The organism is Mucilaginibacter sp. CAU 1740 (genome assembly GCF_039839285.1).
Taxonomy (GTDB): Bacteria; Bacteroidota; Bacteroidia; order Sphingobacteriales; family Sphingobacteriaceae; genus Mucilaginibacter.
In genome coordinates this window covers 57,672-288,357 of sequence record NZ_JBDOQS010000002.1, presented here as the reverse complement: position 1 = coordinate 288,357, position 230,686 = coordinate 57,672, and the positions used below count along the sequence as shown (strand labels likewise).

The following is a 230,686-nucleotide window of genomic DNA, read 5'->3' as shown; positions in this document are numbered from 1 at the left end:
AGTTTAAAATTTTGCCGATGCTTTCGTTATCATGAATGCCCAAACGGATCAACGCGAAAATGCGGAGTTCACTATTAAGCAACTGGCCTTCGTTTAAGTGCACTTTATGCGCATCATCAAACAAAGCATTAAAATCCTGCACAAAACCGGGGAAGATATTTAAAAACACCTTATCAAAACTGTGCGACAGGCTTTCCCGTTCCGAATCGGGATTGATGCGGTTCAGGGCCATCAGCACTTCTTCGTAACGTTTTTCTTTTACTTTTTTTTCGATAGATTTTTTCAGCCTGTCTATCTTTTCGATATAGGTTGAATTGATATTGAAAAAGTAGCCGATATACTCGTCCTTGATCATGTTTGCCTCATCCAGTTTTGCATTAAACTGCGAGAGTTTACGATTGGCGCTATCCAAATGATTGTTTGCCTTAACTAACGAGTTATTTGCCTCATTCAGGTCATTGTTTTTATTGATGATGATCTGATCGGCAATGCGGAGTTTTTTAAGTTGCTTGGATACGATGAATGCAAATACAATTACAATAATAACCAGGCCGGTAATGATAGAAGCATAGATCATCAACGAACGCTTTTGCTTTTCTATCCCGCTGATCTGCTCACTTTCAATAATGGGCATAATAATGCTGATCTGCGCCTCGCGGTGCCTCGCGCCATAAAGAATGGCATCATCAATAGCCAGGTTAATGTACCAATAAGCGGTTTCAATATCGTTATTCTTGATCCTATCGGCCAGGTTAGTTAACGCTACCGACTCTTTGGTAGAATGTGTATTATCGATAATGGCCGATTTGATGAGCAGCGGCAAACTCAGGTCTTCATGCCCTAAAGCATGGTAAACAAAACTTAGGCAGCTGTAATTAATAGCGCTGTCCTGATAGGTTTGTTCAAAACGTAAAAGTTTTTGATAAGGCTCAACAGCAGCCTTATAATCATGGGTGCGCAAAGCTTTTATCCCGTAAGCCGAAAGGTATTCGTACGAATCGGGTTTATATTGATGCATGATCGAATCGCAGTACATTAAACCCGCCTTGCTGTACTGATCATAATAATCCCCTATCCTATCAAAATCGGCCAGGTCAAAATTGCTGCGTACTTGCAAAAACAGGTATTCGTAACGTTGTTTATCGTTCAGGTATTTGATATTTACTTTGCTCAGCGTATCCAACCCTTCCTTAAACATCCCGGCAGATACCAGCACAAAACCCATATTTACACGGGCGTAGTTTATTTTATTTTGATCTTTAAGTTGATAGGCTGTAGCGTTTAGCTTTTTGCTGTAAACATAAGCCGAATCATGAATGAACGACTTATAAGCATTGAACAAGCGTTGGTAATTGTTGTACCTATCCGGGATTGAAGCGTAGTTTTGGTTAAGATCAGCTTTTAGTTTTTTGATCTCGTCCTGCTTTTGGTTATCATACTTTGTCCGGTTTTCTAATACCCTGTTCAATACTTTTTGCAAGCTATCCGCATTATCAGATGCCGTTACCCGCATAACCGGTAAAAGCAGGCAAAACGCAATAAAGCAGATGATATGGTTCCGGAGATTCAAAGTTTAATTATTGGAATGGGTACGAATACCAAAGTTAAGCAATTCCGGCATACTTGGAAAAACATCGGATAATAGTGTTTGGAAACTACATCAGTAAACTAATTACCCTCATTTATCAGGAGCGTATTTTAAGATTGATTGGTTATTGGGGCAGACCTTGCCGCCCAGTTCTTCCCTTCCGCAAACCGCGCCACTAACATACCCGCTACTGTATCGCCGGTCGCATTCAATAAGGTAGCCATGGGATCAACGAGGGTGCCTATAATAATAGCAGGAGGAAGCGCCTCGGGCGGGAAGCCATAAGCCGATATAAACAGCAATTCACCTATGTAACCACCGTTAGGGATACCGCCCTCCACAAGGCTCACCAAAACAGTCATGGCAAGCGCAATGATAATGGTTTGTGGGTTATCAAAGCTTTTCCCAAACAAGGCGAAAACAACGGCCATTTTTACGATGGATGATATACTCGAGCCTTCTTTATGCAGTGTTCCGCCTAAAGGAATGGTAATGTTAGCAATAGCGTCAGAGATGCCCATCTTTTTCGCCGCGTCCATATTGGCCGGGATAGTGGCTATACTGCTGCATGTACCCACCGCTGTAGCCGATGGAATAATATTATTGCGCCAGTAACGCTTAAACGCGCCAACACCACCCGCTATAAAAGCATATAAACTGAATATCACCAGGTAATAGAAAGCCCCTACACTGTAATAAACCGCCATTGATCGTGCATATCCCCCAAACAATTGCGGCCCGAATACGCCAACCTGGTAAGCGAAATAAGCACCCAAACCAATTGGCCCCATTTTCATGATGAGTACGAAAATGTTTTTAAACACCTCGTTACCGCTATGTATAAAAGCAGCGAATGGTTTGCCTTTTTCGCCCGCGTTTAAAATGGCGAAGCCGGTAATTACCGCGAAGATGATCATCGCAAGCATGCTTTTGCGGGATAATAACTGGAAAAATTCGCTGGTGGTAAAAAGACTGGTAAGCTGATCGCCGAAAGGTTTTTTGGTGATAGCCTCGGTAATAGGGCTGGCCACCAAATGTTGATGGATAGGGAATATTGAAATAGCTATGATGGTAACTATAGCTGCAACCAACACTGTACCAACAAATACAGCCGAAGTAATGCCCAACAGCCTCCCAAGCTTTTGCGAACTATCCAGCCCGGCAATGGCCGATGATATGGCAAAAAACACCAATGGCACAACGGCGGTGAACAGCAGGTTAAGGAAAATATCTCCAACGGGTTTGATCACTTCAACCTTGTTGCCTAAAACCGCACCGGCAATGCTGCCTATAATAATGCCTGTTATAAGCAGGATAATGCCTTTGTAATTTTTAAACCAGCTATTCATTGTGCTAAGATAATTGTTAGGTTTTGTTTTGGTACAGATAATTACACCGACAGTTGTGATTGTGACGGGTGAATAGCAATAGCCGCCCCTGCATAGTTGGACGAGGCACCTACGGAGCCGAACCTGAACGAGGGTATATGCTATAAACACGATACTCCTAACGGAGTAGCAAATGTGGGCTCAAGGCCTGGTTTTAGCAACTTTGCAAAATGGCTTAGCACCCCATCGGGGTATCGTGTTTATAGAAATGAATAAAAGTAGGATTTGGCTCCGTAGGTGCCTCGTATTATAAACGCGTCAACGTTTGATTTCGCCTCCTTTTACTCATATCTCCCCTAAATTAATATATTAGCATCCCATTATAATACTAAATGCAGGTAGAACAAGCCGGGGCCTTCATCCTCGCCAAAATAAAAAACGAATTAGCCGAACGCTTTCATTACCACAATGCCGATCATGCACTGGATGTTTACACCGCCGCCAAACGACTTGCCCAGAGCGAGGAGATAGGCGAACATGATACCCAACTATTGTTAACCGCCGCCTATTACCACGATTCGGGGTTTTTATTTGGACAGGTTGATCATGAAACCGGATCATGCAAAAACGCCCGTCAATACTTACCTGATTTTGGTTACACCGAAGACGAAATTGAACAGGTTTGCGATATCATTATGGCAACCAAAATTCCGCAAAATCCTCATAACCACCTGGGGCAAATAATTTGTGATGCCGATTTGGATTATTTGGGCCGAAATGATTTTTTTATCCTCAGTAAAAGGTTATTTTCGGAACTTGTAATTACAGATCACCTTGAATCAGAACTGGCGTGGGATAAACAGCAGGTGAAGTTTCTGCAAAATCACCGCTACTTCACTCAAACAGCACTCAGGCTCAGGGATAAATGTAAAAACGAACATTTAACAGCTATCACACAACGACTATAAAATACTGCTACTAATGACACAGCCGGGTTTAAAAATTGAAGAAGTAATCAAAGATGTAGTAACAGTAATCATCGGCATTTTATTCTGCGGTTTCGCCCTCAAAGGTTTTTTGGTACCCAATAGCTTTTTTGATGGTGGGGTTACGGGCATTTCACTTCTTCTTCACGAGCTTTATCACTTCAACATAGCCTACGTTATTATCATAGCCAACATCCCTTTTATCATTATGGGAATGTTCCAGGTTAATAAAGCTTTTGCACTGAAAACGTTTGCTTGCGTAATTGGACTTGGCCTATGCCTGCAGTTTATACACTACCCTGTTATTACTTCTGATAAATTGCTTGTATCCATATTCGGTGGTGTATTTATGGGCTTGGGCGTAGGTTTATCCATCCGTGGAGGCTGCGCTTTGGACGGTATCGAGATTTTGGCTTTGTACACGCTAAAACGCAGTAGCTTTACCATCAGCGAGATCATTTTAGGGATCAATATCATCATCTTCCTGATAGCTGCGGTTGAACTGGGCTTGCCTACGGCATTATATTCTATTTTAACTTACTACACAGCATCCCGCACCATCACCTTTGTTATTGATGGATTGGAAGAATACACCGCTGTAAATATTATATCAGGCCAAAGCGAGATCATTAAAGAACGATTGGTAATGGAACTTGGTCGCGGAATCACCATTTATAAAGGCGAGCGTGGTTTTATGAAAGAAAGCTTTGATGTTCACCAGCCGGTTGATATCATTTTTACAGTAGTAACCCGGTTGGAAGTGCGCAGGTTAAAAAATCTGGTGCATAGCATTGATCCTAAAGCATTCGTGTTTACCAATAGCATTAAAGAAGCCGCGGGTGGCGTGTTAAAGAAAAAGGTGAGGGATCATTAATTTAAATTCTACTGACCACCATGTAATTGCGAGGCACGAAGCAATCGCACGGAAGCATGGCCGCCCTGTATAGCATTTGATTGCTTCGAGCCTCGCAATTACATGGTGAATAATAAAGCAGCAATGTCATCCCAAAGGGATGGCATTGCTGCTTTAAGCCTAATCTCTTGCGCTCGTCTCTGATGAGCGCTTAACATGGTTTCGCGTTTGAAACGCGCTACGAATTTCTCTTTAAGAGTATTGGGACTGAAGTTGGAAACTTTAGTCATTTTACACCACGGGTTACGCTGCGCTAAACCCGCGGCAGATGGTATGGCTTTCGACTTTTGACTCTACCTCTTGCGCTCATCTGTGATGAGCGCTTAACATGGTTTCGCGTTTGTAACGCGCTGTGCATTTCTCTTTAAGAGTATTGTCACTGAAGTTGAAAACTTCAGTCATTTTACCCCACGGGTTACGCTGCGCTAAACCCGCGGCAGATAATTTTTAAGACTTTAATCCACCACTTCGTAAATCTCCACCGGTTTAGCCTTATTCTTCAAACTCACCTCGCCAATTTTATTAAGTGCGAATGAGCCTTTAGCTTTTTCATAAACATCGGCACTTACAATGATCTGGTTGGCTTGTGCTACGGTTTGCAGGCGCTGAGCCAGGTTCACGGCATCGCCTATCACCGTATAATCCAAACGTTTTAAAGTTGCCGAACCAATATTGCCCGATATCATCTCCCCCGAATTAATGCCGATTGAAACAGATGGCTTAAAAGTTTTTTCACCGGCCTGGATCTCATCGGCACAGTGCATTTTATCGCGAACAGCGAGCGCGGCATCAATAGCCCTGTCAAGGTGGTATTCGCCGCGGAAAACAGCCATCACGGCATCACCCATAAATTTATCGATGTGGCCGGTTTGTGCTATGATCTCCTGCACCATAATATCAAAGTACTTGTTGATCATGCTTACCACTTTGTCGGCAGCTAAATGCTCGGTAATAGCGGTAAAGCCGCAGATATCGATAAACAGCACCGTAGCATCAATGGTTTCATTGCTCAGCAGGCTCGTTTCAAACTCCTTATGCGTCATGAAGTTGAGCACATTCTCGTCCACATACATGCGCAGTATATTGTTTTCCTTAATGGCTTGCATGGTTTTTTTGAGTTCGATAACGTGCAGCAGCGTTTTTTCGATGGTGATATCCAGGTCTTCAAAGTTTACCGGCTTTACCACAAAATCGAAGGCGCCGCGGTTCATGGCGGTGCGGATGTTATCCATATCGCTATAGGCCGATACCATTATCGCTTTTAAAATAGGATTGGCATCGGGCAGCTTGGTAAGCAGGGTGAGACCATCCATTTCGGGCATATTGATATCACTCAGTACCACATCAATATCGGGATGAGCAGTTAGCTGGGTAAGTGCTTCAAACCCGTTTTGGGCAAAAACAAATTCATAAGCGCCTTCGCGGATCTTTTTCCGGAATTTTTGCCTGATCAGTAATTCCAAATCCTGCTCATCGTCTACAACCAGTATCTTGGCCATTATTGCTCTAAGTGTTTAAGTTTGTCTTTCAAGTTGTTAAAATCAAGCGGCTTGGTTAAAAAATCGTTGGCACCAAGCTGCATCGATTGCTGGTAGTTTTCATCGTCGCCGTAGGCGGTTATCATCATCACTACCGGTGGCGGTTTTTCGTAGTGCTGCCTGATGTTGCGCAGCAGCTCCAATCCGCTCATGCCGGGCATATTGATATCCGATAAAATGAGGATCACCTCCGAGTGGTGCCCTTCTAAAAAATCAAGTGCTTCCTCGCCCGATTGCGCGAAGTTAAATTCCACTTCGCCGGTTTTTATTTCTTTCCTGAAACGTTGTAAAAACAAGGGCTGAACATCGGCCTCATCATCAACAACAAGTATTTTCATAGTGCTTCAAAGTTAAGTTTTTGCGGGGCTTTATCGGCCCGTAAATGTAAAAAATGCCTGTGCTGCTTAAACGGTGCCCACAGGTAACGTGATGATGAAACGTGCGAACTGACCCTCGGCGGTTTCAACCTTTAACTCACCGCCGTGGCCTTTGGTAATGATATCATAACTCATAGATAGTCCCAACCCCGTACCCTGACCGGTAGGCTTGGTAGTGAAAAAAGGCTGGTAAATTTTATCCAATACTTTTTGCGGGATGCCGGTACCGTTATCTTCCACGGTTATCTGTACCATGTTAGCGCCCGATGCTGATCTGATCTTTTGGGTATTAACCGTCACCGTAGGATCGTAACCCTCACCCAACAACCTTTTCTTCTCAGTAACCGAGTAAAACGAGTTGTTGAACAGGTTTAATAATACCCGGCCCAGGTCCTGCGGAATAGCTTCAATTTTGCCCAATTCCGGATCAAAGCTGGTTTTCATGCCCGCGTTAAATGATTTATCCTTAGCCCGCAGGCCGTGATAGCTTAAGCGCAGGTATTCATCGGCAAGGGCATTGATATCGGTAGACTCTTTTTTACCTGTTGTGGCGCGCGAGTGTTGCAGCATACCTTTTACAATCGCATCGGCGCGTTTGCCGTGCTGGTTTATTTTGCTGAGGTTTTGGGTGATATCGTTAATGATGTCATCGGCTTCTTCCTTAACATTATCGGGTAGTTTATCCAATACCTCTTCTTTTAACTCTTCCAGTAGTTCGATGCTCACCTCGCTGAAGTTGTTCACAAAGTTTAATGGGTTCTGGATCTCGTGCGCAATACCGGCGGTAAGTTCGCCTAAGGAAGCCATTTTTTCCGATTGGATCAATTGCGCCTGTGTGCTTTTTAATTCGGACAAAGCCAATTGTAGTTCTTCAGTTTGTTTGAGCAATTCGGCCGTGCGTTCTTTTACTTCGCTTTCCAGGTTTACCTTCATGGCCGCCATCATGCGGTTTTGCTCCTGTTCGGCAAAACGCTGCTTGCGTTCGTTCTCGAGGGCTTTGGTTTGTTTGCGACTGATAAGCCAAAGGGAAAAAGCCCATATCAGTGAGAAACCTACAAAGCTTTGAAGCGTGCCCTCGTGGTTATCATAAAAGTTAGGGAACCATTTTTCCAGGAAATCGCTTATTAAACCAATAATAGCGTAGGGTACAAGGGCGAAACCAAGCTGTTTGCTCGATTTCAGATCGTCGATATAGTACGGCGCTAACGTGAGACCGAGAAAATAAAGGTGCGAAAAAATGGTAGCCACCTTATGCCCATGGTCAAAACTTACATCAAAAAAGAAGATGCCGATAGAGATAAAATAACCGATATTGAGATATTTGCTCCACTTGTCAAGCAATCCATCGTTTTTCAGGTTTCTCCTGAATTGCGTAATCACAAATACTGCGAGGAAAGGTTCGAAACTCATGTAGGTTGTTTTACGAATTTTATAAATGCGAAGCCGAAATTTAACAATTTTAGGTCGATAATTAAATATTGCTTACAATTTAATTAACCCGCAAAACAAATTACCATTAATTATAAGCCGATTAAAAAAATATAACGATTATTGGCGCGGATAAAAGCACACCTGTTTACTGACACAATTTTGTCAGTGTTCAATTTTTTAAAACCGGTGTTCAATGTTTGCTTTGATAAAAATAACGACTATTGATTATCAGTATGTTATGTTTTGTTTTTAGAAACTGAATGTATAAGTATCTGATTATCAATATGTGTGTTTTTGACAGGTGTTCAACCTTTATAAAATTGAACACCCGTTTTATTTGATTATTAAACCTATCTATATAGAAAAATGAGTACATACAGTATGATCAATACCATGCGCTGGTATGGTCCTAATGATCCGGTAAGTTTGGCAGATATCCGCCAAGCTGGATGCACAGGCGTAGTAAGCGCCTTGCACCAGATCCCTAACGGCCAGGTATGGAGCGTTGAAGCGATCACCGAACGCATAGCAATTATTGAGGCTGCTGGCCTAACCTGGGACGTGGTGGAAAGCGTTCCGGTACACGAGGCCATCAAAACCCAAACCGAGGGATATCAGCAATACATTGAAAACTACAAGCAAAGCCTGCAAAACCTGGCAACCTGTGGCATCCACATAGTTACCTATAACTTTATGCCGGTACTGGATTGGACGCGCACCGATCTGAGCTTCACCGTTGAAGATGGTTCAAAAGCCCTCCGTTTTGAAAAAGCTGCCTTTATAGCCTTTGATGTATTCATGCTGCAAAGGCCAGGTGCCGAGTTGGAGTACACCCTGGAAGAACTCGACCGCGCCAAAGCCCGTTTTGATGGCATGACCGATGATGATAAACAATTGCTGCAACGCAATATTATAGCAGGCTTGCCAGGCAGCGAAGAAAGTTTCACGCTGGATAAATTCAGGGAGGCTCTGGCTGCTTACGATGGTATCGATGCCAAACGCTTAAGGGAAAACCTTATTTATTTCCTGAACGAGATTATCCCCGTAGCTGATGCCAATAACATCAAAATGGTGATTCACCCAGACGATCCGCCATATGCCATTCTCGGCTTGCCAAGGGTAGTAAGTACTGCCGAACATATCAACGCGCTGATAGAAGCTGTGCCATCATTAAATAACGGTTTATGCTTTTGCACAGGATCATACGGGGTGCGCCCGGATAATGATCTGCCTGCTATGGTTAAGCAATTTGGGGATAGGATCAACTTCATCCACCTGCGCAGCACCCGCCGCAACGAGTTTGGTGATTTTTATGAGGACAATCATTTAGAGGGCGATGTGGATATGTATGCGGTAGTGAAAGAACTGGTACAGGTAATGCAGCAACGCCAAATCAGCATCCCAATGAGGCCAGATCATGGGCATCAGATGCTGGATGATCTGAAAAAGAAAACCAATCCGGGTTACTCGGCTATCGGCCGCCTGCGTGGCCTTGCGGAGTTGAGGGGACTTGAATTAGGTATCATCCGATCGATAGAGTAAAAATCAAAAAGCTTATAAACAGGAAAGGCCTCTGCGTACAGCGAGGCCTTCCTGGTTTATGATCGGTTGGTTTTAGCCCATGTTGTAAAAAAACTGCTCGGAAACTATCTGACCGTCTTTTACTTCGTAAACGGCTATCTCGTTCATTGGCATGCGGCCGCCTTCTTTGTAGGTTACATCCATCTCCATAGTTACGGCGAAAAAGTTGCCGGTAATAATCGGGTCGGATACTACGCCGCTATGTACCTCCTGTACTGTAGAATACCAATATTCGGTTTTGCCTTTAACAGCTTCTTTGCCTTCGACAACTTCCATCGGCGAGCCTTTTACTTCACGGCTTACAATGTTATCGGCATAAAGCTCATCAATAGCCTGGGTATGTTTGCCTTCGCGGCAATACTGCACTAATTTTTCTGCTACTTCGGTGGTGGTCATAAGCATGTGGTTTTAATTGTGTGTAATAAAGTTATGGATAAACACTTCAATGCCAATGGCTATGTGGTTTAAATTTCTGTTAAGTTTGATGGGGAGCGTTATTATTGTCAGAACTCGAATTTATTGAATTAATGAATTAGCAGAATGCTTAAGAATTAGAATTTTTCAGGTAAAGATGCATCATATGCGTCTCCCGTAGGACAAACACCCCTGCACAGCCACATACCGTAAATTGCATTCGTAAGACGCATGTGATGGGTCTCTACAAAAACATTAAAAAAAACTTTAGTTTTCCTGTAACCATTTCCCGCCGCCGAAGTACTTAAGGTATATTACATAATTACAAACTGATTGAACACGCTTACAGATAACGCCATTATGCTAAAGGTGAAAGCCGGCGACCTTGACAGGATGGGCCTGTTATTTGAGCGCTATAACCGTCAGCTTTATGGTTTCCTGTTTCACATGACCTACCAGCGCGAACTGGCCGAGGATATGGTACAGCAGGTATTTTACAAAATGCTCAAATACCGGCACACGTTCACCGGTACCGGCGAATACATTCATTGGATGTACTCGATAGCCCGCAACGTGCTGAAAGATCATTGGCGCAAAAACAAACAGCAGGTACAGCACGAAGGCGTGGAAGCAGCCGAAACCATTGCCGGGGGATCGGTACCCGACGAGCAGTTTGAAAAAAAGCAAGCTAAAGCCGGATTGCATAAGGCCATGGAAAAACTAAGCGAAAGCCAGCGCGAAATTTTAGCCCTGAGCCGTTTTCAGGAATTGAAGTGCCAGGAAATAGCCGACATACTGGGCATGACGGAAGGCACCGTGAAAGTCCGTATTCACCGGGCCATGCAGGAGCTTAAAAGTATTTATGTAAAAATGGAACGATAAAACAGTATAAAGATGAAATGTGAGCTATACGAGGAACTGTTTACCGGTTGGATAAACAAAGAGCTAAGCCTTGAGGAAAAAGGGGCTTTAGAACAACATATTGCAGGTTGCACCAACTGTCGCGAAGAGTTATTGAGTTTGCAGCAGATGTGGAACACTATGGGTGAGGTTGAAACACCCGAGCCATCGGCCAATATGGGGGTGAAGTTTTATGCCATGCTGGATACTTACAAGGAATCGGTTAAGGAGCAAAGAAGTTTATGGGCCGATGTTAAATATCACATTAGCAGGCTTTGGGAATGGCAGCCACGCTGGCCTATGGCTTATAATTTTGTAATGATATTGATTGTTGCCGGTGCAGGTTACCTGCTTTTTGGAAAGGGCAAGGCCGACGACCAGGACAAACAACTAAAAGCCCTCAGCACACAGGTACATGAATTGAAACAAACCATGATGCTGGCCCTATTGGAAAACCCTTCAGCATCTGAAAGAATAAGAGGTGTAAGCTACACCGGCGAGATAAAGCATGCGGATAAACAGGTGATAGATGCCCTTTTAGCCACATTGAATAACGACCCTAACGTGAACGTACGTCTGAGCACCCTGGATGCCCTTACTCATTTAGCCGGCAGGCCAGAAGTTAGAGAAGGGCTGATCAAATCAATTGTTGAACAGGATTCGCCGCTGATGCAACTGGCTATTGCCGATGTGATGCTGAAACTGCAGGAAAAACGTTCGGTAGGTTCATTCAAAGAACTGCTGAAACAAAAAGATCTGGATAACGGCGTACGCGACAAGATCAAACAAACTATAACTCAACTTATCTAAAAAAATAAACCAAAATCATGAAAAGATCACTATTGCCTGTTTTAACAGGTTTGGGGCTGTGTCTTGCCCAAATTTCGGCCCATGCGCAGGATTACAAAGAGCATATCAGCAAGCAGTTTAACATTCAGGGAGCTGCTTCGGGCACTACGCTGGCCATTTACAATATTTTTGGTTCGATAACGGTGCAGGGTTATTCGGGCAGCCAGGTAACTATCGAGGTTGATGAAACCATCCGCGGCAAAAAACAATCGGATGTAGAACAAGGCAAAAAAGAAGTAAAGCTTGGCTTTGATCAAAAAGCGGATAGCATTATCGCTTACACAGCCGAACCTTACAACACCCGTCCGCACCGCAACTGGACAGAAAATGAAAAGCACAGAAATGTACACTACAACGTGGTATTACAATATACAATAAAAGTGCCGTATGGTATTAACTTATGCGTATCCACGGTAAATGAGGGTGATATTGAAGTAAAGGATGTTTATGGCACCTTGAAAGTTAACAATGTAAACGGCGGCATCAATATCGCCAATGCAAAAGGTACAACCAATGCGCATACCGTTAACGGACCGCTCACGGTAACTTATCTCACCACACCTCCCGATGCGTCAAACTATTACACGCTTAACGGCAAACTGGAAGTAACTTACCCCGCAAACCTTGCCGCCGATCTGGAATTTAAAAGCATGAACGGCCAGTTTTATACCGATTTTCCGGATACCGAGATTTTACCTACCCGCGTAAGCAAAACCGAATCAAAAAGCGGGGCTGGTACAACTTATAAGCTAAGCAAAAACAACGGTGTAAGGATAGGGTCGGGCGGTAAGCTCTTCAAATTTGAAACCCTTAACGGCAATATTTATATCAAAAAACAACAATAAAATATAACAAGATGAAAGCTATAAAATTTACAGGCACATTAATGCTAACCCTGCTGCTAAGCGCGAGGCTTTGGGCACAGGACGGAGATAAGGGACAATTAGTTGTACCATTAAGCGACCCGGGAAAACCATATAAACTGGATGTGAGTTTGGTTAACGGATCCATCACAGTTACAGGTTACGAGGGCAAGGATATTATTATTGATGCCCAGGGCGAGGAAAGAAAACATCGCGAAAAAGAAACTGCTCCTAACGGTATGAAAAGGCTATCGGCAGTGAATAACCTTGATGTACAGGCGCAGGAAAACAATAACTCGGTAAATATTCATGGCAGCCCCATGAAAACCACCAACCTCACCATTAAAGTACCAATGAACAGCACAGGTATCAAGCTTTCTACAGTGAACAATGGGAATATCAATGCCAGCAACCTAAGTGGCGATCTGGAGATCAGGAATGTGAACGGCTATATTAAACTGAGTAATATTGCCGGATCTGTAGTTGCCAACACAGTTAACGGTAACGTTGAGGTTAGCTTTAAAAGTATTGATGCCAAAGCAGCCATGGCCTTTTCAACACTGAATGGCAAGATTGATGTTACCTTCCCGGCAAGCCTGAAAGCCAACGTAAAGCTAAAATCAGATCAAGGTGATATCTTCACCGATTTTGATGTAGTAACCGAGCAACGTAAACCTGTAGTTACCAAAAACACCGGCGAAAAAGGAATGTACAGCCTGAAGATGGAAGATTGGGTTTACGGCAAAATTGCAGGCGGCGGCCCAGAGTTGTTGATGAAAACAACGTTTGGGAGTATTTACATACGCAAAGCGAAATAAATAGATTATTATAAAATACAGGAGTCGTTATTGCCCAATACAAAGCAATAACGATTTTTGTATTTAAATAATCTCAGATATGCTTCATATACTCTACATAATTGCCATCATTGCCGAAGCCATGACGGCTGCCTTATCTGCCGGGAGGCGTGATATGGATTGGGTTGGCGTTTGCATCATCGCCTGGGTTACAGCGCTCGGCGGCGGAACCGTGCGCAATATCCTGTTTAACCATTACCCCATGAGCTGGGTTGAGCATCCCGAATACCTGGTGATCACTGCCGGGGCAGCGATTTCAGCCGCTGTAATTGCCCGGTTGATGACCAAAATGAAAACGCTTTTCCTTTGTTTGGATGCTTTAGGATTAGTGGTATTTACGATTATAGGCTGCCAGATAGCCGAACAGATCAGCCTCCCCTGGCTTATCGTTTTACTAAGCGGTATGATAACCGGTTGCGCGGGTGGCGTGCTGCGCGATGTTTTATGTAATGAAGTGCCGCTTTTGTTTCGGAAAGAGGTTTACGCCAGCGCTTCTATAGTTACCGGAGCGGTTTATTTGGGGTTGGAATGTTTGAGCGTACCAGTCGGGATCTGTATAGTAGTAGCCTGTGTTATTGGGTTGGCTTTACGCCTGCTCTCTATTAAATATAACTGGCAGATGCCAAAGTTTGTTTACCGGGAAGAATGGCATTAAGTTATATCCTCATCTCCATGTCATTGCGGGCGCAGCGAGGCAATCGCATGCTGTACAGGGCGGATATGCAAAGCGGCAATGCTTCCGTGCGGTTGCTTCGTCGTTCCTTCTCAATGACATGTTTTGTTATCCAGGGACGTAAGTTATAAACTTACGATATTTTAAACCACGGCTTACGTTGCGCTAAACCCGCGTCAGCTAGGGAATAAAACAACAAAGGCGAGGTAAACCTCGCCTTTGTTGTTATGAAATATCCGCCGTTGTTCCCCCTTCAGGGGGTTAGGGGCTTTATCGGCCAGGTACTATTTCTCTGTACTCAACGAATACGGAACATCGCTCACTTTGGTACCTCTTGTTTTATTAGGCTGAGGTGCCATGTTAAAGTTAAGCACCGCGCCTTTTTTAAGTTCGGAATGGCTTAACCAGGTTAAACCGTATGGCTTACCGTTAACGCTAAGCGTGTTAACATATTTGTTGGCCACGCTGTTGTTGGCCGCGTTGATCTCGATCTTTTTACCATTCTCAAGGTTAAGGGTAACTTTCTTAAATAAAGGCGTACCCAAAACATACTGATCGCTTGCTGGTGTTACCGGGTAGAAGCCCATTGCAGAGAATACATACCAGGCCGAAGTTTGGCCGTTATCCTCATCACCGCAGTAACCATCAGGGGTTGGTTTGTACAATTTCTCCATGGCTTCGCGCACATGCGATTGTGTTTTCCAAGGTTCGCCCGCGTAGTTGTACAGGTATATCATGTGCTGGATAGGCTGGTTACCGTGCGCGTACTGGCCCATGTTCATGATCTGCATTTCGCGGATCTCGTGGATGGTTTCGCCGTAGTAGCTATCGTCAAAAATCGGCGGCATGCTGAACACCGAATCCAATTTCATAATAAATTTCTGACGACCACCCATCAAGTCAACCAAACCTTGCATATCCTGGAACACGCTCCAGCTATAGTGCCAGCTGTTACCTTCGGTAAAGGCATCACCCCATTTAAACGGACTGAACGGTTTCTCGAACGATCCATCTTTGTTTTTACCGCGCATCAGCTTGGTTTCCGGGTCGAACAGGTTTTTATAGTTCATGGCACGCTGTTTATAGATGCCAATCTCTGATTCTGGCTTATTTAAAGCTTTACCTAATTTGTAAATGGCAAAATCGTCATAAGCATACTCCAAAGTACGGGCAGCGTTTTCGTTGATCTTTACATCATAAGGCACATACCCTAATTTGTTGTAATACTCAACACCTTCCCTACCGGTAGCCTGCGGACCGGCATTATTAGCACCATGCACCAACGCATCCCACAAAGTATTGATATCATAACCACGCAGGCCTTTCAAATAAGCCTCAGAAACAACCGAAGCAGAGTTGTTACCGATCATCACCGCCGAATAACCAGGGCTTGACCATTCTGGCAACCAACCACCTTCTTTATAATCGTTGATCAGGCCTTCCTGCATCTCTTTATTGATAGATGGGTAAACCAAATTCAGGAATGGATACAAGGCCCTAAAAGTATCCCAAAAACCGGTACCGGCAAATTTATAACCAGGGAATACTTTACCAGTTGAAGCGCTGTAGTGAACAATTTTATTGTCTTTATCAATCTCGTACAATTTGTTCGGGAAGAACACCATGCGGTAAAAGCATGAGTAAAAAGTACGCATCTGATCAACCGAACCGCCTTCAACCTGTAAATGGTTCAGGGTTTTGTTCCAGGTATCTTTAGCTTTTTTGCAGGTTACATCAAAGCTGTCTTTACCTTGCTCACGCTCCAGGTTAAGTTCAGCTTGTTCAATGCTGATGAATGATGAAGCCACACGCAGGTGAACTTTTTCGCCATGGGCGGTTTTGAAACCGATCAACGCGCTTGCATGCTCAGCTTTCAATTCCAAACCTTCGGCCTGAACGGTATCACTGAAAGTATGCGCATAGGTGATCGGCTTATCTACATAAATAACAAAATAGTTTTTAAAGTTTTTAAGCGGACCACGGGCATATTTAGTTGAGTAACCAACTATCTTTTTTTGATCAGGGCTGATCTTTACATATGAACCTTTGTTCAACGCATCGATAACGATGAATGAACTATCCGTTTTAGGATAAGTAAACCTAAACTGCGCCGAACGCTCGGTTGGCGTGATCTCGGTAGTTACATCATGATCGGCCAGGTAAACGCTGTAATAATATGGTTTAGCGGTTTCGGCTTTGTGCGAGAACCAGCTGGCCCTTTTGTTTTGATTTACAACCGCATGTTTGGTTACCGGCATAATGGCAAACTGGCCATAATCGTTCATCCATGGTGATGGCTGGTGGGTTTGTTTGAAACCGCGGATCTTGTGGGCATCATAAGTATATGCCCATCCATCACCCATAACACCGGTTTGGGGTGTCCAGAAGTTCATGCCCCATGGCAGGGCAACGGCCGGGTAAGTATTACCGGTTGACAGATCGTAATGCGAATCGGTACCCATCAGCGGGTTAATGTACTCAACGGGATCGGTAACCTTATTTACCTGCTGCGCGAAGGCGCCTGCAGCTGATAGCAGGGAGGTGATAAGTACCAGGGCTTTTTTCATGCGCTAATATTTAATTGTGTTTCTTGGTTAAACGTTTTACTTGCCGTAAATATAAAAGACTGGCAGGGTATTGCCAGTCTTTTATACATTTTATTTACAATTTTTTAATTACCACCCTGTATTTTGTTTCAGGCCTGGGTTTGTGTTGATTTCGCGCTGCGGAAGCGGCCACAGGTAATACTGTGCTTTAAACGTCACCCCCTGCTCAGTAGCCGAAGCGGTAGGATCGGCAAAGGTATTTGATTGAGGCAGGTAAGCCATGTGGGTACGCTGCATATCAAAGTATGCTTTGTTTTCGTAAGCAAGCTCATGGTAACGCTCTCTCCAGATGGCTTGGCGGAAGGTTTCTTTGGTTAAGCCACTTAAAGGTGCCAGTTTAGCACGGGCACGGATCGCGTTAACAGCTGCGTAAGCATCAGCTGTAGGTCCGTTTGCTTCGTTTGATGCCTCGGCATAGATCAGCTGTGCTTCGGGTAAACGCAACAGCGTCCAGTTTTCATCGCATTTGCCACTAATCGCGGTATTAGGTACTGAGCTTTCAACGTGGAAGTATTTGTATAAAGCGTAGCTTCCAAAATTGATGATTTTTGTTGTATCATCAGTTGCATGATATTTTGAGAAATAAAACTGCTGCTCCTGTGTGCGCAAATCTCCTGCTTCATAGCTGGCTACAAATTGGTTAGTTGGGATCATAGCACCCAGGTGATCGCCCCATACACCAACCAAAAGGTTAAACGGAACGGTTAGCTGCGCGATAGAATTTGTTGATGTACCAGCCAGATAATTGATTTGAAAAATCAGTTCCTGCTGATTTTTGTGGGCATTATCATGTAGGTAAGCATATTTATCAAACAACGAATACCAACCTAAAACCGGTTTAATTTCGGCTGCAGCCAGGGCATAGTTTGCGGTTTGCTGTAGCGGGTAACCGGCTGTTGTTAAGTAAACACTCGCCAACAGGGTTTTCACAGCGCCTAATGATACCCTACCTGTAGCATCTGTATTTGACATACCCGAAGCCTCGGCGGCTTGTAAATCAGAAATGATTTGTTTGTAAACATCAGCCGCAGCCGTACGGGTTGGATAAAGATCGGGGCTGGTAACGTTTTGGCTTTCCAAAATCAATGGCACATCACCATATAAACGCACCAGGTGGTAGTAATAAAACGCACGGAAGAAATAGGCTTCACCCATCAACTTCTTTTTTAAGCCTTCATCCATAGGTGTAATACCCGGAATATACTGAATTGCAAGGTTGGCATTAGCCACGCCCCTGTAGCAGTTTTTCCATACAGTTTCAAAACCTGGGTTTATAGCATCAGTACGCTGGTGAATCACGTTACCATTGTTAACACTTTGACCAAGCGACGTTGTATGACCTGCAAATAACTCCATGGTAATGAATGGGCTTTCACCGTACGCGTCGCCATTCTGGAAAAAATACATGATCTGGTATAAACCGTTCACGAAAGTCTGGGCCTGATTTGAACTTTTGAAATAGCTATCTTTAACAAAGTTGCTCCTATTATCTTCGTCCAGGTATTTTTTACAGCTGCTGCTCAAAGCAACCGTAGCGATAAGCAAAAAAGCACTTACCTTATATTTTTTAAAGTTAAATTTCATAACAGTATGTTTTAACATTTTTATTAAAGACTAACATTAACACCAAACACGAATGTGCGCGGTTTTGGGTAATCATAAAACTGGATACCCTGAGTAAAGTTACTTGAGCCGTTGTAGGTTGAAACCTCCGGATCATAACCGGTGTATTTGGTGATCAAGAACAGATTTTGTGCCTGAGCATAAATACGTAAGCGGCTAAGTTTTATTTTTTTAAGTAACTCATCACCAAAGGTGTAACCTAATGTAACCGCCCTGCCACGGATAAAGTTTCCGCTTTCAACCTTGGTTGAATAGATCTCGGTTTGGTAACGCACATAAGCCGGTCTGTCTTCGGCAATGCTGGTGTTTTGGTTAGTTGGTGTCCATGCATTCAATACAGTGGCATAGCTGTTTGCCTGACCGGTACGATCCTGACCCGAGTGACGGGTTAAGTTCATAACCTGGTTACCGTAATTAAATTGCAGATCAACACCCAGATCGATCTTTTTGTAACGGAAAGTATTGCTAAATGTACCGTAACCATCAGGGATTGATTTACCCAGGATCACTTTATCTTTAGAATCAACTTTGCCATCGTTATTGGTATCCTGAATTTTCAAATCGCCTGGAAGCAAACCGTATTTCGCGGCCTCAGCAGCTTCGCCTGATCCCCATGTTCCTAACACCTGGTAACCATAGTAGCTACCGGCTGGTAAACCTACACGCATCAGGTTAAATTGCGAAAGGAAAGTCGGGTCCAGGAAAATATCATCGTTAGAAGCTCCCAATTTCAGGATCTTGTTTTTCAGGAAGGTGATATTGAAACTGGTGTTCCAGCTAAAGTTTTGGCTTTGTATTGGGGTTGCGTTAATAGTAAACTCCAAACCCTTATTTTGCAACTGGCCGATATTTTTTACCACGCTGTTAAAACCACTTGTTTCCGGCAGTGGCGCGCTAAGTAATAATGACTGTGTTTTTTTCACATAGGCATCAGCCTCGATGTTTAAACGGTTGTTAAACAATCCAAGCGAAACACCAAAATCAAGCTCGTTATTTTTTTCCCATGCCAACAGTTGGTTCCCTATAGTGGTTTGTTGCGTACCAACGGCAGGCGCGCCTCCAAATACATAGTTTACGGTATTGATTTGGGCTCCCGAATTGTATTGGCCAATTTCGGAGTTACCGGTAACACCATAACTTAATCTGAATTTCAGGTCGGAAATGGTTTTGTTATCTTTCAGAAAATCTTCCTGAGATGCACGCCAGGCTATTGCCGCCGACGGGAATATACCTGTCTTTTTATCGGCACCAAAACGAGATGAACCATCCTGCCTGGTTGTGAGTGTTAACAGGTATCGCTCTTTGTAGTTGTAGTTTAACCTTGCAAAGTACGATTGAAACTGGTAAGCCTGGTACCCTGACGACGGACGGCCCGGTACAATACCTGCATTAAGATTGTAGTACTGGTAAAAATCGTCAGACAGGGTGCTGGTTGAAGCACCTAAACTTACTTGCGTAAATTTTGAACGCTCGGTACCGAGTACAACGTTTAAGGTGTGATTTTGACCAAACTTTTTATTATAGGTAAAATAGTTTTGCCATTGCCAGAAGGTGTTATTGTTTTCGTTGATAGAAGCGTTACTGTTACTCTGATCAATAGTAGCGCCGCCAACCAAACTTGAGGCAGACGATGGCGTATAATTAGCAGATGTGGTAACACCTAAAACACTCTTAAACTCTAACCCCGGAATGATATTGATATTAGCATAACCGTTACCGCTAAAAATACGGTTGCGGGTAAGCGACTGGATCTCGTTAAGCTGTGCTACCGGGTTATCACCACCTTCAAGGTTTGGATAATCGGTACGTTTACCGTAAGTACCATCAGGATATTTAATAGGGATAAAAGGCACCATCTCGATCAACATACGCGGGATGTTGTTACCACCTGTACCCTGATCCTGGTTACGGCCGTCCTGGTAATTGTAGTTTAAGGTAGCGCCTACTTTTATCCATGGTTTTATCTGGTTATCAAAAGTTAAGCGTACATTATAACGGCGCAGGTAGCTATTGATGATAATACCTTCATCATCGGCATAGTTCAGGAACAAACCATAGTTAATATTCTCGGCGCCGCCTGTAAATGATACGTTATGGTTTTGGCTAACCGCTGTGCGGGTAGTAGCTTTTTGCCAGTCAACATCATATAACGGATTTAAATTTTGATCGAATAATTTGCCGATCAAAGCGGTACGTTGCAGTACAGGGTTACGGCTTGCATAGTTACCTGCAGCCCATCCGGTAGGATCGTACTTTTTAATATTGGCATATGAAATATCCTCAACCTGCATAAACTCCTTTGAATTTAATACCGGGATCTCTTTGGCCATTTTGCTGATGCTAAAATAGCTATCATAGCTAATGGTACCACCTTTTTTACCACGTTTGGTAGTGATAAGGATTACACCGTTAGCACCACGCGTACCGTAGATAGCTGTTGAAGACGCATCTTTCAAAACGTTGATCGTTTCAATATCGTTAGGGTTGATAGCGTTACCGCCTTCAGTCCACTGCACACCATCAACAACATATAACGGATCCGTACTGGTTGTTATTGAACTGTAACCACGGATACGCACCTTAGTTGCGCCGCCCGGAGCGCCCGAGTTAACCGATACGTTTACACCTGCAAGTTTACCGGCAAGCTCCTGCTCAAGATTGGTTTGCGGGCGCTCCTGTAATTCTTTAGCACCAACGCTACCTACCGAACCGGTTAAATCAACTTTACGGGCGGTACCGTAACCAATTACCACAACTTCGCTTATGGCTTTAGGTTCTTCGGCCATGGTAACATCAATCTGAGTTTTGCCTGCAATAGCCACCTCTTTAGCCGAGTAGCCTATAAAGGTGAACACCAGGGTACCGTTGCCATCCGGCGCGTTAATGGTGTACTTACCATTAACATCAGTTTGCACGCCCACATTTGTACCTTTTACTTTAACAGTAACGCCAGGGATAGGCCCTTTGGCATCGCTTACTGTACCGGTAACTTTAATAGGCGCTACAGCAACCTGATTGGCAACCGGCTCGTCTTTCTTTTTTACAACAATGGTTTGATCAAAAATTTTGTAGGTAAGCGGTTGATCTTTAAGGCACTGATCAAGCGCTGTTTGGATAGATACGTTTGCAACTTCGATGTTGATTGCACCGGCTTTTGAAACATCCTGCTTATCATACATAAAATGATAGCCGGTTTGTTTTTCTATTGAGCGTAGTACTTTTTCAACGGTAGTGTTTTTTTGGTGCAAAGTAACTATCTGGCTATAACTTTTGGCGCTTACGCTGGTAAAGGCCGCAAGTATAATAAAGGCAGTTAGCTTCATGGCCAATATAAATTTGCGTAATTGAGGCCATGCCAAAGGCGTGGCCTTAGAATTAAAATTCATAAGTTTGTAGAGTTTGGGTTAAACATTAACTTTTCAATTCATCGATTGTACTTTTTTGGGACCCAGATCATTACGCCGGGGAAGTACTGCGAATACTCCCCGGTTTTTTTAAGCGGTAATGGTTGAGGTTTAAATGCGTGTTTAAACAACAAGTAAACCGATTTACCAATCAGGGCCCAAAGGCTGGGGCTAACTTAATTTTGGTATTTCTTCCATCATACGGGTGTTTAAATTGTTAACAATTGGTTGTTTAATATAGTAGGTTTTAATAAAGACTATTGAAGCACGGTGATGTGCATATTTTCAATTTTAAACTTCACACCGGCGTAGCTTAGCATGTTCAATAATTCGGATGCTTTTACATTGCGTGATATCCGACCGGAAAACTCCCGTCTGGGTATTTTACCCTGGTAGCTTATATCAACATCGTACCAGCGGGCCGCCTGGCGCATAATGGCATCGATCCCTATCCCGTTAAATTGAAAAATCCCGTCTTTCCAGGCCGTAACTTCATCTACATCAATGTCGCTCAACACTTTTATCTTTCCATCTTTATTTAATACAGCTTGCTGGCCGGGTTTTAAAAAGCCGCTTTCGGTACCGTTATTTATTTTTACAGATCCTTCAAGCAGGGTGGTCTTCATTTCGGGCTCATCATTATAAGCCATTACATTGAAATGAGTACCCAATACCTCTATGGTGATTTGATTACTCTTAACCACAAAAGGCATGTTACGGTTTTTGGCAACCTCAAAATAAGCCTCACCTGTAATGGTAACATCGCGGGTTTTACCGGTAAAGAAGGTTGGGAAAGTGACTGATGATGCAGAGTTAAGGCAAACCTTGCTTCCGTCCGGCAAAATCAACTGATATTGCCCGCCGCGGGGGGTAGTGATGGTATTTATTACCGGCTTTGCATCGGCGGTCCCATCAGCTTTATAAACAAGCTGACCGTTACGGGTTTTGTTTATTTTGATGGTACCTTGTTGGGCAAGTAAACCGTTTTGGGCACTATCAAGCGTAATGGTTGTGCCGTTGGCCAGGGTTAATATAGCTTTATTACCGCCTGGCAGGGCATCATGTTTAGGATGGTTGCGTGCTATGTTTTTCTTTGATGGTGGTAAGGTTATCTTCTGGCTAAGAAAAATATAAACACCAAAGCCAACTAAAAACACAAGCGAAGCCGCTATACCCAGTTTTCGTAACGGGAGAGTTTTATGGCGATTGTTGATAGATATCGGGGTAGTTTGCGAGGTACGATCAGTTAGAATATTATTCAATATGGCGTCGCTTTTTTCACGGCTAAAAAGCGGATCGTGTTCGCCTAAGGTATCCCAGGCATTTTGAATGAGCGCGGCAAGTTCCGGATCACTGGCTGATGAATGGATGATCTCAAAAAGCTCATCACGCTCATCTACCGTTGCAATGCCGTTGCAATATTTATCGAATAAATAATTAAGCCTAACGTAAAGTTCGCTCATATAAAATGCTTTTCGGTATTTGTAGTATAATTGGCTACTTGAGTTTGGGGCGAACTCATATACATGACACCAACTTTATTAAAAAAGGGGGTATCGTTTTTTAAAAAAAATGAAAAAAGTGGATCATAGCCATCACAAGCACTATAGCCTCCTTATGTTCCTGCACATAATCTTTAATAGAAGCGGTGGCTATTTGTAGGTATTTCTTCACCGTTTCGCGCGAAATTTCCATCTGATCGGCTATTTCGTGATACTTCAAACGGCTGTGTTTACTCATGAGGTAAACTTTTTGCTGCTGTGGCGGCAGCTGGTTGATGGCCTCGTCAATTAAATTATAATATTGATCGGCGTCGTAGGTATCGGCAATAAACGGCACCACGTTTGATTGTTCGAGTTTTTTTAATAAAAGCTGTTCTTTAACAACTTTACGCAGACAATTAAGGGCGTGGTTTTTTGAAACAACAAATAAGTAGGCTTTGAAATTATCAACGCCGGCAAGCGTTTCGCGGCTCATCCAAATTTTCAGGAATACATCCTGCACCACCTCTTCGGCCAGTTCGGTTGATTGGGTAATGCGAAAAATATGCACACCCAAACGTTGATGATAGGCCGCAAACAACCGGCGGAAGGCAAATTCATTACCCTCGGCCACCTGCATAAGCAGTTCCTTCTCATTTGGTTGAGTTACTTCAAACATAGGTTGATGTTGGTGTTGCAAATATTATAAAATTCGCAGTATTTGCAACATAATAATTATATAGCTAAAAGCCATGTTATAACTATAAAGCAACAGAAATGTTTGAATCTTTTTTTCTACACAATAAGGGCCCCTATTGTTTAACTAATATGTATGTATTAAATACGCTACATTAATACAACGGGCTTGGCAACCCATCTAAACTAACACGATTTTTAAGCTGTTTGTAATCAACCAACCCCTGCTCGCCCTTAGCTTTAGCCCATTTTACAGCATAATCACGTTCGCCTACGTACTCATAAAGCGGTACGCTGAAGCCGCAGGAAGTTTGCACCATATCAATATCGGCAACGATGATCTGCCTTGTGGCTATATGATCGTTAAAATTTGAAACAAGGGCATTCCATTCCGCATTGTTTTCATCAGGAAGCACACTCTTCCCCTTTCCGTAAAAGCGCAAAATATTAGGCGGACCATCAAACGCGCAAAACATAAAAGTAACGCGACCATTATCAAGCAGGTGCGCAGCGGTTTCATTTCCCGAGCCAATAATATCCAAATAAGCTACTTTACTATTTGAAAGGATCCGGAAACTGGCGTTATCTTTTGGCGATAAATTAACATGCCCATTGGCAAGCATTGGCGCGGTGGCCACAAAAAAGATTTTTTGATGTGCAACAAATTCCTTGTGCTGATCAAGTATCTCATTAAAAAATTTACCCATAACTAACAGGTTTAAATTAGAAGATACTCAAATTTAACAATTATTAGATTAAACTAATATTAATAATTAGATTGACTAACATTTTAACATATTAGAAAAGTAACGTGTTCTTTTACGTCAGGTTGATATGTTTTCGGAAGACTTTTTGATTCCCTCTTTGGGGAGGGGTGCGGTGGAAATGTGTTGTGGCAGGGAGGGGTTAATGCGCCATAATTAGCGAACAGGCATATCGCAGAAACCCCTCCCTACACCCTCCCAGGGGAGGGAATCGCACTATCCCCCGCTTCTTTATTTATTCGGAACACTTTTTTTGCTTTTGTGTACTTAAAATATCTACACCATTCAAAAACAAAACTTAGCGCCTTTGCATGCTCAAAAATCTACGCCATCCACAAAAAACCTTAGCGTCTCTGCGCCTTTGCGCGCTCAAAAATCTACGCCATCTACAAACAAAACTTTGCATCTCTGCGTGCTCAAAATCCTTAGAATCTCTGCAAGAAAAAAGTAACTACTCCTCTTCCTCACCATCCACCAATAAACGCTCAAAACGCTTATCCGGAATAAGCCACATGGCGGCTACAATTACATAGATCACCATGCTAAAAGTGGCATTAACAAAAGTGAGGGCAATGGCTACAGGATATAACGCTATCGAAATTTTTCCTTTAAAGTCGTTCCCAAAAGCTTTGGCGACTAACGAATCTTCGCCGTGGTGTTTGATTAGGGCAAGTGCTAAAATGCGGTATGCAATACCGTTCATGGCCAGTATAATACCGTAACAAAATACCGGCCACCGCGAAAAATGACTTTCGCCCAACCAATCGGTTATAAACGGGATCAACGACATCCAGAACAGCAGGTGCAAGTTCGCCCACAATATGCTGCCATTTACAGATCGCACCGCCTGCAGGGTGTGGTGATGGTTATTCCAGTACACACCCACATAAGCAAAACTGAGCACGTAACTTAAAAAAACAGGAGTAAGCGGACGTAACGATTCAAGGTCTTTGCCATGGGGTACTTTCAACTCAAGTACCATGATAGTGATGATGATAGCTATAACGCCATCGCTAAATGCTTCTAACCTGCCTTTACCTATTGCCATGCGCTAAATATAGCACTATTTGGCAAAAGCCTTATAGCGCTGCATAGCTTCAATAAAATAGTAATCGGCATAAGTTAAAGGCACATCAATTTCGGTACCTGCCGGGAAATGGCCTACACTATGTTTTAAAATAAAACCGCCATTGGTATTCAAATCGGCCTTGTATTGAGGTGCTGATAGGTTTTTGATGATGGTTTGCGCAACATTAAAATACTCCTGCCCATCCTTTTTATCAACGTAACGGCAAAGCTCTAACAGGGCCGATGCCATGATAGATGCCGCCGAAGCATCGCGCAAAGCGTTAGGGATATTGGTGGCGTTATAATCCCAGTACGGAATTTTATCGGCAGGTAAATTGGGGTTGGTCAATAAAAAATGAGCGATACCTTTGGCCTGGTCAAGATATTTTTTGTCTTTAGTTTCGCGGTACATTACGGTGAAGCCGTACAAGCCCCATGATTGTCCGCGCGCCCAAGCCGATTCATTGGCAAAACCCTGCGCTGTCTTCTTTTCTTTAACCGCGCCTGTTTGGGCATCGTAGTTAATTACGTGGTACGAGCTAAAATCGGGGCGGTAATGATTTTTGATGGTGGTATTGGCGTGGGTAACCGCAATTTTATAAAAGCTCGAATCGCCGGTTAATTTGGTGGCATTGAAAAGCAGTTCGAGGTTCATCATGTTATCAATGATCACCAAAAAATCTTCGGGCTTTGAGTTCCATGAACGGATACAGCCAACGGTTGGGTTAAACCTTGTTGAAAGCGATTTAGCACTGTTGATCAATATTTCGTTGTATTCCTTTTTAGGTTCGATGCGGTTGGCCGTGCCGAAGCTGCAATACATCATAAAACCCAGATCGTGCGTACCTTTATTAAACTGCTCTTTTTCCAGGCCTTTAAGGTTATGGTTGGCTTCGGTAAGCAAAGCCTCATCCTTTGTTTCCTGGTACAGGTTTAGCAACGAGCCTGAATAAAAACCGCTGCACCACCAGCTGGAATTGCTGGTTTCAAATTTATCCTTATCCGGGTGATATGTTTTAGGGAACTGCCCGTCGGTAAACTGCTTGGCCATGTATTTATATTGAACATCGCCATCGGCAAAATTCTTTTTAATAGTGGCTAACACATCCTTTTGCGGCTTAAAACTATTTTGAGCAAATACCCCCGAAGTAATAACGGATAAACAGATGGCCAATACTGGCAGTTGCAGGCTTTTATATTTCATGGCTGTTGTATAACTGGTTCGGCATGCCTTATAAACACGCTTCAGGTTATAAAAGTGCAGATTTTGCCTTGATAAAAGCAAGGGGTTTGGCTTGGGTAAGCTACATTTTTCTACTACAACGATATAGTGTTTTGTAGTAAATCGAACTAAAATCAAAAAGGCCTATCAATTACAGGTTAGTTATCATTTCCTGTAATTGATAGGCCTTAATCGTTTCTTATTTAGAGAAGAACCAAACTTAATCAGCTTTGCTCACCCTACCCGATCCCGCATAACGGGTTTCGCCAATAGTTGCCGAACCAGAATAAACTACACTGCCAGAACCTGCAATACGTGCCGATACTGTTTTACTGGCCGCGATGCTAACATCTCCAGAACCTGCAATTGAAGCCTCAACTGTTTCTGTGTTTAATGATTTCCCGTTGATTTGACCCGAGCCGCTGATATGGCAATCGGCCAAACCGGTGCTACCTTTTACGTCAATTGAACCAGAGCCACTGATGCGCAGATCAAGCGTGCTTGATTTAACCGCTGTTTTGATGTTGCCCGATCCGCTTAGCGCTATCTTGGCATTTCCACCGGTTAACACACCATCAACGGTAGTATTACCTGAACCGCTGTTGGCTAATGAGCTTAAAGTTTTGGCCGAGATGTAGATATTGGCACGTTGGATGTTGCGGTGATTTTTCCAGTGGTCTTTAAACTCAACTTTCAGGATTCCGTTTTCTACCTCGGTTTTAATATCATCAACAATATTGGCATCAACATCAAGCTTTACGCCTTCTGTTCCGTCAATTTTAACAAATACATTAAATGGGCCGCCGCAGGCTATGCCGTTATAACCCGAAACATTGCGGGTAACTGTTTGTGCCGATACGTTAAAGGCTGCCGAAACGGTAAGTACCGAAGCCATTAGCGAGAAGATTAGTTTTTTCATGATCGCCTTTTTTATTTATATGACGCCACTTGTTATTAAAACGTTGCAATCTTTTTTGCACTTCGCTTACAACCTATCGCAAAATGGTAACCGAGCCAGACATTGGCGGATTGCCCAATTTCATATCAATAATGTAATAATACACGCCTGGCGGCAATTGCTTACCGTTAAAATTACCATCCCAGGGTGTACCATAACCTATCGAGTGGAACAGCTTTTCGCCATATCGGTTAAACACATCAACGGTGGTGCTTTCGTAAGCAACGAGGCCACGGATCTCCCAAAAATCGTTAACCCCATCGCCATTAGGCGTAAAAGTGTTAGGCACGGTAATATCCGGTGATACCTTGATGATAACCTGGCCCTGCCCTACGCAGCCTAACTTATTAGTAACGTACACGGTGTAAAGCCCATCCATATTACCTGTAAGCGTAGGTTCTTTTAACTTAGGATCGTTAAGGCCTGTAGCGGGTACCCATAAATACTGAACATCTTGGTCACTAACGGTAGGCGTTAAAGTTATGGTATGATTTTTTTGCACATACCGCACGCCACCAGCGTTAACCGTTGGCGGTGGCAAAAACGTAATGGTCATATTATCGGTAGCCAGATAACACTGCCCGGGATTATTAGCGGTAAGTGTAAGCTTCACCGAACCTTTTTTCACATCTTCTTCGGATGGCTGATAAACAGCCCCATTTTCGCTTTCGGGCGAGATCAGTTTACCTGTGCCCGAGGTAGTCCATTTGCCACCGCCCGGTGCTAAAACTGTACCTACAAGCCTTACGCTATTTTGCTGTTCGCAAACTTCAACACTTGTGCCCGCTTCTACGCCCGGCACTTTGCCAAAAGTGATGGTCATGTCTGAGCTGGCAATTTGACAATTATCCTTACTGGTTGATTTCAGGGTAAGCACAACTGATCCGGCTGCCCTATCCTCGTCTGTTGGAACATAACGGGCGTTCAGATCATTATCTGCCGGTAGAAATTGCCCTTTCCCGCTCGAAAACCATCTGCCGGTTTTAGTGCCGCCACCAATTTCACCTTTAAGTTGAATAAAAGGGTCAGTTACGCAGGCTGTAACAGCATTTCCGGCCTTTGATGTTGGCGGTTGGTTTACACGCACGCTTATGGTATCAACCAAACTGGTACAATTATTTATGGTAACATATAAGCTGTAAAGCCCGGCCATATCGGCGGTAGCGTTTTTAATAACGGGGTTTTGCGCTGATGATTTATAGTTGTTAGGCCCTACCCAGGCATAGGTAGCCTTGGCAATAACATCAACATTCAATTTAATATCGCTGTTTAAACAAACCGGCGAGTTAGACCTGATCTGCCGTTGAGGTATCTCCGGGTCAACCTTAACTACGTAGGCAAACGGCATACCATCGCAACCAAAAGCCGAAGGGGTTATCACATACATTACATTAACAGCCGAAGCCCCTTTGTTTACCAGCACCTCGCTTATTTTATTACCTGTTTGCGCGCCCGAAGTTGGATTACTGATGCCCGCCACGGCTGCCCTGCTCCAGGTATAAGTTGCCGATGGTACGTTTGAAGTAATGGTATAATCTACCGGCGAGCCGCTGCAAATTTCATCGGCCGCTTTACTATTTACGTTAACCGAGGGATTAACGGTTGCTACCCACTTAAACGGCGGACCTGCGCAATTGCTTGTTTGATAGTTAAACACATAAGTAACATCAACCGGTGCGTTGGTGGTATTATACAACACCTCGTGAATAACAGAAGCCATCTGCCCTTTTACAGTTTGATTGCTGATACCCGGTACGGCTTCACGTGTCCAGCTAAAAGCTACGCCGGGGGTATTGAAAGCGATAGCATAATTCCCAGAGGTCATGTTGCAAAGCGTTGTTGATGGTGGGCTGGTTACCTGCGGTGTTGGATAAACCGTAACCACATAATTAAAAGGATTGCCCGAGCAGCCGTTTAGTACCGGAACAATAACATAGGTAACATCAACAGGATCGCCGGTGGTGCTGATAAGCGCCTCGGTAATTTCTGCCGATGACTGGTTGGATACCGTAGGATTACTGATCCCTTTCACAGCGGCGCGCGACCATAAAAATGTAGCCCCGGGCTGGTTAGCAGTTATAGCATAATTCTGCGCCACACCCCCGCAAACAATATTGGCAGAAGCGCTTGTTACTTTAGGCAGAGGAGTTACTGTTACATCAACCTTGGTACGCGGGCTAACGCAGCCATCAACAACCGCCTGAACATAGTAACTGGTACCGCTTATTAAAGCCGGGGTTACGTAATTATCGCCAACCCAAAGCAATGTTCCGCCAACCGGGGCATCGTACCACTGGTAGCTCCCTGCTGATCCGCTTGCCGTTAGCGTAGTGTGGCTGCTTTCGCAAGCTATCTGGCTTTTTGCTATAGGGGCTAATAACTGGTCGTTAACCTTAACGGTTACGGCAGTCATGGGGCTGGTTTTGTTGCCGATGGTTGTATTTACATAATATGTGGTAGTTTGGGTAAGCGGCGGCGTAATAAAGTTAGGCCCTGTTGATAGCTCGGTGCCATTCTCCGGCGCGTCATACCATTTATAGGTACCACCCGGGCCAGTGGCCGATACAGTAGCGATACTTCCCAAGCAAGTAGTTGTACCCGCGGCGGTAGGCGGCGGCAAAGTGCTGTTTATAGTGATAACCATCTTATCAACGCCCGGCCCGCAGCTGCCCGAAGGATCGTCCGAGGTTAACGTAAGTGTTACCTGTTTTTCGCCAACGGCGGGTGTATATATAGCATCCAATTTAGATGGATCAGAAAACTGTCCCAAACCGCCCGACCATCGTCCGCCCGAAACACCTTCTACACTTCCGGCAAGCTGAACCGTACTACCGGCCTGCACGGTTTGATCGGGTCCGGCATCGGCACCTGCTCCCGCCTCAATAGTAACTTTGGCCGTTTCGGCGCTGGCAACAGTACCATCAGTATTATATAGGGTATTGGTAACCTCGTAGGTTCCCGGTTTGGTTTTTCGCGAATTTATTTCGCCTGTAGAGGTACTGGTAAATACCAAACCTGTAGGCATTGCCTTAAAAGTACCCGCACCCGCGTTTGGAAAAAACATTGGTTTTGGATTGGCACCAAACTGGCAAAACGGCCCGCCATAGGTAAACTTGGCGTTCAATATCGAAACAATATTTACACCCGCGCTATAGGTTGAGGCACAAGCCCCGTTAGTAGTTATGGTGATAATGTACTGGCCGGGCTTGCTTGCCTTTACATCAATTCCGCCGGTGTGGTCATCAACAAACACCAATCCCTTTGGCGACGAAGTAAATGTACCGCCTGCCGTATTCAAAATAATAGGCTTAGGATTGGGGCTTGCAGGAGTAAACGTGCCCGATGGATATAAAAACCCGGTACCAGCATCCGTATTGATATCAACAGTAACCGGTGTACGAGGGCTTACACAATCGCCTGTTCTGCTTTGAACATAGTAGGTAGTTTTTTCGGAAACTATGGGCGTATTATAAGTAGTGCCGGTAAACAAGGGCGCTCCACCCGAAGGTAAACCAAACCATTCAATAGTACCTGTACCTGTAGCCGTTAATTTGGCTGACGACCCAGAACAAACCGACGTACCATCAGCTTTGGGCGCTGATGGCGGCGGGATAACATCCACCTTAACCGCGGTTCGGCTGCTTACGCAATCATTAACACGGCTTTCTACATAATAAGTAGCCGAAGCCATTAAATTAGGCGTAACATAGGTTTGACCTGATGACAGTAAAGTACCACCAGCTGGGCTATCATACCAGGCAATGCTTCCGCTTGTTCCGGTAGCGCTAAGTATTGCCGCGCCATTATAACAAACAGTGGTGTTGGCTACTTTGGGCGCTACCACCAGGGGAAGTACGGTCACCGTTACAGCGGTACGCTCGCTGGTACAGCCGTTAGTGCTTAATTGTATATAATAAGTTTTGGTTACTGTTGATGCAGGCGTGGTGTAACTTGTTCCGGTTTTCAATAACTTACCCCCAACAGCGGCATCATACCATTGATATGTGCCCTCGCCCGGATCTATCACCGATAAAGTAGCCAATGATCCCGAGCAGATGGTTGCTCCCGCGGCAACTGGCGCGGCAACTGGTGGACTAACTATCACCGTCATGGCGGTACGCTCGCTTATACAACCCGCGTCCGAATGATTTTCGACATAATAAGTAGTGGTGCTGGTTAATAAGGGAGTAGTGAACGTAAGCCCGCTTTTTAATAAGCGACCGCCATTTGGCGCGTCGTACCATACATAAGTACCGGTAGCTTGTGTTGCAGCAGTTAAGGTTGTGGCCGTATTATAACAAACGGTAGCACTTTGGGCAACGGGCGCCTGCGGAATAGGGCTTACTATAACTTTTACAGGTACGCGCGGACTTTCGCAATCATTAAGCCGTACGCGTACATAATATGTTTTACTTGCGGATAATGCAGGTGTGGTATAATCAGGACTGGAGATAAGCGATACACCGCCGGTAGGAACATCATACCAATCAAAAACTCCCTCAGGCGCGTCGGCATGCAAAGTGGCTACCTGGCCCGAGCAGATCTTGATATCTTTAACTACCGGCGTCGGTGGCGGCGGGTTAACTTTCGCTATAACCGGTACCGGGGCGCTGGTACAACCGTTGGTTACCCCTACCACATAATAAATGGTGGTTTTTTGTAGCGGAGGAGTGATAAATGACGGCCCGGTTTGCAAAACCGTTCCCCCCGAAGCCGAGGCGTACCAGCTGTAGCTATCTGCCCCGCTTGCCAATAAAGTGGCTACCCCGCTGTTACAAACAGCGGCGCCGGCTACACTCGGATTTCCGGTTACAAAAACGGTAACCGCCGTACGCGGACTTGTGCAGCCGCCAACCGTGGTTTGCACATAAAAAGTTTTAGTACCGGTTATGGATGGAGTAACATAAGTATCTCCGTCTTTAATAAAATTGCCGCCAACGGGCGCGTCATACCATTGATAATCCCCCCCCGGGGCGGTGGCTGTTAACGTAGCAGGGCTATTTAGACAAACCACCACGTTTCTTGCTGTGGGAGCAGCCGGCGTAATTGATTCGCGCAATGTAATATTCTTTGTAAAGCCTATACAACCGGGGGTTTTATCGGTAACTGTTACGGTGTAAACACCTGCTTTATTGGCGCTGATGGTTTCGCCGGTTTCGCCGGTGCTCCACAAGTAAGTGTATGGGCCTGTACCGGCAGATGCCGCGGCCGTTAATACCACCGAACTCCCTGAGCAAATGGTGGTTTCTGATGCTGAAAGAGTTACAGTAAGCGTACAGTTTTGTGCTTTTACGTTAACCCCAATCACCAACAATAACAATAAAACAAATAAACGATTACGCATGAACCTTTAAAAGCCGTTAAATACTTCTGTTATCAATAAGGCAGTCACGGACAAGCATTTGCGAAGTATTTATGTTCAGGGCAATAAATAGATTCGACTTTACCGGGACAATTAATCAGGTAGCATTTTATACGGCGTAACTGTTCAAATTGTTCAGTTTAAACGTTCAAACATTAACTTTTTGGAAATTTTCTTTCCGGATTAAGAAAATTAATCTTTCGTAAACCTTTAATTACCTGCGGGTTTGGGTTTAAGCAAACGTCACCTCATAAGAAAAATCCATACCGGTTAACACAATAGTTACAGTTACTTAAATATTTCTTATCATGGCCGGTTACCAACTTATATACCTTTGGCCTTAAACGCTCATTGTAAATGAAACGCAGGGATTTTATTAAAAACACCACCATCACGGCGCTTGGCGCATCTGTTATAGCCCCCTTAACCGCCTTAGCCAGCGAAAATGTGACACATTTTGAAAGTGATGACCTTTCGCCATCGGCCAGCCTGAAGGATGAGTTTAACGTACACTTTATGGCCATTGGCGATTGGGGTCGCAACGGCGAGTACGACCAAACCGAGGTAGCCAAACAAATGGGTTTATGGGGTACTGCTAATCCTAATGATTTTGTGATATCGGTGGGAGATAATTTTTATCCCCTTGGCGTGATCAGCGAAAACGATCCGCAGTTTCATTATTCGTTCGAGAATATTTATACCGCGCACTCCCTGCAATGCAACTGGTACCCTATTTTAGGTAATCACGATTGGGGAACAGATCCGATGGCACAGGTACGTTACAGCAAAGTGAGCCGCCGTTGGAACATGCCTTCGCTTTACTATAAAAAAGAGTTTTCGCTGGGCAAAACCGATAAAGTTTTAATGCTGATGATTGATACCGACCCAATGTTGCATGATGATAAAAAACAACAGGTTGAAGAACAAATGGTATGGATTAATGAGCAACTAAAAAATGCCTCTGCCGATGTTAAATGGAAAATGATCATTGGCCACCACCCCTACTACACCGTTGGTCCGCGTATAAAAAACTACGACACCTTAACCGTGCGGGAAAAGCTGGCTGGTGTTTTTGAAAAATACAAAGTAGATGTTTACCTATCGGGCCATGACCATTCCTTGCAGCACCTTAAGCCTGAAGGCTATACACACCAGTTTATTTCTGGTGCAGGATCGGAGCTTACCCCGGTTACTTCAGGCATACCTTATAGTAAATTTGAAGCGTCCGAGCACGGGTTTATGTACTTTGCCATCAACAGTAATAAACTGCATGTGAAGGCTATTAATATGACGGGGAAGGTTTTGTATGAAACTACGTTGACGAAGTAGCCCCCCAGCCCCCTAAAGGGGGAGAGTTAAAAATTTGATTGCAAGTAATAAAAGCCGAAGCCTCTGAAGGATTATATGACATCAGGCGGGTCGGCCTGTCACCCTGAGCTTGTCGAAGGGTCGCGCGCAGAGGCCCGCCCACCATGCTTCGACAAGCTCAGCATGACACCCATTTTTAAACATGTCATGGGTAGGTACGAAGCAATCGCGAACTATACAGGGCGAACCTGAATGTGTGCGATTGCGTCGTACCTCGCAATGACATGGTTGACATTACTTAATCCAAAAACTTAGCCCTAAGCGCCTTGATATCCTTATCGGTTAAACCTATCTGCGTTTTAAGATAGTTATCTATAGAACCATATTGCTTTTTAATAGCCGTAAAAGTAGCATCAAGATACTCCTGTTTAACACTCAGCACATCTTTGGCTACGTTCTCATCTATCTTCATAAACTTCACCATACCATTAACCGATTTTTCATTTTCGGCAGCACGGTAATAGTTTGAAGCTTCGTAATCCTTCATAATGGTTTCGTACGGAACACCTAAGCTATATAGCAATAACGCGGCACCAATACCGGTACGATCTTTACCCGCGGTGCAATGAAATACCAGGCTTTTATCTTCGGGCATGGCCAACAGTTTACCGAAAAATGGCTTGTATCTATCGGCAAGGAAGGTTGTATTTGAATAATAAGCCGTCATAACCGAATCGCCGTGGGTTGTCTTCCTTAAGCTACTCATGATATTGCTATTAGCATCATCGCTGCCGGCCGGGCATAAAATATAATCGGTATTGGGGTTCATACGGTCAGGAGCCTGTTTTGATTCCTGGGTACCGCGCAGATCAACATCATATGCTATTTTGCGCTCGGCTAAGGTGGCCAGGTCCTGATCGGTAAGCTTGCTCATATCGGCACTGCGGTAAACTTTACCCCATTTTACATGGTGACCGTCTTTGGTTTTATACCCACCAATATCACGGAAGTTTACAGCGCCTTGTAATTCAACTTTACGTTTGGCGCTATCAGCAACCTGCGCCTGTGCATGTCCTGCAGCACAGGTGGCAAGAAACAATAATATTTTTTTCATACTCGTTTTAAATGGAAAAAACAGAGGCCCGAAACCGGGCCGCTGTTTAATTAATTATGTACGTATATTATTTAGTAAGCCATGTATCTTTAAATACATCTTCGGCACCGCCAAACTGGCTGGCGATAGCTTTTTGATAGTTGGCAGCATTTGAGTTGATCTCATCCAAAGGATACAACCAACGGCGTGGCAATTTACCGCCAACTGTGCCTAAACCGGTACCACCTTCGCTAAATGCAGGCAGGTTGGTACGACGATGGTTCATATATGCTTCCCAGCCCGAGTTCATGAAGAAGGCAACATATTTTTGTTGCAGGATCTGGCCAAGTGCAGCAGTAGTTGATGTTAAATTATAGCTTACATTAGCCAAAAACGTTGCATTATCAGTAGTTGCAGTACCAAGGGTTTTACCACCCACATCAGATATATTAACTGTTGAATTTGCATTAACATTTAAGCCAAAGTTGCTGAAAGAAGCTGCGATACCCTTATCATACCATGCTTTTGCATCGGTTGCGGCAAGCGTTGAAGCCCAGCCACGGTTAATACCTTCGGCAATGTTAAAGCACATTTCAGGATAACCTATAAAGATGAAAAGCTCGGCAGTTGCACCGGTGTTTACACCTAAATAACGCTGAGCGTTAAAGAACGAGTATTTACCTGTAGCAGCCTCATTTTGCAGGGTTGCTAAAGAAGTACCCGGATCAGCACCTAAATAGTTTGAAAAATCGGCAACGTTAGTTGTAGTTACCGGGGTAGCCATTAAATAAGTACGTGGATCTTTTGTAGAGGTTGTGATATCCAATACAGTTTTACCAACGTTCATAAAGTTATTGTACGAGTTGCTACCGGTAGCGAAAATTGGGTATAAGTTGGTAGCGTTAAACCTGTAAACAAGGTTATCGCTGTTGCTTGTAAATACAGGATAAGTGGTAGCATTGCCAACAATAGCGGCAAATTGTTGTTTAACATTCAGGTCGGCATTATCATCAGCCCTTTTGCTTAGGCTAATCAGTATCCTTAACCTGTAGCTGTTAATTACTTTTTGCCATTGCAGGTTAGTTAAGCCGAAAATATCGCCGGTATCAAAAATTGTTGAGCCTGAGCCAACAGCAGTCATAATTGTATTGGCGTCATCCAACAACTGTAATGAGTTTTTGTAAACATCGTGTTGGGTATCAAAAACCGGTGTAAGGAAGTTGATGTCGCCAGCCTGGCTCATAGGGATGTCACCTACCCTTTGTGACAACCAGATAGCCGAATACGCCCGGAAGAATTTTGCCAAAGCAAGGTATTTGTTACTGGCTGGAGAGCCGGCTATCTGCGCTTTAGCCTGTACCTCTAACTGTATAGCATATTTCAATATTTCGTAGCTATGACCGCTGTACGACCAGGTATCTTCGTTAGTACCCCAATATTTGGCGTAGTTTGAAACCTGAAACTGGTTTGATTTATTTACATCGCCAAATGGCATCTCTTCGCTCCTTACCAAAATGGCGGTAAGGTGGTTCACTATTAACGATACCGGGATAACCGAGTTAGCGTTAACAGCGTTGGGGTTTGAGTTAAGGTTTCCCTTCTGGCAACTTGTTATCGACATTGCCAAAACAACCGCCGCTGTGATAAATTTTAATGCTTTCATCTTTATAAATATGTTTTATAAAATTTTTAGAATGTTACGTTAAGGTTAAAACCGTACCTGCGGGCAGTAGTACTTTGCAAAGCACCGTTTGCAGCGGCACCACCGGTTGTGTTATCGGTTGAGTTATAACCAGAAGCGTATTGATCAATATCAAAGTCTTTGCGGGCAGCAAAGTATAACAGGTTCCTGCCAACCAATGATATTGAAGCGGCTTTGATCAAGCTACCTTTTAATATTTTAGAAGGAAGGTTGTAACCAATTGTTACCTCGCGCAGTTTAGCAAACGACCTGCTGATCATGTACTGCTCATCGATAGATTTAACGTTACCGTTCAGGTAGCTCTGAACTGTAATTGGCGTTGTATTTGGAGCGAAAGTAAGCTCATTTAAGTTTGAGATAACACCATTTTGGAATTTAGGTGTACCGCTGATAATTTTAACACCGGCACCTTGCTCGTTACCTAATAAGGCCGGGGTTGGTGCTTGTGTACCAACTTTGGTTGAGTTCCACTCGGCTAAACGTGCAGCGCCGATAACACCTTGTACGGTTGAAAGATCGGTACCACCTTGCCTTGTAGCATAGAAGTTATAATCATAAATAACACCACCTATACGGCCGTCAAACTGGAAGCTGAAAGTGAAGTTTTTGTATGAAAACCTGTTGTTGATACCAAAAGTAAAGTCGGGGTTTAAATGGCCTAATGAACCATACATTTGGCTGTTTGAGCCTGATGCTTTCATCAATACACCACTTGCATCATATACAATGTTGCCATTGCCATCGCGCAGGTATTTGGTACCGAATACTTCGTCAACCCTGTCGCCAACAGCGTAGTTGTGGTTACCTACGCCCAACGCGATGGTATTATTTGTTCCGTAACCAATTTTAGATAAGGTTTCTTTAAATGTAGAGTAGTTAACGTTCACATCCCATGATAAGCCGTCTTTGTTACGGATAGGCGAACCGGTTAATGATAACTCCCAACCAGCTCTTTTGGTAGTAACCGCGTTTTGGTTATAAGCAGAGAAGGTAGTTGAAGGAGCAATAGGGAACTGATAGATCTGCGGACCGTTTTGAGTATCAAAATAAGTTACATCTAAACCTAAACGGTTGTTAAGGAATTTAACATCCATACCACCTTCGTAAGATACGCGGTTGAATGGTTTCAGGTTAGCGTTAGCCTTTGTGTTTGAATAAGTAACCGAAGGCTGGTTATTGTATAATGTTGAATATGAAGCAGCATCCTGGTTGGTGTAGCTTGGACCATCGTACGAGCTATATAACTCAGTACCATAGTTTAACAAGGTGCTGGTTGTGATACCGGTAACTTGTTTGTAAGCAGTACCAACGGTTGATTGTGTTAAACCGCTTTTAATATCGGCAACAGAAGCCCTTACTTTCAAGAAGCTGATCACCTCTGGCAGTTTCACATAATCAGATACTGCTGATGAGATCGAAGCTGATGGATAGAAGAAAGTATCGTGACCTTTAGCAAAGGTTGATAATTTATCAACACGACCGGTTGTATTGATGCTTAAGTATTTATCAAAACCAAAGTCGAACGAGTAGTAACCGCTATATACCTGCATTTTTGAATCCCAGGTGTATGAAAGCGGAGCCTGTACCGAGTTTGATAATACGTATACGTTAGGCAAGGCCAAAGCACGTGTAGTACCGTAAAAAGAGTTGTAAGTAAATGAACGTGAGTTACCACCCAATAAACCACTTACAGAAAACTTACCGAAGGTTTTGTTGTAGTTTAATTGTAAGTCGGTGTTGTTTTCAAACAGCTTACGGTCGTCTTCTCGATAATCACCGTACCAGCCAAATTTATACCATGATGTATAGGCATTTAAGTTGGCCGATGAAGGTACTTGCTCAGTACGTTGCTGGTTCCAGGTAGATACCTGTGAACGTAAGCTCAGGTTCAGGTCTGGTGTAATTTTATAGTTTAAACGCAGGTAAGCGTAAATATCAGTTTTATCATGACCACGTAACCATTTTTTAGCCATGAACCATGGGTTATTTAAACGACCGTACTCTTGAGCGTATTGTACAAGATCCTGCACACCCATTGGGCCTTTGTAAATATCTTCAAGGTCGCGCACGTCATAATCTGCCGAGCCGTAAACCTTAAACATGTAAATGTAGCTGTTAGGACCGTAGCTAACATCCGGGATGTTTGGAGTGTATTGTTTGTTAAAGTTGATGTTTCCGTCGATGGTCAGCTTAGATGAGATATTGTAGCTGGCATTAAGGCTGAAGTTATCAGAATTTAACTTTGTATTAGGGAACATACCCTTTTGGTAAAGGTGGGTATATGAAAACCTGGTATTGTAATTTGAACCACTTGCTGCAACAGCTAAGTTATTGGTTGAAATTAAACCGGTTTGCCTAAAGTTATCAAAGTTATTTTTACCACGTGCTACCCATGGAGTTGGTGTACGTACGCCGGTAGTAGTGTTATAAGGGCTATCGTACTGGCGTAATAACTGGCCTTCAAAACGAGGACCATATTCGCCTAAACGGTTACCATTATCATACAAAGCATCAGCAGCAGGTACGTATACGTTGCTGTTATCTTTAGCCTGGTACTCATAGTGGTAAGCGTTACCACGACCGTATTCAGTTTGTGCTTCAGGAGCAGCGATCAAACCACCTTCAAATAAAGTACTGCTGTTAAAGTTAACTTCCCAGCCTTTTTTATCGTTAGTACCTTTTTTGGTGGTGATGATGATAGCACCGTTGATACCTCTTGAACCGTACAATGCCGCGGCGTTAGGGCCTTTCAGTACAGTGTAAGTATCAATATCGTCAGGGCTGATATTCCAGGTATCTGAGTTGATCGGGCTACCGTCAACCACAAAAAGAAGGTCTTTGCTACCACGCAAAACAATCTCCGGGCGGCCCAATAACTCGGCGTTGGTACCCACTGTTAAACCCGCAACCTTACCAGCCAATGAGTTGATAGGGTTAGGCTCACGGGCTTTTACCAATTCCGGACCTTTAACTTCCTGAACGGTGTAACCTAAACGGCGGGTTTCTTTTTTTACGCCGTAAGCAGTTACCACAACTTCAGTTAAAGCTTTCGAATCATTTTTTAATTGAACCGAGATATTGGTTTCAGTACCGATGGTTACTTCTTGAGTGGTGTAACCTATAAATTTAAAAGTTAACACTTTGCCCTTTTCAACGGCAAGTGTAAAGCGGCCTTCTGTGCCTGTTACGGTACCAAAGGTAGTACCTTTAATTTGTACGCTTACGCCAGGTACCGGCTGATTGGCCTCGTCTAATACGATACCCCTGATTGTTAAACTTTGCGCAAATGAGGTGCTGTAAGCAAGCACACCTATTGCTAAAAGCATGAACAACCGTGAAATTTTAAGTAAATTTTGTTTCATTGCAATACAGTTAGTTTGCAACAAAACTACCCCCGCGGTGTTAAGACAGGATTTTCAGATTAACAACATAAGAATAAGGAATTATAAAGAAATGCATTTTAAAGCCCCATTTCACTACTTAATGTTAAATATTCCTTAATTATTTTACCAATAGTACAATTTGGCACACCACAAACATAACACACTCAAAATCAAAACAAAACAAAAATGGCCAGGATCCTGTTAATTAGACCCCGGCCATTTTTCCTTTCAGTTATACAACTTTTCGCTCTGATTAATTAAAGCCTAAAGTTGAGCGAAATGTAAGGGTACCAACCCTCGTTTGAGTGGCCTGCCAGCAACTGCAAAACTGTTAAGCTTGCCGGCGCAAAATATAAGCCGCCGCCCGTACCGGTATGCCATTTATCCGAGTGCTCGTCATCTACCCAAACACGGCCTGCATCGTAAAAGCCTACAAGGCCTAACTGGCCAGGTAAAATATAGCTGGCAATATCGGCAAGTTTAACCCTTGCCTGCAGGTTGTTGAACACCATATGCTTACCCGCAAAGCGGTTTTGCAGATATCCCAACAAATTACCCTGTCCGCCCAAAAACATCGATTGATAAAAGGCTGGCTTACCAAAGCTTACGCCACCGCCTACCCTATCCGATAGTACAACAGCGCCACCCGGTGTAAGGCTTTGGTAGTAGGTAAACTCAGGTTTTATCTGCACAAATGATTTTGAATAATCATTAAGGCCTTTGTACCCCTGCGCAGTTACTGTAAAATAAAAACCTTTTTTTGGCAGGATATTGTTATCCCGCTGATTGGTGGTGTAATTAATAAGCGCGCCTAAATGAACTTTATCCTTGCCAACTGTTAAACTATCGTACGAGTTGATAAGCGATGTTTGATTAATAAACCTGCCTGTATTATCCGATATATCAAGATGATAATACTGAAACGACGGCCCTACTGTTACATCGCTGTTTTTACCGGTATGCCAGCGCAAACCGGGATCAAACTGGTAAATATCATAACGGGTACGGTAAAAAGTACGGTAACCCGGAAACTTATTCAGCACACTCTCGTTACCGAGGCCAAAAAAGTTTACCGTATTATCGGGCGATTGGATATTGGCCTGCATCACAAAATCGGCCTTGCCAATAGCATCAATCCATTCGCCGCTATACCTTATCCTGAATGCATCGGTAGCGAACGAGTGGGTGATCATTACCTGCTGTATGGTTGAATATGGCCTTTTCCTAAAACCATCGTACCCCGTATATTTAAAACCAAGCCCTAATAAAAAGCCATCATCCTTGTTTAAGGCAGCGGTAGCCAAAGGCATCCATACATTATATAGGTTAGTTGGTAAAAACTCGGTATTTAAAGTATCGTTTGATAAATGCTTACTTAACCTGCCGGTTTTGCCGGTAAAAGTCACGCTATCCTCACGCCCGTAAAAATTTACCGTACGGTTAGCTTCCTGCACATCAACAGTTTTTTTACCTACGCTATCTATCAACCTTAATTTTATAGGCGATTTGGCAGTATTGATCTGCACCTTATCGTCGCCTGCCGAGGTATATAGCCTGATCTCTTTAGTGATATCCGGGTTATAGATCATATCCATCAGCTGATCCTTAGTTTCGCCGTCCTTATTTATCCTTGATACCGTGACACGGGTAGCGTTATCGGGCGCGTCGGTTACAGTGATCAACTCGCTTTTATCAGTTGTGCGGATATCAACAATACGGTTAATGAATTTATAATACTCGGTCATTGCCGCCGGAATATTATCGCGGCGTTTTTTGAGCGTGGTAAGCATTTCATCATGACGGAACTTGTAGATCTCCTTTGGCAAACGCTGTAAACTGGCCTCCAGCACGGCGTCGCTCTCGGCTTTTACAAACTCGTTCACTATTTTCATATATTCATCATAAGAAAGCTGCGCATCGGGGTACTCCTTCATAAACTTCGTTTTAAAAAGCGAGTATTTTACACGTGGAATATCACCACTAAAATCTTCCAGCATAGGATCGATCCATGGCAACGCGGCTATTGATGGAAAAACGCCCTGCGTAACGTGAAACACCTGGTCGCGATCACGCGGAACGGCGGTGTACAATTTGCCCTTACCATTTTTGGCATCAGCCCAGCGCCACTGATCTTCGTGACGGTCCCAATCGGTCATGAGCAGGTCAAGTAATCTTGCCCTTAAAAACTCACGGCCATCTACACGGTTATCGTTACTTTTTAAAAGCGCATCCTCCATTTTAAAGGTATTGTCTGAGTGCCCGGTAGGCTCACGCTCCTCCAAAAGGCAAACCAGGCCTACAAATGTTTTGCTGTATTGACCAAGGGCAGGATCATCAACAACAACACCAATAACGGGGTTGGCATGAGGTACGTTCGCGGCATCGGCCAGGGGCGGCACAACCAATGCGGTGTAAGGATGCTGCCCGCTAAACTCGTCGCCCACCCAATCAACAGCAAACGTTCCCTGCAAATTTGGCGGAAGCAATTTATCCGGAACCTTTTCAACACTGCGCAATACCCATTCGCGACCGCTTTTATCCTGAAGCCTTAACGATTTGGATTCCATACCCCCACCTTGTTTCAGGGGGCTTAGACCGCCGTTTACCTCCGATAATTTAATTATTGGCAGTCTAACCTTCATGGCCCAATCCTTACGGTAATTTTCGCCAAATAGCCAGCGGTGGATGCCGCTAACATTATCATATGAGGCATGAACGGCAACAACGGTACTATCAGAAAACTTTTGCCAGGCCGATGGGGCTATTGCCTGGCCGCGCGCATAAAAACCGGCGGCTATAAATAAAGAAGAGACAAGTAATTTTTTTGTCATGGGTATATGTATTAAGATGAAGGAGCTTTAAAAATACAGAAAAACACAGGCAAGTTGCGAGCCAAACAATAACAAATTGATTCACAAACAAATACAACTAAAACCAACCTCGTTAAATGACGACATTTCGTTATTTGGACTTAATAAAAATTCGACATCGCCTTTAATAAAGGATTTTAACAAATGAATAGCATCAACGATAACTATTTTTGATAGTTTTATCGATATCTTAATTGAACCTTAACAATGGCTACCAACAATAAATCGCCACATATATTAAATGCCGCGTCAAACCTGTTGGGGCTTTGCTTTGTGGTGCTTACATCATTAAAATTTCTGAATTTATCGCAACGTACTTACATCGATGAAACAGTAACCATCGCTTTGGTATTTTTTATGGCGAGTTGTATCCTTTCGTTTCTATCTATCAGAGGGAATTTAAAAACAGGCGGACGCTGGGAAACCACTGCCGATTATTTGTTTTTGAGCGGAATGATAGTACTGTTCATTACGGCCCTGCTTATACTATTTAATGTTATAGCCTGATAAGTTATCCTACCAGGCTATAATTATAGCCCTTATATAATAAGGGTATAGATCCGTGTTAGAAGATTATCTCACGTGTGCCCTTAGCATCCAGGCCATTTTTTCGTGCGTTTCCATTAAACCGGTGATGTAATCGCTGGTACCGGCATCGCCCAGATCGTTGGCAAAATAGTTGATATTTTCGCGCAGGCGGATGATCAGGCTTTCATGGTCATTAAGCAGTTCGCGAACAAAGCCCTCGCCATCATTTTTTTCGTGCAATTGTTCTGACAGATGGGTTAATTGCAAAAAGCTTTTCAGCGTTGCAGGAGCATAATGACCTAATGAACGGATGCGCTCGGCCACGCTATCCATGATCTCGTCCAGCTCATTATACTGCGATTCGAAGAATAAATGTTTACTGTGAAAATCCGGGCCTTCAACATTCCAGTGGGCGTTGCGGGTTTTGGTGTATAATACAAACTCATCGGCCAGTATGCCATTTAACGCGTGTGCAACTTTAGCAAGGTTTTCGGGGGTGATACCAATTTTAGGCTCCATGTTTTTATTTTTTATAGATGATTGTGTTGATCGATTTTCAGTCCGGGTGTAAATAACATCCTAATCGGTGATAAAAATAAAAAGCCTGAGCGCTAAATAAAATAACATTTGTCACTTATACTTAATCATGACAAAAGCGTTTAAATCTTCCCACTTAGCCGTCCTAATCCAACTGCCGACAGCCATATATAAATAATATATTTATTTAACATCTACTTTGTGTTAAATCGGCACAAAGCCTTTTAATTAACACATTCTTACAACCTGATTATTAACAATCTGCCGTGTTTGTTAATAAATAATTTCTTCCCTATCCCTGCTTAATAATTTAATAACTATAAGTTCTCATTATCTAAAAATAGCCCGCCTACATTTATCAAATCATAAGTTTTTACCCGATAGATGCTTATGTAATTTAAACTAACATGATAAAATCGTTAATCGATGAATCAAATCACAAGCGCTAATTGAAATAAAAGGATGAAGAAAATATTGTTCATTACCGGTTCAATTAACCAAACCACACAAATGCACCAGATAGCCAATGAGCTACCTGAATTTGATTGTTGGTTTAGCCAACTGTTTACAGATAACGCGCCCCTTAATTATACTTTAAATAATACCAGGCTTTTTAACGGCACGGTATTATCCAATAAATTCAGGCTGATATCTGAAGAGTACCTTAACAATCATAGCCTGTCGATAGATTTCGCTGCAAAGAAAAACCGGTATGATCTGGTAGTATTCTGCACCGACCTGATAGTGCCACAACGCATGCGCCAAACCAAAACTATTTGGGTACAGGAAGGCATGATTGACCGTTATACCCCATGGAGCCATGTGGTGCGCAACCTGAAACTACCACCTACCCTATGCGGCAACACATCACTTAACGGATCATCAAACCGCTGTGATATTTATTGCGCTGCATCTGAAGGCTACCGCCAGTATTTTGCAGGTAAAGGCACGCCAGAAAATAAGATCGTAGTAACAGGCATGCCTAACTATGATAATCTGGCGCAGCATATAAATAATGATTTTCCGCATCATGGCTATGTAATGGTAGCTACCACCGATATGCGCGAAACCTTCCGCTTTGAAAACAGGATAGCGTTTATTAAGAAAGCTGTAGCCATAGCAAATGGTCGCCCATTGCTGTTTAAGCTTCACCCAAATGAAAACGCTGACCGTGCCGAACGGGAGATCAAGGCCCATGCGCCGGCAGGCACACTCATATATGCCAAAGGCAATACCAACCATATGATAGCCAACTGTGTTGAGCTGATCACCCAATACTCAACCGTTGTTTACACCGGTATAGCCCTCGGTAAAAAAGTACACTCCTTATTTGATGTGGAGGAGTTGAAAAGGCTCACTCCTATCCAAAACGAGGGCACATCGGCAAAAAATATCGCCGCTTTGTGCCGTAGTTATATAAACCATAAAGGCAACGCGGAAGCCTTTGACGCCAACATGGCCTTAGCAGAATATCAGGCTAACGAAGCAAACCTGCAATTAAAAGAAGAATTAGTAGAAAGCTGGTAAGCCAATTACCATGACAGAGAAGATACTGATAGTGATACAGGCCCGTATGGCCTCGAGCCGATTGCCAGGCAAAGTGATGTTACCTATACTGGGTAAAAGTTTGCTTGCGCGGATGATTGAGCGTTTGCAGATGATCAAACACGAGGCGCAACTGGTGATAGCTACATCCGAAACAGCCGACGATGATATAATCGAAGTAGAAGCTGCCAAAATTGGCATCCCTTGCTTCCGTGGCAGCCTCAACAACTTACTCGACAGACACTACCAGGCGGCCAAATTATTTAATGCCGATGTGGTGTTAAAGATTCCTTCAGATTGTCCGCTTATTGATCCACGCGTAATTGATGAAGTACTGGATTACTTTTTTGCCAACCGCGATCAATTTGATTTTGTAAGCAACCTTCACCCCGCCACCTACCCGGATGGCAATGATGTAGAGATCATGACCATGGATTCCTTGACCAAAGCCAGGGAAAATGCCACACGCCCTTTAGAACTGGAACACACCACTCCCTACATCTGGGAAAACCCCGAACTATTCAGGATAGGCAATTTTGCATGGCCAACGGGGATGGATTATTCCATGTCGCATAGGTTTACGATTGATTATGCGGAGGATTATTATTTTATAGAAAGGGTTTTCAGGGAGCTTTATCCTGAAAATAGTGCTTTTTCCTGCCAGGATATCCTTGACCTTCTAAACGCTAAACCCGAGATCTGTAACATCAACGTGCAGTACGCCGGTGTGAACTGGTACCGCCATCATATCGACGAACTAAAAACAGTATCGGCCGATAAAACAAGGCAGGCACCTGCCGAGAATATACAGCAACTATAACAACGAAAGCATACAGCAGTGGAAAACAAGAATTACGAAGAATTAACAGCTACGGCACTTAAGGTAAGAGAGCACATCATCCGCATGTCGACCGATGGCGGTTGCTTTACCGGTGCGTCATTATCGGCGGTAGACCTGATCGTGTACCTGTACAGCCGTTTTTTAAACATCAATAAGGATAACCTGAACGATCCTAACCGAGACTATCTTTTCCTTTCAAAAGGTCATGACGTACCTGCCCTGTACGGCACTTTTGCCGAGCTGGGTTTATTGGATAAAGAACGCCTTAAAAATCACCTGCTATTAAACGATCATATTTACTGGCACCCCAATACCAAAATTCCGGGTATCGAATTTCATTCGGGTTCATTAGGCCATTTGCCTTCGGTGGCTTTAGGTGTTGCTTTAGATCTGAAGATCAGCGGAAGCAGCAACAAAGTGATCTGCATTTTGGGCGATGGTGAACTAAACGAAGGTACCTGCTGGGAAGCCGTTTTGGTAGCCAACGCCTACAAATTGGACAACCTGATTTTTATTGTAGACCGCAACCAGTTCCAGGCCAATATGCGTACCGAAGAACTGATCCCTCTGGAGCCGCTTACCGATAAATTCGCTGCCTTTGGCGCAGCGGTTAAACGCATTAACGGGCACAGTTTTGCCGAATTAGACGAAGCGTTAAACTCCTACCCTTTCCAAATGGGCAAACTCAATGTGCTTATTGCCGATACCATGCGCGGCAAAGGCCTGCCAAGCATCCAGGAACGAGCCGACAGATGGTTCTGCAATTTTAATGCAGGCGAAGTTGAGCAGCTTTTGCTCGAACTGCACGGCGAACATAATACAACATTAACATCCGAAACTTTAGTGGTGAGATAAGATGAGTTACGAAGAACTTTTAACCCAAACCGCCCTTGCCGATGAGCAAGTGGTAGTAATGACCGCCGAAAACCGCGCGCTGGTACGCAACCTGCCCGCCAAATTAGGCAAACGTTTTATTGATACCGGCATTACCGAGCAAACCATGGTTGGCGCTGCTGCCGGTCTGGCTTTGCGTGGCCGTGTACCGGTTATACATGCGTTGGCATCGTTTTTAACCATGCGCGCTTTTGAATTTGTGCGTACCGATGTTGGAATTGCAAATTTGCCGGTAAAACTGAGCTCATTTATCCCCGGCTTTTTATCAGATGGTAACGGCCCTACCCACCAGGCTATCGAGGATATCTCGATTATGCGCGGCATCCCGAACGTAACCGTTTTTGCCCCTGCCGATGAGGACGACCTGGTAAAAATGCTGCCCCAGATTTGGGCGAGCAAAAGCCCGGCTTACACGCGCATCAATACCCGCCAAACAGGTTACAACCATGAGCCTTTTGTAATGGGCAAGGCCGAAGTAATTACAGAAGGTACCGATGTAACCATATTAACCTACGGTTTGCTGTTTGAACAAGCACTAATCGCCGTTGAAATGCTGAAAGCCGAAGGTTTATCAGTTGGTCTGATCAATATGCGCAGCTTGAAGCCGGTTGATGAAGAGGCTATCCTGAAAGCATCGGTACAAAGCAAACTGGTAGTTACATTGGAAGACCATTTTGTAACCGGCGGCCTTTATACCATTGTTGCCGAAGTTTTATTGAAAAACCGCACCACCACCAACGTATTGCCTATCGCCCTGAACGAAAAATGGTTCAGGCCATCGTTACTGCCATCGGTGCTTGAATACGAAGGTTTTACCGGCAAGCAAATAGCCGAGCGGATATTAGGCTACCAAACCGAACACCACCAACCACAAATTTTAACCCCTGAATTTTCAGAATAAAAATATTTTATCATGGCCAATAAAATTGAGCTTAACAACGATTTCCCGATCATCACCGAATCGGACAAATTATACGAACGCGCTTTAAAAGTGCAGAAACCGGTTACCCAAACGCTGGCAAAAGGTCCGGGGCAGTTTACCAAGGGTGTTGCGCCTAAGTACCTTGTAAAAGGTAAAGGTTCGCACGTTTGGGATGCGGATGGTAACGAGTTTATTGATTTAAACGCCGCTATCGGTCCGGTTTCATTAGGTTATGCCTACCCTGTTGTTGATGAGGCTATCCGCACACAATTAAACAACGGTATCACTTTTTCATTGATGCACCCATTGGAGGTTGAACTTTCTGAACTTGTTCAACAGGTTATACCTAATGCCGAGGCCGTAAAAATATCAAAAACAGGTGCCGACGTTTGCTCTGCGGCTATCCGCGTAGCGCGGGCATTTACTGGCCGCGATAAAGTATTTTGCTGTGGTTACCACGGCTGGCACGATTGGTATATCGGCATCACCAGCCGCAACTCAGGCGTACCTGAAGCTATCCAGGATTTGACCTATACTTTTGAGTATAACGATATCGAATCCGTAAAAGCCGCTTTAGATGAAACTGTTGCTGCTTTGATCCTCGAGCCATTCATTTTCGAAGCACCGAAACCAGGCTATTTACAGGAACTGGCCGAGGCTTGTAAAGCCAATGGCACCCTCCTCATTTTTGATGAAATGTGGACAGGCTTCCGTATAGCGGTGGGCGGTGCGCAGGAATATTTCAACGTTAAAGCCGATTTGGCCGTGTTTTCAAAAGCATGCGCCAACGGTATGCCTATAGCTTTATTAACCGGTCGTGCCGATGTAATGGAGCTTTTCAACTCAGAAGTATTCAGTTACACCACTTTTGGCGGCGAGGCTTTGTCATTAGCGGCCTGTATCGCAACCATTAATGAGCTTCGCGATAAAAATGTACCTCAATACCTTGATGAGCACGGCGCTTTATTAAAAGATGGTTACAACAGCCTTTCTATAGAGTTAGGCATGGATAAATACACCCGCGCCGTAGGCTTTAACTGCCGCAGCATGGTAACTTTTACTCCAGATGCCGGCAACGGACTGGAAGTAAAAACCCTGATGCAGCAGGAAATGATTAAACGCGGCGTGCTTTGGGCCGGCTTCCACAACATGTGCTACAGCCACACCACCGAAGATATCGACTACATCCTTGCCGCTTACCGCGATGTACTGCCATTTGTAAAAGAAGCTATTGAAAGCGGCAACATCAAACAATACCTGAAAGGCGAAGTGCTTGAGGCTGTTTTCCGCAAGGTAAGCAACTACAATATCAAACCTAAAACCACCGCTTAAGCCATGGAGCTTTTTTCATTAAAAGGAAAAACGGCTGTGGTAACCGGTGCTTTAGGTCTCATAGGTCAAAAACATTGTGAAGCCCTTGCAGCAGCAGGTGCAAACGTGGTAGTAGCTGATCTGGGTGCTGAGCAAACCTCGCAATTCGCAGCACAATTAGGCGATAACCATTTGGGTATTGAGGTTGATGTTACCAGCAAAGACTCATTGATTGACGCGCTTAATGCCGTTTTAAACAAATACGATTCGGTTGATATACTGGTAAACAATGCCGCTATTAACGATAAGTTTGAAAACCCGGCTATGGCTAAAGAGCTTTCGGCTTTTGAAAACTATCCATTGGAGGCTTTTCAGCTTTCGCTTAACGTGAACATTACCGGTGTATTTTTATGCTCGCAGGTGTTTGGTACGCAGATGTCGTTACAGCACAGCGGCAGCATCATCAACATCGCTTCAACCTATGGTATGGTTGGCCCGGATCAAACTATCTATCGCGATGCGCGCGGACAGCAAACATTTTATAAATCGGCTGCTTACCCGGTGACCAAGGGGGCTATCATCAACTTTACGCGCTTTCTGGCAGCCTATTGGGGGCACACCGGGGTTAGGGTGAATACCCTCTCTCCAGGTGGCGTAGAGGCAGGGCAAACAGGCGATTTCATTAATAACTATTCAGCAAAAACATTATTGGGCCGCATGGCCAAGGCGTCGGACTATCAGGGCGCACTCATATTTCTGGCCAGCGAAGCATCGGCATACATGACCGGCGCTAACCTGGTTGTTGACGGGGGATGGACAGCAATTTAATTTAAACCTATTATGAACGAAATTTTAAGACAAAAAGCGGCAGGCATTAAACTATTGCTAACCGACAACGACGGGGTTTTAACTGATGCAGGCGTATACTATAACGCCGAAGGCGAATTGCTGAAAAAATTCAGCATGCGCGATGGTATGGGTGTTGAGCGCCTGCATAAACTGGCAAACGTAACTACAGGCATCATCAGCGGCGAAAACTCGCCATCGCTGGCTAAAAGAGCCGAAAAATTAAATATCACCGAATTGCACCTCGGCATAAAAGATAAAGTAGTGGCTTTTAAAGAGATCTGCAGCCGCTTAAATTTATCGCCTAACGAAGTTGCTTTTATTGGTGATGATACCAACGATATTGAGGTAATGAAACTGGCAGGCCTTACCGCATCACCTGCTGATGGCCTGCCACAAGTTAAAGCACAGGTTGATTTTATTAGCACCCTGAACGGCGGCGATGGTTGTTTCCGTGAGTTTGCAGAATTTATTATCGAAGCAAAAAGCGATAAATTCCTGTCAGGCACCCGGAACGGCAGTATCACCCTGCAAAACGGCCGCGTAATTGGCAAAGGTGAACCGAGCTATATCATTGCCGAGATCGGTATCAACCATAATGGTTCGTTAGAGATCTGCAAAAAACTGATTGACGAGGCCGTAGCAGCTAAAGCTGATGCCGTTAAATTTCAGAAACGTACACCAGAGATTTGCGTACCGCGCGATCAGTGGGAAATTATGCGCGATACCCCTTGGGGCCGCATTACCTATATCGATTACAAACGCAAAACCGAGTTTGGTATCGCTGAATATGCTACTATCGATCAATACTGCAAAAAAGTAGGCATCGATTGGTTCGTATCTGCCTGGGATGCACCATCGGTTGATTTTATGGAGCAATTCGATACCATTTTGTACAAACTGGCATCGGCTTCATTAACCGATTTCGACTTGATTCAACGCATTTTGGAAACCGGCAAACCGCTGATGCTTTCAACCGGTATGTCAACCATGAAAGAGATCGAAACTACGATGGATTACATCAACCAATTTGATGAAAACTATCCGTTGTTCATCGCTCATTCAACCTCGGCTTACCCTTGCCCTCCGCAGGAGCTGAACCTTAAAATGATCCAGACATTGGAGAACAAATATCCGGGCATCCCTATCGGTTACTCTGGTCACGAAACCGGCCTGGCTACTACCGTAGGTGCCGTAGCCATGGGCGCAACGTTTGTTGAGCGTCACTTTACGCTTGATCGTGCCATGTGGGGATCTGACCATGCGGCATCTGTTGAACCGGGGGGCTTCCAACGTTTGGTTCGCGATATCCGCGACGTGGAAACTGCCGCAGGTGATGGCGAAAAACGCGTTTACGAATCAGAACTGGCACCGATGAAACGCCTGCGCGTTAACATCAGCGACGAGTACAAAGAAAAACCAACCGTGAAATAATAATGCCACAGCAACAAGTACTTACCATTACATCCACTATCCTTTTTTGCTGGATAGCATTCATCATTGCCTGGGAACGGATCTCGCCCTATAGAAAAGGTTTGAAGTTTTTCAGGGAAGGATTTTGGATCGATCTGGTATGGTACACGCTGATACAAAGTTACTTTCTCAAAATCATGATTTTCGATTATATCATCGCGCCAATGCAAAGGCATTGGGATCTGTCGGAGTTTCATTTTGTAAGTAACTGGCCGGTGGCCGTGCAGGTATTGTTCTTTTTGTTTACACACGATCTGTATATCTATCTGTTTCACCGTTTTCAGCACTCCAATAAGTTTTTCTGGCGGTTTCACGAGGCGCATCACTCGGGCAAAGAGGTTGACTTTTTGGCCGGTTCACGATCTCACATTGTAGAAATCATCATTAACCAAACCATCGAGTTTGCACCTATCATTTTGTTAGGTGCCGACCCGATGGTTATACCGATCAAGGCTATGTTGGATGCCATGTTCGGCATGTTTATCCACGGCAACATCAAGGTAAACATGGGCAAGCTGAAGTATATCATCAACTCGCCCGAGCTGCATTTATGGCACCATGCCAACTACATCGAGGTTTTTCATGCCAACTTCGCCACTAAATTTTCGTTTTGGGATTACCTGTTTAAATCGGTTTATGATCCGGGTCACGCGCCGGGCGATAAGCCCGAAAACTGGGGCTTGCATTACGATTACCCGCGCGATTATTTTTTGCAGCATGCCTTCAGCGTAAAACGTTTTGATGAGCAAAAGCTGCTTAAATACAAATGGTTTAGCTGGTATTATAATTTGCGGCCACGTTTGATGAGCATAATAGACAAAGCGCTGCCGGCTAAATTGACAACAGCAAAACAAGCAGCCCCTAATCAAGAAAACAAAGTACCTGAGCCGGTAGCTTTAGTACCGCAGGAAGAAAATATTTTACAATAAAACTAACACATTGGCCTGGTTATACCTTTTGATAGCAGCCGCGTTTGAAGCGGCCTGGACCTTCTGCTTAAAATTCATGAAATTCAGCGATTTGAAGGCCTTGCGCTGGAATTCGGTTTTAAGTCTTCAATACGGTTTGCCGGTTTGGATGCCTTTTGCGGGGTATGTTCTCTTCGGCATCGGTAACATTTATTTTTTTTCGTTATCCATCAAATCTGTGCCTACAGCGGTGGCTTACGCGGTTTGGACGGCAGTTACGCTTATCCTCATTAAAGTAGTTGAAATGACTTTTTTGGGCGAGCGGCTTTCCTACATGGAAATCTTTTTTATGCTGCTGATCATGACCGGGGTGTTGGGGTTGAAGTTTTACGGGCCGGAGGTGAAATAGCCAAAAAGGGCATTACTCTCTCCTACTTGTCATTTCGACGAACAGCGCGGTGACCTCGCGGGCAGGTGAGGAGAAATCTTGTACGCCCTGCTTGGCGGCCTTACATGCGTAATTTTCGCTCTTACAAGATTTCTCTTTCGCCCCAAGGCTCCGCCGTTGTTGGTGTTGTCACCAACAACTTTTTACCCTTATCTTTTCATGAAAACCTAAGCCACATTGCATGGCGTAGAGTTGTTAGTGACAACACCAACAACGGCAGGAACTTTAAAGTCTGGCTGCGGAAGCAGAATGCTTCCAACAGTTTAGGACGAAGTTACGCTGCGCTAAACTTCGACCAGAATTCGATGTAGAGACGCATAATCGCGTCTCCCGCAGGACAAGCGGCCTTGCAAATCATTTCCGCCGTAAATTGCACGCGGGAGACGCAATTATGCGTCTCTACAATAAAAAAATCTTCTTGATGATAAAATAGAAAAGGCCGGGTGGTTACATACACCCGACCTTACAGTTCAACTTAACCAAAGTGAATTGTTACTCTTTTATAATTTCACTGTAGCCGGCAAATATTTGGCTATCAGATCTTCATAGTATGGTTTTAGTTCCGATACCACTGGTGGTTTCGGGCTTTTTGAATACAGATCATAAGGGTTAAACTTATCAACCCATTTAAACATCTCCTGGTCGTGCGCTGTCAGTAAATGATCGTACGCTTTTTCGCGGTGCTGCGAATAAAACGAGTGATAACGGATCATATACAGTGCCTCTTCGGGCAGGTGATCTTTAGTGATCTGGTACAGGTACTCATCATGTCCCCACGACATCTGTACATTATCCAAACCGCATTGATGCGTATAAACACCATATTTGGTATTAAAACGCTCATCGTAGCTATCCGGGTTATCGGCAAAAAACTCAGGATAAACTATCTTATCCGAAAATTTGCAACCTACCGGAAAGGTATCCCCTACCACATTCCACTGCGGCTCGCCAAACAGGCAAAGCACTTTACCCAAGTCGTGGATAAAACCGGTTAACACAAACCAGTCCGGGTGACCATCGGCGCGGATCGACTCGGCAGTTTGCAATAAATGCTGTAACTGATCGAGCGAAATATCCGGATCCGAATCATCAACCAATGTATTCAGATACTCCATGGCTTTCCACCATGGCATTTCCATTTTATCAAACCTTAAAAAGTTGGCTTTTTTGGCCAAAACGTTATCATAAGTTTGATACTTGTGATTTAACCTATAAAACTCGCGTACCGGGTTATCTTCGGCTTCGCTGTATACTCTGAACTCATCCTTCGCTTTGGCCGGACCAGGTTCGGGGTAACGTTCTAACACATCATCTTCCCACTCTTCGATACTGGCCAAAGGAGATATTTCCTTTTCGGTTAACTTGTCCATGTCGGTTGTTTTTGGTTTTTATAACTGGTTGGTTGGCTTGTAATAAGCCGTTATCCAAGGTTATAGCGACCTATCACACTACTAAATTCCTAAAAAAACATACCCGATTTACGTATCCGTCCGGATTTATTTACGTAAACGTTTACGTAAATCAGTTAAATTAGCACCTTAAAAACCCGTTATTATCAACCCGCACCGTGGATAAAGTAAACATCAAAAAACTCGCCGCCGAACTTAATCTCTCTGCCGCCACGGTATCGCGCGCGCTGAGGGATAGCCACGAAATTGGCGCAGCAACCAAGGCAAGGGTAATGGAAATGGCACGGAAAATGAATTATGTAGCCAACCCATCGGCAAGTAACCTGCGTAGCCATAAAAGCAAAACCATAGCGGTTATTGTGCCCGAGATTGCCAACAGTTTTTTTTCGCAGGCGATAAACGGTATTGAAGAGATTGCCCGGGCGCATAATTACCACGTACTGATCTACCAAACGCACGAAAACGTAGAAACCGAAAACGCCTTTATCCGCAGCCTGCTGAGCGGACGGGTGGATGGAATTTTAATATCAATAGCCAGCGGTGCAAATGGTGACAGGGATTTTAAAGATGTACTCCCTGTGTTGCCGTTGATATTTTTCGACAGGGTTTATGAAGATATCGAAGCCATTAAAATAACTACTAACGATTACCAAAGCAGCTATACAGCCACCAAACATCTCATTGAAAACGGATGTAAAAAGATAGCCTACCTAAAAGGCATTGATCACACCCCGGCCGGTAAAAACAGAATTGCGGGTTATATTGAGGCTTTAAAAGACAATGATATTTTGTTTGAGGATGGGCTGATGATCAATACCGGAGACGAGCAGGAAAACCTTGAGTTGGTTAAAAATTTGCTGATCACTCAAAAACCGGATGGCCTGATTGCCTCAATCGAAGACCTGGCCCTACCCTGTTATTATGCCTGCCGGGAGTTAGGTTTAAAAATTCCTGCCGATGTAAAGATCATCAGCTTTTCAAACCTGAAAACAGCAGGCATTTTAAATCCATCGCTCACCACCATAGCTCAACCGGCATTTGAAATGGGCAAGACTGCCGCCGGGATTTTGTTTAAGATATTGAACAGGAAAGACGTGGAGCCAAACCAGACCTTGGTTTTGGATTCGGAGTTGGTGGTGAGGGAATCGACGGGACAGTAATCTCGTCAAATTACATGCGTAGAAATCGCTCGTAGAGACGAGGCACCTACGGAGCCAAAAAGCCACGATTTATTTTCTATAAACACGTTACTCCTACGGAGTATTTAACAATTTTTTTAGTACTCCGTAGGAGTAACGTGTTTATAGAATTTGAGAACTCATATCCTGGCTCCGTAGGTGCCCCGTATCGCCGATGAACTTCTGCGTTTATGATTAAATGACTACCTAAAACGGAAACACCGCCTTAAAACTCAAATTCCGCCCAATATTATAAATCCCCGACCGGCCATTTGGCGATGGAGTATAATATTCAAAATACTTTAAACGGTTGAGGTTGGATTGATAGGCTGTACCAAACAAATTATCAACCTGTAAATACAATTCACAAAACGTTCTTTCCGATTTTGTTTTGATCTTGGTGCCCGCACCAACATTGATCAACGTGTAACCCGGTGTAGCCGTCTCCGTATTATCCAGCGCATAAAAACGGTTTTGCGCGGCGTAAATATCCGCCTCAACCTTAAAATAAGGTTTTGAAAAAGCACCACCGGCCTGCTGCAAAGTAAACTTCAACTCCGACCGCACATGCACCGGCGGTATAAAAGGCAAATATTTGGCCGCGCCGTTTGATTGGGCAATAAGCTGCTGATCTTTATTAATACCAGTTACGTAAGCCAAACTATTATTAAAAGCCAACCACTTTATTTTCTGTGGATGCAGATTAACCGTTACCTCCGCACCGTAAAGCCGTGCTTTTGATTGTTGGTATTTGTAGGTGCTGTTGCCTGGAACTATCACCACCGGGTTACCGTTGGCATCGTTCAGTTTAGCCTGGAAGATGTAATTATCAATATTGTTGTTAAAGAACTCTGCTATCAGGTCTGCATCTTTCAGGTAAGATATAATGCCGATATCCTGCTGCAGGCTAAACTCGGGTTTAAAAGTACGGTCGCCTAAATACACTATGTGCGCACCGGGATCCAACCCATTCGAGCCGATCTCAGTGATGTTAGGTGCGCGATAGCCACGGGCGATGTTAGCCTTGAGTAGTAGTTTTTCGGTGATATTATAAGTTAACCCCAGACTGCCAGAAAAACCGTGATAGGTATGCTTGAAAGCCGGGAACTGCAAGTTAGCTCCCGCAGTATCGGGAAGCGAAACATGTTTAGTAAAACCATTAGCAGTATTCGGCCCTACATAAAAATCATTCCAACAGATATTACGGTTATCGTACCTGATTCCACCCGACAGATCAAGCTTACCAAAGGATTTTTTGGCGAAAAAGAACGTGCCTGCATCAAACAAATTATAATCGGGAATAGGGAAATCGGTAGCAGATTTGCTTCGGTTGGTTTGGTACATACCGTTTACGCCTATGGTACTTTCCACACCGGCAAAAGCAGGCAGGTTATACTTCACATCATAATTAAGCGTATTCAATACCACATATAAACCCGGCTGATTAACCATGGTAGGGTGATTATACTCCCTCCGGATACTTTGTTGCAAGCCCAATGCCAAATCAAGGCTGCTCTGCCCCATTTTCAGTTCGCCATAGCTATATATTCTGTAATGCTGGATCCGCTGGTGCAATGGCGCAATAGCATACGAACTCAGCTCATTGTCGCTAACCAACGGACGATTTTTAATATCATCCTCTCCTCCCTCGGCAACCTGTTTGGTAAAGCGCCTCGTGAGCGAATCGCGGCTGCCATCTGGGATTTCCTGCTTGTTATCATATAGCGTACCTGATAACTGCCAGAAACCCCATTTTTTATCAGTTCGTACATTTCCACTCAGGTTATACTCTCTGAAGCCGGTGTTATAAACAAAGCCGTCTACTTTATTCTGATAATCGTGCGCAGTTTTCGCGGTGGCTCGAAAGGAATATTTCCAGTCGGCTTTTTTATAGGCAAGGCCCAGCGAGGTACCTATCATGCCGTTGTTGGTATGATAATCTGCCAGGTAATCACCTTTTAAAACCCCATCGCCCCCCTCTGGCATAGCCGGGATCATATTGATAACTCCGGCCAACGCGTCTGAGCCATAGGTTAAGCTTGCCGGTCCTTTCACAACTTCGGCCCTGCCAATGCCGTACTGGTCGATCTCAATGCCATGTTCATCGCCCCACTGCTGGCCTTCCTGCCTGATACCATCGTACAAGGTAAGCACCCTGTTATAGCCCAGTCCGCGGATGAAAGGTTTGGAAATATTAGGGCCTGTAGTTACCGCATTTACTCCGGGAACGCCCTTAACAATAGCATCAATAATGTTATTATTCACGTTCTCGTTCATTTCCTTTTTACTCATTACAGCTATCGGGATCGGGTTTCGCCTTAGTTCGGTAGCACGGGAAACGCCTGTAACTACCACTTCATTTAGCTTCGAGCTATTCTCTTTCAGGTCGATATTGATCACCGTAACCTGCCCACCCTGGATGGTGGCTTTTATTTTTTCAGTATGATATCCTATCGCAGAAAATGAAATTTCATAATTGCCGGGCGCAAGGTTTTTAAGATCGTAGTAGCCTTTTTCGGTACTGATAGTGCCGGTTGTGGTACCGCTTAGTTTAACCGAAGCATAAGCAAGAGGCTCACTCCCGTTGGTTAGCTTTCCTTTTAAACTGCCTGTTTGCGCGAAAGCCGCCTGTAATATAAATAATGATAAAAATATTGTGCAGATGTGTTTCATTTATCTTGTCTGGTAAACTTTATACAATATATCGTAAATTAAATTTTAACAAACTTAAATAAAATAAATTAGACAAAACTAATTTATTTTATTAGATATAATTCAAAATAAAAACCCAAAATCTAACATCCCATCCGATTTAACAAAATCCGTCATATTCCATTTTTATGTCATTCGTTTTAAAACATCGAAACATTTCGATATTTCTATCTACATTCGTAAAACATGGATGCTAAACAATTCGAAAAAATCTCCCGTGCCTTAAGCGACCCTCATCGCATTGAGATTTTGCAGGCTTTCAAAAACCGCAAGGATTGTTTACAATGCACCGAAGTGCATGATTTTATCGATCTGGCACAACCTTCCATATCCCACCATTTAAAACAATTGGTAGATGCCGATCTGCTGTTACCCGAAAAGGAAGGTAGAAACCTGAAATACCGCTTAAACGAACCGGTACTCGACAATTACATCCACTTTATCCAGGGTTTCAAAACCAACCTGTAGAATAGGTTTCAATTAACACAAACACTTCATTTTTTAAAAACATCGAAATATTTAAATATATCTATACATTATGAAAAAATCAATTTACATCATGGCCCTGGGAGCCTTCGGCATTATCACCACCGAGTTCGGCGTGATTGGTATTTTGCCGGCCATAGCAAGGGACATGAACATTAGCATAGAAACTGCCGGTTGGCTGTTGAGCGGTTTTGCCCTTACCATTGCGCTTACCGGGCCATTCACAGTGTTGGCCACAGCGGCTGTTAACAGGCGCACTATGATGTCGCTGGTGTTATTCATCTTTGTTATCTCTAATATTCTATCGGCTATATCACACAGTTTCGGTATGCTGATGTTTGCCCGCATCCTACCTGCAATTTTGCACCCCGTGTTTTGGTCGGTAGCAACAGTTGCGGCTGCGAGGCAGGTTGAACCTAAAGACGCGCCAAAAGCAGTATCAGTTGTCCTGGCAGGATTAAGTACGGCTACGGTATTAGGCGTTCCGTTAACAACTTATGTGGCTGATCTGGCAGGTTGGCGTTATTCATTCGTTGTATCGGGCGTAATTAATTTAATAGCTTGCCTGGCTTTGCTTACGCTTGTGCCATCAATGCCAGTAAAAGAAAAGCCGTCGGTAAAAGCCCAGTTAAAAGCGTTAAACAGCAAACAGCTGTGGCTTAACCTCATAGCTACAATGTTAATGGTAGCCGGAATGTTTTCGAGCTACAGCTACCTTGCAGAATTTTTGGAAAAGATCACTCATATGAACGGCGCGCAGATCAGTTTAATGCTGTTGATATTTGGCGGCGCGGGCATAGTTGGCAACTGGCTAACCGGTATTGCCTTAACTAAAAATGTTATGTTAACCGCAAGGGCATTCCTGTTATCGCTTATTGCCGTACATATACTGGCCTATATTTTCGGTGGTTGGTTTGGGCCGATGGCGGGTATCTTGGCCTTGTGGGGTTTTATACATACCGGCGGCTTCCTGATAGGCCAGGTACGCACCACAACCGAAGCTCCGGAAGCACCCGAACTGGCCTCGAGTCTTATGGTATCCTTTGGCAATGCCGGGGTAACCGTGGGTACTATGATGGGTGGAGTGGCTATTGCAGCCTGGGGAACGCATGGGTTGGTTTGGATGAGTATCCCGCTGCTGGGTTTCGCGTTTATACTAACCTATGTGAGATTTGCTGGGGCTAAAAGCCAGAATACGGTTGCACTTGAAGCAGTGGCAGCGCATTAACAAATTGGCGTTTTTTAATTCCCTCCTCGGGGAGGGGCACGGTGGAAATGTGTTGTGGCAGGGAGGGGTTTGTACGCCTTGCTTAGCGATAAGCTTTTTGACGAATCCCCTCCCCCCTCCCCCCCGGAGGAGGGAATCGCACATTTCCATCGCTTTTGCATCTTAAAAAACCTATAGCGTAAGTATCCATTTATCAATGCGCATCCGGCACTTCAACCTTACCTCCTACTTTCGCTTCCCTCTTCTTTTTGATGGTCATGATTACTAACGGAATACAACACGCGTTCATAATAGCCAACAGCAGAAAAGCATCCATATAACTCAATAAAAAAGTTTGTCGTGAAACTATGTTTTCCAGCCCGCCTAATGACTGCTGTAATGCACGCAGATAATTGGCACCATGTGCTATCAAATTATTAACGAATGATTGGCGACGGGCAATAGTAATCGGATCGGAAGCCGTTACATGTGTAATTAACGACATCCGGTTGTTGGCTGCCCGGTGCGCTATATAGGTATTGATCAACGCGATACCAAACGAACCGCCCATTTGCCGCATCATATTATTTAGCGCTGCTCCCTGCGGAATATCTGATGGTTTTAATTCTGAAACTGCAAGGGCCGTTAATGGCACGATCAAAAGCGCAGCACCCAATCCACGGCAAATAAGTGGGATAAAAAAGTAAGCGCCACCAGTTTCAAGGTTCGATCCCGACATCATGAAGCCAAAGATGGCGGATAGTCCGAACCCAAGGATAATAAGGTATTGCGGTCGTAAACCACTTTGCAGCATTTTCCCCAAGAATGGCGAGATCATGGCAGCCATCAATGTGCCTGGCAGCAACATAGTACCGGTTTGAAATGCTGAATATCCAATGATCCTTTGCGCGTACAACGGAAATACAAATACAGCGCTGAATAATCCAAACCCCAATACAAAAGTCATGATGGCCGAAATTGATAGTGTAGTGCTTTTTAATACCCGCAGGTTGATAACCGGGTGCTCTATTCGCAGTTCCCACCAAATAAGAATAGCAAGAGATACGGCTGATAAAATACTTAACACAACAATATAACCAGCGGCAAACCAATCGTCAGTCTCCCCTCTTTCAAGTACTACCTGCAACGAGCCTATACCTACGGCGAGTAGAAAAATGCCGAGCCAATCGATACTTCGCCCATCGGTTGATGGTTTGCTGGGGCGCAGATAGATGTACGATAACAAGGCTGCCATTAACCCGATAGGTATATTCACGTAAAAAATCCATTGCCATGATAAATTATCTACAATATAGCCTCCCATAACGGGGCCTATGGATGGGCCAATAATAATACCCAAGCTAAATATACCGCTGGCAGTAGGCCGTTCCTTAACCGGGAATGTCTCGAACAAAATTGATTGTGAGGTAGATAGTAAAGCACCACCACCAATACCCTGGAAAAAGCGAAAAGCTACCAACTCCCATAAATTATGCGAGAAGCCGCATAGCGCGGAGGCTAGCGTAAATAACAATATCGACCCTATATAGTATTGCTTTCGGCCAATCTTTTCGGCCAGGAAGCTTGTCATGGGGATGATGATCACGTTGGCGATGGCGTATGAGGTGATAACCCATGCGGTATCCTCCAACGAGGCACCTAAATTGCCACTCATCGTATTGATTGACACGTTTACGATGGTGGTATCTATTAATTCAATAATGGTTGAGGTAATAATGGTTACCACAATGATCCATTTTCTAAAGCCGGTTTCCATGCCACAAAAGTAGATGCGCTTTTGCCGGGAGGGCTTATATTTTTCAAACAGAAAATTATAACAATCAAACACCACACTCTTTTTCAATCATCAAAAAGTCATAATCAGTTATAATATTCAAATAAGTTTTATCTTAGCATATGCAAGCGATAGAAACCCTCGAGCAATTTTATCAGCGCCACCCGGTTGATAACCAGAAGGTGTTTTCGGAAAACAACACCGGGCAAGGACATTTCAACGTGTTTTTGCGCAGGCCTTGCCAAAAGCGCACCCCGTTTAGTCGTCGAGATTTTTATAAAATCACGCTGGTTATCGGTCAAGGGAAAATGCATTATATTGATAAAGAGATAGAAGTTAATCAGCCCGCGTTGGTATTTTCGAGCCCTTCGATACCGGCCTCATGGGAGTGCGGCCCCGGACCACAAACCGGTTGGTTCTGCATATTTACACAGGCTTTTATTGATGCGTACGAGCAAAAATCACAGCTTCAGGATTTCCCTTTATTTAAAGCCGGCGGCAGCCACATCGTTTTTTTAAATGATAGCGAGGTAAACTTTCTATCAGCCGTGCTCAAAAAAATGATGCAGGAGATGGATTCTGATTATCCCGGCAAATATGATTTGTTGCGTAATTATCTTAAGATATTGATGCACGAGGCATTGAAAATAGCACCAGCATCGCAAGAGAATCTATCTGGCGCAGCAGCGAGGCTTACCAGTCAGTTTTTAGAGCTATTGGAGCGACAGTTCCCTATAGATTCGCCGGGGCAACAACTTAAATTAAAAACTGCGAATGATTTTGCTGCCAGTTTGGCGGTGCACACCAATCACCTTAATCGTTCGGTTAAAGAGATGACGGGGCAAACCACCAGTCAGCATATTTCGGGGCGGATATTGAAGGAGGCACAGGCTTTGTTAAAGCATACCGATTGGAGCATAGCGCAAATAGCCGCCGGACTTGGGTTTGAAGAGCCTGCTTATTTTACTAATTTTTTTAAGAAGCATGCAGCTGTAGCGCCGGGAACTGTGAGGGTTGGTAATGTATAATATTACTATTCTTCTTGTATTGAAGCCCTCAGTTTGCGGGCTCTTCGCATCAATAAAATTCGCCCCGAAAAAAACTATATCTTAGCAATAACCGTTGATTACCCGATGAATAAAGTCACGCTGCTGAACAGCAACGATTTACTGGATATTTTCTCCGCCTCGCATATCGCGACCGCTATTTATACAACCGATTCATTGTACGTAGAGGCTGTAACGGATGCTATGCTGGCTTTTTGGGGTAAGGATAGATCGATAATTGGTTTACCCTTGGCAGAGGTGCTGCCCGAATTAAGAGAGCAACGTTTTTTGGACGAGCTGCGCTCAGTTTGGCGCACAGGTATTACAATTACCGGAGAAGCTACCCCAGCCGAAATAATTATTGACGGCAACCCCACAACACGATATTACGATTACGAATACAAGGCATTGCGTAAAGCCAACGGAGAGATCTACGCGTTGTTGCATACCGCCAGCGATATTACCGAACGTGTAGAAGGAATAGCCGCAGCAGAAAAGCTGGAAAACGAGCAAGTGCTGAATGAAGAGCTTGCAGCAGCTAACGAAGAATTAATTGCGATAAACGAAGAGTTAAACCATAGCAGGCAAAGCTTACGTGAACTGAACGAGGAGTTAGAAACCCGCGTAGCCCAACGTACACGCGCGGCCGAGGCCGCCCGCAACCGCCTGGAAGCGATGGTAATGAATACGCCAATAGCCATGACCATTTTAAAAGGGCATGACCTTATTGTAGAAGTGGCTAACCAACCCATGTTGGATGTTTGGCGGAGAAACCTGAGCCAGGTGGTAGGTCGCGGACTTGTTGAGATCTTCCCCGAGCTGAATGATCAGCCCAATCCGGGCCGCATGCGCGGAGTGATGCAAACCGGTAAGCGCTTTACTTTACCCGAAACGGAAGTAATATTGGGCACGGTTGATGGCGTGCTTAAAAAACATTACGCCAGCTTTTCGTACGATCCGATTATTGAAGACGACGGAACAATTGGTTCCATCCTGGTTACGGTTATTAATATCACCGAAGAAGTAACCAACCGCCAGCAACTGGAAAAAAGCCGCGAAGAGTTGCTGGTAGCCACGCAAGATTTGGCCGAAGCAAACCTGCGTTTAAATATGGCAATGGAGGCCAGCGCGCTGGGCATTACCGAAATAGTATTGGCCACCGGGCAAATGATCACCAGCGAACAATTTAAAAAGAATTACGGTCGCGCGGTAGACGAGGAGTTTACCTATCCACAGCTATTTGAATGCATGTTGCCGCAGTATCGCGATGAGGTTAAACAACGTGTTAAATCCGCAATGGATAACCATACAATATACGATGCGGAATACGAGATAGAATGGCCCGACGGTTCGCGCCATTGGATCAGCGCCCACGGTATTCCGCAATATGAAAATGGTATAGCCAATCGTTTGGTTGGCGTTACGAGATTGATAACCGCGCAGAAAAATCTTGAACAGCAAAAAGATGATTTTTTAAGCGTGGCCAGTCATGAACTGAAAACTCCCATCACCTCGCTTAAAGCCAACCTTCAATTACTGCAGCGGCTTAAGGATAATCCGGCCAACCCAATGTTGCCGAAGCTCATCGACTCGGCTAATAAAGGCATGGAGAAGATCACAGTGCTGGTGGATGACCTGCTCAATATCAAGCGCTTTAGCCAAAGCCACCTTAAATTGGAGCGCAACGCTTTCAATGTGAACGCGATGCTGCAAAATTCATGTCATGCCGTTAAGGCCGAAGGCAAATATGAAGTACAGATAGAAGGTGATGCGGATTTAGAGGTTATTGCTGATGAGCACCGCGTTGAACAGATTGTAATAAACTTTGTAAACAACGCGGTAAAATACGCTCCTGAATCAAAAGTTATCGTTCTACAGTATGCAAAGCTGAATAATTATATCAAGATAACCGTGACAGACCATGGCCCCGGCATCCCGGCCGACCAGCTTCCGCATTTGTTCGACCGTTATTGGCGGGCTGATCATGCCAGCAAAAAGTATTCTGGTTTAGGCCTGGGGCTTTATATTTGTGCCGAGATCGTGAAGCGACATGGCGGTGACATTGGGGCGGAGAGCGAGCTTGGTTTGGGGAGCACTTTTTGGTTTACGCTGCCAGTGTAACACAGTCTATGGGTCAATAATAATCTTGAATTGCTACCCGAAAATCATTTTTTTGCCACGCAAACAACATGGCATAATTTTTATCCAACTATATAAAAATTGTTTATGCAAACTCAAAAAGCCATATTGGCCGGCGGATGTTTCTGGGGCGTAGAAGAGCTCATCAGGCATCAACCCGGCGTTATTTCAACTATAGTAGGTTATACAGGCGGCGATGTACCTAACGCTACCTACCGCAACCATGGCACACATGCCGAAGGGATAGAAATAGTATTCGACCCTGAAAAATTGTCATACCGAAAATTACTGGAATATTTTTTCCAGATCCATAACCCCACAACACGCAACAGGCAGGGAAACGACATTGGCATGTCCTACCGCTCGGCTATTTTCTTCCTGGACGATGAACAAAGGGATACAGCAATCCAGCTAATAAAAGAACTGGATGATTCAGGCAAATGGCCAGGCAAAATTGTAACCGAGGTTGTACCGGCCGGCCCTTTCTGGAATGCCGAAGAAGAACACCGGGATTACTTGCAGAAAAACCCATACGGTTACACCTGCCATTTTGAACGTCCGGACTGGAAGTTGTAAAGTGATTTAGATATAAAAGCTGCCTTTAAAAGGTGGCTTTTTTTGTTTTGAATTAAACAAAAGGGTTGAGATTGTGGCAGAAAGCGAGATTTGCGTGATAACGAAAATCAAATAGGAATACTGAACCAAAAAGTGCTTCCATTACCAGGATCGCTGATAGCACCAATTTTACCGTTATGCTTTTTGATAATTTCGGCACAAATGTATAAACCGAGGCCAAGACCGGAATAGTGATTGCTTTTGTCGTTCACCTGGTAATAACGATCAAACAAATGAGGGATTTTTTCAGGCAGAATCCCTGGCCCTTTATCAGTTACGGCCACTTTCACATCATCTATTGTTTGCGATAAAACAACCATTATCTTCTTGCTATCCGGCGCATATTTGATAGCATTGGTTATAAAGTTGGTGATCACCTGTTCTATACGCCCGGCATCAGCCATCACCATAATATTCGTATCGCCTTCTGTAATGATCTCATATTGTTGATCAATACGGATATGATGAACGCAATCGCCAATTAACTCTGCAAGATTGATGGCTGTTTTATTTAACTGTAGCTGCCCATCGTTCATTGCACTCACATTTAACAGGTCGGCTACCAGGTCATTAACTTTGTTCACATTGCGATTGGCTTTTTCTATCAGGCCCGGTATCATTTTATTCGATAGATCGCCTTTCATCCGCTCAAGCAATTGCAATAATGCTTTTAAACTGGTGATCGGGGTTTTTAGTTCATGGCTGGCTATATTGATAAATTCATCCTTTCTTTTCATGTCCTGCACATAGTCGTCAATATTGGTGCATGAGCCAAACCAATTTGTTAGCTGCCCTTCCTGATCCAGAAAAAGTACCGCTTTCAACATATGCCATTTATAAACACCCTTATTATCAACCAGGCGGATCCTTTTTTCAAAAGGCTCTCTACCGATAACGCTTTGTTTCCAGTGCAACATCAACTGCTTCATGTCATCTTTATGAACCCTTTGATAAAATAAACCCGAAACGGGTATCCTGGCCATCACAGTCAAAATACTGGCAAAAACGGGCATTAACGTAATCTATCCGCCCCTGAGCTGTGGCTGTCCAGATAATTTCCGGCACCAGATCGGCCATAAATTGCACTCGTTTTTTTTCGTTTTCGGCGCTTTTTTTTGATTGTAATAGTTCCCGCTCAAAAGCTTTCCGTTCGCTGATGTCTGTTAACACCACGTTAACGGCCATCAACTTACCATCATCATCTAATTTTGCCGAAGCATTCAACAAAACCGGTAAAGCCGAACCATTCTGCTTTAACACTTCGTAGCTAAACTCATTAACCCGTTTGTTCACGGTCGCCATCGGCCAAAAAAACATTTCAAAATGCATTTGACCACCTTTGGATAACAGGCCTGAGAACTTTTGATTTAACAGTTCCTGTTGATCATAGCCGAGCCAATTTAATAACGTTTGATTGATTTTGATGATCTTCCCCGTAGTAGAAAGTGAAAAGTAACCACAAGGAGCATGTTGATACAAGTCCTCCAGATCGATAATGGCTTGCACGTCCATTAATTTTGTTCGATAAATGACCGGATAGCCGCGATGGTTTCATCAGGCTCGCTGATATGCGGACAATGGCCGGCGGCGTTGAGCTGCACAAATTTGTTTCCCGGAATATGTTGATGCACATATTGGCCTACGGATACAGGTGCTATGATATCGTCCGAGCATTGAAGTGTTAAGCTGCTTACCTGCAATTTAGCAAGATCGGCACGGTTATCTGACATAAAGGTAACCCGTGCAAAATCACGTGCTATATCGGGATCGGTAGAACAAAAACTGCCGGTTAAAAACTCACCTAATTCAGGCCGTTCGGCATTACCCATAATAGCAGGGGCCATAAAGCTCGACCAACCGAGATAGTTATTTTCCATAAATTCAAATAACCCTTCCAGATCTTTTTGCTCAAAACCTCCGCTATAGTTATCTGCATTTAAATATCGGGGAGAGGGACCGATCAAAACCAGTTTAGAAAAATATTCGGGATGCTCAATAGCTGCAAGAATGCCTATCATGCTGCTTACCGAATGGCCTACAAAAATCGAGTTCCTGATTTCCAGCGCTTCGCAGATATCAAGAACATCCTGCGCATAACCTTCCAGTTTGCTGTATTTATCAGCGTTATATTGACCAACATCGGAACTCCCCGAGCCGGTATAATCGAAAAGTACTACCTTATAATTTTCTGTAAAAGCGTCGACCACAAATTTCCATGCATTTTGGTCGCAGCCAAATCCGTGGGCAAATAAGATAACCTGCTCTCCACTACCAATTACATTTACATTATTCCTTTTGATAATGGATTCCATAAAATCGGTTTACATGCTAAGTTACAACTTATTCATTAAACATTTGCTGCAAATGCCAACTGCGTGGAGGCCATTGTATTTAAAACGCTCTTCAATAAAAAAATGAGGCAACCTCAGGTACCTCATTCAAGTTTATTTTTTCAGCTTAAAAATTCTTAAAACCCATACATCCCACCCGAAACTGAGATCTGCTCCCCGGTAATCCACGCTGCATCATCAGAAGCGATAAACACTGCTGCTTTGGCAATATCTTCCGGCTGCCCCCTGCGGCCAAGCGGTGTATTGGCAATAAACATTTTTTCGTAATCGCTGCCTTTGGTAACCCCGGCACTTGCTGCACCTTCTGTATCTGTAGCTCCCGGTAAAATGGAATTGATGCGAACACCTTTTACACCCAGTTCTTTAGATAAGGCAATGGTGAATGCATCGAGCGCGGCCTTAGTTGCGGAGTACACTGAGGCATTAGGAAGCGGGTATTTGCTCGCACCCGAACTGATATTGATAATATTTCCGCCTTTACCTTCAAACTGCTTCAAAGCCGCCTGAATGGTTAATATGGGACCTAAGACATTTACGTTAAAGCTTTGGTGAAAAGCCTCTGCTGATATTTGTTCTATAGGCGCATATCCTTGAGCAACTGCGTTATTAACCAATATATCTAATTTGCCAAAGGCGTTTTGTGTTTCTTCGAACAACCTGATTACGTCAGCTTCGTTAGAAACATCAGCCTGTACGGCAATGGCTGTACCACCGTTCTCGGTGATCTCATTCACAACTTTATCCGCACCTTCTTTACTTGAGGCATAATTTACTACAACCTTAGCGCCTGCCGCCGCGAAGTGTTTCGCGATAGACGCGCCTATTCCTTTTGAAGCACCGGTTACTACCGCTACTTTATTTTCTAATTTTTTCATTTTAATATTTGCTTTGAATTGTTGGCACGAGAGATAACTCACGCCCGTGTGAGGTTAATTATTTAGCCAGATAGGTCATACCGCCATCAACAAGCAGTTCGGCGCCGAGCATGAACGCTGAATCGTCGGAAGCCAGGAAAACTGCTGCCTTACCGATATCGGATGGTTGGCCGATCCTGCCGATAGGCATTACACTCGCAAAATGTTGTTTTACAGCTTCAACCTGCTCGGCGGGAACAAATTTGTCAAATGCCGGTGTATCCGTTGTGCCTGGCGTTATCACATTGGCCCTGATCTTCCTCTCTAAAAGATCGCTTGAAAAGCCTTTGGCCAAATAAATAACAGCTGCTTTCGAAGCGCCATAAAGTGTAAATGAGGCATGTGCCCGGTGCGCCGCATTCGAGCCGATGAGTACAATAGAAGCCCCATCGTTCATATAAGGAAGTGCTTTTTGCACAGTGAAGTAAACGCTTTTAAGGTTCAGGCTCATTAAGTGGTCATAATCAGCTTCGCTAAAATCCGCAACGGTGCCGGTATTACCACCACCGGCATTAGCCACTATGATATCTATTTTACCAAATTTTTCAGATGTTTCTTTAAACACCCTTTCCAGGTGGGCCAAATTGGTCACATCGGCATTAATGCCTATAAAATCATCTCCAAGTTGTGATATTGAGCTATCTAAAGTATGCTGGTTTCTTCCAACAATGGCACCAACCGCGCCTTCATTTTTAAACGCTTCTGCTATGCCAAATCCTATCCCGCTATTACCACCGGTAATTACGGCAACTTTGTTTTTCAATTTTTCCATAACACAAAGTTGCAGGGGCAAAATGGACTTAACTTTGACTTAAATCAGGAAATACCCTTGACTTAAATCAAGGTTTTAAAGCATTCTTTCTGATCCGGCTGAGGGTTTCGGGAGATAGGCCCAGGTAAGAGGCGATCATGTTTAGCGGGAACCGCTGTAAAAAATGAGGGTAATTAGTGATCAGATCTTCGTAACGTTCTTCGGCTGTATAACTGATAGCTGCCTCCACACGGTTCTGATTAGCAATGGCATAGTTTTGTTTGATCACCTCTTGCATCGCTATAAAAGCCGGAATAGATGCAAAGAATTGCTCAACTTGCGCATTGCTAACCTGTAAAAGTTCAAGATCTTCCAGTGCTTCTATATTGTAGCGGCTTGGGGTTAAGTGATAATAACTTTCAAAATCGGCCAGCCACCAATCCTCCACGCTTAATTTCAGGATATGCTCATTTCCTTTTTCGTCAACCCTGAAAGTTTTGGCAGACCCTTTTACGATAAACCCGGTGTACTTGCATACATCCCCTTCCTGCAAAAAGTATTGCCGCCTCCGAAGTTTTTTGGGCTTCAAATGCGCCATAAAAACATGCTTATCATCCTCAGAAAGTATTACTCCGGATAATTTCTGTATGTAATCGAAAAACACTTCAAAATTAGACATCATGCAAGTATCAAACTGCCCGCAATTTACTGAAGATGGCTTTTATGGCAAACATATTTTTGGGGCGGTTTTGCATAATTAAACCAGTATCCCATTGCAGCTTTGATTTTTCCCAAACCCTACTGTTTCCCGATATTCTTGAGTGGTAATACTGCAATTTTTTTTGAAAAACCTACTGAAATAATGCTCGTCATTAAAACCCAGATCAAATGCTATTTCTTTGGTTGATTTGTTGGTCAAATATAATTCGCGCTTTGCCTCAATAACAATTCTTTCACTGATCATCTGGCTAAAGTTTCTGGAATAATGCTTTTTTAAAATAGAACCCAGGCCTTTTGGAGTCGTAAACAATTTTTTAGCGTAAAAATCTGCAAAATGTTCTGTTCTAAAATTATCTTCGATTAACTTCTTTAAGTCTTGAAGTAGGTCTAAATCGGTTTTCGATCTTGAAACACTCTCAGGGACCAGTGTTGCTTTAATACGGGAAGCAGTAATCAAGATGATCTTTAGATAAGAAATCAGCATTTCAAAATGCCCGTAAGTTGCATTGTTGATCTCATTGGATATTTTCAAAAAAGTGTCGTCAAAAAGCCGTTTGATTGCATCATCAATTTTAAAAACCGGAACCTGATGTACATTGTTAAACAATATTCCGTCGCAGGTAACTTCAGCCTGATGTTTGTTAATGCAGAAAAAATCCGAATGGAACTGAATTGCAACGCCCTTGCAATGTTTGCCTTTTATCATGAACGGTTCATATGGGGAAAAGGCAAGAACCGAGTTTTTGTCAATTGCAAAACTTCCAAAGTTTGTTATTAATTCTCCCTCACCTGTATTGATTAAAACTAAAGTGTGAAAATTATTTCTTTGGAAATAATCGAAATGAGAATTGTCAATAAATGAAATGATTTTAAAAGCAAGATTTCCGTTTTGTTCATTGATGATGGTATGTGTACCTATTTGATCCATCTGATAAATATTGTAAAAGGAGAAGGCTAACAAAATAGAAAACCTTCCCCTTTTTAATTAAAAACAAGTTATTCAATAAGTCTTAACAGCCTGAATACTTTCAATTAAGAGTTCAAACTTGTTGCCGCATTACGAATTTAAAATTGCCTGCGCTAATGCATCAGGATTTTCAACATTGGGTACGTGCCCGGTACTAAGTGAAAGCGACTTACCAATGCCAATTTGTTCAATTAAATTTCGTTGTGCCGTTTGTGAAAGAACCTTATCGTGCTCACAAACGATATATGTTTTGTCAATTTTACCAAAAGCATTTGCAGTGGTTTCAACTGCCGCAAAAAATGGCTGGGTGGCCTGATGCACTAAATTTGGTGCAGCTTCCGCGATTTGCTGAGCAGAGGCTTTATTGTACACTACATTTTTAAGGGTTTCCTCATTTACAGTAGCCCAACTCTTGTCTTCTGCAAAGATCAGGTTTTGCAAAAGCTGGCTTTCTGTATCGGCATTAACTATATCAAACACAGTTTTTCCTTCGTACGGGATCATAGCAGATATGAATACCAGTTTTTCAATTTTTTCAGGTATCTCTTCTGCTACCTGCGCAACTACGAACCCTGCTAAACTGTGCCCTACCAAAACAACGGGTCCATCCAGTTTCAGGATCTCATTTTTAACTTTTTGAACATAGGCTTCAAGCGAAACATCTTTGATTTCAGTCTTGTCCTTGCCATGTCCAGGCAAGTCGAAAGTAATTACTTTCGCGCCTGATTCTTCTAATATTTTCTTGGTCTTATCAAATGACCATGCACCGTGCCATGCCGCATGCACCAGCACGAATGTTTTTTCTGAATTTTTCATTTATTGATTATTTTAAATTGTTGGGCGCAAATTTCTTGCTCCTACATATTTTTCTAAATGGACAATTGTCGCTATACAGTGGATTTTTGGAAAACGAAGGCGTATGCTGTACAGAAAGAATTTGCGCCGTAATAAAGCAAGCAAGTTGATCAACCTCTATTACAAATAGATTTTTAGTGAAGAATACGTCAAACCAACAAAACAACCAGCGAAGGCGCTAAGAGAGTGTTATACGATCCCTTCAGTTTAACTTAGGTGTTTAAAATTAATTTGATGAAATCGTTATTGAAAATCTCTTCAACTATTTTTTGGGAACTAACCGGCTCTTGTAAGGGGTGTTGCTGAAAAACATCCTTGTTTAAGTCTTCAATTGTATGTGAAATTGGCAAGGCGTTGTGTGCTGATACGTCGTAAATTTTTTTCTTATAACGGGTATTGAACACCAAATTGTTAGGGTCTACAAAACCTGCTTCAATGTATGCCCGTGTCTTTTTCGCACACCTGCATGGGTTGGCCTTATTTACTAATCCACATCTTTCATTCATCCAATTATATAAATCCTGCCTTGCTCTCATTAAACGGATCCGAAAATTACCTGCCGAGATCCCTAAAATTTCAGAACCTAAATTGTGATCAATTTCAAACATTTCTCCAAGAATATAGATCATTCTTTGTTCTCTGTCGAGGCAGAGCAGCATTCCTGCTGTGCAATTGATCCTGATCTCTTCTATTGATCCGGCAAGCTCATTTTGTTCATTAGTTGTAAGGGTATGATCAGGAATCTTATCAATCGAATCAAAGTAGGTTTCAAAATCAGTTGTTTGTAATTTAGCCTTACTATTTTTAGTGTTTAAAAAATGATTTACCGTAATTCGGTAAAGCCAGGTCCTGAATTTGCTTTTGCCTTCAAATTTAGTCAAAGCCGTAATGGCCTTAATAAATACTTCCTGCGTTAAATCTTCCGCATCTTCAACACTCTTTGTCATTTTTAAGGCAAGATTATATATAAATATCTGATGCCTGATGATCAAATTTTGTAACGCCTTTTTATCGCCACTAACAGCCAATTTAACCAGGTCTGAATCCACCTGATCGGTATAATTGAGTTGAAAAGGATTGTCCATATGATAAGATAAAGCCAACTGGAAACGATAACGTTTACAGCTGGCTATTTTATACATTAAATTTGATTTATACCGCCATCTACCGCTATTTCATGCCCTGTAATATACGAGGCATCACTTGAAGCAAGGAATAATACTGCTTTTGCCACTTCTTCCGGCTGTCCAAATCTTTTTAGTGCTGTTTGGTTGGTTATTGCTTCGGCAGCACCTTGCAGAATATCATCCGGCAATCCAATTTTGCCCCAAAAAGGCGTTCCTATCGGGCCTGGACTTACCGCATTTACCCTTATTCCCCTCGGTGCAAGTTCGGCACCTGCAACGCGTACAACTGAACGGAGCGCAGCTTTGCTGGCACTCAATAAACTACTTCCACCAAAGCCAATTTCATTTAACCAGGAGGTAGTAATAATTACAGAAGCGTTTGGGTTTAAGTGTGCAATAGCCTTTTGCAAAGAAAAATACGCCCCTTTTAGGTTTACACTGATCATGTCGTCGAAAAAGGTTTCTGATGTGTCGGCAATTGGTGCCAGTTTTCCTTGTCCTACGTTTACAAAAACGATATCTATTCCGCCAAATTTTGATTTTGTTTCGGTGTATAATTTTTCCAGATCAGAAAGATCATTTACATCGCCTTGAATCCCGCAACTCTGAGCACCCAGCTCTTTTGTCGCTTCGTCAAGTGCCTGTTGATCTCGCCCGAAGATGACAACCTTTGCTCCATTTGCAATAAATTCTTTAGCTGTTGCTAAACCGATACCACTACTACCGCCTGTTATTACGGCTACTTTGTTTGTTAATTTTTCCATTTTTTTAAAGCTTGATAGCAACCTTATTGTTACTGTAATTTTTGACAGGCAAAAAATAGTCGTGTTACAAAACTCTATCAAACGTATCCCAGGCTGAGCGATTTGCCCGTTTATTTGGAACACTACAAAGGGCAGCAAAATCAATCAAAGTAAATAAATAACAAATTGATTATCATTTATTTAAGAATACTTCTGCATTAAAAAACAAAAAGAGATTTAGCGCACCGAATAGGGTACATTTTTTTTGATATAACTTGAAAAAATTGAGGTAAAAACAAAAAAGCCTCTCAAATTACTTTGAAAGGCTTTTTACTTGGTATCGCTTTAGTCGGGATGGCAGGATTCGAACCTGCGGCCTCCACATCCCAAATGTGGCGCGATACCGGGCTACGCTACATCCCGTTTGGCTTTCGCCGGGTATTTCATTCTTCCCAATCAGAAAATAAAACCCTTTAAACTTTCGATTTAAAGGGTTTTTGATACTTGGTATCGCTTTAGTCGGGATGGCAGGATTCGAACCTGCGGCCTCCACATCCCAAATGTGGCGCGATACCGGGCTACGCTACATCCCGTCTCCCTGATTGGGTGTGCAAAAGTAGGATTTTAAATCAAGTTGCAAAATTTTTTTTCAAAGAATTTCCTTACAATTTCGTAACATACTCATTAGCAAAATTTTTGATGCTAATTTTTTTTCATCATCGAAGTATCCTACTATAAACTTCTGCTCAAACACTAAAAAACAGTTAGTGTTATTCAATTACAGGTGTAATAAAAGAAGGTTTAGTGCAAAACAGCGATAACACAAAACCTTTGTGCCTTAGCGTCTCCGCGCGGAATGAAACTTCACGTGTCGCAAAAGCCCCCTCAATATGGCACAAACACTAAGGCAAAGCCACTTGTTTTTCCATCGACATTTGTATCAACAAACATCAAAACATTATGGAAACTTCATCAATAGCCAACAATCAGGAACAAGCCCGCGCAACTATAAAAGCCGAATTTGAAAAAACAGCTTCTTCCCTGTTAAATACCCTGGCCGACATACGCCCGGAGCAGATCAACATTAAACCAACAGAAACCAGCTGGACAGCGGGGCAGGTAGCTGAGCATGTATTTAAATCGGTAGTGGGCATACCGCCATTGTTTGCGGGCAACACCGAAGCCGTACAACGAGATCCTGCCGAAAAGGAACAAACGCTGAAAGATATTTTTCTTGATTTTAATGCCCGATATAAATCGGCCCCTAATATTGTCCCCTCAAATGACCCGCATAAAAAAGCGGAAGTGATAGCTGCATTGGAAGTCGTTATCCCTCAAATAAAGGAGGTCATAGATACTCAAGATCTGTTTGCCCTCTGCACCAGTGTTGAAGTACCCATGCTTGGCAAAATGACCAAACTGGAATGGCTTTACCTGGTTTGCTATCATACCCAAAGGCATGTTCACCAGTTAAAAAACATCATGCAGGCTTTGTAATACCTCTAATGGGGCCTCAGCTTTGCTTGCCGCATTTTTTGTTTGGTAGATGATGAGCCAAAGCAAACCAATAAGCGCGTAAACAGCCAGTATAGCCAATGATAAAACACTTACCGAAGCACCGGCATTACCCTTATCCATAAACAAGGTAAGTATCGACAGGCCTACCCCCGCCCCTAAAAAGTAAGTGGTTGTGCCCATGCTTGATGCCAGGCCATAATGCTGTTTCGGGATATTTTTTACAGCAAGTACCGATAAACTCGTAAAGCAGATGGTCATCCCTAAACCGGATATAAACGCGGCAGATAATAACAGCAAAGGAAGCGAGTACCCGGCTAAAACAGCGCCAATTAAAACCAGTCCGCCGCATAGCATACAAACCATGCCCAATAGGCCGGTTTGTTCTGTAGAGAGACGCTTCATAATGCTCGGAAGCATAAATTTGGCCACAACCGCCGATAGTATGCTGAACGGCACCAACAGTAGCCCCGCCTTTGCAGAACTGTAATGCAGATCCTTTTGCATCAACAGCGAGATCACAAATAAATACCCTGTAAAAAACGCACCCAGTAATATAAAAACACCGTTGGCCGTGATGATAGATGGCGTGCTAAAAACCTTCAGATCAATAAGAGGATTATCACGGCGGGTTAGCCTGAGATACAATATCCTCATACATAATGCTACACCTAAACCGCAAAATACAATAACCGAATATTGCTCTTCAATATCGCCCAATTGATGTACACCGTAACTCAGCATCAGCAACCCGGCAACCAATAACAGGCCTGAAAACAGATCTGGTGATGGTTGTTTTTGCTTGGGCGCATCATCGGCAAGGTAAAACCAGCCTAATACAATAATGACAGCCAGTATAGGCACATTCATCAGGAAAACCCAATGCCAACCCAGATAAGTGCTGATGATGCCTCCTATTGATAACCCGCTCCCCGAACCAACTGCCGCGAACGAACTGAAGATGCCTATAGCTTTGCTCCGCTCCCGCTCTTCAACAAAAGTGTGCGTTACTATTGAAAGTGCTGATGGCATGATGAGCGCCGCCGCTAAACCCTGCGCCGCCCTTGATAAGGCCAGCATTAAAAATGTACCGGACAAGCCTGCGCTTAACGAGGTAAGCAGGAACAATATAGCGCCCGCGATGAACGTTTGCCTCGGCCCTTTAACATCCGATAGTTTGCCACCGATGATCAGGAAACCGCCATACAGCAACACATATAAAGTTTGCAACCATTGTACCCGATCGTTACTCACTAAAAACTGTTTCTGAATTGCAGGAATGGTGAGGTTAATAATAGCTATATCCAACGCTTCGACAAATACCGCCAACGAGGCGATGATCAGGATGCTGTTCTTCTTCAATGTCATATTATACCCATTTTGTCCTTACAAAACTATACCAGTAGAAATTAACAACATTATTTATTGTAAATTTGGAACAAAACAAAAACAAAGCGTCATTTAAAAGAACAAACATATCATCATCCTTAAATTATGTCAGCCCAAACAGAACAAGAAAAAGCAGGTATCCAGCTTGATGAAAAAGACCGTGAAATTTTACGCCTGCTGGAACACGACGCCAAACTAACCGTGCGCGAGATAGCCGTAAAAATAAACCTCAGCCCTACCCCAACCCACGAAAGGATCAAGCGCCTGGAAAAATCCGGCGCGATAAAGCGCTACACCGCCATATTAGATAAGCGCATACTTAACAAACGTATTATGGTACTCTGCATGGTGACCCTGCGTGAACACAGCCGCAAGGCCGGTGCCGATTTCATTAACGCCGTGCTTGAATTTGATGAGGTTATTGAATGCTACAATATCTCTGGCGATTTTGACTTTATGCTCAAAATAGTATCCGAAAGTATGGATAGCTACCACTCGTTTTTTGTGAACAAGTTGAGCGAGGTTAAAGGTATAGGCCATTCAAAAAGCACCTTTGTAATGGATATTATTAAAGAAACCACCCATTTACTATAATAGTAAATGCATTGATGCGTTAAATGCGCTGTATAGCAGGAATTAATCGAGTCAATTTTTTTGTTCGTCGATTGATGACTTTTGTACAATAAACTTATTATATTTTTGAAAACAACTATTGGAGGCCTTATCCCGTATTTATTATTGACCGTTATAACGGATTTATATGGCAACAAAACATTTACTATCAGCACCAAAATTATTGGGTTGTTTATTGATCATTTTAATTTTTAATTCCTGTAAAAAAGATAAAACCACAACGCCACAAGTTGCAACCGTAAACCCGGTTACATTGGGCTTGTATGAATACTCCAGTGGGGTAAATAAACGTATCTTTTTGCCAGTTACACAGGTGGGCACCAAAACAGTCACCTATTATACGGTGTTTGATACAGGCTCATCGGGCATGACATTAGATGCCACCGGCATTTTACCTGCATCAATGATCACATCATCTGGGATCCAGGTTACCGGTGACTCGGTAGTAGTTAGCGGCATCACCGTTACAAAAAAAACAGGGACCATTAGTTTCGGTGATAACATCAGTTCGACTAAGGAATATGGTAACCTTGCCTACGCAAACATCACCATCGGCGATCAACTTGGTAACCTTACCCTAAAAAGGGTACCGTTTTTCCTTTATTACAAAATAGTTGATGGCGACGGAAACCAGTTAACAGCCCACTCCAGCGATGTTTTCGGAGTTGGCCCAGGCACAAGTTATGTCACCAGCGAAATACAAAGTCCCCTGCAAAATTTCGTCACGGGCAGCAACCTTACCAGTGGTTTTAAATTGGCTACATTAAATAAAAGCATGTTTAGTTCGGCAGGGAATTATGTTTCCGATCTGTTAACTATCGGGCTTAAAAGTACCGATCTGTCATCATCGGGCTTCATCATGCATGGGCTTACAAAATTCCAAACCGGTGGATATTCGCCAAATATACCTGCTACGATAGCCTACAGCGGCAAAACAATTTCGGGCAATATCCTTTTTGATACCGGCACCCCATCAACCACCGTAATTGAAGATAAAACGGCTACTAACGCTATAGGTGCCCTGCCAACAAATTCAACAGTAACCATAACCACCAACCAGGGCTTTACTTATACTTACACCACAACAAGCACAGCTAACCTCACCGAGGTGCAAAACCCTAACAATACGGGCGATACACGTACTATTTTTAGCCTGGATTTTTTCATCAGCAATGAATACCTTACTGATTACACTAACCATAGGATAGGTTTGAAGAATAATTAGAGAATTTTAAATTAAACTAACAACGGGGCTACCTTATAAAAAGGCAGCCCCGTTTTGTTAACCCCTGTTTCAAGTAAGCCTTTAAACAGCCTATTGAGGTAAATGATAAGAGATAGGTTTATAACGGTTTTTAAATAACCGGATGCCTCCGCTTAATTAACTTTAATAAATGGGTCCCAAAGAAAGTAGCCGATAATCTGCCCGTTTGAATTATTTACCAATGTAAACGACAAGGTATACTGAATGGTAACGCCAATTTGCAGTATAGTGCCAGATACGGTACTTACCTGGTTAATGAATTTAGTTGGAGTACTTGCCGGCGGATTACCGGTAGCTAAATAAGAATAAGCCTGGCCGCTGGCATATGATAACGGAGTGTTGATAGCACTTGATGGATTAAACGATGAACCGTACAAATAAGGCGTTTGATCAAAATTGTTATCAAATGTGGTTATTGCCCACTCAACAGTGTCACCACCGTTGGCGCTGATCTGTAATTCCGAGTCGCCCTGGGTGCCGTTGGTTACATAGCTGTTGGGTGCTATCATTGATATATAAACGTCTGATGTGGTATACGAACCCAAATTGGTTGGTGAACCCGCAGAGCCTGCTGAAAGGCTACCGTCTGCTACTTGTGAGGCTAATGAAGCGCCGTCTACAGCGATTAGTACATTAATTGTTGCCATGATTTAGATGTGTGTTTTTCCTACTCGTTTGGCTTTTCGGATTACGCCCCTGCAATACTGCCTTTACAGGTAGACCCGTTTTTTTGTGTGGTAGCTGATTTCCACATTTCGAGTACTCAAACAGTAAATCAAAAAACATTAACCATTTGGGTTGATCTTTTTAAATGGTTCCGTTTTAGGTTTGTTGGTTTAATACTAAAATGAAATTCCCGGGGTATCATTTTCTATGTAAAGGTAGCGGGGGCAGTAAGGCAGTTCAAGCGTATATATACCGCTTTAATAATTTACGTATAAGTACATATTATTTCATTATTTAACCCATATGAAACTTAAATAATAATGTAGTAGCTTAAAATTGTCGTTTATTGAATTATTGGATATTGAAGAGAGCAGAAAGGCAGAAACGAAGAAGCAAGAATAAAGAGATGAGAATAAAGAGGCAATAATAAAGAAACAGAGAGAAAACGTGCTTTCTTAGTTAACACCCATTATCGCGAAGTACAGAAGTAGCCATGCAAAGTATTTTGGAACTTCGCATGGCTTATATAGTAGAGTTACTATTTTTTATTGCTGATCTCGGTAACCGCTGTACGGCGGGTAGCGGTATAAACTACACCATTAACCATTTCGTACCCGGTAGATACACTTTGCGAATAGCGTTTTAACACCACGCCGGTATTATTATCTATCAGCATAGTACCATTAATACGGCTGTTTAAACTTCCGCCTAAAACAGATACCTTATAAGTAATAGTTGTTGTTAAACTGCTGATAGCGTAAATAGTGTAATTGGTTTCGGCGTTTGCTGTTGTGGCTTTCCAGGTATATCCTTTTTTAAGCGATGGGTTTATCGTAAAATTAACCATAAACTGCAAAGTGTTGCCGGTAACCAAATTTTCGGGTTGGATACCCGCAAATGACAACAAGGTATCACTTGCTGCAACAGGCCTCTTAACAGTTAGGATATCACCTTTGTTATTTACAGAAACGCTTGCCTGCGCGTTCACTATTTTTTGCAAACCTGTTTGGATAATTGAATTTGGATCGATAGGTCGGCCCGAATGATAAACCATGTTCTGATTCATGGCGTTAATGGTATCGATCAATTTATCGGTGCTTATAGTAAGGGATGCTCCCCGTTCGGAGGCCTCGGTTACTTTATAGCTTTTAGTTGCTATTGAAACAGAACTAACATGCAGCGTTTGGCTGCCGCGTTGTAAAACGCAATTTGATTTTGCAATGATCTGTCGTTGAAATTCATCTCCCTGCTTAAACCTAACTTGCCCGTAGGTAAAGCCACTAATAAAAACGGCAAGGACGATCAATATATATTTTAACTCGGTTGGGGTAGTTTTCATTTTGATGACTTTGTGATAATGCCGGTTTTTACAACCTCATTATGCCATTGTATTATTTCCTTCGCGGAGCGTGAGATTTACTTCCTTTTGTTGCTTTGTTGTTTGGTCTGGTGCTTTTATCATCGGCAGGCATTACCAGTTTAAAGGTTATGCTTTCCGGAATTAGCGGTACCGACCATGGCGCAACATCTTCCGGATTTAAAGAAAGCGGAAACGCGTCGAAAACGCCAGGCATTACCGGTATGGAGCCTTTTGAAGTTGCCGACACTGACGAAGGTGTTGGCGCAACAGGGGCGGGTGGTAATTCGGGCGATTCGGGAAGCGGTAAATCAATTAATGTAGATGATGTAACCGAGGCATCTTTAACATTTTGCTTGGGCAAAGGCGGCGCTTCTGGAGCATCTGGCGAAGGAATTGGCGGCAAACCGGGCAGGCCGGTTATCACTGGCAGGTCGGGCGTACTTACCGGCGGCGGCGTTGTTGATATCGCCGCCAGTACAGGAGCCTGTACTGGCGAAACCGCGGGCTGCGAAACTACCTGAACATCGGTAATGTTTAGGGACGCCTGTTTATTGGCCGCCCCGCTTTTATTGGCATTACCTTTATTAATAGTGCCGGGGGTTAAAGGCGGCGGCACATTCCAGTCGGACTGGTTATTACGTGTTTGAGCTACCGTTCGATTGGCGCAAACGGCCATAGCTGCCAAAAGTAAAATTGGTATCAATCTATTTCGGCCTCTGATCCTTTCAGGTTGACGAAACATATATGGTGTTTTCATTAATTAATCATTGTGGTTTATGTTATAAACCGGGCGGTTTTGTACTTATACGTTAAAGGTTAAACAGGTTACAAATTATGGAAATTAATAACGGTTAAATGCTTTCCGTAAACTTACCCGTTGCCGGGTATTTAAAGTTAATTCTTTTTATCAATTGACAGCCGCGCAGCTTTAATGGCAGGTATTACCATTATCCCCGAAAGTGCTTTCAGAAAAACCCATAGGATAGCCCCTTATAAATACTTTGTAAAGCTAAGACTTAAGGCACGACGTTAAAATACCAACTGCTTTGTATTGTGCACCCTTCAAGTACTCGCTAAAATTGCTTTATCAAATTAAACCAAAACATCCGGCTAAATAAACTTTGCAATAGGCAAAACACTAAGGCAAATTATTCTCCGGGTTTTTACTTAAAACAACAAGATCATGGAAAGTAATTTAAATTACCTGTTAGGCTGTGTATCATTAACCTTTGTTGGTTTATCAACTATGTATAAATACAAATTTAATAAACTTAAAGGCACAGGACGTATCCCCAACATATTAGGTGCAAAGCAGCGCCAAATAGTATTTTTTGTATTGGCTATCCTATCGGCGCTCATCATGGTCATTTCTTAGATCAATACACCGAGACCATTTAACACCGGCAATATCCCAACTATTTGAAGGTAACATGCAATTTGTTAACTTTAGCCGGGCCATATCCCTGTACATGAAATATATATTATCACTTTTGCTGGGTTTGGCCATGCTGCCATGTTTCGGTCAAAACATTGATAGTTTAAAAGAAATAGTATCCGGCAAATCATCGGCACAAAACCGGCTTAAAGCCATCACGCTTATCATTGACCGGTCATCGCCAAAAACACAAACAGATCTTATTCCTATTGCGGTAAAAGGTTTAGGCCTTGCCTCACAATTAAAAAAGCAAGCAACGGCCGCTTTTTTATTAAAAACTATAGGAAACTGCTACTACCAGGGAGGTCGAAACGATTCGGCCGCCCATTATTACAATGCAGCTACCGAAGCCTTTTGGGGGCTACATAATCAAGATTCATTAAGCACTCAATATACCGAACTTGCAAATTGCTTTATTAAGTTAAAAAATCATAACAAAGCTATTGAGCTTTATAATAAGGCTTTATCTGTTGCTCCTAAAACAGGTTCGCGCCAGCAATTTATGGCAGCGCTAAGCCAGCTTGCATCGTTATATGAAACTACCGGAAATTACCACGAAGCGTTGAGCCTTTTCAGGCAATCTTTTGATATCAGCGATTCGTTAACGCTTGCAGAAAAAACCAAAGAAAACACATCCGAAGCTTACAGCCACAATTTTATGGGCGATGTGATGGGCAGCATCAAGCAAAAAAATGAAACCGAAGCCGAGATCTTAAAAACCATCGAAACCAAACGATCGCTAAACGATACCCTTGCCCTATCCATCAATTACTTTAACCTGGGCATTTTATATAAAAATAAAAGGATGTACGGCCCGGCGCTCAACGCGTTGCAAAACAGCTTACAATTTGCAGCCCAAATTCACTATACCGATATACAAAGCAGCGCGGCAAATGAAATTGCCGATCTGTTTGAACAACAAGGCGATTATCAGCAATCGCTTGTTTATTTAAAAAAGCACATGGCCTTAAATGCGCTAAGTAACAGTGCCGATTCAAAAACAGTTGATGAGCTGCAAACCAAATACGAGATAACGCAACGGGAAGATCAGGTACTAAAGCAGCAGTTTGAAATAACCAAACGTAATTATTGGATGGCAGGCATTTTCATCTTTATCCTGCTAATGCTGTTTGCCGGTGTTTTATATTACAAGCAACTTAGGTTACGACAACGCAACGCGGCCATGCAGGCTATAATTGCAACCGAAGAAAGCGAACGGAGGCGAATTGCCCAAGACCTTCATGATAGTGTGAGCCAAATCATGTCGGCAGCTAAGATCAATTTAACCGTAATTGGCGATGAACTGCCCTTTGCTAACGACGATCAGAAAAACCGGTTTAAAAAAGCGATAGACCTGGTTGATCATGGTTTTAAAGAAGTACGCACCATATCGCACAATATGATGCCATGGGCATTGCACAAAACCGGGCTGGCGCAGGTAATTAAACAATTTATAGCCAATATAGATACCGGCCTCATAGCCTTCAACTTTTTCAGCAAAGGTTTCGACGCACCTTTTGATGACACTACCGAGATCATTTTATACAGGGTATTGCAGGAGAGTATTAACAATGTGATGAAACACGCCAATGCCGATAGGCTTGATATTTCATTAATACGAACCGATGAAGATATCAGCCTTACAATTGAAGATAATGGAAAAGGATTTGATACCGGCAATCCTGAGGTTTACAGCGGCATGGGGTTAAACAACCTTAAATCGCGCATTAACTTTTTAAAAGGTAAGGTTGAGTTTATATCCGAACCTGGAAAAGGCACATTGGTATCGGTGTATATCCCGCTCGGTAGTAAACCCCTATAAGTTATGTTGCAGGATAAACCGGGTAAGTTCTACCGGGTTTTTAAGATTTAGCTTTTGCATTATGTTTTTCCTGTGCGTTTCAACAGTATAAATGCTCAGGTGCAGATGATCTGCCATTTGCTGATTGGTATAGTTTTGCTTGATAAACTGCAGCAGCTCCAATTCGCGTTTGGTAAGCTGAAATTGCTTTAAAAACAGATCGGGCTCGTTAAATCCCGAATTGGCAACTTCTTTTTTATGAGGAAAGCAAAACTCACCGTTGTTTACATTGCGCATCACGGTTAATAACTCTTCCTTTTCGGCGTTTTTAAATAAGTACCCGTTTGCCCCCTCGGTTTTGGCCTTTTCAATTAAATGCTCTTCATTATAGGTAGATAGCATGATCACTTTAACTTTGGGATAGTACGCCCTAATGCGCTTAAGCACTTCAAAACCATTAATACCCGGCATATTGATATCAAGCAGTACCAGATCAGGAATCTGGTTGCCGTGTAGCAGTTGCAAAACCTCTTTACCGTTGGCTGCTACATTTAGCACCTCAATACCCGGCTCGCTCTGTAGCAACATGCAAAGTCCGTTTATAAATAAAGTATGATCATCCGCAATGATCACTGATAGTTTTGGGGCTGTCATTTAATTGGTATTAACGATGTAAATCTATGCTTTATCCGCGGGAGCAGAAATACCAACTGCTTTGTATTGTACAGCTTTTTTTGCCTCGCTAAAATTGTATCAATAAAACCAATTAACAATACGCGGGCATTACCAGGGCAAAACCAACACCTAAAGTAAGCGGGGCCTGCTATTATAACCTATAAGCACTACAATCATGTACTATATTATCTGTACAATTATAATAATGGTGTTTTGCATAACAGCATTAACTAACAGCAACACTACCGAAAGGGAGTTTTTTTTTCCCGTACCCAAACCACCCTCGCCCCAAACGCCCAAGGCGGCCACCGAGTGTACTATAAAACGTAGTGTTGAGCCTCGTTTCGAGATCATAACCTCCTTAGGCGGAGATAAACAAAACAATTTGTGTGTTAAAGCCATCCCTATAGCCCTTTTGGCTCCGCGCGGGATAGATAAACAAGTAAAATTGAACCAATATTATAGCGCAAACAGTTTAACTAATACGGAACAAGTACGATCGGGCTATTTTACAGACAAAACAGTTTCGGTAAGAAAAGATATAGCCACAACATCTGATAACAGATCATGCACGGTATCTCATATGGGGCACCACCATAAACCAACCGCCAGCCCAATTTTCCTGCTCACTTTAATTATACCCGTAACCCCATTTTTTTTAACAAACACTAAAAACGACATTGTACGGCGCGTAAGCACCACAGCTGATCAATCGTTACGTCAGCTTCGTTACGTGATATCGCAACCAGGTATAAATAATGAATGGATTTACCGAAGAGTTTTAAAACTAAGATCTCAACATGAAAAGATCAGGATATAGCTTATTTAGTTATTGAATGGGGCTAAACAACCATTTACTTACTATTTTTTTTAACCATTGCGTTTAATAACTACTCCATAATGACACCTACCGCCGGGTTATTTAGGTAGCAAAGCATAAAAAACCTAAAAACGCAGACCAAATACTGCTTCATTTTGGTTAAAAACGCAAAAACACTTACACAAAACCTACTTTAGCCATCGAAAAATCAACATAAACAACACTGAGATGAAATATTTTCAACAGAATGTATGTTTTGTTAAAAATACCCAATCAACCAAAGACGCTTTTTGGCAGTTTTAAAGCTCTGCCGGAAAAAAAAATAAAAAATCTGCAACAATCTCGCATTTACATGCGTCTTATTTAAGAAAATGGCAGCAATAAAATCGCCGCAAGAATATAAAATTGGAAATAATAATTAAAAAATATTAAAAAATAAAATAAATAACAAACATTCAAGTTTTATAATATTTTACAAAAACCTAAAAAACAACGCAAAAACAGCACAATAAATATTACAGCGATTTAAAAGATAAAAGGTTTTACCACAAAAAATCGCTTCAATACACAAAAACATAACATTTCTGTTACAAAATAATAAACAAGCACCATCCTGCATCCACCCCCTACCCATCCAAATCACAAAAATTTTCTCATTTATCACACTAATAACAGATTTTTGCCACATTCTTGTTACTTTGGGCTAAAAAGGGCCACTTATTAATAATATCTATGCCAAAATCACCTTTTTCACCTAAACCGGCTACCAAAACTTGCTTTTATTCATTAAAACTTCATGTAAAATTGATGTAAAACCAACGTCAAATAATCGTCAAATAAAAAAGGGTAAAATGTTTTATCGGCAATTTTGGATATATATTAATATATATAACTTTTTTTTACACTTTTTTTAAATTTATTTCCTTTTTATTACAAAAAATGTAGTTTTGGGTATTAACTAAAACTGATTTTTAATAATGAAAAAACTCCTACTCGCAAGCTGGTGTTTGTTCATGCTATTCATTAGTGTGGTACAGGCACAAAACAAAACAGTTACCGGCCGGGTAACTTCTAAGGATGATGGATTGCCGCTCCCAGGCGTATCCGTAAGGGTTGTAGGCACAACCGTAGGCACACAAACAAATGCGAACGGTCAATTCGTATTAAATGTGCCTTCTTCAGCTAAAACGTTAAGCTTTAGTTTTATCGGTTACACTAGCAAAAGTGTAGAAATTGGAGACGGTCCGATATCCGTTACATTAGAAAGCGCAGCTAACAAACTATCAGAGGTTGTTATTGCCGGTGCTTACGGCACCAAACAGTCTTCAAGGTCGGCCTCCTATGCTGCACAAGTAGTAAAGGCTGAAGATCTAAACACTATCCGCCAACCCAACTTAAACAACGCTTTGGCAGGTAAGGTTGCAGGTATTCAGGTACGTAGCCAATCATCGGCAGCTTTAGGCCGCAATACTAACATCCGTCTTCGCGGTGCTGTTGGTTTTGGCTCGGGCAACAACCCGCTTTATGTAGTTGATGGTACTATCGTTCCAAACTCGGATGATATCAATCCGGACGATATGGAATCAACAAGCGTACTTGAGGGTCCGGCAGCTTCTGCACAATTCGGTTCGCAAGGTGCTTACGGCGCTATCGTAATGACAAGTAAAAAAGGCAAAAAGAACAAAGGTGTTGGCATTGAGTTCAACATTGGTGCAAACTTTGATAAAGCTTACATTTTGCCTAACTACCAAAACTCATACGGTGGTGGTGCTTCTGCCGATTTCATTCAGTACCACTATAAAGATGGTGATCCTGAAGGTTGGAGAGCCCTTGACGGGAAATACTATCCGGATTATACCGACGACAGCAGCTGGGGACCAAAAATGGTTGGTCAGGAATATATTCCATGGTATGCATGGGCTGCCGGTACAAAATATTCATTCAAAACCGCAAAATGGACACCACAGCCAGATAACGCTAAAGACTTTTTCCAAACAGGCGTTTCTTTGAATAACAACGTTGCATTTTCAAAAGCAGGTGATGATTATAACTTCAGGATGTCGTACAACAACCAAAACCAAACTGGTATTGTACCTCAAACCAAGTTGAACAAAAACATCTTCAACATCAACGTAAACTATGATCTAAACAAACACTTCACTGTAGGTGCTAACATCAATTACATCGGCCAAAAAATCAGCGGTCAGATCAATGATGATTACGCCAGCGCTTCAAGCGGTTCATTCAACTCGTGGTTTCACCGTGATCTTGACATGGGCATAATGAAAGAGTTACAGGATTTAAGGTCGCCAGACGGCACTTATGTAAGCTGGAACCACCAAAACCCTAACTCGTACGATGCTTCAAACCCAGGTGCGTTTTATGCTGGTAACTACTGGTATAACCCTTACATGTGGCAAAAACAATGGCAAAACGTAAATCAACGCGATCGCTTTTACGGTGCTCTTTACTTCCAGTACAACTTTAATAAAGATTTGAATTTCAAGGTTACCTACCGTCGTAACCAGCAAAACACATGGAATGAAGGTCGTGTTTCGTCAGAAATTCAGGCAAGTGGTACGCAAACAGGTCAAAAAGCTGCATACAGCACTTTTAACTCTTACCAAAACCGCGAAAACTACGAAACCTTGTTAAGCTATAACAAGCAGATCAAAGATTTCCATATTAACGCAAATGCTGGTACCGATATTTATAACTACGTTTATAAAGACAACTCTCAAAGCACTCAAAATGGCTTAAGTATCCCGGATTTTTACAGCTTAAGCAACTCGATAGATCCTATTGCGTTCTCCAACAATCGTATCCAGGAGCAATACCGTGCGGCTTTCATTAAAGCGTCTATCGGCTACAAATCATTCCTTTATGTAGATGGAACTTTCCGTAACGACTGGTTTTCAACACTGGCCGAAGCAAACGGTGCCAACTCGGTACAATCAAAATCGGTAGGTAGCTCATTTGTATTCAGCGAATTATTACCTGGCTTTAAAGATTGGTTGAGCTTTGGTAAAGTACGTGCTTCATGGGGCCAGATCCCAAGGGCGCTTGGTACTAACACCGAAACCTTTGGTGCTTACGTTAACAACACACTTTACGGTGTAAATAACAACAAATTTGGCGGTAACCTGTTACAAACAGCTCCATCAAACTTTGTTGATCCAAACCTGCATGGTAGTACAACTACTACAGTTGAGATGGGCTTAAACCTTGGTTTCTTTAATGACAGGGCTACTTTTGGCGCAACTTACTACTCAGCAAAAGATAAAGATTTCCCAACCTCAATCCAGGTTAACGCGGCGAGCAGCGTAAGCAGCATTCAAACTAACGTAGGTTTGATTAAAAGAAAAGGTATTGAGTTAATGGCTGGTGGTACCCCTATTAAAACCACAAACTTTAGCTGGAGCATCAATGCTAACTTTGCTCAATTGCTTGACAATACTGTTGAAGAGATCAGCGATAAATATGGTGTAACCCGTATCAACGTTGCCGGTGTTTGGGGTGTTGGTACAGATATGCCTACCCTTATCATGCAAAAAGGCAAGTGGTGGGGCCAGATTTATGGAAACGGTATTAAGCGTAATGCTGATGGCGTTCCAATCCTTACTTCATCTGGTATGTACCAAAACAACCCTGATGTATATTATGGTAGCGCGCTTCCAAAATATACAGGTGGTTTGCAAAACTCGTTCACTTTCTTTAAAGACTTCATCCTGAATGTAAACATGGATTATCAATTTGGTGGCAAATTTGTTTCGCTATCAAACCGTTGGGGTCAGTATAGCGGCTTAACTGCCAACACTGCTGCACTTAATGATAAAGGCATGTCGGTTCGTGATCCTGTTGCTGATGGCGGTGGTGTTAAAGTTACCGGTGTTGATGCAAGCAACAACCCTGTTACTTATTATGTTGATGCAAAATCATACTACCAGGGCTTAACCAACAACAAAACATACGATCCTTATGTTTACGATTTAACCTTCATCAAACTTCGTGAGGTTGCATTTGGTTACAACTTACCTGTTAAACGTTGGGGCTTAGGCAAAACACTTCAATCGGCAAGATTTGAGTTAACCGGTCGTAACCTGTTACTTATCTACGCTAAATCGAAAGATTTTGATCCATCAGAAATCACTGCAACACAGGGCGAAACTGCCCAGTATCCAGGAACAAGAGGTATTGGTTTTAACTTAAGGGTAACGTTCTAAGATCAACGATAATCAGAGACACAAAATGAAAAAGATATATTTATATACAATAGCAGGTGCGCTTACCATTTTTGGAGCCGGCTGCAATAAAGTTAAAGACTTCGGTGATGTAAACAACAACCCCGGAGCTACTGTAACGCCTATCCCCGGGGCTTTATTAACCAACGTGGAAAACAATCTCGGCGGTTACGCTTCAACCAACGGTGAGCCAATGGCAGGTGGTCAGTACGCGCAATATTTTACAGAAACACAATACTCAGGTACCTCACTTTATAACTTACCTCAGGCATCATTTACCGGCCATTACAGCAGTAACCTGAACAACCTGCAGGTTATTATAAAATTGGCTCCAACTAAAAACATGGTAAACGTTGCAAAAATTTTGCAGCAATACATTTTTTGGGAAGTAACCGATACCTGGGGCGATGTGCCATACAGTCAGGCACTACAAGGTGCTGACAACATCCTGCCTAAATATGATTCGCAGGCTGATATCTACAAAGGCATGATCAGCGCGCTAACTACCGCTATCAATTCTTTTGATGGTTCGGCTATAAACGGTGACGTTATTTATAGCGGCGACGTTGACTCATGGAAACGCATGGCAAACTCTTTGAAATTGCTTATAGCAGTGCAGATGTCAAACAAATCTGAAGTAGCTGCCTTAGCATCAACAAGTGTAAAAGAAGCCGTTGCTTCGGGCGTTATAACTTCAAAAGGTCAAAACTTTACAGTTAAATATCCGGGCAGCTCATTTAAAAGCCCTTGGTGGAGCTTGTATAACGGACGTAAAGATTTTGCTGAATCAAAAACCCTTACAGATTATACTGCAAGCACCAGCGATCCCCGTCAGGCTGCGTTTGGTGGCGAAAGCGAGTTAGCAGGCAACGTACTCACATCAAGCATTGGTGTACCTTACGGTTTGGCCCGATTAAGTGTAACCGCGTTTACTGATGCTAACCCTAAATGGGCCCGCGTATTACGTGGTGATTTCCGTACCGAAACCGGTTCTGTTAATATCATCACTGCTGCCGAAGTATGGATGGCCAGAGCAGAGGCTGCAAAATTAGGCTGGCTTTCTGAAAGCGCTAAAACCGATTTTGATAGCGGCTTATCTACTTCATTTGATCAGTGGGGCCTGGGTACTACAGTACCTGTTTCGTTCTCAAGTCAATTTGGTGCTGATCCAAGCATCCAAACCATATCAACCCAGCGTTGGGTAGCGAGCTACCCTGATGGACACATGGCATGGGATATCTGGCGTAAATCAGGGTTCCCTGTGCTTATCCCTGCCCCGGATGCTACAAACTCATCAAAGCAAATTGTTAGGCGTTATGTTTACGCGCCTGTTGAGTACGCAACCAACACAGCAAATGTTAACGCTGCTGTAGCACGTATGGGTGCTGATACGCAAGATACCCGCGTTTGGTGGGATGGTGGTAAATAATCATTTTTAAATTGAGACACAACATGAAAAAGAATATATCATTTAAATATTTACTTGTTGCAGGCATCTGCTCTACATTAGCTTTTTCGAGCTGTAGAAAAGAAAGCCCTGCCGATAAAGCTGGCGGTCAGGCTTTAAATAACGGCTTATCATTCATCGGTTTTCCCGATGGAATGGAACAATCTCACTTCTTCGATCCGTTTACCAACATTAAAACGGTAGATGTATTTTCGATAAAACGTGATGCAAAAAGCTCTGCCGATCTGCAAAAAGAACAAACGGTGACCTTAAAATCACTTCCAGATGCTATCACTAAATACAACGACGATAATGGCACCGCGTACGAATTGTTGCCAACAAGCCTTTACACAATAAGCAGCACTAAAGTTACTGCAGGTACTGGTGGTAATTTATCAGCTAAATTTGCTCCTGGCGACTTCCAGAACTACTTCACCATTAAACTTGATGGCAGCAAATTTGATCTTACCAAAAAATATGCCTTAGCATATACAATTACCGATGCGGCCGGTTTAACTGTACACGCAGCAAGCAAAGATACTTTATACACTTTCTTTGCTATTAAAAACAAGTACGATGGTGCATACCACTCAACCGGTACTTTCCACCACCCTACCGCAGGCGACCGTGCTATTGACAGGGATAAAACCCTTACTACAGCCGGAGCAACTGCTGTAAGTACTGAAATTGGCGATATTGGCGGTTCAATGACCTTAACTGTAAACGAGGCTACCAACGAGGTAACCGTTTCTGGTAACGTTAGCGCAACCCAACCGTTATTACCGGTTGCTGGCAAAACTAACACATACGATCCTGCAACCAAAAGCTTCATCCTGAATTATCAATATTTAGGAGGCGGTGGTTACCGTGTTGTTGAAGAAACCATCAAACACAAATAATAACCAGATCTTGAACTTAAGGGGAGATGAAAATCTCTCCTTAAGTTTATTAACCTGCTAAATTATAGTTAACCGAAACCAAAGCATTATCAAACCGAGACAGGTGTATAAACACTCATCTGTTTGATGATGCACTAAGTAAACTATAAGCAGATTATCTGTTATTATATTAAGATATTATCCGAAACAATTCACGGAACCTACACCTCCAAATATATCAAAATTGAAGCTTCGTTCTTTTTGTTAATAGTTATATATGCTAAAGCCGTACACAGTAAGCTCGTGTGCGGCTTTTCTTTTTATACATATTTTAAAAGTTTGGATCGAAGTTAAAGCAGATAGGATTTGATAACCCAACCATATTCCCACTCAAAGCGGCCGATTGCGGCACCTGCGGATATGGGGTAGATGGCCCTTCAACCGTAACCCTGTAATAAGTACGGCCTGTTAATACCGGTGTATCGGTAAATTCAATTACAGGCGTTTTACCATCCATTTTAAAAGTACCGAAAGGGTTACCGTTTTTTACCACGTTTATGGTGTAGCTGGTATCCTTTATACTGCTGCCCGTTAATTTCACATTAAATTTAACGGCTTTGCCGGTTGCCTTAACATTATCGCCCATCATGGCATCCATTTTATTATCGCCGTTTAAATCGGCATAAAACTCAACCCTCGGGGCGTATGGATTGCTGCTTATAGATACCCTGCCATTAGTTAACGCGTCAATCACAGCTTGCACAGTACGTTTTTTGGCAAATACCCAGGTGGTAGGCGTACCGGCATAATTGGCTTTGGATTGATAGGTATTAGGACCCGGTTTTTCATCTCCCACAGGTACTCCGTGATGAGCATCGCTCCCTCCCCTACCTGTAAGCTTGCGGCCCGATGATAGCATATCGTCCCAGATCATGATGGCATTGGCATTTTTTGACCAAATGGCCGAGTTCCATACCTCGATAGAGTTAACCATATCGTACGAATAGCCAAAGTGGTCTTTACCGCTTGGGTGATTGGCCGAAAGGTGGATCCCCAGCTTATTTTTAATGCGCCCTACTACGGTATCGCGCTGATCGCGTACATCGTACAGTTGCTGATGATCATACGGTTTGGCCGAAAAAGCGTTGCCATGCCCGCGGGTGGTTGTCCACTCGGCAGCATAAAGTAGTAATACAGAATCGGATTTAAATTCGGGATCGGCCCAGGTGTTATGGGCTACATCGCCATCCACATGATTATCATGATCGGTTATGGCGAGGTAATCAATCCCTACTGATTTACAAAAAGCGATTATTTTGGCGATGGAATTGTTTGATGATTCTTTGCTATGCCTGGAGTGCATATGCAGCTCGCCTTTAAGCCAAACACCATCTGTAAGGCTGACTACCGGAGCCGGGGCGGCAACCGGTTTAGCGGTAAATGGATTAACATGTTTTGTTGTTTGTGCCGAGGCCGAAAAGCTGATACAGCTTGCGATAGCCATTGCGCCAAACCGGATAATTAGCTTTTGCAGGATCTGATTTTTTAAAGTCATATTCGGGGTAAATGAATTTTACCCCGAACCTACCCCTGTTATATTAGCTAATTGTTAAACGGGCTAAATGACATAAAAATGTGACAGAATATGGCGCAATGTCAATGAAATCAAGGTTTGTGATTATTTACCTATTGTTTCCCGGCTTTGATTGATCAATGCTGATGCGAAATCTTTATCTACCGGCATCAACCATTTTTCAGGCAGCGAAAACCATTCAGAGTTATACACCTGGCCTGACATCGGAGTTGTAGCTTTTTTATACATATCATTAGTCATTTGCTTCACCTCCTTCATTTCTTGTAAATTTATTCCATTGGGCACAACAATGCCAACGCTCCTATCGGGTAATGCAACCTGATATCCATTGGGAAATATATTACTTAATTCATTCGAAAGTAAGATGCGGCTCGAACCAATACCATCACCATGTACAAAGGCCAGAAAGATTATCGTCTTGCCATCACTTCCGGTAGCATGATGTGTGAAAAAATTCTCTTTGTCAGTGATTGAATGCCGTAAGTTTTCAAAAGAGGTTTGCTGCCAGCCACTATGATTTTCATTTAATACCACAAATTGCTCTTTTGTAATGTAGGACATGACTCCTGATCCGGTAAAAAAGACCCAGGTAAGCAAAAATTGTTTATTGTAAAATTGCTGATGTGGTAGTTCCCAACTGCCTTCGCTGTAATAACTACGTGGTACAATAAGAGGATATATCTGATTTAGATCCATTTTTTGTTCGATGATATTATCAAAGAAACTAAAAAACGATAAAATATGCGCTTTCCGATAGAAAACGCTTTATGACTTTTGCACTGAAATATTCACAATCGTATGTAATATTGGTACTACCGTATGGATAGTACCAATATCTTCAACTATTCTTTCGTTTCAGCGGTGTTTGCCTGAACGCGAACCGGTTCTGCAACCTCGCCATTTTGGGCATCTTTAAATTCTTTCATGCCTTTGCCAAGGCCTTTCATCATTTCGGGTATTTTTTTACCGCCAAACAATAATAAAATTGCTACTAATATCAGAATGATCTCTGGTGCTCCTAATCCCATGGTGTTTGTTTTTAATTGGATGTATATAATGTGCCTGTCAGGCAGCTTTCTCTCTTTCGTATTCGCAGGCAGATATCAAAGTACCGGGGTCGATATCCAACAATCGGGCAATCTGGATGAGCCGATCAACGGTAAGTTTTGAATAGTTGAGCTCAATTTTGCTATATGAGTTCTGGCTCATCCTCATCTTGGCAGCCATATACTCCTGCGAGTAGTTTTTGGTTTCGCGCAAGTGCCTGATGTAGTTTGCTATACGCCCGATATCGTTTTGGCTCATTGGTTTACTTTAATAATTGATTAACAATGAATTGTGGTAAAAGTTACGGAATATCCTTAAATAGAGTAATGATGTAAGCAGCGGGTAATTTTGGTTTGTTTAATTACCCATGCATTTGATATACGCTTAAAAATCGTGGCCGGTTTTCGTGAGGCTATTGTATTTCTTACTTCATTTCAGGGTATTATTTTTTAATCCGAGGTTAAAAAAACCACGTTAGTTACACCAAACAATAAAACATAACACCATGAAGAAATTATTTGTAATGGCCTTTGCTTTAGCAGCTATAGCGGTAGCGCCAAAAACTTACGCTCAAACCAAAATGGTAGGCGGCGCGGCCATGTACCCTACTAAAGACATTATTGACAATGCCGTGAACTCGAAAGACCATACCACACTGGTAGCCGCTGTTAAAGCTGCCGGACTGGTTGAAACCCTTAAAGGCGATGGCCCTTTCACCGTATTTGCCCCAACCAATGAGGCTTTTGATAAACTGCCTAAAGAAACCGTACCAACCCTGCTAAAGCCCGAAAACAAAGCTACACTTACCAAAATACTTACCTACCACGTAGTAGCCAGTAAACTAAGCGCAGCCGACTTAATGGCAAAAGTAAAAGCAGGTATGGGCAAAGCCGAACTGAAAACCGTAAGCGGCGGCACCATCTGGGTAATGCAAGACGGCAAAAAGCTATACCTTGTTGATGAAAAAGGCGGCAAATCATGGATCACCATTGCCGATGTTTTCCAGAAAAACGGCGTGATACATGTGGTGAACACCGTATTGATGCCTAAATAAGCGCAAATATCTACAGAATAAAAACAGCCCGATGTGTAATGTACATCGGGCTGTTTCTTTTATAACATGTTGTCATTTCGACGAACAGCGATGGGTTGCCGAGGCGTGTGAGGAGAAATCTTATACGCCAAGCCCCGGAACATGCATTGGTGGCTTTTCGTGGCTTACAAGATTTCTCTTTCGCTCCACTACACTTTCCTCCCTTGCTCTATCGAAAAGACATTCTTGATATTATGTTAACTTCAATCCTTCAACTTGATCCAAACCGGACCATGATCGCTTGATTTTTCCCAGCCACGTACATTTTTATCAACACCTGCGGCTTCCAACTTAGCCACCAGATCGGGGCTGAGCAGAAAATGATCTATCCGCAAACCGGCATCACGACCATAGGCGTTGCGGAAATAATCCCAAAAGGTATAGATGGTTTCGGTTGGGTGCAGATGGCGGATGGCGTCTGTCCAGCCCTGGGCAAGCAATTGCTGAAAGGCCTCGCGGGTTTCGGGGCGAAAAAGGGCGTCGTCAACCCAACGTTCGGGTTTGTACACGTCGGTTTCGGTGGGGATGATGTTGTAGTCGCCGGTTAAAATTACGGGGTTACCAGTCGCCAGTAGTTCGGCAGCGTGGGCTTTAAAGCGGTCGAGCCAGGCCAGCTTATAATCGAACTTCGGCCCGGGCGCCGGGTTGCCGTTGGGCAGGTACAGACAGGCTATAGTAACGCCATCAACAATGGCTTCAATGTAGCGGCTTTGGCTATCTTCCTCATCGCCGGGGAGGGCATGGCGCACTTCGCTGATGCTGCGGTTGCGGGTGAGTATGGCAACGCCATTCCAGCTTTTTTGGCCATGCCATATAGCGTTGTAACCGGCATCGAGCAGGGCTTGTTCGGGAAAATTCTCTTGTGGGGCTTTCAGTTCCTGCAGGCAGGCTACATCGGGTTGGGTTTCTTCCAGCCAGCGCAGCAGCACCGGCATGCGGGCATTTATACTGTTTACGTTATATGTAGCAATTTTCATGATGCAAAATAACTATCTCCGGCCGAAACCGCGCTATAAAACATGGTCTGCAACCCATATTTTAAACGCAGATACCTCGTTGTTGCGCGGAGATAGTTTGTTGCCAGCTCTTTATTTTTCAAACTCATCCGGGTTAACCCCAGGTGCCGGCGGACGCTCATCCGGAACATCGTTCGGAAGGTTATCGGGCGCTTCTTCAGGTATCTCCGGCTCTCCGGGATCAGTAGGTTGCCTAATCTCCGGATTTTCCGGAGTTATGGGAAACTCTTCGGGTTCGAAGGGGATGGTACTGTGTTTTTTGGTCATGTATGGTATAACAGGGGTTATAGCTAAAGGTTTTGCGAAACTTAATGGAGTTATACGATCATATGATCCTTGCTGTTAAACCGTTAGTTTATATTTTAACTAACTTTGATAACTACATCTGCAACTTTCAGGATGAAAAACACCCGCCCCCACCAAATCCTCTCCCAATTCATCCAACTCATAGATGAACACCTTGCCGATCTCATCCACCATCGTGCCACAGATATGCAAGAAATAGAGAATTTCGCCGAGTTAATGCACATCCACCCTACCCATTTAAGCAACACTATTAAAGAGGTTAGCGGCACATCAGCATGCGGCATCTATCAAACAAAAATTATCGAAACAGCTAAACAACTACTGGCCGATCCTTCCCTTACTATCCGCGATATCGCTTTCACCCTCACGTTTGATCCTTCGCAGTTTACCAAATGGTTTAAACGCCTTGCCGGTACAACACCTAAACAATACCGCGCAGGTTTAGCTATGAAAGCGTAAAGCAAATACTTAAATCATGTCCATTTTATAAGCTGCATAGCTGGTAGGTTTGCTTTACAGTAACAGCAAACAGATGGACTTAAAAATAGCAACCCTACTCATAACCGGCGGCAGCGATGGCATTGGCAAAGGCCTTGCCAAACGTTTTATTGAAGCCGGTAGCACGGTGATCATCACCGGTCGCGATGAAAGTAAATTAAAACAAGCGGCGGATGAGATGCCCGGATTACATACTTATGTTAACGATATAAGTGACCCGGCACAGCGCGAATTACTTGCGTTACATATCCAAAACAACTTTTCGTCTCTAAACATCCTCATCAACAACGCGGGCATCCAACGGAGAATTTCTCTTGCCGATGATGACGCCCTATGGCCCGAACGCCAGGCAGAGATCGATACTTTACTTTCGGCCCCTGTGCATTTAAACCACCTGCTTATCCCATTGATATTGAACTCGGACAAACCGGGGACGATAGTTAATGTAACATCGGGCGGGGCGTATATCCCGCAGGTATTCGCGCCGGTTTATAGTGCCTGTAAAGCGGCTTTACATAGCTACACCATTACCTTACGCCACGCGCTTGCTGATACCGCATGCAGGGTGATTGAGTTGATACCTCCGGCAGTTCAAACCTCATTGGCAGGAGCCGGGAATGCTCATGGCGCGCCGTTGGACGAGTTTTGTGATTCAGTTTTTAAACAACTAACTCAAGGCAATGCCATATCGATAGGCTTCGGCCCAACTGAAAATTTAACGCAGCAAATTTCGGGCAAGCCGCTGGATGAATTGTTTTTGGCGAGTGCGGGGAGAGTTAAGGTGAATACTTATCGAGGTGAGAAAATGTAAAAAGCATGGACCATGTGCGATTCCCTCCCTTGGGAGGGTGTAGGGAGGGGTTTCGCCACCGTGCATATTCGTTACACAGCGTATAAACCCCTCCCTACCACTTCACTTTCCCATGCGCCCCTCCCCAAGGAGGGAATTTTTAAAATCTATTTATGTGCTCCAACATTTGAAACAAAATCTCGAAAGATTGAGACGTTTTAACTACCCGTTAAAAATCAAAACCGTCATCTTTGGTGCATTGCTTAGTGTCATCAAAACACATTAAGTACAGCAACCAATTATAGCATATGCAACAAAGTAATGTTTCGTCGGCGGCGCTGCAATCAAGGCAGCATTTCCAAATTTTAGATGGTTTGAGGGGCGTGGCGGCCATAGCCGTGGTTATTTTTCATTTTATGGAAATTGCCGTGCCCGACTATCATAAAAGCTTTATTGCGCACTCCTACCTGGCAGTCGATTTCTTTTTTTGCCTCTCGGGCTTTGTAATTGCCTATGCATATGACGAGCGATTGGGGAACATAGGCGTTTGGCGTTTTATTAAACTGAGGCTTATCCGCCTGCACCCGCTTGTAATTATCGGCTCGGTTATAGGGCTTATCGCTTTCGTGTTCGACCCATTTAACGATCTGTACGATACCTATGCAACCAAAACTTTCGGCATGTTTGTGGCGTCGTGCCTCATGATCCCGTATCCGCTGGTGCATGAGCGGTATTTCAACCTTTTTCACCTTAACCCGCCTACATGGTCGTTGTTTTGGGAGTACATTGCCAACGTATTTTATGCGCTGGTATTAGTCAAGATTAGTTACAAGATGCTTTGGGTATTAACCTTAATTGCTGCCGTACTGCTTTGTTTTGAGGCCAACCGGTCGGGTTATCTTGGCGTAGGCTGGGGTGGCGATAGTGTAGCAGGCGGTGGTTTCAGGGTTTTCTTTTCGTTCACGGCCGGAATTTTAGTTTACCGCTCGGGCTGGGTCATTAAATCAAAGCTTGGTTTCCTGGGTATCAGCGCACTCTTGCTACTCGTGTTCATGATCCCCTTTGCCGAAAAAACTAATCCATATGTTGATTGCGCTTCGGCCATTATACTTTTCCCGTTATTGGTAGCCCTGGGTGCAGGCGCGATCTTAAAACCAGCATTAACCAAATTGTGTAAATTTTCGGGCGAGATCTCCTACCCGCTGTACATGATCCACTACCCTTTCATCTGGCTTTTTATGAGTTGGGCTGAGCTAAAAAAGCCTTCATTAAACCAAATGACCATAGTTATTTTACTAAGCGTTCCATTGTTGATAGCGTTGGCTTATGCAGTGATGATATGGCTGGATATTCCTGTTCGCAAGTATCTTAAAATAAGGATGGAGAAAGAAGAAGTGGAAGAAGCAAGGGAAGCGGCACTTGAAAAGGGAAACTAATCAACTTAAACATAAATAAATACAAAAAAGCTTAGCGCCTTAGCATCTTTGCGTGCTTAAAAAACCGCCATGCAACTAACACGTCTATCCATAAAAGCAGTTGCGGCTTAGCGCCTTTGCGTGCTTAAAATCGTTGCCCAAATACACTTGTATCCCCAAAACTAAAATCAGTTTAATCTCCCTAAACAAAACACCTGTTATATTGTAATATTTAATACATTGCGCAACTATTTTTCGCACTGCCCCTGAATAATTACCATGGATAACTCTGCCCACCTGTTAACCGATAAGCAACTGATTGATGTACTATGCATGGGACATCAACCAATGGCCGTACATGTATCTGAAGATGCCGTGATCCAGGCAGCCAATGATGCCATGATAAACGTTTGGGGTAAAGACCGAAGCGTGATAGGCAAATCGTTAGAAGATGCCCTGCCCGAGCTTAAAGGGCAGCCTTTTATTGATATGTTTAAGCAGGTATGGAACGAAGGCGTAACATTTTCCGGCACAGATACCCCTGCCAATTTGATAGTTGACGGCGAGCTGCAGACATTTTATTTTGATTTTGAATATCGTCCTATTAAAGACGCCAGCGGAAAAACCTATGCCATACTGCATAGCGCAACCGATGTAACCGAACGTTACCATAGCCGTTTCAGGGAACAACGCCTAATTGAAGAGCTTACCGCTACCAACGAGGAGTTGACCGCATCAAACGAAGAAGTGCGGGCGAGCAACGAAGAACTGGCCGCGATAAATGAAGAATTACAAGCCATTACCGAGGAACTAAGGCTATCGGAAGAATTTCTGCAAAACATAAATAATGATCTTAAAGCAAGTGAAACGCGTTTCAGGCAATTAATTAAACAAGCCCCGGTTGGCATTTGCCTGATAAATGCCGACGATTTGATGGTACAGGAGGTGAACGATGCCTATCTGCAACTGGTTGGCAGGCCTCGCGAGCTTTTTGAAAACCATACTATTTGGGAGATAGTACCGGAAGCTGCGCAAACCTATGCCCCTGTGATGAACGGCGTAATTGAAACGGGCATAGCCTTTAATGCCCGTGAGCACCGCGTGACCCTTACCCGCGAAGGTACGGACGAGGACGTATTTATTAATTTTGTTTATGACCCCATTTATGGGCACGACGAGAAGGTGACCGCCATTTTGGTAATTGCCATTGAAGTTACCGATATGGTAATAGCCCGCAAAAAAATAGAAGAAGCTGAGCAACGGAGCAGGTTAGCTGTAGATGCCGCGGGCATTGGCATATTTGATATCGACCTTGAAACGGGCGCAGCTGTTGTGGCTGGCAAATTCAATGAAATATTTGACCTGGAAACAGTTCCAAACCAGGATTCGATTGAAACGCTTATTCACCCTGACGACAGGCAGATCCGGGCCACTGCTCATACTGAAGCCCTCCGCACCGGGCACCTGTTTTACGAAGCAAGATTATCGCCCGAAAACAATGGTGCTCACTGGATAAGGGCACAGGGAAAAGTGCTTTATAATGATAACAACAAAGCCGAACGCATATTGGGCACCGTGCTTGATATTACCGCCTATAAAGAACTGCAACAACAAAAAGACGATTTTATCAGCATAGCCAGCCACGAGCTTAAAACGCCTATTACCAGCTTAAAAGCCTCGCTGCAACTGATGGATAGGATAAAGGATAAACCCGAACAAAACGCGATGATCCCAAAGCTCATCATGCAATCGCGCAAAAGTGTGGAAAGGGTGAGTGTATTGGTAGAGGATCTGCTGAACGTAAGCCGGTTGCAACAATCAGACATCCGCCTTAACAAAAGCAATTTTATCCTTTCGCAATTGGTTAACGCTGTGGCTAATCCCATCAGCATCACGGCTAAACACCGCATCATTATTACCGGCGAGCTGGAGTTACAGATTTTTGCCGATGAACATCGCATCGACCAGGTGATCACCAACTTTTTAAACAACGCCGTTAAATACGCCCCATCATCCGAAACCATTGAGGTTGATATTACCACAGACAGTGATTTTGTAACCCTATCTGTTACCGACCACGGACCCGGCATCCCGCTTGAGAAACAGGCGCATTTATTTGACAGATATTACCGGGTAGATCAATCCGGTCACCAGGGTTCGGGCTTAGGGCTTGGGTTGTATATCTGCGAAGAAATTATTGGCAGGCATGGCGGTAGTATTGGCGTTATCAGCCAGGAAGGTGAAGGAAGTACGTTTTGGTTTAGATTGCCGTTGTAAAAGTTTTTCAAACTATCCGCTATACACTCCATCATGTCATTGCGAGGTACGAAGCAATCGCACGCAGGTTCGCCCTGTATAGTTCGCGATTGCTTCGTACCTCGCAATGACATGATTTAGAGTGTCGCGCTTCCTCGGCTTACTTCGCTGCAAACTCCTTGTCCATCAAATTGCTCGGAAACCATACCGTCATTTCGCCTTTACCACGGTTAGCCCATGAGTAATATGGGATAGCAGTAAAACTTGCCTTTTTCAGGTTATTGCGCAGGCTATCCTTACGCATTACTTCGGCATTTAAGGTCATCACACCGTTCAACAGATCTTTCTTGAAAATTGGCTTAAATTTGGTGTTGTAAGGGATCACTATATCGCTCACCTTGCCGTTGTTGTCTTTCCATTCGCCACAGTACATGATGGGGCCACGTTGCAGGGCCAGGCGGTTGCTGTCAACCTTCAGGTTTTTATCGGCTACAACTTCTTTAACTTCCATGGGCAGGTTCACCTGGATCTGGTCGCCTTTTTTCCAAACGCGGTTTAGTACCGCGTATCCATTTTTAAGCTGATATTTTACTGCTACTCCGTTTACTTTAATAGTTACAGGTTGTACCTGCTTATTACGGAACGTGTAAAGTTTTGAAGGGATGGCCTCGGCACGTGCCCAGCCCGGTATCCTTACCAGCATATTAAAGCGCTTAGGTGCATCTGGAGATACATTAAGCGATAACAAACCATTCCATGGATAATTATTGGTTTGGGTAAGGTTAACCTTAGTATTATCATATTTTAAACTGGCCGAGCCGCCGATGAACAGGTTAACATAAATATTATCATCTTTCTGCGCGTAAATATATCCCGGCAACGACGACAGGAACCTCACCATATTGGTAGGGCAGCACGAACACTCAAACCATCCCGAACGGCCGGGTTCTAAAGATGAATGCGTAAAACCATCGGTAACCTGCATGGCATTGGTGTAGAAGAATGATTTACCATCAAGCCCTACGCCCGAGATCAACCCGTTGTAAAGTATCTTCTCTAATAGGTCGATATATTTTGAATCGCCATGTAATAAAAACATGCGCTGGTTCCAGTACACGTTGCCAATAGCGGCACAGGTTTCGTTATAGGCAGTAGAATTAGGCAGTTCGTAATCGCCGCCAAACTTCTCGCCATCAGGGATGGCTCCTATCCCACCCTGCACGTAGATCTTTTTGCTTACCATGCGGTTCCAGATCTTGTCGATAGCTTCGATATATTGTTTATCACCGGTTAAGGCAGCAACGTCGGCTATTCCCGAGTACAGGTACACGGCGCGTACAGCATGACCTTCGGGTGTCTCCTGCTCGGTAACCGGTAGGTCATCCTGCCAGTACATGCCGTTTTTCCATTCGTCTTTATTGGTTTTGTCGTACTGGCGTTTACCGCGCTCATCGATAAAGAATTTGGCGAGGGTTAAATAATCTGCTTTACCGGTTATGCGGTACAGGCGTACCAAGCCCATCTCAACAATTTCATGGCCTGGCGCTACGTGCAACTTGCCATCACCAAAAGTTTTAACCAGCAGGTCGGCGTTTTTTAGGGCGATGTTTAAAAAGTTGCGTTTACCTGTAGCCAGGTAATGCGCGCTTGCAGCCTCAAACAAATGGCCCGAGTTATATAACTCATGGCTCAACTCGTTCTCTTTAACCCAACGCTGGCTGCCCGACCATTCATGCGGGTGCAGCGGATCAATAGTGCGGGCGGTATACAGGTAACCATCCGGTTCCTGGGCTTTGCCTACTACAGCAACTAACGAATCTACATACTTATCCAGCTTAGCGTCGGGGTGTACGGCCATGGAATACGATGCCCCCTCGATGGTTTTATAAATATCAGTATCATCAAAAGGGTATTTAGTGCAAAACTTACCGCTATGCGCGGCAGCCATTTCGAAGTTTTTAACCCTACCGGTATTTTCGCACCGGGCAAACGACGCCGGAATAGTAACCGTGCGGTTGGTTTCAACGCGTGGGAGCCAAAAATGGTCGTTCAGTTTTACATCGGTAAAGGGTACAGGTTTTATAGGATAGTCTTTAACCTGGGCGGTAGCCGTGCCTGCGGCAAGGCTAAGCAGCAGTATCAATTTCTTCATAATCTTGTTTATCCGGTTTAAAATCGAGGGTTAAGGTAGATAAAAAATTATGATTGTGAAATTAACACTTAATTTTTTATTGATTTTTAGAGAGAAAAATTGGGAGCTTAGGAAGAGGTGTAAATGAGGTATTAGGTTTTGTTAAAATAGTAATACAAATAAAAAACGTCATTGCGAGGTACGAAGCAATCGCGAACAGTACAGGGCGGACCTGCTTACGTGCGATTGCTTCGTACCTCGCAATGACATTAAGTTTTCAGGGCTAATTAAATTAGCCCTTCTTACCCTTCGTCTTGTCACTATAAGTCAGTTCCACAACGGGATTTTGACTGTAAGCCTCCCAAAGGGCATCAAGATCTTTGCCGGTAAGTGTTACCCACGATTGATCGGTGTATTGATGCGCGCGCAGCTGCTTATCCAGATCGGCTATTAAACCTGGTTTTACATTTTTCTCCAACCAAACAAAAAAGCGGGCGGTAATGCGGTAGCTGTTTTTATAGCTCTGCTCCTTTTTAAATGCCGGCAGGTACCATTTCGAACCAACATTATCAACGCCGAATTTGTAGCGTACATAATCCGCAATACCCTCAGTTAACCAAACCGGACCGGCACTGTAACCATAGCCCTGCACCAGGTGCATAGTTTCGTGCGTTACCACATCAATATCGGTTGGATGGGCTTTAAGGTATTTAGTGCTGAATAAAATACGATTACCACTGGCTTCGGCTACGCCGCCGTAAGCGGTATCGGTTACAAACACCACGCTTTTGGTTGTGTTTTTATTGAAAGTTTTGATCAGCACCGGGTAGATCTCAAAGTAAGTATCAACAAGGCTTTGCTGAACAGCCGGATCGATACGCTGGTTTTTATTGATAAAAACCAACTGGTAACCGTACTTCTTAATAGTATCTGCAGATACCCAATTTTTCGCCAGCGCCACTTCCATCGCTTTCTCCAGCTTCTTTTCAGATAAGTCGCTGATGAGGGCTGAGCTGATCTGCATTTTACCATCTTCGGCTGTAATAGTAGGGCTATCGGCAAAAGTAACCTCCAAATGTTTTTTGGTGTGATAGCTGTTTGCCCTTGCAAAATCGGGGTAGATATTATAAAAAGCTTTGGTAAGCTTTTCTTTGGCTTTGGCATCCAACGCGGCGCTATCGGCGGGCAAGTTTAAGCGGTATTCTTCTTTCTCTTTATCCTTGTCTTTTTTCTGCCCGAAACAGAAACCGGTAACGCATAACAGCGCTACCGATAGTATTTGCTTCCTTATCATATTTTAATTATTAATATTTCACGTCCGGAAAATCGGTTTTGGCTTTTTCAAGCTGAACTGTCCAGTCGTTACCTTTTTCGTCTTTATCCCCAAAGGCCGTAAGCGCCAGTTGTTTTAAGTCAGCACCGGCAGCACCGCTCCAAAAATGCACAAACTCGCCCATATTTAAATCCCTCGAATATTCGGGGTAGTTTTGTTTTCCGTTATTAAAAGTTTGCTTAGGGAAGTATTTAGCCAGCAAAATAAAAAAATTATTCAGCGCTTTGGTTTTGCCATGGTCTGTATAGATAGGGTAAAACCAATCCCTGTACCAATGTGTACCCTGACGTGGGAAATCATCGATGGTGTTCACCTTCATGTTGCTCCAGCGCACAGCATCATCATTGCGGCCAAGCCCCAGGTAAACATCATACTGATAGATCTCCATCCATTTACTATCGTGCCAGATAGCAAACGCCGGCGAACCATGCACCCCTTTTGACGCGCCTTCAACGATGTGGCCTATCTCATGGGTTGAAAGGTCGATATCATTACCCACGCCCGATGTCCAGGCATTAGGATCGTCCGAACCGCAATCGGTTACGTTATGATAATCGTGACTGGCATCCATATAGGTTGACGGGTGACCGCCGCCGTATTTACCTGCATGATAAATGGCATACAGGCGCGAATCGCTGCCAAAGCTGCCGTAAGTTTTTTTAGTATAGTTCCAGGCCTGCGCCATGTAGGTTTTAGGCCAGGTAACTGATGGTTTTACATCAGCATCGTAATAAACCACAACGCTGGTATCATAATAAACACGGCTAAGGTTTTGAACGTGCTCAAACCAATGTTCTTTCCAGGTGGCATCGGGTGCAGATGGATCTACATTAACAGATGGTTGTTTTACAACTGTGGGGCTTGTTTTTTTACTACAGGCAACAACCGCCACGCCTATCACACTAAGTAAAAAGCAGATTTTTTTCATAAGATAGTATTTAAAACGCCCCGAATATACGGGGCGTTTGGGTTTAAATTAAATGTAAAACACTTGTTGATACAAAGTTCAAGCCGTATTACCAACCTGGGTTTTGAACCATATTGTTATTTTTCAATACCTCGTTATATGGTATTGGGAAAAGATAATCGCGCTCTTTTCTAAACACCCTGGTTTCTAACAGGGTTTTATTGTAAAAGGTATTATCGCTTTTGCTCATATCCATACCGTAAAACGCGCCGCCATCAGTATTTTCGGCCATTTTCCACCTGCGGGTATCAAAGTAGCGTACATTCTCGAAGGCAAGTTCTACCCTGCGTTCTTTTTGAATTGCTAAACGCATAGCAACCTGATTGGCCGGAACCGGTAAAGAGCCAGTTCCTGTTCCGTATTGCGGTACACCTGCACGGGCACGGATAAGGTTAACATACTTTAAGATATCCGCGCTGCCTGGTGCTGATTCATTCAAAGCTTCGGCATAGTCAAGATAAATATTGGCTAAACGTAACAACAAAGCACCACGGTCGCCGCCGTCAAGAACCACGTTTTTGCGTACGCAGTAACCGGTTGGTGATACGTCGGACGTACTTTGAGACCTTCCGGAGTTGCCATTATAAAAGAAATTGGTTACTATTTCGCTGCCATTCAGCTGGTTTAACCAAAGGCTGTTATTATAGGTGATACCAACATAAAAACGCGGCTCGCGGTTTACCCAGGCATTGAAAGTAGTTCTCAACTTAAAATCAAACGGAGCCTGAAAATCAGTAAAGCCGGTTGCAACATAACCCGATTTCGGATCAGTTATATCAAGGCCGTTTGCCATAGCATAGGCATCAACCATAGTTTGGGTAGCTCCCAATGAGCCTGCACCCTGATAGCCTTGGTCATTATAAGGCGCGCCAACATGTTTAGGTGTACGATCGTACTGGGTGTAATTTACACTAACCGAACGCGCAAATATCCATTCCTTGTTCCAATCGGTGGTCACCACATCACGGCATGATTCATAGGCTGCCATAAACGGATCCGGATCAGATACGGTGTACAGGTTATAAGTACCGGGAACAAATTCATCCAAAAACGCCTTCGCTGCTGCAGCCGCCGTAGCCCATTTGGTTACATCAAAGCTTTGGCTAATGAGATTGGTGCCATCGTTATTTTTTAGCGAAGCAAAATCGGTATTACCATTAAACAAGGGGCTTGCCTTTAGCAATAATGCCTCGGCTTTGTAAGCTTTGCAAATACCTTTGGTAATACGTCCCTGCTCGCGGGCAGTTGTAGTTGCCGGAACATCCTGATAAACGGCATCAAGTTCAGATACTACGTAATCAATGCCCTGATCAAAAGTAGCGCGGGGCAAACGCAGGTCAGAAACCGGTGCATTAATATCCAACACTTTATCGCCAATAAGCGGTACTGGTCCGTACGTGCGCAACAAAAAGAAATAGTAAAGAGCCCTTAAACCACGGGCTTCTGCTTTATATATTCTTTTGTTATCGGTTGTTAATTCCATTGGGTTTGCGCTGTCAATATTTTGAATGAAGAAGCTGGCGTTCCTGATGGCTTTGTAATAGTTGTTCCAGTACGTTTCAACACTCCCATCGGTTTTTTTCCAGGTGCTGGTGTTCATGTTGTTACTGTAGTTAAAATCCCAGGTGTATTTAGCTTCATCAGATGATGCTGTCCACGGCCCCGAATCGTCTTGCCCGGTATAACGCTGCCTCAGTTCGTTTGGCAAACTGTGGTAAACGTTGGCCAAAAAGCTTTCGGTGTTGGTTCTTGAAGCGAAGATCTTATCAACCGTAATAACATCATCCGGTACCTGGCTAAGATATTTTTTGCACGAGCCCATGCTTAACATCAGCAGGCCCAAACCTATATATGTAATTTTTTTCATTGCTGTTATTTGCTGTTAGTGTTAAAAATTAGCTTGCGCGCCAAGGGTAAATGTTCTTACGTTTGGATAAGCCGTACCATTGCTTGTGTTAAGCTCGGGGTCCCATAATTTGAAAGGGCTCCAGTATAACAGGTTAAAGCCTTGCAGGTAAATGCGGGCATTTTTTAAGCCGATGGTTTTCAAGGTGCCTTTAGGCAGGTTGTAACCGAAGTCGGCAGTTTTTAAACGTACAAAATCGATGCTTTTAACCCACCAGGTTGAAGCTGCCGAGTTGTTTTTATTAGCGCTGTTACCATAAGCTAAACGCGGGTAAAAGGCGTTAGGATTAGGGTTTTCAGGTGTCCAACGATCTTCGGCTATAGCAAAAAGGTTACTACGCTCGGGGCCTGTGCTGTTATTGAACGGAATGATACCATCGCCGTTAAGCAACCTGTCAGCACCGGCAACTCCCTGGAAAAACGCGCCTATATAAAACCCTTTGTATTGCAGGTTAAATCCAATACCGTAGGTAGTTGTGGGCACATCGCCGTTACCAATACGGGTACGGTCGTTCTCGTCTATCTTGCCATCGTTGTTAAGGTCTTTATATTTGATATCGCCGGGGCGGACAGTACCAAAATAGGTAGACTGGTTAGCGCTATTGGCAATTTCCTGCTGATCTTTAAAAAGGCCTTCGGCCACATAACCAAAGGTTGACAGGTAATTTACACCGCGGGTATTCATGTACCCGTATGGAGGGATGGGACTATCATCCTCAATTACCTTATCACGGTTGTAGGTAAACGTACCGCGAACATCTAAAGTGAACGCGCCTATTTTAGTTGGATTAAGCTGCACCGTTGCATCAATACCTTTATTGGTAATAATACCAAGGTTACCATACGGGCTGCTGTTTAAGCCTACTATTGCCGGTAATGATCCCCTTTGTAAAAACACGCCGCTCCTGCGCTCATGAAACAGATCAACAGTTACTGATAAGGCCGATTTAAGAGCGTAAAACTCTACACCCAGATCGCGCTTGTGCGAACGCGCCCACTGTACATCGGTACCATAGCTGGTAATATAGGTACCATTTATGCCATGTTGCGAGTTACCATAACCAAAGGTATAACCATTGTTACCATCATCGGCAGTAACAAGTGTAAGGTAACCAAACCTACGACCGCCATTGCCGCCATCGCCCACAATACCATCCGAGTAACGGATCTTGAAGTAATCGAATACATCTTTTATCGGCTCGTAAAATTTCTCGTTAGATAGTACCCATCCCACACCAAACGATGGGAAGAAACCGAATTTTTTAGCCGGTGCAAAGTTTTCAGAACCGTTGTAACCAAAGTTAACCTCGGCAAAATACTTATCACGGTATGAATAAGTGGTACGCCCTGCCAAACCCTGGCTGCGGAAAGGCAATGAAGATGTAACATCATCTGCAAATTGCTGTATTATTTCGCGCTGATTAAACAGTGCTAAAGCGGTAATATGATGGTCTTTGCTGAAAGTACGATCATAATTAACCGAGCCCTCAATATAAAACTGGCGGTTACCATCATTGTAACGACGATATTTCAGGTTATCAGAACCATCACTTTTGATGAGACTAAGGTTGATGTTACCGTCTGCATCGTAAGGATCGGCACGGTTTACCAGGTACAGGTTACGGTTACGGTACCTGCTGATGCCATGCTGGTTATTAACGTCGAACGAGTACAAAGCAGAAACTGATAAACCGGGTGTAAGGGCTTTCAGATCCTGTGTAAGACGAGCGTTTGAATAGATCTGGTTGGTGAACAGGTTGGTATAACCACGCTGAGTAGCCAAATCCCATGGGTTTTCCTGTGCGCCCTGGTTACTTACGCCGGGCACAAAGTTACCCGGGTAAATTTTGGGGTAAAGTACCGGGTTGGTTTGCATTACGGCGTTAAAAATATCCTGTACGCTTTCGTAAGGATGATCGAGGTTTGCAGCAGGGTAGTTAGTGTTGGAAATATTACCCTGTACACCCAACTCAAACTTGGTGGTGCTTGTCCAGTTGGTGGTTACGTTTGAGGTAAAGTTATAACGCTGAAAATTGGTGCTGGCATCATATTTTTGCGTAGGATCTGTTTTCAACAAACTTTGCTCATCATAGTAAGCACCAGAAATGTAGTAGGTTGAGTTATCGTTACCGCCGCGCGCACTGAAGTTGGCCCTGCGGTTGTAGGCTGTGTTATTATACAACTCCTTCATCCAGTTAACGTTAGGATACAAATAAGGATCCTCGTTTTTTATGGTAGAGTTGATGTAGTTGTTGCTGTATTCTTTACCCTGGCCACTGGCTAAACGAGCCTCATTACGCAGCAACATGTACGTTACACCATCAGTTAGTTCGGGCTTTTTGGTAAAAGCGGTTATACCTTCGTTATAGTTGAACATCAGGTTTGCTTTACCTGCCCCGCCCCTTTTGGTGTTTACTATGATAACGCCGTTAGCGCCTGCCACACCATAAACCGCTGTAGCCGAAGCATCTTTTAAAACGGTGAATGAAGCGATATCTTCCGCATCCAGGTTATCAATGTTCCTTCCCTGTACACCATCAATTACGATAAGGGGAGAAGCGTTGTTTTGAGCGTTGAAGGTAGAGATACCACGGATCCACAGGTCGGCGCCGTTTTGCCCAGGCAGGCCCGAACGTTGCACACCAACCACACCGCTGATACGACCGGCCAACGCCGCGCTGATATTAGCAACAGGTTGTTTGATATCCTCAAGGTTAACGGTTGATTGCGCTCCTACCACGCTGATCTTTTTTTGCTGGCCGTAACCTACAATGGCAACCTCATTAAGGCTGTTTTGAGCAGCAACAAGGGTGATATTAAAATTAATTTCGTCTTTAACGGCTACAGTATAAGTTCTGAAACCAATAAAGCTTACAGCGATAGAATCGCCACGATTGGCCAAAATACTGAAGCGGCCTTTTTCGTTGGTAACCGAGGTTATTTTAGTTTTAAGGTTACGTACGTTTACACCGGGCAGGGTTACGTTAAATTCATCCTTAACCGTACCTGTAACCGTTATGGCCTGGTGGCCTTCCTGCGCCTGCAGGTTCATAACAAGCGCCATGCATATCGTTAATATATACACAACCTTGTTGCTCTTCAGGCTTTTGAAAAGAAAATTCAAGAGTCGATTTTTTGACATAATTTCTTATTTGCTGATTGAGAAATGTTATTGATTTGATTTAAGCGCCGGTTATTGCAATGGCACATTGGTTACCCGCCACTCGGCCAACTGGAACAGGGTACTTCCACCGTTAGCGGTTATGTTAAGCCTGTAATAGGTATAGGTATCGGGATTTGTGAACTCGTAGTTTTTGGTTAATCCGCGTGCTGAAAAAGATTCATTGGTACGGGTATCAAGGTCCTTCCAAACTTTTTCGTCATTTGAGCCTGCAAGCGTCCAGTTTTTGGGGTCACGCTCGGGGGCATCATTGGCAGAAGTAAGCGTGTAGCTGGTAATGTGCTGGGCCGCCTTAAATTTCAGTTGGATGAAAAAGCTGGGATCATAACTGAAGATCAGGAACTTGGTACTCTCAAAGCCGTCGGTAACCCTGATCGATCCTTCTGTTGCCGATGGGCCACCGGTGTTTTCGATGTTTGTTGAAAGCACACCTTGCGCGGTTACATCTTCCGGATCAGGTGGCAGCAGGTCATAATGCCGCTGCTTTTCCTTTTTACAGCCCGAACATAAAACAAGGGCTAAGCAAAGCATTCCTAATGCCCGCCTGGTTAGTTTTAAAGCATTCATAGGTGGTTTGATTGTTGTTTAGAAATTTGAAACATATATATTATTAATTATTAAGGCGATATGAAATATTGCATCCGGAAAAACAGGGCAATAAAAATCCACCACAACCTTTCGTGTGTTTTTTTTAACTTGAACCCGAAAAAACAGGTCAATAAAAATCCACCACGGCTTTCTGCGTGCTTTTTTTTAGCAATACCTCCCATTAAGGAAAATATTTTCAAAAACGAAAAATGATTACCTGTTACGACCTGAAATTTTCGATACGATTTATCGAAACACTGCTATTGAAATTGCTATTCGGAAAAATGAAAGATTTAACAGCAGATGTGGTCGTAGAAAAATTAACCCAAGTACCCGCGTTTAAAAAGTAAATTCATAGACATAGTGTTAAGTTTAGTTACAACGAAAGCTTTATCTATCTTAAAATATCAAAAAAGTAAAACGTTTTACCAATTTAATACTATCCAATACCCACAATTAAACTTTCGCTGACAGTAAAGCTAACAAAATAATAATATTAATAAAACGTTTTATCTACTTTGTTACAATGTATTTTCGATGTTTTTGATATAGCCAGCCCACTTTTATGCGCTTTTTACGATATGTACATACAGACTAACAACCATCAAAAAACATTAATTATCAGATGATTATTGTAACCAATGTTTAAATAAACCGGGATTAAACCCTTGTTGAAACGCTATGTTTATACAAGAAATTTTTGTAACAAAAAACACCTACCGCAACCGACAGGTGTTACAAATGGAGGTAAAACGATGTAAAATTACATTGGATATCTTAGTCCGGTGGCGTTTTCAGCAAAGTTCCAAAGCTCTTTACCTAATTTTTCGTCGGCGACAGCTTCAGTAATTTTCGCGGGGGCGGGATAACCATGCAATTCGCCTTCGCCATCCGGGCCGTAGTATCCCCCACCCTTAACATCCGGCGATACTGCCGCATATAAAGATGGAAGCGCGCCTTGCCATGCAGGCATCAGGTGACTAAAACGTTCAACAGCGGCTTTATAATCAGCTTGGGGCATATGCCTTGATAATTCTGTTTCGGTTACACCCGGGTGAGCCCCTACAGATAGCAGATCACTACCCATCTGGCTTAACCGCTTCTGCAGTTCAATAACAAACTGCAAATTGGCAAGCTTACTAACGGCGTACTCGCGGTAAGCATCGTACCCTTTCTGTAACCTAACATTTTCCAGATCAACGCCGTCAACAAACCTATGTGCCCCACTGCTAACGGTTACCACCCTTGCCCCCGGCGTAATATTCAATAAAGGATACAAATGCCCGGTTAAGGCGAAATGCCCTAAAAAGTTAATGCCGAATTGTAGTTCATAACCATCGGCAGTAGTACCCGCTGGTGGGATCATTACGCCGGCGTTATTTATAAGCAAATCCAAACGATCGTACTTATTCTTGATTTCTTCGCTAAAACGCTTTACGGCATCTATACTGACCAGATCCAGGATCTCTCCACTTATCTTACCTCCTAAATTGTTTATTTTATATACCGCTTCGTTAACACGGCCACTGTCGCGCCCGGCAATGATCACCGTTGCACCGGCCTGGCTTAAAGCCAAAGCTGTTTCAAAACCGATACCGGTATTAGCTCCGGTAACAATGGATATTTTACCGCTTTGATCCGGAATATTTTCTTTTGTCCACATATCTGCTCAATTTTTCAAGCAAAGTTCGGGCACGATTATGTGCCGCCGGATACATAAACCAAACCATTATCTACAATAATCAATCAGTTTAAGCCAGCCCTGAATTGTGTTGGACTTGTGCCTGTTTGCTTTTTAAAAAAAGCAGAGAAATGGTTAGGCTCATCAAAACCCAGTGCCCAGGCTATCTCGCTTACTGTTTGGGTATCGTTTTTCAATAGCATTTTAGCTTCCTGCAGCATCCGGTTGCTAATAAGTTGCGAGGTGGAACTACCTGTAACATCCTTCAATGCTTTATTAAGATGGTTTACATGGATATTTAGGCAGGCCGCAAAGGCAGATGCAGAGGTAAGCATAAGCCGCCCTTGCGCATTAACAGGGTATTGCCGCTCCTGCAGTTCATTAAACAATACGGTTATGCGCTCGTAAGCGGTTGCGCCAAGGGTTGGTTTGCTAAAAGCAGGTTGTAGCTTTTGTGCTTCGTGAATTAAGCCTGTTAATAAGCTACGCAGTAAATCATCCTTATAGGCGTAGTTACCCTCAAGTTCGGCTACCAGTTTTTTAAACTGATGTTCAAATAGCGCGGCATCCTGTTCGCCTAAAGTAATTATCGCGTTTTCGGCCGAGCTATAAACCGGGAAATTTTGCAATTTTACGAGATCAGCAAAAAACGTCCCTGTAAATATGCATACGTAACCTGTTTGCAAGTCGCTTATCGGCTCCCAAACGTAGGGAATCATAGGGTTGGTAAACACCAACGTAGTGCCCGATATTTCGAAACGCCTATCGGCATAGTAAATTTTGCTATGCCCGGTTACAAGGCTCACTTTATAATAATCGCGCCTGCTGTAGGGCATGGGCTTATCTTTGGCAACATGGATATCTTCAACCCTGATAATATTGAAATGCTCCGCTCCATTTGCGGGTAAAACCACATCGGCAGCTACCTTATCATACAACGATCCTAATTTGAAAAATGCAGCCATATATTTACTAACGCAAAGTACGTGAATTTTAGGCCGATGTATTTTGATGATCGGTCATGTTAGGATAATCTTATCAATTTATCTATAAGATCTCTACATACCCGTCCGTACCATTCACCCTTATCCGTTGCCCATCCTGTATCAGTTTGGTAGCATTCTCTACCCCTACAACACCCGGCAAACCATATTCGCGTGCTATTACCGCGCCGTGTGTCATTAATCCGCCTACTTCGGTTACAAGGCCTTTTATGGATACAAACAGCGGTGTCCAGCTTGGATCAGTAAATACAGTTACCAGGATATCCCCGTGTTGTAGATCGGCTTGTTCCATACTTAGTATTACCCGTGCCCTCCCCTCAATAGTACCCGCAGATACAGCAAGCCCGGCAATAGCCTTCGCAGGCAACCTGTCATGTTTGTAGCTACCGGTAATGATCTCCCCATCAGAAGTAATAACCCTTGGCGGATTGAGTTTTTCATTGATCTGATGTTCTTCCTTCCGTTTGTTTATAAGCTCATGATCAACGTTGCAGGTAAGTACCGCTTCTCTAAATTCGTCAAAAGTTAGGTAATGCAGATCTTCAACCCGCGTAATAACGCCAGCCTTGATCAATTGACTGGCTTCCTTTAATAAAGCTTGCTTATAAACCCAAAGACGGTTAACTATCTCGTACTTGGGATACTCGCGGTAACCGGCAAAATCACGTAGCTGATTTATCATCCACTCAGCTTCTGCTGCTTTTTGTTCGCCATCGGGTAGTTGTTTTAGTTTATCCAGCAAATTCCTTTTCCTTTCCAAAGCTTCCGTTAACCCCTCTTCAAATTTCCGGCTACCGGCTCCGGATTCTATGTTTTTGATATTGCTGAGGATAAGCGGAACAAGCTTAGCGGGATTCTCATTCCAGCGGGGTTTGGTGATATCAATTTCCCCGGCGCAACGCATTCCATACTTGTTAAGGTATCCGTAGATGGCATCGCGGATTTGTTTTCCCCTTTGAAGGCCTTGCAATTCATCCAGAAAGCTATCGTTTTTTACTTGCTGCAAAAAGGCGATCACATCAGGATAAGGGCGGACCACATCAGCTACATGCAGCAATGCCAGCCCCATTTCCGAAGTAATATTATTAGCTACCGACTGGGTAAGTTTATCTGCAACTCCTTTTTCGCCTAACCATTCTTCCATATTTTTATTGATCCATGTAGAAGCATTGACCACAGCCATAATAGCGGCCATTTTTTTAGGGAGCAATAAACTCTGTTTTCTTTGTTGCAGATCCTGAAGAATAAAATCAAACAGATCAACACCCGATCGCGTTTGTATATCTTGCTTTAGTCCCGCTATCGAAGCTTCGGCATCCGCTATCAATTCGGTAATTATTGCCGGATCATTTTCGGTTTGTGAATTTGCAGAAAGAACCGGAATTACGGGGTTACTGGCTTCCGGCTGTATTGGCTTTATGAAATCGCCCCTATCTACAAGTGTAACAAGCGCGTTTTCTATTAACGGATCGTGCTGGCCCATTGCATTTAACAACCGTTCGCGGCCTGTAGCAAAGGATAGCTCTTTAAATACATCAACAAACAAGCGTCCACCGGCTTTGTACATGGGCCGTCCGGCCATTAATTGCCATATGGATAACCCTAATGGTTTCATGGCATCGGTCATCATTTGTTGGTGACCTACGGATATGTAAACGTGGTTTTCCGGGTCGCTGTTTTCGGGTACCGGATATAAAGTAGTGATGGGCCGGCTTTGTACAATGTAAAACCGGCCATCAGACAGGCACCATTCTATATCCTGCGGCGAGCCAAAATACGATTCAATTTTTCGACCTATGATTTCAAGCTCTAAAATCTGGTCGTTTGTAAGTGTTTGGCTTTCCCGGAGTTTTGGATCAACTTCCTGCTCCGTTGTACCACCATTACCCGAAGCGTAAAAAGCTACTTTTTTGGCAGAGATCTCTTTATCGATGATCTTCCCTTGTAGAACTTTGTAATTATCGGCATTAACCACGCCCGATACCAGAGCCTCACACAAGCCGAAACCAGCATCAATGGATACGATTTTCCTGTTACCGGTAACGGGATCGGCAGTGAACATAATACCCGAAGCCTCAGGAAACACCATTTGTTGTACAACTACAGCCAGCTGAACTTTACGATGATCAAATCCGTTTTGGATGCGGTAAACAACAGCGCGTTCGGTAAATAACGATGCCCAGCATTTTACAATATGTTTCAAAACTTCGGCCTGACCAGTGATATTCAGATAGGTATCCTGCTGACCGGCAAATGAAGCCGTAGGCAGATCTTCGGCCGTCGCGCTGGAACGTATGGCGAAAGCAGCGTTTCCAGTAAATTGATCAAGAAAATGAATGATCCCCTCTTCGATATCTCCAGGGATAACAATATCTTCTATATGCTTACGGATCTGGCTGCTCAATTGATTGACCATCTTCCTATCCTCTAACCCTAAAACAGCCAACCGATCAAGCAACTCCCCTACTACAACTGATCCGCCAATTACTTTTTTAAATGCCCCGGTAGTTATGCAAAAACCATCGGGTACCTGGATGCCTTCTATCCGGCACAATTCGCCAAGATTTGCACCTTTGCCGCCAGCTATAGTCAGCTTCGTTTTGTCGAGATCCTGAAGCCCTAATACTGTTGCTCCAATGCCGATATTAGTTGCCATAATTACCTATGTTTTTTTGACTTTAATTGGTTGTAATTTGAGTGCTTAAAAATTATTCACCAGCAGGTGAACAGCACTTACAAGTCAAATATATCCATGCAATTATGCTTAAAACAGCTTTTTTAAGTATATTTTTTTTGGCAGACTACAAGAGGTTTTTTTGCGTTATATCACAAAAAGATTTGCTTTTTATAGCAGGATAACCCTGCCTTTTGTTCGATTGAACAGTATGATTTCCCCTATTTGCATCAACGCAACAGATCGCGCCTTATTGCCAAAACGATGGCGCCTTAAGCTTTCCGCGCACACTGCAATCTCCGCATGGAGGTGTGGTATAAAGATAACCGTCTAAGGTATATTCTATTGGTAAATACTGGCCATTACCATTAATAAGAAAACTCAACACATCATTATGCCCGGTTACCGGAGCCGAAAAAAAGGCTTTTGAAATACCGCAGGCGTAAGGATAATCCGGGTACCAATCTGTAGGTAATTGCACTTTGGCAATAAAAAAACGTTTTACCTGTGTGTTCGAAATGGTTGTATATCCTATAACCGGCTCATCCGGATTGCTAACACACTTAATATTGCCCTTTAGTATTGATGGCTGAGCATCAAATATACTTCCAATTTTTTCGGTATTTTTTCTGAGGTTGTCCCAAAAATCATAGGCACCCTTATCAAGCGCATATTGTTTAACCAAAATAGAATACTTAGTACCAATTTTTTCGGCTGTAGAAGGGATGGAAGCCACAAGTGATTTCAATACTACAGCCTGATTAAGTTTTTCTGTTGTACCTATCGCTATATGTGAAGATCTGTCGTGAGCAAAACAATAAAAAATTTCTTCTTCGGGCTTGCGCTTCCGTAGCGTGTCGCCGTCTACAATAAATTGAATGAATGATTCAGCATGAAATTCCCAGTCTTCCTCATATTCCCAGCGGTAATATTTTATTCTATTGTTAGGATCATGGGTGCTGACATATAAATCAAGAGAACTTGCTTTAATTCCAAACGAGATACTATCTATAGGCGGATTGTTCATTACGTCTAAATAATCGGTTGCATACTCTTTACCTTCGGGAGCTACTACATGTAAACGGTATTTTTTTGAGCCGTTAAGCGCCATAGGCCCCGTAGCATACTTGCCCGAAGCTAAGGGTTTAAGGTTATACACCTCATGCCTCCTTCCGACTCCACCGTAACTGTATAACCATTTACCGGATTAACTCGCGCGGTATCAGCAATTTTCACGGTTTTACTCAGGCTGATGATGGTAGAATCATTACCACTGTTAATCACGCCCTCAACAACCAGGTAGCTATTATCACTATTTATTATCGCCGGGGTATAAGGCTTTTTACATCCAGCTTCAAAGCAGCCTGATATTATTACCAGCCATACAAGTACGTTGCTGATAGTGAAGCCGAAAGAAGTGAAATCAGGAGGGATCGATTTTTTTTTCAAAGTGTGAAAATGAAGTTTAGTTGAAAGTGTTTTCCTGTCTTTGAATAAGATCATATTGTGTAAAGCAAGGTTAAACTGCAATATAATAAATTGCAGATAGCTATCAAAGCTGCTTTTGATATCAATGAATTCCAAAACGCTATCACCATTTTCCCTGCTATTCATCCTTCCAAAATGCAGGCTTCATCAAGGCCCCCCTGGTAGTGCAATCTGTACATGGTATCGACGAGTACAAATACCCCAACCAAACATTATTACTATTGAGGGCTTTATCTATAGGATTTACTGAGGGCGGATGGAAGAACAAAAGATCTATTCCATATTTAAAGAAAACAGTATCTACATTGCAGCCATAATCTACACGCCAATCTGCCGGAAGCTCGGTGCGGTTAATATACGCCCTTTTGGTTTGTACGGTACCAATGCTTATATAACCTATGGCTATTTTTGAGGGATCGGTTATACATTTAATATTGCCTATTGACTGTGATGGCTGAGGATCAAATATACTGCCCAGGCGTTCTGTATTGGCCCTTAACTGTTCCCAAAAACTGTAAGCCTCTTTGGTAAGCGCGTACTGCTTTAACAAAACGGAATAGCGGACGCTGATTTTTTCAGAATTGGAGGGAATAAAAGCGATTGGCTGCTGATATAAAACATCCTGCCCTAATTTCGCGGTAGACCCAATGGTTATATTAGTAGATTTATCTTTCGTATAACACATGTATATATTTTTGGCGCGGCTAACAATATCTTTACCAATGGCTTCCAGGCCGGTATTGTACGCAGCATGAAATTTCCAGTCCTCATCATACTCAAACCTGTAATAACGGGTATCATTAGTAGCATCATGGGCATTACTGTATAATTGCACTCCGTTACTTTTTATGGCATAGCCAATGCTATCAATAGACGGGGCTACTTTCACCTGCTCAAAATTTGAAAGATATACTATATTATCAGCAGTGGTTATCCTCAACCGGTATTTTTTTGCCGCATTAAGGTTCAAACCTGCCGATACATATATTCCATTGCCGTTATTGGCAAGCGGGTATGTAGTATTGTCTTCTCCTTCAACGGTTACCAACGCGCCTGTTTCCGGGTTATAAACTGTGGTATTATTTACAGGCACTGTGCGGCTTAATTTTATAAAAGTGGAATCCGCTCCGCTGTTTACAATCCCCTCAACAACAATAAACTTATCGGGCGACGAAACCACTTTAGGATTATAAGGCTTTTTACAAGCCGTGATGATGATTAAAAGTATTGCCGGAACATAGATTAACTTAATATCGATGAAGAAGAAAAACTTGGTTTTTACATTTTTTTTCAAAGCAGCGGAGATAAAAAGTAAAAAACGGAATTTAAACAATTCGAACCCCAAATCCTATCTATATAACTTTATTGTTACAAAACAATAGTGCTCTAAATAACTACAAAAAGATTAACTATCCCTGTTATCAGGAATTGTTAATAGTACGATAAAATTTATACTGTTTAAATAAACGCCCTCAGCCAGAACGGCCGTAGCGTAAAATAAAGCTTTAAGCTTCTACCAGGCGGGAGAAGATCTTAGCGATGTTCCGGGCATCATCAACACCGCGGTGATGTGTGCCTTGCAAAGGCAGGTTCAGCATGCGTAGGGCACGTTCCATGCCTATGCCTTTGGATAGCTGATACACTTCGGCAAAAAGCACTTTCACATTGATGTGGTGCGCCGACATGGGGTAGCGTACGCCAAATTTAGCACATTGCTCTTTCAGCATACTCCTGTCGTAAGCGCCGTAGCTGACCCAGGTTAGCTTTTTGGCGTTGTAGCGTTCCTCTAAAATACTGCAGGCTTCTTTTAGTGATACGCCTTGCTCTTCAACCATTTTTGGTGTAATGGTAGTAAGCTTTGTACAAAACGCGCTGATCTCCGAGTAAACGGGTTTTACCAAGATGCCTTCGCTGGCTATGATCCTGCCGGTATCTACATCCAATTTGCAAACGCCGATCTCTATGATCTCGCTTCGTTGTTTTTGATACTCACCGTCGCCTTCCCAGCATGTAGCCTCAAGGTCAACAATGATGATTTCATCTGTTGTTTCCATAATTTTTATTTTATATAAATTGTTTTAAAAAGCCGGACCATCCGGCTTCTTTTACTATAATATACGAAAAATTTATGAAATTTCAAAGAGGAATAATCTGAGAAGCTGCTTTTACATGCCACCATTGCAAGCGCAGCGTGGCAACCGCACGGAAGCATAGCCGCCCTGTATAGCATGCGATTGCTTCGTAACTACCCATTAATAGTTTGTCATCCTGAGGTACGAAGGATCTTCTTCAACAAGCTTGGCCGCTATACAGGGCGAAGAAGATGCTTCGTACCTCAGCATGACAAAGGGGCGAATGCCGTTCCTCCTTTAGAGGCCCCGGCTTTTACTTACTCGCAATGGGCGAATAGCCTCAATCAGGCCGGCTCCGTAACCTTTTTTGCAGATAGCATAAACACCGTAGCGATTATAAACAGCGCCCCTATCCAATCAATAGCTTTAAACGAAATGCCCAGCCAGGCCACAGCTATTAATGTTGCCGATAGTGGTTCGGCCGAAGTTAGGAGGCTTGCTTTTTGTCCGCCGATGATCTGTACTGCTTTCAGGTACATGTAAAATGGAAGCAGCGTGCCAAATATCACTACAAAGAGTACGTTGGCTATGGTGTACCCATCCCATACGCCATCAAATTGCCATGGGGCTTTTACAAGGGAGATAGCCACCCCGCCAATAAACAGCCCCCAGCCTATTACACTTAGGGCGGTGTGCTTTTTAAGCAGTTCGCCTGGCAGCAGCGTGTAAATAGCCAAACTTATGGCTGATGCCATGCCCAGCATAAAGGCAAACGGCGAAATATTTAACGTATGGATATTGCCATGGGTAACCAGCAAAAACGTACCGGTAACCGCCATCAAAATGGCAAGGTATTCGAACGCGCTAAGCCGTTGCGCATGCCTGAACGCAAGATACAAAGCGATAAGTACCGGAGCCGAAAACTGTAATATAGTAGCGGTAGCCGCGTTTGAATATTTAATAGCCGCGAAATAGCTGTACTGCACCGTGAGCATCCCCAATATCCCGAAAACAAGGAGTTTCTTCCTGCTAACCTTATCCTGCCATATCATCCAGATATCTTTATCCTTTTGGATAAATGCCATTAACAAAAGCAGACCACCTGCCCCAAGCATCCTTGCCGACATTAGCCACTCAACACTTATCCCCCGTTGCTGAAACAGGAACTGTCCGCATGTACCGGACACTCCCCATAGCATGGCCGCCATCAGCGCCATTATTATTCCTTTAGTATTGTTGTGTTTCATTATTATTTTCTCCTTCTGACGCAAAAATAAATTACATGGACTGCATTTTTTATTTGAATAATAGCATAATTTGCAATTTTATTGCGTAAAACATTCAGTTATGGAGAGTTTAGATCAATTGGATTATAAAATACTGGAGATACTACAGGTGAACAACATGACATCGCAAAAGGAGATAGGTCATACTATCGGCCTATCAGCCCCGGCAGTACAACGCCGTATTATGCGCCTCCGCGAGATTGGGGTTATCCAGCGTGATATCTCTGTTATTAATCCGGCCTACATCGGTTCGCCTATTACCATTGTTGTGGATGTAGAGATGGAGGTTGATAAAGTAGAGCTGACCCGGGAAACAAAAAACAAGTTCAAAAACACACCACAGGTACAGCAATGCTATTATGTTACCGGTGAGGTTGATTTTGTGCTGGTAATTATAGTTTATACCATGCAGGAGTACGAGGCGCTAACGCACGAGCTATTTTTTAACAATCCGGGTATTAAGCGTTTTAAATCTTCCATCTGTATGGATGCCGTAAAAGTAGGGCTTGCCTTGCCCGTTCCTGCTAATATTGTAAGGCGATAGGCCGTCCGCAGTAATCAAAATAAAAAAGGCCACCCTTGCGGGCAGCCTCTCTGATTTGTGCATATCGGTTTGGTATTAATACCCTTGATTTTGCTTCAACGCTGATGCTTTCCCTGTCGATTCAAGGTCTATCTGCGCTTGTGGTATTGGATAAACTTCATTTTTATTGGTTGTAAAATGAGCACCCACCACATCAGATATGGTTTTGCCATCGTAACCAAAATAAGCAGCTAATGCCTGTTGTGCTATACCCCAGCGCGATATATCGAAAAACCGGTGGCCTTCCATTGCCAGCTCCAGCTTGCGCTCAAAGTAAATAGCTTTTAAGGCCAGGTCTTTACCTGTAAAATAACCTGCCGGATAAGGGCTTATCACGTATTTAGCCGCCGGTGTGGTGGTATAGCCTCCCATAGGTGCGGTAGGGTCTTTATAGGTATAAACAAATCCGGCAGGTTTGGCGGCCCTTGCCCGTACCATGTTTACATAGGCGAGGCCAAGGTCTCCGATACCCAGCTGGGCTTTGGCTTCGGCGGCCATTAGCAATACATCGGCAAAACGGATCACGTTTATTTGATTGGCGTTGCCCGGTGCCCATGAATGGCTATCGGCATAAGTACCTTTGCTGGCCTGGAAATAAACATTCTTTTTAGGCGAATAAGGTCCGGCTGAACTTTGCTCACGGATCCAGTTTTGACCAGGATGGTTTCCCCAATCTAAATATGGGATACCACGGCGGCCCACTGTCCAATCCAAACGAGGATCGAGGTTGCCGGCATCCAGCGTAAACGCGGCAGATGAGGCTATACCCTGATCGTTAACTACCGGGTGGCTATTATAATCGTCCAGGTAAGGCAAGCCGTTGGCATCGGTACGGAAGGAGTTGGCCAGATCTTCGGTAGGCTGAAAAAATCCGCAGCAGCCAAATGGGCTGTTGTATGGATAGTTCAACATATCGCCATTGTTGGCTTCGCTGATGGTATTGGTGCCATCGTTAGCGGCCTGTTGAATTGCAAACACGGTTTCCTTGTTGTTTTTGGTTGCCGCGTTAAAATTATCAAAGTAATTATCGGTTAAGCCATAAGCCACCCCTGCCGAGTTTGTACCACCGGTAATAACTTCGGTAAAAGTTTTATCGGCATTGGTATAATCTTTTTGGTACAGATAGGTTTTGGCCAGGTATGCACCGGCAGCCCATTTGTTAACGCGCCCAACCTGGGTTTGCGTGCCGGGCAGATTAGCGTAGGCAAATTTAAAATCATCAATAATTTTTGGCCAGATATCGGCAGTATTAGGCTGCACAAAGTTGGTTGTGGTTTCGTCGATATAAGGTACGTTGCCAAACATCTTCTTCAGATCGAAGTAATAGTGGCCACGTAAAAACCTGGCCTGGCCAATAATATTGGCTTTATCTACATCGGTTATTCCGCTTACCGCACCTACTGTTTTAAGTACGTTGTTGGCGCGGGTAATGCCTTCATAATCTGCTTTCCATTTGCTGTTTAAAAAGCCGTTGCTGGCATCAACTGTAAAGGTGGCTATGGAATTAATGGCAGGTTGATCAATACCCGAACTGCCTTTGTGCGCGTCGCCACCGGCAACACTACCGTAGATCCAGTTATCGGGCGAGGTTTCCCAGGCCGAGCCGCCGCCAAAGGCCGTGTTAGTACCCGATTGGCCGTCCAAAGCCGAATACGCGCCAACCAACAAACCATCCACACCTGCCGCACTGGTAATTTGGGCGGTGCTTAAGGCGCCGAGCGCAGGCTGATCAAGAGAAGATTTTTTACATGAACTTTGTACTATACCGGCCGTGATCAATACACAAACCGATAAGCGCTGAATATTTTTCATAACGTTTTAATTAAAATTTAACTTGTACACCTAATAAATAAGTACGGCTTGGCGAGTAGTTACCCCTGTCAACGCCAAAATTGGTGCTGCTGGTTGTATTGCTTGTAGTGCCGCCACCCACAATTTCCGGATCAACGCCCGTGTACTTGGTGATGGTAATTAAGTTAGCTCCGGATACGTAAACACGCAGGCTGCTTAAACCAATTGATTTGATCATGTTTGGCTCAAATTTGTAACCAATTTGCATGTTTTTAAGGCGCAGGTATGATCCGTTCTCTACGTAATAAGAGTTAGGTACGGTGTTAGTACTGAACGAGCCATCAATTTCCTGGATAGGCGCTTTAGCATCGGTATGGTCTGGAGTCCAGGAATCATATAGCGCCGTTCTGCTTTTTGCACCGGCAAAGTTGGCGTAAAAATCAGTCCACCATTTCACGTCGTTCCAGATCTTGTTACCGTATGATCCGTACCAGAACATATTCAGATCGAAGTTTTTATAGGTAAGATCGAGGTTGAAACCGCCTGTAAATTTAGGGTTAGGGTTACCTAACAGAGTCCTGTCGCTGGCATCTATTTTGCCGTCGCCATTTACGTCGGCATATTTAAAGCGGCCAACGGCGGCATCAGTTTGGTAGGTACCACCGGCTTTAGCGTTGGCTGCATCAATTTCGGCCTGCGAGTTCCAGAAACCAACAGTTTTATATCCGAAGAAACCTCCCACCGGGCCACCAACCTGGTTACGAATGATAGAGCTACCATTAAAACGGCCTGAGTTTTCATCAAAATATGGCTGACCTACGGTAACTGCCTTAATTACGTTATGATAAGTGGTAAAGGTTAAGGAAGCATTCAATTTCCAATCGTGACCAATGGTTTGGTGTGTGCCAATAGCTACATCCAAACCGGTGTTGTTCATAGCGCCAACGTTGCTGTACGGTGCAGTTGCCGAGCCTGCTGTACCTGGCAGGTTAGGATTAAACAACAGGCCGGTGATCATCTTTTTATAATAATCGGCAGTGATATCCCATTTCTGGTTAAAGAACGAGCCATCAAAACCGATGTTCAGGTTTTTATCAAGCTCCCATTTAGCATCAGGGTTACCTATCCTGGTTTGGGTAAAGCCCGCTACGGTACTGGTTGATGTACCGTTGATATCATAATACGAGTTGGTTTTGCTTGCACCGAAGGTTGTGAAAGCATTGGCCGGGTCAACGTTTATCTGGTTACCCATTTCGCCGTAACCACCCCTTATCTTCAGGTCGTTTATCCAGCTTATGTTTTTCATAAAGCTCTCGTGCGAGATGCGCCAGCCCGCGCTCACTGCCGGGAACCAACCATACTGATAGGTTGAAAACCTTGATGAACCATCGCGACGGATAGTTGCGTTAAGCAAAAACTCATCGTTAAAAGTATAATCCAACCTGGCAATCAATGATTGGATCTTGTCCCTCTCGATAGTACTGTAAGCTGTTGGCGTACCGGTACCGGTTGATATGGTAGTATAGTTTTTATCGAAAGTAAAATAACCGGTATTGGTTGCCCCTAAGGTTTCGTACCTGTTTTTATAATTCTCAGTACCTACCAATAATTTAATATCGTGTTTATGAAATGTTTGGTGATACGTTAAAGTATTTGTCCAGGTGTAATTGTAGCCGTTGTACGAGTTTTCGGCATACGAGTTTGTAGTAGTATTTTCCGAATTTTCGTACTGCGGATAGGTAAAGTTGTGGTTATAATCTGAATAGTACTCACCACCAAACTGGGTGCGTAAAGTAAAGTATTTCAGGAAATCAACCTCGGCAAATACGTTACCAAACAAACGGTTATTAGCGCCATAGTTGTTGGCAGTGCGTTGCTGTACAGCAACCGGGTTAACCGCGTTACCTAAGTTAGCGGTGTTATCGCCGCCATAATTGCCCTTAATATCATAAACCGGGATGATAGGCTGCTCACGGAATGACATACCAATACCCGAACCTTCATCATTTTCATTGATCAGCGGATTTTCGGTTAACGAGTACGACAAGTTTTCGCCTACCCTGATGTGTTTGGTTACGTTAAAGCTTGTATTGGCCCTTACTGTGTAACGCTTATCATAAGTATCTATCAGCGTACCTTTTTGATCGAAGTAGTTCATCGAGAACAGGTAAGTTGCCAGATCAGAACTACCACTTAAAGCGATGTTATGGCTTTGAATTGGTGCCGATTTAAAGATCTCATGATACCAATCCGTTCCCGATTTATTTGAGCGGGTAATGCGGTAAAAGCCAGATGGATCACCAGAAGTATAAAATGGGTTTACATTGTATTTAGCAGGATCTACAGCCGGGTCGCCATCGTGGATGCCGTATGGATCTGATCCGCCTGCACTGATATAATCGGGCAGTACGTTACCATTAGGTCCGTAAAGATTGCTGGTATAATCCGGCGTCAGGCCTTTTAACGTGGCTGTATTTTTAATGGCCAGGTTACGGAGGCTCATCATTTCGGTTGGATTAAGCAGATCGAAAACGTTACCGCCCTTAGGCACCTGCGTACCGTAATAGGCATCGTACGATACATTTACTTTACCGTTACCCTTTTTGGTGGTGATAACAATTACACCGTTTGCCGCGCGCGCACCGTAAATAGATGCCGAGCTTGCATCTTTCAGTACCTGCATGCTGGCAACATCGTTAGGGTTAATGTCGCTTACATTGGTTGTTGGTACACCATCAACTACATAAAGCGGCTGGTTATTACCAAAGGTGTTGGCACCGCGGATTTTCACTGATGGATTTTCGCCCGGCTGACCAGACGATATAACGGTAACACCCGCGGCCTGCCCTTGCAACTGGTTCTCGACAGATGCTGTTGGCTGCCTGTTAGCTGCCGCCATATCTACCACAGCAACGGCACCTACCAGGTCTTTTTTACGCTGGCTGCCGTAACCGGTAACAACCACCTCGTTCAGGGTATTGTTGCCGGGCGTAAGGGCAATTTTTAAATTGGCATCGGTACCTACCTGCACTTCGCGGGTGGTAAAACCAATGTACGATACTACTAATGTGCTGCCGGGACTGGCCGAGATGGAGAACTGGCCATTAATGTCGGTAATTGCGCCGGCCGTACCGCCTTTTACCCGCACCGAGGCACCAATTACGGGCAGCTTATCATCACTGCTGGTAACCGTTCCTTTGTACTTTGTCTGCGCGTTAACTACCATCGAAGATACCAGGCAGCATAGCAGCGCACCCAGAAATCTCCCTTTTTGGAGTAGACTTTTGAACATACGTTTGAGATTTGTTGGTTATATATTTGGGTTTATTAAATGCACTAAACGTGCGGGAGTAAAGGTTGCCTGCTGTTAAAATACTGCGTTCCGTATCTCACCCCGGAACGCAGCTCAATACCATTTCTCACGTGATATTGCTCAACTAAATCTCAAATGATATCATGCTTATAATCATTCAAGTTCTTTAAATAGCAGGCCATTCAAACTGCTGCTGACATTGGGTTTGCAGGCAACCTGTTCAGCGTTATGAAAACACCGGCATTATGAAATCTTTATCCCGATCATGAAACATCATCAATGCTTCATGTTTATAGTTTATCTATGCAACAGGGCCTGCCAAATGATCGCGAAGCCCGCCGCCTATTGGTTTGTTATAATTGTTCACAAATAATACGATTATAGGAGCACCGATTTTGAGAAAGCGACCATCACCCGCTGTGATGAGATGAACACGCCATATTATGCGACAAGTTTTAGCAGGATTTTAAACGGGGAACAAGCGGATTGAATAACTTAGATACGGTAGAAAACCAATTATAAACCGGGTACAAACCGTTCAATTTAAGGCGTAGAAAACAAAGTAAAAAGCATTAGGCCATTGCCTCATGCTTAATTGTGTTAACCAATATTTATAAACCTTTATAGCCATCATTTAGTTATGGATGAACATAAACGCATTATAGGTTTAAATTTTTACGGTAAAAAATTTAACATCCTGGCGCATGTAAGCGTTTGGCTGGTGCTGATGCTTTTGCCCTATATTATGCACTCCTATCACGTAGCCCCGATACAGATCTACAACGCCGAGGTGATAACCGATTTTATGAAGCTGGATTATGTTGGCTACTTTTTTTGGATAGTGGTTTTTTATTTCAATACCATCATACTCATCCCTAAACTGTTCATGGACGGCAGGTATTCCTATTACACACTCGCGTTACTGGGTATTTATGTGCTGTACCTAATGGTGCATTATTATGTGTATTTATATTTAGAGATCGAGGTGCCCTATAGTTTGCCGCGTGCTATATGGTCAAAACTACCTGCATTTTTCCTTACCATAGCTTCGGGGCTGGCTTATTATACCATTAAAGACCTGATCAGGTATAGGGAGAAACTACGCCAATCCGAACATGAAAAACTAAAGGCCGAACTGTCTTTTCTCAGGTCGCAGATCAATCCTCACTTTATATTTAATATCCTTAATAATATAGCGGCGATGGTACGGCTAAACAGCACCGAGCTGGAGCCTACCGTAATGAAACTATCCGGCTTGATGAAGTATATGCTTTATCATACCGATGATGAAAAAGTGAGCATCCAAACGGAAGAAGAATATCTTAACCACTACATAGCCCTGCAAAAACAGCGGTTTGGAAAAAAGGTAAGAATTGAGAGTAATTTCAATATCAGCCATACCAGTCAGCTTATTGAGCCAATGCTCCTGATCCCCTTTATTGAAAATGCGTTTAAGCACGGCACCGGCGCGGTTGAAGATCCTTTTATAACGATAGAATTATTTACCGACGACCAGTTTTTAAATTTTAACGTGATTAACAAGTTTGCTCCCGAACCTGAGGAGCAACCGCTAAATTCATCGGGTATAGGCATAGCCAACGTACGCCGCCGGATTGACGTATTGTACGAAAACCGGAACCAGTTAACCATTAAAAATAATAACAACCTTTTTGAGGTTAATCTTTTACTAAAATTTGGAGCACAATGAATTGTATTGCTGTTGATGATGAGCCCTTTGCTTTAAGTTTACTGGCCGATAATATTGGCAAAGTCCCGTTTCTTAACCTGATAGATACCTGTGATGACGGTATCGCTGCCACCAGGACGTTGGCAGAGCACGATGTCGACCTGATATTTATCGATATACAAATGCCCGGCCTTACGGGGCTTCAGTTTATCAAAACGCTGGTTAAAAAACCATTGGTGATCATAGTTTCGGCTTATAAAGAGTACGCCATGGATGGCTTTGCCCTGCATGTGGTAGATTATCTTACCAAACCGGTACCCTTGGATAGGTTTATAGAAGCCTGTAACCGGGCCAAAGAACTTTTTGAGTTACAGGCCTTGCAAAAAACTGCAAATGCTAATATTCCTGCAGCCAGGCATACCTATCTAAACGTAGGCTACAGCGTTTTAAAGATCGCTTTTGATGAGGTACTTTATATAGAAGGATTAAAGGATTACGTTAAAATATACTTTGCCACCAACCGTAAACCCGCGGTTGCAAGGGTAAGCTTCAAACAACTGGAAAGCAAATGGCCCGCCGATTTTATGAGGATTCATAAATCGTTTATTGTTAACCGGGAAAAGATCGATGCTGTAACCAAAACGTCGGTTTTCATTAATGAACGCGAGTTGCCTATAGGTGAGGTTTACCGGCAAACGCTTAATAATTTTATTGGGGGATATGCTGGTTAGCAATTATATGATCCATTTCCCTTATGGTGTATTATAATTCAGTTCCTCAATCTCCCAGAGGGAGAACATCTTTGTAGCAAAATATACAATCTGATTAGCCGTGCCAGAGGTACGGAACGTCGAAGTTGTGTACCTCTGGTGCAACCAGGCAGGTTTTTAAACTAAGGACGCTATCTAACGGCTGTTCGATATCAATAAATCAACTTATACCCAGCCCCCCTGATACTCATCAACTGCACGCTCGGCTCATCTTTAAGCATTTTGCGCAAGTGCGACATAAATACATCCATGCTGCGGGCATTGTAAAAATTATCGTCGCCCCAAATTTTCATCAACGGCACCTGCCTTGGCAGCAATGTATTACGATGTTGAAGGAGTAATTCGAGCAGCGCGGTTTCTTTATAGGATAGCGTATGCGTGCCATGCGAGGTGATGAGTTGCTGGCTTACGCTATCCAATTCGCATTCGCCAAAAATAATCCGTGTTGTTGATGGCGCATCCTGTACAACCGGCGTTCCTAAACGAATAAGTAACGCTTCCATCCGCACCAGCAACTCACCCATATTAAAAGGTTTGCGCAGGTAATCGTTACCGCCACTTTTAAAACCTTTAATCACATCTTCGGGCATGGATTTGGCACTCAGGAAAATGATGGGGATACCGCTGTTCAGTTTTCGGATATCCTCAGCAAGGGTATAGCCATCTTTTAAGGGCATCATGATATCGAGCACGCAAATATCGGGCGGGTTGGATTGAAACATCTCCAGTGCCTGTTGCCCATCCGCGGCCAGCTGCACATCGTAGCCACTATTTATTAAACCATCGCCTATTATCTGCGCCAGCGTTGGCTCATCTTCTGCATATAAAACCTTATACTTCATTGTATGCGGGTAGTTGGATAATAAAGTTACTGCCTTTTCCTGGCTCGCTGCGTAGTTTGATGCTGCCGCCATGCTGCTCAACCATTTGTTTTACATAATGCAACCCAAGGCCCGAGCCTTTCACATTATGAATATCCGGATTTTCGGGCACGCGGAAAAAGCGTTCAAATACCCGCTCCCGGTAAATCTTTTCAATCCCCGGCCCGTTATCCTCAAAACTTATGCGCACATGTTCGGCATCACTATTACAGGTAACGTTGATCATCGCGCCTGTGCCGCTGTATTTTAAGGCATTATCTATTAAATTATAAAACACATTGGTGAGGTGTACCGGATCGCCATTTACAAAGCAGGGTTCTTCAGAGGGAACGTAATTAATGGTTGTCCCTTTTTGCTCATTGCGAAGCCGCATGGATGATACCACACTTTCCAACCCCTGCTGCACATCATATAATTCGGGGCGTAATTTGATCTCACCGTTGTTGAGTTGATCCAGGTTCAAAACCTTATCGATCATCAGGTTTAAGCGGTGGAGTTCGTTTTTGCTGATATCAATATAGTTTTCAAGCTTGGTCGGATCATGGGCAAGTTTATAACGGGTCACAGCATCGAGCGCGGCTTCAATAACCGATACCGGGGTTTTCAGTTCATGTGTCATATTACCGGTAAAAGCTATCCTGGCCTGCGTGTACATACGCTGGCTGCGAATCACCCTGAACAGAAATATAAACGCGGCACCTGTTAACAGTAGCATCAACAGTGACGATAATAAATAGTAACGCATCCTGTAAAAAACTATCCCATCAACAGATTGCACCACCAATTGATAAGTGTGCAAAAAGAAGTTGAGATTATAGCCATACACCTCGCTGCGATAATCTGCATGTTGCGAGCGCTCAAAATCACTTGTCGATTCGGGTTTCCCGGTTTCGTAATTGTATAGTACGTGATAAGGTTCAACATTTAACTGAGCCTCTACACACTCAACTTTTATCAAGCTATCCATCCGGCGCAAGTCTACTTTATCGGCGGCCGCTACACTCTCCTTTGTTTCTCCTTTATCATAGGTACGGATGATATGCCCGTGTCCAAAACGGGGCTTATCGTTAGCTATGTGCAGGCCAATAACGAGGATTGTGCTATCTTCTTTAATATTTGAACTAAAACTCCCTCCAAAATGCCGGCCACGCATCCGGGTAAAAGCCTGCTTGATCTGTAACCACTCGGGCGAGAGGAAAAAATTGCGAAAGTTCTCACTTTTTTCGTGGCCATGAGCCACGCTCAGATAATCGCTTTTGCGGGCTGCGTTACTGATCACCTGGTCAAGGTCGCGTTTAACCTGCACCCTTTGCGCCTTAAACAATTGGGTAAGCCAGGCTGCCTGTAGCCCCACGCTGGCCAGTATAGCCAGGGCCACCAGCGGGTATGCATATCGATTTGAGAGCCATTTCATAATACGAAGTTGAGAATAATATAACAGCGTAAGCTGCCCCAATGTACGATTTAACCTTGTTTAACATTGATTAACGAGCCTTAACCGGGCCTTGAGGTAGGTTTGCGACATGAAAAAGATATTAGCACTCCTCCTTATATGCGCCCCCCTACTTTTGCAGGCGCAGTTAAAACTACAGGGTAAAGTAAAAGATGAAACCGGTCATCCGCTTGATGCAGCTACCATCACATTAAAAAAAGCGGACAAACAAATAGCCTCGGCCTTTGCCGATCTGGGCAATTTCAATCTTAATTATCCTCAGGCAGGCACTTACACTATTTCGGCAAGCCTGGTGGGTTATCAGCCTGTGCAGGTAACGCTTCAACTACCAAAAGACAGCGTCGTGTTAGTGATGCAGGCGGATAGCAAGCAGCTTAAAGAAGTTACCGTTACCTACCGTAAGCCACTGATAGAGCGCAAAGTAGATAGGGTAACTTTTAATGTGGAGAACAGCATAATCGCATCCGGCGGTAGCGCCTGGGAAGCATTGACAAAAGCTCCGGGCATACAAGTTGGCGCAAGCAATGATATTACCGCTAACCGTAAAACGGTGCGTGTTTATATGGATAATAAACCGCTCAATATCTCGGGAGATGATCTATCGGCTTATCTTCAGGGACTGCCATCTGATCTGGTGGCACAGATAGAAGTATTTTCAAACCCGCCGGCAAAATTTGAGGCCGAAGGTGCATCGGTTATCAATATCGTAACAAAAAAAGGAAAGAAACAAGGCTTGAACGTAACGCTTAACAGCGCTTTTACACAAGGCGTTTACAGTTCATACAACGGTAGCGGATCATTTAATTACCGAAAGGATAAGCTGAACGTTTACGGCAGTTATGGTTACACGCATAGGCATACGTTTCAAGACCATGATGTGGATATTGATTACGGCACCTCGTTATGGAATAGCCCAAGCCGTTTTATTTATGAATCAAACAGCCACAATTACCGTTTAGGGGCAGATTACCAGGTTACAGATAACCAGGTGTTAGGCTTTTTGGTAACCGGCAATAACCGTAAAGGATCAACCGGCAGCAACACCTTAACGCGGGTAACCGATGGGCAAATGAACCTCGACTCAACTTTAAATACGGTCAATTTTGCAGCCAATACGGCTAACCAGTATGCTTATAATTTAAACTATAACCTGAAGATGGATTCGGGCAAGCGCAGCCTTAATATCGATGTAGATTACTCGCCTTATCAAAGCAACAGTAAAGCTTATGCCGATAACGGATCGTTTTTCCCGGACGGAACGCCCACAAATACCATGTTCCATATTTATACCCCAAGCTCACAAAACATTGATATTTACTCAGGCAAGGCCGATTATAATTACAAGATAGGAAGCTGGGAATTGACATCGGGCCTTAAATACAGCAGCACCAAAAGCCGTAATAACTTTGATTACTTTAACAGGGACGGTGATTTGTTAACCTCCATCCCCGAAAACTCGAACCACTTTATTTATACCGAAAAAACTTCGGCAGCCTACACAAGCATCTCGGGCACTTTAGGCAAATGGACTTTGCAAGGAGGCCTGCGTGGCGAATACACCAAAACCCGAGGGTATTCCATCACGCTCGATTCATTAAATCAACGTAACTACTTCAAGTTATTTCCAACGGCGTTTATCCAATACAAGTTTAACAACGATAACGAGTTACAGTTTAACTACGCCTATCGTATTGAACGCCCGGAATATAACCGTTTAAACCCGGCCAAACGTTTTTCATCGCCATACAATGTTTATGTAGGCAACCCGGCGCTGCAACCGGCCTTTGTACAAAATCTGGAGCTAAGCTATACTTACAAACAGCAGTACAATGTTACTGCCTACTATAGTGCTACACATGATGTATTTACCAATATCAATATTCAGGATAACGCTACAAAAATATATTACGGCACACAAGCCAACCTGGGTTTAAGTGTTAATACGGGTGTACGTTTATCGGCATCCTTCCGCCCGGCTAACTGGTGGGACCTGAATGTATTGGGCGAAGCGTATTATCAGCAGGAAAAGTCGGCTTACCTGTCAAGCAGTTTTGATTTCCGTTTATACACTTACGATGCCACTTTAAAACAATCGTTCACTATCGATAACAAAGCATCATTAAAAGCAGAGATCAGCGCTACCTACAACGGCCCCGGCATCCAGGGAATTTACCGGGCCGATCATAACTCGGAGATTGACGCCGGTATCAAAACCAATTTATTAAAAGGCATGGGTACCTTGCGCCTGGCAGTAAATGATATTTTCAATACCAATAACAACTATATCCGCATCAACTATCTCGATCAGCATAGCGGTTTTTTCCACCATCCCGAAAGCAGGACAGTTGGTTTAAGTTTTTCATACCGTTTTGGAAAAAATGTTGCTGCTTCAAGGAGCAGAAGTACAGCGAGTGAAGAAGAAAGAAAAAGGGCGCAGTAGTAGCATAGCGGTAGCGTGCAGCTTGCAGTAAAAAACGCCTCATTAACCAATATGGTCATAAAAACGGTTATGTGATTCGGTGTTATTTGGTACAAAATCCTATCTTTGTCTCCAAACCGAAATCTGTCATGAATCGCGTAATTTTATATTTTACCATTGTTTTCGCTCTCTTTTTCTCATCCTGCAAAAAAGAAATAGAAAATGAATATCGAATTGTTTATCCTGATGCCAGTCCGTCTAAAATAACACTGTCTGTTGATAAAGTTATAAACGACTCTACTATCACCTTAAAATGGAATAAAACAGGAGGCGCCCACTTTAAACAGTATATACTTACACGCACGGCCAACATTTTTCGGAATGGCACTTTTGTTCAGGATTACACTACAAAAACTATTAGCAATGCCGATTCGCTTACATATACCGAAAACAGCATGCCATTTGCTGCTGATATCCAATATATTGTTTACGCGCAGACAGATTCATTAAAATATAACAACTACGCGTCGGTAACTTATCATCGGCCGGGTACATACCAGTCCGCCGCTTTTTCGGATGCCATACCAGATCGTGAGCATAAAATATTATACCTCATTAGCCGGGAATACGGAACCATCACAGCGGTTGATTACATAAATTACAAGCTAATAAAAACAATAAACGCCGGTATTTCATTGGGATACAGCGCATTGGGGAGTTACAATGGCAATAACAACGAATTATACCTGCCTACCAATGATGGTTGGCTATATATTTACGATACGGCTACGCTAACCCTAAAAGATAAAATATATGTACAGGGGGGAGTAATTGGTTCGGTAGTTACCGCTAATGGTTTATTGTTTATAGGATCATCAGACAGATCATTCGGCGGTTTTTATGATAATACGGTAAAAATCTATAATCGTGAAACAAAAAAACTATTAGGCCTAACAGGCACGTGGGATAACACCCGTTTAATGTTACTTCCTAATACTCAATACAGCCTTATTGATATAACATTTAATCTTATCCCTACAGATCTGAACCTTTATACAATTAGTGCCGAAGGTATCCCCCTTACAAAAACGCCCGACAATTATCATGGCGACCACGCGTTAAACCCCAATGTTGTTGCCGTTTTTCCGGATGGCTCGCACTTTATAACTGCAGCTACCGGCGCGATATACACCAAAGGGCTTGTTTATGAAAAAGATATTGCACGCGCCGGGAACTATGTTGATTTTGCCGTTAACAATGCAGGCTCTGTAATTTACGCTGCTTCGGCCAATACCAACCAGGTAGATGCCATCGCGTACCCTTCGGGAACTATATTAAAAAGTTTTAAAACCAAACTAAATCCGGCAAAATTATTTATCGACGGCAATCAGCTTATATGTATCACGGGCGATCAATTTCATACCAATAACACTAATATCTTTTTCGTCGAAAAATTCAACCTATAACCTTTATGCTTAAAAATAATAAAACTAAGGCCTTTTTGATATTGCTGCTTGCTGCTGCTATTTATGGAGGTTGTAAAAAAACGGAAAAAGTAACTGTTGATATTGTTGTACCTAAAAGCACTTTTCAAACATTGGTTACAGATATATCGTTCAAACAAAAAAAAGCTTCAACGATAGCTTACACCGATTCGAACTTCTATTTCAAAAACCTTTCTGAAAGCGGAGCCGATATAACCTACAGATGGGATTTTGGCGATGGCAGTAAATCAACAGATAAAAACCCGGCGCATGCTTATGCCCAACCAGGAAAATATACAGTAAAACTAATAACTACCCTTAGCGACAAAGCAAGCGATACAAGCAGTGTTGAGCTTACCACCATCATAGCCGAACGCATTATAAAGCTTACTGTTGCAGGTAAAACCGGCACCACATCTGCCATACAAATAAAAGACCTGCGCGATGGCGGTTATTTGCTGCTGGGTACGGTAAATAGTATAAACGGCGCTTATGATAAGGCTACCACTTTTTTAATGAAGTTGGATAAAGGGCTTAAACAAACCGCTCTTAAAATGTTAGATGCCAATATCAAACTGAGTAGCATGAGCACTTGTAGCGATGGTAATTATATTTTCCTGGGTTCAACATTGGGCAAAACAACATCTAACGAATTGATAAAAATGAGTGCCGACGGCGCTTTGTTATGGTCGAAAGTGATCAGTGATGATTCATTTACTGATGCTCAGCAAACAGGAGATAATGGTTTCATTTTAACCGGGGTGCATAATATTCCCGACCAGTACGGGAATTTAATACCGCATTCCCTTGTAATTAAAACAGATGCTACCGGCGGCATACAATGGAAAAAATCTTTTGAAAATGAACTGGTTACATCCGGTGCAGCTAACACCCTGGCCCAAAGTGATGGATACGTGGTTGCAGCCAATAAGCGCCGAGATCCACTATTGCCCGGATATTGTGAATATTGTGATTCGGTTTGTATAGCCAAGCTTGATATGCAAGGTAAATTAAAATGGCATACAACTGTAGGTTGGGGGCTTAACAACGAAACCGGCTCGCAGGTGTTTGTAACAGCGTTAAAAAACAACACTTATGCTATTGTTTCAAGGTCGGCAACCGGTTTATACATTTTTTCTAATACGGGCACATTCCTTGATCGGAAATTAATGAGGTCACCGGCGGTTTCACTTACAACCACAATTGAAGATAATATTGTTGTTCAACAGCAAGACTGGGGCAATGGCTTCAGATCAGCAATAAGCGGATATTCAAATATTGGGGCACATTTGTGGGATGTTGGTATTAATAATTTCACCACAATGCCTAATGGTGGCGCGCCCTGCTGCGGGTTTGACAGCTGGCCTATTGTAGTAAATGCGCTTAAAAGTGGCGGCGTGATCTTTTTATCAAACCTTGTTGATATTAATGATTACCATTATGAAATAGTTATAGATATGATAGACGCCAACGGGAAAATCATGTAATGAACAAACTAACAATTGCAAATCGGCACTAAAGCGCCTCACGAAGCTTCACTCCGGTTTTATTCGTGATTTAAATATGTTCTGCAAAAGGTTCCAAAACAACAAAGTCCGATGAAACTTAATATTTCATCGGACTTTGTTGTTTTTGTCATATTCACCGCTGAGGCTAATTCATTTCCTGTTGGCGGGCGAAGCCCTCCTACGCTGCTACAGCGGATTTCATCTGCCGAAGATAGCTTCTGGCGGGCGAAGCCCTCCTACGCTGCTACAGCGGATTTCATCCGCCGTAGCCCGCTTCGGCGGGCGAAGGCGGAGAGGGAGGGAATAATGATGTAATAATTACTCGCTACAGTTCAATGCCTTATATTAAAGGTATATTTTTAGGTCACCTAATAGGGCTCCCAAAACCAAACCAAAAGTCGCCATCGCTTAATAGACAATAATAACAGAAAAAATTCAAATGTTAAACATTTAATTTGCCGTAACTACTCCGACAACTAATTCAATTTCACTATTGAAGATGAAATGATTATGACGAGGTCTTAAATATGTAACCGGCAGTTTTCCAGATTCGTTTATTAGGAGGTTGGGTTTAAAAAAACATTATTCAGGCTAATCAAAAAAGCTTTCCATAATGAGCCAGTGCCTCGTCGACGGTCATATTCTCTGTCTCCTTGATTTTTATCTGTTCCTCTATCTGAGCGATCACAAAGTGCAGAAAGTTAACAGTGGGAATGGTGCTGGCGTTTTCTTCAATGAACGTTTCAACAGCTGCTTTAACGGCAACAAAATTCTCGGTTGACTGAATACCAATAAAGCGCAGCGTACTCAATATCCGATCTTCAAAATCATTGAACATATCTCGTTTATATTCCGGTTGTTTGGCGATTTTTAACATCTCCATTAATTTGGGAATCGCAGCGACGTCTTTGACCAATGACATACTTCCCAAATTCAACCGGTAATCAAAATTCGGGTCGGGATCCCGTAGTATCAGGTCTGCCATAAAATTAAATCCATCGAGATCATTTTGTCGCATCAGGTGATTAGCCGCATAGATCTTTTCGTCTAACGACTCTTCCTCACTGGCTAAAATATCATGGAAAAGCACGTTCAAAAACTCAGGCTCAAGATTATTATCTTCGACGATCTTTACCGCATCCCGGCGCAGATAATTGCTTTGAATATTCAAGATCAAACTTTTAAGGCGTTCGATATCTTTGGTCCTTGCAAACCAAATATTTAACAGTTCCCCGAATTTATACTCAAAATCTGAGGCAGCCTGTAAACGATCTACAATATCACCATAGACTTCAATAACATCTTTCCGAAGTGCATAAGCAGCATTGTTTACCCAGGCCAGCTGTTCCTTTGGCAGGGTTTGAATATTTTCGGCAACCTTCTCTTTTATTTTCGCTACCGTGATAAACTTTTCCAATTCCTCAATGGTGCCTGGATCAGATAATTTCACATCATAATTCAAGTGGCTATAATTTGTAAGGTCAAGTACCTTGGCATCCGGCAATCTGAGGTTGAAACGTACCATAAAAGTCCAAAGTAATTTTCTGTTGTTACCTCTGGTCTGCGCCCATTCATTAATAAATGCGATCTGCTGGTCGTTTACCATCAATCCTTTACGATTAGCCAGATCGGAGTGGATATGGCCGATCCGTAAATTTTGATACTCTTCGCTCTCTTTGACAAAAGCTATGATCTCGTTTTCATTAATGATCCTGCCACGCAGGGTTAAAGCATTGAAGACCAACTGAACCGATGCCAGCATTTTTTCCTCGACGGCCATACCGTCCTGGTGATTGAATTTAAATAAGCTTTCACGGTTAATTTCTGTTAACCCGCTTTCTTTAAATACCCGACTAATCTCCCCAAGCATTGCAGTATCATCAAACCACAAATTGAAGCTTTCCTGTTCTCGAAAGCGATGGATTTTTTGCCAATCCTTATAAACGGGACGTTCCAGTTTCACACCAAAGGCGTCGAGCGCAGCTATTTCATACTGCTCGATTAAATCAAGTCCACCCGAACTGAAACGTCTATTCCAAAAAATGAATTCGTAGAACTCATTCAATTTCTTTTGCCAGTCGTCGTCACGTTGAATATGCATGATGAGTTCCTGGATCACTTCAGTGTTTAGCAACTTGTTCATTGTTTCGCCCTTCACGTAGTCCTCGATATCTTGCCGCTCAGAAACTTCTTTGAAGGCCTGCCAACGCGTCCCTGTCTTTTCAAAAAAAGCAACCAACGGAGAGTCCCAAGGCGAATGATAGAAAGCGGCATCGGCGATAAATAATTTAAGAATAGCATCAAATATTTCGTTGTGATCGTGGTAAAGTATCGCCCCGACGTTAACTATCTTGGTCAAAACCTCCTTGTAGTCTGAGGTAAGCAATTCCCTTTTGTTCTGAGAATCAACAAGTTTTTCAAGCAGTATTTTTAATCCTTCAGCGGTTTTTACATTCTGAAGGCCAATTTTTAATAATAGATTTTCATCGAAAAGGTTAACATTTTCACGATCACTCGCCGGTGATTCCAGATCTGAAAAATCGATACCGTCGATAAAAACATCTATATACTCGTCAACCTTTTTCGCAGTGATGATCAGTTTGTACATCGCTGCGCGTATGTACTGGTTCCGACGTTCGCGATATTTGCTCACGATCTGATCAATAACGCCATCATTGGTAATCCTCAATTCAGAGAGCGCGCCGATGATCGTATAAGCATCATTAGCCGCTACTTCCGGAATTTCCAACAAGCCTAACAGAGCATCCCTGATCATTTCGTGCCTGTTATAGAATCTGCGGATGTGATAATGCGATAAAATATGGACGGCATTAAGTGTTCCAACACGCCCACCGGTACGAGAATTGATTACATCCAACAAGAAAGACAAAACTTCGGCAGATTCACCAAAGCGTGCCAGGTCAACGTCGGTAAATTTATTAGAGCGCAGCCAAATGCCCTGGTTGGTGTAAAAGTTAAATATATCCTTGAACAGTTGAACTCGCTGTGCAATACTCAGCCGCTCCGGTTCGAACTTCACGATGATTTCGCGATCATGCTCAATTATCCAATTAAATAATTCTTTCACCGTTTGCTCTTTCCCGATGCTCATGAAAAATGAGATAGTATTCACCCATGAAGGCTTAATCCTCATTTCGCCGGTTGTTTTGACACTAATAATGTGAACAATTTCGGCTACTGATTTAGTGTCTAATACACGGGAAGATATATATTCCTGTAAGTTATTATGTTCAAACATCCAGCGACCACTTTCGTCATCGCGGTTAAAAGCTGGTAAATATTTACAACGTTGCTGTTCATCCACAGACTGAAATATTTTTACTATGTCCTCATCGTTTAAAAAATTGCGGCCGATCACTTCCATCACAAAAGCCACCTTTTCCAGCATGGCAAAGGTAGCGGGTTTGGATAAGGTCGGTACCGTCGCATTAAAATGCTGTTTATCGTTTTCGTAATACTTCAACAGCGCTTCCTCCATAATCCCGGCACGTCCGCTTTCGAAGTTTTGATGATCCTTGTAATATTGGATGAGAATATTGAGGAAAAAGGGCTTTTGAACAAGATCTAAGAATAGGGCCTGGTGAATTTTTGTAATAAAATCCTCCCCATCCAACTCAAATTCATCGGTCACATACTTGATGATCTCAGGCACAGATACATCAGTTAAAGTGTAAACGCTAAATCCGTCAAGTGTGCCGGAGAAATTATCGTATGGCAACTCGTAAAAATTATTGCGGCAACTGATAACGATTCGCACCAATGGATTTTGCTGCGTAAAGGTCATGATCTTGCGGATCGCGGTCTGGAAATGCTTCGGTTGTATCTCGTCCAATCCATCGAGGAACAGAATAAGATTATTCGGATCGGCCTCTGCCCATTTTTTGGGCAGATAATCAGCAATATTCTCCTCGGTGTAAGTATTAAACCGTTTAAAAATGGGATTTATCGGGTCGCGACCGTTTTGCAATTGATGTGCTAACGAAAGCAATTCCACCGATTTTCCGGAACCGGCGGCGCCGAGGACGACCACTCGTTTTTGGGTACGTATCAGGCTATTAAGATAAATGGTGCCGACTTCCGGCTGATAAAAACGGATCTCTTTATCCTCCTGGTGATCATACTTCCTTAAAAGTCTCGGAATATAGAACTTTATTTTCGGCGCCGGTAATTCAAATATCGGCCGTTCAAATGCTGGCTCGTCGCCACTTCCCTTATTTTCCATCTTCAGACGAAAAACCATTTGACCGCCTTTATGCGCCTCGCATTCAATTGACGAAGCTGCGGGCTGTTGGCCACCTTGGTTTTCAACTACACGTAATACCTCATTAAATAACTCACCTGCAGTCAGTATTGGCGACATGTTTTTTTCCAGATAACTGCAAAGGGCGATCCCAAAGGGGCTTCCTTCACCCGGCGTGCCATCTTTTACAGGCTCTTCACCACCAGATACAAAAACCCATCGGGAAGCCAAAGCCTCCAATTCTTCAGAGGTCAATATTTTTCCATCGCGAGTGCGTGTAATAAACGTGCCTGAGTAACAGGAGTCAGAGATCAATAAAATGTGTTTGGCCTGTATTTCTTGAATCAAATTTAAGACAACTGAATTATCAATCCATTTCTTCCGATCTGACTCGCCATCATGGGGCATCCAAAAGCCCTTTTTAGAGGTGGGATGCTGTACGCCATGCCCAGCGAAATAAATGATTAGGTTATCTTCCGGGTCCGAACCTACAAGATCATGTAGTGCATCAACAATATTATCCGCGGTTGCCTCAACATCGTAAATTGGGTCACACGACGCCGTAAAACCGTAACGTTCCTCTAATACTTTTGCCAGCCGGGAGCCATCTACTTTGGCATTATAGAGCCTATTGTAGCTAGTACGCGGATATTCGTCAATTCCAATGATAAGGTATCGGTTTTCTCCAATCATCAAGTAATATAATTATTGAGGGTTAAACCCGGTTGTTCGATTATAAAGGTAGGTGTTTAGACTTTTGCTTCTTTAATTTGAGAAAATTTATTATCAGTCATTAAGTCATAATTTTTTTATCTTATTTTTAGACATACCAAAAACTGTAAACCTATTTCAGGACGAGTCAGGTAACCTAACGCCAAATTCTATTCACAAGGAAAAAGCGCAACCCGAACAATTATGGAAAAATTACTATCAGCGCAGCCCGGTCCCGGCAGGGGACTTATCAACATGAAATGGAGGTTTTATAAAAAGAAAAAAAGAAGCAAAAAAAGAAAAACGCATTAATATGTGGACAACGCTACGCGTTGCCCACATATTAACACGACAAACAAACAACAAATATTCATTTGTAATGAAAAAAGACAATCCCGCAGTAGCTTCATGGAGAAGTCCTGATAAAAGCAGTACTATTGTAAATCCATTTCAGGATTACCGTACTGCTGTCAATCTATTGCAGGACGAATAAGAAAAAACTGTAAACGTATTTCAGGACGAGTCAAAGGAGCGAGCGGAAGTCGGGCACACCCAACTTTTCCGCTCGGCCTGCGGGGCTAACGCGATTTTGCGTATACCTTCGGTATACTTCTCCACACCTCCAGGCAGAAGACAACGAAAGCAGTATACCTGTCGGTATACCAACGTGGAAAATAGATGGGATAGCTTTTCATTCTATACAGGACAATAAAAGCTGTTTATATAATTGACTATTTATTCAGCAATTGCAAAGCCTTTTCAAGAGCTGCATCTTTACCGTTCCGTAAATCATTAACGGTTTTATTTACTGTAACATTGGGTACAATGCCTATCCCTACAAATTCTTTACCGTCGGGATAGGCATCATGTTTACCACAAACACGGGCAGATCCCCCGCCCGGCAAGCTGAAGCCAAAAGGCTGGCCGGTACTGCCGCCGGTAGTTTGCCCGATGAGCTGGCCGCGTTTCATAAAATCAAAAGCCACCGTAAAATCTTCAGCAGCTGAAAATGTGCGCGCGCTTATCAAGACGATTACCGGTTTATCATAATACTGTTTACCATTGGCATCCCAGTCACCGGGTTGGTTTTCATGCCATTGGATACCATTGATCGTGGGGATATATCTCAAGACTTTTGAATATGATACTTTAAACGGCTTATTCGTTAATGATGAAATAATATGATAGCCAATTCCACTGCTACCGCCGCCGTTGTTTCGGATATCAATGACAAGGCCTTTTGTGTTTGCTATTTCTGTAAAGAGCGAATCAAATTGATTGATTATTTTCTCGTCTTCAAAATTGTTTACCGTGAGGTAACCAATTTGACCAATACGTTTGTATTCAACTGATGGTATGCTGTACTTTACATCGCGATAACCTGTTCGGGAAACATCCTGCTGCCAAGTTTTGCGTTTGCTGTTACGCAGTTGCAAATGAATGGGTTTGGCAGCGGGGCCTGCTAAAAGTGCATAAGTAAAGGTACGCACATCTAAATCCTGCGGCGTAGAACTGCTTTGGTAAGGTGCCACCTGGGTTTTCCCATAAGTTAGGACAGGAGTGCCATCTATACTCAATATCTCGGTGCCAACAGTAATTCCCTGCTTTTTTAAACTATCGCTAAAAACTTGAGTTACAAACACTCTGCCTTCAATTAATTCGGTTCTGAACGGAGGGCGTGTGTAAAATTCCGCTGATAATTCTTTGGGCGGGTATACATTTGAGTGACCATCTTTCAATTGCGCATAAAACTGTTGTAATATTTTATAATATTGAGCCGTGGAAGAGGTGTTTTTCACGAGTGGCAAGTAGTCGAGATAAGTCTTATCCCAATCTATAGCAGCATGGTCAAAATTTACAAAGTTATACTTGGCTTGCGACCACAGTAGCGATAAGCCCGCTACTTTCTCGGCATCTGATAAGTTATCCCTATACGGTGTTTTTAATGATTCGTCCTTCCATAGAGCCTGCCTGAACTTAAGCCTGCTCAATGCCGATTGAAAGCGCGGATTTGAACGCATTGGCATAAACAATGAATCTGTTTCGTAAAATTCAATGCGGTAGTAATTGCCTTCGTCACCCATTTTGTCAAATATATCCAAAGCTTTGTCATACTGCTTGTTGAGCGTGTAGCACAGTATCATATCATAGTAGACATCGCTTTTACGCCCTTTTAGGTATAAATTATCCTGTGCAAGTTCGATAACGTCGGGTTCATTCAGGAAATTGATAGCGCTGTTTAAAATACCCAGAGCACTGTCACAATCTGCCTTTGGTGGATTATCTTTATCGTAAAATTTACGTGCTTGTGCACGTAAATTTTGCGCTTTGTCGTAAGCCTGGCTACCTGTTAACGGTGTTTGTGCTTTAGCTTCAAAACTTATAAAAGCTAAGAAAAGCGAAGTAATAAGGATTGGTTTCATAGGTTAAGTGTTAATTAAATGAGTTTTTTAAGGTTATATATTTTTGAATGTCTTTTGAGTTTAACCCTTTTTGTTTCATCGATTTAATGTAAGCTGGCGTAACTCCGCTGCTTTTAAGATCGAATAGCTGGTTAGCCGGAATGTTTTTAAAGCCCAATTCGGAAAATCCCTTTATAAATTCCGGGGTGATTTCCTTTGCCCTAAATTGCACAAAGGTGGAGGGTTCAATATTGGTGTACCCTATAGCGCTAAAATCCTTGATCAGATCGGGCGTAATGCCTTGTGACTTGAAAAGCGTTAATGAATTTAAGGGGATCTTATTGTAGCCTACACTTTGAAACGATTTGATGTATTCGGGGGTTATTTTTGACATCTTAAGGCTCAGCAGCGAAGTTGCCGGTATATTATTGTAACCTAAGTTTTGAAGGTCAATAATATATTCTGGTGTGATGTTAAAGTTTTTGAATGAATGAAGTTGCGATGCCGTTAAATTGTATCCAAAACCGGCCAGTGCGCGCATATAGGCGCTGTCAACATGCATATATTTGGCTGTTGAAATGATATTTACGGGAATTATCGTACCGGACGTATCACCCGGTGCCCTTGCCGCTAATTTCGCCTTAGTTAGTCCTTTAATATAATCAGCTGTTATACTATCAGATTTAAGAAGGCATAATTCGTTGAAACTGATGTCGGGATATCCTGCGTTCTTAATTTCACTAACATAATTGCTGTCTATTTTAGCGATTTTAGCGCGCTGCAAATCATCTGCTGTTAAATTTTTGAAGCCCGAATGCCCCCAAAACTTTATTTCTGAAGGCGTTATTTTAAACATAGCCAGCATGCCAAGCTGCCTGGCCGTTAATTGCTTAAATCCATTATCTAACAGTACTTTTATAAAATCTTCTTTTACATCGTTCACCACCAGGCCGATCAGGTCATCCTCATTGGCATTCTTAATCCCAGCCTGTTGCAAATGCTGAAGATATGCTTCATTGAATTTCATTTTGAACCGGCCAAGGCCCTGGTCACCTTCAAACTTGCCATTGAATAAAATGGTGCCCGCCTCCCGTTTAACAATAAAATATCCCTGTTTTTTTGTCGGCAAGGATGAAAAGGCGCTCACCGGGAAAAGGAAACCATTGTAACTCCAGTCTTGCTTTTTGATCACGATCTTCATATCCATATTTAGCACATCACCCTCCTTATTGGCATACCAAAAACCCTCGATATTGCTCCTGAAAAGTGTATCACGAATGCTTATCGAACTATTATCAACCATAACTGCGTTTCTGCCCGAGGCAGGCTGATTGAACACACACATTAAACCTGCAAACAAGGGTGCCAGTAGAAAGTATTTCCACAAAGTGTGAAGGTTTGATTTTTTGATGTTCATCATCATAATGCGTTTTTTCAGTATCGACTGGTTGTAGTTGGTAGAGATGCGGAGCGACAAATGTGGAGTAGATACCTTAAGCAAACTCAACTGGTACAATGCCGGATCAATATCCTCGTCGTCAGTGACAGCTTTGTCAGTAAGATATTCCAGATTGTTTTCCAGCTCGGCACGGTACCACCAGGCAAAGGGGTTAAACCATTGCAATATGATAGCTACTTCCGCTAATAAAATGTCGATACTGTGCAATTGCCTCGCATGCACTTTTTCATGAATCAAAATTTGGTTGTAAGTATCCCAATCGTATTTTTCGGGATTAATAAAAATGTTATTCAGAAACGAGCAGGGAGCTTTATCACCATTGATCTCAACAATACGGTACCGCCCGTCAATGATCACCGGGCGGGCATACGCCTGGTATAGTGTATAAATAAGCTGTAGCAACAGGTTTAGCCCAAAGATAATGACACCGGTTATATAAATGATGGATAGCCATTGTGCTGCCTCTGCCATTGAAATAGATGATGATATGCTATCAAAAGACTTCTTAATGGGTGCTGCTCCGTTTTTCGGAGGTGTAATAGGTTTCAAAAGCGACTGTGCCGGTTTGCTTTCAGCCTGGCTTGCAGTTGGAACAACGCTTGTGTTCTTAAAGACTGGAGGAGCATCGTTAATTACTAAAACCGGGGGCTTGGAAGCAGTTTTCACCGACCATTGTTTTGGCACAGGTATTAGCGGAAGCAAAAATGAAAGTTGTAGGCATACAAGGAATACCCACCTGTTAAGACGATAGAACGTTTCCCGTTGTAAAAACAACTTATAGAAAAACAGGCAAATTGTTGTTAACAATGCTACGTGTAACAGGTAAGGTATCATTTTTTATTGGATTTAATGATTGCAATGATGTCATTCAGTTCTTCCTCTGTGAGTTTTTGTTCTTTGGCAAAAAAAGCCAGCATACGTGAATAAGAGTTATCGAAATATTGGCTTACGACATCCTTCATCGCATGTTTTTGATATTCTTCTTTAGTAATTGCCGGGTAATACTGAAATATATTCCCAACAATTTCGTGGGCGAGAAAGCCCTTTTCTTCGAGTATTTTGACCATTGTTGCCACAGAGTTGTAATGTGGTTTTGGCTCAGGAAGTGCCTGAATGATTTCCTTAATAAATGCTTTATCCAGGTTCCATATAGCCTGCATGATTTGCTCTTCCCTTTTTGCTAATTTTTGCATGGTTGCTCCGTTATAAATCAAATCTAATACTAATAAATTAGTATTACAACTAATCTATTAGGAATAAAACTAATTTGATAGGAGTCGTAGTTTTTTTTCGGGCGTAAGTAATCATCACAGCAACATACATAAGGTATATTCAGTCTGAATTGATCGACCAACGGGAGCGAGTTACCGGATCACCCCGGCGGGGTGAATTCGGGTTTTTGTGTAGCAAAAACATTAACTCGCTCCCCGCACTACTGAGGTATTGTCCATCTATTATCCGCTGTTTCATTATTTCAGAGTTGCGTCTTCGGTAAATATTTTACGAAGCCAAATAGATACCTTTTATTTCGATAACATGGGCATACATATTTTGCCGATCCTCTGTTAAGCAACCAAGAGCGAGAGACGTGGTAGCTGTCAAGGGAACGTGGAATAAATGGACTCGTGCGTGATTGGCCTGTGGGTTTATGCCGCGAAAGTCCCTTTACTGCTTTCACGTTGATGGTTACCTTTGCGGTTACAGATGACCGGAAAAAATTTCACAGGCAGATCGGCTATCCACACCAGGTCCATCGGTGTTCTTCACTCTTAAGCTAAACATACAATCACGCCAGGCTACATTGCGTTCAATAAGTGCTATCGCACCCATTTCACTCCATTGCTTCGCCCACACTCTTAGGTAAAGATTTCCCTTTGCCATCCCCACACATGCAACCCCCGCAAAGGAGATCTTCACCGGCTACCACGTAAGCAGCCTGTCATGCTTGTTGTGGTAGCAAAGTCGTTTATCACATTCGCTGCCTCTGTCTTCATCAACCTTTCACGTATGCTGCGCTTTCGCTTGGTTTGGCAACCAGGTGAGCTTGAAACGCTAAAGCTTAATTCAGCCAGTCGCTCATTTCGTTAGGCTCACCTGCGTCTCGCACGTTGCTTCGATACCGTCACAGCATTTGATTTAGGGCCATCGCTCCAACCCTATTTGTCAAATGCAGCGCCGGTATCTTGTGAAGCATTCTTTCAATCGCTCTATCGAGCTTCTTTTGAAAGACAACGTGCTCTGTTCGCAGGCGGTTCGCATATTAAATTATTTAAGGCAACGCCAACCTTCTTTGGTGCTTCCGTTTAGAATGGTATTAAGTGTGTTTTGCAACTAACATCAACAAAGAAACAGTTGGATTTATTACTTTAGAACTTTTACATATAATTTAGTTTACATTATATTTGTCTGATCTAAACATAAATATTCATATTACGAATACAGCAAATAGATTTCTCGATTAAATCCACCATTTAACCTAATACTTTATTCATGTTATTTCAAGAATTAATAGATCATGTCAATAATCTGCAAGCTGACAAACAATATTGGTTTGTACGTACAGATAGTGGCTTATATTTTGACACATTCGTAGAGAATAATTTTATTGGAATTGGTTGGAATCAAATTACTTTGGAAGATATAAGGAAACTATCTCCCGATCAAATGAAAGACAAGATTGCGAAAACTGAGGGTCTAGATATTACTTTATCAAAATCTAAAGGAACTGTTTCGGGTATTTACAATAAAATCCAAAGATTTAATAACCTAAAAGAGGGCGATATTATAATTGTCCCAAGTAGAAGTTCATCCAGATATGCATTTGGAGTAATAGAAGATTCTAAAATCTACAATGATCTTGACCAAACACATAACTGTCCATACCACAAAAGAAAGAAGGTAAAATGGCTAACCGTAAAACACGTTAGCTCTTTAGATCCAATATTTTACCAGATAAAAGTATCTCGTCATGCTATAAGTAATATCAAGCGTTTTGAGAATTATATCGACAACGTGACTAATCATTTATATATAAAAGAAGGATATGGGCACTATGTTTTGGATATAAAAACGACTGATGACATCAATGTAAAATCATTGCTTGCTCTTATTCAATCAATTCAGAAACTTGCTGAAGATATCAATCGAGAATTTCAACTAAATGAAAATATTGATAATAGCTCGATAAAGTTAAATCTGCAATCTCCTGGTAAAATAGAGTTTAAAGTTCAAACAGGTAAAACCTTAATTATTCTCGCAGCTGTGTTGAGCATCGCAAGCGGCTGTGCTCCAAATAATCATCAGATGACTGTGCAAGACCGACAAAAGTTGGATACTTTTGTTGAAGTACATCAGGATACGATAAGAAAGGCAGAAACAGAAATTGAAGAACTAAAGGTAGACAAGAGTAACATTAATGCTTTTAAGTAATTCTTATGGATTTTAGCAGTTTATTTTCCGCTAGTGATAATCTTTATAAGTTTCTTTTTGTTGGAGGAATTGTAATGATATGCTTCTCTATGGTTTATCCATTGCAAAAAAAACAAGAACTGGAAATTGAGATTAATACTTACAATAAAGAAGCCGAGTTTTTAAATAGGGATATTGAAGTGTTGCAGGCTAAAATAGCCGATTGCCGAGGTTTAAAAACTACAACTATGTCAAATATTAGAGCTTTAAAAGCGTCTAAATCAAACAAGAAATCACTTCAAGTTAAGGAGATTGACAAAAGAATTGATAGCATCAAACGAACGTTTAGCCAAAACGTCGACAATTTAGAGAAAGACATTCAACAAGTTAAGGTTAAGGATATAATCCTTAAATACAATAAAACCAAAATCAGATTGCTTCAAGACCATTCAGATACTTATGATTGCTATTCTATATGGTTATTAATCAGTGGGGTTATAACAGGTATCATTGGATTATTCTTCTGGAGTATCTCTACTAGAAACTCCGAGATTCTAAAAAAAGAAGAAATTATGAAAACTCGCCGCACGCCTTAAGTTAATCTCTATCAGTTTGTATTATCTAATTTATTCTACACATCCAACTTTTAAGAAGTTACTTCTTACTATTCTGTTTCTTCACGGTCGGATTGCTCTATCCATAAGATTAATCTTGCGATTCTAAATTATTCATCATCTGATTAATAATTCAATCGATTATATCTAGATAGAGGTATGATATTTATATATTTAAAAATTGTAATTCTTATAATAGCCGAATAAAACCTATCAGCAAAATGGAAAAGGGAAACCTCAGTGAATCTACATTTAGTTTTAATGACCATCAATACAAGTTTAGCGACAACGATTTTGTACTTGTAATAAAGGATGAAGAATATCCTAATTCGAGTTTGATTTCAATATTGTACAACAACAATGGAAAAGTTTTAGACATTGATGAGTATGAAATGGGAGAAAAGATATTAGCGACAAAAAATACTTTATCGGATATAATACCATTAAGTGAGCGATTTTCGCTTAATCAGCTTATCAAGATATCCACGGGAACGATTATCAGAAACGACAAATATTACGAAGGTTCGACATTTCCCAGATGCTTAACGTTTCATACAAATGTGCATGAGCTATCCGATAATGAGATCATAGAGGTATTTGAAGGGAAAATCGAGGAAGGGAAATCCAAATTTAGCGTATCCGATCCATTATTAGGCATATTAATTAAGGATGTTTATTTACAAAGTACTAATTCCTTTTTCGTTGAAACCGAAGGTACATTGCTTGGGCCTTTTAATGCGATCAAGGCAGATAGTTCCGGAGATATTATTATTAGAAAAAGCCCTTGGAGACGTTTCGGAAATTATGAAATAAATGACGAGACATATATACAATTTTCTGCAAATGGCTTATTACGGAAGATAATAGTGCCCAATTTTAACAAACTAAAACTTATTGAAGAAGTTGAATTTATTAATGATGAAGAACTTATAGAAAAATTCGTCTCTTCGTTTTCCAACAACCCCGATGAATACAATCCAGAGGTTCTTACTAAGTTGATGGACTTTATAAAAAAAACATCAACGTCTGATCGATTATTAGCAAATGAAAAAAACAATCAACGATTAAAGTCTCTATTAAAAAACTCCGAAAAGGATCTATTTTCTAATATTACTTTAGGGAAAATTCTTCCAGAATTAAACTATATAAAAAAGGATCTTGAAAACCTTAAAGAGGAAAGGCTCACCTTACAAACCGAGATAGTGTCGTATGAGGGGAAAAAAACTCAAGAACAGAATGAGTTAGAGCGCGTTCAAAATGAAGTAAATCTTCTTCGAAACGAGCTTGAAAACATATCAAAGGTAAAAGAAGATGAGCTTAAAAAAAGTAAAACAGAGCTTGATAATATAATTTTAGATCTTGAGCAAAGAAAAGCACAGCTCGATGAAGAAATACAAATAGAAAGGGAAAAGAAATCGCTTGATCTAGAAGAAACAGAAAATAAAATAAGGGAAAAGAAAATCGTTGAGAGAGAACTTGATACTTCAATACAAATGCTAAAGGAGTCTTTTGGACAGACTCAAGAAAATGCTCAAAAACAGTTGAGTGAACTAATCAAACATAAAACGCATTATGATTTTATAAGTGGTAGAGATTTATCGTTAGAAGGAACTAAAAAAACATTTGTATTTAAAAACTTTCAAATTGAAGACATATCCCCTTTAACGAACGAAAACAAACTGGATGTGTACAAAGCTTTTAAAAATAAGCTTATTGGCATCTTGGAAAAAAACAATCGAAAATTTGAAACACATTTTATAGATAATTTATTAATATCTATACATCAAAATACTTTGACGCTATTTGCAGGCTTACCAGGAACCGGAAAAACTTCGCTAGTGAGGCTATTGACTAATCTTTTATCACCAAAAGAGCGAAATAAAGAAATTTCAATTAGTAGAGGATGGACTTCCCAAAAGGATTTAATTGGTTTTTTTAATCCATTGTCCAAACAATTTCATTCGTCGTCAACTAATTTGTATAGCCTTTTAAAACAACTCGATTGGGAGCGTGCTAATAATACTTTTCTTCAATCGCCTCTAAGTTACGTATTACTCGACGAGGCTAATTTAAGTCCTTTAGAACATTATTGGTCGTTGTTTTATAATTTAACTGACTCAACCTGCAATAAAAATAATTTTTTAAAAATAAATTTGGGAGAATCTGAAACGATAGAATATGCTAATAACTTGAGGTTCATTGGAACCATAAATTACGACCAAACAACAGAAGAGTTGTCTCCGAGGGTAATAGATAGAGCCAATATTATAAAGATGAATCCTAAGGCATTTGAGATCGAGAATCTTCATGACAATGAAATCGAAAGTCTAAACCTACCCTTCCTTCATTGCATCGAACTCTTTGAGCTTCGCGATTTTTCAGAATCAAGAACAATATCATGGACAACCGATTATGAAGAAAAATACAAGGAGATAAAAAAGATTTTCGAAAGCATAAAGATTTTCATAAGCCCTAGGGTGGAGATTGCAATTAAAAGATATTGCGCAGTTGCAAAAAACATTATGTACGAAGACAACAAACCTCTTGATTATTGCATATCTCAAAGGCTTTTGCCTTTAATAAGGGTTCAAGGGCCCAACGCAAAGCAAAAGTTAACGGAGTTGTCGGTCCTACTAAAAAAATATAAATTCGATATATCGAATCGCATTGTCGAGGAAATAATACAAGCTGGATCGGAAGGGGAAATTTTTGAAGATAATTTTAACTATTTTCTGACGTAGTTTTATGTTTAAGATTTATCACTGTTCAGGTAGTGCAAAAAAAGAAGTTAAGCCTGTTAATGAGATTTACAATGTGCTTGAGATGGGGGACTACGAATTTGTAGTAGATAATATCCAAGAGTCGTCTCACAAGGAATTTATATTTATAGAGGATATTCCTATAAATAAAGCCTACTATAAAATTGAAAATGCAAAGCTTCAAAGCAATAGAATAAAATTCTTTCAAGACTTTTTTGGATTTGCAAACTTGACCATTGGATCGCACAGTTATAAATTCAATATTTTAATTGAAAAATTCAAACTTTCGGAAATAGAAGATATACTACTATTTTTATGGCAAAGTGAAAATAAAATTTTTGATAATTTTTTTTCAAAAAGCACTCTAAAGTCAAATGTAAATAAGAACGGTTCTGACTTCGGTTTAACTTCAAAATTCTTAGTTTTCGCAAATCATTTTCATGATTCGCTTAAAAGGCTATTACCATTTTTTGTTTCTAACCCACATACTGTATTACGAAAATATACTGAAAAAACAGACTACTTACCTGAAAATGTTACTGCTCGTACTGTCGATTGGTTGTTAACTAACTTGGACGCTGTAAAATTTGATCGAACGCTTTCTAATTTCCCCGGAGCTATAAAAATCGAGCAATCCTATGGATATGTTGATAAAATTGAAACAGAAAGCAACAATCGATCCTATGACGTTTATGAAAATCAAATCATATTAGGTGCCTTTGTTAATATCCTTTCACAGTTAAAGGCATTAAAGCAAGAAATTGCTGGTAATGTCAATTTAAACCAAAGTCTAGATAGTGATTTTGCAGACTTCAGAGATTTGAGAAAAATTCCATATCTGAAATTGTTTGAAGATTCAAAGTCAATTGAAAAAAAGCTAATTAGATTATTTACCAATTATAAAACCGCATTTAAACACTCTAATTACAAAAATGAAAAACCAATAGTTACTCCTGTATTTAAAAGTAAAATTCATTATCAGCTTGCATTTAAGTTAACCAAAAATCTTCGCGATTTGAAATTTGATTTTAATGGCGAACTTCAGTTACTAAACATAAAAAAATTAAGTCACCTATATGAAGTTTACAATCTCCACCATATAGTATCCTGCTTTTCAAACAAGTTAAACCTAGAATATTTTAATGTTAATGCAGAATCATCTAGAATAGACGGCATTATGAGCAAAATCTCATATTCTTCAACGTTGGTTGATATTAATATCTTTTACGAATTAAAGTACCCAAACCTCGAAGGAAGTACCAAACTCATTCGATTGGATAATGGATACTATAAGCCGGATTTTATTATTGAGATTTTAAAAAAGAATGATAGTCGATATTTTATATTAGACTCAAAATATTCGTTTGAGCACACTACAATCGATAAACATTTACCAGCTTGTATTTATAAATACCTTTTAAATACAGGAATAAAGAACGAAGAGTACAAAAAGCCTAACCATATAGTGTTACTTTATCCAGGTGAAAGCGATTATACACATGTCGAGCATGAATTTTATAGTCCCACCATCAAGTGTATTGTATCTAAACCTAAATATGAAGCCAACCTTATATCATTAATCGATTCAATAATAGAAAAAGAAGTTCCTCAAAATTTATATAATACTTATAGAGGAGATGTTCAGGTAAACTGAAGCATATGGCATTGCGCCTAACATATTAAAAGGTAACCAGGACGATTATAAGGCATCGATTATATAATGCACTGCCGTAGTTATTTTATAAAAAGCCAGGTTAAAATCTTATTAACTCCATTTGAAAGCTATAAACAACTCTACTAAGAATCGAACAACAAGTCACTTGCTTCAGTTACCTTTTAAAGCGAGCTGGTTGAATAGCCAAATCCAACTTCCAGGATTGACTGCTCAATTTAAGCATCAATCAATCGATCAATCAATCGAACAGTTTAACTTTCCCTTAGTTCGAAACAGATTGTTAACTTCGCATAAAAACAGGAGGAACCCTCAACATAACACTACATAGAAATATCATTATATCGAAAATATAAGCGTTAAGCTTTGTTTGTTCTTGGTTTAGGAATCGGCGAAATTCAATAATGTAACGAGAACAGATGAGTCCAACGCCCACGCAATAAGCGTAGGTGCTGGCTTGTTTATTGTTACACGGGCTTTTTGCCAGACCTCTAAGCACAAATTTAGTTCAGTCCTTGCGCTTATTGTGTTTTAAACCCCGATGAGGCTGCTCGGTACCTAAACTTAAAATAACCTTAAATGCAAAAAAACATCATTCTCGCCCTTTTAGGAGCATCGATCTTATTCTCATGTTCGAAAAAAAATGATTCTATTTCGGTAATCCAATCCCCATTAAGCCAAGCCATCGATGCTAAGTATATACATCAAGGAAGTGAAGTAAACTCGCTCGATGTTAACTATTCCGATTACAATTCAACAGGGGACTGTAATAAAGCATTATTCCATGCCGCTATTGAGACTGTAACCGGCTCAGGAAGTATTAATACGGTTACAGTGAAGGGTGCTACTCTTACTATGATATTTAAGAGAAATGCATTAGCTCAACCTGCTAAAACTTCCTTAACCTATGGCACAGAACTTTATAAGTCCGTCAATCACCCATGGCCATGGACTGGTTTTTTAATTATAACAAAGCAAAACACATTCTTAACTACTGACCAGTTTGACAAGGCTATCAACATCAAGTTAACGGCGATAAATACAGGTGACATTGCTAAAGTACTCGTGAAAACCATTGCAGATAATACCATGGGCATCGAATATAGTTTAACTGCAAATATCTCAAATGGTTCAAAATCGGTATCGTATGAACTGCAAACCAATACACCGATAACACTCAGGAGCCAGCTTAGAGTGAATTGTATAATTCCCGGTTTCTTTCCAACCCAATCAATCGTAACACTGGACTACGCTTCAACTTTAGAAAAACCAAAGCAAAGTAGTTTAGACGGAGGTGTAACCTCATATGTGCAAGAAGCGAACCCCTTGTTTGTTTCAGAATCGCTCTCCGAATACATAGCAGGAAGATATTTTGTTGAGAGAGTCTATCCAAACCTTAAATAATCATTTGTCAGTCTTTACTTAAATACATTAAATCTGATACGCGTTTTCGGTTTCTTGTATGATTAATTCCATCTGTTATAGTCTACCTTACGTGTAGTTTTATTCAAATGGATATAGTTTCAGTGACCTTTTAAGTCGCGTGGAGGAGATGCCAAACTAACAATCAAATTCAACATTGAGCGCCTATGCACTCATTCCACTTTTCTAATTGATTTATCAATCTTAACTTATAATGGCATTTACACAAACTTGAAATTTATCAGAAAGGCAATTAGTAAGTCTACCTTTTAGATGAAACTGGTTGAACTGGCTTTTATCACTCCAAACTTAATTTTTATCCAATAACTTTATACTGCTACACTTGATTGATAGTGGGGTAAAAACCCCTTTTTTGTGGTGTAAGTGTAGCTATTAAACATTTCTCAATCCCGAGGACAGAGAATTGATTTTTCAAAACACAACTACGGTTGATTAGTTAGGGGGCTAACACCCCATTTATTTAGGGTATAAGTTTAGCCGTTTATTTCAAATCGCTTTTTGTAATTTTTATTTCTTTTGCCAGGTCACTTATCAAATCTGTCGCTTCCTTAAGCATTTGAGCATTAACCCTATGTAATTTCGCCCATTCTTCATTGTTTCCATTTTGTTTGTGTAAACGATTCATAGGAGAATCTTGCAGCTTAAACATTTTAAGCTGAAAAACGTCGAGTTTCTTGCTCATATCTTCAGAAACAAGATCTTTTGCTTTGATAGATTCTACTCTCCAATCTGTAAGCAAATCAACAGATCGACTCGTATAATTTTTAAAAGCTTGTTCATGCATTGCCGAATCTGTTGCGATATTATTTTTAAACCAACTAATATCTAACAAAAGAGTTTCATAAGTTAAAAGCGTCTTTGAAATATCATTTAACAAATTTTTTTGTGACTGGAGAACAATTTCATTTCTCGCTTTATCTGTTTGTATTTTATTGGTAAAATAGGGTATTAAAATTCCTGATAGTATTGCAGTAGCTAAAAGCAAAAAAAGCTTTTCTAAAAAGGATTCGCTAACTAAAACTCTTTTAAAAACTGATCTATTTCTTGCGTGATTAGTAGCCATATCTATTGATTTAGGTTCTAATAATTAAATAAAACTTCTACTCAAAAATAGCAAAATCAAATATATCGACCTAGTAATAAGCGAATTATATCAAATGACGTAGTTGAAAAAATAATAATGAATTATTAGGCAAAGTTACACTTATAGCTGCTGAAGCGTGGCAAGGAACTACGGCATAAACACAAGCCAACGCACAACCTCTCATTTATTCCGTTGCTCCTTGCACTTGATTGCTATAAGCGTGTTGATGCTCCATAATTCATTTATTCACTTAAACAAGCTTTATGATTACAACTACTCTATTAAAAAAAAGCGATATACTTATCTTTAGAAGGTCATAATATCCACTATAAAGTTTGGTATACGGTTAATGAGCTGTATGCCCCAACAGAAGACTTATTAACAGATTTTCAAACACTTAAGACGAAATACGGCATTAATGGGGTGCTGGATGTGGCCAACAGAGCTATTTGAACTTCTTTGTCAGCCATAATCCGTACTACCGTAGTATTATTCTCAAGTGCTGGAAATTAACGCTGTTATATAACGAATCAACTTATCTTTTGGCAAAATCCGTTAATGCATGCTTGAGTATTTCAACCTTCTCGCGCTCGCTGTTTAATAAACGCTCGTAGAGTTTTTTGTTTTCGTCCAAAACTTCCAACCATTTCTCTATTGGGTTAAAAGTACAGTCGTGATAATTTTGATATTGACCTAAAGCACCACTTCCCGCGTTAGCTCCCTCGTAATTATTTTGAATGTTATAAATAGCCTTTTCCTCATCAAAGTTCTTAATCGCCTCTTCCGGAACTCTCAAAGCTTGCGCTACCTTGGACAATAGCTCAGGCTCTATAACTTCTTTAGCTTCAAGCAGTGATATCCTCCTCTGGCTCCAGTCGTCTCCAAGTTCCAAAGCAAGGGCTTCTTGTTTTAGCCCGAGCATTTCACGGAAACGTTTAACATTACGTCCATGGTGTACTTGATTTGGTCTTTCGGCAGTTGTAGTCATTGGTTAGAAGTATTTATAATTATGATATAGTCAAAGATAATAAAAATTATAAGCAGGTGAGTTAGCAGCTAATTTAGAAGTATGGGGATACAGCGACAATAAATTACCTCAATGTACCTTATTCATCATAGTCGCAAAGATAGGCCAAGCCGGATAAAATGAAAAGGCTATACAAGCGGACGGATGTGTTTTGTTTTTTTTGCTCGCCCGGCCTTTTCATTTTATCCGGCTTAACACAGGTGGTTGCTTACATGGTGAATAAGTGGTAAATTATTCACCGCCTTGTATAAAGCGGGGGGTGTTATCCCATAATAAATTACCTCCCAGCAAACCGTTGTTTCAACTTGCCCATGTCCTCACTGACTTTCGCATCCAGTATTTTAGCGTAGTGCTGTGTCGTCTTAATATTGGAATGGCCAAGCATCTTAGATACACTTTCGATAGAAACACCATTTGCAAGCGTTACGGTTGTTGCAAAAGTATGGCGGGCTATGTGGTAGGTTAGTTCTTTATTGATGCTACAGGCATCAGCTATTTCCTTCAGATAGCTATTCATCTTTTGATTACTCAACACAGGAAGCAATAAACCATCATTAACGCATTGCGGATGCTCTTCATATTTTGCCATTAATTCCATTGCTTGGGGAAGTAAAGGAATTCGGGAAGAAGTATCTGTTTTCTGGCGACTTGTATAAACCCATTTCTGTCCGTCGATTCCGGTTACGATTTCTGAACGTTTTAATTTCTTAACATCAGCATAAGCTAAGCCTGTGTAGCAGCTGAAAAGAAAAATATCCCTTACCTGTGATACGCGGTCGCTGACAAGTTTCTTATTTGCCATTATCTCCAGTTCTTCAGCGTTTAAGAAATCTCTTTTAACCTCTTTAACTTTCGGCTTGTATTTGACAAATGGATCTTTTTCAAGCCAGCCGTTGGCAATACAGATCAGAATGATCTTCTTAAAGTTTTTTAGGTACTTAACGGTTGAGTTATTGTTGCAACTCCTTTCCGAACGTAGATAAAAATCATAGGCCATAATAAACTCATGATCAATCGCCCGGATGTCAATATCTGATGAATTAAATTTCCATTGCAAAAACGCCTGTGTGTGTTTCAGGCTTGTTTCGTACCGGTCAAGCGTCCCCTTTGCATATTCTTTGCCAATAAGCGCTGCAACCTGACGGTTATGTTCCTGGAATATTGGCACCAGCATTTTTCCGGGCGAGGGTTTTCCGCCGAGGAGCCTGTCTTTTAAGTTGGAAGCAGTAATTAGTAATTTATGCTCCATCATATCTCGGTGAACATCGTATACCTGGTGTTCTAATGTTTTCAGGTAGGCATTGATGCTTTTTGTATCCTCATTGTTCCCGGTTAACTTCTGGCCGTTTGTATTCCATTTGTCGGGATTAACATAGCGTTTAGAGGAGACTTCGATGCGCACGCCATCGATAGTGATACGCAGGTAAACGGGGGCGAGGCCTTCGGCATTTGTTTTTGATCTCTTTACGTAAAAGAGGAGGTTAAAAGATTTGTTCATCGCTGAAGCTTTTAAGTGAATAAAATTAGTTACATATCCTCCTGTAATCAAGATGTTTAAATATTAAACAGGCTCAATAACAGTGACTTATAAGCGTTCCGGTGACCTGCAAAAATACCTTAAAAAAGGTCACCGGCAGGTCACTGGGGCAAAGCGATTCATTGGTTTAATTTGGTATGGGCTAAAAACAGAAAACGCCGTAAATGGTTTATTTACAGCGCTTTTGATCCTAATTGAATAATACTTGGCGGAGAGGGAGGGATTCAAACCCCCGGTACCTGTTACAGTACACCTGATTTCGAATCAGGCACATTCGATCACTCTGACACCTCTCCTTATACTTTATTTACTGGCGAGGACTGGCCTCGTTTTTTTAAAAAGTTTGCGAAAGTAATGATTTCGGAGGAGATTTTCATTAGCAGATTTACTAAAGTGAAGATTATTTTAAAACCCAATTAGCTTCGCCATTTGCGGCTAATTCAATTACTCCATTAGTTTCTTGTTTTACACCGGCTACCAGTTTCAATTGTTTTTCCTTAAAAAGCGAAGAAAGATCGACAGCGAAACGCCTTGGTTTATTCGATAGGTTTTTAAGCTTAAAACCCTTAGCGGTTATTGAATAGCGGATGTTGTACAGCGGATTGGTAAATTCGACCGTACCATAACCGTTAAGATGTGGTTTAATGCTTAGATCGGCATTTAGGGTATGTTGGATACCTAAATAATTATCTATCAGTATTGATGTATAAACACAAGGGTATTCGTAATACATATCGGCACCATGCCAATCTTTATTATCAACGTAGTACACGTGGTTCATATCGTACCGTTCGCCCATGTAGTACGAATCTTTTACCGACTCGGCAGCTACCGTTTTAAGTTGTTTATCAAGCATCTCATTATTACCGCGCCATTTCCAGTACGAAGCATCCCACCACCAGTAGCGCCCGGCAGCGCAAAGATCGTAAGGGCCGCCATCGCCTATCTCATTTTTATCATAACCGGCAACATCGGCAGATATAAAACTTGGAAACCTTTGAAACTCGGCCAGGTTCGTGTTGATCAGTTTTGCTACAGCCTGGGTTTGCGTTTCGGTGGTATAGCCAAACATTACAGGCAAGATGTTTGCCAGTAGGTGGATATGATTATGCGTATCCCCGCTTCTATCTACCCAATCAACAAAGTGCTGCCCCTTCTCATCCCAAAACCCCTGTGGTAATGGTTTAACCAGTTGCTGGGCTATCTTTTTTGAAAAGCCGGTATAGTAATCAGACTGCTCTCCCCTATTTAAAATACTCTCCATTTGAGCCAACAGTTTAAAAGTATAAGCCGCCAAAGCGCCCGACATGGTTTCGCGACCATCATTCATTACCTGGTCTTCATAATACACATCCGACCATACCCGCCCGTACTGATCGGTATTGGCAATAGTAAGTGCGGCTGCTTTTTCAAGGTTATCGATATTTTTACTGAGCCAGGCTGAATCTTTGGTAGCTTCAAAGTAATGAAACGACTCTTCCAATACTTCCATATTACCCGTTAGTAAAAACATATTGGCATTCACCTTATTGTTTTGGCTGTTGCGGCGGATATGGTATTCACGCTCACCACTTGGCTGAACAGAGCAGGGGTTACGAAATAAGCCTTCAGGATCATCCTGCATCAGTTTAAATTGCAACTCAATCATTCGTTTCACCACATCGATATCAAGATCAGAACCAAAGGCCAGTCGCCCTTTGATCTGAAACTCATGATCAACATCGGGGTACGAACCTGCATAGGCCTTTGGATTTAACGTACTGATCACATAGCCACTTGAATAGGGATAGTTTTTAGCTTTAGTTTTTTCTATTACCGATTGCAGCATGGTTCCCCAATAAAAACCGGCCAGGGTATTTGCAAGGGCATCGCCACCTTGTATGCTTAAGGTATAGCGGTTATTAAAACAATCGCTGTGGGGGCGGGCTTCGGCAGTGTGCAACTCAAATTTCGGGGAATATATCGTAACTTTTAATTTGCCCCCTTCTGTAATGGCAGTAACAGAATCTTTATCTGTTAATTTAATGAGCCAGGCCTGCTCTTTTGATAATGCATCCTGCGGTAACACCCATAAATTAGTATTCGCGCTGATTTTGCCCGAAGCATTTAATGGCAAAACGTACCATTTATCATTATCCCTGCTTATACCAACGCAGGTATTGGTTTGAAAACTAAACTCGATTGGGCTATTGCTGCTTTTGGCAGTGATCAGCCTATAGTCCTTAACCGTTTTGGCAGTGGCATTTTTGATGTTTTGTAAGATACCAACAGGTTTAATTTGTGCGTGAACGGCCAAACTACCTAACAAAATTAGGGGCAGCAGAAATCTTCTCATATAAATAATGTCAATTTAACAGGTATAATTCGGGTTAAAAAAATAAACGGGTGACGCAGTATATCGTATCACTCGTTCATTTTTTCAATCTTAGGTTTATGTCAGCTAATATAGATGATTATCTCTATCTTAAAAACTTCCTGTAAAGTATAAATAACATTATAGTTGTACTCTATTTTGAGCGAAGTTATTGCAGCACCTCAGCCAATAAACGATACGATTTAAGCCTTGCTTCCTGGCTGTAGATATGCGATGAAGCCATTATTTCATTGATGCCCGTACGGGTTATAAAATCGCCAAGTTTATTAGCTACAGTTTGCTTACTTCCGAAGAATGAATAAGCTAACATTTGCATGGCGGCTTCACGTTCCTGATAACTCCAGATTCCCTCCATACTTTCAACCGGCGGCGGCAACAACTGGCGACGCCCGGTAACAATGCCTTTAAACAGTTGTTGTAGTGATGTTGCCAGGTACTGCGCTTCCTCATCGGTATCGGCAGCCACAACGTTTACGCAGGCCAAAACATAAGGCTGCTGTAAATATTGTGATGGTTTAAAGTTTTTACGGTACAGATCAATGGCCTGTAAAAAGAGAGCCGGAGCAAAATGACTGGCGAAGGCATAAGGCAAACCTTTTTCGGCGGCCAGCCTGGCGCTATCTAAACTTGATCCCAAGATCCAGATAGGGATATCAAGCCCTTCGCCGGGAACGGCACTAACGCCATTTGGATGATCGCCGGCAAAATAATGCTCCAGCGCTTGCACATCCCGTGGGAAATGAAAAGCGGCTCCCATATTTTCGCCGCGGATAGCATATGCCGTAGTTTGATCTGACCCAGGGGCGCGACCAAGACCCAGATCAATACGACCGGGATACATGGTTTCCAAGGTACCAAACTGCTCGGCCACCACAAGCGGCGAATGATTGGGTAGCATAATGCCACCCGAACCTACCCGGATGGTTGAGGTTTTCCCAGCAACATGCCCAATCAGCAAGCTGGTTGCCGAACTGGCTACATTGATCATGTTATGATGCTCGGCAAACCAATACCGGGTGTAGCCAAACGCCTCGGCCTGTTGGGCGTTAGCAACGCTGGCGTTAAAACTATCTGCTATGGTGTGCCCCTCCACTACCGTAGCGAGGTCGAGAACTGAATATTTAATAGATGCCATGCACCAAATGTAAAGAGCAATCGGTTGCCGCTCGCCCGTTTATGGGGAATTTTACTTTTGCCTGTCATGATTGAAGCCGAGGGGCAGTAATATGACAAACCTCATCCTTAACAGCTATGAATCTTTAAATTAAGATGTGATCTTTATTCAATTTTCTAAAAAGCTTATCACCGGCTTAATAACGATCAAAGCGTGGATCCATAAAATAAGTGCTGATCCAATAGCCATTAACTTTAATAGCGTTGCGCAACAGCTTCTCCAAAAAACGTGTATCGCCAAAAGCATGATCGGCTCTCCTTTCATTAGTTACAAATTCGCCCCGATAAAGCGTATAATCTGTAACATCCGTTAACGAAGACCGCTTATATGAATATCCAGAGGTTTGATTCCATTTACCAAGCTTAAACTTTAACAAATCGTTATAATATTTTTCTTTTATCGCGTCGATGTTTGTATACTGAAGCGACTGCTTGGTAAAAACGTTTACCTTTAAATAAAACAGTATATGGGCAGACGGAGCTATTTTCTCCGCAAAATCTTTAAGCAACACATCGTCTTTACTATCAAGAGCTTTAATAAGCGCCCATTTCAGCTCATCAAAAGTTTTATAGCCATTATGCGGCAACATTGCAACCTGACCGGCAATGAATTTTCCACTCTCATCAATAACCCTCATTTGCCCTTTATAAAAAGTTAGCGCCCGCAAGCCAGACTGGCGATCTCCTTCAAAGTTTGCCACCTCATCAAACGGACCTTTATTGATAACCTCATTTTTATCATTAATAACCTGAAAATAAGCACCCACCTTCGCCTTGTATAAACCAGTATACCCAATACATTGCAAATCATCATATTGAAATGGTATCTGCTGCTTATTTTCCAGGTTAACGGTACCAAACTTCTTTCCTCTGGCTACAATAACCGAATATGAAGCAGAAACCTTATCCATCAAATCTATATTGATCGCATCGTACAAAAAAGGAATTACCTGCTTGTTTACTTCATCTATCAAGCCGTACTTTTTTCCGCTTCTCACAGTGAAATACTGGCGAGATCCGCCATCAAAACGCTGCATAATATCATCGTAAACGATAGGTACGTCCAATAAACCGGTAACTTCGTTCAAAAGGCCCAACTTGCCGTTTTTGCCTTTTACAAACAACAAATGTTTATTGTTTGATGCAAATGGATTTAATAAGCCATCTTGATTAATAATATAACCATAATCGCTTACATTTTCTTTTAACAATACCTGCTTTGTGTCTTTATTTAAAAAATTATAAGTGTTATCCTGCCTTTTTAAAACAATGATATTACTGTTTTCGGTATCGCTATCCGTAATCCAAAGGTATTCTGCAGGTATAACTACTTTACCGCTCTTATCATAAAGCCCAACTTTTTTATCGGCCGTTAAAACCTTCAAAAGGCCTTTTTCTTCTCCAAGCCAATCAAACTGTACCGGGATGATCGTTTTTCCCTTCATAGTTACGATACCATATTTATCGCCTGATTTCACCTTTACAAGTCCATCAAGGCTACTATCGTAAAAAGGATCAACATCGTCGTAAACTGGAGGCACCAATACTGTTCCATCTTTACCTACAATACCTTTCTTATTTTTTTTCTTAACTCCAAAGCCCCCCCGGTACTGCATAATATAATCGGCATCATACTCAAACGGCACTATTTGTTTTCCCTGCAAATCAAACACCCCGCTTTTCTGGTTTTTGCTTGCCATCACAAATCCAAGTCCATCTGTATATACTTTCTCAAACTCTATCGCGGTTTTCGTTTTTCCGTTGATGAAATATATGCCGTATAAATTCCCCTTTTTTACCGTACAATATCTAAGTAAATCGTTGGCATACACAGCGTCATTATCGGCAGGATAAATGATCGCTCCGTCACTATCGGCCAGGCCATACTTATTATCTTTTTGTAGGGTAAGAAACGTGACGTTTGTGTAAATACTTGATTTATCAACAGGCCACTTTCTTTTAACAACAGGCCTGGTTCGGGGAACAATGGTATTTACCTGTGCATTAGTAACAAAAACGCTATCGCAATTAAGCTGGGTAACCATTTGCTTTTTTACTATAGCGAACTTTCCATTAGTTTTTATAATAGTTAAATTAGCGTAAAGCGCGGCATATTCTATTTTGGAAGAAAAAGCTTTCTCCTGCTCATTGAAAATCATCTGGATCTGGCCATTTGAAGCCTGAGTAAATGAAATAACACTACCTGATGAGAGGATACGATCATATTTTACGGAAAGGATCTTAACACCATCGGCAGAAAGCGTTCCATATTTAATTCCTTTTTTAACGATATAAGCAGCTTGATAAGGCGCTCCGATGCTATCGTATTCAATTTTGCCAATTTCCTGGCCCTGTTTATCGGCTATGCCATAATAACCGCCTTTTTGGATAATAAAGCCGCTCGAACTAAAATCGATCTTATTGTAAATAGCAGGTAGCTTATTGCCATGCAAATCAACAAAACCGTATTTGCCATCTTTTTGATAATATCCTGCGGTCCGCTTTCCTGTTCCTTCGGCAGGTACAGGAATATCAACACCAATATCCGGTTGGTTTATTGCCCCCGAAGGAACCTGGGCAATAACGATATTACAAAGAAAAACAAGTGGAATAATCAGCGATTTTTTCATGATCAAGGTTTAGCTATTACAGGATACAAAAATAACCTAATCCTATCAGGTTTCATTTTAAATCCATAAAAAAGCCCGCAATTGATATTTGCAGGCTCTATTTTGCGGAGAAAGAGGGATTCGAACCCTCGGTACCGTTTCCAGTACGTCAGTTTAGCAAACTGATCCTTTCGGCCTCTCAGGCATCTCTCCAGGTTGTATCATCCAATAAAAAAAGCCCTTTTTGGGGCTTTTGCGGAGAGAGAGGGATTCGAACCCTCGGTACCGTTTCCAGTACGACAGTTTAGCAAACTGTTCCTTTCGGCCTCTCAGGCATCTCTCCGTTTTACTTTGTTAAGCTATTGTTTCCCTTTTTTCAGGGACTGCAAATATAGCAATTCAACTATCCCCTCAAAAAAAAATTACATTTTTAATAATCTATCCTCACGTGATAAATACTCATCAGCATCCGCTTAAAAATAGCTTTGATGGTTTCAATATCTTTTAAAGTTATATTACTGTCTTTCAGCTGATTTTGATCGAGCTTGTATTTTACTATCCGGTCAACCAGCACACTGATCGATTCTTCATCGGGTTCTTTGAGTGAGCGCGAGGCAGCCTCAACCGAGTCGGCAAGCATTAAAACCGCGCCTTCTTTGGTGAAAGGGATCGGGCCGGGATAGCGAAAAATGTTCTCATTGATGAATTTTTCGGGGAAATTTTTGAGGGATGATTGGTAAAAATAATCGACCCGGGTATTACCATGGTGCGTGCGGATAAAATCGACCACTACCTCGGGCAGGTTTGCTTTCCGGGCCATCTCTATACCGCGACTTACGTGGCGGATAATGATCTGGGCGCTCTCCTCATAAGGCAGTTTATCATGCGGATTAAAACCCGATGCCTGGTTCTCAATAAAAAACAGCGGGTTTTCCATTTTACCGATATCGTGATACAAAGCCCCTGCCCTAACCAGCAGCGCGTTTCCACCTACCGCGTAAATAGCATTTTCGGCAAGGTTTGCTACCTGTAACGAGTGTTGGAAGGTGCCGGGAGCATTAAAAGCCAGTTCGCGCAGTAGAGGCGCGTTGGTGTTGGTAAGCTCAATAAGGGTAATTTCGGAGGTGATGGCAAAGATCTTTTCGAACAGGTAAATAAGCGGGTAGGCCAGCAGGGTGAGCAGTACGCTTACTACAAACGGCAAAAACTCCATCCAATCGATATTCATAAAATCGCCTTCGCGCACAAAGGTGATTCCTAAAAAGGCCAGGAAATAAGTAAATATGATGATCACGGCCGAGATCAGGAACTGCTCGCGGCGTACCAGGTTTTTGATACTGTAGATGGATACCATACCCGCCGTTATCTCGTAGTAGGCAAACTCAAAGCTGTTAGGTACAAAAAAGCCGGCCATCAGCACCACCAGCAAATGGATGTTAAGCGCCAAACGGGTATCAAACAAAATACGGATAATGATAGGCACTATACAATAAGGAATATAGTATAGGTTTGTAGGGAACTGCAGCTTGATAGCCAAACTCAGCGTAGCCAGCATTGCGGTAATTACCAATAAGATCAATCCCACCAAACGGTTATCAGCATAAATATCCTTACGGAACAGGTAAAGAAATATCATTAACAAGGTAATGGCTATACCTACCAACAGAAACTGACCTAACAACACCAGGTTGCGGTTGCCGTTTACACGGGCATTATCCTCAAAGGCTTTCTTAAACGATTCGAGCTTTTGATACACGTCATCATTCACCACCGAACCTTTGTAAACTATCACCTCTCCTTTTTGCACCATGCCCCGGGTAGTTGAAAGACCTTCAACCACTTCCTTCTCCAACCTCGATGTAAGATTGTTATCAAAACTTAAGTTGCTTTGCAGGCGGTTGCTGATCAAATCGAGTAGGAAAGCTTTATCCAGATCAGTGTGACGGCTTAAAACTTTATCACTGTAGGTGAGCGCTTTTTCGCGGGTGAATAGTTCGCCGGTGTTGCGGTCGGTTGCTACGTTTTTGTTTAGTATGCGGATGGCGTAATTTTCGGTTCCGCGCTGGTATTTGGCGTTGGGTTTAAATACCCCTATCTGATAGATTTCGGTAAGCAAATCAATACCCGCGCTGATATATTTTGGCTTCAGCTTATCGTTGATACCCGCGTTATGCCATTTTATCTCCAAATCATTTTTAAAACCATCTATCTGGCCGTTGCCTGCATTGGGGTCCAACTGGTATATAGGGGTTACACTTTCAAGGGCCGATCGCTGATCGTTTATGATCTCTTGAGGGGTTTTCAGGATGGCGAAATTGTAGGGCGATACCAGGTCTTTCTGGTTCCATATGCGGCCTTTTTCGTGCTCATAGCTAAATTTTGCCTGCTTAGGTAAAAAGTAGACGATCAGCGCTATACTGGCCAACATCATTAAATATTTAATGTTACGGGCATATTTGCGCAGTAAAGCCTTTTGGCGCGAAGTAGATAGTTTTGCCATTGATGTGTTTAACCTGCCAAAAATAATATAAGTTTCTGTTATATGCAGTTTTTCTTGCTTTTGTAAAATCAATTATGATATCTTTGTGATATCATTTTAAAATCAAACTAAATCATGAATCCCGAAAAAATCATCAACCCGCCATCCGGCTTTGCTACATTTATTTCATTCCTGCTATTATTGGCAGTGTCGGCTGTTTGTTTTTGGCTGGAACAAATTGCAGTCGGCGTTATATTATTGATACTCGATTTTGCACTGGTGTTACCAGGCCTCATCATCGTAAACCCGAACGAAGCAAAGGTGCTTACCCTATTTGGCAAGTATGTTGGCACCGTAAAAAAAGACGGCTTCTTTTGGGTAAACCCTTTCACCACCAAAAAGAAGGTATCCTTAAAAGCATTCAACCTTAATGGCCAGCAATTAAAAGTGAACGATAGCATTGGTAACCCGATAGAAATTGCAGCCGTTATTGTATGGCAAATTAAGGATACAGCTGCGGCCGTATTCGCGGTAGAAAACTACATTCAATACGTAAACATCCAGAGTGAAGCCGCGGTAAGGCACCTGGCAAATTCGTTCCCGTATGATAACCTGGAAGATGAAACCGCTACCATCACCTTACGCGGCGGTGCCGACCAGGTAAGCCAAATGTTGGAGAAGGAACTGAACGAACGCCTTGACCGTGCCGGCATTGAAGTACTGGAAGCCCGCATTTCGCATTTGGCCTACGCTCCCGAAATTGCACACTCTATGTTGCAGGTACAACAGGCATCGGCCATTATAGCTGCCCGCCGACTGATTGTTGAAGGTGCGGTTGGCATGGTAGAGATGGCGCTGAACAAGCTATCAGAAAAAAACATTGTAGAACTTGACGAAGAGAAAAAAGCGGCCATGGTAAGCAACCTGCTGGTGGTACTTTGCGGCGATAAAGCAGTAAACCCGGTTGTTAACACAGGCACTTTATACCATTAATAACATGGAATATTTCAGAAGTTTTGATCAGCTTAGGGTAACCGAACTACCTGTATTAAGGCATGGCTTTTGGCGACCATGGTATGAACTTACCGATGGCCAATTCAGCTACGGTAAGCTTACCTACACCAGCGCCCTTAAACGCAGCTGTTTATTAGAGACCGCCACAGGCAGTTGGATCATAAAACGCAAAGGCTGGTTAAGCCGTAAGTTTGTTGTTGAACAACCCAGCAATGTGGAGATAGGTATGGTTACGCCTCAGTTGTTATGCCGTAAGATAAACCTGGATTTGAACAGCGGTTTCGCGGCAACCTTTTACAACAAAAAGATCCTGTCGCACACTTACAGTTGGGTAAACGAACAATATGGCGATATATTAAATGTGCAAACTAAATTTTGGAGCCGGACGCGCCCGTTTATTGTGCACATTGATCTTGAAACGGTTAAAATCCTACCTGCTTTGCCATTACTGGCATTGCTGGGCATCAATTTAGTATTGTTAAAACAGGCCGAAGCAGCGGCCGCGAGTTGATATGGCGGAGAAGAAAGCATTTGTATTACGCATTAACCCCGAAATGCTGAAGGAGATAGAAACCTGGGCCGCCGAAGAATTTCGGAGCACCAACGGCCAGGTTGAATACCTACTGCAACAGGCCTTGCTTGCGCGGAAAAAGGGAGCGAAGAAGAAGGGGGAGCAGCAATAGGCAGTTTGCAGTTGTCAGTTTGCAGTTGCCTGAACCATGATTTGAGGGATTAGGGGATTTATGGGATTTGATAAGCAAATCTCCCCAAATCACGGTTCAGAAAACAATTTCGATGATCTTTTAATCCCCCCAAATCACGGTTCAGACAAAATCAGCCAAATCAACGTAATCAAAAAAAAGATCAACGGTTAGTGATTTGGGGAATTATTATAATTTATCGAATTTGCTTAGTATTCTGTAATTCCTTGATTCGTTTAATTCGAGTTCAAAACAAAAGCGACTACCCAGCTAAAACCCATCGCTCTCCCCTAATCTCTAACCTCCAACCTCTAATCTCCCCAAAAACAATTTATTATGCATGCATAGCATTTTCTTTCATTCTAATTATTAAATTTGGCCACCAATTTTAATGAGGGACACATGAAAGAAGTAGTAATAGTAGCAGCAACACGCACTCCGATAGGCAGTTTTGGTGGCAGTTTGGCAGCCATCAGCGCCACGCAATTGGGTGCGGCTGTTATCAAATCGGCAGTGGAAAAAGCGGGTTTGCGGCCCGATCAGGTGCAGGAAGTTTATATGGGCAACGTAATGTCGGCCAATATTGGGCAGGCACCGGCTACGCAGGCGGCTATATTTGCGGGGCTGCCCTATTTGCCCGCTACTACCGTTAATAAAGTTTGCGCATCGGGCATGAAAGCTATAATGCTGGCTGCTCAGAGTATTGAACTTGGGCAAAATGATATTGTAGTTGCCGGTGGTATGGAAAGCATGAGCAACGTGCCCTACTATTTAGATAAAGCCCGCAACGGCTACCGCTTAGGTCACGGCGAAATTACCGATGGATTGGTAAAAGATGGCCTTTGGGATGTTTATAACGACTACCACATGGGCTCGGCAGCCGAACTTTGCGCTACCGATTGCAATATTACCCGCGACGATCAGGATGCCTACGCCATCGAATCATACAAACGCGCGCAGATAGCGCAAACAACCGGAAAATTTAAAGACGAAATAACCCCCGTAGGCCTTAAAGATAAAAAAGGCGAAATCACCATGTTTACCGAAGATGAAGAACCATCAACAGTAAGATTTGAAAAGATCCCTACCCTAAGGCCTGTCTTTAAAAAAGACGGAACCGTAACCGCGGCCAATGCCTCAACCATTAATGACGGCGCGGCAGCCGTTGTGCTGATGAGCTGGGAAAAAGCCGACGAACTCGGCATTAAACCATTGGCCAGGATAGTATCCTACGCCGATGCCCAGCAGGCACCCGAATGGTTTACCACCGCACCATCAAAAGCTATCCCCTTAGCCCTGCACCGGGCAGGTTTGCAAACCGGTGATATCGATTTTTTTGAGATCAATGAGGCATTCTCGGTAGTATCAATAGCCAACAACCAGGCTTTGAACCTTGATCCGGCAAAAGTAAATATTAATGGCGGCGCGGTTTCTTTAGGCCATCCGCTTGGTGCTTCGGGTGCGCGCATTATTGTTACCCTTTTAAACGTGCTGAACCAAAACGGCGGTAAATACGGCGCTGCTGGTATTTGTAACGGCGGCGGCGGTGCCAGCGCAATGGTTATCGAAAATTTACGTTAATTTATATTAAAACATAAAAATCACGTCATTGCGAGGCACGAAGCAATCCCGAACTTTACAGGGCGGATCTGCTAATCGGGGATTGCTTCGTACCTCGCAATGACGGATGGTATATAATAATTATTTATCAGATAAACACTGTGACGAAAAGAACCTCGCTAACAATCTTCTCCATCCTGCTTTGTTTACAAACTTTTGCCCAGCACAGCGATGATGGCTACCGGCTTAAGCAACTCAACATGTTTCAGGATAGCCTTGCCCATTTAGGCAAAAAAATGGTGAATGATGAGAACGACCTGGAGCGTAAAAACTCCAATTACCAGTTTATCCGCACGTTGGTGCAAGCCTTAAGGGTAGATAACTCGTTCGCTTTCCCTTTCGATTCTGTTAAGAGCATCAGCATAACAACCTCGCCCGATAAGCGTTTCAGAATTTTAAGCTGGCTTGTTATGAATTTAGATGGCAGCTATCGCTTTTACGGCACCGTGCAAATGAATACCGGCGGAGAGTTAAAAATGTTCCCGCTTGAAGATTATTCGCCCTTAATGAAAAACCCCGAAGATACCGTAACCGATAACCGCAAATGGTACGGGGCTATGTACTACAACATTATCCCGGTAAACGCGGCAAAACCTTATTATGTATTGCTGGGATGGAAGGGCAATACCGTAAAATCAACCAAAAAAGTTATCGATGTTATTTCATTCAATAATGGCCAGCCAGAATTTGGCATGCCCGTTTTCGATGGGAACGGTAAAACCCGCAAGCGCGTGGTGTTTGAATATGCCAGACAGGTTTCTATGCTTTTGAGATATGTACACGATCAAAACCTTATAGTATTTGATCACCTTACAGCCCCAGACCCTAAGGCGAAAAACAAACCAGAAACCTTTGGGCCCGATATGAGCTATGATGGTTATAAATTAAAAAATGGCCGCTGGTTACACATCGACAACCTGGATATGCGCAATATCTCCGATAATACGGATGCAGCTACCGGTACTGACTATGTTGACCCTAAAAAACAGGCTGCTAAAGACCGGGCTTCGCTTCCATCCGGCCATTAAGAATAAAATAGCAACCAACTACTCTATACCACAGCTTTAATTACTTAAATTGTAACACTTTCGGTATTAAATTTCGAATAAGAAGATTTATATTATTTTTACGGACTTTTTAATTTAACTAAATGCAAGAAAAAACCGCTTCGGCGAAGTCGCGATTCCCCAAGAGTGTCCCTTTTATTATAGGCAACGAAGCCGCCGAACGCTTTAGCTTTTACGGCATGCGTTCAATCCTTACCCTGTTTTTGGTAAAGCAATTTTTTAACCCTACAGGTAGCGCAGCGCTGGCTCAACAGGCTGATGCCCATGCCAATAAACTAAATCACTTATTTGTAATGGTGGCCTACGCTTTGCCGTTTGTTGGCGGGATGATAGCCGACTGGTTTACCGGAAAATACAAACTCATCCTTTACGTTTCGTTGGTGTATTGCCTTGGTCACCTGTTGCTGGCCATGTTTGATACAAGCCTTGATGGTTTTGAGTTTGGTATGCTGGTGGTAGCTATCGGCGCGGGTGGTATCAAATCGTGCGTATCGGCCAACGTGGGCGATCAGTTTGATGCCAGCAACCAGGACTTGCTCTCGAAAGTTTACGGTTGGTTTTACTTTAGCATCAATGCCGGCTCAATGCTATCAACGGTTGCTATCCCTACCATTTACAAATATTATGGCCCTAAATGGGCTTTTGGTGTTCCCGGCATTTTGATGGGTTTAGCTACGCTGATATTTTTCCTGGGCCGCAAAAGATATGTTAAAGTACCTCCGCAAGGCGTAAACAGAAACAACCTTGTGTTTATTACCTGGTACGCGCTTACCCATTTAAGCAAAAAGAAACCAGGCCAATCACTGCTTGATATCGCTAAAGAAAGTTACGATCCGGAACGTGTTGAAGGTGTTAAAGCAGTTTACCGTGTAATTTCGGTGTTCTTTTTCGCGCTGGCGTTTTGGGCCGTTTGGGATCAGTGCCTTTCGGAATGGACACTTTACGCCGAAAAAATGGACCGTAATATTAACCTTGGTTTTACCTCGTTTATGATCGAGCCGGGTTCGATGTCTACATTCAATACTATTTTCCTTTTGTTGTTTATCCCGCTTTTCAACTATTTGATCTATCCTAACCTGGATAAAATAGGCCTGAAAACAACGCCTTTGCGCAGGCTTGGTGCCGGTTTGGTTTTAACAGCATTATCATTTGTGGTTATCGGCTTTACACACGTTAGCATTGATAATGGTGGTTCGCCATCAATGTGGTGGCAGGTATTAGCCTTCTTAATATTGTCGGCTGCGGAAGTTTTGGTATCAATTACAGGTTTGGAATATGCTTATACCCACTCTCCAAAATCAATGAAAAGCACCATGTCGGGCATTTGGTTCCTGGTTGTTTCGTTTGGTAATCTGATCACCGCTTCGGTTAACGGCCTTATTGAAGATGGCGGCTGGTGGGCTAAAAACCTTAAAGGCGCCAATTACGAATGGTTTTTTGTTGCTTTCATCTGCGTGTTTATCATCATATTTATGTTTGTTGCACCACGCCTTAAGGAAAGGAACTACATTACCGATCCGTATGTTAGCGACAACGAGGTAATTGCCGATACCAATAATTTATAGAAACAACTTGCGTTAAATACAGTTAAATAAAACCGCTTTGATTTTTTTTCATTTTCAGAGCCGGTTTAAATGAATTAATTTTGGCTGTTTTTATTTTACTTGAATTTGTTCAGTGCCGGATAGCATAATCATAATACCTACATACAACGAGAAGGAAAACATTGAACGGATGATCCGTAAAGTGTTTTCCCTACCCCACGATTTCCATATACTCGTTATTGACGATGGATCGCCGGATGGTACGCCGCAGATCGTTAAAAGTCTGCAACAGGAATACGAAGGCAGCTTGTTTATGGAAGAACGTGCCGGTAAACAAGGGCTCGGCACGGCCTATATCCACGGGTTTAAATGGTGCATAGCCCGCCATTACGATTTCATTTTTGAGATGGATGCCGATTTTTCGCATAATCCGGATGATCTGCTCAAATTAAGGCAGGCTTGTATCGATGGTGCCGATTCGGCCATTGGTTCAAGGTACATCAATGGTGTAAACGTTGTTAACTGGCCCATGAGCCGCGTGCTGATGAGTTACTTCGCATCGGTTTACGTTCGCTTTATAACCGGTATCAACATCCAGGATTCAACCGCGGGCTTTATGTGTTACAAGCGCAAAGTGCTTGAAACGGTACAACTGGATAAAATCAAATTTGTAGGCTATGCCTTCCAGATAGAGATGAAATACACTACCCTTAAACATGGCTTTAAGGTAGTTGAAGTCCCCATCATATTCACCGACCGCACGGCCGGCACCTCCAAAATGTCGACCAGTATTTTCCGTGAAGCTTTCCTGGGGGTTATCCAGATGAAAATCAACAGCATTTTCAGGAAATATCCGGAAGGATAATCTGATTTCGGATTTGGGAATTATGATTTCGGATTTATTTTGATTTATTCAGAGTAAATCCGAAATCATTTTTTTTTGTAAAGATTTTAAAATATAAATCCGAAATCGAACATCCGAAATCCGAAATCAAAAATAAATACTAATTTCGTTGGCAATGAACGAAAATCTTGATCCTAATCGTGAACGCCTCAGTACTACCGAACGTGATATTGAAAAAGTATTGCGTCCGCAGCAGTTTGAGGATTTTACCGGTCAGCATAAAATATTAGCCAACTTAAAAATATTTGTACAGGCGGCCCGCCAGCGCGGCGAGGCGCTTGACCATGTACTGTTACACGGCCCTCCGGGTTTGGGTAAAACTACCCTATCGCACATTATTGCCAACGAGATGGGTGTGGGTATCAAAATTACTTCAGGCCCCGTATTGGATAAACCAGGCGATCTGGCTGGTCTGTTGACCAACCTCGAAACCGGCGATATCCTTTTTATTGATGAGATCCACCGCTTAAGTCCGTTGGTTGAAGAGTATCTGTACTCGGCCATGGAGGATTTTAAGATAGATATTATGCTGGAGAGCGGCCCTAACGCGCGCTCGGTACAGATCTCACTTAACCCTTTTACCCTTGTTGGTGCTACTACACGTTCGGGATTGCTCACCGCACCGTTGAGGGCCAGGTTTGGCATTAACTCACGTCTGGAATATTATGATGGTAAGCTGCTTACTACTATTGTACTGCGTTCGGCATCGATATTAAAAACACCAATTACCGATGAAGGCGCATACGAAATTGCCCGCCGAAGCCGTGGCACCCCACGTATCGCCAATGCTCTGCTCCGCCGTACCCGCGATTTTGCCCAGATAAAAGGCAACGGCCAAATTGATACTGAAATAGCGCAATACGCCTTGAACGCCCTGAATGTAGATAGCCATGGCCTTGATGAGATGGATAACAAGATCCTGATCACCATTATTGATAAGTTTAAAGGCGGGCCTGTTGGTTTAAAAACGGTAGCTACAGCGGTTGGTGAAGATGAAGGCACAATTGAAGAGGTGTACGAACCATTTTTGATACAGGAAGGTTTTTTAATGCGCACAGCCCGTGGGCGTGAAGCTACCGAAGCCGCTTACAAACATTTAGGTAAGATAAAACTGGGCGGCAACCCATCTTTGTTTTGAAATAAACCTACATAAACATATCCCCGCTATCCAACCATGAAAACTAAATTAAAACTTTTCTTAACCACAGCTGCGCTTATAGTAGGCGGCATGGCATCGGCGCAAACCACACCGCCGCCGCCCGTTAACCCGCCTGCTCCGGCAACTTCGGTTACCTTGCCCAACGATTCGCTTAAAGCTAAAAAGGACACCGTACCTGTAAAAAAAGCTTTGCCTACTTTAAAAGTTGGCATTATGGGCTTAAATCATGACCATATCCACCTGATATTAAGCGAATACCGCAAAGGCAACGTAAACATAGTAGGCATTGCCGAGCCAAATAAAAAACTATGGGAAAAATTCGGCAAGGCCTATAACCTGCCCGATTCATTGTTTTTTGATGATCTGAAAAAAATGTGCATTACCCGTAAACCAGCCATTGTTTTAGGCTATAACGAGGTAGGAAAGCACGTTGATATTGTTGAAACCTGCGCACCACTTGGTATCTCGGTAATGGTGGAGAAACCTTTGGCTGCCACTTTAGATCAGGCAAAACGCATGGAGTTTCTGGCTTTAAAATATTACATCAAAGTTTTAACCAACTACGAAACTACCTGGTACCCATCTTTCCAGGATGCCTACAATACAGTCCGTGCTGATAGTGTTGGCATGATCCGCAAAATGGTGGTTCATGATGGTCACCAGGGGCCAAAAGAAATTGGCTGCAGCGAAGATTTCCTGAGCTGGCTTACCGACCCTGTATTAAACGGTGCAGGTGCCCTTAATGATTTTGGCTGCTACGGTGCCGATTTAATGACCTGGCTAATGAAAGGTCAACGTCCTATTGCTGTTACCGCCATCGCCCGCCATTACAAACCAAACGTGTATCCTAAAGTTGAGGATGACGCTACCATCCTGATCGAGTACCCAAATGCTACCGGACAGATCGAAGCGTCATGGAACTGGCCTTTCAGCATCAAGGATATGGAGATCTTCGGCGCTAAAGGATATATCCACGCTTTTGATAAGGACAATGTTATGCTTAAGGTTGATAACCACTCACGCAACTATGTAGCCGCGCCATTGGCGGTGCCTGAAGAAGCGCCGGTAACTTACTTCACCAACGCCTTGCAGCACCCGCTTAAAAGTGCCGAGTATGATCGCTCATCGCTAAAATATAATATGATTGTGATGCAGATATTGGATGCAGCCAAGCGATCGATAAAAGAGGGTAAACGGATAGTTTTGTAGTCCGATTTACTAAAAAAGACGTCATTGAAGGTACAGCCTGTCCCGAACTTGCTTCGGGAAAAGCAATCGCACGGAAGCAGGTCCGCCCTGTGTAGTCCGCGATTGCTTCGTACCTCGCAATGACGTTTCTGTGTTATATGTCTCCCAAAATTTTTCAAGAAATCCCCCTCAACTACTAATTAATTTTATTTAACGCATGTTATATAATTATTAATTTAGCGGCCGTTAACATGAGTGAAAAACCAATCTATAATATGATAAAACAAACTTTAGCCGCATTGGCTATCTGCGCCTTCGGCGCGGTATCATGCCAGTCGAAACCAGCAGATAAATCAACTACAGCAGCTCCCGTAGCTGCAAACCCGGCTCCGGCAAGTGCTGTTGGACAACAAGGTGATGCTGCTGCCATTTTGGCCCGAAAACAAGTACCTATTATTTGCTATCACCAGATCCGTGACTGGAAACCTACCGATTCAAAAAACGCTAAAGATTATATAGTACAAATTGCAGCTTTTAAAGAGCACATCAAAATGCTTGCTGATAGTGGTTACCATACCATTCTGCCTGATCAGTTGTATGCATACCTTACCAAAGGCGCGGCATTGCCTAAAAAGCCTATCATGTTAACGTTTGATGATACCGATCTGGATCAGTTCACTATAGCCAACCCTACCCTTAAAAAGTATGGCTTTAAAGCAGTTTATTTTGTGATGACCGTATCATTAGGCCGTCCACATTATATGACCAAAGAGCAGGTTAAACAATTATCAGACGAAGGTAACGTAGTAGCCAGCCATACCTGGGACCACCACCGTGTTGACCGCTATTCACATACCTCAACTTTAAAGATCATTGGTAAAAACGGTAAAATAACTAACCGTCCGGTTGATGATTGGGTTACACAAATTGACAAACCAACCAAAACCCTCGAAGAGATCACCGGTAAAAAAATGGATTACTTCGCTTATCCATTCGGTATCTGGAACAAAGCCGCTTTGCCTGAACTGCGCAAGCATGGCTTTAAAATGGCCTTCCAGTTAGCTGATAAACGCGACCAAACAGATCCATTGATGACCGTACGCCGCATTTTGGATAGCGGTTACTGGAGCGCGAAAACTTTGAGCAATAGCATCAGGAATAGCTTCTAAGCCCCCTGAATTGGAAGCTTGCGGAGATATTTAAAACAGAAAATGCCCGACTTCGTCGGGCATTTTCTGTTTTGATAATTTAATATTCAATTATCGCTCTTCCGCCCCTTTAGGAGGCAGGGGAGTTACTTAGTTACCCATTTTACGGCTTCGTCTAAATCTTCCAGTTTATAACCTTCAAATTGCCCGGGCAAAATATACTTAAAAAGGTGACTAAATTCACGTACACCTTCCTGGTCAGTTACTACAGCCACTTTATTCCAGCGGGTAAAATATTTAAGTCCCAGTCGGATATTACCGCACCAGGCACCGGCGCTAAAGTTTTTTATATTGGTTTCCAGTATCAGCAAAAAATTGATCTTTCCAACACGTTTTACCTTTTCTTCAAGTAAAGGCTGTAACGCTTGTTCATAATCGTCGTTTGTAACATGGCCAACCGCATGCATTCCTAACACATGCGATGGCAAATATCTTATATGCTCAAGCATGTTTATTTAACCTATATTTCATTGTAAATACAAAAACTGCACCAATAGTTAATTTCTTCATCTTAGTATGCGGTAACAAAATAGTTGCAATAGCCTCGCCCGTGTTTGTCAAAGCCTCTGAAACCACTCTCCTCTCCCCGGATAAATTCTATTTTATAGTATCTTTGCAGCATGGGGCAAAACCTATCGGCATACAGTCAACTCATTAAAAGCGAGGCACAAAAGCTTGGCTTTTTGTTTTGTGGTATTGCCAAGGCCGATTTCCTGGAAGAGGAAGCCCCGCGCCTTGAGGCCTGGCTCAACAAAAACATGCACGGCGAAATGGGCTATATGGAAAACCATTTTGATAAGCGCCTCGATCCGCGCCTGCTGGTTGATGGTGCAAAATCGGTTATTTCCCTCGGCATCAATTATTATACAGATCAACAACAGAACGATCCATCAGCACCCAAAATATCTAAATACGCTTACGGGATGGATTACCACACCGTAATAAAGGATAAGCTAAAACTGCTACTGCAAATCATCAACGAAAAAATTGGTGAAGTTGGCGGCAGGGCTTTTGTTGATTCGGCACCTGTTTTGGATAAAGCCTGGGCACGCAAGGCCGGAATGGGCTGGATAGGTAAAAACAGCAACCTGCTTAACAAAAAAGCCGGCTCATTTTTCTTTTTGGCCGAACTGATCATTGATCTGGAGCTGGAATACGATATAGCCCCCACGGCAGATCATTGCGGCACCTGTACCAATTGTATCGACGCCTGCCCTACCGATGCGATTGTAGGCCCCTATGTGGTTGATGGCAGCCGCTGCATTTCGTACCTCACCATCGAACTAAAAAATGAGATCCCTGCCGAATTTAAAGGCAAAATGGATAACTGGATGTTTGGCTGTGATGTTTGCCAGGATGTTTGCCCTTGGAACCGTTTTTCGGTACTGAACAATGAACCGGCCTTCATCCCCCACCCCGAACTGCTGCATCTTAAAAAAGATGACTGGCAGGATATTACGCAGGATGTTTTTCAAAAGGTTTTTAAAAACTCGGCGGTAAAGCGCACAAAATTCAGCGGATTGACGAGGAATATCGATTTCTTAAAAAGCTAAATTCAGCGGCAACTGGCACGGCATTTAAACCAATAAATGTCATTTCGATAGAGCGGCGGGGTTAAGCGACGGGGCGAAAGAGAAATCTTCTGCGCCAAACCAATCAGCTTTGAATAGTTTGCAACCGGGCGTAGAAGATTTCTCCTCACCCGCTCACACTATCCCCTTCCTGTTCGTCGAAATGACATTTGGGTTTTATTTCGTAACCGTGTTACTTATCCTTTTTTAAATTTCAAAGCCAATTGCTGTAACATATCTTCATTAACCGGCTTTGCGGGTTCATCCTTTTTTTGGTAAGGCTTGTTTTGATATTGCTGGTTACGGGTATGATCGGGCTTAACGTATTCCTTTTTTGGGTATTCCGCTTTTGGTGCTGCCTGTGGTTGCTCGGCAGGTTTTGGCTGAGCAGCTTTATTGGCCTGGCGTTCGGCTATGCGTTTTGCATTCCAGCGGTTGTAGATCTCTTCCAGTTTACGTTTGGTGTACAGCGGAAAATCGCCCTGCATCATCCATGAGTAGTAACTTGGCTCGGCGTTCAATACGTCTTCTACACGTTTGCCTTTATGCTTGCCAAAGTTTATTGTTTCTTCGCCTTGCTCGTTATAAACCATGCGGCCGGCAAAATCAACCGGTTTGCTCAGGTTAGTAAACACGTGTAAAGCTTCCACGTCACCAACAACCGGCACTGTTCTATTTCCTTTTTTATCTTCCCACTCTACATTTTCATAACGCTCAATCTGCGCCAATAAAACCTCCATGGTTGCACGGGTGTCAGCCTCGGCGGAGTGCGCGTTCTCGATAGCTTTGTTACAGTAAAACTGGTAAGCCGCTTTCAATGTGCGCTGCTCCATTTGGTGAAAAATGTTCTGCACATCAACAAAATGGCGCGCATCTAACGTAAATGATACTCCGGCGCGTAAAAACTCTTCCATCAGCATCGGGATATCAAACTTGTTGGAGTTGTATCCTGCCAGATCGCTCTCGCCAATAAAATCGGCCACATCCTGCCCAAGCTCTTTAAAGTATTTTTCGTTTTGGATATGCTCATCATAAATTCCGTGCACTAATGATGATTCGAGCGGAATAGGGATGCCAGGATGTACACGCCAGGTTTTCACCTCGTCGCTGCCGTCAGGGTGAAGCTTGATAACAGATATTTCAACTATACGGTCGGCACCGATATTGGTACCTGTTGTTTCAAGATCAAAGAAAGCCAGCGGGCGTTTTAGTTTTAATTTCATTTGTTAGTAATGAGAGATGCAAAGGTTGCAAATCTCCTAAAATTAATCAGCACAATAAATTTTTTAATTCATTTAATATCCCGATTTATTATTTATTTTGAGGTATCCCTAATTATCACAAGTTATATGAATAAATTTCTTCTTATTGTACTCATTTCTATTGGTTTATCAAATATAGCCTATGCGCAGGATTTTGCGCCCGGAATTACCGACCAGGAGATCGATATGGTAAAATACAACAAGGAGCCGCAGGCTAACGCGGTTTTTTTGGATGAATTTGGCAACACCCGGATAGATGAGGTAAATGATCACATCAGGCTTATATTTACCTATCACGCAAAGATCAAAATATTCAACAAAGAAGGCCTAACCCACGGCACAATCGAGATCCCTATCCATATTAGCGAGGATAGTGGTGAAGAAGTTGGCAACGTTACAGGTACCACCTACTATAAAGATGATAACGGCATCCTTCAAAAAACAGAGCTTGATCCTAAAAAGGTTTTTACCGTTAAAGATTACAAGTATGGCAGCACAGTAAAATTCGCGATGCCCGCGCTACGTCCCGGCTGCGTTGTTGAATTTAAATACGAACTTATTTCGCCGTATTGGTACGACTTTAGGGGATGGACATTCCAGGATGATATCCCGAAAGTGAACTCACAATACGAGACACACATTCCCGGCTTCTGGTGGTTCAATGCCTCTATTCGCGGATCGTTAAAGCTTAGTAAAAGTGATTCTGAGCTACAGCGTGAGTGCTTTTCATCGGGCGGAGCAAAGGCCGATTGCTCACATATGACTTATCAAATGAAGGATATCCCTGCCTTTGTTGAGGAAGATTATATGACGGCGCGCAAAAACTTTCTATCGGCCATATATTTTGAATTGGTTGAATATACCAACCCATATACCAACGTTAAAACCGTAGTAACCAAGGAGTGGAGTGATGTTGACCGTCAGCTAAAAAATTCTGATTCGTTTGGCTCGCAGCTAAAACGTACCAGTTTACTTAAAGAAAGGATAACTCCCCTTATAGCCGGTAAAACCGACGAACTTGATAAAGCGCAAACCGTTTATGCCTGGGTAAAAAAACAAATAAAATGGAACGACTACATTGGTATTTACAGTAACGATGGTATAAAAAAAGCGCTTGATACGCATACCGGTAGCATAGCGGATATTAACCTCACACTTATAACGGCCCTTAGTGCTGCTGGCCTTAATGCCGAAGCTGTTTTACTTTCAACCCGCGATCACGGTGCCGTAAATACCCTTTACCCGGTGCTTTCTGATTTTAATTATGTGGTTGCGAGGCTTACCATAGGCGATAAAACCTACCTGCTTGATGCTACCGATCCGCTGCTTTCATTCGGTTTGCTACCCTTTAGATGCGTTAACGATAAAGGCAGGGTGATCAGCCTTAATAAACCATCGTACTGGATAGATCTTAACACGCAGCAAAAAGCAGCTACAACCCATACGTTTGATCTTACCTTGCTTGATAATGGCAAGTTAAAGGGCACCGTTACCAACTACTACAAAGGCTATGATGCTTATGAAAAACGTAAAGCGATCAGGAAATTCAACACAGTAGATGAGTATGTTGAAGATTTTGACGAAAAACAACCTAAGCTTAAAGTGCTAAAATCAGAGATCACTAACCTGGATAGCCTTGAAAGCCCTCTGAAAGAGGTTTTTAATGTAGAGATAGAGGCGTTTGACAATACCAATCATGAAAAGCTTTCGTTCAATCCATTTTTGTGGGAAAAACGCACTACCAACCCTTTCAAACTGGCCGAACGTGATTACCCTGTCGACTGGGCTTTCGCATCTGATAAAAGGCTGGTATTGGTAATGCACCTGCCTGCGCAATACGTTATTGAAACGCCGCCACAGGTAGTGGCATTCGCGTTGCCAAATAAAGGCGGCATGTTTGTTACCACGTTTGATACCCAGGATAACAATACCTTTACTTTTTCAAACATTACCCAGTTTAACAAATCGGTTTATGATTCGGCCGAATACCCTTACCTCAAAGAGCTTTTTAACAAGATCATTCTTGCCGAAAAAGGCGATATGATCTTCAAGAAAAAATAATGAAAACGCTTTTATCCACCCTGTTTATATTTTGTGCTGCCACCTGTGTTAAAGCGCAGGACAATTATGATGTATCGCTCATTTCGAAAGATCTGATGCCTTATGCCAGCGCCATAGTGCGCACCGAAGAAGTAACTATCGAGGTTAAAGACCTCGACAATACCTATTACCACGTTAAAAAAGCTATAACCGTTTTAAATAAAAATGGCGATGATGAAGCCGATATTGCTATATGGCATGATAAAAGCAAGGTTATAAAGGATATAAAAGGAATTGTTTATAACCAATGGGGTAAACCAACGGGCAAATTTTCGGAGAGTGATTTTGACGATGACAGCGGGCATGATGGCTTCTCGCTTTTTACCGATCTGAAAATAAAACATTACCAGCCCAAAATAGCCGATTATCCTTACACCATAAGCTATGAATATGATGTAAAGCAAAAACAAACGCTTGATTTTGAAGACTGGACGCCCATCGGATCGGACGGGGTTGCTGTTGAAAAAAGCTCTTATACTTTTATCTGCAAGCCCGATTTCAAGATCAGGTATAAGGAAACTAATATCCCTTCATCTGTAGTTACGGGCACTAATAAACAGGGACTTAAAACATATACCTGGCAAATAAGTAACCTGAAGGCTTTAAAGTATGAGCCTTACAGCCCTATCAAGAGAACAATAATGCCAAGTGTTAAAATAGTACCCGAAAAGTTTATATACCGTGGCGTAGATGGCTCGTTTACAAACTGGAAAGAGCTTGGGCAATGGCAATATGATAAACTGAATGCGGGCAGGCAGGTGCTATCGCCGGTAACCGTAGCTAAGCTGAAAGAGCTTACCGCATCTGAAACTACGCCTAAAGCAAAAGCCCGTAAAATTTACGAGTATATGCAAGGTAAAACGCATTACATCAACATTTCGGTAGGTATTGGAAACTTACAGCCTTTTCCGGCATCTGATGTTGATCAGCAAAACTATGGCGATTGCAAGGCTTTGGTTAACTATACACAATCGTTATTGAAAGCGGTTGATATTGATTCGTACTATTGCGTGGTACAAGCCGGCAGCTCGAAAGTAAGCTTACTGCCCGATTTTGCGAGCATTGATCAGGGTAACCACGTTATTTTGTGCCTTCCATTTAAAAACGATACTACCTTTTTAGAGTGTACCAGCCAGAATATGCCTTTCGGTTTTTTGGGTAATTTCACAGACGACCGTACTGTACTGGCCTGCACGCCACAAGGCGGCAAATTACTGCATACGCCCAAATATACCGCGCAAGCCAATCTTGAACAACGTAAAGCCAGCTTTGCTATTAACGCCGATGGCGAACTTTCGGGCCTGATGACCACCAACTTTAAAGGCACTAATTACGAGAACCGTGATGAGGTGATCTACGAATCGGTTAAAGAACAGGTTAAAGACCTGAAAAAGATCTATCCGATAAATAACCTGGATATTGAAAGTTCTGATCTGAAGCAGTTTAAAACGGAGCAGCCTTACACTACTGAAACGCTTAAAATCTCGGCACGTGATTATGGCTCGGTAAACGGCGATAAAATTATTTTTGTTGAAAACCCTGCCAACCGGGTAACCAGCGGCCTGCGTGAAGTACGTAACCGCCGTAATCAAACCTATATTAACCGCGGCTATACCGATGAGGATGAGATAACTTATGCTTTACCGGCAGGATACAAGGTTGATGTTCGCCCTGCGAACGTATTGATCGAAAAGCCATTCGGTAAATTTGAAGTTACCACTACAGTGAATGGAGATAAGCTGATATACAAACGTAGCCTGCAGCTTATTGACGGTACATACAGTAAAGATACTTACCAGGAACTGGTTGATTTTTACCAATCGGTTATGGATGCCGATGGCCGCAATATAACCCTTACTAAAGGTAACTGATAATTACAATGCCGAGGATGATGCCAATAACCATAATAACGTAAAGCATGATCTCGTTACCGGCAAAGCGTTTATATTTTGTCCAGAATGAATAGTCGGGTTTGTTTTGGGGCATAGCACGACAAAAATATTGAATTATAAATAAAGATTGGCGGGGCATCCGAAAACGCTTATTAGGAATTAATAAAACCCGCCAATTTAAATCCCTCCTTATCATAAAAAAAACGATAGCGCTGGTTATAACCCTGTTTTGCGGCATCAATTTATACGGGCAGAGTTTGACATTTGAGAACCTTCACCACCTGCTCAAAGAAAAAAATCCGAACTATCTGCTCAGCAAGCCTTTTCTTTTTGAGAGCGCGCCTCAACACTATTCTATGCCCAGGCTTATCAAAAAAGAATTGACACCTAATGAAGAGATTGTTGATTATGACGGGAAGATCGTGATTTACACAAGCAAGAACAAGGCTTACATTTACGAGTTGATAAAGCAGATCAAGTATCCACTTATTTTAAAAGATGGAAATGGGCCTTCTATATTCTATCAATATGGCAACACCCATGTAATGATCATGATAGACATCTACAAAAAAACTGATCGGGGTGGAAGCATAAGTATCAACGAAAAGTAATCTTAGCAATCAGATCCAGATAGCATAAATCTGGCATAAGCAACTCAATTACCTGTGCTTGTTGTGGGCGCGTATTCGATAGAGCCAGCTCTTGAGAAGTATTTGTACATTGATGGATCGCGCAAGCGTACAATTATCACCCCTCTGCGCGAACTGGCGTGTACCACATAGCCATTTTGCAGGTAAACCCCTACGTGGCTAAACTGTTTACCGTCGAAGTCAAAAAACACCAGGTCACCTTCTTTCAGGTCTTCTTCGTATTTCCGTTTAATAACGGTGATCTGCTTGCTGGTGTTGCGGGGGATGGTGATGCCGTAAACCTGTTGCTCCAGCAGGAAGGTAAGGCCAGAACAATCCACCCCATCTTTATCCAGTCCACCAAATTTATACGGCGTGCCCATCCATTGGTCAATAAAGGCATATAACCTCCCGTTTTGGATATCACCGCGGTTAACATTCATTATATCGGCATATTTAGAAGCGATATCTGCCGAAGGCACCACAACATCGCCAGGGTTGCCGCGCATGGCAGCTTTACGGCTATGGCACGATGCCAAAACAGCAACAGAAGCAAATAACAATAAATAATAGTATAACCGGGGAAACGGGATAGTCATAAAGTAAAATTAGCACAAACTTCAAAAATAGTAGCCAGTTGTTACCAACATATCCACACTTGTGAGTTTACTTTTTTTTGGAATAAATGTGACTGTTGGTAAGTAAAAAGCCGTCTCTGAATGAAGTAATACATTTGGTGGGCGTGACTGTCACTCTGAGCTTGTCGAAGAGTCGTGCGCAGAGGCCCTGCCCACCATGCTTCGACAGGCTCAGCATGACCCGCTTTTAATTATCTTATGAGCTGATACGAAGCAATCGCGAACTATACAGAGTGGACCTGCTAATTGGTGATTGCTTCGTGCCTCGCAATGACGTTTCTTTTTATTAAAATCAGCTCTTCACCACCCTTTGTATCTCATCCAGTTTCATCAAGGCTTCAACAGGGGTTAAAGTATTTACGTCGAGGTTGTTTAGGGTATCACGGATCTTTACCAGTACGGGATCATCTATCGAAAACATCTGCATTTGTACGGCTTGTTTCTGCACTTTGCGGATACTTTCCTTAATATGCTCGCCGCCGGTGCGTTCGTTTTCCAGTTTCTTCAAGATCTCATTAGCACGGCTCAACACTTTTGTAGGCATACCAGCCAATTTAGCTACGTGGATCCCGAAGCTATGCTCGCTGCCGCCAGGTACCAGCTTACGTAGAAAGATGATCTGCTGACCAACCTCTTTAACCGATACATTGAAGTTTTTAATACGACCAAATGAATTGCTCAATTCGTTAAGCTCGTGATAGTGCGTAGCGAACAGTGTTTTAGCCCTTGCCGTTGGATGATTATGCAGGTATTCGGCAATGGACCAGGCTATGGAGATACCATCATAAGTTGAAGTTCCACGACCGATCTCATCCAGCAGGATCAAACTCCTATCGGATAGGTTATTGAGGATACTGGCAGTTTCATTCATCTCCACCATGAAGGTAGATTCGCCGGATGACAGGTTATCCGATGCTCCTACCCTGGTAAAGATCTTATCCACCAAACCTATTGTAGCAGCTTTAGCGGGTACAAAACAACCCATCTGGGCCATTAATACGATCAAACCGGTTTGCCTTAACAAGGCCGATTTACCTGCCATATTGGGGCCGGTGATGATGATGATCTGCTGCGTTTCCGAATCGAGGTAAACACTGTTGGTGATGTACTCCTCGCCTATCGGCAGGTTTTTCTCGATAACCGGATGGCGGCCACCTGCTATATCAAGTACTTTACTTTCGTTTATTTCGGGCTTAACGTAGTAGTTTTTTATAGAGATAGTTGCAAAGTTAAGCAACACATCTAACCGGGCTATTAGCTGAGCGTTAAGCTGGATAGGTTTGATATATTCGGCAAGCGAATACAGCAAATCATTATACAACCGCGTTTCGAGCGCCAGGATCTTTTCTTCGGCACCTAATATTTGCTCTTCGTATTCTTTAAGTTCGGGTGTAATGTAGCGCTCGGCATTGACCAGTGTCTGCTTACGGATCCACTCGGTTGGCACCTTATCCCGGTGTGAATGGGTAACCTCCAAATAGTAACCGAAAACGTTATTGAATGATACTTTAAGCGATGGGATGCCGGTTAATTCGGCTTCACGCTTTTGGATTTCCAGTAAATATCCTTTACCACCGAAAGCTATTTTACGCAGGCGGTCAAGTTCTTCATTAACACCATCGTTCATTACCGAGCCTTTAACCAGCATTACCGGAGGCTCGGGATTTAACTCACGTTCTATTTTTTCGCAGATTAGTGCGCAGGGGTTTAATTGCTCACCTATCGCTCTTAAAGGAGCGCTTTCCGAACTTTCGGCTATGCGTTTGATCTGCGCTATGGCTGTCAATGCTTTTTTGAGCTGACAAACCTCACGCGGGTTGGCTTTTTGCAGACCTATCTTCGAGATCAACCTTTCCAGGTCGCCTATCTGGCGTAGGTATTGCAGCAGTTCTTCGCGTAGTTCTTCGTTACCTATCAGGTATTCAACTACGCCAAGACGATCGTTAATAGCTTTGATCTGCTTTAATGGCATCACTATCCAGCGGCGTAGCAAACGTGCGCCCATAGGTGAACAGGTATGGTCAAGCACATCAACCAAGGTCATAGCGTTTTCGTTAGCCGAACCCACCAGCTCCAGGTTGCGGATACTGAACCTATCCAGCCATAGATACCTGTCTTCTTCAATCCTGCTGATTGCCGAAATATGGCCCAGGTTACGGTGCTCTGTTTCGTTTAAATAGTGGATAGCCACACCTGCAGCAATAATGCCCAGGTTTAATTTATCAATACCAAAACCTTTAAGCGATTTTACGCCGAAGTGTTTAAGCAGGGTCTCGTTAGCGTAATCGCCGCTGTACGGCCACTCGTCGAGGGCGTAGGTATAAAAGCGGTCGCCGTAGGTATCTTTAAAATCGCGCGTACGGCTTTTAGGGTAGATCACCTCACTTGGCGAAAAACTTTGCAGCAGCTTGTCAATATAATCGCTGTTGCCCTGGGCGGTCATGAACTCACCTGTGGAGATATCTATGAGGGCAATGCCTATAGTGTTTTTTTCAAAATGCAGGGAAGCAAGGTAGTTATTGCTTTTTTGGTTCAGGATATTATCGTTGGTAGCTACGCCGGGGGTAACCAGTTCGGTTACACCACGTTTAACGATAGTTTTGGTAGTTTTAGGATCTTCCAGCTGATCGCAAATGGCCACACGCTGCCCCGCCCTAACCAGTTTAGGCAGGTAGGTATCCAACGAGTGGTGCGGGAAGCCGGCCAACTCAATATGTGTAGCCGCGCCATTGGCCCGGCGGGTAAGTACAATGCCTAAAATACCGGCGGCTTTAACGGCATCTTCGCCAAACGTTTCGTAAAAATCGCCCACCCTAAACAACAGCAAAGCACCGGGGTACTTCACCTTTATGGCGTTGTATTGCTGCATTAAGGGGGTCTCTTTGGTAGTATCTTTAGCCAAGTGGTTTATCCTTATAATTAATCGGCTAAGTTAATGCATTGACAGGGGTTTTATGGGATTGTGGAAAATTTGGAAGGATGTGGAATATGCATGATCTTATCAACGTTTTGCTAAACCCATGTCTCTTATAAAAGACTTTTATCAAATCCCATATTAAGGCTTACAACAGTAGCCTCGATTTATTTCGCCACCAATTTCCCGTTCACAATCCTATCCACATAATCCTGTATCAGGGCTTTACAATCCTGCATCCCTTTCTGCATTTCAGGGTTGATACCACCGGGCATCAGGTTTTTATCCAACCCCTTATCAGCAACAGCGAAGATGCCGGTGAAGTTTTTACCATCGAACAGGTAGGTGTAATTCCCCTGCATAAATTGGTAAATATTACCTGTGGAGTTGATGAGCTTAGGTTGCTCATCGGGCAGATTGCTTACCAAACTTCTCCCCCATGAACGGATCGGTTTATTATAACCCGTTAAATCGGCAAGGGTTGGGTAAATGTCCATTTGCGATGCAAGGTCGGTACGTACCCCTTTCAGGTTATACGCCGGGTTAGCGCTATACAATAATATAGGCACCGCGAAACGATTAACCTGTTTGCTATATTCAGGGTAATAGGTTTGGCTGGTATGATCGGCCGTGATCACAAAGATGGTATTGTAGTACCAAGGCTGTGTTTTAGCGTAGTTGAAAAATATACGTAACGAGTTATCGGTATATTGCACACATTTATCAATAGCCAGCGGACCGCCGGTAAACCTTGCCTTATACTTTTCGGGCAGCTGATAGGGATCATGCGATGAAAGGGTGAACAACGTAGCCATAAATGGTTTCTGTTGCTGCGTAAGCGTGCGGCCCATGAACTGGAAAAACTGCTCGTCCCAAATGCCCCAGATGCCGTCAAAATCACGATCGTTATTATACTCGGTACGCCCGTAGTAATGTTTGTATCCCAAAATGCTCCCAAAACCCTGGAAACCCATCGAACCATTAGCCGCGCCATGAAAAAATGAAGTTTCGTATCCCATATCATTACAAACCGAAACTATTGACTGGATCTGCTGCTTGGCAAAAGGTGATGAAGTAAATGCGTTTTGAAACGAAGGAATCCCCGCCAAAACCGACGACATAGCATGGATAGATTGCCTGCCCGTAGCGTAAGCATTGGTAAATATCAGGCTGCTATCGGAAAGTGAATCTAAAAACGGCGTATATGATTTAAATCCGGGGATGTTCACACCCTTGTTCATGCTGCCCCAATATTCGCGGGCCATACTTTCCAGTATGATGATCACCACATTGGGTTTCGCGGCCGGTTTGCCGGTGTATTGTTTTATGGGTTTTATATTATTGGTGATGTAAGCATCATCAACCCAATGCTGCAATTTATAGTTATTGGTGCCCAGCGTACGGAAAATAGCGAAAGGCGTATTCAGCACAATATCGCCCTGGTTAGGGATAGTGATATGTTTATAAGCATCAACCATATTAATAGGCCTGGTGCTGTGCGCAAAATCTCCACGGATACCACCTATCACCAATGCAAGGATCACAAGAAATGACACCACCGACGATAAGAAGTAAACTTTGTTATCAACAACCCGCTGCTGTTTAATTTTCACCCTGTTATACAGCCAAACCCAGCAGATAGCACAGATGATGAACAATGCCACAACGTACCAGTAAGCTTCCGAAAAGTGGGTAAAAAGCAGTTTCTTATTATTCTCATCGGCCAAAACATCAAGCGTAGCTTTGGTTGATCGTACCTGGCTAAAGCGGTAGTAAATAATATCAACAAAGTTGGTAGCGAAACAAAGCAGGTTGGTAACAAAATAAAGGATCTGCATCCCCTTTTGAAAACCCGGCCGGGTATTCACTTTTAGCGGCAAAACGCTAAGCAGTATAAAGAGGCTATTGGTGTATAGCAAAGCCGTAGTATCAAAGGCCATCCCATAATAGCATAGCTTAAGTAATGCCCAAAAGCTATCAACGGCAAACAAATGCGTATTAAAAGCAAAGAATAATACCCTTGCTATAAAATAAAACAAATACCCCAAAAACAGCCTGTATAAAAGCACTTTATATTCGGCTAACCTTAATTTACTTTCCATTAAAATATGTTGCGTTAGCTTGGCCAGGGCAGGATCGGCAGGGTGGTGATCAAACCTGGTTTATACCGGGAGCTATTAAAAAGCGAAAGTATAAAAAATAGGGTTACAATTATTTAATACTAAATCAATGGTGATTTAATGACCTGGTAGTTACAAATGCAAATCGATCAAAAATTAACCTTGATAATTCATTACACCCTCTCCTTTATAATTCAATTTGGAAATGAGGAAATAACTAATTAACTTTGAAAAACAAAGTACTTTTATAAATCAAGTAATGATTCTCAATAAACGCTACTTCACCCTAACATTAGCCCTCTTCATTACCGAAGTATTCATAGGCGCGTTCATGCACGACAGGCTCATTCGTCCCTTCGGCGGCGACCTGTTGATCGTGATACTTATTTATTGCTTTGTAAAAAGCTTTGTCAACACACCATGGTTTAAAACAGCCTTGGCCACATTGCTATTTGCATATGCAGTTGAGTTTTCTCAGTACCTCAACCTTCTTGGTTTTTTTGGCTGGCAAAATTCAAAGTTGGCCACTATTCTTTTAGGTAGTTCATTTTCCTGGGGCGATATGCTTTGCTATACTATAGGCATTGTAATCGTCATTTTAGCAGAGCGAGCCACGAAACATAAAACACTTACACCGCAACCATCAGCATAAAATTAAACATATGAAGTATTTTGTAGATGAACATTCTATAGTCCGCAAAATTTGGGGCAAGGCCGATACAATACTCTTCATCTTCGCAGGGGCCGCGGCCGAGTTTGCGTTGAATAAAGCGGTAGACTGGCTCTACTTCACGGGCAAACTCCCAGCTGATCCTTTAGGGCGGTTGTTTAGTACAGTAGCTTACTCAAGGCAGATCTTATTTTCGGAACAGGAAGCTGCCCTGCAATCCATCGATAAAATAAACGCTATACATAAAGGAGTTGAAACTGCCCGCGGGGCGCAAATACCAGATTGGGCATATCGCGATGTTCTGTTCCTGCTTATTGACCTATCCATACGCTCGTACGAGTTATTGGAACAACCTTTAACCACTGCCGAAAAAACAGAAGTATTTAATGTATTTAACAGGGTTGGCGAGCGAATGCAATTGAAAGGCCTGCCGACAAACTATCCGGAGTACCTGAAAATGCGCCAGGAACATCTTGAACAAAACCTAATAAACAGTGCTTTTACAATTGATCTGTACAAACAATACAGAAAACACCTCGGCCCTCTCAGGTACCAGATCCTGAAGCAAGCGCAACTATTAACCGTGCCTGAACAAATAAGTCGGCAATTACCATTAGGCAAAATCGCATGGCTTTGGCCTGTATTAAAAGTGTACAAAGCGGTAAAAAACTTTAAACCGGGCAAATTTTTCAGGAACGCGCTACTACCTAATCAGTACAAAGCACAGATCATAGGCATGGACGAGGCATTGGTGATAAACTAAAACACCTACAACTTAAAAAAGAAACTTTGCGTCTTAGCGCCTTCGCGAGCTTAAACTCGAAAACTTTGCCCTTATAGCTCCTTGATCACCCTACAAGGATTCCCCACGGCCACTACGTTAGCAGGGATATCTTTAGTAACCACGCTGCCTGCCCCAATAGTGGTATTATCGCCAATGGTAACGCCGGGGCAAACAATCACACCGCCGCCAAGCCATACATTGTTACCTATGGTAATAGGCGCGGCATATTCAGGTCCTTTTATCCGCTCGGAAGCTATTATAGGGTGATAAGCTGTGTAAAGCTGCACATTAGGTGCGAGGAAAACGTTATCGCCAAAAGTAACCTTAGCGCAATCCAGTATAATGCAGTTAAAGTTCATGAACAGGTTATCGCCTGCTGTAATATTAAAACCGTAATCGCAATAAAAAGGAGATTGGATATCGATGTTGCCGGCAAAGCTACCAAGCAACTGTTTTAAAATATCGGTTTTGGTTTCCTTATCATCGTAGCCGGCGGCATTATATTCACTAAACAAGCGGCGGGCCTTTGAGCGTGCGGCAACAAGTTCAGCGTCGCCGGCATTATACAATTCGCCGGCTATCATTTTTTCAAGTTCGGTCATGGTTGCAGATGTTTGTTATAGTAACAAATGTAAACCATCGCCTGCAACAAAACTATTTTAACTGTTTACAAAAAGCCGCGACAGCGTTATAAATAACAAGGTCGCTACCCTCAATGTGCGTGGTAGAAATTGAAATGGTTTCCTCAAAAATATCCTGCCTGTTTACTGTTAAATGGATATGGATGCCTCCCCTAACCTTTCGATAACTTATCCCGGTAACATCCTGCCAGTAAACAACTTTACCATCAATATATGAGGTCAACTTTTCATCATCAAGCATCAGGGCAATTTTATCGCGCAAGTCGTAGGTGAAACACCGTCTACAAAAAGTAATTATTACAAATGCAAGCGCGGTTATAACAGGCAACAGTTCGGGCCAGTTATCTTTTTTTAAACGCACTACGCAAAAAACGGTCATGAACGATGGCACAATAATGCCAAAAACCCAAAGGGATTTGCTGTATTTAAAAGTAACTATTCTCATTTAGGCGGAACAAAAAGCTGGTAAAACTTTCAATCCTTGTTAAACATAATTGTGCCTAAATTACAGCTTTAAGTCTCGACGGCCTCACAACTCAACCCTCTTTATTTAGCTGAAAGCCGAAAGCATAAAGCTTTTTACAGAGCGGGAGCTAAAAGCGAAAGTCTAAAGCATCTCCGGCCTCCCTTTTTGCCTTCAGCCTCCGGCTTTTAGCTTTCTGCTTTCCGCTCAATTTCAATTAATAAAAACCATTTCCGGTAGCCTTGGTTATATTTATAGTTAATCTTTCATAAACAAAAAGAAAACTATTATGAAAAATCTAAGAATTGCAGCCGCGGCTGTAGCCCTGTCAATAGCAGGCTCATTATCATTTGCAGGAGTTCACCACACCGCTATAAATACTTCTGTTATCAAAAAAACAAGCATGGTTGCTGATACCGATACGGTAAAGAAGAAGAAAAAAACTAAAAAACAGGAAACAAAACCAAGCAACCCAACACCAACAGATCCAACACGGGTACCTATGCCGGTTCCGCAGCCAACGCCGCCTACGCCAGCACCAACCCCAGATCCGTCGCCACAGCCAAACACCCCTAACCCGGTGCCACAGCCAAGTACGCCGAACACTAATCCGCAGCCTAATATGCCAACGCCAAGTAACCCGAGTCCGAGCCCGCAGCCTATGCCATCGAGCCCGACTACGCCTACTAATCCATCGCACTAATCTGGCTTTGGTATAAAAAGAAAACGCCCCGACAAATGTCGGGGCGTTTTCTTTTTATAATAGTAACGGTAAATTAGTTACTTGTAAACGTATAAGGCAAATTAGTGAAGTTACCGCCTAAAACTTGTTGGGTAGAAATGGACTCGATAGAACCATCAGCGTTATAATTGACTTTTCTCGACGAGAATGAGTATGTACCTGTTATTACATTTTTTGTAGGATCGATAGATGAAACAATGATCGATCCTGATCCATCTTCAACATCACCAACCGGTACGTATTCACCAGCTGAGTTGGCTTCGTAGTACGACATTTGCACCCGGGTGGTAGCATCAACTTTATAAGTAGCTATCGGAAAAGCATTAACGTTGGTGGCAGTAGCTCCGGTTAAAGTTATAACCCATTTTACACGTTTTGAATCTGCGGTACCTTCAACATTAAAAGTCTTGGTACCAGCAGCAGCATTATAAATTATCGAGGCAGAAACGGTATCCGGGATCCATGAGGTTCCGTTTATAGTGGCAGCAAGTATTTGGTCGGAGGTAGTAGAAGCAGAAGTAACAACGTCCTTTTTACAGCCCTGGAATATTATAGCTGACAAAACGAACAGCATCAATAGTTGAATTTTCCTCATATATAAATTTTATGCAAATAACGATGTTTAAGAAGTAATAATTACAACCGAAATTACTTTTTTCACATATTTTAACATTCGTGTATTTGCTACCTCACATTTGTTAAGCCCCAATTATAACACAAATCATTTTATTTAACCATATTAGGCCGCAAATTTTTAATCAATGATAAACGTAAACGAATATTTTGAAGGGGCCGTAAAATCGCTGGCCTATACTACCGCTCAGGGCCGCTCAACCATAGGTGTTATTGAACCTGGCGAATACGAATTTGGCACCTCAAGCCACGAAACCATGACCGTTATTGAAGGCGCGCTTGAGGCATTATTGCCTGGTGCTACTGAATGGAAAACTTATACCAACGGGCAAGTATTTGAAATTGAAGCCAATACATCTTTTAAGGTAAAGACCGGCGTGCAGAGTTCTTATCTGTGTGTTTATAGATAAGCTACTGATTCGTCGCCTATCAAAAAGCCGTCATTGCGAGGTACGAAGCAATCCCCGATAAGCAGGCCCACCCTGTAAAGTTTCGGATTGCTTCGTACCTCGCAATGACGGCTTTGATAATATATAGATCAAGCTAATAATCTCTTTCCTGCCCGATCAGCTTGTCCCCCCTCAAATAATCCAACTTCCCGCCATCACCAGCTAACTATTACCCATCACCACTTCCTCCAATCTCTACCAACTACATAGAAAAACGCCACAAAATTTTATTTGGTTATAGCTAAAAAGTCAGCTTTAATAAATGTATTGCACATGTTTGGTATAACTTTATATTGATTCTAAATAAATTTTTCCGTACTTTCATTTTGTACATCATAATATTTACTTCTTTTCATTGAGGAATTGTTAAATAATTATGATTTAAATAATTGATTTTTTAGAAATCTTTAAAAATTACCGTAAATTTTATAATTTATTTGAGTTTTGGTAACTTCGTGGTTACACCCCTTATAAAATTATAAACGGTTTAATTTAAACAATGGATCAAACTGATAGCCACCAGGGTCTTTACAGACCGGAATTTGAACACGATTCGTGCGGAACGGGATTTATTGCCAATATAGACGGTCATAAAACCAACCAGATCATCGACAACGCGCTAACCATGCTCGAAAACATGGAACACCGTGGTGCGTGCGGATGCGACCCCGAAAGCGGGGACGGTGCAGGTATTTTAATACAACTGCCCCATGAGTTTTTAATGGAAGAATGCTCAAACCTTGAGATTAGTCTGCCCGAACCGGGCGAGTATGGCGTAGGTATGATTTTCTTACCGAAGGATTCGGCCCAGAAGAAGGCCTGCCGTACCATTATTAATAATGCTATTGAAAAATTAGGCTTACATAAATTAGGCGAGCGTAAACTGGTTGTTGATTCGTCAGTTATTGGTGAAACTGCCCGCCAGGCCGAGCCGGATGTTGAGCAAATTTATATTGCCCGCCCGCATCATATTACCAATGCCGAAGATTTTGAGCGTAAACTGTTCGTGTTGCGCAGGTATATCAACAAAACCATTACCGAAACTGTAATTGGTGCCTCTGAAAACTTTTATTTTACATCATTAAGCTGTAAAACAATTATTTACAAAGGCCAGCTTACTACTTACCAGTTACGTAAATATTATTCAGACCTTTCTGATCCGCGTATCGCATCTGGCTTTGCCATGATCCACTCGCGTTTCTCAACCAATACTTTCCCATCGTGGAAACTTGCCCAGCCATTTCGCATGATCGCCCACAACGGCGAGATCAATACTTTAACTGGTAACTTAAACTGGTTTTATGCCGGCTTAAAATCTTATGCTTCATCGTACTTCACTGCGGAGGAGATGGACATGCTGTTGCCGGTTATTGATAACAACCAGTCGGATTCTGCATGTTTGGATAACATCATCGAGGTGTTATTACACTCAGGTCGTTCATTACCACACGTAATGATGATGCTGGTACCTGAGGCATGGGATGGTAACGAGGCTATGGATCCGCTTAAAAAAGCGTTCTACGAGTTCCACGCTACTTTAATGGAGCCATGGGATGGCCCGGCCGCTATCACCTTTACCGATGGTAAACTGGTTGGCGCATTGCTTGACCGTAACGGCTTACGTCCATTACGTTTTGTGATCACCAATGATGGCCGCGTTATCGCAGCTTCTGAAGCCGGTACTTTAACTATCGACGAAAGCACCGTTTTACGCAAAGGCCGTTTACAGCCTGGTAAAATGTTACTGATCGATACCGAAAAAGGCCGCATCATTACCGACGAGGAAATTAAACAACAAGTTGCTTCACAACAGCCATACGGTCGTTGGTTAGAGAACTATAAAATTAACCTGAGCGAGCTTTCTGAGCCTCGTTTAGCTTTCGCCAGCTTATCTGAAGCTTCGGTTTACCGTTACCAGCAGGTATTTGGTTACAGTCGCGAGGATATCGATACCATCATTAAACCGATGGCACTGGATGGCAAAGAACCTGTAGGTTCGATGGGTACCGACGTACCTTTGGCTATCCTTTCGGATAAACCTCAGCACCTTTCAAGCTACTTTAAACAATTCTTTGCGCAGGTAACCAACCCACCTATCGACCCGATCCGTGAGCGTTTGGTGATGAGCCTTGCTACCTTTATAGGTAACAACGGTAACCTGCTGGATGAAGATAAAATGCATTGCCATTGCGTTGTGCTTAAACACCCGATATTGAAAAACCACCAGTTAGAAAAACTGCGCAGTATAGATACCGGTTTGTTCCACGCTAAAACGCTGCAAACCTACTTTAAGGCTGATGGCCTGCCAGGCTCATTGGAAAAAGGCCTTGCCCGCCTTTGCCGCTACGCCGAAGATGCTGTTGATGACGGCTTTGAGGTATTGATCCTTTCGGATCGCGCAGTGGATTCGGAGCACGCTCCTATCCCTACCCTGCTGGCTGTATCTGCTGTACACCACCACCTGATCCGCAAAGGTCGCCGTGGTTCGGTAGGTTTGGTTGTTGAAACCGGTGATGCATGGGAAGTTCACCACTTTGCTTGTTTATTAGCTTTCGGCGCGACTGCCATCAACCCTTATTTAGCGCTTTCAACCATCGAAACGTTGAAAAACAACGGCGGTCTTGAAACAAGCTATGATCTTAAAAAACTAAACAACAACTACGTTAAATCAATTAACGACGGCTTGTTAAAGATCTTCTCTAAAATGGGTATCTCAACCCTGCAATCATACCATGGCGCACAGGTATTTGAGATCCTTGGTTTAAACAAAACTGTAGTTGACAGATATTTCCACGGCGCGGTTACCCGTATCGGTGGTTTAGGTTTGGATGAGATCGCCCGCGAAGCCCTTTGCAAACACAAAATGGGGTTTGAGGCTAAAGGTGCCGATAACCTGCTACCAGAAGGTGGTATTTACCAGTGGAAACGCCGCGGCGAAGCCCACTTGTTTAACCCTACTACTGTACACTTATTGCAACATGCTACCCGCAGCAATAGCTACGAGGTATATAAAAACTATGCTAAAGCGGTTAACGAGCAAACTGAAAAGCACTACACCATACGTGGTATGCTTGATTTTGCCCACCACCGCGAATCTATCAGCATTGATGAGGTTGAACCGGCAGAGAACATCATGAAGCGTTTCGCTACGGGTGCGATGTCGTTCGGCTCTATCTCGCACGAGGCTCACAGTACTATGGCAATTGCCATGAACCGTATTGGCGGTAAAAGCAATACCGGCGAAGGTGGTGAGGATGAAATGCGTTATGATAAATTGCCAAACGGCGATTCATTGCGCTCGGCTATCAAACAGGTAGCATCAGGCCGTTTCGGGGTAACTTCAAATTACCTGACCAACGCCGATGAGTTACAGATAAAAATGGCACAAGGCGCTAAACCAGGCGAAGGCGGGCAGCTGCCGGGCCATAAGGTTGATGACTGGATCGCTAAAACCCGTCACTCTACACCGGGTGTAGGTTTGATCTCGCCTCCGCCACACCACGATATTTACTCTATCGAAGATTTGGCACAGCTAATCTTCGACCTTAAAAATGCCAACCGTGCTGCCCGTATCAACGTTAAATTGGTATCAAAAGCAGGTGTAGGCACTATTGCTGCCGGTGTTGCCAAAGCACACGCAGATGTGATCCTGATTGCCGGCTATGACGGTGGTACTGGTGCATCGCCAATCAGCTCTATCAAACACGCTGGCTTACCTTGGGAGCTTGGCCTGACCGAAGCACACCAAACATTGGTTCGCAACAAACTGCGCAGCCGTGTGGTGTTACAAACTGATGGTCAGTTGAAAACCGGTCGTGACTTAGCTATCGCAGCCCTGATGGGTGCCGAAGAATGGGGTGTGGCTACAGCTGCCCTTGTTGCAGGCGGCTGTATCATGATGCGTAAATGCCACCTTAACACCTGCCCTGTAGGTGTTGCTACTCAGGATCCTGAATTGCGTAAACTGTTCTCGGGTAAACCAGAGCATATCGTAAACCTGTTCCGCTTTATGGCCGAAGAGTTACGCGAAATTATGGCCGAACTTGGTTTCCGTACCATTCATGAAATGGTTGGCCGCGTACAGTTCCTGAAAGTGAAAGATAACCTGCAAAGCTGGAAAGCCAAAAAGATCGATCTTAGCGGCATCCTGCACCCGGTTACCAACACCAAAGGCATGACGCTTTACAACAGCGAGTCACAGGATCATGGCATGGCTAACATCCTCGACTGGAAATTAGTTGAAGCCGCGCAACCTGCTTTAAAAGATAAAACTCCGGTTTACGCCTCTTTCGATGTAATTAACGTTGACCGTACCATCGGTACCATGTTATCAAACGAGATCTCGAAAGTTTACGGTTCGGCAGGTTTGCCTGATAATACCATCAACTTTAAATTTAAAGGCTCGGCCGGTCAAAGCTTTGGTGCTTTCTCAACCAAAGGCGTTTCTTTTGAATTAGAAGGTGAAGCTAATGACTACGTAGGTAAAGGCCTTTCGGGCGGACAAATAGCCGTTTACCAGGCTGCAAACGCAACCTTTACTCCCGAAGAGAACATCATCATCGGTAACGTAGCCCTTTACGGTGCTACATCTGGGGAGTTGTTTATCGGTGGTATGGCAGGCGAGCGTTTCGCGGTACGTAACTCGGGCGCAACTACGGTTGTTGAAGGTATTGGCGACCATGGTTGCGAATACATGACCGGTGGCCGCGCGCTGATCCTCGGTGCAACTGGTCGCAACTTCGCGGCGGGTATGAGCGGTGGTTTGGCATGGGTTTACAATCCTGAAGGTACTTTTGCAGATAATTGCAATACCGAAATGGTTGATCTTGACCCGCTAAACACTAAGGACGAAGAAGAGATTCTGACCCTGTTGCGTAAGCACATCACCCTAACCGGCAGCAAGCTGGCGCAAAAAATACTGAACAACTGGAATGAGGCTTCAACCCAGTTTGTGAAAGTATTCCCGAAAGAGTATAAAAAAGTATTAGAGAAATTACAATATCAAACTATAGGCTAAGAAATGGGAAAACCTACAGGATTTCAGGAGTTTAATCGTGAACTACCTTCAAAAGTTCCGGCTGCTGAACGCGTTAAAAATTATAACGAATTTGTGAATTTATACCCTGAAGATAAGCTTAACCAGCAATCGGCAAGGTGTATGAATTGCGGTATCCCTTTCTGCCATTCGGGATGCCCTTTAGGTAACATCATCCCCGAGTTTAACGATGCCGTGTATCGTAAAAACTGGGAAGAAGCTTACCACATATTATCATCAACCAATAACTTCCCCGAGTTTACAGGCCGCATTTGCCCTGCCCCATGCGAATCGGCATGTGTGTTAGGCATTAACAAACCACCTGTTGCTATCGAAGAAATTGAGCGCCATATCATCGAGATCGCTTACGAGAAAAACCTGGTTAAGCCAACTGCTCCGCTTGTTAAAACAGGCAAAAAAGTAGCGGTTGTTGGTTCAGGCCCAGCAGGTCTTGCAGCTGCAGCGCAATTAGTAAAAGTTGGCCACACCGTTACAGTTTACGAACGTGACGACCGCGCAGGTGGCTTATTACGCTATGGTATCCCCGATTTCAAGTTAGAGAAATGGGTAGTAGAGCGTCGCGTTGAAGTAATGGAGAAGGATGGCGTTATATTTAAATATAACAGCGAAGTTGGTGTGAACGTAGCAGCCGATGAGCTGACACGTAACAACGATGCAGTGATCTTAGCCGGTGGTTCAACCATCCCGCGTAACCTGAACATTCCGGGCCGCGAGTTGAAAGGTATCCACTTTGCAATGGACTTCCTGAAACAGCAAAACAAACGCGTAAGCAATATTGAAGTTACTGCCGAAGATATCCTGGCTACAGGTAAAGATGTAGTAGTAATTGGCGGTGGCGACACCGGTTCCGACTGTGTAGGTACTTCAAACCGTCAGGGCGCGGCATCTATAAAGCAATTTGAGGTGATGTTCCAGCCGCCTGCGCAACGTACACAACACATGCCGTGGCCTACTTACCCAATGGTACTGAAAACCACCAGCTCGCACGAGGAAGGTGCCGACCGTTTCTGGGGTGTTAACACTCTTGAATTTTTAGGTGATGAAGAAGGCAACCTGCGCGCCTTGAAAGTGGTTGATGTTGAGTGGGAACAGGATTTTATGGGCCGCCCGGTTAAATTCCATGTAGTTGAAGGTTCGGAGCGTGAAATTCCTTGTCAGCGTGTATTCCTGGCTATGGGCTTTTTACATCCACAAGCTGATACTTTCATCAGCCAGCTAGGCGTTGAACTTGACGACCGTAAAAACGTAAAAGCTAAAGAAGGTGTTTACCGCACCAACGTAAGCAAAGTATTTACAGCAGGCGATATGCGCCGCGGACAATCACTGGTGGTTTGGGCCATCTCCGAAGGCCGCGAAGCTGCCCGCAAAGTTGACGAGTTCCTGATGGGCCACTCTTTACTGGAAAGTAAAGACGGGGTTAATCAGTTTGAACAAGTGTTTTAAGTTAGTGATTAGAGGTTGGAGATCAGAGGTTAGTTCCTCTTCTCCTTTTTATAAAACAATAAAGCCGGGCTTTTGCCCGGCTTTATTGTTTTATAGCGTAGTAGTTACCTTTCACTCTGTTAGGGTGTGGGTTTGTGGTAATATTTTCGGGGCAAACCTATTATCGGCACCAGCTTTGTTAAACACTATCAAAACATTTACACCATGAGCAAACAAAGCAATATTGCCGCACAGCAAAAATTTGGCGAAGCTGTTAACAGCAGAAATTTTGAAGCATTTAATGATCTGGTAGCTGCCGATTCAGTAGATCATGATCCGGCTCCTGGTCAGGTTGCCGGTCCGCAGGGATATATTGATTTTTTCACCAAGCTAAGCACCGCATTTCCGGATATGGAGTTGGCTGTTGAACAATTAGTTGCTGATGAGGATAACGTATCATTTGCATATACTTTAACCGGAACGCACAAAGGCGACTTTAATGGCATCCCGGCCACCAATAAAAGCATAAAAGCCCGCGGCCTGCAAATCTCGAAATTTGAAAACGGTAAGATGATTGAACGCTGGGGCAGTTCGGACGAGCTTGGAATTTTAAAGCAAATTGGAGTAAGTATCAGTCCGCTTTAAATTTTGATGCGCGGCTTGCAAACCATACGCTTTGCAAGCCGTGCATTGTTTATCGTTATTTCTCCAAATACTCTTTAAGCGACACACCTGTAATATGTGTCCAGCCCATAGCGAAGTTTTCTTTTTTAAAGGAATCCAGCGCAGGGAAGGTTTCCAAACCACTATGAGTTAGTTTTAACCTTGTGCCCTCTCCTTCCGGAAACAACTCCCAGGTAACTTCCGATTCCCCTTCATAACCATCATAACGCCAGGTATAAGATATCAACTTGCCATCAACCACTTTGGTTACCCGGCAGAGGTGTAAAAACTGTTGCTTATCATCGCCGCCGGTAAACTCAAATTCAAAGCCTACTTCGGGTTTAAAATCGGCAAGATCAAAATACCATTGCTTCATTTTTTCATTTACGGTGATGGCTTCCCAAACTTTTTCTATTGGGGCAGCATAAACGCGTTCTATTACAAATGGTTGTGCGCTCATAATTTTTCGTTTTTATGGTTATTGTTGTTTTGTTCATTGGCGAGGAATGCATCGAGGGCATCCAGTTTTTGTGTCCAGAACACGCGGTATTGCTCAGCCCAGTCGGTAACCTGTTTTAGTTGCTTCAGATTGGCGTGACAATAGCGCTCACGGCCTTGCTTTTTGATGATCAGCAAACCGCATTCGGTTAATATTTTAATATGCTTGGATACCGCGGGCCTGCTAATATCAAAGTTATCGGCCACGGCATTCAGGTTCATATTTTTATAGGCGATCATGTTAATGATCTCGCGGCGGGTAGGATCGGCAATGGCCTGAAAAACGTCTCTACGCATATTTAAACAAAAGGCTATATGAAACCTTTCGGTTACAAATTTAAATGAAACCTTTTGGTTACACAATAACTTTATCAGTTTTATTTAAATTGATTTACAAAGCCTTACAACAAAAACTACAGAAATAAAAAAAGTAGCAGCACTTATGGCATAGGTAATTTTACGTATCAAAAATTGGGTGATTATACCTATTTCGAAGTATTGCTTTTTGCAATAATTTTATCACACCTGATAATTTGAAACAATTAGCACCATGGCTGTACGTATAGTATGTATTAAAACCGATACCCGACCACACCATAACCCTTATGTGGCCATCGACTCGCTGGAGTGGGTAAACGAGCGCATCAATGTGAAAGGCATCACCGAAAGATCAAAACTTTACGATTGGATAAAGAACGAGGACGGCGAAGCGTATATTATAGATAAACAAGGCAATAAAACCTGCCTGATCCCGGCGGTTTGCCCCGAAGGAAACAAATACGTTAAAACCGTTTACGACGAATCGGAAACTGACTATCTGCTGGGTTTGCCGGAATGTGCCTGATCAATATCAGTCCCAGTTTTTAAAGGGATGTGTGCTGAGTTTAGAGTTATAGTATCGTTTATCGCCGGTAACTTCGATTGTTACCCATTGCGGCAGTTCAAATTGTTCCTCTTCGCTGTCAAGCTCAATTTCGGCCACTACCAGGCCCTGGTTATCGCCTAAAAAAACATCAACTTCCCACAGCTTGCCTGCATAGGTGATGTTGTAGCGATACTTTTCCAGTTCAGAAACCGCGAAACTATTCAGTAATTGAAACCCCTCATCGGCAGGTATAGTATATTCAAATTCGCTCCGTCTTATACCCACCGTGCTTCCTTTTATGGTAATGGTTCCAACATTATCAGCAACACGCACGCGGATAGTTTTATTTTCATCACTAAAAATATACCCTTGGCGTAAATGCATAGGTAGAGGCTTTTCAAGTTGTTGCCATTTATCTTGATCAATTAAAAACTTACGCTCTATTTCTATTGCCATCTCTCGAAATCGTTAAACATTATATACATTTAGTTCTCTTTACATTTACACTAAGCAAATATCACCTATTTTATAGTACACAATGTAAAATACTATTTAGCCACTGCCTTTATATCGAACCCTTTTTGAATATGTGCTTCAAAAGTCAAACTGTCCTTTGATTGCGTCAATTTGATTCGCTTGTAACTATCTTCTATCCACCTAACAACCATATAAACACTATCGGGCAAACCCGCGGATTGAGCACTAACATGTTTGATCTCATCCCCGTAATGGATAATTAATTCAAGACTCTCATCATCACGGGAACGACTATATACCGGACGAAGCTTTTTATAATTAATAGCTTGTAGCTTCAGGTTTAGCGTATCCCAAAAACCTCTGGTAACAAAGCATTCGTAATAACCATCATAAGTACCTTCCGGCCTTTTATTACCAGGCAGCGATATTGAAAACTTCCCGCCGTAATATTTGAAATGCAACGAGCTATCTATACTCGTTGCTGTATATTGACAAGCGCCCAAACAACCTCCTGTTGCTAACTCAATCTTGCTTATCTCCGATTCCTTTTTAGCAGACTTTGGATCTTGAACGCATCCATACAAAATCAATAATACTATCCAATAGTTACTTATATGTTTCCCAAACATGATGAGTTATTATAGTTGAATATATAAATTCCTTTACATACCAAGCTCCCCTCTTTAATCTTTTATCTAATTATCTATATCTTTAGGAACAATGCTTTCTATCAACTTAAAAACAGCAAAAACGGCCATATTAGCGCCTTTATTCATATTATCAATCATTGCCTTCAACTGCAAGCAGCCACCTGTTGTTAAGCACGATGGTGTAAAAGATCTTATTTCTTTTAAACCTATAGAAGGAATTAGTTATAGCGAAATAGCCCGCCGTACGGAAGATGGACTTTCATTTAACAATGCAGGTTACCAGCTCGAACCGCAATGGAAAATGAAATTTGTATCGGATGATTCGGTAAGCATTTACAGCCCCACAAAAAAACAGTTTATTAATTTCCCGCTTACCTGCGGTTACGATTCTATTTTTAACACAGCGCGTACCTGGTTAAAAGTTAAGGTAATGACCAAAGACAGCCTGATCACTGAGGTACTTAGCGCCGAAGCCGACTCGGTTGATACGCACGGGACCAGAGTTTACATGACTTTTTATGCCGATAATTATGTAAAAAACGTTTTGCATGGCGATTTAAGCAAATGCAAAAGCCCATCCTTAAAAGATACTGCCTATATAAAGTGGCTATCCGCGGCCGCCAATAAAGATCCCGATAAGGCGTTTGCCGCACGCCAGCCGGTACAGATCAAAAGCAAAACCCGGTTAGTCTCAATCGAAAAGCGTGTTACCGAACCTACCCTGCTTAATAATTTCGATACCTCAAGTGATTATATGGCACCGTCGTTTTATATCATTATTAATAAGGCCCACACAGATTTCCACTATTCATTTTCGGTAAATGTTGATGAGCAAGGGCAAATGCATTACGTAAAGCCTTTGATCCCAACCACGTCCGAATACTATATCGACCATTCGAAAGCTGTGATGGACAGTTATCTAAAACAATACCTAAACCTCAAGCCCGGTACAACCCTCGGGATTGTGCATACCAGCGAAATAGCTATTCATGTTACCGGCAGACGCGGAGCTTAATGATGTTAAGCCATTTTTCGGCCTTTATCTAATTATCTATATCTTTAGCAGCAATGCTGTCTATCAATTTAAAAACAACAAAAACGGCCATATTAGCGCCATTATTTATATTATCCATCATTGCCTTTGGCTGCAACCAGTCAAAGCCCGAAAAAAAGAAACGGGAACTCATCTCGTTCAGGGCATATAACGGCATCAACTATTCGGAAGTAAAACGCCGCATGCGCAATGGTTTATCATTTAATGAGTATGGCTACCAGTTGGAACCGCAATGGAAACTAAAATTCGTGTCCGACGATTCGGTAAGTATCTTCAGTCCGACTAAAAACGCCTTCATTAATTTTCCGCTCACCCGTGGTTACGATTCTATTTTTAATGCGGCCCGCTCGTGGTTAAAAGTTAAAAAGATCAATAAAGATAGTATTACCATGGAGATCCTGATTCAGAAAGGCGATTCGCTGGATGTTAAAGGCACCAAGGTTTTCATGCTTTTTTATGCCGATAATTATGTGAAGAACGTATTGCACACCGATACATCCATATTAAGACACCCAAGTCGCAGGGATACTTTGTTTATTGAATCGCTGGCCACAAAAGCCAATGCCGATTATAAAAAGGCATTTGCTGCGCGCCAACCGGCAGTTATTACCAGTAAAAGTCCATCGGTTACGGTTTCACAACGGAAAACCAAGCCCGATATCATGAACAACTTCGATAACTCGGACGATTACCTCGACCCTACGTATGATATCGTTGTAAACAAGGCTTTTAAAGATTTTTACTACTCCTTTACCATGTATATTGATGATAAGGGCGGCATGCACTACGGCTATCCTCTTGTTGGCATTGACGACGAGGAGATCAAAGCCGATTATAACCATACCGCGAACGCTGTAGTAGAAAGCTATTTCAAATACTACTTCAACGTAAAACCGGGCTCAACCTTAGGCTTCCGCCACGCAAGCATGGTATCAATACATGTGGAGGGGAAAGCGGCTAAGTAATCGCTTTTCAGTATTTAGACATCATTGAGTATAAAATATAAAAGCTAAATAGACGTCATTGCGAGGTACGAAGCAATCGCACGGAAGCAGGTTCGCCCTGTATAGCATGCGATTGCTTCGTACCTCGCAATGACGAACTTTATAGGGTAATCCGTTACAAAGTAACAATCCTGCTATTCAATATGGCAACTAACGCCCCTGCGTTTAAATTTAACATGCAATGCCTGTAGCGCTTTGTAAAAAAATGTTAAATAAACAATGCCCCAAAATGCAATACGGGCTTAATGTTTATATTAGCCCCTGTTACTTCCTTAACTTAAATTGATGATTGTACGTAGATTTTTACTTATACTTTGTTTGCTTACTGCCTTTGGTGCTTCTGTTTTTGCCCAGCAGGATAGTATCCCCCTCACTACCATTATCGAAAAAACAAGCAAGTTTGCCGGTACCTTCCCAATCGAAAAAGTTTACCTGCATACCGATAAACCCTACTATGCCGTTGGCGATACCCTTTGGTTTAAAGGATATGTAACTATCGAAAAACACCAGCCATCGGCACTAAGCAAAATTTTATATGTTGATCTGATCAACAACCGCGACTCGGTAGTTGAAAGCCAGCGTATTGTTGTTGTTAATGGTTTTGCCAGCGGTAATATTGTATTAAATGGCGACACGTATAAACAAGGTGCCTACCGCCTGAGGAGTTATACCAACTGGATGCGCAACTTTGATCCTGATTACTTTTACGACCATACTTTTAACGTAGGTAATGCCATTGATAACCAGGTACGTACTAATATCACCTTTAAAAGTTCGGGCAAACGCAGCAATGTAAAAGTTGATGCCAGCATTTTATATAAAGGGCCTGATAATACGCCTTACGCCAACAAACGCGTAAACTGGCAGCTAATGAAAAACGGCGACCCCGTAAATAAAGGTCACGGTACAACTGATGATAAGGGATTTTTAACTGTTGATATTCCCGAAACCCAGGCTGATGCTATTTCGGGCAGTATTTTGGTAACGGCTATTGATGTAGGCGACCGTAAAACAGTAAGCAGCAGCTTTTCAATGCGTACTGCTATTAAGGGCTACGATGTGCAATTTTTCCCGGAAGGCGGGCAGCTTACCAATGGTTTGCGTACCAAGATAGCATTTAAAGCTATAGCCTCGAGCGGGTTGGGTGTAGATGTAAAAGGCAACATTGTTGATGATAAAGGAACAGAAATAGCCCAGTTTAACAGTGCCCACCTGGGTATGGGCGTATTTGCTATAACACCCGATCTGGAACGTTCATATAAAGCAAACGTAACTTTTGCCGATGGTTCTACAGCGTCATACAACCTGCCGCGCGTACAATCAATGGGTATTAACCTGGGCGTTTACAATAACGACCCTACCAACCTTACGGTAAAAATAATGGCTAACGATCTGTTTTTTCAGCGTAAGCAAAACAAAAGCTTTTACCTGGTAGCACAAAGCGGCGGTGTTATTTGCTACGCAGCGCAAACAATTTTAAACAGTACCACCTACTCGGCTAATATTCCCAAAACAAAATTCCCTACAGGCATAGTTCAGATAACATTATTTTCATCGGGAGGTTACGCCCTTTGCGAACGCATTGTGTTTATACAACATAACGACCAGATGAACCTTACCCTTAAAACCGATAAACCATCGTACACAACAAGGGGTAATGTAAAGATTACCGTATCGGCAAAAAATGATATTAAACCAACCGAGGGCAGTTTTTCGATAGCTGTACTTGACGACACCACGGTGCCATCAAACGAAGATAACGAGTCGACTATTTTGAGTAATATGTTGCTTACTTCGGATTTAAAAGGCTTTATTGAAAAACCGAACTATTATTTCAATAAACCCGACGAAGAAAAAGCAGCCAACCTGGATATACTGATGCTTACACAGGGTTACCGTCGTTTTGACTATGAAGATATATTGGCAGATAAAACCCCGCCTATTTACCTGCTTCCTGAACAGGGCATTGATATTACCGGTATATTACGCACCAATGCCGGTTTACCGGTGGCAAAGGGTAGCTTACGCTTGTTGATCCCGGATAAAAATTTCTCGGCCGAAACGATAACCGATATGTCGGGCAATTTCAAATTCTCAAATGTGAATGTTCCGGATACTTCTAAAATCACCCTAAGCGCGCGCAATAATCCAAACGGCCGTAATATGGTGATCAGCGTAAATGGCGAGGCTTATCAAAAACTGAGCAAGAATACCAACATTCCTGATGAGATCATCAATATCGATAGCACGTTCAGGCCTTACCTGCAAAACAGCTATAAGCAATACCAAAGCTCACGTACTATAAAGGAGGTTGTGGTTAAAGCTACCAAAATTGTAAAAAAAGTAAGCCATAGTGATTATGGAGGCACGTTTGCGGGCTTATCAATGATGGCAGACCATGAGATATCGAACCAGCAGCTTACGGGTTGCCCTTTGCTTATTAACTGTCTTCAAACTATGGCTATGGGCCTTACTTATGTTGATAATAATTTTTATATAACACGTGATTATAACGCGGGTAATCGCACTACGCCGGTACAGATCTACGTAGGTAGTTTGCCTGTTGATGCTAATTACCTTACCAGCATGTCGGGCGCTGATGTTGAAAATGTGGAGATATTTATGAATGATGGTGTAAGTGGTATAAACAGAAACACGCAAACCAAGGGTGTGATGATCATCAACAAAAAAGTGGTTAAAAAACAAAAGATCACCCTTGCGCAGCTTCAGGAACTTATCCCGAAAACAAACGTTATTACATTTGCGGTGCAAGGCTACACCAAAGCAAAAGAGTTTTATTCGCCTAAATATGATGTGAGTAAAGCCGGTACACTGGGTGGCGATTTACGCAACACCATTTACTGGAAACCTAATATCGTAACAGATAAAGCAACCGGTACCGCTACCATCAGCTTTTTCAACAGCGATCAGCGCGGCAGCTACCGTGCTATAATTGAAGGTATTGATGCCGATGGTAATATAGGGCGCTATGTACTTCACTACAACGTGAAATAAATTAGTAATATAAAGCTAAATGCCCGGTCTGTATTTGAACAGATCGGGCATTTTGCTTTAGAGGCTATTTAAAATGGCTAAATAAGCATACTATATCCCCTGCGTCATTGCGAGGCACGAAGCAATCCTCAATGAGCAGAGAAGCCCTGCAAATCTGCTCTGTATAGTCGGGGATTGCTTCGTGCCTCGCAATGACGCTTTTTTTTGGAAAGCTCCTTAGCGCCCATCTTAAGCATTCCCGTTCATTCAGCCCATTTGTGTTATCCGCATAATTTGTTTGGGTTCAATTTATTATATTCGTTTAACTCTATTCAATTTAAACCATTACCGTTATGAACTTTCAACTTATTAACTGGCTGGCCGTTGTGGTTGCAGCCTTGTCTGCCTTTTTAGTAGGCGGCATTTGGTACTCACCTTCGCTATTTGCCAACGCCTGGGCAGCCGATAACAAACTAACTACCGAAGAGCTTCGATCATCAAACAAAGGCCGCGCGTTTGGCTTTACCGCATTTTTCTCGCTCATTATGGCGGTAAACCTCGCCATGTTTTTGGCCGATGCAAAAACAGACCTTGCCTGGGGCGCTACCGCCGGTTTCCTGGCAGGCATCTGGACATTCAGCGCCATAGCGATCCATAGTTTATTCGAGCTTAAAAGCTGGAGGCTGATTTTCATTAATGGCGGATACAGCGTGGTATCATTAACGCTGATGGGGTTGATCATCGGTGCATGGAGATAACAACACTCATTTGATAATAAAGCACCCTAAAACTCGAAACCGTTAAGAAAAACTTTGCGGCTTCGCGACTTTGCGTGCTAAAACATTAAAGCGACAGGATCCTCAATATGACATTTATCTTATACACCCGCTAAACAATCCATCGGTATTTTAGTTGAAATTTACAGTAGTTGATACTAAAACACATTACTATGGCAGGCACAACAAGCTCATTTGAAAAAACATTCACTATAGGTGGCGATATAACCATTAACCGACTGGGATACGGCGCTATGCGTATAACAGGCGAAGGCATCTGGGGACCACCAAAAGATAAAGACGAGGCTATCCGTGTATTGAAACGCGCAGTTGAGTTAGGCGTTAATTTTATTGACACCGCCGATAGCTACGGACCAAACATATCCGAACAATTAATAGCCGAAGCACTGCACCCCTATCCAACAGATCTGCTCATTGGCACCAAAGGCGGCCTATTACGTACAGGCCCCGGTGAATGGCCTGTAGATGCCTCGCCCGAACACCTCGAGGAAGCCCTTTACGGCAGTCTACGCCGTTTGAAAGTTGACAGGATAGACCTTTACCAATTACACCGCATCGACCCAAAAGTACCTGCCGAAAAATCGTTCGAGTTTTTGCAGAAAGCACAGCAGGAAGGCAAGATCAGGCATATCGGCCTGTCTGAAGTAAGTGTTGCCGATATTAAACTGGCACAACAGTATTTTGAAGTTGTATCGGTACAAAACATGTACAGCGTTGATAACCGTAAATGGGAAGCAGAGCTGGAATACACCAATGATCATAACATCGCTTTTATACCATGGTTCCCGCTTGGTGGCGGCAACGTACAAGGGCAGGAGATCTTGAAGCGCGTTGCCGATAAGCACAACGCTACCATTCACCAGGTTGCCCTGAGCTGGTTGCTGCACCACTCGCCTAATGTGTTATTGATACCGGGTACATCAAGCGTTAGTCACCTGGAGGAAAATATGAAAACTGCCGATATTCAATTATCAGAGGATGATTTAGCGGTATTGGATAGTATTGGGGAAGTTTAAGGCTCCCTTTTATTCAGGCCAAACAGAAAATAAATTTCTTACTTTTACCACCACAAAAGGATGCCCGACCGGCATCCTTTTGTTATAAAACAAGTTTGCAGTAGGCATGAAAACCAAAGAAGAAATACTGGATAGCTATAATACAACCGGCAGCGACGGCCTGCCAGAAATTTCGGCCGGAGACCTGCTCAACGCCATGGAAGCCTACAAACAACAATGGGCTGAAGCTGCTTTTGAAGCCGCCCGGAAACAAAAAAATGGGGTTTATGAATTTGAATCTTTTAGTGATTTTGTTGAAAGCGAGAAACCGAGCGTTCCTTCGGTTGAAGATAACTTCGGGATCACTTTAGCTGCTGTAGCCGATAGTATAGTGACTAATTTTTTACCTGATGATGCTTCCGTAAACGAGTTTTCTTTTGATTTTAACCTTGAAGGAAAAGGCTACACCGCTTTTTATGAAAAGGATGCCGAGGGCTATTGGAAGATGGGTAGCTGGAAAGGAAGATAAGGACAGTTTGCAGTTTTGAGTTTGCAGTTTGCTAATCGAAAAATAGAGTTGCAAACTGCTTAACTCAACTTTCAACTGCAAACTGCCTACTAAAAACTGCCAACTGATCAAATATCCGCTACTTTAAACGGCTTTACATCAACGCTTTCCCAAACGCGTTGTGTAATGTATGGATCGTTCTGTTTCCAGGCTTCCAGTTCATCGTAGGTTTCAAACTGCATGATCATTGTTGAGCCTACCATTTTGCCTTCTTCATTCAGCATAGCACCGGCTATAACTAAATTTCCACTCGCCTTTAATGCCTTGGCACCATCCAGATGATGCGGACGGGCGGCCATTCGCCTGTCAAAAGCTTCGGCATCGGTATAATCGTACGCGGTTACAAGGTATTGTTTCATGGTATGTTTTTAATTGATTAACAGGCCCGAATATCCGTAACTATCCTGTTAAAATAAATTAAAAATTAAATTAACTTTATAAATGTAAAGTTGACAATTTTTACAATATTTGTTTTCGAAAACCAACCTGAATAATGAAGAATAATTTGCACCAGGAATTTACTAAGATCTTTAATAAAGAAGCAGATAACGCGTACTTTTCACCAGGCCGTGTCAATCTTATCGGCGAACATATCGATTATAATGGCGGTCTTGTAATGCCATGCGCCATTACCTTTGGCACTTACTTATTAACCTCGCCAAATGAAGATGGCATTTTCCGCTTCAGGAGCTTGAATTTTAGTGAACAGCTTGATATTCCGTTGCAATTAAAATACGAAAAAACAGGCGAGAACTGGTTTAACTTCCCTATTGGTGTAATTGATCGCTTTGTTAAAGACGGTCACCCGGTAAAAGGGTTGGATATGCTTTTTTATGGCGATATCCCAATTGGCTCAGGCTTATCTTCTTCAGCCTCTATCGAGGTTGTAACCTCATACGCGCTTAACGATCTGTTTAACAGCGGCTATAGCAAGCTCGACCTGGTAAAATTATCTAAAGACGTAGAAAACAACTTTATAGGTGTTAACTGCGGCATTATGGACCAGTTTGCAGTTGCCTTCGGCGAAAAGAACAAAGCTTTGATGCTTAATTGCGATACATTGGACTACGAAGCGGTTGACAGCAACCTTGGTGAATATGTATTGGCTATCATTAATACCAACAAGCCGCGCAAGCTGGCCGAATCAAAATATAACGAACGCGTGCAGGAATGCCAGACCGCATTGGCCGAGCTACAGCAGAAACTGGATATCAAATACCTGTGCGAAATAAACAGCGCTACGTTTGAAGAATATAAACACCTGATTACCGAGCCTGTTGTATTAAAACGCGCTAAACACGTAATTGAAGAGAACGACCGCGTTAAACTGGCCGCTAAAGCCGTTGCCGCGAATGATCTGGCCGAATTTGGTAAACTGATGTACGCATCGCACGATTCATTGCGCGACCTTTACGAAGTAAGCGGCGTTGAGCTTGATACCGTTGCAGAATACAGCAAAACCAACCCCGATGTAGCAGGTGCCCGCATGACAGGCGCTGGCTTTGGCGGTTGCGCCATAGCGTTGGTAAAAGGCGATGCTTTCGATAAATTCAGCGAAGAAGTTACTGAGTATTACACCAAAAAAATCGGTTACGCGCCATCTGTTTACAGCTCATTGATTGGCGATGGCGTAGGCGTTTTGGCATCGGTACTAAATTAATAGCAGATATTTAATATTTTTGCGCCCTTATAATGGTTCATTAGTGCATTACGGTAACCACACCAATGTGTTAATGAACCTTTTAATTAATGAATCAAAGTGATGCGCAAATTAAAGTTAGATGAGCTGAACCGGGCTACGGTTGATGAATTTAAAGCACAGGATAAGCTTCCGGTAGCCGTGGTGTTAGATAATGTGCGGAGCATGCACAACATCGGCTCTATCTTTCGTACTTCAGACGGTTTTGCGGTAGAGCAGATCTGTCTTTGCGGTATCACCGCCCAGCCTCCCCACCGCGAAATTGAAAAAACCGCCCTCGGTGCCACCCAATCTGTTAACTGGACTTATTACGAAACTCCCTTACAAGCAGTTGAGCAACTACGCAAAGATGGCTACCAGATCATAGCCATTGAACAGGCCGAAAACAGCACCATGCTGCACGAATTTAAACCTACAGATGATGGTAAATACGCCCTAATTTTCGGCAACGAAGTAAATGGTGTTAGCGATGAGGTAATGCAGGTTATTGATGGCTGTATCGAGATCCCACAGTTTGGCACCAAGCACTCGTTTAATATTGTAGTATCCGCAGGCATAGTGCTTTGGGATTTTTTTGCTAAGATGGCGATATAGTTAACGTAATGCTGTAAACTATCGTCATTGCGAGCAATTAAAAGCCGGGGCATCTGAAGGAGATATGGCATTTGCGAGAAGGGCCTGTCACTCTGAGCTTGTCGAAGAGTCGCGCGCAGAGGCCCTACCCACCATGTTTCGACAGGCTCAGCATGACCCCTATTTTAAACTTGTAATGGGTAGGTACGAAGCAATCGCATGGAGGCAAATCTGCTCTGTACAGTTCGCGATTGCTTCGTACCTCGCAATGACGTCTTCAAGAATCACGAAGCTAAGCCATTCTTCCTCAACACATAAAACGACATTTCCTTTCTCGTTACAAAGCCCAGCTTTTCATAAATTTTAATGGCCCGTTCATTTTCTGATTTTACATGCAGAAAAGGAATCTCTCCGGCTTCCCTTATCCTGCGTGCCTGGTTTAGCAGTAGCTTACCTGCATATCCCCTACCCAAATAATCGGGATGGGTGCAAACCGCGCTGATCTCGGCGTAAGGCGTCGGGTTTAAACGCTGGCCCGCCATGGCTATCAATTTATCACCATCAAAAATTCCACGGTAGTGCCCAAACTCAATAGTACGTTCGGCAAAAGGGCCGGGATTGGTTAGCTTGGTAAGTTCAAGCATTTGTGGGATATGCTGATCATCAAGCTTTACTAAGCCTTCATCGTCAACATCGGCGGGAGCTTTTTCATCCAGCACCATTTGAAGGCATTTTAAATAAGCTACTGTTTCCCACTCGACCGGGATCTGAATATCATGAGGAGCTATAAAAATAAAATAGCTTTCGAAAGGAATAGTTTCATAAAGCAGCTTGAAATTCTGGTCTGAAGTTTCGGGCAATCCAATAAAGGGCGAGACCTCTTTAGGGAAGTAACCTGTTTTATCGTTTGTTACAGCAAAGGCCTTATTCCCGCTTTTCATGGCGTTCCATGCGGGGTTATCTAATATGTGATCCATAATTGTGGTGGTGCGCAAGGCTGTAAAACTATTAAAAATAGCAAGGCTCATGGGGCGCAAAACAATTTATTACATTAAATTAGCCTTGCATACAAACCTCATCATTTATGAATGCACTCGCCAAAAAGCTACAGGTAAAAGTAAATTCACGCTGGCTCATCCTCAATGCACCAACAGGCTACCCCGATAGCCTTTCGCCCCTGCCCGATGGCACCGAACTTGTGTTTAATACGGTAAGTGCTTTTAATGGAGTACAGCTTTTTGTTACCACCAGCACGCAACTGGCAGATGAACTAAAAGCGCTCAGCCCTCTGCTTAAACCCGACAGCGTTTTTTGGATCATCTATCCCAAAAAAAATTGGGGTATTCAAACCGATCTGGAAATGATGGGTAGTTGGGATACTCCGGCACAATACGGTTTACGTCCGGTAGCATCTGCGGCCATTAACGATGTTTGGACAGCCTTGCGGTTTAAACCGGTTGAGGCGGTGAAAGTATCGGAAGGACGAAACGAGGCCGTTAAAAGCAATGAATTTGGGGCTTACATAGACGTGGACAACAAAATTGTAACCTTGCCCGATAATATCAAAGAAGCTTTGGAGCAATATCCCGAAACATTAAACTACTTTCAATCGCTGGCTTACAGTCATAAAAAAGAATATGTATTATGGATCCTAACGGCCAAGCAGGAAAAAACCCGGCAGGACAGGTTAGTAAAAATGGTGGAGATGTTACAGAATAAAAAGAAAAACCCATCTGATAAATAATCAGATCTAAAATCAATTTCAGCAAAAATATTATAAAAACACGTCATTGCGAGGCACGAAGCAATCGCGGACTATTCAGAGCGGACCTGTCTATGTGCGATTGCTTCGTGCCTCGCAATGACGTTAGGTTAGACAATCATCTCCTAAAACAAAAAAACGCCCTGCATCAATTAAAAAGCAGGGCGTTTTTTATGATTCAAAATTTTTATTTACCAACCTGAACCTTTTTTAGCGTTACCATTTTTGATATGCTCTTCGGCAGCAGCTTTGCCCATAATGGCAGCCATTTTGTTACCTGCGCCATCTGTACCTGTAGCAATATATCTGCCCGATTTAATATCGATAACCGGATCAACCATTGGTACATTTTTAGTTTTTGTTTTTACTGAATACGCGGTAATGCCGCTTCCTTTTTCTGTTGCCATGATAAGTTTCTTTTGTTTTTAATGTTAACCCCATTTAAACTGAATTGTTTGCAGATGGGTTATAATTGGTTATCACGGTAAACATGCATTATTTTTTTTTAATTCAAAATAGCCTGCTTAAATAACTTGTTAACATTTTTAAGTTTGTGTTAATAATGAAAATATCAAGGTATCGGCAAAACGTCCTTTGTGCCAGTGGTCTTGTTTAAAGTGCGCCTCCTGTATAAATTTATTTTTTAACAGCAAGTTAACTGAAGCGGTATTTTCGGACTGAACATTTGCCTGTATCGAATGCAGGCCAATAACTTCAAAAGCATAACGGATAGCAGCTTCAACAGCCTCCTGCATCAATCCCTGCCCCTGGTAGGCTGGGTTTAATAAATATCCTATCTCGGCCCGGTGATTTTCTTTCTCGATACGCCAAAAGCCTATGCTACCAATATACTTATCACTGTTTTTGAGGCAGATACACCAGGTGATGCCATCATTACCGGCTAACAGCTTGTCGATAACATCTATCAGCGCAATGGCATCATCAATGGTTTTACAAATGGGGCGGGCAATGTATTGCATCACCTCTTCGTTCGATCTCATCTCGAACAGATCTGCAGCATCATCATGCGTAAAACGCCGCAGTACAAGTCGCTCAGTAGTTAAAACCGGAAATGGTGCAAAATCAGGATAAAGCATAAGCAATATTATCTAATACCGGCTTTATTTGCCACCGGCAATGCTTTGGTTAAACTTCAGTATCAGGTTAAAAAGCTCGGCGTATTTATTGAGCGGCAGCGTTTTGCTGATATCAAACACATCGTGATAAGCTTTAATGCCGCCCATGGTATAAATAAAAAAGGCTGGTACACCCTGCTCGGTAAAAAGGTAATGATCGCTATTGGCCGCCTTTCCGCGCGAAGCTACTTTTACAAAATAGTTATTTTCTTTATTGATCTGCTGCATAGCAGCAAACTCTTTGGGATAAACCGAGGCATTAACTACCGTAATACCATCCTCGCCTGTTCCATTCAAATCAAGATTGATCAAAAAGCGAATATTTTTGAGGGGAATAATTGGATTTTCAGTAAAATACTTTGAACCTAACAAACCGGCCTCCTCGCCCGAAAAACAGATAAAGGCAACGTTGTAAGGCAAGGGGTGTTTGGCATAATGGCGGGCAAGTCCCATCAGTTCAGAAATGCCACTGGCATTATCATTTGCGCCGGGGAAATAGGTTTTATCGCCCATGCCACCCAAATGGTCATAATGAGCGGTGATCATGATCACAGAATCGGGTTTGGAAGTACCTTTTACGATGCCGCAAATGTTGGCGGTTTTAAAATCAGGGATCAGCTTATTTTCTATATCAATTTTGATAGTTGCAGGCTCAGTTTTCAGGACATTTTTATCAACCTGGATCAACGTATAATCCAACACCCGCCCCTCGGCCGACCATGTCAATTTCTTCTCTAACGATACGATCACTCTGTTTTGCTGATCGATAAAATGAGTGCTATCTTTTTTAACCAGCTGCCCTGTTCCGGTTACACCTCTACTATCCGGCGATACAATAAAATCTTTACCAGGTACAAGCTGCACATCGTTGATGCTTAGCTCCATTTTGCCGGGGAAAGTATTTACCGGGTAGCTAAAAGGCTGAAAGTAATTTTTACCATCCATCGGCTTTACACCATAGCTTTTTAACTGGGCTGATAAAAAGTCGGCAGCTTTATGAACGCCATCTTTGGTGTAACCGCGTCCCCAAAAATAAGGAGCGGTAAGTGTATCAACCATTTTGCGGGCGAAGAGGGTATGTTGGGCTGAAACGATATTTACAATAAAAAGAAACGGGAGGATAAGTTTAAGTTTCATCCGTTAAAAATAAGTATTTGGATTTTCTGATTGCGTACCTTGGTGTCTAATTTACTTTCGCACGAAGACACTAAGCCGCAAAGCTTTTTTTCGGATGATCAATGAACGCAACCACCCGCATCAACTATTATAATATCCTGGCCATGCTGGCCTCGGCGGCACTTGCGTTTTTCATCCCCTTCGAGCTGGTGCTGCTTTCCTATGCCATACTTGGGCCGCTGCACTATCTTACCGAGATCTCATGGTTAAACACCCGGCAGTTCTTCACCCTAAAAAAGTACGATTATTTGCTGATAGCCGGAGTTGTTGTTACTTGTGTGCTATTTAAACTTCCGGTAGCCTACCTGGTTTACTACACCTTCGGACTGTCGTTTATTCTGTTAATGATCAATGATACTTTGTATAGGGCGCTGGCCTTTTTATTATTGATAGCGATGGGTTATTTCCTGCTCGGCAATAACATATTGCGAACAGTATTCGGCTTGTATATTCCTACCCTTATCCACGTTTACATTTTTACCGGTGCATTTCTGTCGCTTGGGGCTTTAAGGGAGAGGAATATTTCAGGTTACGCAACTTTCGCTGTATTTCTGATATGCCCTGTATTATTAAGCTTGCTTTTTACCGATGTTCATCATCAACCTACACAATGGGCTACAAATGGTTATAAATACTTTGAGCATATCAATATCACTACACTACGCAATCAAACCGTTAATGTATATACTAACCAGGCAAGCATTATTTTAACAAGGATAATAGCCTTTGCCTACACCTACCATTACATTAACTGGTTCAGTAAAACCAAGGTGATCAACTGGCATAGGGTTAGCAAAACGGTTGCTGTTGTAATTATATTGATATGGATAGCTTCTGTATCTTTATATTTTTATGATTACCGGTTGGGCATTAAATGGCTTTTTATGTTGAGCCTCGCGCATGTGATATTGGAGTTCCCACTTAATCACAAAAGCTTTATTGATATTGGCCGGCAATTAAAAAGCAGTCTACCCTCTACATAAAACTATCTGCCTCGCGATAGGCTTTGATCAGCGCCAACTCCCCTTCTTTGCCAGCACCTGCGGTGCCATGCTCCATCCCCATTACGCCTTTGTAGCCTTTGCCGTAAATATGCTTAAATATGTTTTTGTAGTTAACCTCTCCGGTGCCGGGTTCTTTACGCCCTGGGTTATCGCCTATCTGGTAGTAGCCTATTTCATCAAACACCAGATCCAACGTCGGGATGATATTACCCTGGTTACGCTGCACATGATACATATCATACAATATTTTGCACGACGGACTGCCAACCGCTTTACAGATCTCATATGCCTGATCGGGCGTGCGCAAAAACAGATCGGGGTTATCGCTTAGTGGTTCGAGTACCATGATGATGCCATGTGGTTCTAATACGGCTGTGCCTTTTTTTATTGCTCCGATCACATTACCTGTTTGTACACCGATGGGCAGGTTACGCACAAAATCGCCGGGAACAACGGTAACCAGTTTACTGCCTACGCGTTTAGCCACTTCAACGGCTTGCTTGCATGATGCTATGAATTTTTCAACCTGGTCGGCTTTGCCGGTGGCCAGCATATTACTATCGTTACCTAAGCCGGGTTGTACAAATACGCCCATGGCCATGCCTAATTTTGCTAACGTATCGCCTATTTTTTTCTGCTGATCAACCGGGCGACCGCTCATGCCGTTATCCTCAATGGCGCGGAAGCCTTTATCGTACGCAAATTTTATCTGGTCGATAAAATCATCGCCCGCATGGTTTTTAAACATACCATCATGAATGCCGTAATTAAGGTTAAAAGTTTTATCGCCTGCCGGTAAGGCGGCGGCATTTGCTCCCTTAGTGCTATCGCTTTGGGTAGCTGCTTTTAAAATACCTGTACTAAATAATGATGCACCCGCCAGTACGGAGGTTTGAACAAAGTTTCTGCGTTTCATGTGGCTTGCTGATTGGTTTGCGGGCTAAAGTTAACAGGATTCGGGGATTTTGAAAGTTAAAAATTCTCTACACGATTTTTTCCGAATTAACGAATTGAAACAAATACATCAGCCCTACAATTAGTGTAATTTGATTAATTGTATAAAACCCGCTAAGCATTCGTGTTAAAAATTCCTCGCACAAATTATTAATAGCGCAGAACCCTCCCTCCAAAATTCGTGTAATTCGATTAAATCCTATACTTCTTGCAAAGCATTCGTGTAAAACGTCTCAATCGCCCCAATTTGAAAGCATCGTTATTTTTTGTATATTTGTATATAAACGGAAAAAATTAAAGCTATTCCAGCTCACGGCCTCCCGCTATTTTGATCCTGATCTGTTGTTTTCCCCGCTGATACCGTTGCTGCCCGGAACATAAATTTAAAGGTCACATCCATACTCAAGTATAAAACAAACCAAGGTTTGTTTGGCCAGGCTTTTAATAATGCCGCTGATAGCTTATTGTTTAACTTAATTGATCGTAATTAATGGCTAAATCGCAAGCAACATTCATGAAAAAACAACTGGAGAAAAATCGCCAGAAAAAAAAGGAAGATAAAGAACAACGTAAACAGGAACGCAAACAAAATTCAGGAGGCAGCGACCTCGACAGTATGCTGGCTTACGTAAACGAATTTGGGGAGATAGTTTCAACCCCTCCCGAAAAAAAGCAAAACCCCTCCGAATAAAATTAAAGCCGCAATTAAAGCGGCTTTGTTGTTTTATCCCTACTTTAAATTGAACCTTTTGTATTTTTATTTGTCATAGTAAAAAAAGCAAAACAACATTTATGAAATTTAAATTAGGCCTTATTTGCTGTATCGCCCTTGCTGTTGCCTCCTGCACAGGCAATAGCACTAATAAAGATGGAGATACAACCCTCAAAAAAGAAGACACGGCCATGGCCAACGCGCCCGATGCTCCGGCCGTAAACATGGAGTACTGTTTTTACACCACCGAAGGCACCGCCGCCCAGGATACAACCAAAGTAAGCCTGCACGTTAACGGCAATAAGGTTACCGGCGATATGAACTGGATCCCCAAAGAAAAAGATGCCCGCAAAGGCACACTGATGGGCAACTTGAATGGCAACGTAATTAAAGCCTTATGGAGTTACGGGCAGGAAGGCGGTACAGATACCCTGAGTGTAGAATTTCAGCTAAGGGGTAACCAGCTGGCTCAAAAGCCTTATAAATACGATGCAAAAACCGGCAAACAGCAAACCGATAACGCTGCCGGGTACACCGTAATTTACAACATGAAAAATTGTAAGTAATTGATAAATTAGCTCAACAAAAAAGCTAAAAAAATGAAAGAGCGCGAAACCAGCATATTGTACATGGTGCTGGGCATATATACCCTGATGGTAAGTTGGTATTACAACCACAACGTAATTTTACTGATTATACACTACGTGTTTTGGCCCATCTATTTAATTTACGAATTGCTGATAGGCCACCTGGCCGGTGGCATGTGGAAAACCATACCACTTTCGTACTTCAAATAGCTGTAAAAAAACAGCTTTAACACATAAAAAACACAAACACCCGGATAGCAATATTCGGGTGTTTGTGTTTTGGAAAATGCCCGTTCCTCCATCCTCTTTAACTAAATTTCACTGCATACTGCCTGCGTTTTTCCCGCAACGCCAACCGCGTTAAAACACGCGAATAATGGCGTAGATGTGCGCTGTAAATAGCGTAAGCGCCCTATTTTATTTCGTTCTGTACCTGCACAATTTTGAACCAACAGTTTAACGGGTAATTAAACAACCATAAAACTGCGAAATAAAATATCACACTTATTAAAACACATCCAACTCCACATGAAAAAGTTTAACTATTTATTAGCGCTCTTCATCGCGCTGTTTGTTTTTGTTGAAGCCTGCAAAAAAGGCGACGATGGACCTGCTGGCCCTAAAGGTGCCGATGGGGCAAATGGTGCTACCGGCGCAACAGGCCCTGCCGGTCCGGTTGGCCCCGCGGGCCCTAAAAGCGCTGATGGCAGCGATGGTAGTATGATTTACAGCGGCACAGGCGCGCCAACTGCCAATATTGGAAATGTAGGCGACTTTTACCTCAACAAATCAAACGGATTATTATACGGACCTAAAACAGAAACAGGCTGGAGTACCAGCTTTTCCTTAAAAGGCCCTACAGGTGCAACCGGCGCTACAGGTGCTGATGGAGCCGACGGACAAAACGGTAAAGACGGCAATACAGTACTAAGCGGCACCGGCGTTCCGGCAACCGGCTTGGGCAAAACCGGCGATTACTATCTTGATAAAAACAGTTATTTGTTATACGGCCCTAAAGCGGCCAACTCATGGGGGGCACCGGTAAACTTGCGTGGCCCGGCCGGTCCGCAAGGCCCTGCGGGTACCGCTAACGTTATTTACTCAGATTGGGTTTATGCGAAAAACTTCCGCGATAGCACAATAGATAACAGCCTGATGCACGTTGCCGATATCCCAGCCAATGACCTGACTACCGAAAACCTATCTCATGCTTTGATCCAGGTGTACTTTACTTATGGCGGTGGTGTATTCCCGCTCCCACATTTAACCTATGCAGGCAACAAGGCAAGTATCATCAACTTTGCGCCGAGATTTAAACATTTCAATATCACCCGTTATACGCTTGATAATTCAAACTCGGTAAACCTGAGCACCGTACTACAATACCGTTACGTGATCATTCCGGGTGGAATAGCCGCTGCTAAGGCCAAAAACATTGATGTTAACGATTACGAATCGGTACGCAGGTACCTCCGCGTTAATAATTAAGCATATTCACACCTACCTTAAAACAATAAAAAGGGGAGCGAAATTCGCTCCCCTTTTGCTATTTAAACTTTTTCAACCACAACAGCCGTACCGTAAGCCAGCACTTCGGTAATGCCCTGCATTACCTCATTGGCATCATAACGCATATTGATAATGGCGTTAGCCCCAATAGCCTGGGCATGCTGAATCAGTAACTGGTAAGCCTCCTCGCGGGCATTTTCGCAAAGCTCAACATAAATTGAAAGCCTGCCGCCAAACAGCGATTGAAAACCACCTGCAATATTGCCCAACGCGCTACGGCTACGCACGGTAATGCCACGAACAACGCCTAAATGACGGGTAACTTTATAACCTTCTAAAGTTGTGCTGGTTGTAATTAATGAAGTATCCATTTTATTTTTATTGAGTGATTTTAATTTAGATGCAGTATGGTTAACGATATTACAGGAGATGTGTTTTTTCAACCTTGATTTTTAGGATTTGAGGATTAGCTTGATAAAGTATCGGACATCCAAAGTCTTGCCAACCATGAACTATGATCAATGAACTATCAACTCCCCAAAATTCACTACCTTTGCCGAAAAAATTACAATAGATGCCTGATAAAATTAAAGCTGTTTTTTTAGATCGTGATGGTGTGTTGAACAAAGAATTAGGCGATTATGTACGTCGCTTAGAGGATTTTCAAGTATTGGATAACTTCGATGCCCTTAAAACTTTGCAAGACCGCGGTTATATGTTGTTAGTAGCAACTAACCAAGGCGGTTTGGCCAAAGGCTGGTACACCGAAGAAGAACTTGCCAAAATGCACAACCACCTAAAACAGGTTTACCAAGACCGTGGCGTTGAAATAACCGACTTTTTTTACTGTCCGCACCACCCCAACTTCACCGGCGATTGCGATTGCCGCAAACCCAAACCGGGTTTGCTGTTGCAAGGTATCGAAAAATACAACATCGATCCATCAAGATCATACTTCATCGGCGATCGTGAACGTGATGTTGAAGCTGGCACTGCCGCTGGGGTTAAAGGTATTTTGATTGATAGTGATCAACCTATCAGCACTGTTTTGGATCAGATAGCGTAATAAAGTAAATCTACCAACTCGTCATTGCGAGGTACGAAGCAATCCCAAACTATACAGAGCGGATTTGCAAGGTCGCTCTTCTAATCGGGGATTGCTTCGTACCTCGCAATGACGATTTTAAAGAATGTGCGTTACAAAATAACGACAGCAATCTAAAACATTTTCCTCTCTCCTGCTTTTTACCAATATTTATATCTCCATATGCAAAAAAGCCGTTACCTCAAAAATCTCGATACTGTATTAGCCGCCCTCATCGGTTGGTTTGTTTTGAGTTTGTTTTTCAGGTATAGCGGAGTGGGGATCTCGCCGGATAGTATCATGTACACCAGCGCGGCGCATAGTTTGAAAACGCATGGCAACCTATTTACTTTTAACCATGTGCCTATTGTTGATTTCCCAGTTTTTTACCCGGTTTTTCTGGGTATCATTTCGATAATTACACAAGTTGATCCGGTTAAATTTGGGGCCGTGCTTAACGGCATAATGTTCGCCTCGCTGATATTTACCAGCGGCTGGATCACAGAACGTTTTGTACCAGCATCGAGGATTTATAAATGGTTGATATTAGCCGCTATACTTTTGAGTCCGCCATTGTTACAGGTTTATTCGTATCTCTGGTCGGAAACGCTGTTCATTCTTGAAATCCTGCTTTTCCTGGTGGCTTTCAGACGGTATCTTTTAACGCATACCATTAAAGCATTGGTTATAGCCGCATTAATAGCTGCGGTAAGTTGTATTACCCGATATGCTGCTGTTACTATTGTGGGCACCGGCGGTTTGCTTTTGTTGTTGGATAGGGTTTTGCCTTTAAAAAAGAAGATAGGCCATATCCTGCTTTATGGTGTTATTTGTATTTCGTTACTGGTAAGTAATTTGGTTTTCAATGCGTTTATCACGGGTACAACTACCGGGCCGCGGGAACCTTCTATAACGCCGTTCAGCAAAAACCTGTATTATTTTGGCACGGTAATGTGCGATTGGATGGGATTAACGCCTAATCAATACTGGGCAGCTACGCCACTGGCCATTATTATTTTCCTGGGATTTATAGCAGCATTAGCTTACAATTATTACTACCGCAGGGTGGATAGGTTCGAAAACCTGGCTATTACCTTCGCGTTGGTTTATGGCGCGTTCATTGTGCTTTCGTCTACCTTTTCGAGGTACGAACGGATCAACCACCGCTTACTTTCACCGTTGTTTATTACCGCTTTGTGGGGCTATACGAGTTGGGCATTGCTGGTGCTCCGAAAAATCAACAAAACCACTACCCGGCGCATCGTTGGCGCAATAATGGTCTTATTGATGCTGGGCTTCATCACCAGCGAATTTTTAATTGACAAAGACCGCTATTCCGACCAGGTAGCCGACGAGTACGGAAACCCAGGCTTTACTGACGAAAGCTGGATCGACTCGGAATTTGCCATTTACCTGCGTAGCGGCGATAAGAGCTTGTTTAAACCCGGCGTTAAAATTTATACCGACGCACACGAGGCCGTTTACTTTTTCTCGGGGCTATCATCATACCTCGTTCCCCACCGTTTTTTCACTAAGGATATTGATAAGTTTTACCAGGCCAAGCATTATTATCTGATCTGGCTTAATGTGCTGGAAAATCCTGAGCTTATTAATTTGAAGGATATTCAGAAAGTTAAGAAACTGAAGCTGATCAAAGATTTTGGTGAAGAGGGTGGGATTTATGAGTACACAGAGGAATAGTGTTTTTTTGTCTGAACCAGAATTTGGGAAAATTAAGGGAATTGACAGAATGCTGAGCAAATTCTATAACTTCTTTAATTCCATAAATTCGAGTTCAGACAATTTTGGGCATGTGCGACGGCCGCGTTAGGGATTGGAGCGGATACCGGCCTTGTGGCTAAGGCCTGCAGGCGTATGAGCGTAAAGCCTGCCCGTTAGCTAACGGGAACGCCCATATTATATTCCTCAAAACGCAATCAATAATTCACTCCCACTCACCTACTCATAGCAGCAAACAAAGCCCCTTCTATCAACAAAGCTGCCTTGTATAGTTCGCGATTGCTTCGTACCTCGCAATGACATGATGTATTAAATCCCAACAAATTCACATTAAATTTTGATTTAAAAAACAACTGTCTATATTTGCGCTGCTAATCTATAGTTTTACTATATAAAAAATGAACGGTATCGCACTACATCATCTTCATCTGCATCACCACCATGTGGTGATCAGCTAATATGTATGTTTCTACGCGAAATAACAACCTCCGTTTATACTCTTTTTTATCATAGTCTCTTAAATTCAATCTTTTGAAAACACTTAAAATAGCTATCCAGAAATCGGGTAGACTCAACGAAAAATCTGTTGAATTATTAAAAAATTGCGGCTTAAATTTTGAAAATTACAAAAGCTCGCTGATATCGCCGGTATCAAATTTCCCGTTAGAAATTCTTTTCCTTCGCGATGATGATATCCCTGAGTATGTGCAGGATGGCATTGCAGACCTGGGCATAGTTGGCGAAAACGTGATCCAGGAAACCGAAGTTGAAGTAAGCTACCTGCAGCGCCTCGGATTTGGTAAATGCTCGCTTAAAATAGCGGTACCAAACAACAGCAACATCAATACCCTGGCCGATTTGAACGGCAAGGCCATCGCCACCACCTACCCCGCCATCCTCGGCAAATTTTTAAAAGAACAAAACATTACTTCAGATATCCGCACCATTTCAGGCTCGGTAGAAATTTCGCCCGGTTTAGGCCTGAGCGATGCTATTTGTGATCTGGTATCAACCGGTGGCACGCTGAAAAGCAACGGATTGAAACCTTTTGCCGATGTAATGTCGTCGGAAGCGGTGCTGATTGGCAGCAAAGCTATTGCCGAAAGCGACCTGGTACAGGAACTCATCCAACGCATCCAATCTGTTTTGCGTGCTAAAGAGACTAAATATGTAGTGCTCAACGTTGAAAAACAGAACCTTGAGGCAGTTACCGCTTTATTGCCGGGCGTAAAAAGCCCATCGGTAGTGCCATTGGCCGAAGATAACTGGGTAGCAGTGCACACGGTGATCCCTGAGCGTGATTTCTGGGACCGCATCAGTCAGCTAAAACAAGCCGGC

Annotated in this window: 184 protein-coding genes and 5 tRNA genes (2 of these 189 only partly in view); 90 read left to right on the top strand and 99 right to left on the bottom strand. The window is 42.7% G+C overall.

Annotated elements, in window-relative coordinates:
- Positions 1-1,570 carry the 5' portion of a DUF6377 domain-containing protein gene (locus AAFN85_RS05610; RefSeq protein ID WP_347526020.1) on the bottom strand. It extends 125 nt beyond the left edge of the window, so 1,570 of the gene's 1,695 nt are visible here — the first part of the coding sequence; it begins with the start codon at positions 1,568-1,570; the stop codon falls past the left edge of the window.
- A 128-nt stretch (positions 1,571-1,698) separates the two neighbouring features.
- Positions 1,699-2,937, bottom strand: a complete 1,239-nt coding sequence (locus AAFN85_RS05605) for a dicarboxylate/amino acid:cation symporter (protein WP_347526018.1) — start codon at positions 2,935-2,937, stop codon at positions 1,699-1,701.
- Positions 2,938-3,308: 371 nt separating this feature from the next.
- On the opposite strand from AAFN85_RS05605, the gene AAFN85_RS05600 reads away from it, so the two are divergent.
- Positions 3,309-3,884, top strand: coding sequence for an HD domain-containing protein (locus tag AAFN85_RS05600; RefSeq protein ID WP_347526016.1), 576 nt, complete (start codon positions 3,309-3,311; stop codon positions 3,882-3,884).
- Between the two features lie 13 nt (positions 3,885-3,897).
- Positions 3,898-4,776 (top strand): YitT family protein, encoded by an 879-nt coding sequence (locus AAFN85_RS05595; protein WP_347526014.1) that lies wholly within the window; start codon positions 3,898-3,900, stop codon positions 4,774-4,776.
- A 494-nt stretch (positions 4,777-5,270) separates the two neighbouring features.
- Here AAFN85_RS05595 and AAFN85_RS05590 read toward each other — a convergent pair whose 3' ends face one another.
- From AAFN85_RS05590 to AAFN85_RS05580, 3 genes are all read right to left on the bottom strand, one after another.
- Positions 5,271-6,314: an adenylate/guanylate cyclase domain-containing protein gene (locus AAFN85_RS05590; protein ID WP_347526012.1), complete on the bottom strand. Its 1,044-nt coding sequence runs from the start codon at positions 6,312-6,314 to the stop codon at positions 5,271-5,273.
- Positions 6,314-6,691, bottom strand: coding sequence for a response regulator (locus AAFN85_RS05585; RefSeq protein WP_347526010.1), 378 nt, complete (start codon positions 6,689-6,691; stop codon positions 6,314-6,316). Before AAFN85_RS05585 ends, AAFN85_RS05590 begins: the two co-directional genes overlap by 1 nt.
- 66 nt (positions 6,692-6,757) lie before the next feature.
- Positions 6,758-8,140, bottom strand: coding sequence for an ATP-binding protein (locus AAFN85_RS05580; protein ID WP_347526009.1), 1,383 nt, complete (start codon positions 8,138-8,140; stop codon positions 6,758-6,760).
- A gap of 387 nt (positions 8,141-8,527) precedes the next feature.
- On the opposite strand from AAFN85_RS05580, the gene uxuA reads away from it, so the two are divergent.
- A complete protein-coding gene (gene uxuA, locus AAFN85_RS05575; protein ID WP_347526008.1) occupies positions 8,528-9,703 on the top strand; it encodes a mannonate dehydratase in 1,176 nt (391 codons plus the stop codon).
- A 72-nt stretch (positions 9,704-9,775) separates the two neighbouring features.
- Here the strand turns inward: uxuA and AAFN85_RS05570 are convergent, their stop codons facing one another.
- Entirely contained in the window at positions 9,776-10,138 is a 363-nt protein-coding gene (locus tag AAFN85_RS05570; protein ID WP_347526007.1) for a nuclear transport factor 2 family protein, read from the bottom strand.
- Between the two features lie 351 nt (positions 10,139-10,489).
- Between AAFN85_RS05570 and AAFN85_RS05565 the strand changes: the two genes are divergently transcribed.
- The 5 genes from AAFN85_RS05565 (at position 10,490) to AAFN85_RS05545 (ending at position 14,280) form a co-directional block, all read left to right on the top strand.
- Positions 10,490-11,038: a sigma-70 family RNA polymerase sigma factor gene (locus AAFN85_RS05565; RefSeq protein ID WP_347526006.1), complete on the top strand. Its 549-nt coding sequence runs from the start codon at positions 10,490-10,492 to the stop codon at positions 11,036-11,038.
- A 12-nt stretch (positions 11,039-11,050) separates the two neighbouring features.
- Positions 11,051-11,866, top strand: a complete 816-nt coding sequence (locus AAFN85_RS05560; protein ID WP_347526005.1) for a zf-HC2 domain-containing protein — start codon at positions 11,051-11,053, stop codon at positions 11,864-11,866.
- 17 nt (positions 11,867-11,883) lie between these two features.
- On the top strand, positions 11,884-12,750 hold the full coding sequence (locus AAFN85_RS05555) for a hypothetical protein (protein WP_347526004.1): 867 nt from the start codon (positions 11,884-11,886) through the stop codon (positions 12,748-12,750).
- 11 nt (positions 12,751-12,761) lie between these two features.
- On the top strand, positions 12,762-13,586 hold the full coding sequence (locus AAFN85_RS05550; protein WP_347526003.1) for a DUF4097 family beta strand repeat-containing protein: 825 nt from the start codon (positions 12,762-12,764) through the stop codon (positions 13,584-13,586).
- A 79-nt stretch (positions 13,587-13,665) separates the two neighbouring features.
- Complete coding sequence (locus AAFN85_RS05545; RefSeq protein WP_347526002.1) at positions 13,666-14,280, top strand: trimeric intracellular cation channel family protein; 615 nt, start codon at positions 13,666-13,668, stop codon at positions 14,278-14,280.
- A 302-nt stretch (positions 14,281-14,582) separates the two neighbouring features.
- Here the strand turns inward: AAFN85_RS05545 and AAFN85_RS05540 are convergent, their stop codons facing one another.
- The 10 genes from AAFN85_RS05540 to AAFN85_RS05495 form a co-directional block, all read right to left on the bottom strand.
- A complete protein-coding gene (locus tag AAFN85_RS05540; RefSeq protein ID WP_347526001.1) occupies positions 14,583-16,865 on the bottom strand; it encodes a GH92 family glycosyl hydrolase in 2,283 nt (760 codons plus the stop codon).
- 108 nt (positions 16,866-16,973) lie between these two features.
- Positions 16,974-18,488, bottom strand: a complete 1,515-nt coding sequence (locus AAFN85_RS05535) for a RagB/SusD family nutrient uptake outer membrane protein (RefSeq protein ID WP_347526000.1) — start codon at positions 18,486-18,488, stop codon at positions 16,974-16,976.
- A gap of 23 nt (positions 18,489-18,511) precedes the next feature.
- The gene (locus AAFN85_RS05530; protein ID WP_347525999.1) at positions 18,512-21,913 is read right to left on the bottom strand and encodes a TonB-dependent receptor; all 3,402 of its coding nucleotides are present in this window, start codon (positions 21,911-21,913) and stop codon (positions 18,512-18,514) included.
- Positions 21,914-22,188: 275 nt separating this feature from the next.
- Complete coding sequence (locus AAFN85_RS05525; RefSeq protein ID WP_347525998.1) at positions 22,189-23,394, bottom strand: FecR family protein; 1,206 nt, start codon at positions 23,392-23,394, stop codon at positions 22,189-22,191.
- 100 nt (positions 23,395-23,494) lie between these two features.
- On the bottom strand, positions 23,495-24,091 hold the full coding sequence (locus tag AAFN85_RS05520; protein ID WP_347525997.1) for an RNA polymerase sigma-70 factor: 597 nt from the start codon (positions 24,089-24,091) through the stop codon (positions 23,495-23,497).
- A gap of 172 nt (positions 24,092-24,263) precedes the next feature.
- Positions 24,264-24,815, bottom strand: coding sequence for a pyridoxamine 5'-phosphate oxidase family protein (locus AAFN85_RS05515; protein WP_347525996.1), 552 nt, complete (start codon positions 24,813-24,815; stop codon positions 24,264-24,266).
- 508 nt (positions 24,816-25,323) lie between these two features.
- Positions 25,324-25,920, bottom strand: coding sequence for a TMEM175 family protein (locus AAFN85_RS05510; RefSeq protein WP_347525995.1), 597 nt, complete (start codon positions 25,918-25,920; stop codon positions 25,324-25,326).
- A 15-nt stretch (positions 25,921-25,935) separates the two neighbouring features.
- Positions 25,936-27,144 (bottom strand): glycoside hydrolase family 88 protein, encoded by a 1,209-nt coding sequence (locus tag AAFN85_RS05505; RefSeq protein ID WP_347525993.1) that lies wholly within the window; start codon positions 27,142-27,144, stop codon positions 25,936-25,938.
- A 238-nt stretch (positions 27,145-27,382) separates the two neighbouring features.
- Positions 27,383-28,081: a head GIN domain-containing protein gene (locus tag AAFN85_RS05500; RefSeq protein ID WP_347525992.1), complete on the bottom strand. Its 699-nt coding sequence runs from the start codon at positions 28,079-28,081 to the stop codon at positions 27,383-27,385.
- Positions 28,082-28,154: 73 nt separating this feature from the next.
- A complete protein-coding gene (locus AAFN85_RS05495) occupies positions 28,155-33,464 on the bottom strand; it encodes a PKD-like domain-containing protein (RefSeq protein ID WP_347525990.1) in 5,310 nt (1,769 codons plus the stop codon).
- Positions 33,465-33,839: 375 nt separating this feature from the next.
- Between AAFN85_RS05495 and AAFN85_RS05490 the strand changes: the two genes are divergently transcribed.
- Positions 33,840-34,811: a metallophosphoesterase gene (locus tag AAFN85_RS05490; RefSeq protein ID WP_347525989.1), complete on the top strand. Its 972-nt coding sequence runs from the start codon at positions 33,840-33,842 to the stop codon at positions 34,809-34,811.
- A gap of 277 nt (positions 34,812-35,088) precedes the next feature.
- Here AAFN85_RS05490 and AAFN85_RS05485 read toward each other — a convergent pair whose 3' ends face one another.
- The 4 genes from AAFN85_RS05485 to AAFN85_RS05470 all read right to left on the bottom strand — a co-directional run bounded on the left by AAFN85_RS05485 (position 35,089) and on the right by AAFN85_RS05470 (position 43,799).
- Entirely contained in the window at positions 35,089-35,904 is an 816-nt protein-coding gene (locus tag AAFN85_RS05485; RefSeq protein WP_347525987.1) for a tyrosine-protein phosphatase, read from the bottom strand.
- A gap of 67 nt (positions 35,905-35,971) precedes the next feature.
- A complete protein-coding gene (locus tag AAFN85_RS05480; RefSeq protein ID WP_347525986.1) occupies positions 35,972-37,546 on the bottom strand; it encodes a SusD/RagB family nutrient-binding outer membrane lipoprotein in 1,575 nt (524 codons plus the stop codon).
- A 26-nt stretch (positions 37,547-37,572) separates the two neighbouring features.
- Positions 37,573-40,947 (bottom strand): SusC/RagA family TonB-linked outer membrane protein, encoded by a 3,375-nt coding sequence (locus AAFN85_RS05475; protein WP_347525985.1) that lies wholly within the window; start codon positions 40,945-40,947, stop codon positions 37,573-37,575.
- Between the two features lie 278 nt (positions 40,948-41,225).
- Complete coding sequence (locus tag AAFN85_RS05470) at positions 41,226-43,799, bottom strand: BamA/TamA family outer membrane protein (protein ID WP_347525984.1); 2,574 nt, start codon at positions 43,797-43,799, stop codon at positions 41,226-41,228.
- 246 nt (positions 43,800-44,045) lie between these two features.
- Between AAFN85_RS05470 and AAFN85_RS05465 the strand changes: the two genes are divergently transcribed.
- Positions 44,046-44,345, top strand: coding sequence for a hypothetical protein (locus AAFN85_RS05465; protein WP_347525983.1), 300 nt, complete (start codon positions 44,046-44,048; stop codon positions 44,343-44,345).
- Between the two features lie 66 nt (positions 44,346-44,411).
- Here AAFN85_RS05465 and AAFN85_RS05460 read toward each other — a convergent pair whose 3' ends face one another.
- Positions 44,412-44,885, bottom strand: coding sequence for a DNA starvation/stationary phase protection protein (locus tag AAFN85_RS05460; RefSeq protein WP_347525982.1), 474 nt, complete (start codon positions 44,883-44,885; stop codon positions 44,412-44,414).
- A gap of 480 nt (positions 44,886-45,365) precedes the next feature.
- Here AAFN85_RS05460 and AAFN85_RS05455 point away from each other — a divergent pair, with 480 nt between their 5' ends.
- Genes AAFN85_RS05455 through AAFN85_RS05415 form a run of 9 tightly spaced genes read left to right on the top strand, consistent with a single transcriptional unit; the run spans position 45,366 to position 54,052 of the window.
- Complete coding sequence (locus AAFN85_RS05455; RefSeq protein WP_347525981.1) at positions 45,366-46,430, top strand: hypothetical protein; 1,065 nt, start codon at positions 45,366-45,368, stop codon at positions 46,428-46,430.
- A 10-nt stretch (positions 46,431-46,440) separates the two neighbouring features.
- Positions 46,441-47,268: a glycosyltransferase family protein gene (locus AAFN85_RS05450; protein WP_347525979.1), complete on the top strand. Its 828-nt coding sequence runs from the start codon at positions 46,441-46,443 to the stop codon at positions 47,266-47,268.
- 18 nt (positions 47,269-47,286) lie between these two features.
- Positions 47,287-48,144 carry a 1-deoxy-D-xylulose-5-phosphate synthase N-terminal domain-containing protein gene (locus tag AAFN85_RS05445; RefSeq protein WP_347525978.1) on the top strand — a complete coding sequence of 286 codons (858 nt, stop codon included), beginning with the start codon at positions 47,287-47,289 and terminating at the stop codon, positions 48,142-48,144.
- A gap of 1 nt (position 48,145) precedes the next feature.
- The gene (locus AAFN85_RS05440; RefSeq protein ID WP_347525977.1) at positions 48,146-49,084 is read left to right on the top strand and encodes a transketolase C-terminal domain-containing protein; all 939 of its coding nucleotides are present in this window, start codon (positions 48,146-48,148) and stop codon (positions 49,082-49,084) included.
- Between the two features lie 12 nt (positions 49,085-49,096).
- The gene (locus AAFN85_RS05435; protein WP_347525976.1) at positions 49,097-50,437 is read left to right on the top strand and encodes an aminotransferase class III-fold pyridoxal phosphate-dependent enzyme; all 1,341 of its coding nucleotides are present in this window, start codon (positions 49,097-49,099) and stop codon (positions 50,435-50,437) included.
- 3 nt (positions 50,438-50,440) lie between these two features.
- Positions 50,441-51,244 (top strand): SDR family oxidoreductase, encoded by an 804-nt coding sequence (locus AAFN85_RS05430; RefSeq protein WP_347525974.1) that lies wholly within the window; start codon positions 50,441-50,443, stop codon positions 51,242-51,244.
- 12 nt (positions 51,245-51,256) lie between these two features.
- Complete coding sequence (locus AAFN85_RS05425; protein WP_347525973.1) at positions 51,257-52,696, top strand: N-acetylneuraminate synthase family protein; 1,440 nt, start codon at positions 51,257-51,259, stop codon at positions 52,694-52,696.
- A gap of 2 nt (positions 52,697-52,698) precedes the next feature.
- Positions 52,699-53,664, top strand: coding sequence for a sterol desaturase family protein (locus AAFN85_RS05420; RefSeq protein WP_347525972.1), 966 nt, complete (start codon positions 52,699-52,701; stop codon positions 53,662-53,664).
- A gap of 10 nt (positions 53,665-53,674) precedes the next feature.
- A complete protein-coding gene (locus tag AAFN85_RS05415; RefSeq protein ID WP_347525971.1) occupies positions 53,675-54,052 on the top strand; it encodes an SMR family transporter in 378 nt (125 codons plus the stop codon).
- Between the two features lie 539 nt (positions 54,053-54,591).
- Here the strand turns inward: AAFN85_RS05415 and AAFN85_RS05410 are convergent.
- Complete coding sequence (locus AAFN85_RS05410) at positions 54,592-55,461, bottom strand: inositol oxygenase family protein (RefSeq protein WP_347525970.1); 870 nt, start codon at positions 55,459-55,461, stop codon at positions 54,592-54,594.
- 197 nt (positions 55,462-55,658) lie between these two features.
- On the opposite strand from AAFN85_RS05410, the gene AAFN85_RS05405 reads away from it, so the two are divergent.
- The gene (locus tag AAFN85_RS05405; RefSeq protein ID WP_347525969.1) at positions 55,659-56,660 is read left to right on the top strand and encodes a LacI family DNA-binding transcriptional regulator; all 1,002 of its coding nucleotides are present in this window, start codon (positions 55,659-55,661) and stop codon (positions 56,658-56,660) included.
- 225 nt (positions 56,661-56,885) lie between these two features.
- On the opposite strand, the gene AAFN85_RS05400 is transcribed toward AAFN85_RS05405, so the two are convergent.
- Positions 56,886-59,351 carry a TonB-dependent receptor gene (locus AAFN85_RS05400; RefSeq protein ID WP_347525968.1) on the bottom strand — a complete coding sequence of 822 codons (2,466 nt, stop codon included), beginning with the start codon at positions 59,349-59,351 and terminating at the stop codon, positions 56,886-56,888.
- Positions 59,352-59,576: 225 nt separating this feature from the next.
- Between AAFN85_RS05400 and AAFN85_RS05395 the strand changes: the two genes are divergently transcribed.
- Complete coding sequence (locus AAFN85_RS05395; RefSeq protein WP_347525967.1) at positions 59,577-59,858, top strand: metalloregulator ArsR/SmtB family transcription factor; 282 nt, start codon at positions 59,577-59,579, stop codon at positions 59,856-59,858.
- A gap of 70 nt (positions 59,859-59,928) precedes the next feature.
- Complete coding sequence (locus tag AAFN85_RS05390; protein WP_347525966.1) at positions 59,929-61,104, top strand: MFS transporter; 1,176 nt, start codon at positions 59,929-59,931, stop codon at positions 61,102-61,104.
- Positions 61,105-61,297: 193 nt separating this feature from the next.
- On the opposite strand, the gene AAFN85_RS05385 is transcribed toward AAFN85_RS05390, so the two are convergent.
- Positions 61,298-62,860, bottom strand: coding sequence for a DHA2 family efflux MFS transporter permease subunit (locus tag AAFN85_RS05385; RefSeq protein ID WP_347525965.1), 1,563 nt, complete (start codon positions 62,858-62,860; stop codon positions 61,298-61,300).
- Positions 62,861-63,000: 140 nt separating this feature from the next.
- On the opposite strand from AAFN85_RS05385, the gene AAFN85_RS05380 reads away from it, so the two are divergent.
- The 3 genes from AAFN85_RS05380 to msrA all read left to right on the top strand — a co-directional run bounded on the left by AAFN85_RS05380 (position 63,001) and on the right by msrA (position 66,639).
- Positions 63,001-63,906, top strand: coding sequence for a helix-turn-helix domain-containing protein (locus AAFN85_RS05380; RefSeq protein ID WP_347525964.1), 906 nt, complete (start codon positions 63,001-63,003; stop codon positions 63,904-63,906).
- Between the two features lie 105 nt (positions 63,907-64,011).
- Complete coding sequence (locus AAFN85_RS05375; protein ID WP_347525963.1) at positions 64,012-66,045, top strand: ATP-binding protein; 2,034 nt, start codon at positions 64,012-64,014, stop codon at positions 66,043-66,045.
- A 105-nt stretch (positions 66,046-66,150) separates the two neighbouring features.
- Positions 66,151-66,639: a peptide-methionine (S)-S-oxide reductase MsrA gene (msrA, locus tag AAFN85_RS05370; RefSeq protein WP_347525961.1), complete on the top strand. Its 489-nt coding sequence runs from the start codon at positions 66,151-66,153 to the stop codon at positions 66,637-66,639.
- A 107-nt stretch (positions 66,640-66,746) separates the two neighbouring features.
- Here the strand turns inward: msrA and AAFN85_RS05365 are convergent, their stop codons facing one another.
- The 12 genes from AAFN85_RS05365 to AAFN85_RS05310 all read right to left on the bottom strand — a co-directional run bounded on the left by AAFN85_RS05365 (position 66,747) and on the right by AAFN85_RS05310 (position 75,699).
- Positions 66,747-67,607 (bottom strand): HAMP domain-containing sensor histidine kinase, encoded by an 861-nt coding sequence (locus tag AAFN85_RS05365; RefSeq protein WP_347525960.1) that lies wholly within the window; start codon positions 67,605-67,607, stop codon positions 66,747-66,749.
- 7 nt (positions 67,608-67,614) lie between these two features.
- Complete coding sequence (locus AAFN85_RS05360; protein WP_347525959.1) at positions 67,615-68,190, bottom strand: PAS domain S-box protein; 576 nt, start codon at positions 68,188-68,190, stop codon at positions 67,615-67,617.
- The gene (locus tag AAFN85_RS05355; RefSeq protein ID WP_347525958.1) at positions 68,190-68,990 is read right to left on the bottom strand and encodes an alpha/beta hydrolase; all 801 of its coding nucleotides are present in this window, start codon (positions 68,988-68,990) and stop codon (positions 68,190-68,192) included. The genes AAFN85_RS05360 and AAFN85_RS05355 overlap by 1 nt, the downstream gene beginning before the upstream one ends.
- Before the next feature lie 155 nt (positions 68,991-69,145).
- Positions 69,146-69,904: a glucose 1-dehydrogenase gene (locus AAFN85_RS05350; protein WP_347525956.1), complete on the bottom strand. Its 759-nt coding sequence runs from the start codon at positions 69,902-69,904 to the stop codon at positions 69,146-69,148.
- A 58-nt stretch (positions 69,905-69,962) separates the two neighbouring features.
- The gene (locus AAFN85_RS05345; RefSeq protein WP_347525955.1) at positions 69,963-70,715 is read right to left on the bottom strand and encodes a glucose 1-dehydrogenase; all 753 of its coding nucleotides are present in this window, start codon (positions 70,713-70,715) and stop codon (positions 69,963-69,965) included.
- A 67-nt stretch (positions 70,716-70,782) separates the two neighbouring features.
- Positions 70,783-71,376, bottom strand: a complete 594-nt coding sequence (locus AAFN85_RS05340; protein WP_347525954.1) for a Crp/Fnr family transcriptional regulator — start codon at positions 71,374-71,376, stop codon at positions 70,783-70,785.
- Between the two features lie 75 nt (positions 71,377-71,451).
- Positions 71,452-72,342, bottom strand: a complete 891-nt coding sequence (locus AAFN85_RS05335; protein ID WP_347525953.1) for a helix-turn-helix domain-containing protein — start codon at positions 72,340-72,342, stop codon at positions 71,452-71,454.
- 129 nt (positions 72,343-72,471) lie between these two features.
- On the bottom strand, positions 72,472-73,197 hold the full coding sequence (locus AAFN85_RS05330; RefSeq protein WP_347525952.1) for an alpha/beta hydrolase: 726 nt from the start codon (positions 73,195-73,197) through the stop codon (positions 72,472-72,474).
- A gap of 251 nt (positions 73,198-73,448) precedes the next feature.
- Positions 73,449-74,378 carry an RNA polymerase sigma factor gene (locus AAFN85_RS05325; protein WP_347525951.1) on the bottom strand — a complete coding sequence of 310 codons (930 nt, stop codon included), beginning with the start codon at positions 74,376-74,378 and terminating at the stop codon, positions 73,449-73,451.
- Positions 74,378-75,127, bottom strand: coding sequence for an SDR family oxidoreductase (locus AAFN85_RS05320; RefSeq protein ID WP_347525950.1), 750 nt, complete (start codon positions 75,125-75,127; stop codon positions 74,378-74,380). The genes AAFN85_RS05325 and AAFN85_RS05320 overlap by 1 nt, the downstream gene beginning before the upstream one ends.
- Before the next feature lie 328 nt (positions 75,128-75,455).
- Positions 75,456-75,529 (bottom strand) — tRNA-Pro (locus AAFN85_RS05315).
- 96 nt (positions 75,530-75,625) lie between these two features.
- Positions 75,626-75,699, bottom strand: a tRNA-Pro gene (locus AAFN85_RS05310).
- Positions 75,700-76,066: 367 nt separating this feature from the next.
- Between AAFN85_RS05310 and AAFN85_RS05305 the strand changes: the two genes are divergently transcribed.
- The gene (locus AAFN85_RS05305) at positions 76,067-76,603 is read left to right on the top strand and encodes a DinB family protein (RefSeq protein WP_347525949.1); all 537 of its coding nucleotides are present in this window, start codon (positions 76,067-76,069) and stop codon (positions 76,601-76,603) included.
- Here AAFN85_RS05305 and AAFN85_RS05300 read toward each other — a convergent pair.
- Positions 76,577-77,989, bottom strand: a complete 1,413-nt coding sequence (locus AAFN85_RS05300; protein WP_347525948.1) for an MFS transporter — start codon at positions 77,987-77,989, stop codon at positions 76,577-76,579. The genes AAFN85_RS05305 and AAFN85_RS05300 overlap by 27 nt on opposite strands.
- Positions 77,990-78,115: 126 nt before the next feature.
- On the opposite strand from AAFN85_RS05300, the gene AAFN85_RS05295 reads away from it, so the two are divergent.
- Positions 78,116-78,604 (top strand): Lrp/AsnC family transcriptional regulator, encoded by a 489-nt coding sequence (locus tag AAFN85_RS05295; protein WP_347525947.1) that lies wholly within the window; start codon positions 78,116-78,118, stop codon positions 78,602-78,604.
- A gap of 166 nt (positions 78,605-78,770) precedes the next feature.
- Complete coding sequence (locus tag AAFN85_RS05290; protein ID WP_347525946.1) at positions 78,771-79,868, top strand: hypothetical protein; 1,098 nt, start codon at positions 78,771-78,773, stop codon at positions 79,866-79,868.
- Between the two features lie 152 nt (positions 79,869-80,020).
- On the opposite strand, the gene AAFN85_RS05285 is transcribed toward AAFN85_RS05290, so the two are convergent.
- The 3 genes from AAFN85_RS05285 to AAFN85_RS05275 all read right to left on the bottom strand — a co-directional run bounded on the left by AAFN85_RS05285 (position 80,021) and on the right by AAFN85_RS05275 (position 82,636).
- Positions 80,021-80,554, bottom strand: a complete 534-nt coding sequence (locus tag AAFN85_RS05285; RefSeq protein WP_347525945.1) for an AidA/PixA family protein — start codon at positions 80,552-80,554, stop codon at positions 80,021-80,023.
- Between the two features lie 557 nt (positions 80,555-81,111).
- Positions 81,112-81,912, bottom strand: coding sequence for a hypothetical protein (locus AAFN85_RS05280; protein WP_347525944.1), 801 nt, complete (start codon positions 81,910-81,912; stop codon positions 81,112-81,114).
- A 52-nt stretch (positions 81,913-81,964) separates the two neighbouring features.
- Positions 81,965-82,636 carry a hypothetical protein gene (locus AAFN85_RS05275; protein WP_347525943.1) on the bottom strand — a complete coding sequence of 224 codons (672 nt, stop codon included), beginning with the start codon at positions 82,634-82,636 and terminating at the stop codon, positions 81,965-81,967.
- Positions 82,637-83,116: 480 nt separating this feature from the next.
- On the opposite strand from AAFN85_RS05275, the gene AAFN85_RS05270 reads away from it, so the two are divergent.
- Both AAFN85_RS05270 and AAFN85_RS05265 read left to right on the top strand, forming a co-directional pair.
- Positions 83,117-83,308, top strand: coding sequence for a hypothetical protein (locus AAFN85_RS05270; protein ID WP_347525942.1), 192 nt, complete (start codon positions 83,117-83,119; stop codon positions 83,306-83,308).
- A 94-nt stretch (positions 83,309-83,402) separates the two neighbouring features.
- A complete protein-coding gene (locus AAFN85_RS05265) occupies positions 83,403-85,190 on the top strand; it encodes a sensor histidine kinase (RefSeq protein ID WP_347525941.1) in 1,788 nt (595 codons plus the stop codon).
- Here AAFN85_RS05265 and AAFN85_RS05260 read toward each other — a convergent pair.
- Positions 85,185-85,823: a response regulator transcription factor gene (locus AAFN85_RS05260; protein ID WP_347525940.1), complete on the bottom strand. Its 639-nt coding sequence runs from the start codon at positions 85,821-85,823 to the stop codon at positions 85,185-85,187. The genes AAFN85_RS05265 and AAFN85_RS05260 overlap by 6 nt on opposite strands.
- Positions 85,824-86,019: 196 nt before the next feature.
- On the opposite strand from AAFN85_RS05260, the gene AAFN85_RS05255 reads away from it, so the two are divergent.
- From AAFN85_RS05255 to AAFN85_RS05240, 4 genes are all read left to right on the top strand, one after another.
- Positions 86,020-86,664: a hypothetical protein gene (locus tag AAFN85_RS05255; RefSeq protein WP_347525939.1), complete on the top strand. Its 645-nt coding sequence runs from the start codon at positions 86,020-86,022 to the stop codon at positions 86,662-86,664.
- A gap of 977 nt (positions 86,665-87,641) precedes the next feature.
- Complete coding sequence (locus AAFN85_RS05250) at positions 87,642-90,887, top strand: SusC/RagA family TonB-linked outer membrane protein (protein WP_347525938.1); 3,246 nt, start codon at positions 87,642-87,644, stop codon at positions 90,885-90,887.
- Between the two features lie 25 nt (positions 90,888-90,912).
- Entirely contained in the window at positions 90,913-92,334 is a 1,422-nt protein-coding gene (locus tag AAFN85_RS05245; RefSeq protein ID WP_347525937.1) for a SusD/RagB family nutrient-binding outer membrane lipoprotein, read from the top strand.
- Between the two features lie 23 nt (positions 92,335-92,357).
- On the top strand, positions 92,358-93,251 hold the full coding sequence (locus AAFN85_RS05240) for a DUF1735 domain-containing protein (RefSeq protein WP_347525936.1): 894 nt from the start codon (positions 92,358-92,360) through the stop codon (positions 93,249-93,251).
- A 310-nt stretch (positions 93,252-93,561) separates the two neighbouring features.
- On the opposite strand, the gene AAFN85_RS05235 is transcribed toward AAFN85_RS05240, so the two are convergent.
- From AAFN85_RS05235 to AAFN85_RS05220, 4 genes are all read right to left on the bottom strand, one after another.
- Positions 93,562-94,785, bottom strand: coding sequence for a CehA/McbA family metallohydrolase (locus tag AAFN85_RS05235; RefSeq protein ID WP_347525935.1), 1,224 nt, complete (start codon positions 94,783-94,785; stop codon positions 93,562-93,564).
- 123 nt (positions 94,786-94,908) lie between these two features.
- Positions 94,909-95,520, bottom strand: coding sequence for a hypothetical protein (locus AAFN85_RS05230; protein ID WP_347525934.1), 612 nt, complete (start codon positions 95,518-95,520; stop codon positions 94,909-94,911).
- 146 nt (positions 95,521-95,666) lie between these two features.
- Positions 95,667-95,852 carry a twin-arginine translocase TatA/TatE family subunit gene (gene tatA / locus AAFN85_RS05225; protein ID WP_347525933.1) on the bottom strand — a complete coding sequence of 62 codons (186 nt, stop codon included), beginning with the start codon at positions 95,850-95,852 and terminating at the stop codon, positions 95,667-95,669.
- Positions 95,853-95,889: 37 nt separating this feature from the next.
- Positions 95,890-96,129, bottom strand: a complete 240-nt coding sequence (locus AAFN85_RS05220; protein ID WP_347525932.1) for a helix-turn-helix transcriptional regulator — start codon at positions 96,127-96,129, stop codon at positions 95,890-95,892.
- Positions 96,130-96,376: 247 nt separating this feature from the next.
- Here AAFN85_RS05220 and AAFN85_RS05215 point away from each other — a divergent pair, with 247 nt between their 5' ends.
- A complete protein-coding gene (locus AAFN85_RS05215; protein ID WP_347525931.1) occupies positions 96,377-96,925 on the top strand; it encodes a fasciclin domain-containing protein in 549 nt (182 codons plus the stop codon).
- 242 nt (positions 96,926-97,167) lie between these two features.
- Here AAFN85_RS05215 and xth read toward each other — a convergent pair whose 3' ends face one another.
- The gene (xth, locus tag AAFN85_RS05210; RefSeq protein WP_347525930.1) at positions 97,168-97,941 is read right to left on the bottom strand and encodes an exodeoxyribonuclease III; all 774 of its coding nucleotides are present in this window, start codon (positions 97,939-97,941) and stop codon (positions 97,168-97,170) included.
- A gap of 111 nt (positions 97,942-98,052) precedes the next feature.
- Positions 98,053-98,247 carry a hypothetical protein gene (locus AAFN85_RS05205; RefSeq protein ID WP_347525929.1) on the bottom strand — a complete coding sequence of 65 codons (195 nt, stop codon included), beginning with the start codon at positions 98,245-98,247 and terminating at the stop codon, positions 98,053-98,055.
- A 105-nt stretch (positions 98,248-98,352) separates the two neighbouring features.
- On the opposite strand from AAFN85_RS05205, the gene AAFN85_RS05200 reads away from it, so the two are divergent.
- The 4 genes from AAFN85_RS05200 (at position 98,353) to AAFN85_RS05185 (ending at position 103,266) form a co-directional block, all read left to right on the top strand.
- A complete protein-coding gene (locus AAFN85_RS05200) occupies positions 98,353-98,745 on the top strand; it encodes an AraC family transcriptional regulator (RefSeq protein ID WP_347525928.1) in 393 nt (130 codons plus the stop codon).
- Positions 98,746-98,818: 73 nt separating this feature from the next.
- On the top strand, positions 98,819-99,595 hold the full coding sequence (locus AAFN85_RS05195) for an SDR family NAD(P)-dependent oxidoreductase (protein ID WP_347525927.1): 777 nt from the start codon (positions 98,819-98,821) through the stop codon (positions 99,593-99,595).
- 287 nt (positions 99,596-99,882) lie between these two features.
- A complete protein-coding gene (locus AAFN85_RS05190; RefSeq protein WP_347525926.1) occupies positions 99,883-101,010 on the top strand; it encodes an acyltransferase in 1,128 nt (375 codons plus the stop codon).
- A gap of 258 nt (positions 101,011-101,268) precedes the next feature.
- Positions 101,269-103,266, top strand: a complete 1,998-nt coding sequence (locus tag AAFN85_RS05185) for an ATP-binding protein (protein WP_347525925.1) — start codon at positions 101,269-101,271, stop codon at positions 103,264-103,266.
- Between the two features lie 139 nt (positions 103,267-103,405).
- Here AAFN85_RS05185 and AAFN85_RS05180 read toward each other — a convergent pair whose 3' ends face one another.
- The 14 genes from AAFN85_RS05180 to AAFN85_RS05115 all read right to left on the bottom strand — a co-directional run bounded on the left by AAFN85_RS05180 (position 103,406) and on the right by AAFN85_RS05115 (position 123,516).
- Positions 103,406-105,397: a glycoside hydrolase family 127 protein gene (locus AAFN85_RS05180; RefSeq protein ID WP_347525923.1), complete on the bottom strand. Its 1,992-nt coding sequence runs from the start codon at positions 105,395-105,397 to the stop codon at positions 103,406-103,408.
- A gap of 271 nt (positions 105,398-105,668) precedes the next feature.
- Positions 105,669-106,670: a basic secretory protein-like protein gene (locus AAFN85_RS05175; RefSeq protein ID WP_347525922.1), complete on the bottom strand. Its 1,002-nt coding sequence runs from the start codon at positions 106,668-106,670 to the stop codon at positions 105,669-105,671.
- 10 nt (positions 106,671-106,680) lie between these two features.
- A complete protein-coding gene (locus tag AAFN85_RS05170; RefSeq protein WP_347525921.1) occupies positions 106,681-107,637 on the bottom strand; it encodes a hypothetical protein in 957 nt (318 codons plus the stop codon).
- An 88-nt stretch (positions 107,638-107,725) separates the two neighbouring features.
- Positions 107,726-109,543 carry a RagB/SusD family nutrient uptake outer membrane protein gene (locus AAFN85_RS05165; RefSeq protein ID WP_347525920.1) on the bottom strand — a complete coding sequence of 606 codons (1,818 nt, stop codon included), beginning with the start codon at positions 109,541-109,543 and terminating at the stop codon, positions 107,726-107,728.
- A gap of 21 nt (positions 109,544-109,564) precedes the next feature.
- A complete protein-coding gene (locus AAFN85_RS05160; protein WP_347525918.1) occupies positions 109,565-112,645 on the bottom strand; it encodes a TonB-dependent receptor in 3,081 nt (1,026 codons plus the stop codon).
- Between the two features lie 129 nt (positions 112,646-112,774).
- On the bottom strand, positions 112,775-113,329 hold the full coding sequence (locus tag AAFN85_RS05155) for a discoidin domain-containing protein (RefSeq protein ID WP_347525916.1): 555 nt from the start codon (positions 113,327-113,329) through the stop codon (positions 112,775-112,777).
- A gap of 784 nt (positions 113,330-114,113) precedes the next feature.
- The gene (locus AAFN85_RS05150; protein WP_347525915.1) at positions 114,114-115,013 is read right to left on the bottom strand and encodes an oxidoreductase; all 900 of its coding nucleotides are present in this window, start codon (positions 115,011-115,013) and stop codon (positions 114,114-114,116) included.
- Positions 115,014-115,096: 83 nt separating this feature from the next.
- Positions 115,097-115,996 carry a helix-turn-helix domain-containing protein gene (locus tag AAFN85_RS05145; protein ID WP_347525914.1) on the bottom strand — a complete coding sequence of 300 codons (900 nt, stop codon included), beginning with the start codon at positions 115,994-115,996 and terminating at the stop codon, positions 115,097-115,099.
- Positions 115,997-116,078: 82 nt separating this feature from the next.
- The gene (ppsA, locus tag AAFN85_RS05140) at positions 116,079-118,691 is read right to left on the bottom strand and encodes a phosphoenolpyruvate synthase (RefSeq protein ID WP_347525913.1); all 2,613 of its coding nucleotides are present in this window, start codon (positions 118,689-118,691) and stop codon (positions 116,079-116,081) included.
- A gap of 268 nt (positions 118,692-118,959) precedes the next feature.
- The gene (locus tag AAFN85_RS05135; protein WP_347525912.1) at positions 118,960-119,868 is read right to left on the bottom strand and encodes a DUF4249 domain-containing protein; all 909 of its coding nucleotides are present in this window, start codon (positions 119,866-119,868) and stop codon (positions 118,960-118,962) included.
- Complete coding sequence (locus AAFN85_RS05130; RefSeq protein ID WP_347525911.1) at positions 119,847-120,323, bottom strand: DUF4249 family protein; 477 nt, start codon at positions 120,321-120,323, stop codon at positions 119,847-119,849. Before AAFN85_RS05130 ends, AAFN85_RS05135 begins: the two co-directional genes overlap by 22 nt.
- On the bottom strand, positions 120,316-121,491 hold the full coding sequence (locus AAFN85_RS05125) for a DUF4249 domain-containing protein (RefSeq protein ID WP_347525910.1): 1,176 nt from the start codon (positions 121,489-121,491) through the stop codon (positions 120,316-120,318). The genes AAFN85_RS05130 and AAFN85_RS05125 overlap by 8 nt, the downstream gene beginning before the upstream one ends.
- 211 nt (positions 121,492-121,702) lie before the next feature.
- Complete coding sequence (locus AAFN85_RS05120; protein ID WP_347525908.1) at positions 121,703-122,251, bottom strand: 3'-5' exonuclease; 549 nt, start codon at positions 122,249-122,251, stop codon at positions 121,703-121,705.
- A 362-nt stretch (positions 122,252-122,613) separates the two neighbouring features.
- Positions 122,614-123,516 (bottom strand): EamA family transporter, encoded by a 903-nt coding sequence (locus tag AAFN85_RS05115; RefSeq protein ID WP_347525907.1) that lies wholly within the window; start codon positions 123,514-123,516, stop codon positions 122,614-122,616.
- Between the two features lie 100 nt (positions 123,517-123,616).
- Here AAFN85_RS05115 and AAFN85_RS05110 point away from each other — a divergent pair, with 100 nt between their 5' ends.
- A complete protein-coding gene (locus tag AAFN85_RS05110) occupies positions 123,617-124,099 on the top strand; it encodes an Lrp/AsnC family transcriptional regulator (protein WP_347525906.1) in 483 nt (160 codons plus the stop codon).
- A 75-nt stretch (positions 124,100-124,174) separates the two neighbouring features.
- On the opposite strand, the gene AAFN85_RS05105 is transcribed toward AAFN85_RS05110, so the two are convergent.
- Together AAFN85_RS05105 and AAFN85_RS05100 are read right to left on the bottom strand one after the other, a co-directional pair.
- Positions 124,175-125,950: a RagB/SusD family nutrient uptake outer membrane protein gene (locus AAFN85_RS05105; protein ID WP_347525905.1), complete on the bottom strand. Its 1,776-nt coding sequence runs from the start codon at positions 125,948-125,950 to the stop codon at positions 124,175-124,177.
- A 10-nt stretch (positions 125,951-125,960) separates the two neighbouring features.
- Entirely contained in the window at positions 125,961-129,221 is a 3,261-nt protein-coding gene (locus AAFN85_RS05100) for a TonB-dependent receptor (RefSeq protein WP_347525904.1), read from the bottom strand.
- Between the two features lie 661 nt (positions 129,222-129,882).
- On the opposite strand from AAFN85_RS05100, the gene AAFN85_RS05095 reads away from it, so the two are divergent.
- Both AAFN85_RS05095 and AAFN85_RS05090 read left to right on the top strand, forming a co-directional pair.
- Positions 129,883-130,950 carry a histidine kinase gene (locus AAFN85_RS05095; protein WP_347525903.1) on the top strand — a complete coding sequence of 356 codons (1,068 nt, stop codon included), beginning with the start codon at positions 129,883-129,885 and terminating at the stop codon, positions 130,948-130,950.
- On the top strand, positions 130,947-131,660 hold the full coding sequence (locus AAFN85_RS05090; RefSeq protein ID WP_347525902.1) for a response regulator transcription factor: 714 nt from the start codon (positions 130,947-130,949) through the stop codon (positions 131,658-131,660). The genes AAFN85_RS05095 and AAFN85_RS05090 overlap by 4 nt, the downstream gene beginning before the upstream one ends.
- A 191-nt stretch (positions 131,661-131,851) precedes the next feature.
- On the opposite strand, the gene AAFN85_RS05085 is transcribed toward AAFN85_RS05090, so the two are convergent.
- Together AAFN85_RS05085 and AAFN85_RS05080 are read right to left on the bottom strand one after the other, a co-directional pair.
- Complete coding sequence (locus tag AAFN85_RS05085) at positions 131,852-132,541, bottom strand: response regulator transcription factor (protein ID WP_347525901.1); 690 nt, start codon at positions 132,539-132,541, stop codon at positions 131,852-131,854.
- The gene (locus AAFN85_RS05080; protein WP_347525900.1) at positions 132,531-133,994 is read right to left on the bottom strand and encodes a HAMP domain-containing sensor histidine kinase; all 1,464 of its coding nucleotides are present in this window, start codon (positions 133,992-133,994) and stop codon (positions 132,531-132,533) included. Before AAFN85_RS05080 ends, AAFN85_RS05085 begins: the two co-directional genes overlap by 11 nt.
- Positions 133,995-134,103: 109 nt before the next feature.
- On the opposite strand from AAFN85_RS05080, the gene AAFN85_RS05075 reads away from it, so the two are divergent.
- From AAFN85_RS05075 to AAFN85_RS05065, 3 genes are all read left to right on the top strand, one after another.
- Positions 134,104-136,473 carry an outer membrane beta-barrel family protein gene (locus AAFN85_RS05075; RefSeq protein WP_347525899.1) on the top strand — a complete coding sequence of 790 codons (2,370 nt, stop codon included), beginning with the start codon at positions 134,104-134,106 and terminating at the stop codon, positions 136,471-136,473.
- A gap of 128 nt (positions 136,474-136,601) precedes the next feature.
- Positions 136,602-137,918, top strand: coding sequence for a hypothetical protein (locus AAFN85_RS05070; protein ID WP_347525898.1), 1,317 nt, complete (start codon positions 136,602-136,604; stop codon positions 137,916-137,918).
- 5 nt (positions 137,919-137,923) lie between these two features.
- Positions 137,924-139,423, top strand: a complete 1,500-nt coding sequence (locus AAFN85_RS05065; protein WP_347525896.1) for a PKD domain-containing protein — start codon at positions 137,924-137,926, stop codon at positions 139,421-139,423.
- A gap of 616 nt (positions 139,424-140,039) precedes the next feature.
- Here the strand turns inward: AAFN85_RS05065 and AAFN85_RS05060 are convergent.
- On the bottom strand, positions 140,040-144,398 hold the full coding sequence (locus tag AAFN85_RS05060) for a caspase family protein (protein WP_347525895.1): 4,359 nt from the start codon (positions 144,396-144,398) through the stop codon (positions 140,040-140,042).
- Positions 144,399-144,729: 331 nt separating this feature from the next.
- Here AAFN85_RS05060 and AAFN85_RS05055 point away from each other — a divergent pair, with 331 nt between their 5' ends.
- A complete protein-coding gene (locus AAFN85_RS05055) occupies positions 144,730-144,909 on the top strand; it encodes a hypothetical protein (RefSeq protein ID WP_347525893.1) in 180 nt (59 codons plus the stop codon).
- A gap of 238 nt (positions 144,910-145,147) precedes the next feature.
- Here the strand turns inward: AAFN85_RS05055 and AAFN85_RS05050 are convergent, their stop codons facing one another.
- The 3 genes from AAFN85_RS05050 to AAFN85_RS05040 all read right to left on the bottom strand — a co-directional run bounded on the left by AAFN85_RS05050 (position 145,148) and on the right by AAFN85_RS05040 (position 149,470).
- Complete coding sequence (locus AAFN85_RS05050) at positions 145,148-146,839, bottom strand: S41 family peptidase (RefSeq protein WP_347525892.1); 1,692 nt, start codon at positions 146,837-146,839, stop codon at positions 145,148-145,150.
- Positions 146,840-146,849: 10 nt separating this feature from the next.
- On the bottom strand, positions 146,850-148,748 hold the full coding sequence (locus AAFN85_RS05045) for a M56 family metallopeptidase (RefSeq protein WP_347525891.1): 1,899 nt from the start codon (positions 148,746-148,748) through the stop codon (positions 146,850-146,852).
- Between the two features lie 359 nt (positions 148,749-149,107).
- The gene (locus AAFN85_RS05040) at positions 149,108-149,470 is read right to left on the bottom strand and encodes a BlaI/MecI/CopY family transcriptional regulator (protein ID WP_347525889.1); all 363 of its coding nucleotides are present in this window, start codon (positions 149,468-149,470) and stop codon (positions 149,108-149,110) included.
- 1,297 nt (positions 149,471-150,767) lie between these two features.
- Between AAFN85_RS05040 and AAFN85_RS05035 the strand changes: the two genes are divergently transcribed.
- From AAFN85_RS05035 to AAFN85_RS05015, 5 genes are all read left to right on the top strand, one after another.
- The gene (locus AAFN85_RS05035; protein WP_347525887.1) at positions 150,768-151,706 is read left to right on the top strand and encodes a hypothetical protein; all 939 of its coding nucleotides are present in this window, start codon (positions 150,768-150,770) and stop codon (positions 151,704-151,706) included.
- A 5-nt stretch (positions 151,707-151,711) separates the two neighbouring features.
- Positions 151,712-152,281: a hypothetical protein gene (locus tag AAFN85_RS05030; RefSeq protein ID WP_347525885.1), complete on the top strand. Its 570-nt coding sequence runs from the start codon at positions 151,712-151,714 to the stop codon at positions 152,279-152,281.
- 239 nt (positions 152,282-152,520) lie between these two features.
- A complete protein-coding gene (locus AAFN85_RS05025) occupies positions 152,521-155,040 on the top strand; it encodes a hypothetical protein (RefSeq protein WP_347525884.1) in 2,520 nt (839 codons plus the stop codon).
- A gap of 4 nt (positions 155,041-155,044) precedes the next feature.
- Positions 155,045-156,712: a hypothetical protein gene (locus tag AAFN85_RS05020; protein WP_347525883.1), complete on the top strand. Its 1,668-nt coding sequence runs from the start codon at positions 155,045-155,047 to the stop codon at positions 156,710-156,712.
- A gap of 597 nt (positions 156,713-157,309) precedes the next feature.
- Entirely contained in the window at positions 157,310-158,134 is an 825-nt protein-coding gene (locus tag AAFN85_RS05015; RefSeq protein WP_347525881.1) for a hypothetical protein, read from the top strand.
- A gap of 520 nt (positions 158,135-158,654) precedes the next feature.
- Here AAFN85_RS05015 and AAFN85_RS05010 read toward each other — a convergent pair.
- From AAFN85_RS05010 to AAFN85_RS04965, 10 genes are all read right to left on the bottom strand, one after another.
- Entirely contained in the window at positions 158,655-159,236 is a 582-nt protein-coding gene (locus AAFN85_RS05010; RefSeq protein WP_347525880.1) for a hypothetical protein, read from the bottom strand.
- Between the two features lie 556 nt (positions 159,237-159,792).
- Positions 159,793-160,245 carry a helix-turn-helix transcriptional regulator gene (locus tag AAFN85_RS05005; RefSeq protein ID WP_347525879.1) on the bottom strand — a complete coding sequence of 151 codons (453 nt, stop codon included), beginning with the start codon at positions 160,243-160,245 and terminating at the stop codon, positions 159,793-159,795.
- 316 nt (positions 160,246-160,561) lie between these two features.
- Complete coding sequence (locus AAFN85_RS05000; protein ID WP_347525878.1) at positions 160,562-161,782, bottom strand: site-specific integrase; 1,221 nt, start codon at positions 161,780-161,782, stop codon at positions 160,562-160,564.
- Between the two features lie 245 nt (positions 161,783-162,027).
- A tRNA-Ser gene (locus AAFN85_RS04995) sits at positions 162,028-162,117 on the bottom strand.
- Between the two features lie 104 nt (positions 162,118-162,221).
- Positions 162,222-164,156 (bottom strand): hypothetical protein, encoded by a 1,935-nt coding sequence (locus tag AAFN85_RS04990; RefSeq protein WP_347525877.1) that lies wholly within the window; start codon positions 164,154-164,156, stop codon positions 162,222-162,224.
- A gap of 187 nt (positions 164,157-164,343) precedes the next feature.
- A complete protein-coding gene (locus AAFN85_RS04985) occupies positions 164,344-165,330 on the bottom strand; it encodes an LLM class flavin-dependent oxidoreductase (protein WP_347525876.1) in 987 nt (328 codons plus the stop codon).
- 175 nt (positions 165,331-165,505) lie between these two features.
- Positions 165,506-167,998 carry a WG repeat-containing protein gene (locus tag AAFN85_RS04980; RefSeq protein WP_347525875.1) on the bottom strand — a complete coding sequence of 831 codons (2,493 nt, stop codon included), beginning with the start codon at positions 167,996-167,998 and terminating at the stop codon, positions 165,506-165,508.
- Between the two features lie 105 nt (positions 167,999-168,103).
- A tRNA-Ser gene (locus AAFN85_RS04975) sits at positions 168,104-168,190 on the bottom strand.
- Between the two features lie 43 nt (positions 168,191-168,233).
- Positions 168,234-168,320: transfer RNA gene (locus AAFN85_RS04970), tRNA-Ser, on the bottom strand.
- Between the two features lie 87 nt (positions 168,321-168,407).
- On the bottom strand, positions 168,408-170,477 hold the full coding sequence (locus AAFN85_RS04965) for an HDIG domain-containing metalloprotein (RefSeq protein ID WP_347525873.1): 2,070 nt from the start codon (positions 170,475-170,477) through the stop codon (positions 168,408-168,410).
- 114 nt (positions 170,478-170,591) lie between these two features.
- Here AAFN85_RS04965 and AAFN85_RS04960 point away from each other — a divergent pair, with 114 nt between their 5' ends.
- The 10 genes from AAFN85_RS04960 (at position 170,592) to AAFN85_RS04915 (ending at position 180,822) form a co-directional block, all read left to right on the top strand.
- A complete protein-coding gene (locus tag AAFN85_RS04960) occupies positions 170,592-171,449 on the top strand; it encodes an SPFH domain-containing protein (RefSeq protein WP_347525871.1) in 858 nt (285 codons plus the stop codon).
- A 4-nt stretch (positions 171,450-171,453) separates the two neighbouring features.
- Complete coding sequence (locus tag AAFN85_RS04955) at positions 171,454-171,981, top strand: hypothetical protein (protein ID WP_347525870.1); 528 nt, start codon at positions 171,454-171,456, stop codon at positions 171,979-171,981.
- 1 nt (position 171,982) lies between these two features.
- Complete coding sequence (locus AAFN85_RS04950; protein ID WP_347525868.1) at positions 171,983-172,153, top strand: Arc family DNA binding domain-containing protein; 171 nt, start codon at positions 171,983-171,985, stop codon at positions 172,151-172,153.
- A gap of 420 nt (positions 172,154-172,573) precedes the next feature.
- A complete protein-coding gene (locus tag AAFN85_RS04945; protein WP_347525866.1) occupies positions 172,574-173,752 on the top strand; it encodes an acetyl-CoA C-acyltransferase in 1,179 nt (392 codons plus the stop codon).
- A gap of 140 nt (positions 173,753-173,892) precedes the next feature.
- Positions 173,893-174,819 (top strand): hypothetical protein, encoded by a 927-nt coding sequence (locus AAFN85_RS04940; RefSeq protein ID WP_347525864.1) that lies wholly within the window; start codon positions 173,893-173,895, stop codon positions 174,817-174,819.
- A 122-nt stretch (positions 174,820-174,941) separates the two neighbouring features.
- Positions 174,942-176,423 carry an MFS transporter gene (locus tag AAFN85_RS04935; protein ID WP_347525863.1) on the top strand — a complete coding sequence of 494 codons (1,482 nt, stop codon included), beginning with the start codon at positions 174,942-174,944 and terminating at the stop codon, positions 176,421-176,423.
- 112 nt (positions 176,424-176,535) lie between these two features.
- Positions 176,536-177,267 carry a polyprenol monophosphomannose synthase gene (locus AAFN85_RS04930; RefSeq protein ID WP_347525862.1) on the top strand — a complete coding sequence of 244 codons (732 nt, stop codon included), beginning with the start codon at positions 176,536-176,538 and terminating at the stop codon, positions 177,265-177,267.
- Between the two features lie 154 nt (positions 177,268-177,421).
- Entirely contained in the window at positions 177,422-178,444 is a 1,023-nt protein-coding gene (gene ruvB, locus AAFN85_RS04925; RefSeq protein WP_347525861.1) for a Holliday junction branch migration DNA helicase RuvB, read from the top strand.
- Between the two features lie 36 nt (positions 178,445-178,480).
- Positions 178,481-179,674 carry a Gfo/Idh/MocA family oxidoreductase gene (locus AAFN85_RS04920; RefSeq protein ID WP_347525860.1) on the top strand — a complete coding sequence of 398 codons (1,194 nt, stop codon included), beginning with the start codon at positions 178,481-178,483 and terminating at the stop codon, positions 179,672-179,674.
- Between the two features lie 230 nt (positions 179,675-179,904).
- Complete coding sequence (locus AAFN85_RS04915) at positions 179,905-180,822, top strand: polysaccharide deacetylase family protein (protein WP_347525859.1); 918 nt, start codon at positions 179,905-179,907, stop codon at positions 180,820-180,822.
- Between the two features lie 125 nt (positions 180,823-180,947).
- Here AAFN85_RS04915 and AAFN85_RS04910 read toward each other — a convergent pair whose 3' ends face one another.
- Entirely contained in the window at positions 180,948-181,310 is a 363-nt protein-coding gene (locus AAFN85_RS04910; protein WP_347525858.1) for an STAS/SEC14 domain-containing protein, read from the bottom strand.
- A 171-nt stretch (positions 181,311-181,481) separates the two neighbouring features.
- Between AAFN85_RS04910 and queG the strand changes: the two genes are divergently transcribed.
- Positions 181,482-182,414 (top strand): tRNA epoxyqueuosine(34) reductase QueG, encoded by a 933-nt coding sequence (gene queG / locus AAFN85_RS04905; RefSeq protein WP_347525856.1) that lies wholly within the window; start codon positions 181,482-181,484, stop codon positions 182,412-182,414.
- Between the two features lie 215 nt (positions 182,415-182,629).
- On the opposite strand, the gene AAFN85_RS04900 is transcribed toward queG, so the two are convergent.
- Entirely contained in the window at positions 182,630-183,655 is a 1,026-nt protein-coding gene (locus tag AAFN85_RS04900; protein WP_347525855.1) for an exonuclease domain-containing protein, read from the bottom strand.
- 126 nt (positions 183,656-183,781) lie between these two features.
- Between AAFN85_RS04900 and AAFN85_RS04895 the strand changes: the two genes are divergently transcribed.
- Positions 183,782-185,755, top strand: coding sequence for a DUF3857 domain-containing protein (locus tag AAFN85_RS04895; RefSeq protein WP_347525854.1), 1,974 nt, complete (start codon positions 183,782-183,784; stop codon positions 185,753-185,755).
- Positions 185,755-187,665 carry a DUF3857 domain-containing protein gene (locus AAFN85_RS04890; protein ID WP_347525853.1) on the top strand — a complete coding sequence of 637 codons (1,911 nt, stop codon included), beginning with the start codon at positions 185,755-185,757 and terminating at the stop codon, positions 187,663-187,665. The genes AAFN85_RS04895 and AAFN85_RS04890 overlap by 1 nt, the downstream gene beginning before the upstream one ends.
- Here the strand turns inward: AAFN85_RS04890 and AAFN85_RS04885 are convergent.
- Entirely contained in the window at positions 187,652-187,780 is a 129-nt protein-coding gene (locus AAFN85_RS04885; protein ID WP_347525852.1) for a hypothetical protein, read from the bottom strand. The two genes, AAFN85_RS04890 and AAFN85_RS04885, sit on opposite strands and share 14 nt — an antisense overlap.
- A gap of 262 nt (positions 187,781-188,042) precedes the next feature.
- Here AAFN85_RS04885 and AAFN85_RS04880 point away from each other — a divergent pair, with 262 nt between their 5' ends.
- Positions 188,043-188,297, top strand: coding sequence for a hypothetical protein (locus AAFN85_RS04880; protein WP_347525851.1), 255 nt, complete (start codon positions 188,043-188,045; stop codon positions 188,295-188,297).
- A 44-nt stretch (positions 188,298-188,341) separates the two neighbouring features.
- On the opposite strand, the gene AAFN85_RS04875 is transcribed toward AAFN85_RS04880, so the two are convergent.
- From AAFN85_RS04875 to AAFN85_RS04865, 3 genes are all read right to left on the bottom strand, one after another.
- Positions 188,342-188,914 carry a C40 family peptidase gene (locus AAFN85_RS04875; protein ID WP_347525850.1) on the bottom strand — a complete coding sequence of 191 codons (573 nt, stop codon included), beginning with the start codon at positions 188,912-188,914 and terminating at the stop codon, positions 188,342-188,344.
- A 331-nt stretch (positions 188,915-189,245) separates the two neighbouring features.
- The gene (gene mutS / locus AAFN85_RS04870; RefSeq protein WP_347525849.1) at positions 189,246-191,855 is read right to left on the bottom strand and encodes a DNA mismatch repair protein MutS; all 2,610 of its coding nucleotides are present in this window, start codon (positions 191,853-191,855) and stop codon (positions 189,246-189,248) included.
- Positions 191,856-192,034: 179 nt separating this feature from the next.
- Positions 192,035-193,969 (bottom strand): sulfatase-like hydrolase/transferase, encoded by a 1,935-nt coding sequence (locus tag AAFN85_RS04865; protein WP_347525848.1) that lies wholly within the window; start codon positions 193,967-193,969, stop codon positions 192,035-192,037.
- 277 nt (positions 193,970-194,246) lie between these two features.
- Between AAFN85_RS04865 and AAFN85_RS04860 the strand changes: the two genes are divergently transcribed.
- Positions 194,247-194,639, top strand: coding sequence for a DUF2809 domain-containing protein (locus AAFN85_RS04860; RefSeq protein WP_347525847.1), 393 nt, complete (start codon positions 194,247-194,249; stop codon positions 194,637-194,639).
- A 10-nt stretch (positions 194,640-194,649) separates the two neighbouring features.
- A complete protein-coding gene (locus tag AAFN85_RS04855; protein ID WP_347525846.1) occupies positions 194,650-195,420 on the top strand; it encodes an oxygenase MpaB family protein in 771 nt (256 codons plus the stop codon).
- Positions 195,421-195,491: 71 nt separating this feature from the next.
- Here AAFN85_RS04855 and AAFN85_RS04850 read toward each other — a convergent pair whose 3' ends face one another.
- Complete coding sequence (locus tag AAFN85_RS04850) at positions 195,492-196,043, bottom strand: sugar O-acetyltransferase (protein WP_347525845.1); 552 nt, start codon at positions 196,041-196,043, stop codon at positions 195,492-195,494.
- Positions 196,044-196,095: 52 nt separating this feature from the next.
- Positions 196,096-196,527 (bottom strand): hypothetical protein, encoded by a 432-nt coding sequence (locus tag AAFN85_RS04845; protein WP_347525844.1) that lies wholly within the window; start codon positions 196,525-196,527, stop codon positions 196,096-196,098.
- A gap of 307 nt (positions 196,528-196,834) precedes the next feature.
- Here AAFN85_RS04845 and AAFN85_RS04840 point away from each other — a divergent pair, with 307 nt between their 5' ends.
- The gene (locus AAFN85_RS04840; RefSeq protein WP_347525843.1) at positions 196,835-197,248 is read left to right on the top strand and encodes a hypothetical protein; all 414 of its coding nucleotides are present in this window, start codon (positions 196,835-196,837) and stop codon (positions 197,246-197,248) included.
- A 73-nt stretch (positions 197,249-197,321) separates the two neighbouring features.
- Here AAFN85_RS04840 and AAFN85_RS04835 read toward each other — a convergent pair whose 3' ends face one another.
- Complete coding sequence (locus AAFN85_RS04835) at positions 197,322-197,882, bottom strand: hypothetical protein (protein WP_347525842.1); 561 nt, start codon at positions 197,880-197,882, stop codon at positions 197,322-197,324.
- Positions 197,883-198,048: 166 nt separating this feature from the next.
- Between AAFN85_RS04835 and AAFN85_RS04830 the strand changes: the two genes are divergently transcribed.
- The 4 genes from AAFN85_RS04830 to AAFN85_RS04815 all read left to right on the top strand — a co-directional run bounded on the left by AAFN85_RS04830 (position 198,049) and on the right by AAFN85_RS04815 (position 205,492).
- The gene (locus AAFN85_RS04830) at positions 198,049-198,330 is read left to right on the top strand and encodes a pyrimidine/purine nucleoside phosphorylase (protein ID WP_347525841.1); all 282 of its coding nucleotides are present in this window, start codon (positions 198,049-198,051) and stop codon (positions 198,328-198,330) included.
- A gap of 538 nt (positions 198,331-198,868) precedes the next feature.
- Positions 198,869-203,386 carry a glutamate synthase large subunit gene (gene gltB, locus AAFN85_RS04825; RefSeq protein WP_347525840.1) on the top strand — a complete coding sequence of 1,506 codons (4,518 nt, stop codon included), beginning with the start codon at positions 198,869-198,871 and terminating at the stop codon, positions 203,384-203,386.
- A 3-nt stretch (positions 203,387-203,389) separates the two neighbouring features.
- Positions 203,390-204,868 carry a glutamate synthase subunit beta gene (locus AAFN85_RS04820; RefSeq protein WP_347525839.1) on the top strand — a complete coding sequence of 493 codons (1,479 nt, stop codon included), beginning with the start codon at positions 203,390-203,392 and terminating at the stop codon, positions 204,866-204,868.
- Positions 204,869-205,072: 204 nt separating this feature from the next.
- Positions 205,073-205,492, top strand: a complete 420-nt coding sequence (locus AAFN85_RS04815) for an ester cyclase (protein ID WP_347525838.1) — start codon at positions 205,073-205,075, stop codon at positions 205,490-205,492.
- A 55-nt stretch (positions 205,493-205,547) separates the two neighbouring features.
- Here AAFN85_RS04815 and AAFN85_RS04810 read toward each other — a convergent pair whose 3' ends face one another.
- Positions 205,548-205,970, bottom strand: coding sequence for an SRPBCC domain-containing protein (locus AAFN85_RS04810; protein WP_347525837.1), 423 nt, complete (start codon positions 205,968-205,970; stop codon positions 205,548-205,550).
- Positions 205,967-206,305 carry a metalloregulator ArsR/SmtB family transcription factor gene (locus tag AAFN85_RS04805; protein ID WP_347525836.1) on the bottom strand — a complete coding sequence of 113 codons (339 nt, stop codon included), beginning with the start codon at positions 206,303-206,305 and terminating at the stop codon, positions 205,967-205,969. The genes AAFN85_RS04810 and AAFN85_RS04805 overlap by 4 nt, the downstream gene beginning before the upstream one ends.
- 253 nt (positions 206,306-206,558) lie before the next feature.
- On the opposite strand from AAFN85_RS04805, the gene AAFN85_RS04800 reads away from it, so the two are divergent.
- Complete coding sequence (locus AAFN85_RS04800; protein WP_347525835.1) at positions 206,559-206,852, top strand: hypothetical protein; 294 nt, start codon at positions 206,559-206,561, stop codon at positions 206,850-206,852.
- Positions 206,853-206,858: 6 nt separating this feature from the next.
- Here AAFN85_RS04800 and AAFN85_RS04795 read toward each other — a convergent pair whose 3' ends face one another.
- Both AAFN85_RS04795 and AAFN85_RS04790 read right to left on the bottom strand, forming a co-directional pair.
- Positions 206,859-207,329 carry a CYTH domain-containing protein gene (locus AAFN85_RS04795; protein ID WP_347525834.1) on the bottom strand — a complete coding sequence of 157 codons (471 nt, stop codon included), beginning with the start codon at positions 207,327-207,329 and terminating at the stop codon, positions 206,859-206,861.
- Positions 207,330-207,421: 92 nt separating this feature from the next.
- Entirely contained in the window at positions 207,422-207,979 is a 558-nt protein-coding gene (locus AAFN85_RS04790; protein WP_347525832.1) for a DUF6438 domain-containing protein, read from the bottom strand.
- Positions 207,980-208,070: 91 nt separating this feature from the next.
- Between AAFN85_RS04790 and AAFN85_RS04785 the strand changes: the two genes are divergently transcribed.
- From AAFN85_RS04785 to AAFN85_RS04760, 6 genes are all read left to right on the top strand, one after another.
- Positions 208,071-209,015: a hypothetical protein gene (locus AAFN85_RS04785; RefSeq protein WP_347525831.1), complete on the top strand. Its 945-nt coding sequence runs from the start codon at positions 208,071-208,073 to the stop codon at positions 209,013-209,015.
- A gap of 53 nt (positions 209,016-209,068) precedes the next feature.
- A complete protein-coding gene (locus AAFN85_RS04780) occupies positions 209,069-210,019 on the top strand; it encodes a hypothetical protein (RefSeq protein WP_347525830.1) in 951 nt (316 codons plus the stop codon).
- Between the two features lie 324 nt (positions 210,020-210,343).
- Entirely contained in the window at positions 210,344-213,073 is a 2,730-nt protein-coding gene (locus AAFN85_RS04775; protein WP_347525829.1) for a carboxypeptidase regulatory-like domain-containing protein, read from the top strand.
- A 332-nt stretch (positions 213,074-213,405) separates the two neighbouring features.
- A complete protein-coding gene (locus tag AAFN85_RS04770; RefSeq protein ID WP_347525828.1) occupies positions 213,406-213,810 on the top strand; it encodes a DUF1761 domain-containing protein in 405 nt (134 codons plus the stop codon).
- Positions 213,811-214,001: 191 nt separating this feature from the next.
- The gene (locus AAFN85_RS04765) at positions 214,002-214,865 is read left to right on the top strand and encodes an aldo/keto reductase (protein WP_347525826.1); all 864 of its coding nucleotides are present in this window, start codon (positions 214,002-214,004) and stop codon (positions 214,863-214,865) included.
- Between the two features lie 106 nt (positions 214,866-214,971).
- Entirely contained in the window at positions 214,972-215,373 is a 402-nt protein-coding gene (locus tag AAFN85_RS04760) for a hypothetical protein (RefSeq protein ID WP_347525825.1), read from the top strand.
- Between the two features lie 107 nt (positions 215,374-215,480).
- Here the strand turns inward: AAFN85_RS04760 and AAFN85_RS04755 are convergent, their stop codons facing one another.
- Positions 215,481-215,771 carry a YciI family protein gene (locus AAFN85_RS04755; RefSeq protein WP_347525823.1) on the bottom strand — a complete coding sequence of 97 codons (291 nt, stop codon included), beginning with the start codon at positions 215,769-215,771 and terminating at the stop codon, positions 215,481-215,483.
- Positions 215,772-215,905: 134 nt separating this feature from the next.
- Here AAFN85_RS04755 and AAFN85_RS04750 point away from each other — a divergent pair, with 134 nt between their 5' ends.
- Positions 215,906-217,072 (top strand): galactokinase, encoded by a 1,167-nt coding sequence (locus AAFN85_RS04750; protein ID WP_347525822.1) that lies wholly within the window; start codon positions 215,906-215,908, stop codon positions 217,070-217,072.
- Positions 217,073-217,174: 102 nt separating this feature from the next.
- Positions 217,175-217,705 (top strand): RNA methyltransferase, encoded by a 531-nt coding sequence (locus AAFN85_RS04745; protein ID WP_347525821.1) that lies wholly within the window; start codon positions 217,175-217,177, stop codon positions 217,703-217,705.
- Positions 217,706-217,968: 263 nt separating this feature from the next.
- Here the strand turns inward: AAFN85_RS04745 and AAFN85_RS04740 are convergent, their stop codons facing one another.
- Complete coding sequence (locus AAFN85_RS04740) at positions 217,969-218,661, bottom strand: GNAT family N-acetyltransferase (RefSeq protein ID WP_347525820.1); 693 nt, start codon at positions 218,659-218,661, stop codon at positions 217,969-217,971.
- A gap of 107 nt (positions 218,662-218,768) precedes the next feature.
- Here AAFN85_RS04740 and AAFN85_RS04735 point away from each other — a divergent pair, with 107 nt between their 5' ends.
- Entirely contained in the window at positions 218,769-219,428 is a 660-nt protein-coding gene (locus AAFN85_RS04735; RefSeq protein ID WP_347525819.1) for a YdeI/OmpD-associated family protein, read from the top strand.
- Positions 219,429-219,637: 209 nt separating this feature from the next.
- Here AAFN85_RS04735 and AAFN85_RS04730 read toward each other — a convergent pair whose 3' ends face one another.
- The 3 genes from AAFN85_RS04730 to AAFN85_RS04720 all read right to left on the bottom strand — a co-directional run bounded on the left by AAFN85_RS04730 (position 219,638) and on the right by AAFN85_RS04720 (position 221,719).
- Entirely contained in the window at positions 219,638-219,853 is a 216-nt protein-coding gene (locus tag AAFN85_RS04730; RefSeq protein ID WP_347525818.1) for a hypothetical protein, read from the bottom strand.
- A gap of 138 nt (positions 219,854-219,991) precedes the next feature.
- On the bottom strand, positions 219,992-220,543 hold the full coding sequence (locus AAFN85_RS04725; protein ID WP_347525816.1) for a GNAT family N-acetyltransferase: 552 nt from the start codon (positions 220,541-220,543) through the stop codon (positions 219,992-219,994).
- 24 nt (positions 220,544-220,567) lie between these two features.
- Positions 220,568-221,719, bottom strand: a complete 1,152-nt coding sequence (locus tag AAFN85_RS04720) for a M28 family peptidase (protein WP_347525815.1) — start codon at positions 221,717-221,719, stop codon at positions 220,568-220,570.
- 101 nt (positions 221,720-221,820) lie between these two features.
- Between AAFN85_RS04720 and AAFN85_RS04715 the strand changes: the two genes are divergently transcribed.
- Positions 221,821-222,741: a hypothetical protein gene (locus tag AAFN85_RS04715; RefSeq protein ID WP_347525814.1), complete on the top strand. Its 921-nt coding sequence runs from the start codon at positions 221,821-221,823 to the stop codon at positions 222,739-222,741.
- Here AAFN85_RS04715 and AAFN85_RS04710 read toward each other — a convergent pair.
- On the bottom strand, positions 222,734-223,678 hold the full coding sequence (locus AAFN85_RS04710; protein ID WP_347525813.1) for a TIM barrel protein: 945 nt from the start codon (positions 223,676-223,678) through the stop codon (positions 222,734-222,736). The genes AAFN85_RS04715 and AAFN85_RS04710 overlap by 8 nt on opposite strands.
- A gap of 552 nt (positions 223,679-224,230) precedes the next feature.
- Here AAFN85_RS04710 and AAFN85_RS04705 point away from each other — a divergent pair.
- The 4 genes from AAFN85_RS04705 (at position 224,231) to AAFN85_RS04690 (ending at position 226,503) form a co-directional block, all read left to right on the top strand.
- Entirely contained in the window at positions 224,231-224,407 is a 177-nt protein-coding gene (locus AAFN85_RS04705) for a hypothetical protein (protein ID WP_347525812.1), read from the top strand.
- Between the two features lie 101 nt (positions 224,408-224,508).
- Positions 224,509-224,994, top strand: coding sequence for a hypothetical protein (locus tag AAFN85_RS04700; RefSeq protein WP_347525811.1), 486 nt, complete (start codon positions 224,509-224,511; stop codon positions 224,992-224,994).
- 33 nt (positions 224,995-225,027) lie between these two features.
- A complete protein-coding gene (locus AAFN85_RS04695; RefSeq protein ID WP_347525810.1) occupies positions 225,028-225,225 on the top strand; it encodes a hypothetical protein in 198 nt (65 codons plus the stop codon).
- A gap of 318 nt (positions 225,226-225,543) precedes the next feature.
- Complete coding sequence (locus tag AAFN85_RS04690) at positions 225,544-226,503, top strand: hypothetical protein (RefSeq protein WP_347525809.1); 960 nt, start codon at positions 225,544-225,546, stop codon at positions 226,501-226,503.
- 62 nt (positions 226,504-226,565) lie between these two features.
- Here AAFN85_RS04690 and AAFN85_RS04685 read toward each other — a convergent pair whose 3' ends face one another.
- Positions 226,566-226,895 (bottom strand): YbjQ family protein, encoded by a 330-nt coding sequence (locus tag AAFN85_RS04685; protein ID WP_347525808.1) that lies wholly within the window; start codon positions 226,893-226,895, stop codon positions 226,566-226,568.
- 203 nt (positions 226,896-227,098) lie between these two features.
- On the opposite strand from AAFN85_RS04685, the gene AAFN85_RS04680 reads away from it, so the two are divergent.
- From AAFN85_RS04680 to hisG, 3 genes are all read left to right on the top strand, one after another.
- Positions 227,099-227,590, top strand: coding sequence for an HAD family hydrolase (locus tag AAFN85_RS04680; protein ID WP_347525807.1), 492 nt, complete (start codon positions 227,099-227,101; stop codon positions 227,588-227,590).
- A 201-nt stretch (positions 227,591-227,791) separates the two neighbouring features.
- Entirely contained in the window at positions 227,792-229,309 is a 1,518-nt protein-coding gene (locus tag AAFN85_RS04675; RefSeq protein ID WP_347525806.1) for a hypothetical protein, read from the top strand.
- Positions 229,310-229,879: 570 nt separating this feature from the next.
- Positions 229,880-230,686, top strand: partial view of an ATP phosphoribosyltransferase gene (hisG, locus tag AAFN85_RS04670; RefSeq protein WP_347525804.1) — the 5' portion only. Its footprint extends 45 nt past the window's final position; the window shows 807 of its 852 coding nt (coding positions 1-807); its start codon is at positions 229,880-229,882; its stop codon lies beyond the right edge, outside the window.

What these genes read in the sequence shown, in the direction of transcription:
- AAFN85_RS05605 (WP_347526018.1), bottom strand. Translation starts at nt 2,937, where the DNA reads ATGAATAGCTGGTTTAAAAATTACAAAGGCATTATCCTGCTTATAACA.
- AAFN85_RS05600 (WP_347526016.1), top strand. Translation starts at nt 3,309, where the DNA reads ATGCAGGTAGAACAAGCCGGGGCCTTCATCCTCGCCAAAATAAAAAAC.
- AAFN85_RS05595 (WP_347526014.1), top strand. Translation starts at nt 3,898, where the DNA reads ATGACACAGCCGGGTTTAAAAATTGAAGAAGTAATCAAAGATGTAGTA.
- AAFN85_RS05590 (WP_347526012.1), bottom strand. Translation starts at nt 6,314, where the DNA reads ATGGCCAAGATACTGGTTGTAGACGATGAGCAGGATTTGGAATTACTG.
- AAFN85_RS05585 (WP_347526010.1), bottom strand. Translation starts at nt 6,691, where the DNA reads ATGAAAATACTTGTTGTTGATGATGAGGCCGATGTTCAGCCCTTGTTT.
- AAFN85_RS05580 (WP_347526009.1), bottom strand. Translation starts at nt 8,140, where the DNA reads ATGAGTTTCGAACCTTTCCTCGCAGTATTTGTGATTACGCAATTCAGG.
- uxuA (WP_347526008.1), top strand. Translation starts at nt 8,528, where the DNA reads ATGAGTACATACAGTATGATCAATACCATGCGCTGGTATGGTCCTAAT.
- AAFN85_RS05570 (WP_347526007.1), bottom strand. Translation starts at nt 10,138, where the DNA reads ATGACCACCACCGAAGTAGCAGAAAAATTAGTGCAGTATTGCCGCGAA.
- AAFN85_RS05560 (WP_347526005.1), top strand. Translation starts at nt 11,051, where the DNA reads ATGAAATGTGAGCTATACGAGGAACTGTTTACCGGTTGGATAAACAAA.
- AAFN85_RS05555 (WP_347526004.1), top strand. Translation starts at nt 11,884, where the DNA reads ATGAAAAGATCACTATTGCCTGTTTTAACAGGTTTGGGGCTGTGTCTT.
- AAFN85_RS05550 (WP_347526003.1), top strand. Translation starts at nt 12,762, where the DNA reads ATGAAAGCTATAAAATTTACAGGCACATTAATGCTAACCCTGCTGCTA.
- AAFN85_RS05545 (WP_347526002.1), top strand. Translation starts at nt 13,666, where the DNA reads ATGCTTCATATACTCTACATAATTGCCATCATTGCCGAAGCCATGACG.
- AAFN85_RS05540 (WP_347526001.1), bottom strand. Translation starts at nt 16,865, where the DNA reads ATGAAAAAAGCCCTGGTACTTATCACCTCCCTGCTATCAGCTGCAGGC.
- AAFN85_RS05535 (WP_347526000.1), bottom strand. Translation starts at nt 18,488, where the DNA reads ATGAAATTTAACTTTAAAAAATATAAGGTAAGTGCTTTTTTGCTTATC.
- AAFN85_RS05530 (WP_347525999.1), bottom strand. Translation starts at nt 21,913, where the DNA reads ATGAATTTTAATTCTAAGGCCACGCCTTTGGCATGGCCTCAATTACGC.
- AAFN85_RS05525 (WP_347525998.1), bottom strand. Translation starts at nt 23,394, where the DNA reads ATGAGCGAACTTTACGTTAGGCTTAATTATTTATTCGATAAATATTGC.
- AAFN85_RS05520 (WP_347525997.1), bottom strand. Translation starts at nt 24,091, where the DNA reads ATGTTTGAAGTAACTCAACCAAATGAGAAGGAACTGCTTATGCAGGTG.
- AAFN85_RS05515 (WP_347525996.1), bottom strand. Translation starts at nt 24,815, where the DNA reads ATGGGTAAATTTTTTAATGAGATACTTGATCAGCACAAGGAATTTGTT.
- AAFN85_RS05510 (WP_347525995.1), bottom strand. Translation starts at nt 25,920, where the DNA reads ATGGCAATAGGTAAAGGCAGGTTAGAAGCATTTAGCGATGGCGTTATA.
- AAFN85_RS05505 (WP_347525993.1), bottom strand. Translation starts at nt 27,144, where the DNA reads ATGAAATATAAAAGCCTGCAACTGCCAGTATTGGCCATCTGTTTATCC.
- AAFN85_RS05500 (WP_347525992.1), bottom strand. Translation starts at nt 28,081, where the DNA reads ATGAAAAAACTAATCTTCTCGCTAATGGCTTCGGTACTTACCGTTTCG.
- AAFN85_RS05495 (WP_347525990.1), bottom strand. Translation starts at nt 33,464, where the DNA reads ATGCGTAATCGTTTATTTGTTTTATTGTTATTGTTGGTGATTGGGGTT.
- AAFN85_RS05490 (WP_347525989.1), top strand. Translation starts at nt 33,840, where the DNA reads ATGAAACGCAGGGATTTTATTAAAAACACCACCATCACGGCGCTTGGC.
- AAFN85_RS05485 (WP_347525987.1), bottom strand. Translation starts at nt 35,904, where the DNA reads ATGAAAAAAATATTATTGTTTCTTGCCACCTGTGCTGCAGGACATGCA.
- AAFN85_RS05480 (WP_347525986.1), bottom strand. Translation starts at nt 37,546, where the DNA reads ATGAAAGCATTAAAATTTATCACAGCGGCGGTTGTTTTGGCAATGTCG.
- AAFN85_RS05475 (WP_347525985.1), bottom strand. Translation starts at nt 40,947, where the DNA reads ATGAAACAAAATTTACTTAAAATTTCACGGTTGTTCATGCTTTTAGCA.
- AAFN85_RS05470 (WP_347525984.1), bottom strand. Translation starts at nt 43,799, where the DNA reads ATGACAAAAAAATTACTTGTCTCTTCTTTATTTATAGCCGCCGGTTTT.
- AAFN85_RS05465 (WP_347525983.1), top strand. Translation starts at nt 44,046, where the DNA reads ATGGCTACCAACAATAAATCGCCACATATATTAAATGCCGCGTCAAAC.
- AAFN85_RS05460 (WP_347525982.1), bottom strand. Translation starts at nt 44,885, where the DNA reads ATGGAGCCTAAAATTGGTATCACCCCCGAAAACCTTGCTAAAGTTGCA.
- AAFN85_RS05455 (WP_347525981.1), top strand. Translation starts at nt 45,366, where the DNA reads ATGAAGAAAATATTGTTCATTACCGGTTCAATTAACCAAACCACACAA.
- AAFN85_RS05450 (WP_347525979.1), top strand. Translation starts at nt 46,441, where the DNA reads ATGACAGAGAAGATACTGATAGTGATACAGGCCCGTATGGCCTCGAGC.
- AAFN85_RS05440 (WP_347525977.1), top strand. Translation starts at nt 48,146, where the DNA reads ATGAGTTACGAAGAACTTTTAACCCAAACCGCCCTTGCCGATGAGCAA.
- AAFN85_RS05435 (WP_347525976.1), top strand. Translation starts at nt 49,097, where the DNA reads ATGGCCAATAAAATTGAGCTTAACAACGATTTCCCGATCATCACCGAA.
- AAFN85_RS05430 (WP_347525974.1), top strand. Translation starts at nt 50,441, where the DNA reads ATGGAGCTTTTTTCATTAAAAGGAAAAACGGCTGTGGTAACCGGTGCT.
- AAFN85_RS05425 (WP_347525973.1), top strand. Translation starts at nt 51,257, where the DNA reads ATGAACGAAATTTTAAGACAAAAAGCGGCAGGCATTAAACTATTGCTA.
- AAFN85_RS05420 (WP_347525972.1), top strand. Translation starts at nt 52,699, where the DNA reads ATGCCACAGCAACAAGTACTTACCATTACATCCACTATCCTTTTTTGC.
- AAFN85_RS05410 (WP_347525970.1), bottom strand. Translation starts at nt 55,461, where the DNA reads ATGGACAAGTTAACCGAAAAGGAAATATCTCCTTTGGCCAGTATCGAA.
- AAFN85_RS05400 (WP_347525968.1), bottom strand. Translation starts at nt 59,351, where the DNA reads ATGAAACACATCTGCACAATATTTTTATCATTATTTATATTACAGGCG.
- AAFN85_RS05395 (WP_347525967.1), top strand. Translation starts at nt 59,577, where the DNA reads ATGGATGCTAAACAATTCGAAAAAATCTCCCGTGCCTTAAGCGACCCT.
- AAFN85_RS05390 (WP_347525966.1), top strand. Translation starts at nt 59,929, where the DNA reads ATGAAAAAATCAATTTACATCATGGCCCTGGGAGCCTTCGGCATTATC.
- AAFN85_RS05385 (WP_347525965.1), bottom strand. Translation starts at nt 62,860, where the DNA reads ATGGAAACCGGCTTTAGAAAATGGATCATTGTGGTAACCATTATTACC.
- AAFN85_RS05380 (WP_347525964.1), top strand. Translation starts at nt 63,001, where the DNA reads ATGCAAGCGATAGAAACCCTCGAGCAATTTTATCAGCGCCACCCGGTT.
- AAFN85_RS05375 (WP_347525963.1), top strand. Translation starts at nt 64,012, where the DNA reads ATGAATAAAGTCACGCTGCTGAACAGCAACGATTTACTGGATATTTTC.
- msrA (WP_347525961.1), top strand. Translation starts at nt 66,151, where the DNA reads ATGCAAACTCAAAAAGCCATATTGGCCGGCGGATGTTTCTGGGGCGTA.
- AAFN85_RS05365 (WP_347525960.1), bottom strand. Translation starts at nt 67,607, where the DNA reads ATGAAGCAGTTGATGTTGCACTGGAAACAAAGCGTTATCGGTAGAGAG.
- AAFN85_RS05360 (WP_347525959.1), bottom strand. Translation starts at nt 68,190, where the DNA reads ATGGACGTGCAAGCCATTATCGATCTGGAGGACTTGTATCAACATGCT.
- AAFN85_RS05355 (WP_347525958.1), bottom strand. Translation starts at nt 68,990, where the DNA reads ATGGAATCCATTATCAAAAGGAATAATGTAAATGTAATTGGTAGTGGA.
- AAFN85_RS05350 (WP_347525956.1), bottom strand. Translation starts at nt 69,904, where the DNA reads ATGAAAAAATTAGAAAATAAAGTAGCGGTAGTAACCGGTGCTTCAAAA.
- AAFN85_RS05345 (WP_347525955.1), bottom strand. Translation starts at nt 70,715, where the DNA reads ATGGAAAAATTGAAAAACAAAGTTGCCGTAATTACCGGTGGTAATAGC.
- AAFN85_RS05340 (WP_347525954.1), bottom strand. Translation starts at nt 71,376, where the DNA reads ATGATGTCTAATTTTGAAGTGTTTTTCGATTACATACAGAAATTATCC.
- AAFN85_RS05335 (WP_347525953.1), bottom strand. Translation starts at nt 72,342, where the DNA reads ATGGATCAAATAGGTACACATACCATCATCAATGAACAAAACGGAAAT.
- AAFN85_RS05330 (WP_347525952.1), bottom strand. Translation starts at nt 73,197, where the DNA reads ATGAAAAATTCAGAAAAAACATTCGTGCTGGTGCATGCGGCATGGCAC.
- AAFN85_RS05325 (WP_347525951.1), bottom strand. Translation starts at nt 74,378, where the DNA reads ATGTATAAAATAGCCAGCTGTAAACGTTATCGTTTCCAGTTGGCTTTA.
- AAFN85_RS05320 (WP_347525950.1), bottom strand. Translation starts at nt 75,127, where the DNA reads ATGGAAAAATTAACAAACAAAGTAGCCGTAATAACAGGCGGTAGTAGT.
- AAFN85_RS05305 (WP_347525949.1), top strand. Translation starts at nt 76,067, where the DNA reads ATGGAAACTTCATCAATAGCCAACAATCAGGAACAAGCCCGCGCAACT.
- AAFN85_RS05300 (WP_347525948.1), bottom strand. Translation starts at nt 77,989, where the DNA reads ATGACATTGAAGAAGAACAGCATCCTGATCATCGCCTCGTTGGCGGTA.
- AAFN85_RS05295 (WP_347525947.1), top strand. Translation starts at nt 78,116, where the DNA reads ATGTCAGCCCAAACAGAACAAGAAAAAGCAGGTATCCAGCTTGATGAA.
- AAFN85_RS05290 (WP_347525946.1), top strand. Translation starts at nt 78,771, where the DNA reads ATGGCAACAAAACATTTACTATCAGCACCAAAATTATTGGGTTGTTTA.
- AAFN85_RS05285 (WP_347525945.1), bottom strand. Translation starts at nt 80,554, where the DNA reads ATGGCAACAATTAATGTACTAATCGCTGTAGACGGCGCTTCATTAGCC.
- AAFN85_RS05280 (WP_347525944.1), bottom strand. Translation starts at nt 81,912, where the DNA reads ATGAAAACTACCCCAACCGAGTTAAAATATATATTGATCGTCCTTGCC.
- AAFN85_RS05270 (WP_347525942.1), top strand. Translation starts at nt 83,117, where the DNA reads ATGGAAAGTAATTTAAATTACCTGTTAGGCTGTGTATCATTAACCTTT.
- AAFN85_RS05265 (WP_347525941.1), top strand. Translation starts at nt 83,403, where the DNA reads ATGAAATATATATTATCACTTTTGCTGGGTTTGGCCATGCTGCCATGT.
- AAFN85_RS05260 (WP_347525940.1), bottom strand. Translation starts at nt 85,823, where the DNA reads ATGACAGCCCCAAAACTATCAGTGATCATTGCGGATGATCATACTTTA.
- AAFN85_RS05255 (WP_347525939.1), top strand. Translation starts at nt 86,020, where the DNA reads ATGTACTATATTATCTGTACAATTATAATAATGGTGTTTTGCATAACA.
- AAFN85_RS05250 (WP_347525938.1), top strand. Translation starts at nt 87,642, where the DNA reads ATGAAAAAACTCCTACTCGCAAGCTGGTGTTTGTTCATGCTATTCATT.
- AAFN85_RS05245 (WP_347525937.1), top strand. Translation starts at nt 90,913, where the DNA reads ATGAAAAAGATATATTTATATACAATAGCAGGTGCGCTTACCATTTTT.
- AAFN85_RS05240 (WP_347525936.1), top strand. Translation starts at nt 92,358, where the DNA reads ATGAAAAAGAATATATCATTTAAATATTTACTTGTTGCAGGCATCTGC.
- AAFN85_RS05235 (WP_347525935.1), bottom strand. Translation starts at nt 94,785, where the DNA reads ATGACTTTAAAAAATCAGATCCTGCAAAAGCTAATTATCCGGTTTGGC.
- AAFN85_RS05230 (WP_347525934.1), bottom strand. Translation starts at nt 95,520, where the DNA reads ATGGATCTAAATCAGATATATCCTCTTATTGTACCACGTAGTTATTAC.
- tatA (WP_347525933.1), bottom strand. Translation starts at nt 95,852, where the DNA reads ATGGGATTAGGAGCACCAGAGATCATTCTGATATTAGTAGCAATTTTA.
- AAFN85_RS05220 (WP_347525932.1), bottom strand. Translation starts at nt 96,129, where the DNA reads ATGAGCCAAAACGATATCGGGCGTATAGCAAACTACATCAGGCACTTG.
- AAFN85_RS05215 (WP_347525931.1), top strand. Translation starts at nt 96,377, where the DNA reads ATGAAGAAATTATTTGTAATGGCCTTTGCTTTAGCAGCTATAGCGGTA.
- xth (WP_347525930.1), bottom strand. Translation starts at nt 97,941, where the DNA reads ATGAAAATTGCTACATATAACGTAAACAGTATAAATGCCCGCATGCCG.
- AAFN85_RS05205 (WP_347525929.1), bottom strand. Translation starts at nt 98,247, where the DNA reads ATGACCAAAAAACACAGTACCATCCCCTTCGAACCCGAAGAGTTTCCC.
- AAFN85_RS05195 (WP_347525927.1), top strand. Translation starts at nt 98,819, where the DNA reads ATGGACTTAAAAATAGCAACCCTACTCATAACCGGCGGCAGCGATGGC.
- AAFN85_RS05190 (WP_347525926.1), top strand. Translation starts at nt 99,883, where the DNA reads ATGCAACAAAGTAATGTTTCGTCGGCGGCGCTGCAATCAAGGCAGCAT.
- AAFN85_RS05185 (WP_347525925.1), top strand. Translation starts at nt 101,269, where the DNA reads ATGGATAACTCTGCCCACCTGTTAACCGATAAGCAACTGATTGATGTA.
- AAFN85_RS05180 (WP_347525923.1), bottom strand. Translation starts at nt 105,397, where the DNA reads ATGAAGAAATTGATACTGCTGCTTAGCCTTGCCGCAGGCACGGCTACC.
- AAFN85_RS05175 (WP_347525922.1), bottom strand. Translation starts at nt 106,670, where the DNA reads ATGATAAGGAAGCAAATACTATCGGTAGCGCTGTTATGCGTTACCGGT.
- AAFN85_RS05170 (WP_347525921.1), bottom strand. Translation starts at nt 107,637, where the DNA reads ATGAAAAAAATCTGCTTTTTACTTAGTGTGATAGGCGTGGCGGTTGTT.
- AAFN85_RS05165 (WP_347525920.1), bottom strand. Translation starts at nt 109,543, where the DNA reads ATGAAAAAAATTACATATATAGGTTTGGGCCTGCTGATGTTAAGCATG.
- AAFN85_RS05160 (WP_347525918.1), bottom strand. Translation starts at nt 112,645, where the DNA reads ATGGCGCTTGTTATGAACCTGCAGGCGCAGGAAGGCCACCAGGCCATA.
- AAFN85_RS05155 (WP_347525916.1), bottom strand. Translation starts at nt 113,329, where the DNA reads ATGAATGCTTTAAAACTAACCAGGCGGGCATTAGGAATGCTTTGCTTA.
- AAFN85_RS05150 (WP_347525915.1), bottom strand. Translation starts at nt 115,013, where the DNA reads ATGTGGACAAAAGAAAATATTCCGGATCAAAGCGGTAAAATATCCATT.
- AAFN85_RS05145 (WP_347525914.1), bottom strand. Translation starts at nt 115,996, where the DNA reads ATGGCTGCATTTTTCAAATTAGGATCGTTGTATGATAAGGTAGCTGCC.
- ppsA (WP_347525913.1), bottom strand. Translation starts at nt 118,691, where the DNA reads ATGGCAACTAATATCGGCATTGGAGCAACAGTATTAGGGCTTCAGGAT.
- AAFN85_RS05130 (WP_347525911.1), bottom strand. Translation starts at nt 120,323, where the DNA reads ATGAATAGCAGGGAAAATGGTGATAGCGTTTTGGAATTCATTGATATC.
- AAFN85_RS05120 (WP_347525908.1), bottom strand. Translation starts at nt 122,251, where the DNA reads ATGGAAACAACAGATGAAATCATCATTGTTGACCTTGAGGCTACATGC.
- AAFN85_RS05115 (WP_347525907.1), bottom strand. Translation starts at nt 123,516, where the DNA reads ATGAAACACAACAATACTAAAGGAATAATAATGGCGCTGATGGCGGCC.
- AAFN85_RS05110 (WP_347525906.1), top strand. Translation starts at nt 123,617, where the DNA reads ATGGAGAGTTTAGATCAATTGGATTATAAAATACTGGAGATACTACAG.
- AAFN85_RS05105 (WP_347525905.1), bottom strand. Translation starts at nt 125,950, where the DNA reads ATGAAAAATATTCAGCGCTTATCGGTTTGTGTATTGATCACGGCCGGT.
- AAFN85_RS05100 (WP_347525904.1), bottom strand. Translation starts at nt 129,221, where the DNA reads ATGTTCAAAAGTCTACTCCAAAAAGGGAGATTTCTGGGTGCGCTGCTA.
- AAFN85_RS05095 (WP_347525903.1), top strand. Translation starts at nt 129,883, where the DNA reads ATGGATGAACATAAACGCATTATAGGTTTAAATTTTTACGGTAAAAAA.
- AAFN85_RS05090 (WP_347525902.1), top strand. Translation starts at nt 130,947, where the DNA reads ATGAATTGTATTGCTGTTGATGATGAGCCCTTTGCTTTAAGTTTACTG.
- AAFN85_RS05085 (WP_347525901.1), bottom strand. Translation starts at nt 132,541, where the DNA reads ATGAAGTATAAGGTTTTATATGCAGAAGATGAGCCAACGCTGGCGCAG.
- AAFN85_RS05080 (WP_347525900.1), bottom strand. Translation starts at nt 133,994, where the DNA reads ATGAAATGGCTCTCAAATCGATATGCATACCCGCTGGTGGCCCTGGCT.
- AAFN85_RS05075 (WP_347525899.1), top strand. Translation starts at nt 134,104, where the DNA reads ATGAAAAAGATATTAGCACTCCTCCTTATATGCGCCCCCCTACTTTTG.
- AAFN85_RS05070 (WP_347525898.1), top strand. Translation starts at nt 136,602, where the DNA reads ATGAATCGCGTAATTTTATATTTTACCATTGTTTTCGCTCTCTTTTTC.
- AAFN85_RS05065 (WP_347525896.1), top strand. Translation starts at nt 137,924, where the DNA reads ATGCTTAAAAATAATAAAACTAAGGCCTTTTTGATATTGCTGCTTGCT.
- AAFN85_RS05060 (WP_347525895.1), bottom strand. Translation starts at nt 144,398, where the DNA reads ATGATTGGAGAAAACCGATACCTTATCATTGGAATTGACGAATATCCG.
- AAFN85_RS05055 (WP_347525893.1), top strand. Translation starts at nt 144,730, where the DNA reads ATGTGGACAACGCTACGCGTTGCCCACATATTAACACGACAAACAAAC.
- AAFN85_RS05050 (WP_347525892.1), bottom strand. Translation starts at nt 146,839, where the DNA reads ATGAAACCAATCCTTATTACTTCGCTTTTCTTAGCTTTTATAAGTTTT.
- AAFN85_RS05045 (WP_347525891.1), bottom strand. Translation starts at nt 148,748, where the DNA reads ATGGCAGAGGCAGCACAATGGCTATCCATCATTTATATAACCGGTGTC.
- AAFN85_RS05040 (WP_347525889.1), bottom strand. Translation starts at nt 149,470, where the DNA reads ATGCAAAAATTAGCAAAAAGGGAAGAGCAAATCATGCAGGCTATATGG.
- AAFN85_RS05035 (WP_347525887.1), top strand. Translation starts at nt 150,768, where the DNA reads ATGTTATTTCAAGAATTAATAGATCATGTCAATAATCTGCAAGCTGAC.
- AAFN85_RS05030 (WP_347525885.1), top strand. Translation starts at nt 151,712, where the DNA reads ATGGATTTTAGCAGTTTATTTTCCGCTAGTGATAATCTTTATAAGTTT.
- AAFN85_RS05025 (WP_347525884.1), top strand. Translation starts at nt 152,521, where the DNA reads ATGGAAAAGGGAAACCTCAGTGAATCTACATTTAGTTTTAATGACCAT.
- AAFN85_RS05020 (WP_347525883.1), top strand. Translation starts at nt 155,045, where the DNA reads ATGTTTAAGATTTATCACTGTTCAGGTAGTGCAAAAAAAGAAGTTAAG.
- AAFN85_RS05015 (WP_347525881.1), top strand. Translation starts at nt 157,310, where the DNA reads ATGCAAAAAAACATCATTCTCGCCCTTTTAGGAGCATCGATCTTATTC.
- AAFN85_RS05010 (WP_347525880.1), bottom strand. Translation starts at nt 159,236, where the DNA reads ATGGCTACTAATCACGCAAGAAATAGATCAGTTTTTAAAAGAGTTTTA.
- AAFN85_RS05005 (WP_347525879.1), bottom strand. Translation starts at nt 160,245, where the DNA reads ATGACTACAACTGCCGAAAGACCAAATCAAGTACACCATGGACGTAAT.
- AAFN85_RS05000 (WP_347525878.1), bottom strand. Translation starts at nt 161,782, where the DNA reads ATGAACAAATCTTTTAACCTCCTCTTTTACGTAAAGAGATCAAAAACA.
- AAFN85_RS04990 (WP_347525877.1), bottom strand. Translation starts at nt 164,156, where the DNA reads ATGAGAAGATTTCTGCTGCCCCTAATTTTGTTAGGTAGTTTGGCCGTT.
- AAFN85_RS04985 (WP_347525876.1), bottom strand. Translation starts at nt 165,330, where the DNA reads ATGGCATCTATTAAATATTCAGTTCTCGACCTCGCTACGGTAGTGGAG.
- AAFN85_RS04980 (WP_347525875.1), bottom strand. Translation starts at nt 167,998, where the DNA reads ATGAAAAAATCGCTGATTATTCCACTTGTTTTTCTTTGTAATATCGTT.
- AAFN85_RS04965 (WP_347525873.1), bottom strand. Translation starts at nt 170,477, where the DNA reads ATGGCAAAACTATCTACTTCGCGCCAAAAGGCTTTACTGCGCAAATAT.
- AAFN85_RS04960 (WP_347525871.1), top strand. Translation starts at nt 170,592, where the DNA reads ATGAATCCCGAAAAAATCATCAACCCGCCATCCGGCTTTGCTACATTT.
- AAFN85_RS04955 (WP_347525870.1), top strand. Translation starts at nt 171,454, where the DNA reads ATGGAATATTTCAGAAGTTTTGATCAGCTTAGGGTAACCGAACTACCT.
- AAFN85_RS04950 (WP_347525868.1), top strand. Translation starts at nt 171,983, where the DNA reads ATGGCGGAGAAGAAAGCATTTGTATTACGCATTAACCCCGAAATGCTG.
- AAFN85_RS04945 (WP_347525866.1), top strand. Translation starts at nt 172,574, where the DNA reads ATGAAAGAAGTAGTAATAGTAGCAGCAACACGCACTCCGATAGGCAGT.
- AAFN85_RS04935 (WP_347525863.1), top strand. Translation starts at nt 174,942, where the DNA reads ATGCAAGAAAAAACCGCTTCGGCGAAGTCGCGATTCCCCAAGAGTGTC.
- ruvB (WP_347525861.1), top strand. Translation starts at nt 177,422, where the DNA reads ATGAACGAAAATCTTGATCCTAATCGTGAACGCCTCAGTACTACCGAA.
- AAFN85_RS04920 (WP_347525860.1), top strand. Translation starts at nt 178,481, where the DNA reads ATGAAAACTAAATTAAAACTTTTCTTAACCACAGCTGCGCTTATAGTA.
- AAFN85_RS04915 (WP_347525859.1), top strand. Translation starts at nt 179,905, where the DNA reads ATGAGTGAAAAACCAATCTATAATATGATAAAACAAACTTTAGCCGCA.
- AAFN85_RS04910 (WP_347525858.1), bottom strand. Translation starts at nt 181,310, where the DNA reads ATGCTTGAGCATATAAGATATTTGCCATCGCATGTGTTAGGAATGCAT.
- queG (WP_347525856.1), top strand. Translation starts at nt 181,482, where the DNA reads ATGGGGCAAAACCTATCGGCATACAGTCAACTCATTAAAAGCGAGGCA.
- AAFN85_RS04900 (WP_347525855.1), bottom strand. Translation starts at nt 183,655, where the DNA reads ATGAAATTAAAACTAAAACGCCCGCTGGCTTTCTTTGATCTTGAAACA.
- AAFN85_RS04895 (WP_347525854.1), top strand. Translation starts at nt 183,782, where the DNA reads ATGAATAAATTTCTTCTTATTGTACTCATTTCTATTGGTTTATCAAAT.
- AAFN85_RS04890 (WP_347525853.1), top strand. Translation starts at nt 185,755, where the DNA reads ATGAAAACGCTTTTATCCACCCTGTTTATATTTTGTGCTGCCACCTGT.
- AAFN85_RS04885 (WP_347525852.1), bottom strand. Translation starts at nt 187,780, where the DNA reads ATGCCCCAAAACAAACCCGACTATTCATTCTGGACAAAATATAAACGC.
- AAFN85_RS04880 (WP_347525851.1), top strand. Translation starts at nt 188,043, where the DNA reads ATGCCCAGGCTTATCAAAAAAGAATTGACACCTAATGAAGAGATTGTT.
- AAFN85_RS04875 (WP_347525850.1), bottom strand. Translation starts at nt 188,914, where the DNA reads ATGACTATCCCGTTTCCCCGGTTATACTATTATTTATTGTTATTTGCT.
- AAFN85_RS04865 (WP_347525848.1), bottom strand. Translation starts at nt 193,969, where the DNA reads ATGGAAAGTAAATTAAGGTTAGCCGAATATAAAGTGCTTTTATACAGG.
- AAFN85_RS04860 (WP_347525847.1), top strand. Translation starts at nt 194,247, where the DNA reads ATGATTCTCAATAAACGCTACTTCACCCTAACATTAGCCCTCTTCATT.
- AAFN85_RS04855 (WP_347525846.1), top strand. Translation starts at nt 194,650, where the DNA reads ATGAAGTATTTTGTAGATGAACATTCTATAGTCCGCAAAATTTGGGGC.
- AAFN85_RS04850 (WP_347525845.1), bottom strand. Translation starts at nt 196,043, where the DNA reads ATGACCGAACTTGAAAAAATGATAGCCGGCGAATTGTATAATGCCGGC.
- AAFN85_RS04845 (WP_347525844.1), bottom strand. Translation starts at nt 196,527, where the DNA reads ATGAGAATAGTTACTTTTAAATACAGCAAATCCCTTTGGGTTTTTGGC.
- AAFN85_RS04840 (WP_347525843.1), top strand. Translation starts at nt 196,835, where the DNA reads ATGAAAAATCTAAGAATTGCAGCCGCGGCTGTAGCCCTGTCAATAGCA.
- AAFN85_RS04835 (WP_347525842.1), bottom strand. Translation starts at nt 197,882, where the DNA reads ATGAGGAAAATTCAACTATTGATGCTGTTCGTTTTGTCAGCTATAATA.
- AAFN85_RS04830 (WP_347525841.1), top strand. Translation starts at nt 198,049, where the DNA reads ATGATAAACGTAAACGAATATTTTGAAGGGGCCGTAAAATCGCTGGCC.
- gltB (WP_347525840.1), top strand. Translation starts at nt 198,869, where the DNA reads ATGGATCAAACTGATAGCCACCAGGGTCTTTACAGACCGGAATTTGAA.
- AAFN85_RS04820 (WP_347525839.1), top strand. Translation starts at nt 203,390, where the DNA reads ATGGGAAAACCTACAGGATTTCAGGAGTTTAATCGTGAACTACCTTCA.
- AAFN85_RS04815 (WP_347525838.1), top strand. Translation starts at nt 205,073, where the DNA reads ATGAGCAAACAAAGCAATATTGCCGCACAGCAAAAATTTGGCGAAGCT.
- AAFN85_RS04810 (WP_347525837.1), bottom strand. Translation starts at nt 205,970, where the DNA reads ATGAGCGCACAACCATTTGTAATAGAACGCGTTTATGCTGCCCCAATA.
- AAFN85_RS04805 (WP_347525836.1), bottom strand. Translation starts at nt 206,305, where the DNA reads ATGCGTAGAGACGTTTTTCAGGCCATTGCCGATCCTACCCGCCGCGAG.
- AAFN85_RS04800 (WP_347525835.1), top strand. Translation starts at nt 206,559, where the DNA reads ATGGCTGTACGTATAGTATGTATTAAAACCGATACCCGACCACACCAT.
- AAFN85_RS04795 (WP_347525834.1), bottom strand. Translation starts at nt 207,329, where the DNA reads ATGGCAATAGAAATAGAGCGTAAGTTTTTAATTGATCAAGATAAATGG.
- AAFN85_RS04790 (WP_347525832.1), bottom strand. Translation starts at nt 207,979, where the DNA reads ATGTTTGGGAAACATATAAGTAACTATTGGATAGTATTATTGATTTTG.
- AAFN85_RS04785 (WP_347525831.1), top strand. Translation starts at nt 208,071, where the DNA reads ATGCTTTCTATCAACTTAAAAACAGCAAAAACGGCCATATTAGCGCCT.
- AAFN85_RS04780 (WP_347525830.1), top strand. Translation starts at nt 209,069, where the DNA reads ATGCTGTCTATCAATTTAAAAACAACAAAAACGGCCATATTAGCGCCA.
- AAFN85_RS04775 (WP_347525829.1), top strand. Translation starts at nt 210,344, where the DNA reads ATGATTGTACGTAGATTTTTACTTATACTTTGTTTGCTTACTGCCTTT.
- AAFN85_RS04770 (WP_347525828.1), top strand. Translation starts at nt 213,406, where the DNA reads ATGAACTTTCAACTTATTAACTGGCTGGCCGTTGTGGTTGCAGCCTTG.
- AAFN85_RS04765 (WP_347525826.1), top strand. Translation starts at nt 214,002, where the DNA reads ATGGCAGGCACAACAAGCTCATTTGAAAAAACATTCACTATAGGTGGC.
- AAFN85_RS04760 (WP_347525825.1), top strand. Translation starts at nt 214,972, where the DNA reads ATGAAAACCAAAGAAGAAATACTGGATAGCTATAATACAACCGGCAGC.
- AAFN85_RS04755 (WP_347525823.1), bottom strand. Translation starts at nt 215,771, where the DNA reads ATGAAACAATACCTTGTAACCGCGTACGATTATACCGATGCCGAAGCT.
- AAFN85_RS04750 (WP_347525822.1), top strand. Translation starts at nt 215,906, where the DNA reads ATGAAGAATAATTTGCACCAGGAATTTACTAAGATCTTTAATAAAGAA.
- AAFN85_RS04745 (WP_347525821.1), top strand. Translation starts at nt 217,175, where the DNA reads ATGCGCAAATTAAAGTTAGATGAGCTGAACCGGGCTACGGTTGATGAA.
- AAFN85_RS04740 (WP_347525820.1), bottom strand. Translation starts at nt 218,661, where the DNA reads ATGGATCACATATTAGATAACCCCGCATGGAACGCCATGAAAAGCGGG.
- AAFN85_RS04735 (WP_347525819.1), top strand. Translation starts at nt 218,769, where the DNA reads ATGAATGCACTCGCCAAAAAGCTACAGGTAAAAGTAAATTCACGCTGG.
- AAFN85_RS04730 (WP_347525818.1), bottom strand. Translation starts at nt 219,853, where the DNA reads ATGGCAACAGAAAAAGGAAGCGGCATTACCGCGTATTCAGTAAAAACA.
- AAFN85_RS04725 (WP_347525816.1), bottom strand. Translation starts at nt 220,543, where the DNA reads ATGCTTTATCCTGATTTTGCACCATTTCCGGTTTTAACTACTGAGCGA.
- AAFN85_RS04720 (WP_347525815.1), bottom strand. Translation starts at nt 221,719, where the DNA reads ATGAAACTTAAACTTATCCTCCCGTTTCTTTTTATTGTAAATATCGTT.
- AAFN85_RS04715 (WP_347525814.1), top strand. Translation starts at nt 221,821, where the DNA reads ATGAACGCAACCACCCGCATCAACTATTATAATATCCTGGCCATGCTG.
- AAFN85_RS04710 (WP_347525813.1), bottom strand. Translation starts at nt 223,678, where the DNA reads ATGAAACGCAGAAACTTTGTTCAAACCTCCGTACTGGCGGGTGCATCA.
- AAFN85_RS04705 (WP_347525812.1), top strand. Translation starts at nt 224,231, where the DNA reads ATGAAAAAACAACTGGAGAAAAATCGCCAGAAAAAAAAGGAAGATAAA.
- AAFN85_RS04700 (WP_347525811.1), top strand. Translation starts at nt 224,509, where the DNA reads ATGAAATTTAAATTAGGCCTTATTTGCTGTATCGCCCTTGCTGTTGCC.
- AAFN85_RS04695 (WP_347525810.1), top strand. Translation starts at nt 225,028, where the DNA reads ATGAAAGAGCGCGAAACCAGCATATTGTACATGGTGCTGGGCATATAT.
- AAFN85_RS04690 (WP_347525809.1), top strand. Translation starts at nt 225,544, where the DNA reads ATGAAAAAGTTTAACTATTTATTAGCGCTCTTCATCGCGCTGTTTGTT.
- AAFN85_RS04685 (WP_347525808.1), bottom strand. Translation starts at nt 226,895, where the DNA reads ATGGATACTTCATTAATTACAACCAGCACAACTTTAGAAGGTTATAAA.
- AAFN85_RS04680 (WP_347525807.1), top strand. Translation starts at nt 227,099, where the DNA reads ATGCCTGATAAAATTAAAGCTGTTTTTTTAGATCGTGATGGTGTGTTG.
- AAFN85_RS04675 (WP_347525806.1), top strand. Translation starts at nt 227,792, where the DNA reads ATGCAAAAAAGCCGTTACCTCAAAAATCTCGATACTGTATTAGCCGCC.